The 224,397-nt window shown below is 64.4% G+C and carries 223 protein-coding genes and 4 tRNA genes (2 of these 227 cut by a window edge); 111 read left to right on the top strand and 116 right to left on the bottom strand.

Annotated features, from left to right (window positions below):
- The 9 genes from AC1DVS_RS04680 to ybgC all read right to left on the bottom strand — a co-directional run.
- Positions 1-132 carry the start of a hypothetical protein gene (locus AC1DVS_RS04680; protein WP_478020673.1) on the bottom strand. The gene continues 138 nt to the left of window position 1, outside the view, so the window shows 132 of its 270 coding nt (coding positions 1-132); its start codon is at positions 130-132; the stop codon falls past the left edge of the window.
- Between the two features lie 102 nt (positions 133-234).
- The gene (locus AC1DVS_RS04675; protein ID WP_478020671.1) at positions 235-444 is read right to left on the bottom strand and encodes a type II toxin-antitoxin system antitoxin; all 210 of its coding nucleotides are present in this window, start codon (positions 442-444) and stop codon (positions 235-237) included.
- A 10-nt stretch (positions 445-454) separates the two neighbouring features.
- A complete protein-coding gene (locus AC1DVS_RS04670) occupies positions 455-1,357 on the bottom strand; it encodes an SPFH domain-containing protein (protein ID WP_478020669.1) in 903 nt (300 codons plus the stop codon).
- A gap of 148 nt (positions 1,358-1,505) precedes the next feature.
- A complete protein-coding gene (gene pal, locus AC1DVS_RS04665) occupies positions 1,506-2,003 on the bottom strand; it encodes a peptidoglycan-associated lipoprotein Pal (RefSeq protein WP_478020667.1) in 498 nt (165 codons plus the stop codon).
- Between the two features lie 113 nt (positions 2,004-2,116).
- Positions 2,117-3,508, bottom strand: coding sequence for a Tol-Pal system beta propeller repeat protein TolB (gene tolB / locus AC1DVS_RS04660; RefSeq protein ID WP_478020665.1), 1,392 nt, complete (start codon positions 3,506-3,508; stop codon positions 2,117-2,119).
- Between the two features lie 11 nt (positions 3,509-3,519).
- Positions 3,520-4,398, bottom strand: a complete 879-nt coding sequence (locus AC1DVS_RS04655) for a cell envelope biogenesis protein TolA (RefSeq protein WP_478020664.1) — start codon at positions 4,396-4,398, stop codon at positions 3,520-3,522.
- A gap of 16 nt (positions 4,399-4,414) precedes the next feature.
- Entirely contained in the window at positions 4,415-4,876 is a 462-nt protein-coding gene (gene tolR / locus AC1DVS_RS04650) for a protein TolR (RefSeq protein WP_478020662.1), read from the bottom strand.
- Positions 4,876-5,568, bottom strand: coding sequence for a protein TolQ (gene tolQ, locus AC1DVS_RS04645; RefSeq protein WP_478020660.1), 693 nt, complete (start codon positions 5,566-5,568; stop codon positions 4,876-4,878). Before tolQ ends, tolR begins: the two co-directional genes overlap by 1 nt.
- On the bottom strand, positions 5,565-6,032 hold the full coding sequence (ybgC, locus tag AC1DVS_RS04640) for a tol-pal system-associated acyl-CoA thioesterase (protein ID WP_478020658.1): 468 nt from the start codon (positions 6,030-6,032) through the stop codon (positions 5,565-5,567). Before ybgC ends, tolQ begins: the two co-directional genes overlap by 4 nt.
- Positions 6,033-6,154: 122 nt before the next feature.
- Here ybgC and AC1DVS_RS04635 point away from each other — a divergent pair, with 122 nt between their 5' ends.
- From AC1DVS_RS04635 to AC1DVS_RS04615, 5 genes are all read left to right on the top strand, one after another.
- Positions 6,155-6,595 carry a hypothetical protein gene (locus AC1DVS_RS04635; RefSeq protein ID WP_478020657.1) on the top strand — a complete coding sequence of 147 codons (441 nt, stop codon included), beginning with the start codon at positions 6,155-6,157 and terminating at the stop codon, positions 6,593-6,595.
- Entirely contained in the window at positions 6,588-6,797 is a 210-nt protein-coding gene (locus AC1DVS_RS04630) for a helix-turn-helix transcriptional regulator (RefSeq protein ID WP_478020655.1), read from the top strand. Before AC1DVS_RS04635 ends, AC1DVS_RS04630 begins: the two co-directional genes overlap by 8 nt.
- Positions 6,798-6,819: 22 nt before the next feature.
- The gene (locus AC1DVS_RS04625) at positions 6,820-7,554 is read left to right on the top strand and encodes an ABC transporter ATP-binding protein (RefSeq protein ID WP_478020653.1); all 735 of its coding nucleotides are present in this window, start codon (positions 6,820-6,822) and stop codon (positions 7,552-7,554) included.
- Positions 7,551-8,990 (top strand): hypothetical protein, encoded by a 1,440-nt coding sequence (locus tag AC1DVS_RS04620; RefSeq protein WP_478020651.1) that lies wholly within the window; start codon positions 7,551-7,553, stop codon positions 8,988-8,990. The genes AC1DVS_RS04625 and AC1DVS_RS04620 overlap by 4 nt, the downstream gene beginning before the upstream one ends.
- 192 nt (positions 8,991-9,182) lie before the next feature.
- A complete protein-coding gene (locus AC1DVS_RS04615) occupies positions 9,183-9,464 on the top strand; it encodes a GlsB/YeaQ/YmgE family stress response membrane protein (protein ID WP_478020649.1) in 282 nt (93 codons plus the stop codon).
- A 36-nt stretch (positions 9,465-9,500) separates the two neighbouring features.
- Here AC1DVS_RS04615 and AC1DVS_RS04610 read toward each other — a convergent pair whose 3' ends face one another.
- Complete coding sequence (locus AC1DVS_RS04610; RefSeq protein ID WP_478020647.1) at positions 9,501-10,115, bottom strand: YdeI/OmpD-associated family protein; 615 nt, start codon at positions 10,113-10,115, stop codon at positions 9,501-9,503.
- 141 nt (positions 10,116-10,256) lie between these two features.
- Between AC1DVS_RS04610 and AC1DVS_RS04605 the strand changes: the two genes are divergently transcribed.
- Together AC1DVS_RS04605 and AC1DVS_RS04600 are read left to right on the top strand one after the other, a co-directional pair.
- Positions 10,257-10,592 carry a PadR family transcriptional regulator gene (locus AC1DVS_RS04605; RefSeq protein WP_478020646.1) on the top strand — a complete coding sequence of 112 codons (336 nt, stop codon included), beginning with the start codon at positions 10,257-10,259 and terminating at the stop codon, positions 10,590-10,592.
- The gene (locus AC1DVS_RS04600; protein ID WP_478020644.1) at positions 10,592-11,557 is read left to right on the top strand and encodes a hypothetical protein; all 966 of its coding nucleotides are present in this window, start codon (positions 10,592-10,594) and stop codon (positions 11,555-11,557) included. Before AC1DVS_RS04605 ends, AC1DVS_RS04600 begins: the two co-directional genes overlap by 1 nt.
- A 127-nt stretch (positions 11,558-11,684) precedes the next feature.
- Here AC1DVS_RS04600 and AC1DVS_RS04595 read toward each other — a convergent pair whose 3' ends face one another.
- From AC1DVS_RS04595 to AC1DVS_RS04585, 3 genes are all read right to left on the bottom strand, one after another.
- Entirely contained in the window at positions 11,685-12,671 is a 987-nt protein-coding gene (locus AC1DVS_RS04595; RefSeq protein ID WP_478021261.1) for an NAD(P)H-dependent flavin oxidoreductase, read from the bottom strand.
- Positions 12,672-12,880: 209 nt separating this feature from the next.
- Positions 12,881-13,552, bottom strand: a complete 672-nt coding sequence (locus tag AC1DVS_RS04590; protein WP_478020642.1) for a hypothetical protein — start codon at positions 13,550-13,552, stop codon at positions 12,881-12,883.
- Positions 13,553-13,640: 88 nt separating this feature from the next.
- A complete protein-coding gene (locus tag AC1DVS_RS04585; RefSeq protein WP_478020641.1) occupies positions 13,641-14,900 on the bottom strand; it encodes an aspartate kinase in 1,260 nt (419 codons plus the stop codon).
- 52 nt (positions 14,901-14,952) lie between these two features.
- Between AC1DVS_RS04585 and ubiG the strand changes: the two genes are divergently transcribed.
- Positions 14,953-15,690 carry a bifunctional 2-polyprenyl-6-hydroxyphenol methylase/3-demethylubiquinol 3-O-methyltransferase UbiG gene (gene ubiG, locus AC1DVS_RS04580; protein ID WP_478020639.1) on the top strand — a complete coding sequence of 246 codons (738 nt, stop codon included), beginning with the start codon at positions 14,953-14,955 and terminating at the stop codon, positions 15,688-15,690.
- On the opposite strand, the gene AC1DVS_RS04575 is transcribed toward ubiG, so the two are convergent.
- The gene (locus tag AC1DVS_RS04575) at positions 15,687-17,219 is read right to left on the bottom strand and encodes an ABC transporter permease/substrate-binding protein (RefSeq protein WP_478020637.1); all 1,533 of its coding nucleotides are present in this window, start codon (positions 17,217-17,219) and stop codon (positions 15,687-15,689) included. The two genes, ubiG and AC1DVS_RS04575, sit on opposite strands and share 4 nt — an antisense overlap.
- On the bottom strand, positions 17,216-17,998 hold the full coding sequence (locus AC1DVS_RS04570; RefSeq protein ID WP_478020636.1) for an ATP-binding cassette domain-containing protein: 783 nt from the start codon (positions 17,996-17,998) through the stop codon (positions 17,216-17,218). Before AC1DVS_RS04570 ends, AC1DVS_RS04575 begins: the two co-directional genes overlap by 4 nt.
- Before the next feature lie 156 nt (positions 17,999-18,154).
- Here AC1DVS_RS04570 and AC1DVS_RS04565 point away from each other — a divergent pair, with 156 nt between their 5' ends.
- Positions 18,155-18,961 carry an SDR family oxidoreductase gene (locus AC1DVS_RS04565; RefSeq protein WP_478020634.1) on the top strand — a complete coding sequence of 269 codons (807 nt, stop codon included), beginning with the start codon at positions 18,155-18,157 and terminating at the stop codon, positions 18,959-18,961.
- 36 nt (positions 18,962-18,997) lie between these two features.
- Here the strand turns inward: AC1DVS_RS04565 and AC1DVS_RS04560 are convergent, their stop codons facing one another.
- A complete protein-coding gene (locus AC1DVS_RS04560; RefSeq protein WP_478020632.1) occupies positions 18,998-19,291 on the bottom strand; it encodes a 4a-hydroxytetrahydrobiopterin dehydratase in 294 nt (97 codons plus the stop codon).
- A 49-nt stretch (positions 19,292-19,340) separates the two neighbouring features.
- On the opposite strand from AC1DVS_RS04560, the gene AC1DVS_RS04555 reads away from it, so the two are divergent.
- Genes AC1DVS_RS04555 through AC1DVS_RS04545 form a run of 3 tightly spaced genes read left to right on the top strand, consistent with a single transcriptional unit; the run spans position 19,341 to position 20,976 of the window.
- Positions 19,341-19,748 carry a metallopeptidase family protein gene (locus AC1DVS_RS04555; protein WP_478020630.1) on the top strand — a complete coding sequence of 136 codons (408 nt, stop codon included), beginning with the start codon at positions 19,341-19,343 and terminating at the stop codon, positions 19,746-19,748.
- A complete protein-coding gene (gene ccmA / locus AC1DVS_RS04550; protein ID WP_478020628.1) occupies positions 19,745-20,335 on the top strand; it encodes a heme ABC exporter ATP-binding protein CcmA in 591 nt (196 codons plus the stop codon). The genes AC1DVS_RS04555 and ccmA overlap by 4 nt, the downstream gene beginning before the upstream one ends.
- A 5-nt stretch (positions 20,336-20,340) precedes the next feature.
- Entirely contained in the window at positions 20,341-20,976 is a 636-nt protein-coding gene (locus AC1DVS_RS04545; RefSeq protein WP_478021259.1) for a heme exporter protein CcmB, read from the top strand.
- A 39-nt stretch (positions 20,977-21,015) separates the two neighbouring features.
- Here AC1DVS_RS04545 and AC1DVS_RS04540 read toward each other — a convergent pair whose 3' ends face one another.
- From AC1DVS_RS04540 to coxB, 11 genes are all read right to left on the bottom strand, one after another.
- The gene (locus AC1DVS_RS04540; RefSeq protein ID WP_478020626.1) at positions 21,016-21,885 is read right to left on the bottom strand and encodes a class I SAM-dependent methyltransferase; all 870 of its coding nucleotides are present in this window, start codon (positions 21,883-21,885) and stop codon (positions 21,016-21,018) included.
- A 16-nt stretch (positions 21,886-21,901) separates the two neighbouring features.
- Positions 21,902-23,302, bottom strand: a complete 1,401-nt coding sequence (gene thrC / locus AC1DVS_RS04535; RefSeq protein WP_478020624.1) for a threonine synthase — start codon at positions 23,300-23,302, stop codon at positions 21,902-21,904.
- Positions 23,303-23,344: 42 nt separating this feature from the next.
- Positions 23,345-23,959 (bottom strand): SURF1 family protein, encoded by a 615-nt coding sequence (locus AC1DVS_RS04530; RefSeq protein ID WP_478020622.1) that lies wholly within the window; start codon positions 23,957-23,959, stop codon positions 23,345-23,347.
- Positions 23,956-24,294 (bottom strand): DUF983 domain-containing protein, encoded by a 339-nt coding sequence (locus tag AC1DVS_RS04525; protein WP_478020620.1) that lies wholly within the window; start codon positions 24,292-24,294, stop codon positions 23,956-23,958. The genes AC1DVS_RS04530 and AC1DVS_RS04525 overlap by 4 nt, the downstream gene beginning before the upstream one ends.
- Positions 24,295-24,340: 46 nt before the next feature.
- On the bottom strand, positions 24,341-24,844 hold the full coding sequence (locus tag AC1DVS_RS04520) for a DUF3291 domain-containing protein (RefSeq protein ID WP_478020618.1): 504 nt from the start codon (positions 24,842-24,844) through the stop codon (positions 24,341-24,343).
- A gap of 4 nt (positions 24,845-24,848) precedes the next feature.
- Positions 24,849-25,778, bottom strand: coding sequence for a cytochrome c oxidase subunit 3 (locus AC1DVS_RS04515; protein WP_478020617.1), 930 nt, complete (start codon positions 25,776-25,778; stop codon positions 24,849-24,851).
- 34 nt (positions 25,779-25,812) lie between these two features.
- Positions 25,813-26,346, bottom strand: coding sequence for a cytochrome c oxidase assembly protein (locus tag AC1DVS_RS04510; protein WP_478020615.1), 534 nt, complete (start codon positions 26,344-26,346; stop codon positions 25,813-25,815).
- Positions 26,343-26,531 carry a hypothetical protein gene (locus tag AC1DVS_RS04505; RefSeq protein ID WP_478020614.1) on the bottom strand — a complete coding sequence of 63 codons (189 nt, stop codon included), beginning with the start codon at positions 26,529-26,531 and terminating at the stop codon, positions 26,343-26,345. The genes AC1DVS_RS04510 and AC1DVS_RS04505 overlap by 4 nt, the downstream gene beginning before the upstream one ends.
- Positions 26,528-27,436 carry a heme o synthase gene (locus AC1DVS_RS04500; RefSeq protein WP_478020612.1) on the bottom strand — a complete coding sequence of 303 codons (909 nt, stop codon included), beginning with the start codon at positions 27,434-27,436 and terminating at the stop codon, positions 26,528-26,530. Before AC1DVS_RS04500 ends, AC1DVS_RS04505 begins: the two co-directional genes overlap by 4 nt.
- Positions 27,437-27,503: 67 nt before the next feature.
- The gene (ctaD, locus tag AC1DVS_RS04495) at positions 27,504-29,168 is read right to left on the bottom strand and encodes a cytochrome c oxidase subunit I (protein ID WP_478020610.1); all 1,665 of its coding nucleotides are present in this window, start codon (positions 29,166-29,168) and stop codon (positions 27,504-27,506) included.
- Between the two features lie 3 nt (positions 29,169-29,171).
- The gene (gene coxB, locus AC1DVS_RS04490; RefSeq protein WP_478020608.1) at positions 29,172-30,320 is read right to left on the bottom strand and encodes a cytochrome c oxidase subunit II; all 1,149 of its coding nucleotides are present in this window, start codon (positions 30,318-30,320) and stop codon (positions 29,172-29,174) included.
- Between the two features lie 238 nt (positions 30,321-30,558).
- Here coxB and pyrE point away from each other — a divergent pair, with 238 nt between their 5' ends.
- The 7 genes from pyrE to maiA all read left to right on the top strand — a co-directional run bounded on the left by pyrE (position 30,559) and on the right by maiA (position 35,601).
- Positions 30,559-31,143 (top strand): orotate phosphoribosyltransferase, encoded by a 585-nt coding sequence (gene pyrE / locus AC1DVS_RS04485; protein ID WP_478020606.1) that lies wholly within the window; start codon positions 30,559-30,561, stop codon positions 31,141-31,143.
- Positions 31,140-31,880: a pyridoxine 5'-phosphate synthase gene (locus tag AC1DVS_RS04480; protein ID WP_478020604.1), complete on the top strand. Its 741-nt coding sequence runs from the start codon at positions 31,140-31,142 to the stop codon at positions 31,878-31,880. The genes pyrE and AC1DVS_RS04480 overlap by 4 nt, the downstream gene beginning before the upstream one ends.
- Complete coding sequence (locus tag AC1DVS_RS04475; RefSeq protein WP_478020602.1) at positions 31,877-32,419, top strand: NADAR family protein; 543 nt, start codon at positions 31,877-31,879, stop codon at positions 32,417-32,419. Before AC1DVS_RS04480 ends, AC1DVS_RS04475 begins: the two co-directional genes overlap by 4 nt.
- Positions 32,420-32,555: 136 nt before the next feature.
- Entirely contained in the window at positions 32,556-32,969 is a 414-nt protein-coding gene (gene acpS, locus AC1DVS_RS04470; protein ID WP_478020600.1) for a holo-ACP synthase, read from the top strand.
- Positions 32,966-33,913, top strand: a complete 948-nt coding sequence (gene lepB / locus AC1DVS_RS04465) for a signal peptidase I (RefSeq protein WP_478020599.1) — start codon at positions 32,966-32,968, stop codon at positions 33,911-33,913. Before acpS ends, lepB begins: the two co-directional genes overlap by 4 nt.
- Complete coding sequence (locus AC1DVS_RS04460) at positions 33,914-34,978, top strand: AI-2E family transporter (protein WP_478020597.1); 1,065 nt, start codon at positions 33,914-33,916, stop codon at positions 34,976-34,978. It begins immediately after the preceding gene.
- Positions 34,975-35,601: a maleylacetoacetate isomerase gene (maiA, locus tag AC1DVS_RS04455; protein ID WP_478020595.1), complete on the top strand. Its 627-nt coding sequence runs from the start codon at positions 34,975-34,977 to the stop codon at positions 35,599-35,601. Before AC1DVS_RS04460 ends, maiA begins: the two co-directional genes overlap by 4 nt.
- On the opposite strand, the gene AC1DVS_RS04450 is transcribed toward maiA, so the two are convergent.
- Entirely contained in the window at positions 35,598-36,692 is a 1,095-nt protein-coding gene (locus AC1DVS_RS04450; protein WP_478020593.1) for a glycosyltransferase, read from the bottom strand. The two genes, maiA and AC1DVS_RS04450, sit on opposite strands and share 4 nt — an antisense overlap.
- Before the next feature lie 249 nt (positions 36,693-36,941).
- Between AC1DVS_RS04450 and AC1DVS_RS04445 the strand changes: the two genes are divergently transcribed.
- Genes AC1DVS_RS04445 through AC1DVS_RS04435 form a run of 3 tightly spaced genes read left to right on the top strand, consistent with a single transcriptional unit; the run spans position 36,942 to position 39,613 of the window.
- Positions 36,942-37,811 (top strand): hypothetical protein, encoded by an 870-nt coding sequence (locus AC1DVS_RS04445; protein ID WP_478021257.1) that lies wholly within the window; start codon positions 36,942-36,944, stop codon positions 37,809-37,811.
- Positions 37,798-38,337, top strand: a complete 540-nt coding sequence (locus tag AC1DVS_RS04440; protein ID WP_478020591.1) for a DUF2141 domain-containing protein — start codon at positions 37,798-37,800, stop codon at positions 38,335-38,337. The genes AC1DVS_RS04445 and AC1DVS_RS04440 overlap by 14 nt, the downstream gene beginning before the upstream one ends.
- A 55-nt stretch (positions 38,338-38,392) precedes the next feature.
- The gene (locus AC1DVS_RS04435) at positions 38,393-39,613 is read left to right on the top strand and encodes a glycosyltransferase (protein ID WP_478020589.1); all 1,221 of its coding nucleotides are present in this window, start codon (positions 38,393-38,395) and stop codon (positions 39,611-39,613) included.
- Here the strand turns inward: AC1DVS_RS04435 and AC1DVS_RS04430 are convergent.
- Positions 39,592-41,151 (bottom strand): hypothetical protein, encoded by a 1,560-nt coding sequence (locus AC1DVS_RS04430; RefSeq protein ID WP_478020587.1) that lies wholly within the window; start codon positions 41,149-41,151, stop codon positions 39,592-39,594. The genes AC1DVS_RS04435 and AC1DVS_RS04430 overlap by 22 nt on opposite strands.
- 134 nt (positions 41,152-41,285) lie before the next feature.
- On the opposite strand from AC1DVS_RS04430, the gene AC1DVS_RS04425 reads away from it, so the two are divergent.
- The 7 genes from AC1DVS_RS04425 (at position 41,286) to AC1DVS_RS04395 (ending at position 49,385) form a co-directional block, all read left to right on the top strand.
- Positions 41,286-42,911 carry an alkaline phosphatase D family protein gene (locus AC1DVS_RS04425; RefSeq protein WP_478020585.1) on the top strand — a complete coding sequence of 542 codons (1,626 nt, stop codon included), beginning with the start codon at positions 41,286-41,288 and terminating at the stop codon, positions 42,909-42,911.
- Positions 42,912-42,982: 71 nt separating this feature from the next.
- Entirely contained in the window at positions 42,983-44,635 is a 1,653-nt protein-coding gene (locus tag AC1DVS_RS04420) for a nucleotidyltransferase family protein (protein WP_478020583.1), read from the top strand.
- Positions 44,625-46,619 carry an acyltransferase family protein gene (locus tag AC1DVS_RS04415; protein WP_478020582.1) on the top strand — a complete coding sequence of 665 codons (1,995 nt, stop codon included), beginning with the start codon at positions 44,625-44,627 and terminating at the stop codon, positions 46,617-46,619. The genes AC1DVS_RS04420 and AC1DVS_RS04415 overlap by 11 nt, the downstream gene beginning before the upstream one ends.
- Positions 46,620-46,705: 86 nt before the next feature.
- Complete coding sequence (locus AC1DVS_RS04410; RefSeq protein WP_478020580.1) at positions 46,706-47,953, top strand: 2OG-Fe(II) oxygenase family protein; 1,248 nt, start codon at positions 46,706-46,708, stop codon at positions 47,951-47,953.
- 47 nt (positions 47,954-48,000) lie between these two features.
- Complete coding sequence (locus AC1DVS_RS04405) at positions 48,001-48,273, top strand: PqqD family protein (protein WP_478020578.1); 273 nt, start codon at positions 48,001-48,003, stop codon at positions 48,271-48,273.
- A 120-nt stretch (positions 48,274-48,393) separates the two neighbouring features.
- Positions 48,394-49,179 (top strand): HPr kinase/phosphorylase, encoded by a 786-nt coding sequence (locus AC1DVS_RS04400; protein ID WP_478020577.1) that lies wholly within the window; start codon positions 48,394-48,396, stop codon positions 49,177-49,179.
- A 56-nt stretch (positions 49,180-49,235) separates the two neighbouring features.
- Positions 49,236-49,385, top strand: coding sequence for a hypothetical protein (locus AC1DVS_RS04395; RefSeq protein ID WP_478020575.1), 150 nt, complete (start codon positions 49,236-49,238; stop codon positions 49,383-49,385).
- Between the two features lie 16 nt (positions 49,386-49,401).
- Here the strand turns inward: AC1DVS_RS04395 and AC1DVS_RS04390 are convergent, their stop codons facing one another.
- Genes AC1DVS_RS04390 through AC1DVS_RS04380 form a run of 3 tightly spaced genes read right to left on the bottom strand, consistent with a single transcriptional unit; the run spans position 49,402 to position 53,469 of the window.
- Entirely contained in the window at positions 49,402-51,171 is a 1,770-nt protein-coding gene (locus tag AC1DVS_RS04390; RefSeq protein ID WP_478020574.1) for an asparagine synthase-related protein, read from the bottom strand.
- Positions 51,168-51,782 (bottom strand): 2OG-Fe(II) oxygenase, encoded by a 615-nt coding sequence (locus tag AC1DVS_RS04385; RefSeq protein ID WP_478020572.1) that lies wholly within the window; start codon positions 51,780-51,782, stop codon positions 51,168-51,170. The genes AC1DVS_RS04390 and AC1DVS_RS04385 overlap by 4 nt, the downstream gene beginning before the upstream one ends.
- Entirely contained in the window at positions 51,772-53,469 is a 1,698-nt protein-coding gene (locus tag AC1DVS_RS04380) for a tryptophan halogenase family protein (RefSeq protein WP_478020571.1), read from the bottom strand. Before AC1DVS_RS04380 ends, AC1DVS_RS04385 begins: the two co-directional genes overlap by 11 nt.
- Before the next feature lie 57 nt (positions 53,470-53,526).
- Between AC1DVS_RS04380 and AC1DVS_RS04375 the strand changes: the two genes are divergently transcribed.
- A complete protein-coding gene (locus AC1DVS_RS04375) occupies positions 53,527-54,564 on the top strand; it encodes a hypothetical protein (RefSeq protein WP_478020570.1) in 1,038 nt (345 codons plus the stop codon).
- Positions 54,565-54,566: 2 nt separating this feature from the next.
- Here AC1DVS_RS04375 and AC1DVS_RS04370 read toward each other — a convergent pair whose 3' ends face one another.
- Together AC1DVS_RS04370 and AC1DVS_RS04365 are read right to left on the bottom strand one after the other, a co-directional pair.
- The gene (locus AC1DVS_RS04370) at positions 54,567-55,247 is read right to left on the bottom strand and encodes a hypothetical protein (RefSeq protein ID WP_478020569.1); all 681 of its coding nucleotides are present in this window, start codon (positions 55,245-55,247) and stop codon (positions 54,567-54,569) included.
- 209 nt (positions 55,248-55,456) lie between these two features.
- Positions 55,457-55,549, bottom strand: a tRNA-Ser gene (locus tag AC1DVS_RS04365).
- Between the two features lie 131 nt (positions 55,550-55,680).
- On the opposite strand from AC1DVS_RS04365, the gene AC1DVS_RS04360 reads away from it, so the two are divergent.
- A complete protein-coding gene (locus AC1DVS_RS04360) occupies positions 55,681-56,520 on the top strand; it encodes a DUF1134 domain-containing protein (RefSeq protein ID WP_478020568.1) in 840 nt (279 codons plus the stop codon).
- Here the strand turns inward: AC1DVS_RS04360 and AC1DVS_RS04355 are convergent, their stop codons facing one another.
- The gene (locus AC1DVS_RS04355; protein ID WP_478020567.1) at positions 56,521-57,852 is read right to left on the bottom strand and encodes a dihydroorotase; all 1,332 of its coding nucleotides are present in this window, start codon (positions 57,850-57,852) and stop codon (positions 56,521-56,523) included.
- Between the two features lie 50 nt (positions 57,853-57,902).
- Here AC1DVS_RS04355 and ygfZ point away from each other — a divergent pair, with 50 nt between their 5' ends.
- Positions 57,903-58,646, top strand: coding sequence for a CAF17-like 4Fe-4S cluster assembly/insertion protein YgfZ (gene ygfZ / locus AC1DVS_RS04350; RefSeq protein WP_478020566.1), 744 nt, complete (start codon positions 57,903-57,905; stop codon positions 58,644-58,646).
- A gap of 796 nt (positions 58,647-59,442) precedes the next feature.
- On the opposite strand, the gene AC1DVS_RS04345 is transcribed toward ygfZ, so the two are convergent.
- Both AC1DVS_RS04345 and AC1DVS_RS04340 read right to left on the bottom strand, forming a co-directional pair.
- A complete protein-coding gene (locus tag AC1DVS_RS04345; RefSeq protein WP_478020565.1) occupies positions 59,443-60,576 on the bottom strand; it encodes an OmpA family protein in 1,134 nt (377 codons plus the stop codon).
- 330 nt (positions 60,577-60,906) lie between these two features.
- Positions 60,907-61,116: a cold-shock protein gene (locus AC1DVS_RS04340; RefSeq protein ID WP_478020564.1), complete on the bottom strand. Its 210-nt coding sequence runs from the start codon at positions 61,114-61,116 to the stop codon at positions 60,907-60,909.
- A 161-nt stretch (positions 61,117-61,277) separates the two neighbouring features.
- On the opposite strand from AC1DVS_RS04340, the gene AC1DVS_RS04335 reads away from it, so the two are divergent.
- The gene (locus AC1DVS_RS04335; RefSeq protein WP_478020563.1) at positions 61,278-61,814 is read left to right on the top strand and encodes a J domain-containing protein; all 537 of its coding nucleotides are present in this window, start codon (positions 61,278-61,280) and stop codon (positions 61,812-61,814) included.
- A gap of 19 nt (positions 61,815-61,833) precedes the next feature.
- Here AC1DVS_RS04335 and AC1DVS_RS04330 read toward each other — a convergent pair whose 3' ends face one another.
- Positions 61,834-62,508 (bottom strand): polyamine aminopropyltransferase, encoded by a 675-nt coding sequence (locus tag AC1DVS_RS04330; RefSeq protein WP_478020561.1) that lies wholly within the window; start codon positions 62,506-62,508, stop codon positions 61,834-61,836.
- An 88-nt stretch (positions 62,509-62,596) separates the two neighbouring features.
- On the opposite strand from AC1DVS_RS04330, the gene AC1DVS_RS04325 reads away from it, so the two are divergent.
- Positions 62,597-62,905 carry a UBP-type zinc finger domain-containing protein gene (locus tag AC1DVS_RS04325; RefSeq protein WP_478020559.1) on the top strand — a complete coding sequence of 103 codons (309 nt, stop codon included), beginning with the start codon at positions 62,597-62,599 and terminating at the stop codon, positions 62,903-62,905.
- Between the two features lie 113 nt (positions 62,906-63,018).
- Here AC1DVS_RS04325 and AC1DVS_RS04320 read toward each other — a convergent pair whose 3' ends face one another.
- The gene (locus AC1DVS_RS04320) at positions 63,019-63,570 is read right to left on the bottom strand and encodes a glycine zipper 2TM domain-containing protein (protein WP_478020557.1); all 552 of its coding nucleotides are present in this window, start codon (positions 63,568-63,570) and stop codon (positions 63,019-63,021) included.
- Positions 63,571-63,717: 147 nt separating this feature from the next.
- Positions 63,718-64,008: a hypothetical protein gene (locus AC1DVS_RS04315; RefSeq protein WP_478020555.1), complete on the bottom strand. Its 291-nt coding sequence runs from the start codon at positions 64,006-64,008 to the stop codon at positions 63,718-63,720.
- A 237-nt stretch (positions 64,009-64,245) separates the two neighbouring features.
- On the opposite strand from AC1DVS_RS04315, the gene AC1DVS_RS04310 reads away from it, so the two are divergent.
- Positions 64,246-64,392: a lmo0937 family membrane protein gene (locus AC1DVS_RS04310; protein WP_478020553.1), complete on the top strand. Its 147-nt coding sequence runs from the start codon at positions 64,246-64,248 to the stop codon at positions 64,390-64,392.
- Positions 64,393-64,419: 27 nt separating this feature from the next.
- Here the strand turns inward: AC1DVS_RS04310 and dapF are convergent, their stop codons facing one another.
- The gene (gene dapF / locus AC1DVS_RS04305) at positions 64,420-65,379 is read right to left on the bottom strand and encodes a diaminopimelate epimerase (protein WP_478020551.1); all 960 of its coding nucleotides are present in this window, start codon (positions 65,377-65,379) and stop codon (positions 64,420-64,422) included.
- Positions 65,380-65,519: 140 nt separating this feature from the next.
- Between dapF and AC1DVS_RS04300 the strand changes: the two genes are divergently transcribed.
- Complete coding sequence (locus tag AC1DVS_RS04300; protein WP_478020550.1) at positions 65,520-68,414, top strand: DUF2339 domain-containing protein; 2,895 nt, start codon at positions 65,520-65,522, stop codon at positions 68,412-68,414.
- Here AC1DVS_RS04300 and AC1DVS_RS04295 read toward each other — a convergent pair.
- Complete coding sequence (locus tag AC1DVS_RS04295) at positions 68,396-69,472, bottom strand: DUF2855 family protein (RefSeq protein WP_478020548.1); 1,077 nt, start codon at positions 69,470-69,472, stop codon at positions 68,396-68,398. The genes AC1DVS_RS04300 and AC1DVS_RS04295 overlap by 19 nt on opposite strands.
- A gap of 182 nt (positions 69,473-69,654) precedes the next feature.
- Between AC1DVS_RS04295 and AC1DVS_RS04290 the strand changes: the two genes are divergently transcribed.
- A complete protein-coding gene (locus tag AC1DVS_RS04290; RefSeq protein WP_478020546.1) occupies positions 69,655-70,218 on the top strand; it encodes a helix-turn-helix domain-containing protein in 564 nt (187 codons plus the stop codon).
- Positions 70,219-70,732: 514 nt separating this feature from the next.
- Here the strand turns inward: AC1DVS_RS04290 and AC1DVS_RS04285 are convergent.
- Together AC1DVS_RS04285 and AC1DVS_RS04280 are read right to left on the bottom strand one after the other, a co-directional pair.
- Positions 70,733-73,753 carry a glycosyl hydrolase family 28-related protein gene (locus AC1DVS_RS04285; protein WP_478020544.1) on the bottom strand — a complete coding sequence of 1,007 codons (3,021 nt, stop codon included), beginning with the start codon at positions 73,751-73,753 and terminating at the stop codon, positions 70,733-70,735.
- A gap of 126 nt (positions 73,754-73,879) precedes the next feature.
- Positions 73,880-76,936, bottom strand: coding sequence for a TonB-dependent receptor plug domain-containing protein (locus tag AC1DVS_RS04280; protein WP_478021255.1), 3,057 nt, complete (start codon positions 76,934-76,936; stop codon positions 73,880-73,882).
- Positions 76,937-77,272: 336 nt separating this feature from the next.
- On the opposite strand from AC1DVS_RS04280, the gene AC1DVS_RS04275 reads away from it, so the two are divergent.
- A complete protein-coding gene (locus tag AC1DVS_RS04275) occupies positions 77,273-77,830 on the top strand; it encodes a gluconokinase (RefSeq protein WP_478020542.1) in 558 nt (185 codons plus the stop codon).
- Positions 77,827-78,723 carry an alpha/beta hydrolase gene (locus tag AC1DVS_RS04270; protein ID WP_478020540.1) on the top strand — a complete coding sequence of 299 codons (897 nt, stop codon included), beginning with the start codon at positions 77,827-77,829 and terminating at the stop codon, positions 78,721-78,723. Before AC1DVS_RS04275 ends, AC1DVS_RS04270 begins: the two co-directional genes overlap by 4 nt.
- A 7-nt stretch (positions 78,724-78,730) precedes the next feature.
- Here the strand turns inward: AC1DVS_RS04270 and AC1DVS_RS04265 are convergent, their stop codons facing one another.
- Positions 78,731-79,408, bottom strand: coding sequence for a FadR/GntR family transcriptional regulator (locus tag AC1DVS_RS04265; RefSeq protein WP_478020538.1), 678 nt, complete (start codon positions 79,406-79,408; stop codon positions 78,731-78,733).
- A 49-nt stretch (positions 79,409-79,457) separates the two neighbouring features.
- On the bottom strand, positions 79,458-80,804 hold the full coding sequence (locus AC1DVS_RS04260; RefSeq protein ID WP_478020536.1) for a GntT/GntP/DsdX family permease: 1,347 nt from the start codon (positions 80,802-80,804) through the stop codon (positions 79,458-79,460).
- Between the two features lie 379 nt (positions 80,805-81,183).
- On the opposite strand from AC1DVS_RS04260, the gene AC1DVS_RS04255 reads away from it, so the two are divergent.
- On the top strand, positions 81,184-81,441 hold the full coding sequence (locus AC1DVS_RS04255) for a helix-turn-helix domain-containing protein (RefSeq protein WP_478021253.1): 258 nt from the start codon (positions 81,184-81,186) through the stop codon (positions 81,439-81,441).
- A 542-nt stretch (positions 81,442-81,983) separates the two neighbouring features.
- Here the strand turns inward: AC1DVS_RS04255 and AC1DVS_RS04250 are convergent.
- The 6 genes from AC1DVS_RS04250 to AC1DVS_RS04225 all read right to left on the bottom strand — a co-directional run bounded on the left by AC1DVS_RS04250 (position 81,984) and on the right by AC1DVS_RS04225 (position 86,156).
- Positions 81,984-82,059 (bottom strand) — tRNA-Val (locus AC1DVS_RS04250).
- A 119-nt stretch (positions 82,060-82,178) separates the two neighbouring features.
- Positions 82,179-83,672 (bottom strand): NAD(P)(+) transhydrogenase (Re/Si-specific) subunit beta, encoded by a 1,494-nt coding sequence (locus AC1DVS_RS04245; protein WP_478020534.1) that lies wholly within the window; start codon positions 83,670-83,672, stop codon positions 82,179-82,181.
- 105 nt (positions 83,673-83,777) lie between these two features.
- Positions 83,778-84,077: an NAD(P) transhydrogenase subunit alpha part 2 gene (locus AC1DVS_RS04240; protein WP_478020532.1), complete on the bottom strand. Its 300-nt coding sequence runs from the start codon at positions 84,075-84,077 to the stop codon at positions 83,778-83,780.
- 11 nt (positions 84,078-84,088) lie between these two features.
- Positions 84,089-84,910, bottom strand: coding sequence for a hypothetical protein (locus AC1DVS_RS04235; RefSeq protein ID WP_478020530.1), 822 nt, complete (start codon positions 84,908-84,910; stop codon positions 84,089-84,091).
- Complete coding sequence (locus AC1DVS_RS04230; protein ID WP_478020529.1) at positions 84,907-86,028, bottom strand: NAD(P) transhydrogenase subunit alpha; 1,122 nt, start codon at positions 86,026-86,028, stop codon at positions 84,907-84,909. Before AC1DVS_RS04230 ends, AC1DVS_RS04235 begins: the two co-directional genes overlap by 4 nt.
- Positions 86,025-86,156 carry an aa3-type cytochrome c oxidase subunit IV gene (locus tag AC1DVS_RS04225; protein ID WP_478020527.1) on the bottom strand — a complete coding sequence of 44 codons (132 nt, stop codon included), beginning with the start codon at positions 86,154-86,156 and terminating at the stop codon, positions 86,025-86,027. The genes AC1DVS_RS04230 and AC1DVS_RS04225 overlap by 4 nt, the downstream gene beginning before the upstream one ends.
- A 147-nt stretch (positions 86,157-86,303) precedes the next feature.
- On the opposite strand from AC1DVS_RS04225, the gene AC1DVS_RS04220 reads away from it, so the two are divergent.
- From AC1DVS_RS04220 to AC1DVS_RS04210, 3 genes are all read left to right on the top strand, one after another.
- On the top strand, positions 86,304-87,728 hold the full coding sequence (locus tag AC1DVS_RS04220) for a sigma-54-dependent transcriptional regulator (RefSeq protein ID WP_478020523.1): 1,425 nt from the start codon (positions 86,304-86,306) through the stop codon (positions 87,726-87,728).
- A 112-nt stretch (positions 87,729-87,840) separates the two neighbouring features.
- The gene (locus AC1DVS_RS04215; RefSeq protein ID WP_478020521.1) at positions 87,841-89,052 is read left to right on the top strand and encodes a Gfo/Idh/MocA family protein; all 1,212 of its coding nucleotides are present in this window, start codon (positions 87,841-87,843) and stop codon (positions 89,050-89,052) included.
- A gap of 16 nt (positions 89,053-89,068) precedes the next feature.
- Complete coding sequence (locus AC1DVS_RS04210; RefSeq protein WP_478020519.1) at positions 89,069-89,500, top strand: anthrone oxygenase family protein; 432 nt, start codon at positions 89,069-89,071, stop codon at positions 89,498-89,500.
- A gap of 59 nt (positions 89,501-89,559) precedes the next feature.
- Here AC1DVS_RS04210 and AC1DVS_RS04205 read toward each other — a convergent pair whose 3' ends face one another.
- The 7 genes from AC1DVS_RS04205 to glmM form a co-directional block, all read right to left on the bottom strand.
- Positions 89,560-90,207, bottom strand: a complete 648-nt coding sequence (locus AC1DVS_RS04205; protein ID WP_478020517.1) for a hypothetical protein — start codon at positions 90,205-90,207, stop codon at positions 89,560-89,562.
- Positions 90,208-90,325: 118 nt separating this feature from the next.
- Entirely contained in the window at positions 90,326-91,393 is a 1,068-nt protein-coding gene (gene folP, locus AC1DVS_RS04200) for a dihydropteroate synthase (protein WP_478020515.1), read from the bottom strand.
- A gap of 114 nt (positions 91,394-91,507) precedes the next feature.
- A complete protein-coding gene (locus AC1DVS_RS04195; protein ID WP_478020513.1) occupies positions 91,508-92,644 on the bottom strand; it encodes a DNA methyltransferase in 1,137 nt (378 codons plus the stop codon).
- 200 nt (positions 92,645-92,844) lie between these two features.
- Complete coding sequence (locus tag AC1DVS_RS04190) at positions 92,845-93,459, bottom strand: ribonuclease HII (RefSeq protein WP_478020512.1); 615 nt, start codon at positions 93,457-93,459, stop codon at positions 92,845-92,847.
- Positions 93,444-94,574 (bottom strand): bifunctional hydroxymethylpyrimidine kinase/phosphomethylpyrimidine kinase, encoded by a 1,131-nt coding sequence (gene thiD, locus AC1DVS_RS04185; RefSeq protein ID WP_478020510.1) that lies wholly within the window; start codon positions 94,572-94,574, stop codon positions 93,444-93,446. Before thiD ends, AC1DVS_RS04190 begins: the two co-directional genes overlap by 16 nt.
- 262 nt (positions 94,575-94,836) lie before the next feature.
- Positions 94,837-95,067: a DUF1272 domain-containing protein gene (locus tag AC1DVS_RS04180; protein ID WP_478020508.1), complete on the bottom strand. Its 231-nt coding sequence runs from the start codon at positions 95,065-95,067 to the stop codon at positions 94,837-94,839.
- 49 nt (positions 95,068-95,116) lie between these two features.
- On the bottom strand, positions 95,117-96,457 hold the full coding sequence (gene glmM, locus AC1DVS_RS04175; protein WP_478020506.1) for a phosphoglucosamine mutase: 1,341 nt from the start codon (positions 96,455-96,457) through the stop codon (positions 95,117-95,119).
- A 74-nt stretch (positions 96,458-96,531) separates the two neighbouring features.
- Here glmM and AC1DVS_RS04170 point away from each other — a divergent pair, with 74 nt between their 5' ends.
- Positions 96,532-97,794, top strand: coding sequence for a dicarboxylate/amino acid:cation symporter (locus tag AC1DVS_RS04170; RefSeq protein WP_478020504.1), 1,263 nt, complete (start codon positions 96,532-96,534; stop codon positions 97,792-97,794).
- A 756-nt stretch (positions 97,795-98,550) separates the two neighbouring features.
- Here the strand turns inward: AC1DVS_RS04170 and AC1DVS_RS04165 are convergent.
- The 6 genes from AC1DVS_RS04165 to AC1DVS_RS04140 form a co-directional block, all read right to left on the bottom strand.
- Complete coding sequence (locus tag AC1DVS_RS04165; protein WP_478020502.1) at positions 98,551-99,174, bottom strand: class I SAM-dependent methyltransferase; 624 nt, start codon at positions 99,172-99,174, stop codon at positions 98,551-98,553.
- Positions 99,175-99,197: 23 nt separating this feature from the next.
- On the bottom strand, positions 99,198-100,433 hold the full coding sequence (locus AC1DVS_RS04160) for a BtaA family protein (protein WP_478020500.1): 1,236 nt from the start codon (positions 100,431-100,433) through the stop codon (positions 99,198-99,200).
- 252 nt (positions 100,434-100,685) lie between these two features.
- A complete protein-coding gene (locus tag AC1DVS_RS04155; protein WP_478020498.1) occupies positions 100,686-101,243 on the bottom strand; it encodes a fasciclin domain-containing protein in 558 nt (185 codons plus the stop codon).
- 93 nt (positions 101,244-101,336) lie between these two features.
- Entirely contained in the window at positions 101,337-102,080 is a 744-nt protein-coding gene (locus AC1DVS_RS04150) for an anti-sigma factor (RefSeq protein WP_478020496.1), read from the bottom strand.
- The gene (locus tag AC1DVS_RS04145; protein ID WP_478020494.1) at positions 102,077-102,661 is read right to left on the bottom strand and encodes a sigma-70 family RNA polymerase sigma factor; all 585 of its coding nucleotides are present in this window, start codon (positions 102,659-102,661) and stop codon (positions 102,077-102,079) included. The genes AC1DVS_RS04150 and AC1DVS_RS04145 overlap by 4 nt, the downstream gene beginning before the upstream one ends.
- Before the next feature lie 66 nt (positions 102,662-102,727).
- Positions 102,728-103,303: a DUF1579 domain-containing protein gene (locus AC1DVS_RS04140; RefSeq protein ID WP_478020492.1), complete on the bottom strand. Its 576-nt coding sequence runs from the start codon at positions 103,301-103,303 to the stop codon at positions 102,728-102,730.
- Between the two features lie 55 nt (positions 103,304-103,358).
- Between AC1DVS_RS04140 and AC1DVS_RS04135 the strand changes: the two genes are divergently transcribed.
- From AC1DVS_RS04135 to rpsD, 7 genes are all read left to right on the top strand, one after another.
- On the top strand, positions 103,359-104,213 hold the full coding sequence (locus AC1DVS_RS04135) for a LytTR family DNA-binding domain-containing protein (RefSeq protein ID WP_478020490.1): 855 nt from the start codon (positions 103,359-103,361) through the stop codon (positions 104,211-104,213).
- Positions 104,214-104,325: 112 nt separating this feature from the next.
- Positions 104,326-104,778, top strand: a complete 453-nt coding sequence (rpiB, locus tag AC1DVS_RS04130; protein ID WP_478020488.1) for a ribose 5-phosphate isomerase B — start codon at positions 104,326-104,328, stop codon at positions 104,776-104,778.
- Positions 104,775-106,091 carry a serine hydroxymethyltransferase gene (gene glyA, locus AC1DVS_RS04125; RefSeq protein WP_478020486.1) on the top strand — a complete coding sequence of 439 codons (1,317 nt, stop codon included), beginning with the start codon at positions 104,775-104,777 and terminating at the stop codon, positions 106,089-106,091. The genes rpiB and glyA overlap by 4 nt, the downstream gene beginning before the upstream one ends.
- A 4-nt stretch (positions 106,092-106,095) precedes the next feature.
- The gene (locus AC1DVS_RS04120) at positions 106,096-106,416 is read left to right on the top strand and encodes a PIN domain-containing protein (protein ID WP_478020485.1); all 321 of its coding nucleotides are present in this window, start codon (positions 106,096-106,098) and stop codon (positions 106,414-106,416) included.
- A 4-nt stretch (positions 106,417-106,420) separates the two neighbouring features.
- Positions 106,421-106,882: a transcriptional regulator NrdR gene (gene nrdR / locus AC1DVS_RS04115; protein WP_478020484.1), complete on the top strand. Its 462-nt coding sequence runs from the start codon at positions 106,421-106,423 to the stop codon at positions 106,880-106,882.
- Positions 106,879-107,619, top strand: coding sequence for an RNA methyltransferase (locus AC1DVS_RS04110; protein ID WP_478020482.1), 741 nt, complete (start codon positions 106,879-106,881; stop codon positions 107,617-107,619). The genes nrdR and AC1DVS_RS04110 overlap by 4 nt, the downstream gene beginning before the upstream one ends.
- Before the next feature lie 178 nt (positions 107,620-107,797).
- Positions 107,798-108,412, top strand: a complete 615-nt coding sequence (rpsD, locus tag AC1DVS_RS04105) for a 30S ribosomal protein S4 (protein WP_478020480.1) — start codon at positions 107,798-107,800, stop codon at positions 108,410-108,412.
- Positions 108,413-108,467: 55 nt separating this feature from the next.
- Here the strand turns inward: rpsD and AC1DVS_RS04100 are convergent, their stop codons facing one another.
- A complete protein-coding gene (locus AC1DVS_RS04100) occupies positions 108,468-110,441 on the bottom strand; it encodes a S9 family peptidase (protein WP_478020478.1) in 1,974 nt (657 codons plus the stop codon).
- Between the two features lie 178 nt (positions 110,442-110,619).
- On the opposite strand from AC1DVS_RS04100, the gene AC1DVS_RS04095 reads away from it, so the two are divergent.
- The 5 genes from AC1DVS_RS04095 to AC1DVS_RS04075 all read left to right on the top strand — a co-directional run bounded on the left by AC1DVS_RS04095 (position 110,620) and on the right by AC1DVS_RS04075 (position 114,972).
- Entirely contained in the window at positions 110,620-112,248 is a 1,629-nt protein-coding gene (locus AC1DVS_RS04095) for a M28 family metallopeptidase (protein ID WP_478020476.1), read from the top strand.
- Entirely contained in the window at positions 112,245-113,216 is a 972-nt protein-coding gene (locus AC1DVS_RS04090) for an agmatine deiminase family protein (RefSeq protein WP_478020474.1), read from the top strand. Before AC1DVS_RS04095 ends, AC1DVS_RS04090 begins: the two co-directional genes overlap by 4 nt.
- A 40-nt stretch (positions 113,217-113,256) precedes the next feature.
- Positions 113,257-114,105: an N-carbamoylputrescine amidase gene (gene aguB, locus AC1DVS_RS04085; protein WP_478020472.1), complete on the top strand. Its 849-nt coding sequence runs from the start codon at positions 113,257-113,259 to the stop codon at positions 114,103-114,105.
- Positions 114,105-114,440 (top strand): hypothetical protein, encoded by a 336-nt coding sequence (locus AC1DVS_RS04080; protein ID WP_478020470.1) that lies wholly within the window; start codon positions 114,105-114,107, stop codon positions 114,438-114,440. The genes aguB and AC1DVS_RS04080 overlap by 1 nt, the downstream gene beginning before the upstream one ends.
- Positions 114,441-114,579: 139 nt before the next feature.
- Entirely contained in the window at positions 114,580-114,972 is a 393-nt protein-coding gene (locus AC1DVS_RS04075) for a GFA family protein (RefSeq protein WP_478020469.1), read from the top strand.
- A 323-nt stretch (positions 114,973-115,295) separates the two neighbouring features.
- Here AC1DVS_RS04075 and AC1DVS_RS04070 read toward each other — a convergent pair whose 3' ends face one another.
- Both AC1DVS_RS04070 and AC1DVS_RS04065 read right to left on the bottom strand, forming a co-directional pair.
- Positions 115,296-115,577, bottom strand: coding sequence for a hypothetical protein (locus AC1DVS_RS04070; RefSeq protein ID WP_478020467.1), 282 nt, complete (start codon positions 115,575-115,577; stop codon positions 115,296-115,298).
- Between the two features lie 61 nt (positions 115,578-115,638).
- A complete protein-coding gene (locus AC1DVS_RS04065) occupies positions 115,639-116,289 on the bottom strand; it encodes a uracil-DNA glycosylase (protein ID WP_478020466.1) in 651 nt (216 codons plus the stop codon).
- Between the two features lie 24 nt (positions 116,290-116,313).
- Here AC1DVS_RS04065 and folK point away from each other — a divergent pair, with 24 nt between their 5' ends.
- From folK to AC1DVS_RS04035, 6 genes are all read left to right on the top strand, one after another.
- Positions 116,314-116,799: a 2-amino-4-hydroxy-6-hydroxymethyldihydropteridine diphosphokinase gene (gene folK, locus AC1DVS_RS04060; protein ID WP_478020464.1), complete on the top strand. Its 486-nt coding sequence runs from the start codon at positions 116,314-116,316 to the stop codon at positions 116,797-116,799.
- 16 nt (positions 116,800-116,815) lie between these two features.
- Positions 116,816-116,891: transfer RNA gene (locus AC1DVS_RS04055), tRNA-Lys, on the top strand.
- A 50-nt stretch (positions 116,892-116,941) separates the two neighbouring features.
- Entirely contained in the window at positions 116,942-117,847 is a 906-nt protein-coding gene (locus AC1DVS_RS04050; RefSeq protein ID WP_478020462.1) for a formylglycine-generating enzyme family protein, read from the top strand.
- A gap of 58 nt (positions 117,848-117,905) precedes the next feature.
- Positions 117,906-118,805 carry a haloalkane dehalogenase gene (locus AC1DVS_RS04045; protein ID WP_478020460.1) on the top strand — a complete coding sequence of 300 codons (900 nt, stop codon included), beginning with the start codon at positions 117,906-117,908 and terminating at the stop codon, positions 118,803-118,805.
- A gap of 13 nt (positions 118,806-118,818) precedes the next feature.
- On the top strand, positions 118,819-119,232 hold the full coding sequence (locus AC1DVS_RS04040; protein WP_478020458.1) for a DUF1330 domain-containing protein: 414 nt from the start codon (positions 118,819-118,821) through the stop codon (positions 119,230-119,232).
- On the top strand, positions 119,229-119,879 hold the full coding sequence (locus tag AC1DVS_RS04035) for a DsbA family protein (RefSeq protein WP_478020456.1): 651 nt from the start codon (positions 119,229-119,231) through the stop codon (positions 119,877-119,879). Before AC1DVS_RS04040 ends, AC1DVS_RS04035 begins: the two co-directional genes overlap by 4 nt.
- A 118-nt stretch (positions 119,880-119,997) precedes the next feature.
- On the opposite strand, the gene AC1DVS_RS04030 is transcribed toward AC1DVS_RS04035, so the two are convergent.
- Entirely contained in the window at positions 119,998-121,800 is a 1,803-nt protein-coding gene (locus tag AC1DVS_RS04030; protein WP_478020454.1) for an arylsulfatase, read from the bottom strand.
- Between the two features lie 118 nt (positions 121,801-121,918).
- Between AC1DVS_RS04030 and AC1DVS_RS04025 the strand changes: the two genes are divergently transcribed.
- The 11 genes from AC1DVS_RS04025 to AC1DVS_RS03975 all read left to right on the top strand — a co-directional run bounded on the left by AC1DVS_RS04025 (position 121,919) and on the right by AC1DVS_RS03975 (position 133,409).
- Positions 121,919-122,299: a hypothetical protein gene (locus AC1DVS_RS04025; RefSeq protein WP_478020452.1), complete on the top strand. Its 381-nt coding sequence runs from the start codon at positions 121,919-121,921 to the stop codon at positions 122,297-122,299.
- Positions 122,300-122,307: 8 nt separating this feature from the next.
- Positions 122,308-123,969 carry a sulfatase-like hydrolase/transferase gene (locus AC1DVS_RS04020; protein ID WP_478020451.1) on the top strand — a complete coding sequence of 554 codons (1,662 nt, stop codon included), beginning with the start codon at positions 122,308-122,310 and terminating at the stop codon, positions 123,967-123,969.
- A complete protein-coding gene (locus AC1DVS_RS04015) occupies positions 123,970-124,548 on the top strand; it encodes a TetR/AcrR family transcriptional regulator (protein WP_478020449.1) in 579 nt (192 codons plus the stop codon).
- 20 nt (positions 124,549-124,568) lie between these two features.
- Complete coding sequence (locus AC1DVS_RS04010) at positions 124,569-126,035, top strand: hypothetical protein (RefSeq protein ID WP_478020448.1); 1,467 nt, start codon at positions 124,569-124,571, stop codon at positions 126,033-126,035.
- A gap of 110 nt (positions 126,036-126,145) precedes the next feature.
- Positions 126,146-126,367 carry a hypothetical protein gene (locus tag AC1DVS_RS04005; RefSeq protein WP_478020446.1) on the top strand — a complete coding sequence of 74 codons (222 nt, stop codon included), beginning with the start codon at positions 126,146-126,148 and terminating at the stop codon, positions 126,365-126,367.
- The gene (locus AC1DVS_RS04000; RefSeq protein WP_478020444.1) at positions 126,357-127,283 is read left to right on the top strand and encodes a glycosyltransferase family 2 protein; all 927 of its coding nucleotides are present in this window, start codon (positions 126,357-126,359) and stop codon (positions 127,281-127,283) included. The genes AC1DVS_RS04005 and AC1DVS_RS04000 overlap by 11 nt, the downstream gene beginning before the upstream one ends.
- Positions 127,255-128,058 carry a ChbG/HpnK family deacetylase gene (locus AC1DVS_RS03995; protein ID WP_478020443.1) on the top strand — a complete coding sequence of 268 codons (804 nt, stop codon included), beginning with the start codon at positions 127,255-127,257 and terminating at the stop codon, positions 128,056-128,058. Before AC1DVS_RS04000 ends, AC1DVS_RS03995 begins: the two co-directional genes overlap by 29 nt.
- A 69-nt stretch (positions 128,059-128,127) precedes the next feature.
- Entirely contained in the window at positions 128,128-128,670 is a 543-nt protein-coding gene (locus AC1DVS_RS03990) for an RNA polymerase sigma factor (RefSeq protein WP_478020442.1), read from the top strand.
- Positions 128,671-128,674: 4 nt separating this feature from the next.
- Positions 128,675-129,643 (top strand): FecR family protein, encoded by a 969-nt coding sequence (locus tag AC1DVS_RS03985; RefSeq protein WP_478020441.1) that lies wholly within the window; start codon positions 128,675-128,677, stop codon positions 129,641-129,643.
- Entirely contained in the window at positions 129,552-131,978 is a 2,427-nt protein-coding gene (locus tag AC1DVS_RS03980; RefSeq protein WP_478020439.1) for a TonB-dependent receptor, read from the top strand. The genes AC1DVS_RS03985 and AC1DVS_RS03980 overlap by 92 nt, the downstream gene beginning before the upstream one ends.
- Positions 131,979-132,089: 111 nt before the next feature.
- The gene (locus AC1DVS_RS03975) at positions 132,090-133,409 is read left to right on the top strand and encodes a YceI family protein (protein ID WP_478020437.1); all 1,320 of its coding nucleotides are present in this window, start codon (positions 132,090-132,092) and stop codon (positions 133,407-133,409) included.
- Positions 133,410-133,416: 7 nt separating this feature from the next.
- Here AC1DVS_RS03975 and AC1DVS_RS03970 read toward each other — a convergent pair whose 3' ends face one another.
- Positions 133,417-134,103 (bottom strand): UTRA domain-containing protein, encoded by a 687-nt coding sequence (locus tag AC1DVS_RS03970; protein ID WP_478020435.1) that lies wholly within the window; start codon positions 134,101-134,103, stop codon positions 133,417-133,419.
- Positions 134,100-135,455 carry a formimidoylglutamate deiminase gene (locus tag AC1DVS_RS03965; protein WP_478020433.1) on the bottom strand — a complete coding sequence of 452 codons (1,356 nt, stop codon included), beginning with the start codon at positions 135,453-135,455 and terminating at the stop codon, positions 134,100-134,102. The genes AC1DVS_RS03970 and AC1DVS_RS03965 overlap by 4 nt, the downstream gene beginning before the upstream one ends.
- 85 nt (positions 135,456-135,540) lie before the next feature.
- Here AC1DVS_RS03965 and hutI point away from each other — a divergent pair, with 85 nt between their 5' ends.
- From hutI to hutU, 4 genes are all read left to right on the top strand, one after another.
- On the top strand, positions 135,541-136,740 hold the full coding sequence (gene hutI, locus AC1DVS_RS03960) for an imidazolonepropionase (protein WP_478021251.1): 1,200 nt from the start codon (positions 135,541-135,543) through the stop codon (positions 136,738-136,740).
- Complete coding sequence (gene hutH / locus AC1DVS_RS03955; protein ID WP_478020431.1) at positions 136,737-138,269, top strand: histidine ammonia-lyase; 1,533 nt, start codon at positions 136,737-136,739, stop codon at positions 138,267-138,269. Before hutI ends, hutH begins: the two co-directional genes overlap by 4 nt.
- A 125-nt stretch (positions 138,270-138,394) precedes the next feature.
- Positions 138,395-139,207 carry an N-formylglutamate deformylase gene (gene hutG / locus AC1DVS_RS03950; protein WP_478020429.1) on the top strand — a complete coding sequence of 271 codons (813 nt, stop codon included), beginning with the start codon at positions 138,395-138,397 and terminating at the stop codon, positions 139,205-139,207.
- Positions 139,204-140,865, top strand: coding sequence for a urocanate hydratase (gene hutU / locus AC1DVS_RS03945; RefSeq protein WP_478020427.1), 1,662 nt, complete (start codon positions 139,204-139,206; stop codon positions 140,863-140,865). Before hutG ends, hutU begins: the two co-directional genes overlap by 4 nt.
- Before the next feature lie 259 nt (positions 140,866-141,124).
- On the opposite strand, the gene AC1DVS_RS03940 is transcribed toward hutU, so the two are convergent.
- The 3 genes from AC1DVS_RS03940 to AC1DVS_RS03930 are packed head-to-tail and all read right to left on the bottom strand — an operon-like array spanning position 141,125 to position 144,767.
- Positions 141,125-142,732, bottom strand: coding sequence for a GMC family oxidoreductase (locus tag AC1DVS_RS03940; RefSeq protein WP_478020425.1), 1,608 nt, complete (start codon positions 142,730-142,732; stop codon positions 141,125-141,127).
- An 11-nt stretch (positions 142,733-142,743) separates the two neighbouring features.
- On the bottom strand, positions 142,744-143,634 hold the full coding sequence (locus tag AC1DVS_RS03935) for a hypothetical protein (protein ID WP_478020423.1): 891 nt from the start codon (positions 143,632-143,634) through the stop codon (positions 142,744-142,746).
- A complete protein-coding gene (locus AC1DVS_RS03930; protein WP_478020421.1) occupies positions 143,634-144,767 on the bottom strand; it encodes a hypothetical protein in 1,134 nt (377 codons plus the stop codon). Before AC1DVS_RS03930 ends, AC1DVS_RS03935 begins: the two co-directional genes overlap by 1 nt.
- A 390-nt stretch (positions 144,768-145,157) precedes the next feature.
- Here AC1DVS_RS03930 and AC1DVS_RS03925 point away from each other — a divergent pair, with 390 nt between their 5' ends.
- Complete coding sequence (locus tag AC1DVS_RS03925; protein ID WP_478020419.1) at positions 145,158-146,417, top strand: MFS transporter; 1,260 nt, start codon at positions 145,158-145,160, stop codon at positions 146,415-146,417.
- On the top strand, positions 146,417-148,810 hold the full coding sequence (locus AC1DVS_RS03920) for a glycoside hydrolase family 31 protein (protein WP_478020417.1): 2,394 nt from the start codon (positions 146,417-146,419) through the stop codon (positions 148,808-148,810). The genes AC1DVS_RS03925 and AC1DVS_RS03920 overlap by 1 nt, the downstream gene beginning before the upstream one ends.
- 63 nt (positions 148,811-148,873) lie before the next feature.
- On the opposite strand, the gene AC1DVS_RS03915 is transcribed toward AC1DVS_RS03920, so the two are convergent.
- Both AC1DVS_RS03915 and AC1DVS_RS03910 read right to left on the bottom strand, forming a co-directional pair.
- A complete protein-coding gene (locus tag AC1DVS_RS03915; RefSeq protein ID WP_478020415.1) occupies positions 148,874-149,848 on the bottom strand; it encodes an IS110 family transposase in 975 nt (324 codons plus the stop codon).
- A 344-nt stretch (positions 149,849-150,192) separates the two neighbouring features.
- On the bottom strand, positions 150,193-150,996 hold the full coding sequence (locus tag AC1DVS_RS03910; protein ID WP_478020413.1) for a FadR/GntR family transcriptional regulator: 804 nt from the start codon (positions 150,994-150,996) through the stop codon (positions 150,193-150,195).
- A 176-nt stretch (positions 150,997-151,172) separates the two neighbouring features.
- On the opposite strand from AC1DVS_RS03910, the gene AC1DVS_RS03905 reads away from it, so the two are divergent.
- The 4 genes from AC1DVS_RS03905 to AC1DVS_RS03890 are packed head-to-tail and all read left to right on the top strand — an operon-like array spanning position 151,173 to position 157,958.
- Entirely contained in the window at positions 151,173-153,488 is a 2,316-nt protein-coding gene (locus AC1DVS_RS03905; RefSeq protein ID WP_478020411.1) for a TonB-dependent receptor, read from the top strand.
- 55 nt (positions 153,489-153,543) lie between these two features.
- Positions 153,544-154,854, top strand: coding sequence for an alpha/beta hydrolase family protein (locus AC1DVS_RS03900; protein ID WP_478020409.1), 1,311 nt, complete (start codon positions 153,544-153,546; stop codon positions 154,852-154,854).
- A gap of 40 nt (positions 154,855-154,894) precedes the next feature.
- Complete coding sequence (gene uxuA / locus AC1DVS_RS03895) at positions 154,895-156,076, top strand: mannonate dehydratase (RefSeq protein ID WP_478020407.1); 1,182 nt, start codon at positions 154,895-154,897, stop codon at positions 156,074-156,076.
- Positions 156,069-157,958, top strand: a complete 1,890-nt coding sequence (locus AC1DVS_RS03890) for a glycoside hydrolase family 2 protein (protein WP_478020405.1) — start codon at positions 156,069-156,071, stop codon at positions 157,956-157,958. Before uxuA ends, AC1DVS_RS03890 begins: the two co-directional genes overlap by 8 nt.
- Before the next feature lie 27 nt (positions 157,959-157,985).
- On the opposite strand, the gene AC1DVS_RS03885 is transcribed toward AC1DVS_RS03890, so the two are convergent.
- Positions 157,986-159,857 (bottom strand): sensor domain-containing phosphodiesterase, encoded by a 1,872-nt coding sequence (locus AC1DVS_RS03885; RefSeq protein ID WP_478020403.1) that lies wholly within the window; start codon positions 159,855-159,857, stop codon positions 157,986-157,988.
- 218 nt (positions 159,858-160,075) lie between these two features.
- Positions 160,076-161,290, bottom strand: coding sequence for a GGDEF domain-containing protein (locus AC1DVS_RS03880; protein ID WP_478020401.1), 1,215 nt, complete (start codon positions 161,288-161,290; stop codon positions 160,076-160,078).
- Between the two features lie 598 nt (positions 161,291-161,888).
- Here AC1DVS_RS03880 and AC1DVS_RS03875 point away from each other — a divergent pair.
- Entirely contained in the window at positions 161,889-162,179 is a 291-nt protein-coding gene (locus AC1DVS_RS03875; RefSeq protein ID WP_478020399.1) for a hypothetical protein, read from the top strand.
- Positions 162,180-162,287: 108 nt separating this feature from the next.
- Positions 162,288-162,752, top strand: a complete 465-nt coding sequence (locus AC1DVS_RS03870) for a DUF4304 domain-containing protein (protein WP_478020397.1) — start codon at positions 162,288-162,290, stop codon at positions 162,750-162,752.
- 182 nt (positions 162,753-162,934) lie between these two features.
- Here the strand turns inward: AC1DVS_RS03870 and AC1DVS_RS03865 are convergent, their stop codons facing one another.
- From AC1DVS_RS03865 to AC1DVS_RS03845, 5 genes are all read right to left on the bottom strand, one after another.
- The gene (locus AC1DVS_RS03865) at positions 162,935-163,444 is read right to left on the bottom strand and encodes a DUF2231 domain-containing protein (protein ID WP_478020395.1); all 510 of its coding nucleotides are present in this window, start codon (positions 163,442-163,444) and stop codon (positions 162,935-162,937) included.
- Positions 163,445-163,540: 96 nt separating this feature from the next.
- A complete protein-coding gene (locus tag AC1DVS_RS03860) occupies positions 163,541-163,984 on the bottom strand; it encodes a DUF305 domain-containing protein (protein ID WP_478020393.1) in 444 nt (147 codons plus the stop codon).
- A gap of 42 nt (positions 163,985-164,026) precedes the next feature.
- A complete protein-coding gene (locus tag AC1DVS_RS03855) occupies positions 164,027-164,602 on the bottom strand; it encodes a c-type cytochrome (protein WP_478020392.1) in 576 nt (191 codons plus the stop codon).
- A 32-nt stretch (positions 164,603-164,634) separates the two neighbouring features.
- On the bottom strand, positions 164,635-165,768 hold the full coding sequence (locus AC1DVS_RS03850) for a copper resistance protein B (protein WP_478020390.1): 1,134 nt from the start codon (positions 165,766-165,768) through the stop codon (positions 164,635-164,637).
- Complete coding sequence (locus tag AC1DVS_RS03845) at positions 165,765-167,639, bottom strand: copper resistance system multicopper oxidase (RefSeq protein WP_478020388.1); 1,875 nt, start codon at positions 167,637-167,639, stop codon at positions 165,765-165,767. Before AC1DVS_RS03845 ends, AC1DVS_RS03850 begins: the two co-directional genes overlap by 4 nt.
- Before the next feature lie 489 nt (positions 167,640-168,128).
- Here AC1DVS_RS03845 and AC1DVS_RS03840 point away from each other — a divergent pair, with 489 nt between their 5' ends.
- Positions 168,129-169,046, top strand: a complete 918-nt coding sequence (locus AC1DVS_RS03840) for an NADP-dependent oxidoreductase (RefSeq protein WP_478020387.1) — start codon at positions 168,129-168,131, stop codon at positions 169,044-169,046.
- Between the two features lie 277 nt (positions 169,047-169,323).
- Here AC1DVS_RS03840 and AC1DVS_RS03835 read toward each other — a convergent pair whose 3' ends face one another.
- Together AC1DVS_RS03835 and AC1DVS_RS03830 are read right to left on the bottom strand one after the other, a co-directional pair.
- Complete coding sequence (locus AC1DVS_RS03835) at positions 169,324-171,219, bottom strand: HAD-IIIC family phosphatase (protein ID WP_478020385.1); 1,896 nt, start codon at positions 171,217-171,219, stop codon at positions 169,324-169,326.
- A gap of 20 nt (positions 171,220-171,239) precedes the next feature.
- The gene (locus tag AC1DVS_RS03830; RefSeq protein WP_478020383.1) at positions 171,240-171,479 is read right to left on the bottom strand and encodes an acyl carrier protein; all 240 of its coding nucleotides are present in this window, start codon (positions 171,477-171,479) and stop codon (positions 171,240-171,242) included.
- A gap of 258 nt (positions 171,480-171,737) precedes the next feature.
- Between AC1DVS_RS03830 and AC1DVS_RS03825 the strand changes: the two genes are divergently transcribed.
- Complete coding sequence (locus tag AC1DVS_RS03825; protein WP_478020382.1) at positions 171,738-172,673, top strand: class I SAM-dependent methyltransferase; 936 nt, start codon at positions 171,738-171,740, stop codon at positions 172,671-172,673.
- A 6-nt stretch (positions 172,674-172,679) separates the two neighbouring features.
- Here the strand turns inward: AC1DVS_RS03825 and AC1DVS_RS03820 are convergent, their stop codons facing one another.
- Both AC1DVS_RS03820 and AC1DVS_RS03815 read right to left on the bottom strand, forming a co-directional pair.
- Complete coding sequence (locus tag AC1DVS_RS03820) at positions 172,680-173,738, bottom strand: hypothetical protein (RefSeq protein ID WP_478020381.1); 1,059 nt, start codon at positions 173,736-173,738, stop codon at positions 172,680-172,682.
- Between the two features lie 94 nt (positions 173,739-173,832).
- Positions 173,833-175,311 carry an MBOAT family O-acyltransferase gene (locus AC1DVS_RS03815; RefSeq protein ID WP_478020379.1) on the bottom strand — a complete coding sequence of 493 codons (1,479 nt, stop codon included), beginning with the start codon at positions 175,309-175,311 and terminating at the stop codon, positions 173,833-173,835.
- Between the two features lie 492 nt (positions 175,312-175,803).
- Here AC1DVS_RS03815 and AC1DVS_RS03810 point away from each other — a divergent pair, with 492 nt between their 5' ends.
- The gene (locus AC1DVS_RS03810) at positions 175,804-176,937 is read left to right on the top strand and encodes an SGNH/GDSL hydrolase family protein (protein ID WP_478020377.1); all 1,134 of its coding nucleotides are present in this window, start codon (positions 175,804-175,806) and stop codon (positions 176,935-176,937) included.
- A gap of 578 nt (positions 176,938-177,515) precedes the next feature.
- Here AC1DVS_RS03810 and AC1DVS_RS03805 read toward each other — a convergent pair.
- The 3 genes from AC1DVS_RS03805 to AC1DVS_RS03795 all read right to left on the bottom strand — a co-directional run bounded on the left by AC1DVS_RS03805 (position 177,516) and on the right by AC1DVS_RS03795 (position 178,439).
- Positions 177,516-177,803, bottom strand: coding sequence for a hypothetical protein (locus AC1DVS_RS03805; protein ID WP_478021249.1), 288 nt, complete (start codon positions 177,801-177,803; stop codon positions 177,516-177,518).
- A gap of 19 nt (positions 177,804-177,822) precedes the next feature.
- Entirely contained in the window at positions 177,823-178,233 is a 411-nt protein-coding gene (locus tag AC1DVS_RS03800) for an Arm DNA-binding domain-containing protein (protein ID WP_478020375.1), read from the bottom strand.
- Between the two features lie 115 nt (positions 178,234-178,348).
- Positions 178,349-178,439 (bottom strand) — tRNA-Ser (locus AC1DVS_RS03795).
- A gap of 98 nt (positions 178,440-178,537) precedes the next feature.
- On the opposite strand from AC1DVS_RS03795, the gene AC1DVS_RS03790 reads away from it, so the two are divergent.
- Entirely contained in the window at positions 178,538-179,398 is an 861-nt protein-coding gene (locus AC1DVS_RS03790) for a peptidylprolyl isomerase (RefSeq protein ID WP_478020373.1), read from the top strand.
- 14 nt (positions 179,399-179,412) lie between these two features.
- On the opposite strand, the gene AC1DVS_RS03785 is transcribed toward AC1DVS_RS03790, so the two are convergent.
- Genes AC1DVS_RS03785 through AC1DVS_RS03770 form a run of 4 tightly spaced genes read right to left on the bottom strand, consistent with a single transcriptional unit; the run spans position 179,413 to position 182,925 of the window.
- Positions 179,413-180,006: an ABC-type transport auxiliary lipoprotein family protein gene (locus AC1DVS_RS03785; RefSeq protein WP_478020371.1), complete on the bottom strand. Its 594-nt coding sequence runs from the start codon at positions 180,004-180,006 to the stop codon at positions 179,413-179,415.
- Positions 180,007-180,014: 8 nt separating this feature from the next.
- Entirely contained in the window at positions 180,015-180,983 is a 969-nt protein-coding gene (locus AC1DVS_RS03780) for an MlaD family protein (protein ID WP_478020370.1), read from the bottom strand.
- Complete coding sequence (locus AC1DVS_RS03775) at positions 180,983-181,822, bottom strand: ABC transporter ATP-binding protein (RefSeq protein WP_478020369.1); 840 nt, start codon at positions 181,820-181,822, stop codon at positions 180,983-180,985. The genes AC1DVS_RS03780 and AC1DVS_RS03775 overlap by 1 nt, the downstream gene beginning before the upstream one ends.
- On the bottom strand, positions 181,819-182,925 hold the full coding sequence (locus tag AC1DVS_RS03770; protein WP_478021247.1) for an ABC transporter permease: 1,107 nt from the start codon (positions 182,923-182,925) through the stop codon (positions 181,819-181,821). Before AC1DVS_RS03770 ends, AC1DVS_RS03775 begins: the two co-directional genes overlap by 4 nt.
- A gap of 62 nt (positions 182,926-182,987) precedes the next feature.
- Between AC1DVS_RS03770 and AC1DVS_RS03765 the strand changes: the two genes are divergently transcribed.
- The gene (locus AC1DVS_RS03765) at positions 182,988-183,659 is read left to right on the top strand and encodes an HAD family hydrolase (protein WP_478020368.1); all 672 of its coding nucleotides are present in this window, start codon (positions 182,988-182,990) and stop codon (positions 183,657-183,659) included.
- 32 nt (positions 183,660-183,691) lie between these two features.
- Here the strand turns inward: AC1DVS_RS03765 and AC1DVS_RS03760 are convergent, their stop codons facing one another.
- The 3 genes from AC1DVS_RS03760 to AC1DVS_RS03750 all read right to left on the bottom strand — a co-directional run bounded on the left by AC1DVS_RS03760 (position 183,692) and on the right by AC1DVS_RS03750 (position 189,455).
- Positions 183,692-184,969: a DUF445 domain-containing protein gene (locus tag AC1DVS_RS03760; protein WP_478020367.1), complete on the bottom strand. Its 1,278-nt coding sequence runs from the start codon at positions 184,967-184,969 to the stop codon at positions 183,692-183,694.
- 114 nt (positions 184,970-185,083) lie between these two features.
- On the bottom strand, positions 185,084-188,254 hold the full coding sequence (locus AC1DVS_RS03755) for an efflux RND transporter permease subunit (protein ID WP_478020366.1): 3,171 nt from the start codon (positions 188,252-188,254) through the stop codon (positions 185,084-185,086).
- A 25-nt stretch (positions 188,255-188,279) separates the two neighbouring features.
- Positions 188,280-189,455, bottom strand: a complete 1,176-nt coding sequence (locus tag AC1DVS_RS03750; protein ID WP_478021246.1) for an efflux RND transporter periplasmic adaptor subunit — start codon at positions 189,453-189,455, stop codon at positions 188,280-188,282.
- 256 nt (positions 189,456-189,711) lie between these two features.
- Between AC1DVS_RS03750 and AC1DVS_RS03745 the strand changes: the two genes are divergently transcribed.
- Together AC1DVS_RS03745 and AC1DVS_RS03740 are read left to right on the top strand one after the other, a co-directional pair.
- Positions 189,712-189,978 carry a GlsB/YeaQ/YmgE family stress response membrane protein gene (locus AC1DVS_RS03745; protein WP_478020364.1) on the top strand — a complete coding sequence of 89 codons (267 nt, stop codon included), beginning with the start codon at positions 189,712-189,714 and terminating at the stop codon, positions 189,976-189,978.
- Between the two features lie 88 nt (positions 189,979-190,066).
- Positions 190,067-190,801, top strand: a complete 735-nt coding sequence (locus AC1DVS_RS03740) for an SIMPL domain-containing protein (RefSeq protein ID WP_478020362.1) — start codon at positions 190,067-190,069, stop codon at positions 190,799-190,801.
- Between the two features lie 51 nt (positions 190,802-190,852).
- Here AC1DVS_RS03740 and AC1DVS_RS03735 read toward each other — a convergent pair whose 3' ends face one another.
- The 3 genes from AC1DVS_RS03735 to AC1DVS_RS03725 form a co-directional block, all read right to left on the bottom strand.
- Complete coding sequence (locus AC1DVS_RS03735) at positions 190,853-191,104, bottom strand: GlsB/YeaQ/YmgE family stress response membrane protein (RefSeq protein WP_478020360.1); 252 nt, start codon at positions 191,102-191,104, stop codon at positions 190,853-190,855.
- A 103-nt stretch (positions 191,105-191,207) separates the two neighbouring features.
- Entirely contained in the window at positions 191,208-191,507 is a 300-nt protein-coding gene (gene sciP / locus AC1DVS_RS03730) for a CtrA inhibitor SciP (protein ID WP_343887066.1), read from the bottom strand.
- 97 nt (positions 191,508-191,604) lie between these two features.
- Entirely contained in the window at positions 191,605-191,937 is a 333-nt protein-coding gene (locus AC1DVS_RS03725; protein ID WP_478020358.1) for a hypothetical protein, read from the bottom strand.
- 29 nt (positions 191,938-191,966) lie between these two features.
- Here AC1DVS_RS03725 and mnmA point away from each other — a divergent pair, with 29 nt between their 5' ends.
- On the top strand, positions 191,967-193,085 hold the full coding sequence (gene mnmA / locus AC1DVS_RS03720; protein ID WP_478021244.1) for a tRNA 2-thiouridine(34) synthase MnmA: 1,119 nt from the start codon (positions 191,967-191,969) through the stop codon (positions 193,083-193,085).
- On the opposite strand, the gene AC1DVS_RS03715 is transcribed toward mnmA, so the two are convergent.
- Positions 193,082-193,420, bottom strand: coding sequence for a hypothetical protein (locus tag AC1DVS_RS03715; protein ID WP_478020357.1), 339 nt, complete (start codon positions 193,418-193,420; stop codon positions 193,082-193,084). The two genes, mnmA and AC1DVS_RS03715, sit on opposite strands and share 4 nt — an antisense overlap.
- On the opposite strand from AC1DVS_RS03715, the gene AC1DVS_RS03710 reads away from it, so the two are divergent.
- The 3 genes from AC1DVS_RS03710 (at position 193,401) to msrA (ending at position 196,004) form a co-directional block, all read left to right on the top strand.
- Positions 193,401-194,600 (top strand): serine hydrolase domain-containing protein, encoded by a 1,200-nt coding sequence (locus AC1DVS_RS03710; RefSeq protein WP_478020356.1) that lies wholly within the window; start codon positions 193,401-193,403, stop codon positions 194,598-194,600. The genes AC1DVS_RS03715 and AC1DVS_RS03710 overlap by 20 nt on opposite strands.
- Positions 194,601-194,642: 42 nt before the next feature.
- The gene (locus AC1DVS_RS03705; protein ID WP_478020354.1) at positions 194,643-195,380 is read left to right on the top strand and encodes a phosphatase PAP2 family protein; all 738 of its coding nucleotides are present in this window, start codon (positions 194,643-194,645) and stop codon (positions 195,378-195,380) included.
- Between the two features lie 75 nt (positions 195,381-195,455).
- Positions 195,456-196,004 (top strand): peptide-methionine (S)-S-oxide reductase MsrA, encoded by a 549-nt coding sequence (gene msrA / locus AC1DVS_RS03700; RefSeq protein WP_478020353.1) that lies wholly within the window; start codon positions 195,456-195,458, stop codon positions 196,002-196,004.
- A 24-nt stretch (positions 196,005-196,028) separates the two neighbouring features.
- Here the strand turns inward: msrA and AC1DVS_RS03695 are convergent, their stop codons facing one another.
- On the bottom strand, positions 196,029-197,024 hold the full coding sequence (locus AC1DVS_RS03695; RefSeq protein ID WP_478020351.1) for an L-threonylcarbamoyladenylate synthase: 996 nt from the start codon (positions 197,022-197,024) through the stop codon (positions 196,029-196,031).
- Positions 197,025-197,067: 43 nt separating this feature from the next.
- On the opposite strand from AC1DVS_RS03695, the gene AC1DVS_RS03690 reads away from it, so the two are divergent.
- A complete protein-coding gene (locus AC1DVS_RS03690; protein WP_478020349.1) occupies positions 197,068-198,792 on the top strand; it encodes an acyl-CoA dehydrogenase in 1,725 nt (574 codons plus the stop codon).
- 161 nt (positions 198,793-198,953) lie between these two features.
- Here the strand turns inward: AC1DVS_RS03690 and AC1DVS_RS03685 are convergent, their stop codons facing one another.
- Positions 198,954-199,310, bottom strand: a complete 357-nt coding sequence (locus AC1DVS_RS03685; protein ID WP_478020348.1) for a GntR family transcriptional regulator — start codon at positions 199,308-199,310, stop codon at positions 198,954-198,956.
- Positions 199,311-199,347: 37 nt separating this feature from the next.
- A complete protein-coding gene (locus AC1DVS_RS03680; RefSeq protein WP_478021242.1) occupies positions 199,348-199,923 on the bottom strand; it encodes a nitroreductase family protein in 576 nt (191 codons plus the stop codon).
- Between the two features lie 116 nt (positions 199,924-200,039).
- Between AC1DVS_RS03680 and AC1DVS_RS03675 the strand changes: the two genes are divergently transcribed.
- Both AC1DVS_RS03675 and AC1DVS_RS03670 read left to right on the top strand, forming a co-directional pair.
- A complete protein-coding gene (locus AC1DVS_RS03675; RefSeq protein ID WP_478020346.1) occupies positions 200,040-201,845 on the top strand; it encodes a peptide MFS transporter in 1,806 nt (601 codons plus the stop codon).
- A 13-nt stretch (positions 201,846-201,858) separates the two neighbouring features.
- The gene (locus AC1DVS_RS03670; RefSeq protein WP_478020345.1) at positions 201,859-202,557 is read left to right on the top strand and encodes an NnrU family protein; all 699 of its coding nucleotides are present in this window, start codon (positions 201,859-201,861) and stop codon (positions 202,555-202,557) included.
- A 308-nt stretch (positions 202,558-202,865) separates the two neighbouring features.
- Here the strand turns inward: AC1DVS_RS03670 and hemA are convergent, their stop codons facing one another.
- Positions 202,866-204,110: a 5-aminolevulinate synthase gene (gene hemA, locus AC1DVS_RS03665; RefSeq protein WP_478020343.1), complete on the bottom strand. Its 1,245-nt coding sequence runs from the start codon at positions 204,108-204,110 to the stop codon at positions 202,866-202,868.
- Between the two features lie 238 nt (positions 204,111-204,348).
- Here hemA and AC1DVS_RS03660 point away from each other — a divergent pair, with 238 nt between their 5' ends.
- Positions 204,349-204,510, top strand: coding sequence for a hypothetical protein (locus AC1DVS_RS03660; RefSeq protein ID WP_478020341.1), 162 nt, complete (start codon positions 204,349-204,351; stop codon positions 204,508-204,510).
- Here AC1DVS_RS03660 and murI read toward each other — a convergent pair.
- Positions 204,477-205,298 carry a glutamate racemase gene (gene murI, locus AC1DVS_RS03655; protein WP_478020339.1) on the bottom strand — a complete coding sequence of 274 codons (822 nt, stop codon included), beginning with the start codon at positions 205,296-205,298 and terminating at the stop codon, positions 204,477-204,479. The two genes, AC1DVS_RS03660 and murI, sit on opposite strands and share 34 nt — an antisense overlap.
- A gap of 128 nt (positions 205,299-205,426) precedes the next feature.
- Between murI and plsY the strand changes: the two genes are divergently transcribed.
- The 6 genes from plsY to AC1DVS_RS03625 are packed head-to-tail and all read left to right on the top strand — an operon-like array spanning position 205,427 to position 211,260.
- A complete protein-coding gene (gene plsY, locus AC1DVS_RS03650; RefSeq protein WP_478021240.1) occupies positions 205,427-206,074 on the top strand; it encodes a glycerol-3-phosphate 1-O-acyltransferase PlsY in 648 nt (215 codons plus the stop codon).
- Positions 206,067-207,149 carry a DNA-processing protein DprA gene (gene dprA / locus AC1DVS_RS03645; RefSeq protein WP_478020338.1) on the top strand — a complete coding sequence of 361 codons (1,083 nt, stop codon included), beginning with the start codon at positions 206,067-206,069 and terminating at the stop codon, positions 207,147-207,149. Before plsY ends, dprA begins: the two co-directional genes overlap by 8 nt.
- A gap of 12 nt (positions 207,150-207,161) precedes the next feature.
- Positions 207,162-207,806 carry a hypothetical protein gene (locus AC1DVS_RS03640; protein ID WP_478020337.1) on the top strand — a complete coding sequence of 215 codons (645 nt, stop codon included), beginning with the start codon at positions 207,162-207,164 and terminating at the stop codon, positions 207,804-207,806.
- The gene (locus AC1DVS_RS03635; protein WP_478020335.1) at positions 207,803-208,186 is read left to right on the top strand and encodes a hypothetical protein; all 384 of its coding nucleotides are present in this window, start codon (positions 207,803-207,805) and stop codon (positions 208,184-208,186) included. The genes AC1DVS_RS03640 and AC1DVS_RS03635 overlap by 4 nt, the downstream gene beginning before the upstream one ends.
- 58 nt (positions 208,187-208,244) lie before the next feature.
- Positions 208,245-210,806 (top strand): type I DNA topoisomerase, encoded by a 2,562-nt coding sequence (gene topA, locus AC1DVS_RS03630; protein WP_478020334.1) that lies wholly within the window; start codon positions 208,245-208,247, stop codon positions 210,804-210,806.
- Positions 210,807-210,813: 7 nt separating this feature from the next.
- Positions 210,814-211,260 carry a GNAT family N-acetyltransferase gene (locus AC1DVS_RS03625; protein ID WP_478020333.1) on the top strand — a complete coding sequence of 149 codons (447 nt, stop codon included), beginning with the start codon at positions 210,814-210,816 and terminating at the stop codon, positions 211,258-211,260.
- Between the two features lie 3 nt (positions 211,261-211,263).
- On the opposite strand, the gene AC1DVS_RS03620 is transcribed toward AC1DVS_RS03625, so the two are convergent.
- The 3 genes from AC1DVS_RS03620 to panC all read right to left on the bottom strand — a co-directional run bounded on the left by AC1DVS_RS03620 (position 211,264) and on the right by panC (position 212,941).
- A complete protein-coding gene (locus AC1DVS_RS03620) occupies positions 211,264-211,668 on the bottom strand; it encodes an MAPEG family protein (RefSeq protein WP_478020331.1) in 405 nt (134 codons plus the stop codon).
- A gap of 54 nt (positions 211,669-211,722) precedes the next feature.
- Complete coding sequence (locus tag AC1DVS_RS03615) at positions 211,723-212,019, bottom strand: hypothetical protein (RefSeq protein WP_478020330.1); 297 nt, start codon at positions 212,017-212,019, stop codon at positions 211,723-211,725.
- Between the two features lie 82 nt (positions 212,020-212,101).
- Positions 212,102-212,941, bottom strand: a complete 840-nt coding sequence (gene panC, locus AC1DVS_RS03610) for a pantoate--beta-alanine ligase (RefSeq protein WP_478020329.1) — start codon at positions 212,939-212,941, stop codon at positions 212,102-212,104.
- Between the two features lie 109 nt (positions 212,942-213,050).
- Between panC and AC1DVS_RS03605 the strand changes: the two genes are divergently transcribed.
- From AC1DVS_RS03605 to AC1DVS_RS03590, 4 genes are all read left to right on the top strand, one after another.
- Entirely contained in the window at positions 213,051-213,845 is a 795-nt protein-coding gene (locus tag AC1DVS_RS03605; RefSeq protein WP_478020327.1) for a division plane positioning ATPase MipZ, read from the top strand.
- Positions 213,845-214,099, top strand: coding sequence for a J domain-containing protein (locus AC1DVS_RS03600; RefSeq protein ID WP_478020325.1), 255 nt, complete (start codon positions 213,845-213,847; stop codon positions 214,097-214,099). The genes AC1DVS_RS03605 and AC1DVS_RS03600 overlap by 1 nt, the downstream gene beginning before the upstream one ends.
- Positions 214,100-214,166: 67 nt before the next feature.
- Positions 214,167-215,549 (top strand): phosphoglucomutase/phosphomannomutase PgmG, encoded by a 1,383-nt coding sequence (pgmG, locus tag AC1DVS_RS03595; RefSeq protein ID WP_478020324.1) that lies wholly within the window; start codon positions 214,167-214,169, stop codon positions 215,547-215,549.
- Positions 215,550-215,759: 210 nt separating this feature from the next.
- A complete protein-coding gene (locus tag AC1DVS_RS03590) occupies positions 215,760-216,503 on the top strand; it encodes a 3'-5' exonuclease (RefSeq protein WP_478020322.1) in 744 nt (247 codons plus the stop codon).
- 159 nt (positions 216,504-216,662) lie between these two features.
- Here the strand turns inward: AC1DVS_RS03590 and AC1DVS_RS03585 are convergent, their stop codons facing one another.
- Both AC1DVS_RS03585 and AC1DVS_RS03580 read right to left on the bottom strand, forming a co-directional pair.
- Positions 216,663-217,430 (bottom strand): class I SAM-dependent methyltransferase, encoded by a 768-nt coding sequence (locus tag AC1DVS_RS03585; protein WP_478020320.1) that lies wholly within the window; start codon positions 217,428-217,430, stop codon positions 216,663-216,665.
- A 129-nt stretch (positions 217,431-217,559) separates the two neighbouring features.
- Entirely contained in the window at positions 217,560-218,336 is a 777-nt protein-coding gene (locus AC1DVS_RS03580) for a class I SAM-dependent methyltransferase (RefSeq protein WP_478020318.1), read from the bottom strand.
- A 165-nt stretch (positions 218,337-218,501) separates the two neighbouring features.
- Between AC1DVS_RS03580 and AC1DVS_RS03575 the strand changes: the two genes are divergently transcribed.
- Complete coding sequence (locus AC1DVS_RS03575; protein WP_478020317.1) at positions 218,502-219,710, top strand: alpha/beta hydrolase; 1,209 nt, start codon at positions 218,502-218,504, stop codon at positions 219,708-219,710.
- On the opposite strand, the gene AC1DVS_RS03570 is transcribed toward AC1DVS_RS03575, so the two are convergent.
- The 5 genes in view from AC1DVS_RS03570 to AC1DVS_RS03550 are tightly spaced (at most 24 nt apart) and all read right to left on the bottom strand, a layout consistent with a single transcriptional unit that may run on beyond the window.
- A complete protein-coding gene (locus AC1DVS_RS03570) occupies positions 219,634-221,202 on the bottom strand; it encodes a fatty acid desaturase (protein ID WP_478020316.1) in 1,569 nt (522 codons plus the stop codon). The two genes, AC1DVS_RS03575 and AC1DVS_RS03570, sit on opposite strands and share 77 nt — an antisense overlap.
- Entirely contained in the window at positions 221,195-222,118 is a 924-nt protein-coding gene (locus AC1DVS_RS03565; protein WP_478020314.1) for a Rieske 2Fe-2S domain-containing protein, read from the bottom strand. The genes AC1DVS_RS03570 and AC1DVS_RS03565 overlap by 8 nt, the downstream gene beginning before the upstream one ends.
- Positions 222,115-222,714, bottom strand: a complete 600-nt coding sequence (locus AC1DVS_RS03560) for a DUF4440 domain-containing protein (RefSeq protein WP_478020312.1) — start codon at positions 222,712-222,714, stop codon at positions 222,115-222,117. Before AC1DVS_RS03560 ends, AC1DVS_RS03565 begins: the two co-directional genes overlap by 4 nt.
- Positions 222,715-222,738: 24 nt before the next feature.
- On the bottom strand, positions 222,739-223,827 hold the full coding sequence (locus tag AC1DVS_RS03555) for a hypothetical protein (RefSeq protein ID WP_478020311.1): 1,089 nt from the start codon (positions 223,825-223,827) through the stop codon (positions 222,739-222,741).
- Positions 223,827-224,397: the 3' portion of a B12-binding domain-containing radical SAM protein gene (locus AC1DVS_RS03550; protein WP_478020310.1), read on the bottom strand. 785 nt of this gene lie beyond the right edge of the window; 571 of the gene's 1,356 nt are visible here — the last part of the coding sequence; its start codon lies off the right edge, out of view — the gene reads right to left on this strand; its stop codon occupies positions 223,827-223,829. The genes AC1DVS_RS03555 and AC1DVS_RS03550 overlap by 1 nt, the downstream gene beginning before the upstream one ends.

Raw genomic sequence — 224,397 nt, 5'->3', positions numbered from 1 at the left:
TGCGGCGGCGAAGCCGAGCGTCAGCGCCCAGCCCTGCCAGGTCACCGGTATCGCGCCGACACCGAACGGCTTGGGCGCGAACCAATAGCCTTCGCGAACCTGAAACGAGCGCTTCGCATCGTCGATCGTCATGACTGTCCCTTCAGAGCTGGTACGACAGCAGCCCGATGCCGAGCAGCGCGGCCGACACTGCGATGAGCCAGGGCAGACGGGCCTGCGTCGTGAAGATGCCGATCATTCCGTATCTCCAGTCTTGGCGGGGCGGCCGCGCTTGGCCCGCACCGGCGCTTCGAGTTTCACCCCGCGTTTCGACAGCGCCTCGCGGAGCAGGCATTCGAGCTGGGCGTTGACGCTCCTGAGATCAGCCGCCGCCGCACGCTCGACCGCCGCGTAGAGGGCGGGGTCGAGGCGCAGGGGGAATGACTTTTTGGGAGGAACGCTCAACGCCACATGCCTATTGGTAGAGGGTGCCCGTGTTCACCACCGGCTGGGTATCGCGCTCGCCGCACAACACGACCATCAGGTTCGAGACCATCGCGGCACGGCGCTCATCGTCAAGCTCGACGACATTCTTGGCGGACAGCATCTCGAGCGCCATCTCGACCATGCCGACCGCGCCCTCGACCAGGGTCTTGCGGGCAGCGACGACCGCCTGGGCCTGCTGGCGGCGCAGCATCGCGCCGGCAATCTCCTGCGCATAGGCAAGGTGAGTGAAGCCGCACTCGTCGACTGTGATGCCGGCGACGACCAGTCGGGCGATCAGCTCAGTGCGCAGCTCGGCGCTGACCTGATCGTGATTGCCGCGCAGCGTGACCTCCTGATGCTCGAAATCGTCATAGGGATAGCGCGCGCCGATGGTGCGCACCGCCGCCTCGATCTGGACGATGACGAAGGATTTGTAATCGTCGATATCGAACAGCGCCTGGGCGGTGTCGGTCACGCGCCACACCACCTGCGCCGCGATCTCGATCGGGTTACCGCGCAGATCGTTCACCTTGAGCCGCTCGGAAATCATGTTGTTGGCGCGGAGCGAGACCTTCTTGCGGCCGAGCCATGGCAACAGCCAGCGGAGACCCGTGTTGCGGTCCGTGCCTTTATAGGAGCCGAACAGCGTGATCGCCGTCGCCTGGTTGGGCTGCTGCATGTAGAAACCGCACAGCAGGAAGCTGAAAACGACCACCGCAACGGCGATGATCGTGCCGCCGAGCAGCGGGTCGTCATCCGCCACGAACGCACCGAAAACGCCCGCGACAAGCGCAAGCAGCATGATCAACAGCATGATATAGCCGCTCGACGTGGCGGCCGCACGTTCGCTCGACAGCGTGAGCGCGGTATTCCTGGCAACCGAATCCGACATGGGACCCTCCCGTTAATGTGATATCACTTTTATATCGGGATTTTTGGTGATGCAAGGGGAATCGGGTGTGCGAAGCCAGGCACGAAAAGGGCGGCGGTGCTTTCGCACGCGCCGCCCTGTCTCAAGCTGGGTGTCCCGAGTCGGTTCGTCAGTTGAGGACGATCGTCACCGCGCGGCGGTTCTGGGCCCAGCTCGCCTCATCCGAGCCGAGTGCGATCGGGCGTTCCTTGCCATAGCTGATCGTGGAGATGCGCGCCGGGTTGATGCCGCGCGACGCGAGATAGTTCTTCGCCGCATTGGCGCGGCGATCGCCGAGGGCGAGGTTATATTCGCGGGTGCCGCGCTCGTCGCAATGCCCCTCGAGGCTGACCGGCACGTTCGGCCAGTGCGCGAGCCATGCTGCCTGGCTGTCGAGGATCGCGCGCGCCTCCGAATCAAGGTCATATTTGTCCAGCGCGAAGTGCACCGTGTTGCTCGTGACCGAGCGCTCGAAATCGGCGCGCGAGCCGGGCCGGACATTGTCCTGCGTGACCGGCGTTTCACCCTGATTGCCAGGCCCGGGCGGGATGTGTTTCGGCTTCGGGCTGCATCCGGCGGTCGCTGCGATTGCTGCGGCAACGATCAGCGTCGTGGTCAATCTGGCCATCTGGCGTCTCCTTCGTGTCCGGGTCGTTTCGGGTGCGCTTTGAATCGACCCTCGGGGCATCGGGTATTGGTTAACGAGAGTCAACGTTCAGCCGAAATGGCTGCAATCCTCCCTCATGGGCGTAACGGTCCCCATGTCGGATCGGATCCATCGAGCGGCGTCGCGAGCTTGCGTTCATTGACCCCGGTCAGATCGACCGACCAGAGATCGGCATTTCCGGCGCCGCCGCGATGCGAGCGGAAGAACACCAGCACCCGGCCATTGGGCGACCAGCTTGGCTGCTCGTCCTGCCAGCTGTCGGTCAGGAGGCGTTCGTTGCCGCCGCCCGGGCTCATCACCCCGATGCGGAAACCGCCTCCGATTTTGGTGAAGGCGATCAGGTCGCCGCGCGGGCTCCATGCGGGAGTCGCATAGCGTCCGCCGCCAAAGCTGATGCGGGTCGGGTTCGATCCGTCGGCACCCATGACATAGATTTGCTGTGTACCCGAACGGTCGCTTTCGAACGCGATGCGCGTGCCGTCTGGCGAATAGCTGCCGCCGGTATCGATCCCCGGACTGTTGGTCAGCCGCTGCGGCGAGCCGCCGGTCGCCTCGACCCGGTAGAGGTTGGTGTTGCCCGCAACCGCCATCGAAAACAGGATCCAGCGGCCATCGGGCGAGAAGCGCGGCGCGAAGGTGAGGTTGGGATTGTTGACGACGAGGCGCTGCCGCGCTGTCCCAATATCGTACACATAGATCGCCGGGCGATCATTCAGATAGCTCATATAGACGATCGATTTCTGATCCGGCGAGAAGCGCGGGGTCAGCACGATCGACTGTCCGTTGGTCAGGAACCGGTGATTCGCCCCGTCCTGGTCCATGATCGCGAGCCGTTTGAGGCGGTGGGCCTTGGGGCCGGTCTCCGAGATATAGACCATGCGGCTGTCGAAATAGGGGCCTTCGCCGGTCAGGCGGGTATAGACCATGTCGGCGCATTTGTGCCCGGCCCGGCGCCAGTCGCCCGGCGTTACGATGAAGCCCTGCCGCGACAGTTCAGTGCGCGCGAAGATGTCGTAGAGATAACAGCCGACCGTCAGCGTGCCGTCGTCATTGGCGCGGACGAATCCCTGGACGAGCGTCTGCGCGCCGGCGCTGCCCCAATAATCGAAGGAGGGTGCGGTCACCTCGGGATAGCCGATATTTTTCAGCGCTTCAGCGCCAACGGGGTTGAACAGGCCTGAGCCCTTCAGATCATTGCTGACGATCTGGGCAAGTTGCCGGCCGAGTTCGTCAGTGCGGCCCGCCGGCGTATTCACAGCCGACGCGGTCGGCATCACCGGGATGGCGATCCCGAGCGGCGCCGAGGTTCCGCCCGTCACCGAGACTTCGATTGGCGGCGGCGTCTGACCAGCCGTCGGGGGTTGTTGCTGCTGGTCTGGTGCCGGTGGAGTCTGCGCCGCCAAGGGCGCGGCAAAGGCAGCGACGGCGAGGAGCCAGAATGTTGCGATGGAGAATCGAAGGGTCATGCGTGCCTCGCTCAATGCTTCAATTGCCAGGTGAAGTTGATGTTGCTCCAGCCGCCGGCTGAGGTCTGATAATATTCATCGGGCAACCTGAGTGGTGAACAGCCCTTGAACGCAGCGACACCGAGATCAACCACACGCTGGACATAGCGTCCATTGTCTTCGTCCACGCCGCTCGGGCTGCCGACCATTTTAGGCGTTGCCGAAAGCGTGCCGTCACGATTGAGCTTCAGGTTGAGCTTCACCGCGATCCGGTTGGCGCCCGGCCCGGGAATGACCTGGCGATCGGCGCAGGGCTGGATCTGCCGGGCGATCGCCGAAATGATATCCGCCATGGCCTTGGCGTTCAGCACCACGCCCGGCGTCGCCTTGGATGTCGAAGGGGAGGGCCTGGTCCCGAATCCTTCCTTCAGCACATCGTCGAGGTTGAGGCCGGTCTGGCGGGCCTTGGTTGACCGAGCACTGCTTCCAGTCCCGCGGGTAGTCGCCGCGGTATTGGCCGGCGCGGCCGTGCGCTTGGTCTCGGTCTTGGCCTTGTCAGGCGCCGGCGCCACGGGCGTTTTCGGTTGAGGCTTCGCTACGGGTGCGGGCTTGGGCGGCGGCGCCGCCTTGGGCTGGGGGGCGGGCGGGGTCGGATCGGGCTCGGCCTCCTGCTTCGCCGCAGCGGCGGCCTCTTCGGGTGGGCCCTGTTCGGGCGCCTTCGATTCAGCCGGCTCGCTGGCTTCCGGTGTCGTCGAGACCAGCCCGACATCGTCGACCAAAGACACTTCGATGGGTTTCGTGTGCGGCGGCTCGACCTTGGGCGGCGCGCAGAAGCTCAGGGTCAGCAGCGCGAGCAGCGCGATATGGCCGAGCACGGACACGCCGAGCCCAACCATTTCCGATCGCTGCATCAGGCCACCCGTCCGTTCACTTGGCGTCGTCGCCCACCGTCACCAGCGCCACGCGGTTGAGCCCGGCATGGTTGAGCTCACCCATCACCCGCATCACGCGACCATAATCGAGGCTCTTGTCGGCGCGCAGAAAGACCTGGGGTGTCTTGGATCCGTCCGGGCCGGGTACAGCGCCTGCGCCGGCTTTCGAGACGATCTGCTGCAGGACGTCGGGCAGGATCGCGTCGGTGACCTCATCCTTGTCGACGAAGATCTTGCCGCCGGCCTCGATCGAGATCTGGACCGGCTGCTGGTCCTGATCGAGCGCCTTGGCGCGGCTGTCGGGCAGATTGACGGGGACGCCGGCGGTGAGCAGCGGCGCCGTCACCATGAAGATGATCAGCAGCACCAGCATCACGTCGACGAGCGGCGTGACGTTGATATCCGCCATCGGTGCCCGCCGGCCGCGGCCGCGCTGCGAGGGGAGCTGCATCGCCATCAGATCTTCTTCACATCGGTCTCGAGCTGGCGGCTGAGCGTCGCGTGGAAGCTGTCGGCGAAGCGGTTGAGCCGCGCCTCGATCTTGTTGGTGCCGTGGCTGAAGCGATTATAGGCGATGACAGCGGGGATCGCCGCGAACAGGCCGATCGCCGTCGCGAACAGGGCCTCGGCGATGCCCGGCGCAACGACCGCGAGCGAGGTGTTCTGCGCACTGGCGATGCCGGAGAAGCTGCCCATGATCCCGAGCACGGTACCGAACAGGCCGACGAACGGCGCGACGGCCCCCACCGTCGCGAGGATGTTGAGGCGGTCAGCCAGCTTGTCGACCTCGCTTGCAACAGCCGAGCCCATCGCGGTCGCCAGCCGTTCGCGCGTGCCGTCGCGGTCGACCGAGCCGATCGCAGTCGATCGCCGCCATTCCCGGACGCCTGCCGAGAAGACCCTCGCCACTGGCAGATCGCTTTCGCTCTCGACCCGGTAAAAGGCGTCGATATCCTCGGCCTTCCAGAAATCACGCTCGAACCGGTCGATCCTGCGACGGATGCCTCCAATCCGCACGCCAAAGCTGACGATGATCGCCCAGGTCCAGATGCTGGCGAGCAGCAGGCCGCCCATCACCACCAGCACGACGAAATGGGTGGCGGCCGGCGAGATGGTCGCACTGTTGGTATTGAAGAACAGGTCGTTCACGAATCGTCTTCCCCTTGGTCCACCAGACGCCTGAACGCCTCGATCCATGCGAGCGGCTGGCGTGTCGGCCTGCCTGATACAGCCACCAGCGCCGCCGTCACATCAGCTTCGGTTAGTATCTCAGCCCCGCGCATGACTCTCTGATGAATATCGACGGACGCAGCGCGTATCTGTGTCAATCTGGTCACCACCACCAGCGCATCGTCGAGCCGCGCCGGGCGCTTGTAGCGGATCGCGAGCGCGCTGACCGCATAGGCGCCGCCGCCTGCCTCATGGACCCCACGCTGGTCGATGCCCGCCAGCCGCAGCATGTCCGACCGGGCGCGTTCCATGTAGCGGAGGTAATTGGCGTGATAGACGACGCCCGACAGATCGGTGTCCTCGAAATAGACGCGCACCGGGAATCGGTGCTGCTTCCCGTCGAAGCGGCCTTCGACCGGTTGATCGTCATGCGTCTGCACCATGGCGCGGTTCCTATCGAAGGGACCGCCGCGAAGGAACCCCATTCGCCGCGCGCGAGCCACGGCTTGACATCAAAGTAACCTGTGGGTTACATGTAACCTCTGAGTTACACAGGGAACAGGAAATGACCAGTCAGACCGACCTTGCCGACCGTATTGCATGGGGCCGCGCTCGCGCCGCAACGGTAATGGCCGTGGTGTTTGTCGCCTCCCAAGGCGCCAGCTTTCGCGACGAGCTGCCGCTAAACCGGCCGCAGACCCTCCATCTCGCGGCCTGGATCGTTTGGGCGGCGGCATTGCTGATGTTCCTTGCGGTGGGCGGCGGGCTGTTCCGCGGCGCGCGCATCCGCGCGTTGCTCAACGACGAGACGACGCTCGACCATCGCCGGCGGGCGCTGGCGTTCGGCTTCTGGGGCGCGATGGGCACTGCCGCCCTTGTCTATGTCCTCAGCTTCTACGAGCCGCTCTCGGCGCGCGAGGCAGTGCGGCTGGTCGTGACCTATGGCATCGCGCTCGCGCTGCTGCGCTTCGGCACTCTCGAGCGCAAGGCGTTGAAGGGTGGCTGAGCGGCTGCTCAACAGCCTGAAGGAGGAACGCGCCCGGCTTGGGCTGACCCAGGCCGAGCTCGCTGACCGAATTGGGGTCAGTCGCAAGACCATCAACACCGTCGAGAATGGCGTGTTCGTACCGTCGACGATGCTGGCGCTGAAGCTGGCGGCGGCGCTGGGGCGTAGCGTCGAGGAGCTGTTCCGGGTGGACGACGGCTGAACACCGCTTATTGTCCCGCGCCATGACTGAACCAGCCCTGCGCATTCGCGGCCTTGCCAAGAGCTTCGACAAGCCGGTGATCGCGGGGCTCGACCTCGAGATCGCCGCGGGGCAGCTCTATGCCCTGCTCGGCCCCAATGGTGTGGGCAAGACGACCACGCTGCGGATGGTGACGGGCCTGGCAAGACCCGATGCGGGCACCATCGAGATTTTCGGCATCGATGCGTTGCGCAATCCGCTCGAGGCCAAGGCGATCACCGCCTGGCTGCCCGACGAGCCGATGCTCTACGACAAGTTGACCCCGGCCGAGTATCTCGCCTTCGTCGCCGGGTTGTGGCGGATGGAGCCGCACGCGGCGGCGGCCGAGGCTGAGCGGCTGCTCCAGTGGCTCGATCTGTGGGAGCAGCGCGATACGCGGTGCGAGGGCTTTTCGCGCGGCATGAAGCAGAAGGTCGCGCTCGCCGGCGCGCTGATCCATGATCCGAAGCTGCTGATCCTCGACGAGCCGTTGACCGGGCTCGACGCGAGCATGGCGCGCTCCGTGAAGGATGCGCTACGCGCGCAGGTCGATGACGGGAAGACGGTGATCGTGACCACGCATATCCTCGAAGTCGCCGAGCGCATGGCTGACCGGATCGGCATCATCGCCGGCGGCAAGCTGCTCGCCGAAGGTACGCTCGAGGACCTGCGCGGCCGCGCCGGCACCGAGGGGATGACGCTGGAAGACACCTTCATCCGCCTGACGAGCGGCGTGTGAACATCGGCGCAACGCTTGCGCCGGGCTCGTTCGCCTGGCTCGCATGGCATGAAATGACGTTGACCTGGCGATCGCGATCGAAACGCGGCGCCACGCGCTGGATCGGCTATGCGATGGTGCTGGCCTGGCTCGGCTTTGGCTGCTTTCTGGCAGTGCTTCTCCGGGACCAGCCGATCCCGACCTTTCCCGGGCTCAGGACCGCAATTCTTTCCGGCAGCATCGTCGCCTTCACCTTCATGACCGCTCAGGCAATGATCGGCAGCCAGCGGACGCTGTACGAAAGGGGCGACCTCGCTTTGCTCTTCTCGGCGCCAATCGAGGGGCGGACGGTACTGCTCGCCAAGCTGCTCGGCATCACCGGCTCGATTGCGCTGACCTATGCGATCCTGTTGCTGGCGATCGTGGTGCCGGTTGCCACACTCGGTCATCCGCAATTGTTCGGGATAGTCGCGCTGCTCGGCGCGCTCGCGCTTAGCGCCGCGGCGTTCGGCATCGCCATCACGCTCGCGCTGGCGATGCTGGTCGGCCCGCGCGCCGCGCGCACCATCGGCCAGATTGCGGCGGCTTTGCTCGGCGGCACCGTGTTCCTCGTCTCGCAGATCTTCTCGCATAGCGACCGACGGCAAACGAGCATGGTGGCTGTATTCAATGAGCTTCACGCCCGCGGGATCGGCGATGCCGGGCTGAGCGCGTTGCCGGGCCGCGCCGCTTTGGGCGATCCGCTCGCGATCCTGGTGCTGCTCGGGACTGGCCTGCTGCTGTTCGTGCTGGCCGGAGCAACGCTGCAGCGCCTGTTCCTCAGCGGTTATCAGGATGGCGGCGTGCGGCTCTCCCGCGCGCGCCCGACCGGACGGCAGATATCGCGGCTGTTCCATGCCGGCTTGGTCCGATCGGTCTTCGCCAAGGAATGGCGGCTGCTGGCGCGCGACCCGGCGCTAGCGTTCCAGATCATCCTGCGGCTCGTCTATCTCGCGCCGCTTGCCTTTGTGGCGTTCGGCGGCCGCGGCAGCCATCCGCCGCTCGCACCGGGCCTCGCCTTTGCCAGTGTGCTGATCGCGAGCCAACTGGTCGGCAGTTTCGCCTGGCTGACGGTTTCGGCCGAGGACGCGCCCGATCTGATCGCGGTCTCACCGGTCGCCAAGGAGCAGGTCGATAGGGCCAAGCTGATGGCGGCGCTGGCGATGACGGCGCCGCTCGGCGTGATCCTGCCGATCGCGATCGCGCTCCAGACCATTCCCGGCGCAATCGTGACGCTTGGCTGCACGGCTATGGGCGGCGCACTGGCCGGCCTGGTCGAGCTCAAGCTCGGCAAGCCCGGGAACCGCAACAGCTTCCGCCAGCGGCGCTCCGGATCGATGGTGGCGACGATCCTGTCGATGCTGATAGCCGGCGTGTTCGGCGGCGGCGCTGCGATTGCGGTCTTTTTCCTGAGCTGAGCAGAGGGCCTGCCACGCCGTAGCGTCCGCGATGCGCTCGGCTCGCGTGCATTCCGTTTCGCCCGCGGAACTATCGTGACATCGATGCGTTGCCGATTAGTCGATGTAATCAGATCAGACGTTCGAGCTGATCCAATTCATACAAACAGTCCGATCCCGCCTGCACTGCGGCGTCCGAGCCAGAGGTGAACCATGTATATATCGAGCGAAGGCCTGCTGATCATATTGTTCGTCGGCCTCGTCGCGGGCTGGCTGGCTGGCCAGATTGTGCAGGGGACGGGCCTGGGGCTCCTTGGCGACCTCCTGTTCGGGGTTTTGGGAGCCTTTGTCGGGAGCTGGTTTTTGCCGAAGCTGGGCGTCCATCTTGGCGCCGGCATTATCAACGCGATCATCAACGCTACCGTCGGCGCGATATTGCTGCTCCTCCTTGTGAAACTGCTTCGCGGCGGCGGCAGGCGTCGGTGGCGGCGCTGATAGCGCCTTCCAGTTCGAACCGGGCCGCTGCCCTCTTCATTTAGTGGCCTTCTCCACCTTGGCATGCACCCTCTCGCCCCGCGCGCACATACCGACGAACTTCGCGATCCGAGCGGCCCGCGTCTCCGGCTTCTTCGCTTCGTGGACGCGGTAGAGGATCGCGTAGCGATTGGATGATTCGAGGCTGTCGAAAAAGGCGCGCGCTCCGGGTTCCGCCGCTAGCGCTGCAGCGAGATCGTCAGGCATGGCAACGGTGCTTTGCGGGGCATAGGCCGCATCCCAGCGGCCATCCGTCTTCGCCGCATTGATTTCGGCATGGCCCGCCGCCGCCACCCTCCCGGCGGCGATCAGCTCGCCTGCGCGAGTCCGGTTTTTCTCGGACCAAATGCTGCGCGTCTTGCGCGGTGTGAAGCGGATCAGCCACCAATTCTCGTCATAAGGGTTTAGCTGGCCGTCGATCCAGCCATGGCAGAGCGCGCCGTCGATCGCCTCGGCCTTTGAAACCGAAGCCACGCGGGCGCTTGCCTTGGCGAGCTTGAGCCAGACACCCGGCGCGCTGCGAGGCTGCGCGGCCAGCCAGGCTTCCCACGCGGCGGCATCGGCAAATGCCAGGATCGGCAATCCTGCTCGGGTCTCCGGCTCCGACATCATCGAACCTCATAAACGCATCCGGGATGCTGGTTATCAGACCAGCGGGGCGCCCGACCAGCGCTGCAATCAGGGGGTTGCGAATCATTTACCTGTGTGTCATACAGTATGTGTCATACACCATGTAGGACACAGGAAATGCCCGTGGAAGACGATCTTTTTGAAAAGCTGCGCATCGAGCTCCGCCGAGGGTCCCTGATCCTCGCGGTGCTCGGGGCGCTACGGGTGGAGCGATACGGCTACACGTTGCGTCAAAGCCTGGAGGATGCCGGGCTGCCAATCGACGAGGGCGCGCTCTACCCGCTGCTCCGGCGCCTCGAGGCGCAGGGCCTGCTTACCAGTGAATGGCGCGAGGAGGCGAAGCGCAACAAGCGCTTCTACCGCCTCTCGCCCGACGGCGAGGCGATCCTCGCTGAACTCCTCGGCGAATGGAACGCGATCTCCGAATCGATCCTGCGCCTGACCGAAAGGGAAATGTGATGGACCTGCTAGACCGCTATCTTCACGCCGTGCGCTGGACCCTGCCGTCCGCCAAGGCTGATGACATCACCGCCGAGCTTCGCGACGAGCTCGTCACGCGCATGGAGGACCGGGAGGAAAGCCTGGGCCGGCCGTTGCGCGAGGACGAGACCAGCGCGCTGCTCAAGGAATTTGGCCATCCCCTGGTGGTCGCGTCCCGCTACCAGAAGCAGCAATGGCTGATCGGGCCCGATGTCTTCCCCTTCTATCTCTTCGTGCTGAAGATCGTCGCGGTGATCATCGTCGCGGTGGTGCTGGTGGTCGGCGTCGCCAATGTGCTGTTCGGCGACCATAACCCCCTCCGCGCGGTCGCTGAGACAGTCGCCGGTCTCTGGACGTCGCTGCTGATCAATGTGGGGATCATCACCATCGTCTTCGCCGTTCTCGAGCGGACCGGCTTCCCCAGGGACCACCTTCAGCGCTGGAAGCCGGAACAGCTCCCCGATGTGCGGCTCAAGCGGAAGGGCCGCTGGGAATCGACGTTCGAAATCGCCTGGGGAATCGCCTTCCTGCTATGGTGGATCGGCCTGATCCATATCCCGCTCGCCACCGGCGGGCCCAATTTCCAGCTGGTGCCGGGGCCGATCTTCACGCAGCTCTGGTGGCCGATCCTGGCCTTGCTCTCAGCGCAGCTCGTGCAGAATATCATCGCCTGGCTGCGGCCGCGCCGGACGCTGATGAACGGCCTGCTCAACATCGCGACCATAGTCGCCACGGTGGCCATGCTCGCAGTGATCTATAACGCCGGCCATTGGGCCATAGTGATCTCGACCGGTATGCCCGCAGGCCAGGCCGCCCAGCTCGAGACCAGCCTCAATCTGGCACTGCGAATCGCGATCATCGCGGTGGGCGTGGTCATGCTCTGGCAGGGCGCAGTCGAAGTGTGGCGCCTGAGCCGGGGACGGCGTGAGCCGGTTGCCGGGTAGAGTCTGTTCCAGCTTCGCTGAAACGGCACCAGCCCGCTCCCCCACCCGGCCTCCCATTCAGCGTATTCTGTGGGAGATCGGGTGGGGGAGCGGGCTGGTGCCGACTTCTGTATCAGACTCTAAAAGCTCAGGCGGCGCGCTTCTCCAGGGCGTGCGCCGCCTCGGCCATCAAGGTCGCGATGATCTCGGCGACCGGTTCTTCCTTCGTCACCATGCCGACCGACTGGCCGGCCATGAGGCTGCCATGCTCGACATCGCCATCGATCACTGCACGGCGCAGCGCACCCGCCCAATAATGCTCGATCTGGAGCTGGGCCTCCATCATCTCGACCTTGCCCTCATCGAGCAACTGCGCGACTTCGCGCTGCTTGGCGGTGAACAGCTCGCCGCCCGCATTCTTGAGCGCGCGGACCGGAATGACCGGCAGGCGCGGATCGATCTGGACGCTGGCGACAGCATCACGGGCCGAGGCGCGCATGAAGGCTTTCTTGAATGCCGGATGCGCGATCGACTCAGTCGCGCAGACGAAGCGGGTGCCGAGCTGAACGCCGGCCGCACCCATATCGAGATAGGCGGCGATCGCCTCGCCCCGGCCGATGCCGCCTGCGACGAACACCGGCACAGCTTCCGCGACCTCGGGCAAAATCTCCTGGGCAAGCACGCTGGTCGAGACCGGGCCGATATGGCCGCCGGCCTCCATGCCCTCGACGACCAGCGCATCGACGCCGGAGCGGATCAGTTTCTTGGCGAGCGACAGCGCCGGCGCGAAGCAGATCAGCTTGGCGCCATTCGCCTTGATCGCGTCGATCGATCCCGTTGGCGGCAGCCCGCCCGCGAGGACGACATGGCCGACCCCATGCTTGTTGCAGACCTCGATCAGGTCGAACAGGCCCGGATGCATGGTGATAAGGTTCACGCCGAACGGCTTGTCGGTGAGTGCCTTGGTGCCCGCAATCTCGGCATCGAGCAGTTCGGGGGTCATCGCGCCGCACGCGATCAGGCCGAAGCCGCCCGCATTCGACATCGCCGATACGAGATGGCGTTCCGAGACCCAGGACATGGCGCCGCACAGAATGGCGACATCGCTGCCGAGGAAGGCGGCCCCGCGCGCCATGCGGCGGGCAAGGCGCTCTTCTCCCACGGAGCGGGTAGGAATGGTGGAGGGCATATCGATGTGTGCGATGGTATCAGTCATGCGGCGCACATGCCCTTCCCGCACCTATTCCGCAATCAGGCCGAGGCATATGTCGTCGATTTCGCGATCACCCTTCCCGCCGAGATAGCGGATTATCACCCGTACCCACCCGCAGAAGTCGACGGAAGCTAGTCTATTCCCTTCAGCACGCTGCTCTTTTCCTGTGTCGCACGCGCGAGCAGCGCAGCAAGCGGCTGGCTGGGCTCGAAATCGATGGAATTTCGGCATGGCACCGATTTGACGGTGAATTTATGTGAGACCCATTCAGAATCCAAATCGACCAAAAAGTTTTTGAGCAATTCAACACGGTCTGATGAATTCGCCAGCTCGATGTGATGCTCTCCCTTTCCGTATCTGAGATAAACACCATAGATATACGAGAATCTCGGATCCATCTCCGAGCGGACGAATTGTCGACTTGTGATGACTGGAAATGCGGCTGAGGATAGTCGCATCGAAGTACGCCCTTCCCATGGCGTGTTCGAAACGGGCCCTTCGTAAAATGCCTCCAGACGCGCCTTGAGCTCAGCGGATATGATTCGAATGTGGCCAGTACCGAGGGTCTGGATATACGGCGGTGCCGAGATGCTCGGCTCCAGCAAAGCAACGTGATCGAGGAAGAATCGTACCGCACCCCGCTCTGCCGGATAGAATTGATCGACCAGGTCATCGTTGAGTCCGGCATTGCGACCCAAATAGTCTTCCAACATACCGAGCAGGACATATTCCTCAACGAGGAGGGGAACGTAGCTCGTGTTGTCAATCAGCTTTATTGTGCTGGCTGAGACTGGCTCTTTCATGAATTCCTCACCAACGCTTTCCAGACAATGATCCTGCTGGAGATTGCTGAAGATCGTACCCGGAGTTTTGCGTCCGACCCTCAGCGGTTCACGCCGCGTCCTCCGCGTCGAGCCCATAAGCGGTGTGGAGCACGCGCACCGCGAGCTCGGTATAATCTTCCTCGATCAGCACCGAGACCTTGATCTCCGAGGTGGTGATGGCCTGGATATTGATGCCGCGCTCGCCAAGCGTCTTGAACATCGTCGCGGCGACGCCCGCATGGCTGCGCATGCCGACACCGACTACCGAGATCTTGGCCACGCGGGTATCGTGGACGAGATCGACATAGCCGATATCGCCCTTCGCATTGCCGAGCACTTCAAGCGACCGCGCCAGATCCGACGAGGGGACAGTGAAGGTCACGTCAGTCGATCCGGTCGAATGCGCCACGTTCTGGACGATCATGTCGACATTGATGTTCGCATCGGCCAGCGGCACGAAGATCGAGGCGACCGAGCCCGGCCGGTCAGGGACCGAGGTGAGCGTGATCTTCGCTTCGTTCTTGTCGTGGGCGATGCCGGTGATGAGCTGGCGTTCCATATCGTCGATCTCCTCTTCGCCCACGATCATCGTACCGGGCAATGTGTCCGCCATCGGTGCATCGTCGTCCGTGAACGACGAGAGCACCTGGACGCGGACCTGTTCCTTCATCGCAAGACCCACCGAGCGCGTCTGGAGCACTTTCGCCCCGACACTCGCGAGCTCGAGCATTTCCTCATAAGTGACGCGCTTCAGTTTCCGCGCGCGCGGGACGATGCGTGGGTCGGTCGTGTAGACGCCGTCGACATCGGTATAGATGTCGCAGCGATCCGCCTTCATCGCCGCCGCCATCGCCACCGCCGAAGTATCCGAGCCGCCGCGCCCGAGCGTCGTCACGCGCTCGCCCGCAGCGACGCCCTGGAAGCCCGGGATCACCGCGACCTCGCCTTTGGCCAGCGATACGTTCAGCGCGGTCGTATCGATTTCGGCGATACGGGCCGAGCCGTGTCCGTCCGAGGTGCGGATCGGCAGCTGCCAGCCAAGCCAGCTCCGCGCTGGAACACCAATCGCCTGAAGCGCCACCGCGAGCAGGCCGCTGGTGATCTGCTCACCCGCCGAGACGACCACATCATATTCATGCGGATCGTAAAGCGAGGACGCTTCACGGCAGAAATTGACGAGGCGGTCAGTCTCGCCGGCCATCGCCGAGACGACGACGGCGACCTGATTGCCGGCATCGACCTCACGCTTGATACGCGCGGCGACGCTCCGGATCCGCTCGATCCCGGCCATCGACGTGCCGCCGAACTTCATCACGATACGGGCCATGAGCTTGCGAGAATTCCTTGGGGTGGGCGGGGCGCCCTGATAGGAAGGCGCAATGGTGATAGCAAGCGACCCCGTAACAACGATCGATCCCGCCGAAGCAGCGCATTTTGGCAGGCTGGCGGCTAACTGGTGGGACCCGAAGGGTTCCTCAGCGATGCTCCACCGGCTGAATCCGGCGCGGCTCCGCTATCTACGCGAGGCGGCGGACCGGCATTGGGGACTGGACGAGACAAGCTTCACGCCGCTTTCCGGCAAGACCGCGCTGGATGTCGGTTGCGGGGCAGGCCTGCTGTGCGAGCCGCTCGCCCGACTCGGTGCCGCCGTCACGGGAATTGACGCGGCGGCGGAGAATATCGCGGCGGCGCATGCCCATGCGCTGCAATCGGGCCTGCCCATCGATTATCGCACCGGCGGGATCGAAGGCCTTGGCAGCCAGCGTTTCGATCTGGTGACCAGCCTCGAAGTGATCGAGCATGTCACCGATCCGGCCGCCTTCATCGCTGGCCTTGCAGGTGCGCTGGCGGATGGCGGGTTACTGGTGTTGTCGACGCCGAATCGCACCGCGCTCTCGCACATCGCGCTGATCACAATCGGCGAGGGCACCGGGCAGATTCCGAAGGGTACGCATGACTGGAACAAGTTCCTGACGCCCGACGAGCTTGGAGCGTTGCTCGAGGAGGCGGGGCTGAAGGTGGTCGATACGCGCGGCCTGAGCTTCTCGCCGGCCAGGGGCTTCGTGATCTCGGACGATATGAAGCTCGATTATTTTGTGACAGCGGTTCGCGCCTAGAACCCCAGCTTCTTCTCCAGCCACCGCGCCGCCGCTTCGGGCGAGGCCTTGTTGTCGTCGCGGTCGACCATGTAGTTCGCCTCGCGCATCGCCTCCACTGGCACATGCCCGACCAGCGGCCTGAGCGCGCGCAGGAAGCGTTGGTCACGCGCGCGGCGCGGCGCGACCATCAGGATCGCATCGTAACCGGGAATCGCGCCTTTTGGATCGGCCAACACGGTGAGCTTGTCCGCTGCGATCCGGCCGTCCGAGGAGAAAGCGGGGATCACATCGGCAGTGCCGTCAGTCAGCGCCCGGAACATGAATGTCGGCTGATAGGGGTGCGCCGATTTGAATTCGAGGCCATAAGCTCGCTTCACCGCCGCCCATTCAGGCCGTTCGAGAAACTCGATGTCAGTCGCGAATCGGAGCTGCGGAGCGATCGCGGTCAGGTCGGCAATGCTGGTCACGTGGCGGCGCGCAGCATCGTCACCGCGCATTGCAAAGGCATAGGTGTTCTCGAAGCCGAGCGTGCCGGCCATACCAACGCCATGCTCCCGCGCGGCCCAGGCGGCGACGCCCTGTACGATCGCGGCGCGCGGCGGTACGTCGGTGCGCTTCATTTCGTTGGTCCAGATCGTCCCCGAATAATCGACATAGACATCGACATCGCCGCCCGCCGTTGCGGAAAAGGCGACGACCGAGCCGAGCCCCTCGCGATATTCGACATGATAGCCGGCCGCCTCGAGCCGGTGGCCGATCACCCGGGCAAGGATATATTGCTCGGAAAAGCCCTTGGCGCCGACCACCACGGTCTGCCCGCCCCTCGGCCATAACGGTGCTAGCGCGGCGAGGACGCCGATCGCGAGCAACCCGGCCGCGACAAAGGCGCGCGTCCGCTTGCGCGTGGCGATGCCGCGCTCGATCACGCCGAGCAGCGCATCGACCGTCAGCGCCAGGACCGCCGCGGCCAGGCAGCCGGCGAGGACCAGCGCCCAGTTCTGGGTCTGCAGGCCCGCGAAGATCATATCGCCGAGACTCGGCTGGCCCACCGTGGTGGAGAGCGTTGCCGCGCCGATGGTCCAGACCGCCGCGGTGCGGATGCCCGCCATCAGCACCGGCGCGACCAAGGGCGCCTCGACGAGGCGGAGCTTCTGCCACGCCGTCATGCCCATGCCGTCAGCCGCCTCGATCACCGCCGGATCGATCCCGGCCAGGCCAGTGACGCCGTTGCGGAGGATCGGCAACAGCGCATAGAGCGTCAGCGCAAGCAGCGACGGCAGGAAGCCGAGTGCCGGGATGCCACCGCCGACCAGTACCGAGAGCGACAGCAGCAGCGGGTAGAAAAGCGCGAGCAGGGCAAGCGACGGGATGGTCTGGATCAGGCTCGCAAAGCCAAGCGCAATGCGCGCGACGGTCGGGCGGCGGGCCGACCAGATCGCCAGCGGCAGGCTGATGACCATGCCGAGCGCCAGCGCGGAAAAGGCGAGCAGCAAATGTTGCGCGAGCAGCGGCGGCACGCGGGAGAGAGCTTCGAGGAAAGCGCTCACGCCTCGTCCTCCAGCGCATGTAGGCGGCGCGCCTGTTCGCGGGGCACCGCGACGAGCGCATCGGCTTCCGGACCGCCCTTGCCGGCCAGCAGCGCCTTCGGGCTGGCATCGGCAACGATCCGCCCACCCGCCATCACCAGCACCCGGTCAGCGAGCAGCAGCGCCTCGGCCATGTCATGCGTCACCATGATCGTGGTGAGGCCGAGCCTGTCATGGAGCGCGCGGATCGCCGCGCCGAGCTGGTCGCGCGTGACGGGATCGAGCGCGCCAAACGGCTCGTCCATCAGCATGAGGCCGGGCTGGCGCGCCAGCGCCCGCGCGACGCCGACCCGCTGGCGCTGACCGCCCGACAGTGCATCAGGCATGCGGCCGGCGAAATCGCGCGGCAGATCGACCAGATCGAGCAGCTCGGCGACGCGGGATCCGCGGTCCTTTTCGCCCGCCAGCCGCAGGCCGATGCCGATATTCTCGGCCACGGTCATATGCGGGAACAGCCCGATATTCTGGAAGACATAGCCGATGCCCCGGCGCAGATCGTGCAGCTCGGCCTGCCCGACCAGCTCGCCATCGATGGCGATGGTGCCGGCGCTCGGCTCGACCAGCCGGTTGATCATCTTGAGCAGGGTCGATTTGCCCGAGCCCGATGTGCCGACCAGCGCGACGAAACTGCCCCCGGCGATCTCCAGCGACACGTTGTCGACGGCCACCGCGCCGCTGGCATAGCGTTTCGTCACATCGGCAAAGGCAACCGACGGGCCCGGGGTGCGCGATTCTGGCATCGACGCGGGTTGTGCTGGAGGATAACGGTCAGGTCAAACACACCGTCACCCCGGGCCTGTTCCGGGGTCCACCGTGCCGCAAGAACCGAGATCGAGGTGCATGCGGGCCAGTGGTGCCGGAACGAGTCCGGCATGACGATAACGGAGGGGCAAGAAATGGCCGACGCAAACCAGAAAGCGATCTTCATCACCGGCGGCGGATCGGGGATCGGCCAGGCGACGGCGAAACTGTTCGCAAGCCGCGGCTGGCGGGTCGGGCTCGCCGATGTGAATGCCGCCGGGCTGACCGCGACCGCGGCGATGCTGCCCCCCGGCATGGCGACCACTTACGTGATGGATGTGCGAGACCGCGACGCGTGGGTCGCCAATCTCGACGCCTTCACAGCATCGAGCGGCGGGCGGCTCGACGTGCTGTTCAACAATGCCGGGATCGGCACCGGTGGACCGCTCATCGAGACGAGCTTTGACGATATCGACCGGACGATCGCGATCAACCTGACGGGCGTGCTGAACGGCGCGCGGATCGGTTACACCTATCTCGCCCGAACGCCGGGATCCTGCCTGCTCAACACCGCCTCGGCGTCCGCCATCTACGGCTGCTCGGGCCTGGTTCCCTATTCTATGACCAAGTTCGCCGTGCGCGCGATGACCGAGGGTCTCGACGGCGAATGGGCCGGCGCGGGCATCAAGGTGCGCGCCATCGTGCCGAGCTTTATCGACACGCCGCTGTTGAAGGCGCCGGCCGGCGGCTCGAACCACTCGATCCGCGAGACGGTGACCGCTGCGGGGCTCGAGCTGACCGCAGTCGAGGAGGTTGCCGAAGCGGCCTGGGCGGCGGTGCATGGCGACAAGCTCCACACCTATGTCGGTAAAACCGCCTTCCGCATGGCCTTTGGCGCGCGCTGGATGCCCGGCAAAATGCGCAAGATGATGCGGCGCGGCACCGTCGCGCCGAAGGACTAATTAGCCCTCCCCTGAAGGGGAGGGGTTGAGGAAGACTCAATCGACCAGCAGGTCGATCGCCTCGGCCATGTCGACATCGCGCTGCGACAAGCCGCCGGCGTCATGCGTGGTGAGCAGGATCTCCACCCGGTTCCAGACATTCGACCATTCGGGATGATGGTCCGCCTTCTCCGCAAGCAATGCGACGCGTGTCATGAAGGCGAAGGCTTCGCTGAAATCGGCGAACAGGAATTTGCGCGTGATCGCATCACGCGACTCGTCATAATCCCATTCGTCGAGCGTATCGAGCGCCTCGGCCCGATCTTCGTCGCTGAGCTGCTCGATCGTCACGTCGCCCTCCTGCTGGCACTTCGCGCGCCTTCACCCTAAGGCATAGCTCATGTCAGCGCCCGTTCAACCGCGCACCGCGCCCGATGCCGCAGCGATCGAGACGATCGCGCGTGCAACCCTTGCCGCCCTACCCGCCGAATTTCGCGCCCATCTCGGCGATGTCGTGCTGATCGTCGAGGAGGTGGCCGATGAGGAAACCCTCGACGCGCTCGGCATCGAGCATCCGCTCGACCTGAGCGGGATGTATCATGGCCGGCCGGTGGGGGAGAAATCCTCGATGGAATCGGGTGCATTGCCCGATCGCATCCATCTCTATCGCCGGGCGATCCTCAAGGAGTGGATCGAGACAGGCGTCGGGCTTGAAGAGCTGGTCGCGCATGTCATGATCCATGAGGTCGGACATCATTTCGGCCTTTCCGATGAGGACATGCACGCGCTCGAAGATTCGGTGGCGTGACGGAAAGCCTGACCTTCCGCTCAGTGACCTGCGCGCGCGGCGGCCGGACATTGTTCGAGGCGCTGTCCTTCGCGATCGAGCCGGGTGGGGCGGCGGTGGTGATCGGCCCTAACGGGGTTGGCAAATCGAGCCTGATCAGGGTCGCAGCCGGACTGCTCGCGCCGGCAGCGGGCAGCGTCGAGGGGCCGGCAGCGCGTGCGTTGATGGCCGAGGCTAGCGCCCTGGATTCGGACAGGCGGCTTGGTGACGCACTGCGTTTCTGGGCGGCGCTCGACGAAGGCGACGATCCGCATGGCAGGGTCGCGCGGGCGATCGAGGCAACCCAGCTTTCGCCGCTCGCCGAGGTACCGGTGCGATTGCTTTCGACCGGCCAGCGCCGGCGCGCGGCGCTGGCGCGAGTGGTGGCAAGCGGCGCGCCGGTCTGGCTGCTGGACGAGCCCGCCAATGGCCTTGACGATCTGAGCGTTGGAACCCTCGAGACGCTCATTGCCGGTCACCGCGCGAGGGGCGGCATTGCGCTGATTGCGACACATTTGCCGATCAATGTGCCGGGCGCGCAGGCGATCACGCTTGGGGATGCCGCGTGACGCCGCTGCTCGCCCTTGTCGCGCGCGACCTTCGCCGTGCCTGGGCCGGCGGCAGCGTGACCTATACGCTCGCCTTTTTCCTGCTCGTCACGATCCTGTTTCCCTTCGCGATCGGGCCCGATGCGGCGCTGCTCGCACGCGTCGGCGGCGGTGTGATCTGGGCAGCCGCTCTCCTCGCCGCGCTGATGCCGGTTGAGCGGCTGATCGGGCCGGATGCGGAAAGCGGCGTGCTCGATCAGTTCGCGGTGCGCGGCCTCAGCATGGCGAGCGTCGCGGTGGCGAAGATCGCGGCGCATTGGCTGGCCTTCGGGCCGCCGCTGATGCTGGCGGCGGTGATTGCCGCCGGGCTGCTGGACCTGTCGGGGGCGACGCTGCTGAAGGTCGAGACTGGATTGCTGATCGGTACCCCCGGACTGGCAGCGCTTGCCGTCGCAACCTCGGCGCTGGTGTCAGGGCTGCGCGGCGCTGGCGCGGTGGCGGGGCTCGTGATGCTGCCGCTTGCGGTGCCGTTGCTGATCTTCGGGGCTGGATCGATTGATGGGGGATTCGGCGCGGTGAAGTTGCTGGCTGCTGTGAGTTTACTGCTGCTGGCCGGCGCGCCATTCGTGGCGGGTGCCGCGATGCGAGCCGGGATGGACTGACCTTCCTCTCCCCTCCCGCAAGCGGTAGGGGGATTTAGACTAGCGGCTCCACCTCGCCCATATCGCCGTCGGCAGCAGCAACCCGCGCGCCTCTTCGCGTACCGCCAGCTCGCCAGCCTCGACCGTCCCGCCAAGATCGCCGAGCACCTGGTTGAGCAGCTCCCCAATCGCCAACGCCGACATCCGCACCGCATAGACGGTCAAAAACAAAAATCGCGATTCGCCATCAAGCAGCTTGCGGCAATCGGCGATCAACCCCGGCAAGCCCTCTTCGAGCCGCCACACTTCGCCCTCAGGTCCCCGTCCGAATTTCGGCGGATCGAGCAGGATCCCGTCATAGCGCCGCCCGCGCCGTACTTCGCGGGCAATGAACTTGGTCGCGTCGTCGGTCATCCAGCGGATCGGCTTGTCGGCCATGCCGGAGAGCTGCGCATTGGCGCGGGCGCCCTCCACGGATTTCTTGGACGCATCGACATGCACCATCTTCGCACCCTTGGACGCCATCGCCAGCGTGCCGACGCCGGTATAGCCGAACAGGTTGAGGCATTCGGGCGCCTCCATGCCGGCCACGCGCTCGCGCATCCAGGACCAGACCGGCGCCATGTCGGGGAAGAAGCCGAGATGGCGGAACGGCGTGGTCTGGGCGGTGAAGCTGACATCGTCCCATTTCAGCGGCCAGCCCTCACGCGGCACCGGTTCGGCGAATTCCCACCGACCGCCGCCATCCTCGTCGGAACCCGGCACGAATTCCGCGTGCGCGCGCCAATCGTCCTTGGCGGGCGCCCATAAGGCCTGGCCTTCGGGGCGGATGAAGCGGAAGCGGCCATAGCGCTCGAGCTTCTTGCCGCCCCCCGAATCGATAAGGCCGTAATCGGCCCAGGGCTCGCCGATGAGAGTCTTGAGCTCCATCAGAAACGCCGGGCCTTCACGGGCGCGCCACCGCCCGCTCGGCGATATAGGTGGTGACGGCCTCGAACGTGCCGGGCAGAGTCGCATAGCGCTCCTCGCGGTCGAACAGATCACCGATCCGCGCCGGAAGCGCCGGCCGCACGCCCGTCGCGCGCTCGACCGCGTCGCCGAACTTCGCCGGATGCGCGGTGGCGAGCGTCACGATCGGCACATCGGCGGGCAAATCCACGCGGCGCGCTGCGGCAAGGCCGATCGCCGTGTGCGGATCGATCACCTGCCCGGCGCCATTGCACGCCCAGCGCATCGCCAGCGCCATATCGTCGAGATCGATCCGGTCGCTCGCAAACAAATGCGCGGCGCCCTCACGCTGGGCATTGGTGAGGCGCATCGCCTTCGAGGCCTCGAAGCCGCCCATCTGCGCGGCGGTTGCAGCGCCATCCCGGCCGCCGAGATCGAATAGCAGCCGCTCGAAATTGCTCGAGACCTGGATATCCATCGACGGACTCGGTGTCGGCACGACCGTGCCTTGCGAATAATCACCAGCGCTGAGCGCGCGGTGGAGGATGTCATTGACGTTGGTCGCGACGACCAGCTTCGCCACCGGCAGCCCCATCTTCGCCGCGACATAGCCCGCGAAGACGTCACCGAAATTGCCGGTCGGCACGGAGAAGGCGACTGGCCGCTCGGGAGCGCCGAGGCGGACCGCGGCGTAGAAATAATAGACGACCTGCGCCATCAGCCGCGCCCAGTTGATCGAGTTGACCGCCGAGACCGCGAACTTTCCCGAAAAACCGGGATTGTTGAACATCGCCTTCACCAGCGCCTGGGCGTCATCGAAGCTGCCCTCGATCGCGATATTGTGGATGTTGGGCGCGAGCACTGTCGTCATCTGCCGACGCTGCACATCGGACACGCGGCCCCTGGGGTGGAGCATGAAGACATCGACGCCCGAACGCCCAGCCAGCGCATCGATCGCGGCCGAGCCGGTATCGCCAGAGGTCGCGCCGACCACGGTCAGATGCTTGTCGGTTCCCGACAGGAAACGTTCGAACAGCAGGCCGAGGAGCTGGAGCGCGACATCCTTGAAGGCGAGCGTCGGGCCATGGAACAGTTCGAGCAGCCATTGGCGCTCGTCCAGCTGGACGAGCGGGGTGACGGCGGCGTGCGCGAAGCGGCCATAGGCCTGGGCGCAGAGCCCGCGCAGTTCCTCGCGGGTCAGCGTGCCCTCGACGAAGGGCGCCATCACCGCGACTGCCGTGTCGACATAGGACAGGCCGCGTAAGTCCGCGATCTCGTCCGCGCTCAGGCTTGGCCAGGATTCGGGGATATAAAGGCCGCCGTCGCTGCCGAGGCCGGCAAGCGTGACCTGTTCGAAATCGAGTACGGGAGCTGCCCCGCGGGTGCTGATATAGCGCATGGCATTGCCGCCTAACCGCGACGCGGCAAAGTCACAAGCTTGTCAGGGCTTCAACCGTCGCCTGAGAGCAATCCCGTAAATGATCGCCGCGACAGCCGCGAACAGAAACCATTGCACCGCATAAGCCAGGTGATTGTTCGGCACCGCCGACAGATCGGGCTCCGGGTTTGCCTCGAGGCCAGGCGCAGGCTTGTCAGCGACCAGCATCAGGGTCTTCGGCGCGCGCGAGAAAAGCGAGGCGATCAAGGGACGGTGATCGGGCAGATGGGTGATGTAGCCGCTGACCTCCCCACCCTTCCAGTTCGGCTTCGTATCAACAGCCGAGGCGACACCGATCTGAACCGCGAATCCCGGCCCTTCGGCGCCGGTGCGGCACTGCGCAATCTGGCGCCAACCCGTTCGTCCGGTTGCGCTCCGCCCGCCCTCGGCCTTGAAGCTCACCGGCTGGAGGCAAAAAGCGCTCGCGCGGCGGAAGAGCAGGCTCTCGCCGACGGGAATGCGAGGAAAGGCAATCGGCGGGAGCGTGCGATTCGCGGAGATCTGCGCCAGCAGCGCTTCCTTCTCGCCTCTGCGCTGGAGCTGCCAGACGCCAAGCGCGATCATTGCAGCGATAGCGAGGCCGACCAGAATCGTAGCGAGGATCGGAAAGCGTTTCATTGGTCTGAAATGCGCCCCTCGCGTGCCGAGTTCCGATATTCGAGCGCGAGCAGCACGCCTTTCGCGATCCTGAGCGCGCCGACCACACTGACCACGCCGAGCGGGATGAGAATGAGTGCGAGCAGCCAGAGCGGCGGTTCGATGGTCAGCTCAAGCGTCAGCGACAGGCCGACGAGGAGTCCGCCGAGCAGGAAGGTGAGGAACGCCGCTGGCCCGTCACCGACATTGAAGCCGGCGAAATCGAGCCCGCAGGCACTGCAGCTGCTCGTGAACTTGATCGGCCCGGTGAACAGCGTTTTGGCGCCGCAGCGCGGGCACAATCCCTTGATCGCCACGGCTGCCGGTGTGGGAGCAGGCGCGGAGTTCAGCGAGGAAGGTGATTCAGGCGTGGCCGATGCACCATGGGTCAGGCTGCATGTCGACCGGAATGCCGGGGGCATCGGGCGCCGGATAGCGCAGCTTGAAGGTGAAGGCGCGGTCGCTCGGACCATAGCGATCGAGCAGCCAGAGCCGTGCGAGCGCGTCGTGGATCGTGGGGATGGTGCCGGCGGGGATCCACCACAAGACCTGATAGGCGCCGTCGAAGCGCTCGAACCAGCTGCGGCGCTGCGCCATCACCGGGGTGTGGGCACTGCGATAGACATAGTCGAACAGCGACTCGGCATCGGCCCAGACCGACATGTTGAGGATCACCCTCGGATCGGGCGTCGGCTGGAGATCGGTGGCGCTGTTGCCCTCGCCCTTCAGGCGCCAGATGAAACCGGGGCTCGCATCGGCCAGCGCGTTGATTGCGTCCAACTGCTCGAAAAAGCCCGCGACCTGAGGGTCATCGGCCGGCGCTGCGAGCCGACCGATATTGACCTGTGCGAGATGCCAGCCCGCCACCGGCCTAGCCGCTATAGACCGGCGCGCCCCAGCCGCCCCAGACATAGATGGAGACGAACAGGAACAGCCACACCACGTCAACGAAGTGCCAGTACCAGGCAGCGGCCTCGAAGCCGAAATGCTGGCGCGGGGTGAAGTCGCCCTTGTACGCGCGGATCAGGCAAACGGTCAGGAAGATCGTGCCGATGATGACATGGAAGCCGTGGAAGCCGGTCGCCATGAAGAAGGAGGCGCCATAGTTGATGCCCTGAAAGGGGAAAGGCGCGTCCGAATATTCATAGGCCTGGATCGAGCTGAACAGCAGGCCGAGGATGATCGTCAGCCACAGGCCCTTGAGCACGCCGTCGCGGTTGCCGACGCCGATAAGGCCCCAGAGGCCTGTCTTCTCGCCGCCACGCTGGCCATGGATCAGCGCGTGATGCGCCCAGGTCACCGTCGTGCCCGAGGTCAGCAGGATGATCGTGTTGAGCAGCGGGAACTTGAACGCGTTGAGGACTTCGATGCCCTTGGGCGGCCAGGTCGAGGCAGTCGCCGCCGCATCGGTGATCAGGCTCGTGGTGTGCGTCGCCATGTCGTATGCGACCGGCGCCGGGAACAGCGAGAAATCGAAAAAGGCCCAGAACCAGCCGACGAAGAACATCACTTCGGAGGCGATGAACAGGATCATGCCGTAGCGCAGGTGAAGCTGCACGACCGGGGTGTGATCGCCGGCATGCGCCTCGCGGATCACGTTGCTCCACCAGCTGAACATGGTGGTGAGCACCAAGGCCACGCCAATGAAAAACAGGATACCGCCGCCATTCGGATGGCCGACATGGCCGCCATGCATCCACATAATGCCGCCGATAGCCATTGCCAGTGCCGAGAAGGCACCGAAGAACGGCCAGATATCGGGCGGAAGGATATGATAATCGTGATTCTTGGCGCCGGCCATTTCGGTCCCCGTTCAATAGGCTGTCGAGCCCGCTCTAGCTTGCAGCTTTCGCGGAATCCACAGGGTAAAAAGTGTAACTCAAGGTGATCGTCTTGATGTCCGCCGCATCCGGATCGGCAAGAATCTTGGGATCGACGAAGAAGATGACCGGCATGCGCGCGGTCTCACCGGGCTTCAGCGTCTGCTGGGTGAAGCAGAAGCACTGGATCTTAGTGAAATATTTGCCCGCCTGGGCCGGCGTGACGTTGAACGTCGCGGTGCCGGTGATCGCATGGTCGCTTGTGTTGGTTGCGGTGAAGAACGCCATGTCGCGCGCGCCGATCGCCACCATGTCCGACGGATTTTCCGGCACGAACTTCCAGGGCAGCTTGGGCGAGACATTGGTGTCGAAATCGACCCGCACCTGTTGATCGACCGCGCCTGGCGCGACCTTTCCGCGTTGCGTGGTGCCGTTCAACCCGGTCGCCTGGCAGAAGACGCGGTACAGCGGCACGCTCGCCCAACCGAGGCCGGTCATGAAGCAGATGCCGAGAAGGGCGAAAACCAGGGTGCGGATCTTGGGGGTCAATGCGCCATCCCCGCCTTGATCTTGGCGATCGAGATGCCAAACATCAGCACGGCGAACGCCCCCAGCAGCAGCGCCATCACGACGGAGCGGCTGCGCTGGCGCTTCCGGATCGCGTCGCTCTGCGCCGCGCCGGGCTTTTGCCACGGGGACGCATCCGGGCGCGGGGCGTCGTCAGGCTGGGTCATGCGAATATCCAGCGGTCGATCACGATCGCCCCGAAAAGAATGAAAAGATAGAGGATCGACCAGGCGAACAGCCGTTTCTCGGGCCGCATGGCATCCGTGGCACCGGTGGTGCGCAGGCTTACCTGTAGCGCGAGGGCCGCGAAGACGAGCGTCGCGACGACAGCGACGACGCCGTACAACGCACCAGTCAATCCAAGCGCCCAGGGTGCGATGGCGGCGATCGCCATCGGGATCGTATACAGGCCGATCTGCGTCCGCGTGACCCGCTCGCCCGAAACCACCGGCAGCATCGGCACGCCGGCGGCCGCGTAATCGCTCTTCATGAACAGAGCGAGCGCCCAGAAATGCGGGGGTGTCCACAGGAAAACGATCGCGAAGAGCAGCACCGGCAGCACCGCGACATGGCCGGTGGCCGCTGCCCAGCCGATTAGCGGCGGGAAGGCGCCGGCCGCGCCGCCGATAACGATGTTCTGCGGCGTGCGGCGCTTGAGCCAGACGGTGTAGACAAGAACATAGAACAGGATCGAGACGGCCAGGATGCCCGCCGCGAGCAGGTTCGTCGCCAGACCCATCAAGATCACCGAGAAAGCGCCGAGCCCGACCCCGAAATGCAGCGCCGATTGCCGGTCCATCCGGCCGGCCGGCAGCGGACGGCGCTCGGTGCGCTTCATCTTCGCGTCGAGATCGGCCTCATACCATTGGTTGAGCGCCCCCGCCGCGCCCGCGCCAAGCGCAATGCACAGGATCGCGGTGAAGGCGAGGACCGGCGCGATCTGCACCGGCGCCGCCAGCATTCCGCACAGCCCCGTGAAGACGACAAGCGTCATCACCCGCGGCTTGGTGAGCGCGAGGAAATCGCGCCAGTCAGCGGGAAGGGCAATGGGCTGAGCGGTCGTTGTGGCCATTTTCATATCCTCCCCTCCCGCAAGCGGGAGGGGAATTTTCATCTGCCGCCGCGGGCGGCTCCGGTCGTCAGTCTATACGGGGCAGCGTCTCGAACTGATGGTAAGGCGGCGGGCTCGACAGCGTCCATTCAAGCGTCGTCGCGCCGTCACCCCAGGGGCTGTCGCCGGCTTTCTTGCCTGCGGCCAGCGACCAGAACAGGTTGACGAAGAACACGAGCATCGAAACGCCCATGATCGCATAGCCATAGGAGGCGATCGTGTTCCAATGCTCGAGCGCCGGGGTGTAATCCGGAACGCGGCGCTGCATCGCCTGCAGGCCGAGGAAATGCATCGGGAAGAACAGGATGTTCACGCCGATGAAGAACACCCAGAAATGCACATGGCCGAGCGCCTCGTTCATCATCCGGCCCGACATTTTCGGGAACCAGTAATAGAAGCCCGAGAACAGGCTGAACACTGCGCCGAGGCTCAGCACATAGTGGAAATGCGCCACCACATAATAGGTGTCCTGCATATTGTCGTCGACGCCGCCATTGGCGAGCACCACACCCGTCACGCCACCGACGGTGAACATGAAGATGAAGCCGATCGCCCACATCATCGGCGTCTTGAAGCTCAGCGAGCCGCCCCACATCGTCGCGATCCAGGAGAAGATCTTGATGCCGGTCGGCACCGCGATCACCATCGTCGCCGCGGTGAAGTACATCTTCACATCGACCGATAGGCCAGTGGTGAACATGTGGTGCGCCCAGACGACGAAGCCGACCACGCCGATCGCGACCATGGCATAGGCCATGCCGAGATAGCCGAAGACGGGCTTTTTCGAGAAGGTCGAGATCACCTGGCTGACCATGCCGAAGCCCGGCAGGATCATGATGTACACTTCGGGGTGGCCGAAGAACCAGAAGAGATGCTGGTACAGGATCGGATCGCCGCCGCCAGCCGGATCGAAGAAGGTGGTGTGGAAGTTGCGGTCGGTCAGCAACATGGTGATGGCAGCAGCCAGCACCGGCAGCGCGAGCAGCAGCAGGAAGGCGGTGACCAGCACCGACCACACGAACAGCGGCATCTTGTGCAGCGTCATGCCCGGCGCGCGCATGTTGAAGATGGTGGTGATGAAGTTGATCGCACCCAGAATCGAGCTCGCACCGGCAAGGTGGAGCGCGAGGATCGCCATGTCGGTCGACGGCCCCGGCTCGCCATAGGTCGATAGCGGCGCGTAGAGCGTCCAGCCATTGCCCGCGCCGCCGAAAAAGGGCGAGGAGAAAAGCAGGATCATCGACGGAATCAGCAGCCAGAAGCTGATATTATTCATCCGCGGGAAGGCCATGTCCGGCGCGCCGATCATCAACGGCACGAACCAGTTACCGAACCCGCCGATCATCGCCGGCATGACCATGAAGAACACCATGATCAGGCCGTGCGCCGTGATCAGCACGTTCCAGAAGTGAAGCGATTCGTCGAGGCTCTGCGGGCTCTGATGGACGAAGCTCGCCCAGGTGCCGAGATACTGAATGCCGGGATGCGCAAGCTCGAGGCGCATCAGCCCCGAAATGGCGCCGCCGACGATCCCCGCGAAGATCGCGAAGATCAGGTAGAGCGTGCCGATGTCCTTGTGGTTCGTCGACATGAACCAGCGCTGGAAGAAAGCCGGCTTGTGATCGGCATCGTGATGCGCGTGATCGTCATGATGCGCATCGAACGCTGACGGATGAAGGGCGGTGTCGGTCATGTCTTACTGTCCAGCATTGCCGGCGCCGGCGGGATTAGCCGTGGCAGCCTGATTGGTGGCGGGAGCGGCGCTGGTCGCATTCTCGACCGGTCCGGTGGTGTTGGCGATCTCCGAGGTGTTCGTCTCGAGCGCCGCGCCGGGCTGGGCGGGCGTAGCGGTCGAGGGCTTGCCTGCGGCAGGCATCGTGCCGCCCTTGGCCTTGACCCAGGCTGCGAACACCGCCGGCTTCACCGCCTCAACGGTGATCGGCATATAGCCGTGACGGGCGCCGCACAGTTCCGAACAGACGCCGTAATAAACGCCTTCCTTCTCGATCGTGAAGCTGGTCTCGTTGACCCGGCCGGGCACTGCGTCGAGCTTGATCCAGAAGGCCGGGATCGACCAGCTGTGGATCACGTCGTTCGAGGTGGTGAGCAGGCGGATCGGAACGCCGACCGGCAGAACGACGCGATTGTCCGTCGCCAGCAGCTTCGGGCCATCGGCGTCGGTGCGGGTGCGCTCGCCCGGCTGACCTTCGCCCTGCTCCTTGAGCATGTTGGAGGTGATTTCGAAGCCGCCATTGTCAGGATATTGATAGCTCCAATACCATTGGTTGCCGATCGCCTTGAGCGTAACGGCACCAGCCGGTGCTGGCTTGAACTGGGCGGCAAGCAGGCCGATCGACGGCGCGGCAATCAGCGCCAGGATGATCACCGGAACGGCGGTCCAGATGATCTCGATCAGGGTATTGTGCGAGGTCTTGGACGGCACCGGATTGGCGCTCGCGCGGTAGCGGAACATCACCCACAGCAGCAGCACCAGCACGAACAGCGAGATGACGGTAATGACCGGAACCAGGATGTAGTTGTGGAACCCCAGCGCACGTTCGCCATTCTTCGTAACCTGCGGCTGCATGCCATATTCACCGGCAACCGGCATGCCGATGCCCGGGGTCGGCAGCATCGCCGGCGCGCCGTCCATGGCCAGCATCGGATCAGTCGGTGCCGCAGCGGCGGGCTTTGCGGCGGCCGGAGCCGCGGCTGGCGTGGTACTCGCCGGCGCAGCTACCGGCGCGGCGGCCGGTGAGGCCGGCGCCAGCGGCGTGGCATGGCCGACACCGGCCAGCGCGAGCCCGGCGGCCAGTATGATCGACTTGAGACCCAACATGCGCATCGTGATTCGTTACCCCTGACGGATGCGCCGCAGGCCCGGCGCCCGGACGCGAATACGCCCGTTTGGGAGGGCCTATACGCGTAGGTCCCCAGTGTCTCAAGCATGTCGCGCGCGTTTTTTGACAGTGGCGTTGCACCATGCGCACCGCACTCCTATCAACCCCGCGCACGAAGAGCGGCGTTCGCGACCAGGCCGGTCGATGAAGAGGCCCATCTACTTAGAGGAATGCGCCCGCATCATGACCGACGAAGAGATCCTGGCCGAGTTCCGCGCCGCCGACGCGCTGCTTGAAGGGCATTTCATCCTTTCCTCGGGGCTGCGCAGCCCGCGTTATCTGCAATGTGCGCGCGTGCTGATGGATCCCGCGCGCGGCGCGCGCCTCGCAAACGCGCTCGTCGAACGCCTGCCCGAAGAGGTGCGTACCCGAATCCAGGCAGTGGTCTCGCCGGCCATGGGCGGCGTGATCGCCGGACATGAAATGGCCCGCGCGCTCGGCGTCGAGGCGATGTTCCTCGAACGGCCCGAGGGCGTATTCGAGCTGCGCCGTGGGTTCCGCCTCGCGCCCGGCACCCGCGTGCTGATGATGGAGGACGTCGTGACCACCGGCCTCTCCTCGCGCGAAGCCATCGCCGCGATCGACCGCGCCGGCGGCGAGACCATCGCCGCGGCGGCTTTGGTCGATCGTTCGGGCGGCACCGCCTATCTCGGCGTGCCGTTCTTCCCGCTGATTCGGCTCGATGTGCCGACCTATAGCGCCGACGCACTCCCGCCAGGGCTCGCAGCGATCCCCGCGATCAAGCCGGGCAGCCGGGCCGCGGCATGACGGTTCCCGCGCCCCCCTCTTTACGTTTGGGCGTCAATATCGACCATGTCGCGACCGTCCGTAACGCGCGCGGCGCCGGCTATCCCGATCCGGTCCGCGCCGCCCTCGTCGCCGCCGAGGCCGGTGCCGACGGCATCACGGCGCATCTGCGCGAAGACCGCCGCCACATCACTGACGACGATATCGCCCGGCTTTCCGAGCAGCTGACGATTCCGCTCAACCTCGAAATGGCGGCGACCGACGAAATGCTGGCGATCGCGCTGCGCCATCTGCCGCACGCCGCCTGCATCGTCCCCGAAAAGCGCGAGGAACGGACTACCGAGGGCGGGCTCGACGCCGCCGGCCAGCATAATCATCTCCAGCATCTCGTCGACGAGCTGGGTCGGGCGAAGATCCGCGTGTCCCTGTTCATTGAACCCGACCCCCGCCAGATCGACGCAGCACTCCGCCTCGGCGCGCCGGTCGTCGAGCTGCACACCGGCCGTTATGCCGAACTTTCCGGCGAGGCCCAGGCCGAAGAACTGCGCCGCCTCGCCGATGCAGCGGCGCTGGCCGCGAAGAACGGTATCGAGGTCCATGCCGGCCACGGCTTGACCTATGACAATGTCGCCCCCATCGCCGCGATCCCGCAGATCCGCGAGCTCAATATCGGCCATTTCCTGGTGGGCGAGGCGATGTTCGTCGGCCTCGGCGAAGCGGTGCATCAGATGCGCGCGGCAATGGACGCCGCACGATGACCGAAGAGCGTTTCACCTTTTTCTGGAGTGGCCCTTTCTCGCAGTGGCACCCAAGCCGATTCACGATCGACGGCACCGTCTATGTGACCGCCGAGCAATATATGATGGCGGAAAAGGCCCGGCTGTTCCGCGACGAGGAGATTCGCGAGCGCATCCTCGTTGCGACCGACCCGCGCGATCAGAAGGCGCTCGGCCGGAAAGTCCGTTTCTTCGACGCGGATCGCTGGAACGCGGTCGCGCGCGAGGTGGTCTATCGCGGCAACCGCGCGAAGTTCACCACTCACCGCGACCTGCTGACGATCCTGCTCGAGACTGAAGGTACAACGATCGTCGAGGCGAGCCCGCTCGATACGATCTGGGGAATCGGCCTCGCCGCCGACAGCCCGGACGCGCACGACCGGACAAGGTGGCGCGGCACCAACTGGCTGGGCGAGGTGTTGACCAACCTTCGCGACAGGTTGCTTGAAGAGCAGAGGGCCGGGGGCATTCCGGAGCTGGTCGAGCGAGCGTCGCGCAAGACCAAGGACGGAGCACGGTGATCTCCCCCTCCCAGCGGGAGAGGGAAGGGGCCCATGCCGTAGGCATGGGAAGGGTGAGGGCGACCGTGATGGACCCGTCACCCTCACCCTTCCGCCGCTTCGCGGCTCCCTCCCTCTCCCGCTGGGAGAGGGAAATATGATCATCGGCCTGGGCTCCGATCTCTGCAATATCGAGCGTATCCAAGCGTCGCTCGACCGGTTCGGCGAGCGGTTCGAGAACCGCGTCTTCACGGAGATCGAGCGCGCCAAGGGCAATCGCCGGCCCTTCACCAAGGCCGGCACGCTCGCCAAGCGCTTCGCCGCCAAGGAGGCATTTTCCAAGGCGGTCGGCACCGGTTTCAAGCGCGGCGTGTTCATGAAGGATATTGGCGTGGTCAACGCCCCGTCGGGCGCGCCGACCCTCGCGCTGACGGGCGGAGCCAGGGCAAGGCTTGACGCACTGACACCAGCGGGCCACCTCGCGATGGTACATCTGACGCTAACCGACGATCATCCATGGGCGCAGGCATTCGTGGTGATCGAGGCGATCAGGACCGAGGATAGAGAATGAGTGAGGAGTTCGCGTTGGACGCACTACCCGAGCAGGAGGCCGCGCCCGGTGCGGAGCCGGCTAGCGACGCGCGTTCGAAAACCGATTGGTGGGGCGAGGTCAAGGGCATTGTCTGGCTCGTCCTGGCCGTGCTCGGCTTCCACAGCTTCATCGCCAAGCCTTTCTATATCCCGTCCGAATCGATGCTGCCCGGGCTCGAGGTCGGCGATCAGCTGATCGTCACCAAATATGCCTATGGCTGGTCCTTCGTCTCACCGACGATCCCTAATCCGGTCGCGATCTTCCGCAGCCTCGTGCTCCGCCAGGAGAATGTCGAGAGCTGGGGCGTCCAGCTCCCCTTCATCCATGGCCGGCTGTTCGGCCGCATGCCCGAGCGCGGCGATGTCGTCATCGTCACCCCGCCGGGGCGCAACACCGATTATATCAAGCGGCTGATCGGGCTGCCCGGCGACCGGCTCCAGGTGATCGGCGGCACTGTGTACCTGAACGGGACAGCGTTGAAACGCAGCGCACCGCACGACACCTTCCTCCCGGTCGACGCGAAAACGACCTGCGACGACAGTGAATATCCAGGCGCATTGACGACCGGAAAGGACGGCAAGCAATATTGCCGCCTCCCCCTCATCACCGAGACGCTGCCCAACGGCCGACATTATGAAACGGTCGAGCTCGGCTATAGCGACGGCGACAATTACGGACCGGTCACGATTCCGGCGAACCATGTCTTCCTGATGGGCGACAATCGCGATCGCAGCGCCGACAGCCGCTTCCCGGTCGAGGCGATGGGCCTGGGCGGACCGGTGCCCTGGGAGAATCTGGGCGGCCGCGCCGAGTTCATCACCTTCTCCAAGAGCGGCAATGGCAGCTGGAACCCCCTCACCTGGCGTCAGAGTTTCCGCTCCGGCCGGGCAGGCACCTCGCTTCACCCGGCGAGCGACAAGTAGATGGAGACCGCAGCCGATCAGGTCGTGTCGGAACCCGGCCCGAACGAGCTGCGCGATCCTTTTGTCCGCAAGGAACTGAAGCGCGCCACCATCTGGCTCGGCCTCGCCGCGGGGATGGCGCTGGTGGTGCTGCTGATCCAGCCCCTGCTGATCATCTTCGGCGGGCTGGTCTTCGCCTCGATGCTCGATGGTGGGGTCCGCCTGCTCGGCCGCATCCTGCCGATCCCGCGCGGCTGGCGATTGCTGATCGTCATGCTCTGCGTGGTCGCGTTCATCCTCGGCGTCTTCTACATGACGGGGGTCCAGGTCGCGGCGCAGGCGGAGCAGCTTCGCCTCACGCTGGAGATCCAGGGTAACCGGATCATCGCCTGGGCCTCGGGCCTCGGGCTGATGCCCGGCCGCGCCGACATCAACGGCCTGATGCAACAAGCAATGGGGTCTTTCGGCAAGGTCACCTCCTTTGTCGGCTCGGCGGTCGGCGCAGTCGCGAGCCTGCTCATGGTGGTGGTCATCGGCCTGTTCGTGGCGATGGAGCCGCGCCTCTATGATCGCGGGCTGCAATGGCTGGTCCCATCCGACGCGCGCCCCGAATTCGCCATCACCATAGACCGGATGGCGTTGACGCTGCGCCGCCTGCTCGCGGGGCGACTGCTCGGCATGCTGTTCGAGGGGACATTGATCTGGATCGCGCTGACGATCGGCGGCGTGCCGATGGCGCTGGTGCTCGGCCTGATCGCCGGCGTGCTTGCATTCATCCCCAATATCGGCGCGATCATCACCGGGGTGCTGATGGTCGCAGTCGGCTTCAGCGCCGGCGTCCACACCGGCTGGTGGGCAGTCGCCACCTATTTCATCGTCCAGAATTTCGACGGCTATGTCGTCATCCCGATGGTCGCGCGGCGAACCGTGGACATGCCCCCCGCCCTCACCCTTTCCTCGCAGATCCTCGCCAGCACCCTGTTCGGGGTGATCGGCCTCGCGCTCGCCGATCCCATGGTTGCGATGATCAAGGTTGCGCTCGAGCGCAATTCGGAGCGCGCCATCGGAGACGGGAGCGCGGCATGATCCGGCTTTACGATTATTGGCGATCGTCCGCCGCCTATCGGGTGCGGATTGCGCTTCACCTGAAGCACGTCCCCTATGAACGCCATGACATCGCACTGCTCGAGGGCGTGCACCGCTCGCCTGAGAATCTAGCGCGCAACCCGCAAGGGTTCGTGCCGACGCTCGAGGTGGATGGCGAGACGATCACCCAGAGCCTGGCGATCATCGACTATCTCGACGCGCTCTGGCCCGATCCGAAGCTGGTGCCGCAAGAGCCACTCGCCCGCGCCCGCGTGCTCGCCCAAGCACTGGTGATCGCCGCCGATATCCATCCGGTCGACAATCTCCGGATCCTGAAGCGGCTCGAAAGCCAGTTCGGTGCTGACCAGGCGGCGAAGGACGAGTGGTATCGGCACTGGATCATAGAAGGCTTCACCGCACTCGAGGCACTTGCGGGTCCCGGGCCGTTTCTCGGCGGAGAGTCCCCCAACCTCGCTGACGTCTGCCTCGTGCCGCAGATGTTTAATGCCCGGCGCATGTCGGTCCCGCTCGATGCGTTTCCCAAGCTGGTAGCTGCCGATGCGGCCGCTGCAGACGTCCCGGAGATCGCCGCTGCCCATCCGGATCGCGTGAAAATCGCTTAACCGCGTCGTCGCTCAGCCACCACCGCATCGAACAGATCGAGATAATGCAGCGCGGCGTTGGTGCCGGGCTCGGGCACCGGCATCGGGCGAAGCCGGTTCGGGGCAAGCCAATGGTCGAGCGCGTCGACCAGCGCCCGCGCATTCCCCGCCGGCACCACGCTGCCATGAGCCGGCGACGACACGATCTCGCGAACCGCGACACTCGAATCAGTGGCAATGACCGGCGCGCCCTCGGCAAGCGCCTCGCGCAGCACGCCGGGTACGCCCTCGAAGTCTGAGGTCAGCACCACCGCAGCGGCGCGCGCGAAGGCGGGCCTGGGATTGGGATCATAGCCGGGCAGGTGAACCCTGCCGCCAAGCCCGAGCGCCGCGATCTGCGCCTCGAGCGCAGGGCGCGCCTCGCCCTCGCCGAGGATGAGAAGCTCGGTATCGCGCTGAGCAAGCTGGGGCAGCGCTTCGATCATCCGGTCCCAGCGCTTCTGCTGGGTGAGCCGCCCCACGCCGAGCAGGAAACGCGCGCTGGGTAGCCAGGGTGGCGGCGATGATGCCTGCACTTGCACCGGTGGATTGGGAATCACGCTGACCCGACCGGGTGCGATATGCATCGTCGCGATCGCCTCGTCGCGCATCGCCGGCGACATCGCGACCACATGATCGACAAAGCCGGGATGGAGCCTAAGCCAGGCACGATAGCCCTGCGACACGCCGAAGGGCTGATCGGTACGCGCCAGGCGATTCGAGACCTTGGCGACGATTGGCGGGCAATGCCGGCCAAGCCGCAGCTTCATGAAGGCGGCGACGCCGCTGTAATGATTGCCCGGGCAGAACACGATATCAGGCGAGATTTCGCGCACCAGCCCGACAAGAGCGCGCATAGCCCCGATCGACGGATCGCCAAGCACGCGAAAATCGACGCCCTCGGGCAGCTCAGCCGCGAGAGGCCCGCTCGCATCCCCGATCAAAAGGGTGACGCGCCGGCCCATTTCGCTCCAGCTCCGGGCGAGACGCAGCAGGGCACGCTCGACCCCACCGCCGTTCAGCGTCTGGGCATAGGCCAGGATATGGGCAGCGGCGGGGAGTGGGCTCAACATGTCGATTCGGGGCTGTAACGGCCAATTGTCGCAGAAGTTTCGCGGTGCAGCAAAAAATGGACATGATTGCGGCGCAGGTTGCAAATTGCGGCGGGCACGCGATCTAGCTATGGCGCGCCAACCCCCGGTCCAGACCGGCATAGAGTGGCAGGTCGATACGACGTGGACGGATTGGGTACAAAAATTCCTATTTTAGACAATGTGAAAGCGCCCCTGGTGGCGGTCCCCGATATCGCGGGACTCGAGCCAATGGAGACGCTGAAGCGGCGCTGGCCGATGGTGTTCGGCGCCCTGATCACGGTTGCGATGATCGTCGGACTCAGTCGCGAGCTGCTCGGATCGGGGCTTGCGGGGCTTAGTCGGGCCGTACCGCACAACCCGCTTTTCTACATCGCCTTCGCCCTGCTCTATATGTCGTCACCGGCCGGCGACTATATCATTTTCAGACGGCTCTGGGGCATCCCGCTGTCCGGGCTGGCCGCGCTTCTGAAGAAGCGAATCGCGAACGACGTGGTGCTCGGCTATTCGGGCGAGGCCTATTTCTACGCTTGGGCGCGGCAGAATGCGAAGATGGTGGCAGCGCCCTTCGGCGCGGTGAAGGATGTCAGCATCCTCTCCGCGATCGCCGGCAATACGATCACACTGGCAATGGTCGCGGTCGCGCTTCCGCTCGGCGTCGAAATGCTGTCGGCAGCACAATTGCATACCGTCGAGACATCTGCCGTCGTCACCTTCGCAATGTCGCTGCCCTTCCTGATCTTCTCGAAGCGCGTTTTCTCGCTGCCACGTGCGAAGCTCTGGTGGATTTTCGCGGTGCACTGCGCGCGGCTGATTTCGGGTTCGGTCTTCATCGCTTTCGCCTGGCATTTCGCCCTGCCGGGCGTCTCGATCGGCATGTGGCTGATCCTGGCCGCAGCCCGATTGCTCGTTTCGCGCCTCCCATTGGTGCCGAACAAGGACCTTCTTTTCGCCAATTTCGCCATCATATTGATCGGTGAGAATGCAGCGCTTTCGGAACTGATGGCGATGACCGCTGCTTTAGTGCTGCTGGTCCATATCGTTTTGATTGGTTCCTTCAGCCTGTACGGTTTGTTGAGGACGAAGAATGAAGTTGCTTGAACGTGTAAGCGCCGCCGCAATCGGCGCCGCGATGATGCTGGCTGTAACGCCACAGGCGCAGGCCGGCGTTCTCGGCAGCGACAGCGCTGCCTGTACGGGCGGTGCCGGCCCCGCGATTCGCGCCAATGTCTCGGGGCTGAAGGATCGCAGCGGCGAACTGAAGCTCGAGCTCTATCCCGCCAACGAAGCCGATTTCCTGAAGGACGACCGCGACTTGGTCAAGGAAGGCAAGTTCTTCAGGCGCATTCGCGTGCCGACACCCCAATCGGGTGCGATCGCGCTCTGCATCAAGGCCCCGACGCCGGGACGCTACGCTCTGCTCTTCACCCATAATCGCGACGGCAAGAACAAGTTCGATTTCTGGGTGGATGGCGCCGGCTTCCCGAGCAACGTGAAGCTCGGCCGCACGCGGCCCAAGCTCGGCATGGCGGTGATCAATGTCGGCCCGGGCGTGACTGTCACGGATATCCGCGCGCAATATCTGCGCGGTCTGGGCGGGTTCGGGCCGATGGGCAACGGCAACTGATTCGCGGCGCGTGACGCGGTCCCCGAATCAAGCTCTGCACGGAGCCTCGAAGCCCATGCGAATCGTCGACGTCAATGAATTCTACTCCCCGACCGGCGGCGGGGTGCGGACCTATATCGACCGGAAGATGGGAATCATGTCCGATTTGGGGCATGAGCTGATCGTCATCGCCGCCGGCCGTGAGGACATGGTCGAAGAGCGACCGGGCGGCGGGCGCATCATCTATGTCCGGGCATCGCGCCTCCCCTTCGACAAGAATTACGGCCTGTTCTGGGATGCTGCGCCGGTCACCCGGCTGCTCGACGAACTCAAGCCGGACGTGGTCGAGGCCTCATCGCCATGGCGCCCGGCCTGGATCGTCGGCGAATGGCAAGGCGACGCCGTGAAGGTGTTCTTCATGCACAACGACAATGTCGCCGCTTATGCGATGCGCTGGTTCGAAGGGCTTGCCGCCCCCGACCGTGTCGAGCGCGCCTTTGCCTGGTACAGCCGCTATATGGACCGCTTCCTCGACAAATATGATGCGGTGGTGACCAACGGCCCTGCGCTCGAGAAAAGGCTGAAGGCGCGAGACGTCCGCATCGATGCGGCAATGCCGCTTGGCATCGAGCGCGGCCATTTCTCACCCGACCTCCGCGACGAAAGGCTGCGCACTGCGCTTCTCGCGCAATGTGGACTGCCGCCGGAAGGGCATTTGCTCCTCGGCCTCGGCCGGCATCACCCCGAAAAGCGCTGGCGGCTGGTGATCGACGCAGTCGAGCGCGCAGGGTCCTCGCTGCCGGTCGGCCTGATGCTGCTCGGAACGGGGGTGGAAAGCCGCTCTATCGAGAAGCGAATCGCCGGCAGCCCGCATATCCGGATGTTCCGCCCGGTCTATGATCGCGAGCGTCTCGCCCGCATCGTGGCGAGCTGCGATGCGCTGATCCATGGTTCGGAAGCTGAGCCGTTCGGGCTGGTCGCCTCCGAGGCGATGGCGGCGGGGCTACCGCTGATCGTGCCCGATACCGGCGGCTGCGCCGAAGTCGCCGATCCTCATAGTTCGGAACTCTACACGGCGCGCGACGCCGAATCGGCTGCGATGGCGATCGAACGCCTGTTCGCACGCGATCCCGCCATGCTACGCCGGGCCGCCATTGTCGCCGCGGGCAAGGTGCGCAGCGACCGCGAGCACACTGTCGAGTTGATGGATTATTATGCCGGCCTGGTGGCGGCGAAACGCAATGCCGTCCACCCCGGCCTTTACGCGGCCGGTCTTTACGGGGCCGCCCGCTCGTAGATCTCGATTGCCTGAGCGCCCAGTTGGCGAGTGGCCCGCAGGCGATAGTACCGCTTCATCTCAACCATCGCCATCGCGCGCAGCTCGGCACGTTCGCCGGGATAGGGCGGTCGAAACACGACGATCGCCGGCTTCAGCGCCAGGATGCGGGTGATTTCAGCCTGTTGATCGGTCCCGATGGCACCTCGCTCGCGCACCCGGCCGAGGTGGCTGGGGAAATGATAGCGCGACAGGGCGCAGCGACCGCTGGCGGGGTAGAGCAGGCTTTCCCCCGAAAACACGAAAAGACATCCTGGCTTCTGGTCGGACCCATTGCCAATCGCGTTCACAACGCTGGCGAACTGCGCCGCCGTGCCGCGATTATGGCGTTTGATGACAAGCAGGGTCTGGCCGCCGAGAAAGCCGATCAGCAGCAGGGGCAGGACGATGCGGCGGCCGCTGCGGTGATCGCCGAAGAAGCCGCTCGCGCAGATCGAGGCGGGCACCAGCAAGGGCAGGGCGTAATGCTCGAAATAGGAGCCGAATATGAGCAGTCCGAACAGGGCAGCGCCGAGCCACGCGAACAGCCAGGTCCGGATCACGCGCTCCGCCGGCTCCGCCTCGCCGCGTGATCGCCAGGTGAGAATGCTCGCGGCGATCAGCGGCGAGACGATCAGCGCGATCTTCATCAGATTGGCGAATTGCTCGAGCAGAGGATCGGGCTGGCGTGCGATGATCGAGGTGAGGTTGGCGAAGATCCACGCCTCATCCGCCCCCATCCGGTGCCAGGCGAACCAGGCGACCGCCGTCGGCAGCAAGGCTGTTGCGGCCAGCCCGGCACCCAGCGGCATTATCGACCAGCGCCGCCCCGCATGCCATTCGTGCCACAACAGCCAGAGACCGAAGAACATGCCTTCGAACACCGCTGAATATTTGATCTGAAGCGCAAGCCCGATCAGCGCCATTGCGGTAAAGCCCGGTAGGAGGCTCCCGCCCCCCCCGTCCAGACCTGGGCCCCGGCCCGGCGCGATCAGTGCAGCCGCGCCGACGACCAGCAGATTATAGAAGATCGGTGCCTGCCCGCCCTGCCCGTCGAGGAAATTGACCCACAATATATAAGCGAGCGCACCGGCGAGTGCCCCCTTGCCCCACCCTGCCCGCTCGGCGAGCCGGGCGATCAGCCATGCCGTGGCGACCAGGCTGGCCAGCGCCATGATCTGATAGGCCCAGATGCCCGCCTTCAGCCCGAACATCGCAGGCGGCAAATAGAGGATGAACAGGCCAATCGGCTTGCGATCCCAGATGTCGATATAAGGCGTCGCGCCGTGCAGCCAGCCATAGGCAGTGCCGAAATAGAATTCCTCGTCGACATGAACGATCGGGTCGCCGAAGGTGATCGCGCGCGCGACCAGCGAAGCCAGCAGGAGGATAGCAACCGTAAATCCCGGGCGAGAGCCGGCCACGCCGTTCGCCGTCAGCCTCTCCGCGACCTGACCGTAGAAAGTGCCGATGCGCGTGCCCGGGGCGGCGCGATCGTTAACAGTCAGGGCGTCGCGCATAATTCTCCGATTCGGTGCCGCGCGATTTTTTTGAAGAACCGGGCTCGGTCGGCCATAATGATCCGCGGCACGACTGTCACGAAGCCGCCATATCAGCCGCCCACTAGGGAGCCGTGCACGACGGGGAGAGGCCCATGACCATGAGAATCGATCGCCGCTCCTTCCTGCTCACCGGCTCGGTGGGCCTTGGCGCATTTGCCGTCCCGGGTTTTGCCCAGATGCCCAGTGTCAGCCATGCGACCGGCTTCACTCATTCAGTCGCCTCGGGTGAGCCTTCGGCCGATTCGATCCTGCTCTGGACTCGCTACATTCCMGCCAGTGGCGACACGGTCGAGCTGAAGGCCGAGATTTCGGAAACCGCCGATTTCGCCAGGATCGTCTCGGGCGGCGCGCAGATCACCGGGCCGTGGCGCGACCATACGGCGAAGATCACCGTCAGCGGCCTCGCGCCTGGGCGGCACTATCATTTCCGCTTCATCGCACCCGATGGCACTATCTCGCCGATCGGCCGAACCAGGACATTGCCTGAGGGTCCGGTCGCGAGTTTCCGCACCGCGATCTTCTCCTGCTCGAACATGGCCTATGGCTATTTCAACGCTTATGCCCATGCCGCTGCGCGCGACGATCTCGATCTCGCCATCCATCTCGGCGATTATTTCTACGAATACCGAACCGGCGATTACCCCACCGCAGGCGATGCCGTTCCCGGCCGCAAGCTCGAGCCTATGGGCGAACTGATCCACCTGGCCGATTATCGGGTGCGTTATGCCAGCTACCGCAGCGACCCCGACCTCCAGAAGCTCCATGCGCGCGTGCCCATGATCGTCCAGTGGGACGATCACGAATCCGCGAACGACAGCTGGGAAGGCGGCGCCGAGAATCATCAGGCGGAAGAGGGCGACTGGAATGATCGCCGCGCTGCCTCGATCCAGGCATATCGCGAATGGATGCCGGTCTCGGACGAGCCGTGGAAGGCCTATGATATCGGCACGCTTGCCACCCTGTTCCGCACCGAGACCCGGCTGCTCGCCCGCACACGCCAGCCCGATGTCGCCGCCCTGTTCCAACAGGCCGATCCAGTCGCGGCGCTGAAGGCGTTTCGGGACGGTGCCTGGGCAGATCCTGCCGTCACGATGATGGGGTCGCAGCAGGAGGATTGGCTGGCGCATGCGATGCGCGCCTCGGTCAAGGCAGGGCAGCAATGGCAGGTGGTCGGCTTCGGCACGATTCTGGGCCAGACGGTGATGCCCACCGAGGCCGAGAGCTGGGTCGCGCCCGATTCATCAAAGCGCGCGAAGGACCTCATCCAGTCCGGCATTGCAGCGGCGAAGCTCGGCCTGCCCTTCAACTATGACAATTGGGGCGGCTATCCCGCTGCCCGTGCCCGCTTCCTGCGATCGGCACAGGGGCTCGGCGCCAACCTGGTCGTCATTACCGGCGACAGCCACAATGCCTGGGCCTATGATCTGGGCCAGGACGGCAAGCCCGCCGGCGTCGAGTTTGCCGGGCACAGCGTCACCTCGCCAGGCTATGAAGCTGGAGTCAGGAGCGATCCAAAGGCCGTCGCGGCCGCGCTCATCGGCGCCAATCCCGAGCTGAAGTGGTGTGACACAAGCCGGCGCGGCTATATGGCGATGACGCTGACGCCGACCCTGGCACGCAATGACTGGGTGATGGTCGAAACCGTAAAGACTGCTTCGGCCGCCGCCGGCATCGGCCACAGCGCGAGCGTGAAGCGCGGTGCAAATATAATGATCTAGCCTGTCTTTGCCTTGACTCCCCAGCTGGAATACCGTGCTGACAAGCCGGGCTTCAGGGGGAGGACCAACGGGTGGAACAGGTCTGCGGACTGGCAGGGGCCGCGGCGGCAGCGCTCTCGGGCCAGCCCGCGAGTGCGCTAGAGTCCGTCGATCTGGCGCTCGCCGGAGCGCACCGGATTACGCCGCTACTCCACATCGCCCTCGGGACGACCCGACCCGACCTTGCCGCGCTGTTCGAGGAGAATGCGCGAGCGCAGGCGGCAAGCCGGTCGATACTGCATGAGATCGCCGCGCTTTCAGCCGACAAGGGTTTCGCCTGGCTGGTCCTGAACGGAGAACCTCAGGCCGAACGCCTGTATCCCGATCCGGCCTGGCGCGCCGCAAGCGGGATAGGCATTCTGGTTCCAGCCGGTCAGTCGCGAGCCATCGCCGATATATTGCAGGCTGCCGGCTGGTCCCCACTTCCAGGTCCTGAACCGGCCGCGTCGCTGGGGCGCGCCGGCCTGCGTACCGATCTAGCGACCATGCTGGCGAGCGAGGCCGGAACGATCGCACTCCACGAGCGCCTGTTCTTCGCGCCCGGGCCGATCGGCGATCTGCTCACCAGCGATGGCGCCCGCCCGCGGCAGTCGGCCGGGCCGGGCGATATTCCGGCGCCCGAACTCGGCGCGGCGATGGGGCTCGATATCCTGTTGCGCGGCCATATGCGGCGCTGGGCCAAGTTGAAATGGCTGCTCGACTTTTCCGCGGCAATGCACCGCCTCGACGGCGACGCGCATGCCCGGCTGATAGCGATGATCGCGGAGGCGGAAATCGAGCCGCTGGCCGTGGCGAGCCTGCTCACGCACCGCGCACTGCTTGGTAGCTTGCCCGAAACCATCGAAACCTGGCTCACCAGCCAGGCGATCACTCCGGAGATTGCCACCCGTCATGCGATCCACCTCGAAGCGATCACGGCTACCGCACCGACAACGATTGAAGCGCTTCCCTCCACAGACACTTCTGGTGCGCGCGGGCTGAAGCGCCTGTTCGCCAACCGGGTCACGCGCAGCATCCGGGCGCGGCTCGCGCGGCGGACGCGATGGTCCGGCCAATATCAGCGCGATCCCGCCACCCGATTCGATCGCTACCCGCTCGCCTTCCATTTCGCCCGCGACCAGCTCGGCGACGAGGCGGCGACGCGCATCCTGTCGTTCGGCTGCTCGACCGGAGAGGAGGTGTTCACGCTGCGCCACTATTTCCCCGCTGCGACGATAAAGGGAATCGAAGTCGATCCCGCCCGCATCCGCATCTGCGAGGAGCGGTTGCGCGAAAGCGGCGATTCCCGAATTGCGTTTCAATGCGCCGCCGATGCGAGTGGCGAACTGCCCGAGAGCCATGACGCGGTGTTCTGCATGGCAGTGTTCCGCGACCCTGCGCTCGACGCGCCAGCGACGCGCAGCACGGCCGGCCATATATCGTTCGACGATTTCGAACGCGGCGTCGCCGATCTTGTGCGCAGCCTGAAGCCCGGCGGGCTCCTGTTCGTCGAACACAGCAATTTCAGGATATCCGATACCGGTTCGGCCTCGGTGCTCGAGCCAGTGCTGCATGCCGACCCACCAAGATCAGCCAGCCACCCAGGTCTTTACGGCCGTGACGGCTGCCGGCTCGATGTCCTCGAGGACCGCACCCTCGGCTATCACAAACGCCCCTCCGCCCGGAAAATATCGAATGAGCCCTGACCCTGAAGCGGCCGGGGCCCATAAGGGCTATCGCCCCGAAATCGACGGCCTGCGCGCGATCGCAGTCCTCGCAGTGGTGTTGTTCCACGCACGGCTCCGTGGCTTTGGCGGCGGGTTCATTGGCGTCGATGTCTTCCTCGTCATCTCGGGCTATCTGATTGCGCAGCTGATCCTGCGCGAAAGCGAGGCCGGCAGCTTCACGCTGGTCGGCTTCTACGAGCGGCGGGTGCGGCGGATCCTGCCGGCATTGCTCGTCATGCTGGTTGCCTCGGGCCTTGGCGGGCTGATCCTGCTGCCGGTCGATTTCACGCTGTTCGGGGAGAGCCTGACCGCGATCTCGTTATTCGCGTCCAATCTGCTGTTCTGGCGCTGGGACGGCTATTTCAACCTCACCGACGATGCGACGCCACTGCTCCACACCTGGTCGCTGGCGGTCGAGGAGCAATTCTACATCTTCTTCCCCACCTTGCTCCTGCTTGCGCGCCGGGGCGGACGGCGGATGGTGCAGGCCTTACTGACGGCGACGGCGCTCGGCTCCTTCGCCTATAGCGCCTGGGCGACGCACGGCCATGCGGAGATGGCCTTTTATTCCCCCCTGTCACGCGCATGGGAGTTCCTGGCCGGCGCCCTGCTGGCCTCGGGCATCCTCCCGAAACCGCGCCAAGTGGTCGGCGACATTGCCGCTGCGCTGGGAATCATGCTGATCGCCTATACGGCGCTGCATCTGCACGACACCTCATCCTTTCCCGGCGTGAATGCACTCCCGCCGGTGCTGGGAAGCGGGCTGATCCTGTTCGGCACCGAAGCGCCAGAATCGCGCGTCGCCCGCTTGCTGGGCGTTCGTCCGCTCGTCGCGATCGGGCTGATCTCCTATTCGCTGTATCTCTGGCATTGGCCGTTGATGGTGTTCGGCGGCTATTACGCCTCCGAACCTTACGGCCCGATCCGGATCGCGATGGCACTGATCGCCTTCCCCATTGCCTGGCTGTCCTGGCGCTATGTCGAGCTGCCGTTCCGTAAACCTCGCCAGTTGCTGTCCCGCCGCACCCTCTTCTTAAGCGCCGGGGCAGCCAGCGGCGTGCTGGCGCTCTACGGTGCCGTGATTTACCGTACCAACGGCATTCCGGACAGGTTCGATCCGGCAGTCCAGCGCCTCAGCGAGCGAGGGCCCGAGCCCGATTATGGCTGCGCCAACCGCACGATTGAGGACATACGCCGCAACCAGCGTTGCCTGATCGGCGGCGCCGGGCAGCGCCCCAGCTTTGTTCTGTGGGGCGATTCGCACGCGGCAGTCTATTTCCCAGCCCTGGACATGCTGGCGCGCCGCTACGGCGTCTCCGGCTATGACGCCGCCAAGCTCGGCTGTCCGCCGTTGATCCCGATCCGGGCGCGTGACAACCGCCCGGGGAAATGGATGCTCCGCGCCGACAAGATCAAGGAGTGCGATGCGCACAACGAGCAGGTTATGCGGTTCCTGGTGGAGACGCGGCCTCGCGTCGTGCTCCTCGCGGCTGAATGGGGAGTCTATTCGGACGGGAAGCACGCCTTGGCTGAAGCACCGGATCGCGATCGCCTTCCATTCGACACCAGCGTCGAGAAGCTGCGCTCGCTCGGGATCCAGGTTTATGTCGTGCAGGATGTGCCGAGCGCCTCGCTCGCCGAGCCCCGGGCACTGGCCAAGGCGCATCTCACCGGCGCCACTGTTGAGCTCGAGCCGAACCTCGCCGCCTATCTGCAACGTGATGTCGGGTTTCGCACCATGTCATCCGATCTGCAGCGGCGCGATTTGATCAATATCATCGATCCCGCACTTCGGTTGTGCGATGCACAGACCTGTCGCGTCACGCAGGGGGGCTATCCGATCTACTATGACAGCAATCATCTCAGCGCGCGCGGCGCCCTTTTTGTGGCGCCAGTGTTCGAACCAATGATGCGCTTCCTCGCCGCGCCGGCACCAATCGCCAAGAGCGTGCCGACCCAATGACGGCGAAATTCAATATTATCAGTGCCCAGGGCGCTTTCTGAGGTCCGTGACTGGTCCCGAAAGCCGAAATGTGGAAAAGAGGCGCCATGAACGTAGCTCAGAACTTCGCGACCGACACGCACTTGCCCTTCCGGGTCGATGTCGAACCTCCCAAGATGATGACCATCAAGGAGGAAATGGCGATCACGCGGCGTGCGCTCGAACGTAATCCGGGATCGTTCGAGTTCCGGTTACGCATGGCGCGGTTTCATTACACGCTCGATCAGTTCGACGAGGCAGTCGATCTGCTCGAGGAACTGAACCGCGAAGGCGATGATTTTGGCGCCGTCCATTTGCTCGGCGGCACGTTATTGGCTCGCGAGACCCACAAGGACACGCTGCGCGCAAAGGAAATCCAGGCACGCGCAGCCGATATCGCACCCGACGTGGAGAACCGTGCCCGCGCCCTTGCCGCGCTCGGCAAGGCCCAGATAAGGCTTTCCGAATTCGATACCGGGCGCAAGACTCTGGAAGCCGCGCTCAACGACAATATCCACAACAAGGATGCCTATAAACGCCTCGCGATGCTCGACTTCCAGATGGAGCGTACCGAGGCGGCGCTGGAATTCGCTGACGATCTGGTCGCGCGCGGCGTCGCCCATGCCCGGGTGCTCGGCATCCGCCCGCTGGCACTCGCCAAGCTCGGCCGCACTGAGGAGGCGCGCGAGGCCTTCGGTTTCGATACCTATCTGCACAAGGCGATACTGCCACCGCCTCCCGGCTGGGACACGATCGAGGCATTCAACCGCGATCTCGCGGCCGAACTGATGTCGCATCCCGGGATCCGCTATGAGCGCTACGGCGTCGCCTCGGCGCATAGCTGGCGGATCGACGAACCATGTCTGCGGCGATCCAAAATGGTGCCGCTCCTCCAGCAGCTGATCAAGCGCGAGGCCGAAACCTATGTCGCGAGCCTCGGGGATCGCAGCGATGCCTGGCTGGGCCAGCGCAAGCCGAGCGGCTTCCTGCATCATTGGTCGGTGATCACTGATGGCGATGGGTTCGAGGAATGGCATGTCCACCAGAATGGCTGGCTGAGCGGCGCCTATTATGTCGACATCCCCGACTTCATCCTCAACGGTGACGGCCCTGGCGGCTGCGTCGCCTTCGGCCTGCCGGAGGGCATTGTCGGCGACGAGCCGCATGAGAGGTTCGGCACGCGGCTGTTCAGGCCGTGTTCGGGGCTGGTGATGATGTTTCCCTCGCATTCCTTCCACCGGACCTATGCCCATCATGGCGACAAGCGCCGGATTTGCCTGGCTTTCGACATTGCACCGCACGAAGACGCAGTTTAGCTGAAGCGCGCCATGCTGGCAGTCTTGGAACGAATGGGGACGTATTCTTGAGCGACATCATGTGGACGCGCGGCGCCGAATGCGTCGGTACCGAGGTTGAGGACGCGCTGGTATTGCTCGATCTGGACGGCGGCAGCTATTTCGCACTGAACGGCCCGGCTGCCGATATCTGGGAGGCGCTCGCCGAACCGGTGACCCAGGCCCAGCTCGTTGACCAGCTGGTGGCCAAGTATCGGGTCGCGCCGGAGCAATGCGCCGTCTCCGTAGCGCGCGTGCTTGACGACCTCGCGGTCAAAGGCCTCGCCAGACAGGCCGGCTGACGAGTGTCCGCGCCAGGCTATGGCGCGGTCGCTTTCGGCCTGCGCTGGGCGAGCGATGTCCCGCTCGGCGCTTTCGGCCAAGCTCCTGTCAGCCCCGAAGCGGACGTCACCGTCCGCCGCGTGGCGGCCCTGGCGCCACGCGACTCAGTCGTCACCATCGCCAATGCCACGCTGTGTACCGACGGCATCCGCTTCGCGATGGATGATGGCGCAACCGTCGACATCTATTCCCCAGGCCGCATCGACTGGATCGCCGGGCCGGATTGGTCCGGTAGTTTCCAACCTCAATTCTTCGGAACGCTGACGGCGCTGTTGCTGGCCTGGCGCGGCAGCGTGCCGATCCATGGCACCTCGATCGAGATTGACGGCAAGGCCTGGCTGATCTGTGGGCAATCCGGCGCGGGCAAATCGACGCTTGGCGCCGCATTAGTTGCCAGCGGGGCCGCCAGGCTGATCGCTGACGACCTATCGGTGCTCGAAGCGATGGATGACGCGGTACCTTCGCTATACGCAGGTCGGCCGGGCATGCGGCTCTTTCCGGCCATTGCGCGGCTGATGGAGCAGGCGGGCGCGAGTACGGCACGTAGCGAGCCTGGCAACGATAAGCTGATTATTGAGCCGCCGCGCGTCCCTGCGCTTGAGCCGATTCCGCTCGCCGCCACGATTTTGCTTGGCGAAGCCGACACCAAAAAGCCCTGGCAAAGAGAGAAATTGTTGCGCGAGCACCGTTTCCGGCCGCGCTGGATGGAGGCGATCCCCGAGAGTGATAGACGCGATCGGGTGATTCGGCGTGCGGCGACCACATTGCCGATGTTGTTCGTCCCCTCAGCTGAAATTCGCGACGCCGCTGCCTTTACCGCCCGTGCGAATGCCCTTCTGGAACGGATTAGCAGTCTGGAAAGTTGAGTCTATTCTTGGTAATTCTTTTCTGGTAGGCCGAGATCGCAACAAAGGGGTTTTCCATGGCAAATACTATCGACACCGGGGCTGACTCACGCATTGAATGGATCGAACCTGAGGTTCGTTCGCTCGCAATTGTCGAGACGTCGGTCCTGCCAGGTCGTTCGGGCCATGACGGCGAGACGATCTGGACCGATTGCACGCTTTCCTGATGATTCGGCGGGCCGATCACTGATCGGCCCACCATTTGAAATAAGCGGCCGCCACTGCGGTCGACTGTACTTCCGCCGCTTCTTGCACAGCGATGTTGGCCTGATCCGCGATGATCGTCAGGCGGTTTCTCAACCATTCGAGATCAATCCACTCACCGGCGCCTGCCGCGCTGCACTCGTCGATATATTTTATCGTCGGCAGCGCATGGGTGCGCAGCCGGTCCATGAAGTCCGGCGAGAACGGCTTTCCGTCACGGCGAAGGCGGATCCTGTCGGGCAGCCGATCCTTCAGCAAGAGGCGCGCCGGCGCTCGGGTCAGGCCGGCCTGTTCCATATACGCCGCCGGCATCGTCGCCACCAGATTCAGTAGCCGGCGATCGCGAAACGGCATGACGTGGCGCAAATTCCCGTCAGGCGACGACGTCGGCGTCATGGCATTCTTGCTTGCGCCCGCGCGGACGCCCCACATCGAATCGGGCCTGACGGTCGGCAGCGATTCGAAGGGTGCTGCCCAATCATGGTCGATGGTCGAAGACAAAGCCGAAAGCGCGGCGGGCGACAACCGAGTATGGAACAGTCCGGCGGGCCAGCTTCGCCGCTCCTCCCACTCTCTTTTCCAGTCCCGATAGAGGCGTTTGAACCGGCGAAGCGAGGTCGGCGCCCCGGCCAGCAGGACCGGATTGGTGACGGTGAGTTCGCCATAGACGCCGTCGAGCAACAGTTCGGCCCCTTCCTCGCGCGCAGCATCATAGAGTGCGGCGTAAAGATAATGGCGCGGCGAGGTGACGGGCAGTTCGGAATGAGCGAACATGCGGTCTGCGGGGAGATAGGGATTCGCCCCCGCATCCGGTGCCAGAAAACGGATCGCCAGCCCGAGATGATCAGCCACGATCCGGCTCTCCTCGCGTTCGTCGGGTGCACCGCAACCATCCGGGGCGACTGAGGTGAGGAACGACATGTCTTGGCCCTCGCGCCGCTCCAGCGAGGCGAGCCAGGCCAAGAGCGAAGAATCGAGGCCACCGCTCAACAGCGACACCGTCCTGCCATGACGCCCAAGATGCTGGCCGACGATCCGGCGCAGCACTGCTTCGATCGCCTCGAGCGCCTCGTCGAACGTGCCGCGCCACGGCTCGAACTCAGCAATCGGCGCAAGCCGCAATGTCCGGCGGCCTGCGGAATCGAAGGTCTCGCGAGATCCCGGCATGAGCCGGTGGACGCCGCGAAACGGCGTTTCCTCGGTCATATAACGCCGCAGCCTGGCCTTGCCCCAGATCAGATACAGCCCGTTCGGATCAAACGCCTTGCCGACCCAGTCGAGGCGGGTAAGGCGGCGCATCTCGGCCGACACCGCAACCCGTCCGCCATGCACGGCGAAATAGAGCGGATCGCGGCAAGCCTGCGACATCAGCAGGGTCAGCTCGCGCTGGTCAGCACGCCAACGCAGCAGTGACCATTCGCCGAGCATATGGTGCGGCGCGTCGGCACCGAAGCGATCGAGTGCGGCGAGCGCGAGCTCAGCTGGCGGGCTCGCTGGAGCCATCCCCAACGCCCCGGCCAGATCGGCAGGCTCGTCGAGATGCCCGAGCAAGACCAGCACCACGCCGTCGCGCTCGAGGATATGAACAGCGCGGCCGGCCTCTTCGCGATCGACGATATTCACCGCAAAGCCGCCTGTCTCGATCATGCGCGGCGCCGGCGGATCGGCAAAGTCCAGCACGGCCAGGTCATTCGGGTCAATCGGCGCGCCGTCGAGCGACACGATCCCGTACAGGCCGGTTTTGGTCATTTTGCGCCCTTGTAGAACCAGCCGGTATAGACACAGCGCGGTCCGCCTGACGTAACCGGCAGCACGCGGTGCTCGATGTCGTAGCCGACGTCGAAAATCAACGCGGTGCCCTGCTCGAGATGATGGTGCGCTACCAGCAGCTTCCCGGTGCCTTTTTCGCGCAATTCGAACAGGCCGCCTTCGTAGCCATGCTCGCTCAGATTGACGGTGATCGCGAGGCGCCGCCGCGGATCGTCGAGATCGTCATGCCAGAGCAGCTGGTCATGATTATTGGCGAGGGCCCGGACGACCCGACCTTCGACTGTCTCTAACAGTCCACACCCCGTCGCCCGCTCGATCCAGCCGATCAGCTCGGCACGTTTGAGGACATGAGTGAGGGTGCGGCCAGCCCGCTGCGGGTTCTCGACCTCCCGGTGGCCGAGATCCTTTACCTCGTTGGACTCGAAATGGCCCTCGCGGCACAACCGCATCAGCGAGGCCAGAAGCTCCGGTTCGATCGCATTGGCGCAGGCGATGGCGCGGTGCTTCGAGAATTCGGCGGCGGCGGCCTCGGGTGAGGCAAGCAGCGCGGTTCGAAAGGCACTCACCGCGAAGACGGGGCTAGCCCTCACGCAGCGCCGCCTCCACCATATGATAGCGGCGAGCCATCGCCGTATCGTAGAGGACGCGCGTCGATTCCTGGAGCGCATCCTCGCTGAGCTGGAAGCTCCGCCCCTTCGGCGTCCGCGCCGCGCTCTCACCGATCACGGCACGCGCGCGGATCGCCTCCACCAGCGCGAAATGGTCCGGCAGTGCCTCTATCGTCGCCCGGTTCCGGGCCCGGGTCTCCGCCCAGAAGATGCGCCACACATCGGGCGGGACCACGTCGATCTCCGTGAGGGCCGAATCGTCATAAAAGCCCTTGCCGAACAGGACCGACTGAACGCTCCAATGGCTGAAAATCGTATCGGTGCGCGCGTCGGCGATGCTGGGCAGCACGTGCTTCCATACCGCCAGATTCTCGCGCAGCCCGTCGGAGAGTTTCGCATCGTGCCGCACCGCACGCCAATAGGGCGTATCATCGCGACCGCTCAGCGAGAAATGCAGTCCGAGAAAATCGCGCACTTCATCGTAGAAGCGCTCCATGTTGCGGTTGAACTGGCGGACCAGCGGCGGCTCTAAATCACTGGTGGGGAAATTCTGTAGCAGCCAGCGCGCCGCCAGCTCGATCGACATGATCGCGGTGGATTCGAGCGGCTCGAGAAAGCCGCTCGACGGGCCGATGGCGACGCAATTCTTCACCCAGGACCGTCGGCTGCGGCCGACGCGCATTTTCAGCACGCGCGGGGCCGTCAAATGTTCAGCACCACCTAGTGCGCGGTTGAACTCGTCGAGCGCCTGATCGTCCGAAACAAAGGCGCTCGAATAGACATAGCCAGTGCCTTCGCGCGAATGCAGCGGCACCCGCCAGGACCAGCCGGAATCCATCGCGCTCGATATCGTCGCCGGCACCACAACGCGTTGCTCCTCGCGCTGCACCTGGATCGGGATGGCCCTGTCATTGAACAGATAGTCCGACATCGGCAGGAAAGGCTCGTCCATTGCCTCATTGATCAACAGGCCGCGAAAACCGGTGCAATCGACCACCAGTTCGACCGGCCAATCACCTTGTTCCTTGAGCTGCAGCGACGCGATATTGCCGCGCTCGTCGCGGGTGATCCCCTCTACGTCGTCGCTGAGATGCTCGACGCCGCGGCTGACGCAGAGCTCCCTCAGAAATCCAGTCAGCAGCGCCGCGTCAAGATGATAGGCATATTGCAGCGGCCCGGAGAATTCCGGGTCATCAAGGCCGCGCGGGCCCTTCACCTGATCCATCGCCGCGCGGGTGTAGCTGACGGTATCGAGGAAATCGTCGCCATGCGCGGTTTCCTGGCCCGGCAGACCGTAGCGCTGAAAGGCATAGCCGGGGTTCCGCCCGCGCACCGTCGCACCGCCGGTGAAGGGATGGACATAGCTATAGGGTGTGCCGTCGGCGCGGCGCTGCCAATTGTCGAAACGAATACCGAGTTTCAGCGTGGCGTTGGTCCGCATGACGAACTCGGCCTCTGAAATCTCGAGGATTCGGAGCGTACCCTTGAGCGTCGGCACCGTTGCCTCGCCGACGCCGATGGTCGGGACGGTCGGTGACTCGATCAGCGTGACGCGGACGTCCTTGCGGCCGGTCAGTCCCCATTGCAGGCGGTGATTGAGATAGGCGGCGACGATCCAGCCGGCGGTCCCGCCGCCGACGATCGTGATATTGGTGATCGGCTTCCCCATGGTGTCGGGAAGGATGACCCGATATCGCGTCCGGAAGCAACAGGCGGATGCACACAGGTGGCGGGAAAGCTTTCAGGCGGACGGGACGACAGGCCGGTGGCGCCATCGGGCGGCAAGGGCGCGCGCGCGCCGCTGACCGAGGCCGAACGGATCGCCCGCGCACTTGCCCATGCCGCCTATGACGCACGCACGATACGCCTGGTACCGCATGACCTGGTCGGCATGAGCCACCTTGTGGCGAGCCGACGCGGCCTGTTCGCGGTGAACGCGGCAAGGCATGTCCGCATCGCGCACGGCTCCTTTTTCGGGCTGACGCTGCGCGGCGATTCGATCTTCGCATTCGAGGCGTGCGACCTCGCCGGCCTGCCGACGCGGCGCGGCCGCGTCGTCCGCCTGGACCGAGCGGGCGACCGGATCGCCGAAGCCTGCGTCCTTGTCGACGGGCTGGACAATGGCTGCCACCAGATCGATTTCGTCGACGGGCACCTCATCGTGCTCGACACACAGAACCAGCGCGTCCTCCGTTTCGGTGCGGGCGAGACAGGCTACGAGACGCTGTATCCACTCCCACACATGGACAAGCGCGCCTGGTCGCGCGGCTATGCTCATGTCAACTCGCTGCTCCAGGTGAAGAACCGCATCCTGCTGCTGCTCCACAATGGCTTCGCCTATACCAGCAAGGCGAGCGAGGTGATGCTGGTCGATCTCGATTGGAAAGAGATCGATCGCCGGCCGCTGCCCGGGCATGATTGTCATAATCTCGTCGTGCTCGAAGATGGGAGGCTGGTCAGCTGCGGTTCCGCCGCCGGCGAGATTATCGGCTTCGATGGTGCGATTGCGAAGGTCAGCACGATGATGACGCGCGGCCTCTCTGTCGGACGCGATGTGATCGCGGTTGGCGCCTCCAAATTCTCGGCGCGCGCCGACCGCCACCGAACGCCGGGGACCGTCACCTTCCTCGACCGCTCTTTTCGCCAGCTTTCGACGCTCGAACTGCCAGCCGCACCGACTGAAATCCGTCGGCTCGATGGCAAGGACCTGGGACTATCACTCTTCGCTGGCGGCGGGACGCCGCTTTGGCCGTTCCGCGGCTGAACTCAAGCGCGAGCGGTGAGCCACGCCATCTCAGCGGGATCGAGCGCTGCTGCGCCTTCTCGTCGATGCCACAGATGGACCGGCAGCGTCTCCGACAGGCGTGCCAGGACCGGCAGCATCCCCTTGTTGTTCCCGAGCAAGGTCGGGATGCGCGGCCGGTGGCGGCTGGTCAGCAACGCCTCCAGCGCAGCAACACCGCTCAAAGCCTGGAACGCCGGGCCGCCCGACGATAGTCGCGCGCCCAGCATCACCAAGCCCGCAAGGGGCGCCGCTCTGATCTGATACTCAGGCGGCACGATCTCCAACCTGCGCGCCGAATCGTTGTCGGCTTCAGCAACGAAATAGCCGCCCGCCAGCCCACTGACCGTCATAGCGGCGCCGCTGAAGCGCAGGCACAGGCTGTCGTCCGCAACCACGCTCGCGCCGGCCGCGACCAGTTGGCGCAGGACAGTCGACTTGCCGGTCCCCGATGCGCCACCGATCGCGATGGCGCCGGCCGCACCCGGCAATACGGCCGCGGCCGCATGAAGGACGATCTCGCCGCGCATCCAGAGCAATGCCGGAAGCGCCGTCGCAATGAGATAGCTCGCCGCCACGTCTTCTCGGGTATCCCCGATGCGCTCCACCGTCATTCGGCCGCCCGCCTCGCAGCGATAGCGGGCGATCCCTGGCATTTCGAACAAAAGGCTGTCGCCTGCCAGCCGATACGGACCCAGTTCCCGCGCCGGCCCAGGGAGCGCTGCGTCGCCCTCGACGATCTCGATGTCGATACCCGCCGCAAGCCGGCGATCGCCGCTCTCGAGGGCAATGCCACCGGGAAGGGCAAGCCCGGAGCGGACTACCAGATCATAAGCGAGATAGTGTCGGGCGATGGCGGGGCACCTTCAGGCCCTGGCGGAGACGGAGGGATTCGAACCCTCGGTACGAGTAAACCCCGTACGGCGGTTTAGCAAACCGCTGGTTTCAGCCACTCACCCACGTCTCCGGCTCGGCAGCAGTGCGGGGCTATAGCGAGGGGTTTCCATACGATCAACTGCGCTCGTAACCGTCATCTATCCCGAAACCGACTCGTGTCGTCGCGCCGTTCATTGTGGCGCAAGCCACAGGGGCGCTAGAATGGCCGACGAGTTTGTTGGGGGAGTAAAGCGCGTGCGCAGGATTTTGACGATTGCCTTGCTGGCGGCGACCCTCACCGTCGGTACAGCGCCCTCGCTTGGCCAGGTACGCACGATCGACCCCAACCAGGCAATCGACAGCGATCTTCAGAGGCCACAGGCAGCGCCGGCCACCGCGCCCCAGCCTGCGCCGCAGACGACGCCGGGCTATGAGCCGGTTCCGGCATCGGAACCGCAAGCCTATCCGCCCTATAATCCCGCCGAGCCCGGAGTTCAGGCGAATGACGGCGGCGCGCAGGCAGTGCCGCCAGGACCGAACACCGCGCGCGACGAAGCCAATGCCAACGCGGCCAAGGCGGAGACCTTCAAGCGCGAGGAAATTCTCAGCGCCGCCGAGGGCACGTTCGGCAAGGGCGCGGCCGGGCTTGCCGGCATCCTCGAGCGCACGCTCAAGCAGCAGGGCGAGCCCAACGCCTATATCTCGGGCCGCGAGGCCGCGGGCGCGATCGCGATTGGCCTGCGCTATGGCAAGGGAACGATGTTCCACAAGGTCGAAGGCGAGATGCCGGTCTACTGGAGCGGTCCGTCGCTCGGCTTCGATCTTGGCGGCGACGCGACCAAGGTGTTCGTGCTTGTCTATAATCTCTACGATTCGGAGGAGCTGTTCCACCGCTTCCCGGCGGGCGAGGGCCGGCTCTATTTCGTCGGCGGATTCGCAGCGACCTATTTGCGCCGCGGCAATACCGTTCTGATCCCGATCAGGCTGGGTGTGGGTTGGCGGCAGGGCGTGAATATCGGCTACATGAAATTCACCCACAAATCGCGGTGGTTCCCGCTCTGATCAGCCGAATTCGATCGCTTCGAACCTGATCGGTTCGCCGATCGCAGCTTCTGCGAGCGCGCCGTCCCACATCACCCGCTGGCCGCGGACGATCGTGCCGATCGGCCGACCGGTCAGCGTCATGCCGGTGAAGGGCGACCAGCCGCTGCGCGACGCGAGCCAGCTCTCCTCGATCGTCCACCGCGCCTTCAGGTCCACCACGCTGAAATCGGCATCATAGCCAGTCGCGATGCGGCCCTTGCCGATGATGCCGAACACCCGCTGCGGGCCGGCACTCGTTAGATCGATTACGCGGGCCAGGGTCGTGCGCCCTTCGGCGACATGGTTCAGCATCAACGGCAGCATCGTCTGAACGCCTGGCATGCCGCTCGGACTGTCCGGATAGGGCTTCGCTTTTTCTTCGAGCGTGTGCGGGGCGTGATCCGAGCCGAGAATGTCCGGCACGCCCTGGCCCAGCCAGTGCCACAGCCCGTCGCGATGCGCGCCCGAGCGGATCGGTGGATTCATCTGCGCAAGCGTGCCAAGCCGAGGATAGACTTCCTCGCCTGCCAAAGTGAGGTGCTGCGGCGTAACCTCGCAGGTCGCGATGTCCTTGTTCTGGCCGAGCAGTTCGAGCTCGGCTGGCGTCGTCACGTGGAGGACGTGGATGCGCCGTCCGGCCGCCCGGGCCAGCGCGAGAATCCGTCGTGTTGCGAGGAGCGCGCTCTCATCATCGCGCCACACCGGATGCGACGACGCATCGCCCGGCACGCGCTCACCGGCACGCGCGTTCATCCGCGCTTCGTCTTCGGCATGGATTGCGACGCGGCGATGACCCGAGGCGAGTACCCGGGCGAGGCTGGCGTCCTCAGCGACGAGCAGGTCGCCGGTCGATGCGCCCATGAAGATCTTGACCCCCGCTGTTCCGGGCAGCCGCTCGAGCGCCGCAAGTTCAGCGGAATTGGCGTTGGTTGCGCCGACATAAAAGGCATGGTCACACCACATCCGGTGATGCGCGCGAGCAAGCTTGTCCTGGATCGCCTCGGCGCTGTCGGTATTGGGCTTGGTATTAGGCATCTCGAACACGGCGGTGACGCCGCCAAGGACAGCTGCGCGGCTGCCGCTTTCGAGATCCTCCTTGTGGGTGAGCCCGGGCTCGCGGAAATGGACCTGAGTGTCGATGACGCCGGGCAGGATATCGAGCCCAGTGCAGTCGATCGTCTCGCCCGCGTCGCCGATGGCGCCGATCTCCGCTATGCGGCCGCCGCGCACACCGATATCGGCACGCACCGGCCCGCTCGGCAGATGGAGCGTGCCACCAACAAGCTTCAGATCGAACGCACTACCCGTCATGATCGTCTTCGCCTCTTCCGCGATCCCTCCGGCATCCCTACCTGTTCGCCATGAGCGAAACCACCCCAACCGCCCGAAACCATGGAACGATGCTCGCTGACCGCGCGCTGATCCGCGTGGCGGGTGAGGATGTCCGCGGCTTCCTGCAGGGCCTGGTGACGCAGGACGTGCTCGGTCTCACCGCGTCCGCACCGCGTTGGTCAGGCCTGTTGACGCCCCAGGGCAAGGTATTGTTCGACTTTATGCTCTGGGCAGACGGCGACGCAGTGCTGATCGACTGCGAAACGGAGGCGGCCGATGCGCTTGCCCGCCGGCTCGCAATTTATCGATTGCGGCGCCCGATCACGATCGAGCGAATCGCGGGCGCCGTGCACTGGTCTCTCAGGGGCGATACGGGCGCGCCCGACCCCCGCCTTCCGGAACTCGGTCGCCGCTGGCTAGGCGACGCTGGCGAGCCCGCCACTGGCTGGCTGGCCCATCGGCTGGCGCTCGGCGTTGTCGAGGGCCTTGCCGAACTGGGCTCAGACAAGACGTTGTGGCTCGAGGCCAATGCCCGCGAGTTGAACGGAGTCAGCTTCACCAAGGGCTGCTATGTCGGCCAGGAGAACACCGCGCGGATGCATCACCGCGCCAAAGTCAACCGCCGCCTTGTCGTGGCACCGCTCGCCGAAGCGGGTGAGCGCACCCGCAGCACCTACCCCGAACTCGGCCTGATGGTCGAACTCCGTCGGGTCGAGGCGCTGGGCGATGCGATCATACCGGCTTGGCTGGCGACATCGCTGGGCGAGGGTTAGGCCAGCGCGGGAAATACGCTCCGTTGGTTTCGGATAGCCGTTGCCAGGGTGGGGCCGCCAACCCGCCACCTGCCTCGGCGCCGCCACGCGTAGATTTCCCTGTTCCGCCGCCATTAACAGGGAAAATTATATTTTTTCTCGATGCCGTCGCGCGCGATATTTCCATTATACCTAATATATACAAGTACGTGGCGGAAACCTCCCTGAGCCAAGATGATCCGGAACAGGGAATAACAGGGAATTATCAGGGAAAATGGGGCCCGGACCGCTGCCATTTCGCGGCGGAACACTATTCAGATCGACCATGAGAAAATAGCTGTCGGGCTTCTGGAGGCGTCCCGTGCATAGCGTATGGCCGATCTGGCGATGCGATTGAATCGCGACCGCTTCAGGCCGACTGCTGATGCTTCCATATTGGCGCTCGACGTCCTGGCGTTTGCGATCGCCTCGTAAACTTCGGCGCCTCGAGCAGCGCAAGCCCGCCCTTGGGAATACGGACTGCCATAATCGGGTCGAGGGCGTCGAAGAATTCGAACCGATTCGGTTAGCAAGCGGGCACGATGCGTACCGGATGTCGGCGACCGTCTCGTAGATCGCCGCGACCATTGCTGTGAGCGGCGGGACGTCGGCGACGAGAACACGGGCGGCCATGGCGCCGGGGTTGAAGGCGCGAAACCGCAGGCTAGGATGGCTACCAGCTAATGGCTGGCCGCGTCAGCGGACCTTGCGCACAAACGAAAGGGGAGACCGGCGATGCCGATCTCCCCCTCGATAGCTTGCGAAACTCAGGTCAGGCTTAGTTGCCCGACCCAGGTCCGTACGTGACTTCCACGCGGCGGTTCTGAACCTCGCGGACACCGTCGGCAGTCGCGACGCGCGGGCGGCTTTCGCCGAACGCTTCCGTCGAGATCACGCCAGCGGGGATCGCATGAGCGGACAGATAGCCCTTCACCGAGTCGGCACGACGCTGCGAGAGAGCAACGTTGTATGCATCCGAACCCGAGCGATCGGCGTGACCGGCCAGCATGACCTGCGCATTGCCGCAGTTCTGATACTGGGTGATGGCATTGTCGAGGATCGACGATGCATCCGGCGTAATGTCCGACTTGTCCCACTCGAAGAACACGATGAACGGTCCTGGCGAGCACGGGATCGCTGCCGGAACCGGTGTCGGCTCAGGTGGCGGCGGAGGAGGTGGCGGAGGAGGTGGCGGCGGCGGAGGCGGAGGCGGTGCCGCCGGCTCGCCGAAGTTGTAGGTAAAGCCACCCATGATCGAGTGCGAACGATAGTCCGTCTGGAGTGAGCGTCCCTGGTTATCGACCAGCTTCACATTGTCCGCGACGAAGTAGCGATACTTGATCGAGGCATCGATGTGGCTGGTGATCGGTGCGCGGATACCAGCAAGACCCTGCCAGGCGAACACCGAGTCCGAATCATCGAGGAAGTTGCTGAGGGTGTTCAGCGCATATTTGCCAGCTTTGATGCGAGCGACGCCGACGCCGCCGCCGACAAAGCCCTGAAGGCCATTGTCGTCACCGAAGTCGAGCAAGCCGTTCAGCATGAAGCTGAGCGCCGTGGTGCGACCGCCGGCATAATCATAGCTGCCCGCGGGTGCGTTCGCCGGACGGCCCTGCTGGTTCAGGATGGCCGTCGTGGTCGTCGACGAGTAGCGATCGACGGTCGCGCTCTGGTAGCCAACTTCGGTTTCAACGCGGAACGCGCCGAAATCATAGCCGATATTACCATCGACGGTAAAACCGTAGTTGCTATCGACGGTGGCGGCACGCGGAAGTGCACCAATATCAAAATGCAGGTCTTGGACGATCATCGCCCCGCCTTCGACGCCCACATACCACGAATCATCGCGGGCCAGGGCGGGTGTGGCGAGAGCGGTGGAGGCGAGCGCCATAGCAACGGCAAGCTTCCGCATAAAAATCCCCTTTCTTCGTTGTCACTCGGACAGCGCAAACTCCCTACTCAAAGGTTGGTTTCCGCGCAAGCGAACAAATTCTTGCAGCTGTTGCTCAAGCGCAACAGCTTTGGTCCTTTTCTGTGCTGTCCTGATCGTTGCGGGCAGCGCGCAACCAATATGGTCCGAAGACGCCCTGCCATGGGGTGGTCCAGACACCGCGCCCTGCCGGGCGCAATGGTGCCGATTGATCACGCTTTTGCACCGCCGCGGCTACCAGCGGAACGGCGGACCGAGCGAGCGCGGTTGCAGTCGGCGCGGGAGCGTAATTCACCCGCCCGCGAAGCTTTATCAGTCTTCGGGTGCCTGGATGTTTGAGGCCTGTTTGCCCTTGGGACCCTCGGTGACTTCGAACGCCACGCGCTGCCCCTCTTGCAGCGTTTTGAAGCCGTTCATCTGGATCGCAGAGAAGTGAGCGAACAGATCCTCCCCGCCATCATCAGGCGTGATGAAGCCGAAGCCCTTTGAATCGTTGAACCATTTTACGATTCCTGTCGCCATCGCACCGTCTCCCCTCAGGCAACTATGTCACCCCGCCGCACGCGCGAGTCAATTCCGTTTCGGAGCAGAAACGGTCGCATTTTCGAACCCCATTGGAGAAGCCGACGCGGACGGCCGCGTACGGTTTTGATTTCCGGCCGTTTCGAGTGCAGTAAACGCGCATGTATGGCGGTATCGATCATTATGCCGTTCTCGGCCTGAACCCTTCGGCGGACGATGTCGTTATCCACGCCGCCTGGAAGGCGTTGCTGCGCAAACACCACCCCGACACCAACCCGGGCGACCCGTCCGGCGCGCGCGCCCGCGAAATCAACGAGGCTTTCGCCGTGCTCGGCAAGCCTGACAGCCGGGCAAGGTATGACCGCCTGCGCGTCCTTGGCCCGGAGACCGCGCAGCTCCGCAGCGCTCCGCCACCGCGCTTTCGCCCGCCGCCACGCCGCCGCCTCTCGCCGACGCGGCTCTTCGGCACTGTCCTGCTGACCGCTGCAGCGGTTCCTTTCGCGATGACAGCATTGCTGGCCTTTCCCCCGACCGGGGCTGCGACGCGGGGCGCGTTACTCTCGGTCAGCTCCAGCAGCCCGTTTGCCCTCGACCTGGTCTCCCGGCTCGACGCAGTCGCGAGTGGCTTTGCCGCCGAACCGACTCCGCCGGTTCCCGCCACGAACGAGGATGGCAGCGAGGTCACCGCGAACGAGTGAGGGGCTCTCTGCCGGGCCCCTATGATGGCTTCGTGGCCAGCCAGATCACATGACGCGCGCCGCGGCCGCCGGCGCGGCCTCGGGCGACGACCTCCTCGACTGAGTATCCGGCTTCGCCGAGCCGCCGTGTGAATGCGCGGTCGGGCGCCGCCGACCAGATCGCGAGCACACCGCCGGGCCGTAACGCGCGACGTGCCGCAGCGAGGCCATTCGCGCTGTAGAGCCGCCCATTGCTTTCCCGGCTCAACCCGTCCGGACCATTGTCGACGTCCAGCAGGACCGCATCATAAGCAGCGGCCCCTGCCCATATCAGGCCGGCGACATCGTCCGCAGCGATGCGGACGCGCTGATCGTCGAGGCAGCCGGCGAAAATCTCCGCCATCGGCCCACGCCCCCAGGCGATCACAGCAGGCACCAGTTCGGCCACCGTCACCGCCGCTTCCGGCCCGAGCCGGGCCAATGCGGCGCGCAGCGTAAAGCCCATGCCGAGTCCACCGATGAGGAAATGCGGCCTCACCGTGCCAGCCAGGCGATCACAGGCAAGCCCGGCCAGTGCCTCTTCCGACCCGCTCAGCCGGCTGTTCATCAGTTCGTTGGCGCCGAGCATGATCGAGAACTCGTCACCGCGCCGGAACAGGCGAAGCTCCCCGCCATCGGGCACCGCTGCGGTGTCGATCAGAATTCGGGGAACCACCGGGCAGCTTCTCCATGGGATGTCACGAGCGCATTGCCCCGGGGCCCTGCCCTGCGCAATGATACGGCGTCAGAACGGGAATCAAATGATGACGGATACCTGCCCGCACCAGCGCGACATCAAGGACGTGACGCCGAGCGCCGATGGCTGTGAGGAATGCCTCAAGACCGGCAGCTGGTGGGTCCACCTCAGGCTCTGCCGGACCTGCGGCCATGTCGGTTGTTGCGACGATTCTCCCAATCGCCACGCGACCAAACATTATCATGCGACCAGCCACCCGATCATCGAAGGCTATGATCCGCCCGAGGGCTGGGGCTGGTGCTATGTCGATGAAGTCGATTTCGACCTGTCGGACCGGATGACGCCACATCCGCGCCCGATCCCGCGTTTCGTGTAAGTCATGCCCGGGTCGGACGGCATGAACCATATCGGCACTTATCCAGGAATTTGCAGAGCCAAATCGGCACTGGAATAGCGGGCGCCGCGGCTCACGCGGCGCCCGGAACCGCTTCAGCGGCAGTGGACTTCGCTGTTGTTCTTGTCGATCGATCGGCCGGCGGCACCGCCGAGGATGGCGCCGAGAATGGTGCCGACACTCCGCGAATGGCCGCCATCGATGACATTGCCGAGCACGCCGCCCGCCACCGCACCGACGACCAAGCCGGTCGTGCCGTCATTGCGTTTGCAATAATAGCGTCCGTCATTGCCGCGATAGACGCGCTCGTCGGCGCTCAGCACGCGCTCCTGATAGTTCGGACCGGCGCGATAATAGCGCGAAGGATCATAGCCACTCTCGACCCGATCATCATCATAGCCGCCGCGGGAATCATTATAACCGCCCCGAGGATCGTCATAACCGCCACGATAGCCACCGCGCGGGTTGTTGGCGCGCGCAGCCTGATAGCGATCGAACTCCTGGCGGAAGACCCGAAGCTCGTTGTCGAACCGCTGCTGGGCCTGCTGGAAACGCGCGTCGTCCTGCGCCGTCTGGGCGACGACGGGGGTCGCGACCGCGAGGCAGCTGGTGGCGACAAGGACGGCGATATTGGTGATACGTTTCATGAGGCTCTCCGGAGATATGTTACGTACGCAGAACGACCCGTATCCGGGATCGTTGCAAGATCAATTCGGAAAAAACCCGGGGCCATTTTGCCGTAAAGCGGCTGCCCCGGGGAACGGGGCGGCGATTGTCGCCGCCCCGCCGACAGGTCAGCGGCAGACGCGGACGCGGTGATGATGACGCCACTCGACCCAGCAACGCTGGTGATGGCGGTCCCAGCCATAATGATGGCCACGCTCATAGCCATAATGACGGCCGCGATCGTAGCGATCATAACGACGATCATCCCGGCGCTCGTCGCGACGGTCATCACGGCGGTCATCGCGATGATCGCGATCATAATGGCGGTCGCCATTGTAATTCTGTGCGGTGGCGCTGCTGCTCGCGCCAAGCGCTGCAACCGCGAGACCCGCCGCGGCGAGAATATTGCGAATCTTCATGGCATTCTCTCCTTGCCCGGAGATCGGGCGATGACCGGAGATACGATTACGCTGACGTATCGTTCCTGAACGCGATTGTTGGCTTAGGTACAGGTTTCTCTCCGTGCCGCCGGCAAGACCCCAGCCACAGGCGCCGCTGCTCATCGCCACCGACGGAACCCGCCGAATAAACGGACGTTTCGTTACGCAGCTGAATGAGGGCGCGGGCGGTCCTGAAATCCTGTTTGGAGAGATAAGATGCTTTGGACAATCGCCGTAATCCTGCTGATCCTCTGGGCGCTCGGCTTCGGCTTCCACGTCGCAGGCGGACTGATTCACCTGCTGTTGGTGATCGCCCTGATCGTCGTCGTCGTGAACCTGGTGAGCGGCCGCCGCGCAGTATAGGTTCGCTTCATCGTCGTTTGCCGGGGCTCAGTCGATCGTTTCGACGACTGCGGCCCAGGCTGCGATCTCGGCGTCGAGATGGCGATCGACCGTCAGCTCCCCGGCGAGGCTGCGCGCTGGATCGACTTCGGCTGAACCTTCCCATTCGAAGGTCGCGTTGCCCGAGAGGCTGACCATGCCGTCGCTTTCGGCCTGGCCACGGACAAGGCCGCCTCGGTTGAACACCGTAAGTTCCTCGCCGAATTCAGTGCCGCCGGTGAGGCATGCGGCGAAGACCGAGGCGGCCATTGCGCTGCCGCAACTGTCGGTGAGGCCGACGCCGCGCTCGAAGGTTCGCACGAACAGGGCGGTGGGGCCGCGCAATTCAACGAACGAGATGTTGGCGCGATTTGGAAGCCAGGCGGGTGCGGCTTCGCAAATCTCTCCGATCGCGACCAGCTCGGCCTCGTCGATGGTGTCGACGAAGCTCACCAGATGCGGGTTCGGCATCGCCACGGCAGTGAAGCGCCGCTTGCTAGGGAGCGGGGGCACCAGTGCCTGCACATATTCGTGTGCGCCGACGCGACCGGCATCAGCGAGCAGCGGCCAATGGGTCACATCGAGATCGGCCGGGCCGGCAGTCTCCCGGATCGTGACCACGCCGGGCGCGATCGCGGCATCGCGCGCTACCTCGGCGCTCGACGTCTTGAGGTGGACATTGGCACGATCGAGCCCAAGCGCCTCGAAGCCCAGCCGCGCGACGCAGCGCAGGCCATTGAGGCAGGTCTCCGCCTCGCCGCCGTCGGCATTGAACATCCGCATGCCGAAGGGGTGGATCTTGTCGCCAGCCGTCAGCAGCAGCAGCCCGTCGCCGCCAACCGGCCCGCGCCTGTCCGCCAGCGCCCGCGCGACTCCTGCCCAAGTGGCGTCGTCGAGATCGAGCGCGCGGGCGTCGATCAGCGGGAAGTCATTGCCGGAGCCGTGGCATTTGATGAAGTCGAAGCGCATGGCGGCGCTTGTACCGCAGGGATGGCGGCTTCGTCACCCCTGCGCGGATCTCGCGGCCGCCTGATATTGCCGCTGAGGCGGGTGGAGGCGACATCGCTCCGGGGGTGTGGCACACGGGATGCCAGCGAAGGGGAGCGCGCGTGACATTCATTCTGTTCATTGGCGTGATCGTACTCTGCGTGCTGGTGCACCACCTGTCGGGTCGACTGGCCAGACAAGAACAGGTCCTGCGCGATCTTCATCGCCGGGTGACCGCGCTCGAGCCGGAACCAGCGGCGCCACCAGAACCAAGCGCTGAAGAGGTTGAAGCCGAAGAACGCAGGGAGGAAGCGCAACGGCAGGCCGCGGCGGTCATCCGCGAGCGGGCGCTTGCCGCTATGGCGCCGCCGGCCATCCAGGAGCCGGAACCAGAAACGCCGACGCCCGTGGTGGAGGCAGCTGCCGACCCCGAAATGCCCTCATCCGACACACCGGCGCGTCCGGTCCGCGAGCCGATGCGGATCGGCTTCGAGACCTTGGCGGGGGGCAAGCTGCCGATCTGGATTGGCGGGGCGGCGCTGGTGCTCGCTGCCTTTTTCCTGGTGCGTTATTCAATCGAGAACGGGCTGCTCGGGCCCGCGGCGCGGACCATCATCGGCGGCCTGTTCGGGATCGCGATGGTTGCCGCGAGCGAAGTAGCGCGGCGTTTGCCGGCGACGCGCGACGATCCGCGGATCGGCCAGGCGCTGGCCGGGGCTGGGATCGCGAGCCTGTACGGAACGCTCTATGTCGGGGCGGAGATCTATCACCTGATCAGCGCTGGAACCGCCTTTGCGGCAGTGGTGGCGGTGACGCTGGCGGGGCTGGGCCTGGCGCTGCGCCACGGCCCGCCCACCGCGATCATGGGGCTGGTCGGCGGCTTTGTCGCGCCGCTTATCGCCGGCGTCGATGCCGCCAATATCGGGCCATTGCTGGTCTATCTCGCGCTGCTTGTCGCAGCGCTGTTCGGGCTCGCGATCCGGCGCGGCTGGTGGTGGCTCGCGCTGGCCGCGTGCGGCGGCGGGTTCGTCTGGGTGAATATCCTGCTCTTCATGGTCGATCGCGATGCGCTTGCGGGGGTTGGCGGGTTCGTCCTGCTGCTCGCGATCGGCGCGACTCTGGCGCTGCCGAGCACCGGGGCGGCGCGGCCATGGCTGCGGCTGTTGCCGCTGGTCGCAGGGCTGGTCCAGCTGATGGTGCTGGCGCCAGCACTCGAGTTCGGGCCGCTCGCCTGGGGCCTTTATCTGGTGCTGAGTGCCGCCGCGCTCTTTCTCGGCTGGCGCGACGAGGCGCTCGCCCCGGGTGCCGGGGCGGCACTGGCTCTGGTGCTTGCGTTGCTCGCGGTCGCACTTGACCAGCACGAGCTGGTGAATGCGCCGCTAGCCGCCATCGCGATCACCGTGTTGTTCGGCATAGCGGGCCATCTGCTGGCACGCCGGAGCCTGCTCTGGGCAGGGATCGCCTTGGGCGCGAGCGCTGGGCCGATCATTGTCGCATTAGCGCTCGCGCATGTGCTGCTGCCGGCATCGGCATGGGCGGGACTGCTCGCCCTCGCAGCGTGTGCTGCCGGGTCACTAAGCTGGCGGGACCGCGAAGCCGGGAGCGACATACTCCTACCCGTTATCGGCCTTACCGGCGGCGCGGCGATGGCGGCGCTGCTGGCCGGACTTGCCCAGGCCGAGGTGATCCCGGAGCCATGGCGATGGCCGGCCTGGCTGTTGCTCGCGGTCGGGCTGGCTGCCTGGTCGCGGCGGACGCGTGATGTCGGGTTGGGCTGGCTGAGCTTTGCGGCGATCGTCGTCACCGGACTCGCGATGATGATCGGCTTCGAGCAGCTCGACGCCTATGCCGCGAGCATCGCCACCGACGCGGCGACGCCACCCCTCGCCGATCTCGCCGCAATCGGCCTGCTGCCCACGCTGCTGATCGCTGCGACCGGATGGCTGCTGATGCCAGGGATGCCCCGCATCATACTCGGCTGGGCGGCGTTCGCGCTTGGCCTCGCCTTCATTCCCGCTGTGCTACCGGCGCCCTGGCACAGTACGGGGCTCGGGCTTGCAACCGCCGCGGTGATCCTGATCGCGCCGTCGCGCCGGATTGCGGCGATTGCCGCGGGGCTGACCACCTTGGCGTTCACGCTGCCGCTCCTGTTCCAGTTGCTGGTGCTTGCCGGCAGTTCGCTTGTCGGCAACCGCCTGCCCTATCTCGACCTGCCGCCTTTATGGACGATCCTGCGCGAGCTTACCCTCCCTGCCGCGATGATTGGAACGGCATTGTGGCACCGCCAGGCACTGCCCGGACCATGGCGGACGCGCGTGACGATCATCCTCGGCTGCGTCGGCGCGACCACCCTCTACGCCTTGGCCAAGGCGCTCCTTGCGATAAGCACGACAGATCGGTTCGAGACGCTCGGTTTCTTCGAACGCGCGGCGATCACGCAGATCGTCTTTGCCGGTGCGTGGGCGACGGCGAAACGTTGGCCCAGGCTAGGCCTTGCCCTGCTGATCCTCGCGCTTGGCCGATTCATCTGGTTCGATCTCCTGATCCTCGATCCGGTACTGGTCCGTCAGGCAGTCGGCGGACTGCCCTTGCTCAACCTCGCCACGCTCCACGCAGCTTTTGCCGCCGCATGGCTCTGGCCGAGGCGCGATGATCGCTATTGGCGCGAGGGGATGCTGGCGCTGGTGCTGATCGCGGTTGCCGTCACCGTGCGCCAGTCGATGCACGGGACGTTCCTGAACGGCTATATCGGGCGAACCGAGAACTGGCTCTATTCGGCCGCGTTGCTCGGCCTGGCTCTGGTCTGGCTCGGGCACGGGATCAGGACGGGGCTGGGCGATTTGCGTATCGCCGGGCTGGCGCTGCTCACCGCCGTGACGCTCAAGGTCTTCCTGATCGACGCAGCGGCACTCGAGGGGATTTTGCGCATCCTCTCCTTCCTCGGACTTGGCCTTGCGCTGATCGGGATCGGCTGGGCTTATGGCCGGATCGCGCCGGCTCAGAGCCGGACGATATAGCCCTTGTCGGGGGAAGCGCGGCCAGCGAGCTGATCACGCCAGACGCGCTGCAGCGCCTCGGCGCCATCGGACCGTTCGATCGTGATCCAGTTTGCCGCCTCGGCGACGAAGCCGCCCCAGCGCTCCGCCAGCGCGGCGTTGAAGGCTTCGGGGCCGATGGCGCGGATCAATGCCGTCGCGGCGTCGGGAGCGAAGAACCAGACCGGTTTGGGATCGAGCGATATCGCGCCGTCACGGTCCTCATGATGTGTGACGCCGACGCGGAGAATATGCGCGATGCGGCCCGGCAAGGCGGCGTGGATCGCGTTCAGCACCTGCGCGTCGCCGGCGAAATCGACCACGACCGCGCTGCCTGATGGGTCGAGCCGGTCGAGCGCGTCATAGGAGATGACCTCGTCATACAGGCCAGTCGCGGTGACGAAGGCGGCATTGGCGGCTGACGTCAGTCCGATACGGCGCGTCGTCGGGCTGTCCGCGCGCACGACATAGGCGGCCGCAAGTGCGGTCTTGCTTGAAGCGCTCGTCAGGATCAGCGTGTCGGCACCGTGCCAGTTCTCCCGCTTGAGCTGATCGGCGATCAGGAAGCTCGTCGTGAACAGCGGCGCGAACACGGCACGCTCGGCTTCGCGCGCTGGATGGTGCGCGGGATCAGCGGCGAGGCGGCGATATTGATTGTAGATCCGGCTCATCGGCTGGCGGTGCGGCGCCATGTCGCGAAAACCGTCAGCGGCGATGTCGCCGGGGCGGACGATCAGGTGCGATGCCATCGGCAGATAGCCATAGACGCGCTCGCCGACCGCGATCTCCGGCACGCGCGAGGCGATCGCCCGGGCATGGCCCCAGACTGGCACGATCCCCCAGCTTTCCGGAGCGGGGAAGAAATTCCAGTAGCCGAGCTGATCGCCGACGACAGCATAGGTCACGTTGTTCGCGGTCACCGCGAAGCCCTCGATCTCGAGCAGCAGCTCGCCTTCGCCGGGCTCACCAAGCAAGGTTTCGTTGACGGCAATCTGGTCGAGCGCGTCGCAGCGCACCATCATCTGACGCTTGATCGGCATGCTCGCTCCCTCCCGCTCCCCACGGGTAACCAGTGCATCATGACCCCTGCATCGGTCGAACGCCAGCCCAGTCGTCACCGCTTCGGCTAAGAACACCCACGGCGGCAGATGAACGGGCGCAGACTTGCCAAAATGGCTGTTTTATGTCAGAGGTAAAACACCGATATGGTTAGGAGAGCGTAATGATCACCGCAATCCGCGAGGTTCGCCGCGCCAAGGGCCTGACTCTCGACGATGTCGCGCGCCGCTGCGTACCGCCGACCACCGCTCAGACGATCGGCCGGCTCGAGACGGGGACGCGGACGGTTTCGGTCGGCTGGCTCAACCGCATCGCCGATGCACTCGGCGTTGCCGCGGCCGATCTTGTCAGGCTGCCCGAGCGGGTCGAGATTCCGGTGGCGGCGATCCTTGACTCGAGCGGAGCACAGGCACCGAAGCGACCCGCCACGGTGGCGCCGCCGCTGCCTGAGCCGGGGTTGATCGCCGTGACCATCGCAACGGGAATCGGCGATTATCGGGCGGGAGACGAAATCTGGTGTGAGACGCTGGCGCCCGCACAGTTCGGCCAGGCGCTCAATCGCGATGTGCTGGTGCCGCGTCCCGCGGGTCGCTTCCTGTTCGGCCGGCTGATCGGCCGTGAAGAGGGCAGGCTCCAGATCCTGCCGCTCGGTGCGGGTGCCCGCCAGCAGATCGTTGCCGACCCGGCCTGGATCGCGCGCGCGGTACGGTTGTTGCGATCGCTCTGACGCGGCTGACGACGCTGGGCTATTGCGGTTAGGGAAATGGGTGGGCCGTGCTCCGGAGGGATGGAGCACGGCCCGGTTCGCTAATCGCTCGGGGGATGGACCAGCGACTGCAAACGTCTGAAAATTGCGACCTCTAGAGCTCCGCCTTCTGAAACCCCGCACCGGACGAAACGGCACGGCGGCATGAGGCTCTCACATCACACCGCCATGCCGCGCCCGTCGCGCCGAGCGGTTTCCTTCGAAGGGGACTCCGGAAAACCTCGACGCACTGAACGCTCTTGAACCGGCCAATGACAATCCCGCTCTCGCCCCCCGTTGGACGTGATCGATCGCCAAACAGCTGAGGCGAGGTATCGCGCCGTCCGGACGCCAGCGCTATCCGGGGTTATTACGGATGCTCAAAGTAAAGATGCCGGGTGTGACAAAACCGCATCATGCAGCTGGGGCTCAGACGCCATCAGAACAGAAAAGCGGTCCAGATGACCTGCTATGTCAGCCGGGAGGAGCGAGCCATTTACATCGCCACACCATATAATGCGTGGTGGGTGAGGATGAACAGCATTCGGTTACCTTTGCCACCAAACACGACTTGCAGCGGCCGCTCGGGCACATTGATGGCGCCGATTTGCGTGCCGTTCGGCGCGTAGACGTAGATCTGGCCGTTTGCGATATAGATGTTGCCGTCGCCGCCGACCGTGACGCTTTCGCCGCCGCGATCCGCAAAGGGGCGCAGATCGGTGAGCTCACCATGCTGGCCGACTGCCGCGCTGTAGGTCCGATCCTCGGATTCATTGCTGACGAACACCCGCTCACCCGGGCTGGCCGTCACGAAGCCATAGGTGTCGAGGGAATCGGAGAAGCGCCACCCCCGGAAATCGGGCGGCCCCTGCCGCACGGCGCGATAGGCGGGCAGAACCAAGCTACCATCCGGAGAAACATAGTGCATCGTCTTGGGCAGCGCGACATCGCGCGCGAACATCTCGGCCAGGGTGGTGAAGCGCAGGCTCTTCGGATCGAGCTGATCCTTGAATTCGCCATTGTTCCAGTAATTTACCGGCAGTGCGATCCGGGCATCCGGTGCAACGGCCGCCTCGCCTGGCGCGATGACGGTCAGCGCATCGTCGGGCCCGCCAGGCTTGAAGCTGTATACGGTGCCGGCGGGGCCATCCGACGACAGCACCAGCACATCGCCCGAACGCGCCACCGCTAGGTTGACCGGATCGAGCGGGCTGTCGCGTACGACGGTCAATTTGCGCGCTTCCGACCAGGCGTAGATCCGCTGCTGATGGTGATCGACGAAGTAGAGCGTCCCGTCGGGCGCAGCCGCCGCGCCCGAGATCGAATAGAAGCCGTCAGCCAGCTTCTCGACCTTGGCGCCAGCGGGGTATACCGACGGCGCGACGGGTGCCGGATTTGCGGGAATGTCGAGCGTCGCGAATTCGCGCTCGCGCACCGCGATGCCATGCGTCACGTCCTCAATCGCATTTTCATAGGGGAATTTGCTGGCGCGCAGATAGGTGAAGCAGGTGTCGTCCTGGCACAGGCCAATGCCGCTCTCGGCATTCACGTGCACGTTGCGGAAGCGGATGTCAGCGACGTTGGAGAGCCGGACAGCACTGGCGGCGGGCTTGATCGAGCGGGTGACTCGATAGGCGTGATAGTTGGCGACAAGGATGTCGTGCGAATCGCGGATGTCGAGTGAAACGGTGTCCTGGCCCTCTCCCACTTCCTCTTCGGTCTGAAATGAGAGCAATTCCCAATGCGCGACCCGATTGAGCGCCATCTCAGTGCGGACATGGTGCTCGCTCGACATCTCATAGACATGGCCGGGCGTATCGGTGTCCGAAATATACATGCCGGCCTGGGCGTAAGTGTTGGGGGTCCAGAGGCCGGAGAAAGTGCCGCCGCCGCCGCGCGTCACCCAGAGGCTGGGATATTGCGCATCCCACCGCTTGTTCGGATCGGGATCACCGCTGTGATTGGCGTTATAGGGATCGAAGCGGGTACCGTCCGCCAGATCAGTGCCATGGCCGCCCTGGAACTTCACGTCATCGACCAGCGAACCGGCGCCAGCAGTCCATAACAGGCCGGTCGCGCGGGGATTGATGCCGCCGGTGGCGATCCCCAACCCCGAGACGATCGCGTCGCCGCCATCAGCTGACTGGATCAGTGCCTTGGGTGCGCCCACGCCCTGATAGCCAGCGCTATGATCAGGGAGGACGATCTGGGTGAGGCTCGGGTGGAGGCCGATCAATATGGTGTCCGGCCTGAGGCGCAGGGTATCGCTCACGACATAGCGGCCGGCCGGGAAATACAGGATGCGGTGCTGGTCGATCGCGGCCTGGATCGCGGCGGTATCGTCGCTCGCATTGTCGCCCTTGACGCCAAGCGTTCTGACATTGGTCCACAGATCGGCCGTTGGGAGCGGCGGAAGCGCAGGTGGCGCGAGCGGTGCCGGCGCTCCTAGAGGTGCTGCGTTCATCACGGTCGCAGTCTTTCCCGTCGAACCCGGCGAGGCGATGGCAAGGCCATGGTTGAACGCGGTGACACGATAGGCGCGACCCGCCCCCGCCACCGTCTTCCCGCTGTCACGAAAGCGCGCGAACACCGGAGTGTCGCCGGCGACCGCATTCTCGAAGCCGATCTGGGTATAGGCGCTGGCTTCGTTCGAGATCAGGATACCGGCGCGGGCGACATGCTCGAAGCGGACATTCTTGCCCCATAGCCAGTCGCCATAGCCTGGATCGATATCGATCCCGACCGGCACGTTGCGCATGGCGACGTTGACCAGCGTCAGCCCCGCCTGATGCTCGCGGATCGCGGCGTCGCGCTGCCCGTCAAAGCTCGAATCGAGCAGGGTGAACTGCCACATCGGCGAGGTGTTCTCGGCCAGGATACCATAGCGGCCACCCCGGAAGTGCAGGTCGCTGGCGATGTTCGCGACCTGGTAAATCCCTGCCAGCGCCGACCCCAGATCGAAGTCGATATGGCTGAGATAAGCGTGCTGCGCCGCGTGGAAACGGATTGCGGTCGCGGCCGGATTGCCCTTGCCGATCGCGAAGTCGATATTGCTCATCGCCGAGTAGAAGGTGCCGGGATTGGCATCGGCGATTGCCGGATCATAAGGCACGCTGCCGGGTGGCGGAAACGGCACGCGCTTCAGCTCGCCGCGCCTCGCGCCGGCAAAGATCACCATATTGGCGATGCCGCGCTGGAAGCCGGGTGTGGCATCGCCGAGCGTGATGACCGGTCGTGTGGCGCCGACGCCGAATACGCGGACGCCGGGCCAGACATAGATGGTGTGGCTGATCCGGTAACGGCCCGACGGCACGAACACGATGCCACCGCCGCCCTTCGCTGCGGCGGCATCGATCGCGCTTTGCAGTGCCGCGCTGTCGTCGGCACGGCCATCGCCATGCCCGGCGACGGTGACAGCGCGCGGATCGATCGGCGCGGTCCGCAAGGTCGATGGTCCGGCAATGGCAACGCCGGGAGCAGCCAGCAGCACAAGGGCAAAGGCGATTCTGCTCATCATTCGGGCGCTCCTCTGGCAGCCGGTCCGCACCGGCATCCCACGCGAAAAAAGGCGTCCCGACCTTGCGATCGGGACGAAGTAGGGAGAACAATTGAGCTGAGCCGGCACGATATGCCAGCCCCGCGCCTAGAAATTATAGCGGACGCCGACCCGGTAGAAGCGGCCGAGCAGATCATAGAGCGCCGCGTTGACGTCGACGCCGGTATTGCCCTGCGGCGATGGCTCAGGCGCCTTGTCGAACACATTGTCGATCTTGAAATAGGCCGAGAACTTGGGCGTCAGTTTGTAGGATCCGCCAATGTCGAGATAGAAGGCGCCCTTCATCCGGTTGGTGTCGATCGTCGGATGATTGGTGTTGTCGGCCGCGCTGCGCCCCGTCGGGCAAGTGCCGGCGCTACACACGACATAAGTATTCGCGTAGGTGCCGTTGCTGAACCAGCGTTCCTGCAGGTTGAAGCTGAACTTGTCGGTTTCAAAGCTCTCGACACCCAGCAGCTTCCAATGCGGCGTATTGCCCGCGTTCACGCCCGCCGTATCCACCAGAATCGTGCCGGGGATGCCCTGATCGGTGATGAAATGGCTGACATGAGTCGCCAGCGCGCGGAGCGAGAGGGTGCCGCCGAGCACGCGCTTGCGGTAACCCACCTCGATGTCGAAGCCATCGGTCTTGATCGAGGCGAGATTGAATGCCTGGACGTTGACATAGGGCGTCGAGCCATCGGTCGGATAGAAATTGATTGCGCCGCAGAGCTGGGTGAGACCGCCCAGATAGCACAGATTGACCTCCTGCTGCGCACCGAGCGTGGAGATCACCCCGTCGATCTTGATATGATAATAATCGACCGAAGCGGAGAAACCCGCCGGCAACCAGGACGCCCCTGACAGGACGACACCTACCTCGGTATTGTGCGCGACCTCAGGCTTCAGCGCAGGGTTGCCGATCGTGTTCTGGAAAACGGTCAGCGTCTGGGGCTGGTTGGAAGGCCGGTTAGGATCAGGATTGGTGAAGTTGGGCTGCGTCGTCGTCGTCGGGGCCGCGAACAGCTCCGAAAGGTTGGGAGCACGCACGTCCCGCGACGTAACGGCGCGGAAGCGGATGCCGTCGAACGGTGTGTCCCAAGTACCGCCGATCTTCCAGGTGTAGACGGTGCCGGAAGTCGAGTAGTGCGTTGCCCGGCCCGCGACGTTCAGGTTCGCGTGCCCAGCCGTATCGGACTTGAACAGCGGCACGTTGAGCTCGAGGAAACCTTCATACACCGAGTAGCGGCCGCGCCCGGAATGATAGTTGCCAGCATACCAGTTCGCCCCGTTGGTCGAGAGCAACGGATCGGCGGGATATGCAGCGTTGTACGGCGTCTCGGGAAGCGCGCCATTCCCATAGGGATCAGCAGTGACGTGGTAGAATTCCTTGCGATACTCTCCGCCAAACGCCACCGCGAGCGGACCGGCCGGAAGCGTGAGGGGCGAGCCGCTGAAGTTGGCGCTCACCACATCCTGGGTCTGGCGGGTATGCTGGAAAGGGCCGTTGGCCGGCGAGATATAGGCGAGCGTTGCCGCACTCGGCGTCGCGCCACCGAAGATATTGAGCGGAACGCAGCCATTGGCGCGCGCAACTGGATCCGCGCAGACGATCTGGCCGCCAAGCGAGATTGCCTGGACTGCCGCGGCGTAGCGCGAATTGAGCGTGATATTCTCGACATGGATGTCAGTGATATTCTCTCCATGCTGACCATAGATGTCGTAGGTCCAGGTTCCGCCTCCAAGGTCTAGCTTGCCAGCGGCGCCAAGGACGAAGCGGTATTGCTTGCGGCTCGGATAGACAGTGATGTCCTTCGGCAGCTCGCCGTTTGAGGTGCCGAACTGGAAATTGGTGATGTTGGCATTGGTGCAGGCTTGCTGGATCGAGGCTGGCAGAAAGGGGTTCGCAAGCGCATTCGTTGTGCCGCACTGAATGACAAGGTTCGTCTTGTTCGCGCCCGGATTCGGCGTGTTGCTCGTGTCTACGCGGGCGATGTTGACGGTCGCGTAGATCTCGTTGTTGTCGTCGAGATCGTAGCCGACCCGGGTATAGACGTCCCATCGCTTCAGCGCCGATTGGGGCGTGGTGCCGTTGCCGACATTGCCCGACAGATCGCCGCCGAGGCAGAAGGCGCCGGCCGAATAGCAGCCGTTCACGGTGCCGGCCGCGTTCTTGGCCGGCGTGCCGCCGCCATAGTTGAAGGTGAACGGATTGCCGTTCACGTCGAAGGCTGTGCCCTGGAGCGGGCCGGCGTTGATCAGGCCATATTTGGTATATTGATAGGCCTGAGCGTGATCGCGCACGAGAAATTGCGGCGAACCATCGTTAAGAACGCTGGCGCTAGTGCCACGGTTGATGAAGGTGGTGGTGCGATACCAGTGGCGACCATTGGCGCCGGCCTCACCGAAGCGTGGCGAGGGAATGCCATCCTCATGATCATATTCGCCGCTCACCTCGACGTGCAGCGCGCCGAAATTGTGGCCGGCCGCAGCCTGGATGAGATATTGCTTGTCGTCGCCATAGTTGGTGATGCCGCCGGCGATATTGGCCTTGAAGCCCTCGAACCTCTTGTCGGTGATGAAGTTGACCACGCCGCCCACTGCGTCCGAGCCGTAGGAGGCCGAGGCGCCGCCGGTCACCACATCGACGCGCTTGATCAGGAGCTGCGGAAACAGGCTGATGTCCGGCACGCCGGTTACGTTGGCGCCGACGACGCGCTGACTGTCGAGCAGCGTCAGCGTGCGGATCGGCCCAAGCCCGCGAAGCGAGAAGGACGAAAGGCCCTGCAGACCGCTCGACGTGCTGTTGACGTTGACCGAGGTACCGGTCGAGCCCTGGAGCGAGGGAAGCTGGGCGATGGTGGTGAAGACGTTGGGCTCGGCGTTCCTCGCGAGATCGGCGGCGCCGATCACCTGGGTCGGCGTGGGCGCGGTGAAGCCGCTCACCGTGATGCGCGAACCGGTGATGATAATGTCTTCGCCGGTCTTGGGCGCATCGGCTTGATCGGCCGGTGCGGCAGGATCGGCGACCTGCTGGGCGGGAGCCGGGCTGGCGGCATTTGCCGCGATCTGCTCGGCCTCAGCCGGCAGTGCGATGCCGATCGCCAACGCCGCTCCGACCGAAGCCAGCAGCCGCGCCCGGTGCAAAGAAACCTGAACTCCCATCATCTCAACCTCTCCTGTTTTTTCATGTTCTCATTGAAACCTCGCCCGGACGCCTCGGCAAATGAGGCAGCGGGAATCGCTGTAGTTAACGTTAACGTCCCCGTTCCAGCGGACAAAGCATTTTCATCCCCTTATCCCGTCACGGGTGCTTTCTTTCCGCCGGGCATCGCAAGCTCATGGTTTAAGGCGCAATGGTGAGACGATCACCCGCGACCAAGGTCGTAGTTTTCGCCGCGACCCGCTCAGCCGATACGCTGGTACCTGATCGTCCCGCGACCGGAGGCGATTGCCCAGAGAATCTGGCGAAAGAGGCGGGGAAGACGCGTGCAATCGGCAGTGAGTCGCAACAGGATCGACCCGGCAGCAATTGTCGTCATGGGTGTCAGCGGTAGCGGCAAGTCCACGCTGGGCGCGCTGCTCGCGGCACGATTGGGGTGCGATTTCATTGAAGGCGATAGCTTCCACGCTCCGGCTTCGATCGAGATGATGCGCTCCGGCCAGCCACTGACGGACGTGGAACGCTGGCCGTGGCTCGACCGAATCGGTACGGCCATGGCGGGAGAGGTCAAGGCTCACGGCTTTGCCGTCGCTGCGTGCTCAGCGCTGAAGCGCAGCTATCGCAGCCGCATCGCCGATGCTGTCCCCGCCGCGACCCGTTTCGTGTTCCTGGACAATGATTCCGATGAACTGCGCCGTCGCCTGGCGCAGCGATCAGGCCATTATATGCCGCCCAGTTTGCTGGAGAGCCAGCTCGCCACGCTCGAGCGCCCGAGCTCCGACGAGGCTGCCTTGCGACTCTATACCCAGGCGCCGCCCGAGCTGCTGGTCGACGAAGTGCTGGGCTGGCTGGCCAACCCGGTCGCTGCGCCTGAGCTTCAGCTGAGGCATTCGTGACGCGTACATGGCTCCGTGTCAGCGCGGCCATGGCCGCGCTTGCCGTCACCGCCAGTGCGCCGGCGCAGGTTGCCGCGCCGACGATCCTGCTGTGGCCGCAGGGCGCTCCCGGCAGCGAGGCGCATCGCGGCGAGGCGGAAATCGTCGAGAACACCTACATCCATAATGTCCACGCGCCGTCACTGTCCGTGTTCCGCGCCGACCCCGCCCATGCCAATGGCGTCGGCATCATCGTGATCCCGGGAGGCGGCCACCGCATGCTCGTCTGGGTGAACGAAGGGGCGATGCCGGCACGCGACCTCAATCGTTTCGGCGTCACCGCGTTCGTGCTCAAATACCGCCTCGCTCGCGACCCCGGCTCGCCATACGATATCGAGCGGGATGCCGCTGCGGACGCGCGCCGTGCCGTGCGCTGGGTGCGCCTGCATGCGGCCGACTACGGCGTGGATCCGAAGCGAATTGGGTTGATGGGATTTTCGGCGGGCGGCGAGCTCGTGTCGATGGTCGCGGACAATCCGGCACCGCCGACGCCGGCAAAGGCCGACGCAGTCGACCGCGTCAGCGGACGTCCTGATTTCCAGGTGCTGATCTACCCCGGGCCGCTCGGCATTCCGGCCCGTGCGGCGGCGGCCGCTCCACCAGCATTCCTCGCCGCCGGCACGCTCGACCAATGCTGCGCAACGCCGACGATCACCTTGTACCAGCAGCTCCGCGCCGCCGGCGTATCCGCTGAGCTGCACCTGTTCGCGGACACCGATCATGGCTTCAATGTCGGCATGCATTCAGAGCGGCTCGGCGTCGCGCACTGGCCCGACCGGCTCGCCGACTGGCTGGCCGATGGCGGATGGCTTCATCCGGGCGGCGGCTCGAAACCCACACCCAGCAGCAACTAGACTCGCCTCACGGCATCAGCCGCTTGCGACCTTCGGACAGATGCCAGCGCATCGCCAGTGCGGCGGCGTCGCAATCCTGTGCGCGTATCGCCTCGACGATCATCTCATGCTCGCGCATCATGGCGCCGATCACCTCGGGCGGGCGCGAGCGCGAAATATCGACCCCGGCCCGCATGATCCGCTCCATTTCCCCAAACAGCGCATCGAACGCCAGGCTGAAGGCGGGGTTCGCGGTCGCCGCCATGATGCAGCGGTGCAGCTCCATATCCTCGGCATCGGCAGGCGCGCTGGACAGCAGGGCAGCGCGAAGCTGATCGAGCGCCGTCTGGATGCTCGCCATGTCCTCGACCGAACGCCGCGCCGCAGCGAGGCGCGCTGCCTCCGCCTCGAGCACGAAGCGAACCTCATAGCTGCCGAGCGTCGCTGACAGTTCGGCCATCGGCATGAAGGTCATCAGCCGATCCGAAGGGCGGCTTTTCACGAAAGATCCGGCGCCGCGCCGTGCCTCGATGAAACCGTCCGACGCAAGCCGGGCGAGGGCTTCTCGGACGATGGTGCGCGAAATGCCGAACATCTCGGAGAGGCGCGCTTCCGCAGGCAGTCGATCGCCGATCTCGAGGCCATCAGTCTTGATGATCTCGACGATGCCGGAATAGGCCCTGTCGGCTAGCCGCGGCTCAGCCATATCCCGCCCCCCTCTTTTGATCCCGATTCCGTCATCATCGCGCAGCGCCTCAGAGGAACTGGCTGGCGATGAGGATGAACGCCAGGCCCACGACCGACACCGCAGTTTCCATCAGCGACCAAGTCCGGAATGTGCCCGGCATATCAGTACCGAGATAGCTTTTCACCAGCCAGAAGCCGGGATCGTTGACGTGCGAGAAGAACACCGAGCCGGCGCCGATCGCCAGCACGGTCCATTCCGGCGACACGCCCGAGCTGATCACCAGGGCGGGCATGATCCCGGCGGTCGTGATCGTGGCAACTGTCGCGGAGCCGATCGATAGGCGGATGCCGGCAGCGACAAGCCACGCCACCAGCAGCGGCGAGAGCGCCCCGCCGGCGGCCAGGCGCGCGAGCAGATCTGAAATGCCGGCCTGCACCAATACCTGTTTGAGCGCGCCGCCCGCGCCGATCGCCAGCAAGATCGTGCCCGCCGGCGTCACGGCCTCGGCCCAGATCCCGTCCTGGACGGCCTCGTCGAACAGACGCCGCCCGAACAGAAGCGGGAGCGCGGCAAGCACCGCGATGAGCAATGCCAGGACTGGATTGCTGGCGATGCCGAGCCAGGCGAAGTTCGGCGCGACCGATGCTGGAAGCAGTGCCCCGACCTGACCGGCAGCAATCAACACCACCGGCATGAGAATGACAATCAGAGCGCGTCCGACGCCCGGTGCCGGAACGTCGAGCCGGACAGCGGCCAGCACCGGCGGCGCGATGCGTACGCCACGCGCTGTGAACCGGGCCAGGAGCGGGCCGGCGATGATCGCGGTCGGGATGCCGACAAGCAGCCCATAGCCGATCGTCCGCGCCAGATTGGCATGCAGGGCATCGACCGCAAGCAGCGGCCCGGGATGCGGCGGCACCAGCGCGTGAACCACGGCTAGGCCAGCGATCGCACACAGCATCAGCGACAATTTGGCCTCGTCGCCCTTGCCCCGTTGCGGCATGGCGGCTGCGGCGGTCGCGACCACCGGCAACAGCAGCACCAGGCCGGTTTCGAAGAACAGCGGCAGCCCGATGACCAGGCCGGCGACCAGCGCCGCCGTCGATGCCCCTGCGGTGCCAGACATTTTGAGCGCGGCGCGCGCGAGCCCACCGGCACCATCCGACAATTGCAGCATCGCACCCAGCGCGAGACCGAGCGCGACGACCAGCCCGGTGCCGCCGAGGATGTCGCCAACGCCCTTCTGTACCGCCTTTGCGGTGTCAGCGATCGGCATGCCCGACAGCAGCCCTACGGCGAAGGCACCACACAGCAACGCGACGAATGGGTGGAGACGGCCGCGCACCACGAGCAGGATCGACAGCCCGATCCCGGCAATGGCGGCGGCGACGAGGCTGGCGTCGGCGCCGATCATCGACCGGCCCCCGGAGCAACGCGCTTTACGGCTGCGCCATATCCATAATGTTTGCCGTCACGGCACGGCCCTTGCCCCTCGACGCCCATCCTCGCCTCCCTGTGCCGCCATCCCCATTCACCGGAGCGGCGATCGTTCCTCAAATTAGTATGACAGCATTTCACCGATTGCTACAAAAACCGTCGATAAGGGGTCGGATTCGGCGCTATCTGGGCTGAGTCGCGCCTGATTTGGCTTGAGTCTGTCCAACAAATTGCGTTAAGCTGGCCATACGGGCGATTCGATCGAGCATCGCAAGACCGGCACAGCCGGCAATTTGCCCGTGGGTCTGATCGTGTCCTTGAGGGAGGGTTGTGTGCTGATTGACCTGAGTGGCGACATGGCACCCCGCAGCACCGGCCGCGACAACAGCGCGCCAGGTGACGGCGTCCACCTCACCCCCACGCAGCGCAAGGTTCTGGACGGCGTCCATTCGGGCCGCCTCAACAAGCAGATCGCGTTCGATCTCGGCATCGCCGAAGCGACCGTGAAGGCGCATATGACGATCCTGATGCGCAAGCTGAACGTGCGCAACCGCACCCAGGTCGCGATCGTTGCCGAAATGATGAATGGCCAGCGGCAAGCGGCCAGAGGCTGACCGGTTTGCTGTCTTCCCTTCATTCGGGATCGTCGGCAGCTTCGCGCTGAAACCAGCCTTGGCGCAGTGAGCCTTGAATCCAGTTCATTCGTTCAACGAGCATTGGCGATGCGAGCCGGCGCTGACCGCCGTCCGACGCGCTTTGTCGTAGCTATGAAATTCCCTGTTATTTCCACGGAACAGGGAATTTTTTATTTTTTCTCGGCGCCGTTTGCGGCTAAATTTTTAGATTATTCTTATACTACAATAGCTTCCTGAATCCGACCATTCACCTACTTACGCCGGAACAGGGAATAACAGGGAAATTAACAGGGAATTTGCCGCGCAGGCGCCATCCACGGCGCGACGCGCAGCATTCGAAGAGCCAGACGATAAGAAAGAGCAGCTCGGGCTTCTGAGACGTCCCGTGCGCATCTTATGGCCGATTCAGGGATGGGGTTGAATCGCGCGCGCGCCCTGAACGGACGTGGATAGTTTCGATTCAGAGCTCGCGCTTCAGGCACGCGTTCCCGTGCGAGGCGACTCAACTATGCACGGAAAAATGGTGGGCGATGACGGGCTCGAACCGCCGACATTCTCGGTGTAAACGAGACGCTCTACCAACTGAGCTAATCGCCCTCCCGAAAAGCGCGCACCGCCCGGACTTGGCCGGCGATTCGATATCGCGCTTCGTGAGGCGGCCCCGTTGCCAGTATCGCGCGCGGACGGCAAGCCTCGCCGGCGATATTGCCGGCGGACTATCCCAGCGACTTCACGATTTCCTCGACCATCTTCTTCGCGTCGGCGAGCAGCATCATCGTATTGTCCATGTAGAACACATCGTTATCGACACCGGCGTAACCGACGCCCCCCATCGAGCGCTTCACAAACAGCACCGTCTTGGCCTTTTCCACATCAAGCACCGGCATGCCGTAAATCGGTGACGATTTGTCGGTCTTCGCCGCCGGATTGGTGACGTCGTTGGCACCGATCACGAAGGCGACATCGGTCTGGGCGAATTCGCTGTTGATGTCCTCAAGCTCGAATACTTCGTCATAGGGCACGTTCGCCTCGGCGAGCAGAACGTTCATATGGCCGGGCATGCGCCCCGCGACCGGATGAATCGCATATTTCACGCGGACGCCGTGCTCTTTCAGCTTGTCGCCCATCTCACGCAGCACATGCTGCGCCTGGGCGACCGCCATGCCGTAGCCGGGGACGATGATGACCTGCTCGGCCTGCTGCATCAGGAAGGCAGCGTCTTCCGCCGAGCCGCGCTTCCACGGGCGATCGGTCGCCGCAGCGGTCGCCCCGCCGCCGGTGTCACCGCCAAAGCCGCCGGCGATCACGCTGATGAAGCTGCGGTTCATCGCCCGGCACATGATGTAGCTGAGGATCGCGCCCGACGAGCCGACCAGTGCGCCGGTGATGATCATCGCGGCGTTGTGGAGCGTGAAGCCCATCGCCGCCGCCGCCMAGCCCGAATAGCTGTTGAGCATCGACACGACGACCGGCATGTCCGCGCCGCCGATCGGGATGATCAGCAGGAAACCGATCGCGAAGCTGAGGCCGGTAACGGTCCAGAAGATCCAGGGGCTCTGATCCTGGGTGAAGTAGGCGATCAGGCCGAGAATGCCGGCGAGCACGCCGAGATTGATGACGTGGCGACCGGGCAGCATGATCGGCTTGCCGCCCATATTGCCGTTCAGTTTCAGGAACGCGATCACCGAGCCCGAGAAGGTGATGGCGCCGATCGCGACGCCGAGGCCCATCTCGATGCGGCTGACGGTGAGGATTTCGCCGTCCGCGCCGGCGATGCCGAAGGCCTCGGGATTGAGGAACGCAGCGCAGCCGACCAGCACGGCGGCCAGACCAACCAGGGAATGGAAGGCCGCGACGAGCTGCGGCATCGCAGTCATCGCGATTCGGCGCGCGGTGACGATGCCGATTGCAGCACCAATTGCGATCGCAACGAGGATCGCGCCCATACCAGCGAGATCAGGGATGTGATCGGTGACAGGACAGCTTGCTGTCAAATCGGTCGGACAGTTCGCCACGGTTTCGTGAACCAGGGTCGGCACATGCGTCACCAGCGTTGTCACCACGGCGATCGCCATGCCGATCATGCCGAAGCGGTTGCCGCGCTGGCTCGAAGCTGGGCTGGAAAGGCCGCGCAAGGCGAGGATGAAGCAGGCGCCGGCCACCAGATACGCCAGTGCCGCCCATGGATTGACCGTTACCGTGTGTTCCATTCCCCAAAACCCCTTTTACGTCATCCCGGACTTGTTCCGGGATCCACCGCGCCACCGGCGCAAATGGATGAGTGGACCCCGGAACACGTCCGGGGTGACGAGTTGTTATTTGGCCGCCGGCCGCTCTTTCTTCTTGTACATCGCCAGCATCCGCGCGGTGACCGCAAAGCCGCCGAAGATATTGACGCTTGCCAGCACCACCGCGAGCAGACCCAGCCATTTCGACGAAGCGGAACCGCCCGCCGCCGCCGAACTTGCGATCAACGCCCCGACTATGATCACGCTCGAGATCGCGTTGGTCACCGCCATCAGTGGCGTGTGCAGCGCTGGCGTGACCGACCAGACGACATAATAGCCCACGAAACAGGCCATGACGAAGATTGAGAGGATTGCTACGAAATCCATGGCTTAGTCCTTTACGGTACGGCTATTTCTTTGAATGATTCTGTTTCCGTAACACTGGCGCCGCCGCCCACATGTGAGCGATTCATTTCATCGGGGCTGCTCAATTTATTACTATTTATCTTATCGATGATTATCTTTCCGCCAAAGAATGCGATCTCGCTGGGATGGCCGTCGCTTGGTTTCTTAATGGAGATTGGGTGAATTCCGCAAAGCGCGTAAGATGGGACAAAGTTACCTGACGCGGATGCGAAACATAAATCAAAATCGAATGTCGTTCTCAGAATGTCATTAAATCCATTGATCTTCAAAAAGGCACTCGGATAATCACCAGGCCTATCTTCCTTGAATACATGATATGGTATTGGATCAATATCGTGATATTTTTCCTTACTACGAGGAAAAAATCCGTAAAATGGAATAAACCCCTGTTGCATAACATTGATTGTGAAGAATTTTTCGAATTTTCCATCCCGATCATCATCAACAAAGCACGGGATATCTGTGTAGCCCTCCCGCATTTTTTTGACCATAAGGGCGCAAGCCGAAAATCTATCCGAACTAAGTAGCGCCAACTCTGAAGAAGCGCCCAATGAAAGACCTCGCTTCTTTCCGTCGGTAAAATCCCTATCGAGTGTAACGAGGGTTTCCGGTCGTATATTGACGGAAACGGTCATTTCTTGGTTCGATCGCCATTTCTGATGCTGATCCGCATCCCGAGGAATTGTGCGCCATTTTACCAGATAAGCTTCTCTCGTTTCGGCTCCCGCGGGAGCAAGCCCCCCTGAAAAGTAGAGACAGAGGCCGACAAGCAACATTCTGATCGGCAAACTCATCCGAGCAGCCGCGCATTCACCACAGCACCGCCTTTGGTCAGTCGGATCGCGTCGCCGATCTCCTCGTCGAGCACCGGCTTGCCGGCTTCCTTGTCCCAGAAGGCGCTGAGGAAGTTGAACAGGTTGCGCGAGAACAAGGCCGACGTATCCGCTGCGAGGCGGCTCGGCACGTTGCGGTGGCCGACGATCTTCACGCCCGAGACCGTGACGACCTCGCCAGCAACCGCGCCTTCGACATTGCCGCCCTGCTCGACCGCGAGATCGACGATCACGCTGCCGGGCCGCATGCTCGCGACCTGCGCAGCCGAGATCAGCCGGGGCGCAGGGCGCCCCGGGATCAAAGCGGTGGTGATGACGATGTCCTGCTTGGCGATATGGCCGGAGACCAGTTCAGCCTGCGCCGCCTGATATTCAGGCGACATCTCGCCGGCATAGCCGCCCGATCCCTCGCCCTCAATGCCGGCGACATTCTCGACGAAGATCGGCTTGGCGCCAAGCGACTGGATCTGCTCCTTGGTCGCCGAGCGCACATCGGTAGCGGAGACCTGCGCGCCGAGGCGGCGGGCAGTCGCGATCGCCTGCAGCCCGGCGACGCCGACGCCCATCACGAACACGCGCGCGGCGGAGACGGTGCCCGCCGCGGTCATCATCATCGGGAAGGCGCGGCCATATTCAGCCGCCGCATCGAGCACTGCCTTGTAGCCGGCGAGGTTCGACTGCGAGGAGAGAATATCCATCGACTGAGCGCGGGTGATGCGCGGCATGAATTCCATTGCCAGGGCCTCGATGCCGGCCGCGGCATAGCCATCGACCCGGGCACGCTCTCCGAACGGATTGAGGCTGGCGACGAGCCAGGCGCCCTTGGCCGCACCGGCAAGGCTCTTCGCATCGGGACCCTGAACACCGAGAATGATGTCGGCACCCTTCAGCGTCGCGGCACGAGTCCCGACCTTGGCGCCGGCAGCGGTATAATCCGCATCGGCACAGGATGCCGAGTCGCCCGCTCCGGCCTCGACTGCCATTTCGGCGCCGAGGGCGATGAATTTCTTGACCGTTTCGGGTGTCGCGGCAACGCGGCGCTCGCCTTCGGCCTGCTCCCGGAGGACGGCGATCTTCACTTGGCGGGGTGAATCAGCCAGATCACCAGCATGGCGATCAGAAAGCACGCCACGGCGCCCCATTTCAGCATGCCGATCACCTTGTGATAGGTCGCCTCGTGCACCTTGATCTCGCCGTCACCGGCCATGATGTGAACCCCTGCCTAGTCATCCGTTGGGCGCTGCTTAGCTCGCCCGGGCCTGTCCCTCAAGTCCGCGCTTAAGGGCGCCTTTACCCCCTAGCTTTATGGTTAGCATCGAACCGGCCTCGTTGGGCGGGAATTGGGAACTATTGAATGACGCGCAACGGACAAAGGCTGCTGATGCTGATCGACGACGAACCGGCACAACGCCGCCTCGTCGCGGCGCTCGCAGCCCGGCGCGGCTGGCGTGCGGTGTTCGCCAATGACGGCGAGATGGCGATCGCGATGCTCGGCACCCAGGACGGCATGCAGCTTGACGCGATCCTGCTCGATCATTGGGCGCCCGAAGCCGACGCAACCGCGCTGATCACTGAAATCCGCGAGCGCCGTCCGGCGCTGCCCCTGCTGATGCTCACCGCAAACGGATCCGTGGCGCATGCCGTCGCGGCCATGCGCGCCGGCGCGACGGACTTCCTCGTGAAGCCGCTCGCGCCGGAACGCCTGCTCAGCGCGCTCGAGGCTGCCGTCGCCGGCAAGGCGGCTGGCGAGCTCCGGCCGCTCACCGAGAAGATTCCCGCCCTGCTCGCATTCGATGAAATTGTCGGTTCAGCGCCGGATTTCCGCGCTGCGCTGGCGATCGCGGCCAAGGCGGCTCGGGCGCGGGTCCCGGTATTGCTCGAAGGCGAAAGCGGCGTCGGCAAGGAAGTGGTCGCCGAGGCGATCCATGCGGCTTCGCCTCGCGGCAAGAAGCCGATGGTCGCGGTCAATTGCGGTGCGATCCCGGCCAATCTGGTCGAATCCGAGCTGTTCGGGCATGAGAAAGGCGCCTTTACCGGGGCGTTCGAGCGCAAGATCGGGCGTTTCCAGGAAGCCGATGGCGGCACCTTGTTCCTCGACGAAATCGGCGAGATGCCGCTCGACGCGCAGGTCAAATTGCTCCGCGTGCTGCAATCGGGCGAGATCCAGCCGATCGGCGCGCGGCATACCCGTGAAGTCGATGTCCGGGTGATCGCGGCGACCAACAAAAGGCTGATCGAGGAGGTCGAAGCCGACCGGTTCCGCGAGGATCTCTATTACCGCCTCAATGTGGTGCAGGTGACGATCCCTCCCTTGCGGGAGCGCACCGGCGATATTCCCGCGCTCGCCCGACATCTGCTCGCGCGGATCGCCGAGCAACCGGGATTGCGCGAGCTCGGCATTACCGACGATGCCTTGGCTCTGCTTGGCCAATATGACTGGCCGGGCAATGTCCGCCAGCTCCAGAACGCGCTGTTCCGCGCCGCCGTGCTGTGTGACGGCGATGCGCTCACCCGATCCGATTTCCCGCAGATCGCGGCGCTCGGCGCGCAGCGGCACAGCGTTTCTGGGCCCGCGCCGATGGCGACCAGCGGCGGAGTGACCCTGTTCCACGCCGACGGCAATCTGCGTGCGCTGGAAGAAATCGAAGCCGATGTGATCCGCCTCGCCATCGGTCATTATCGCGGCCGCATGACCGAAGTCGCGCGGCGGCTCGGGATCGGGCGGTCGACGCTGTATCGCAAGCTGGGCGAGCTCGGAATCGACAACGCCGCAGCCTGACGGCTCCAATCGCTGCGCTCGTTAACGCTACCATCTCGTCAGCGACACTTCCGATATGCTATAGGATTCCGACGGCCAGCGACTGGGATCGCTGAAGCCGGAGGAGATCCGCATGCCGAACAGCATTTCACGCCGCACCCTGATCGAACTCGGCCTTGCCGGCGCTTCCGCCGCGATTGCCGGAAGCGCGCTTGCCGAGCCCGCGCTCGTTCCCGAGCCGCAGGACTCGCCACCGCTCCCCGATAGCGAGAAGATCGGCTTTGCGGTCGTCGGCCTCGGCAAGCTTTCGCTGGGGCAGATCATCCCCGGGCTCAAGACGGCAAAGGGCGCAAAGCTTGTCGCTGTGGTCAGCGGCCACCCCGACAAGGCCCGGCGGATCGCCGCCGAGCAGGGTCTGCCGGCCGACGCGATCTACAGCTACGATGACTACGACCGGATCGCGAAGGACCCGCGGATCCAGGTGGTCTATATCGTCCTGCCCAATTCAATGCATGCCGAATACACGATCCGGGCGCTCAAGGCCGGCAAGCATGTGCTGTGCGAAAAGCCGATGGCGACCAGCATCGCCGATTGCGAGGCGATGATCGCCGCCGCGAAAGCCGCCGACCGCAAGCTGATGATCGCCTATCGCTGCCATTACGAACCGCTCAACCTCGAGGTGATGCGCCGGATGCGATCGGGTGCGCTGGGTAAGCCGCGGATGGTCGTCACCAATATGGGCCGGCAGTCCGACCTCAACGAGCCTTCGGATGCGTGGCGGCTCGACATGAAGATGTCGGGCGGCGGCGCGCTTGCCGATATGGGCGTCTACGGCGTCAACGCCGCGCGCTATATCCTCGCCGAAGAGCCGGTCGAGGTGCGCGCCTGGGCGCAGACCGACCGGACCGATCCGCGTTTCAAGACGACGGAGGACGTGATCGCCTGGCAGTTCCGTTTCCCCTCGGGCGCGATCTCCAACGGCTCGACCTCTTTCTCCTATCAGGGGACAATGGCCTTTCAGGTGCTTTGCGAGCACGGCAAGATGACTGCCGAGCCCGGCGCTTTCTATGGTGGCAATCATCTGACCATCGACGGCGTCAAAGGCGAACGCGAACCGAAAATCCGCGAGGTCGACCAGTTTGGGCGCGAGATGGACTGGATGGCCGATGTGGTGCGCGGCAAGGCGCCGCTGGTGTCGCCGGGCGAGGAAGGGTTGCAGGACATGCGGCTGATGCACGCGATCCTCGAATCCGTCGCCAAGGGCGGCGCGACGGTGCGGACCGCCTGGGGATATAAACGTGCCTATGACCCGGCAGCTGTGGTAGACGTGCCGAAGCCGATCTGACCGGAGGGGGGCGCTTTTGACCGGATTGCTGGCTCTTATCACAGCAGCACTGTTCGCAGGCGCCGCCATCTACATCAATTTTGCCGAGCAGCCCGCGCGCCTGAAGCTCGACGATCGCGCGGTGCTCGCCCAGTGGCTCCCCGCCTATCTGCGCGGCACGCTGATGCAGGCGCCGCTCGCGGTGGTGAGCGCGGCACTGGGCGGCTGGACATGGTGGGAGAAAGGCGGGTGGTTCTTCCTGCTCGGCGCGGCGCTCATGCTCACCAACCTGCCCTGGACCTTTGTCGTGATCATGCCGGTCAATCGCAAGCTTGGCGCGATCGGACCGGATGGCGATGCGGCGCAGATCCGGCCGCTGATCAAGCGCTGGGGCTATCTCCATGCGGTGCGCAGCCTGCTCGGGATATGCGCGGTGCTGGCCTATTATTGGGCGCTCGCTCCAATCTGACGACCGTTGTCCGGCCAGCGTCATGCGCTGCCAGTTCGCCTACTGGCGCTGCGAATTTTCTACGGATGCCAAATCTCGAAATCGCCTCCGGGTGCAACGCCGAGCAAGAGTAGGTGCTGGCGCCAATCGACCATGATGAGGTGATGACTGGCGCTCAGCTTCGCGAATACCCGCGTAAGAGCGAGGTCGTCGGAGCCCGCCTCCACGTTCGCTCCCAGGACTGGGATGCCTGTCGAGTCCTGGAATCCATACAGGGCGACGCTCCGCCCTATGGGCACGGAAAAGCCATGCGCGACGCGGCCGACCACCACATTGTCGCCGTAAAACAATATGGGTGCCGGTCGCGCTGCTACTCCAAGTTCCGCCAGCAGTGCATCCCGCGCGCCGGAGCCCGAAAGAACCGGCATGACGTCGAGCTTGCGAAGATAGATTTTGTCCCAACCGTCCCCTTTTCGATGGGCTTTCTCGAACAATATGAGCTCGGTCAGTGTCCTTCGGATTTCGGCCTCCCGGCTCGCCGGAAAGAACTCGATCTGCCGCCAGTCATCCTCGTGAAAAACAAGATCTCCAGGCGCGATCTCCCCGGTCGATTCCTCCACCGGCGCGGCATCGTCGGAGAGGGTAGAGATCGACGCCAGAATGGTGGCTGGATCGACCATCACCACTTGCTGTTCGGGTGGCGCATTCCCAAGACCGAACAAGGCCATGAGTCCGGTAAGTGCCTTTTTCATCGAGCCCCCCAACAGCCGAATGAACAGACCCTATCGCCCGCCGGATCGACGGTCCAGCGAACCTGAAAGGCATGTCCCACAATGACCGAACGTCTTATCGTCCGACCAGCGCGGCGTCGCGCAATCCGCGCCAGACGCGGATCGCCTGTACCGTCTCGGCGACGTCATGGACGCGGAGCATCTGCACGCCCGCCTCGATGCCCTTCATCGCGAGCGCGATCGACCCGCCGAGGCGGGCGTCGACCGGTGCCTCGTTCGAGAGCGCGCCGATCATCCGCTTGCGGCTCGCGCCGAGCATGATCGGACAGCCAAGGCCGTGGAAGAGCGTGAGCCCGTTCAGCAGCGCGAGATTGTCCTGGAGCGACTTGCCGAAGCCGATCCCTGGATCGACGATGATCTTGTTGCGATCGACCCCGGCCGCGACGACTGCTGCGATCCGCGCCTCGAGCCAGTCGAATACCTCGATCAGGACATTGCCATAGCCGTCTCCGCCATGCGGGCCCTTTTTCGGATCGGGCGAATGCATCAGCACGACCGGGCAGCCGGCGGCGACGACGATCTCGGTCGAGCGATCGTCCCAATAGAGCGCCGACACATCATTGACGATCGCGGCGCCGGCGGCGAGCGCCGCCTCCATCACCGCGGCCTTCCGCGTATCGGCTGAGACGAGCGTGCCGCTTTTCACCAGCCGCTCGATGACCGGCACGACACGCTTGATCTCGTCGCCTTCCCAGACGAGCGGCGCCTTGGGCCGGGTGGATTCCCCGCCGACATCGATCAGGGCGGCGCCCTTGACCGACATATCGACGCCGGCGGCGGCTGCGGCGGCGGGATCTTCCTGGAGCTTGCCGCCATCCGAGAAGCTGTCGGGGGTCACGTTGAGGATGCCGGCGACAAGAGGCTGGTCGAAACGGAGCGTGCGGTCGCCTAGCGTGAGCTGCGGGCGGGCCGATGTGATTGCAGCGTGGAGGCGGGCGGCGCGTTCGTTCTGAGCGAGGGTAGCGTCGAAATCGGCGACAGGGATGGTGCGGCGCGTGCCGTCCTCGATCACCTCATAGGCGGAGAACCACGCCATCCCCCCGGCAAGCCGCGCGACTTCGCCGTCGCGACCGACTGGCGTGTCGACGAACTGGATCGGGCGGAGATGGAGTTTGCCAGTCATCAAGCCTCTTTCGTCATGCCGAACTTGTTCCGGCATCCACGGTCCCGCGAATAGTGCGCTGCCTGCTCCTGCGGCACCGTGGACCCCGGAACAAGTCCGGGGTGACGGTTTCGCTCAGGGCTGGGTCGCGAGCAGATAATTCTGGCGGAGCACATCGATTGGCTTGAGGCCATCGGGCGTCTCGTAGTGCCAGAAGGTCCAGCCATTGCAGGCTGGCGCCCCCTGAAGCGTTGCGCCGAGCTTGTGGATCGAGCCGGTCACGTCGCCGCTCATCACTGAGCCGTCGGCGCGCACCGTTACTCGGTAGCGGCGTTTCGCGTCGGTCAGCACCGCGCCTGCGGTCAGCATGCCATTCTCGACGATCGTGCCGAAGGCGACGCGCGGCGCTGCCTTGGGCGACTGCATCGTGACCAGGGCAGATTCGTCGAGTGGGAGCGCCGCCTCGATCCGCTCGAGCGCCGCCGAGCAATAGCCGGCCTCGCGCTCGATGCCGATCCAGCGCCGGCCGAGCCGCTTGGCGACCGCGCCGGTGGTGCCGGTGCCGAAGAACGGATCGAGCACCACATCGCCCGGCTTGGTGCAGGCCAGCAGGATGCGGTAGATCAGTGCCTCAGGCTTCTGGGTCGGATGGACCTTCACCCCGTCCCGCTTCAGCCGCTCCTGGCCGCCGCAGATCGGGAATTCCCAGTCGCTGCGCATCTGCAGCTCGTCGTTCAGCGTCTTCATGCTGCGATAGTTGAAGGTGTAGCGCGCCTTTTCGCCCATCGACGCCCAGATCAGTGTCTCATGCGCGTTGGTGAAGCGGGTGCCCTTGAAATTGGGCATCGGGTTGGCCTTGCGCCAGACGATGTCGTTGAGGATCCAATAGCCGAGATCCTGGATCGCCGAGCCGACCTTGAAAATGTTGTGATAGCTGCCGATCACCCAGATCGCGCCATTGTCCTTGAGGATGCGTTTCGCCTCGGTGAGCCAGGCGCGGGTGAACTTGTCATAGATGGCGAGCGAATCGAACTTGTCCCAATCATCGGTCACGGCATCGACATGGCTGCCGTCAGGGCGGCTGAGATCGCCGCCGAGCTGGAGATTGTACGGCGGATCGGCAAAGATCAGATCGACCGATTTGGCCGGCAGCGCGCGCATCGCCGTGATGCAGTCCTGCATGATGATGCTGTCGAGCGGCAATGCAGCGTTCGGCGCCGTCTCCACAGTCGGCACCGCGACCCGCGCCTTAACCTTATCCATCACGCCCATTATCATTGCCCCTGCTCAAGAGCGGCGCATCCCTGCGGATGTGCGGACTCGGGTCAAGCAGAACTTAGTTAACGATTGGGGTTGCCAAATCGTTAACAAGGCGGAACATTTCGGGAAGCTGTCCAGATATTGAGTCGAGTTATCCACAGGGACTCAATCCATGGGGTGTGGCCCAAAAGACTCATTGATCCAGATAAGCGCTATAAATCGAGCCAGGCCTGGGCGACCGGTGCAAAACTGCGCCGGTGCAGCGGCGAGGGCCCGTGTTCGCGCAGTGCATCGAGATGCGCGCGGCAGGCATAGCCCTTGTTCGAATGCCAGCCATAGAGCGGATGCGTCTGGGCATGGGCGATCATGATCGTGTCGCGGGTGTGCTTGGCAATGATCGAGGCCGCGGCGATCGACAGCGAGATCGCATCGCCCGAAACGATCGCGGTCGCCTGATGAGTCCAGCGCGGGAGGCGGTTGCCGTCGACCAGCACATGCGCCGGCAGCAGGCCGAGCGCGTCGACCGCAAGCGTCATCGCCTTCATCGTCGCCCAATAGATGTTGAGCCGGTCGATCTCGTCGGCCTCGACAATGCCGACGCCGACAATCGCGCAATCGCGGAGCCGGTCATGGAGGCGGGCGCGCTCGGCAGCGGAAAGCTTCTTCGAATCGTCGATCCCGCGCGGTACGCCTTTGGCGGGAAGGATCACCGCCGCTGCGACGACGGGCCCTGCGAGCGGCCCGCGCCCGGCTTCGTCGACCCCGGCGACGGGGGCGAGGCAGAGCTTTTCATGTTTCAGGGAAGGCCGGGTCACGCCAGCCGCCATGGCGGAAAGCGGCGATTCTCGCCAGCCTGATAGAGGCAGACCGCATTGCCGGCGGGATCAGCGAGACGGGCTTCGCGCCAGCCCCAGTTTTCCAGCGTGGGATTGGAGATGGCGACGTCTGCCGCGCGCAGCCGTGCGACGATGGCATCGAGGTCGCCGCATTCGAGGAAGACTACTGGCTTGCCGGCAATCTCATCCGCTGTTTCGATTGAGAGAGTGCCTCCGCCGGCGCTTTCGAAGCGGGCGTAGCGCGGCGATGATTCGACGATCTGATTCAGGCCGAGCAGGCGATAGAAGGCGGCGCTTGCCTCGTAATCGGTCATCGGCAGGGTGATCTGGTTGAGCATTGGCTGGCCCAGGTCATTATCGAGCCTGACCGTCTGATGCCCCATCGGGCCGTGGCCTGCGCCAAATCCGGGTGCGTCGTGGAGCGCGAGCCGGACGAAGATGCGCGCGCGCCCCACCGCGTTGGACAGGCTCATGCCGCGCCCAAGCCCTGTGGCGACAGCGCTCGCCAGCGTGCAACCCGTGCCGTGGTTGTGGTACGTCGGGATTCGGGGATCGGCCCAGCGAACTTCACTTCCGTCAGCGAGGATCAGTCGGTCGACAATCTCGTCGCTCTCGCCGTGCCCCCCTTTGACGAGGAGCGCGGCACAACCGGCCCGCACTGCGGCCTCGCCGCCGAGCGCCACCAGTTCGGGCAGATTCGGCGTGGTCACCGTTGCGATCCGCATCAGCCGTGCAAACGCGGCGATGGTCGCGTCATCGGAAAGCAGGGCCCCGCTCGTCGCCACCATCACCGGGTCGAACACGATCGGGATGCCAGGCATCGCCTCGAGCCGATCCGCCACCGCATGGGCGGTTTCGGCCGATCCGATCATTCCGATCTTTACGGCATCGACGCCGATATCGCTCACCACTGAATCGATCTGTGCGATCACCATGTCGGTCAGCACCGGCATCACTGCCTGCACGCCGAGCGTGTTCTGCGCGGTGATCGCGGTGATCGCCGTCATTGCGTGGCCGCCGAGCATCGTAACCGTCTTGATATCGGCCTGGATGCCGGCGCCGCCGCCCGAATCCGAGCCCGCGATGATCAGGATGCGGGGAGTCATCACTCCCCTCTCCCTTCGGGGCTCGGCCATTCACACGCATCTGCGGAACGCTGTTTCTCCCTCTCCCGGCGGGAGAGGGAAGGGGCCCATCGCGAAGCGATGGGAAGGGTGAGGGTGACTGATCGGAGCGTCTCGCCCTCAACCTCACCCCGCGCTGCTGCGCAGCTTGCCCCTCTCCTAAAAGGAGAGGGGAAGAAGGGCGCCCGCACAATGTGCGAATCTGGTGGCCCCGAAGGGAGAGGAGAGTAAGCTCGCACCGCCGTCACGCTCCGCCCTTGAACATCCGCACTGTCGAGGCCGGGTTCCGTTCCAGCGCCTTCCCGACCCGGGCCGGCCGGTCCATCAGCTCGCCGCCGCAATTGGGGCAGCGATCGTCGAGCGCTTCGGCGCAGGTCGCGCAAAAGGTGCATTCGAACGAGCAAATGAACGCGCCGGGTTCGTCGGCGAGAAGGTCCGTGCCGCAGCGTTCACAATCGGGGCGCATCTCGAGCATTGTCTTCCTTCCTTCTCTATCTTCCTTCCCTCTCGCCTACGGGAGGGAATTAACCTGCCGCCACCCGGACCGCCTCACAGATGCGGTCGACCACCTGCTCCACCTGGCCCGGATCGTCGCCCTCGGCCATCACCCGGATCACCGGCTCGGTGCCCGAGGGGCGGATCACCAGGCGGCCCTTGCCGTCGAGCTCAGCCTCAGCCTCGGCGATGACCGCCTTCACCGCCTCGGCTTCGAGCGGTTTGCCACCCGCGAAGCGGACATTCTTGAGGAGCTGCGGAAGCGGCTCGAAACGGTGGAGGATCTGGCTCGCGGGTGCGCCGACCTCGACCAGTTCGGCGAGGACCTGCAACGCCGCAACCAGGCCATCGCCGGTCGTCGCATAATCCGACAGGATGATGTGCCCGGATTGCTCGCCGCCGACATTATAGCCCTGGGCGCGCATTGCCTCGAGCACATAGCGATCCCCGACATTGGTCCGGATCAATTTGATGCCTTGAGTCGCGAGATGCCGTTCGAGCCCTAGATTCGACATCACAGTCGCGACAAGTCCGCCATTGGCCAGCCGCCCGGCGCGCGCCCAGCCGCTGGCGATCGTCGCCATCAGCTGATCGCCATCGACGACATGGCCAAGCTCGTCGACCAGGATCAATCGGTCGGCATCGCCGTCGAGCGCGATGCCAAGCGCCGCGCCGGAGGCAACGACCGTTTCGCAAAGGACATCGGGGGCAGTCGAACCGACACCGTCATTGATGTTCTTGCCGTTGGGCGTGGTGCCGATCGCGATCACATCCGCGCCGAGCTCCCACAGGGCCGAAGGCGCGACCTGATAGGCGGCACCGTTCGCGCAATCGACGACGATCTTGAGGCCATCGAGCCGGAGATGTTCCGGAAAGGTTGATTTCGCGAAATGGATATAGCGGCCCTTGGCATCGTCCACCCGTCGCGCGCGGCCAATGTCGGCGGAGGCCGCCAGCGCGACGTCGCCATCGATCAGCGCCTCGATGGCGAGCTCATCGGCGTCCGACAATTTATAGCCATCAGGCCCGAACAGCTTGATGCCGTTATCGGCATAAGGATTGTGGCTCGCCGAGATCATCACGCCGAGATCGGCGCGCATCGACTGGGTGAGCATCGCGACCGCCGGGGTCGGCATCGGCCCGAGCAGCACCACATCCATGCCGACGCTGGTGAACCCGGCGACCATCGCATTTTCGAGCATATAGCCCGAAAGCCTGGTGTCCTTGCCGATCACGACGCGGTGCTTGTGGTTGCCGCGGACGAAATGCGCGCCGGCCGCCATGCCGACCTTCATCGCCATCGCCGCCGTCATCGGGGAGAGATTGGTGGCGCCGCGAATGCCATCGGTACCGAAATATTTCCTTGCCATATCCGCGCATCCAATCCGTTATGCGATCCGTCTTATTGGCGGCCTGATAGCGCCGGAAACTTCGAAGGGCGAGCATGTCGCAAGCAACGCGTGTCCTGTCTGCCCTGGTCCTCGGCCTTGCCCTGGGCATCGGCCTCGCGACCTGGAGCGCCGGCACTGCCACCAGCGGCATCTCCATCGCCCATCCGATCGGCACCGCCTGGCTCAACGCGCTTCAGATGACTGTCGTGCCGCTGGTCGTAGCGTTGCTGATAACCGGCGTCGCCGCGACCGCCGAGGCAGCGCGGGCGGGGCGAACCACGGGACGGGCGCTTGGGCTGTTCATCGCCTTGCTGTGGTTCTTCTCCGCCTTTGCCGCCATTGTTACCCCGCTCCTGCTCCGCTGGTTTCCCCTGCCGGCCACCTCCTCGGCCGCGTTGAAGACGGCGCTGAGCGCGACAAAACCGATCGGCGATGTACCTCCCTTCTCCGAATTCATTGCCTCAATCGTGCCGAGCAACCCGATCGCCGCCGCCGCCAATGACGCCTTTCTGCCGCTGATCGTCTTCACCATGGTGTTCGCCTTCGCGCTCACGCGCCTGCCGGCGGAGCCGCGGGTGATGCTGACGAAATTCTTCCAGGCGATTGCCGATGTGATGCTGGTGATGATCGGCTGGATCCTGTGGCTGGCCCCGCTCGGGGTGTTCGCGCTTGCCTATGTGGTCGGCGCGCGCGCGGGCACGGCGGCCTTCGGCGCGCTGGTTCATTATATCCTGATCGTCTCCGGCATCGGCGTCCTGGTCTGGCTTGCGTCCTTCCCGGTCGGTGCGATCGGCGGCCGGGTCGGCCTGGCGCGGTTCGTCCGTGCGACGGTGCCCGCCCAGGCGGTCGCGATCAGCACCCAATCCTCGCTCGCCTCGTTGCCCGCGATGCTGCGCGGCGCTGAGGCGCTCGGCGTCCCAGTTGCGACCTCCGGGGTGATCCTGCCGCTCGCCGTCGCCATCTTCCGCGTGACCGGGCCGCCGATGAACCTCGCGGTGGCGATCTATGTCGCTTACTGGTTCGGCATACCGCTCGGACCGAGCCAGCTTGCGGCCGGCGTCGCGGTCGCCGCGATCACGACGATGGGCGCGGTGAGCCTGCCGGGGCAGATCAGCTATGTCAGCTCGATCGCGCCGATCTGCATCGCCATGGGCGTGCCGATCGCCCCGCTCGGCCTGCTCGTCGCGGTCGAGACCATCCCCGACATCTTCCGCACGCTGGGCAATGTGACCATGGACCTGGCGGCTACCCGAATCATTTCAGTGCGGAACGGCCCCGTTGCCGAAACCGAGGGGGACGCACTCCTCAAGTCCTGAGGCGCGGCGGAACCAAGTGAAGCCGAGCAAGGTTCATTCTCGATTCGAAGGGAGATCGAGATGGGAAAAGGGTGCCTGCTCTGGCTGCTCGGCGTGCCGATCCCGGTGATCATCGTCCTGTATCTGTTGTTCCATCACTAGGGCCGATCGACACTCAGCACTTCAGTTTGAGAGCGGGACAAGGACGTTCACGCAAAGGCGCAAAGGCGCGAAGGGCGTGCGCTGATAAGGAAGATCGCCCTTGCTTCCGATTCGACCACCCGGAAGTTGGAGGAACGAACGCCCGCCTCAGGTGAGCCCTTCGCGCCTTCGCGCCTTCGCGTGAACCCTTTACTGTGACATTGAATGTCGATCGGCCCTGGAGCGAGCTTGATTCAATCGCGCTGCGGAGTGTTGCACTATGCGAATCGGGCGCGTGCAAAGCCCGGTTTGCTCTTTGACATGACGGTCGAATCCCTCGGCGTTTCGCCCGTCCCTGTTCCTTCGAAAACGCTCCCTGTTCCGGATGCGGCTCTCCCTGTTATTTCCAACACGCTTCCCTGTTATTTCCAACACTCTCCCTGTTCCGCGAATAACAGGGAGACGTCATGCCAAGCCGCTGGAAACACTGCACGAATTTCAGCAAAAAAGCCCCGAAAAGGGCCAATAACAGGGAGAAAAATAAATTCTTCCCTGTTCCTTCCCTGTTATTGGCCAAGAACAGGGAGAAACCGCCATTCGCGGCCCTCGGCCATCGCAACGCCCCAAAGGCGAGAATCAGCTCCGGCTCAGCCGCGCTACCCAGACATAGTCGAGCCGTAGCGGCAGGAAATCAGCTTCCAACCCTTGTGCCGCCGCAATCCCTTCCACCACGTCACGCAGGGTCGCGCGGGGCGATACGTCGAATTTGGCGAGCCATGCGAACAGAAATTTGCGCCACAGACGGGGCAGTCCGTTCTGCTGGCCGAAATCGACGATGTCGAGGCGGCCGCCGGGAGCGAGCTTCGCCGCAGCCTCGCGGATCGCGCCCTTCCAGTCGGGAATCATCGACAGGGTATAGCTCTGAAAGACGCGGTCGAACGCGGGCCTGCCGAACAGGGCCTGGGCATCGAACGCTGTCGCATCGCCCTGGGCAAGCGTGATGCGGTCGCTCAGGCCCGCCTTTGCGACCTTGGCGCGCGCGGTCTCGAGCATTGCCTCGGAAATATCGATCCCGAAGAAATGCGCATCGGGCCAGGCGTGCGCCGCGACGATGAGATTGCGCCCGGTGCCGCAGCCGATTTCAAGCACGCTGCCACCCGGCGGAGGCGACAAATGGCGGATCAGCCGATCTCGTCCGAGCAGATAATATTTGCGGGTCAGATCATAGAAATGGCGCTGCGTCCGGTAGATCGCATCCATCTGCCCGGCATGATTGTCGCTGCTCAGGCGCCTTCCCCCAGCACATAGAGATGAACGCCGCCATAGATCGAGGAGCGATCCCGCCTGGTGTAATCAAGCGACTCCTCGGCGCGGTAGCCCCAGCGCGACAGGATCGCATCGGGCACGCGCCCGGGCAGGATCGTCGGCGTGCCGGCGGTGCGGAACAGCACCCGGGCGCCGGCCTTTGCGGTCCTGGTGATCTCGCTCCACAGATCGGTCAGCTGCTCGTCGGTCATCCAGTCCTGCGCGTCGAGCAGGATATAGCGATCGAGCGAGGCGTCCGGACAGGTGCGCAGATAGTCGGCGAAATTGATGTGACGCACTTCGATCCGGTCGACCCGATCGACGATCTCGTCGTAATGCTCGCGCTGCAAATAAGGCGGCAACGGCGCCGACGGCCCTTCGCCATAGCCGCGGTTGAAGGCCTGCCAGGCGAAATAATTATCCTTGAGATCGAAATCGCAGGCGAGTTTCTCGAGCCGCTCGCGCAGCACCGATGCCATCTTCTCGTCGCCGGCCAGCGCTTCATATTGGGCGGGCGGGATGCCGAGGCCAAACAGCGACGCGGGCTGGTCCGTGAGCCATTTGATGAAGCGCTTGTCGAACATCGGCGCGAATTCGCGGTCGAAGATCTCGCGCTGTTCCTCGAGCGAATTGGCCTTTAGCAGCACCTTGGGATTCAGACCGTTGAGCCGGGCGAGCAGATGCGCCACGCTGATGAAATTGCCGAGCAGACCGCGCCGATAGACGCCGTGGGCGAAGCCGCCGATGCGGCGGCGCCCGATCATGTCGCGGCCTTCCCAGTAGCGCCGCGTGACGTCGTCGAGATGCGGACGCACATAGGTGCGATAGGCGAGGATATTGGCGCGGCTGTTGGCGTTGCCGAAGAAGCGGTGGAACGCGTCATATCCGGGCAGGTGCCGCGCGGCGACCAGCTTCAATTTGTTGAGCGCGATATGCGCGGTGTTGAGATCAACCGCGGTGATCGCGCGCGGATCAGCGGTCAGATAGGAGAGCACGTTGCAACCGCCCGACGCGATCGTGACGACATGGCTGTCAGGCGTGATCGCGAGCGCCTCCATGTCGACGGCGGGATCTTCCCAGATCTGGGCATAGACCAGGCCGCGAAAGGCGAAGGTGAAGGCGCGTTCGAGCAGCCCCTGCTTCGACAGATGGTCGTGCCGATGGACAGCGGCCTTCACCGCGCGGTTCTTCTGCGATCGGCTGGCCGTGGCCATGGGGACAGTCTCCTCCCGGTTGTCGCAAGAATGGCGGCAGCGCCCCGCTAGGACAAACTCGTGACGCTTCCATGACGGTGTTGCGTCGAAATGAAAAGGACCTGCCGACCCAGTAAGGGTCGGCAGGTCCCATACGCACGGCGCCGCGAAGGGGGTCGGCAGCCTGTCACTCGTCTTTCGCTCGGGAAGAAAGACGCTGCATATACGCGTGGAGACTCCAGCCGGATGCAGCGGCCGCGCAACTTTTTCGGGTCAGGGCAGCATCACAGTGTCGATCACATGGATGACGCCGTTCGACTGCATCACATTTGCAACGGTTATCTTGCCGGCATTGCCCTTGCCGTCCGCGATCGTCCAGCCGCTGGTGCCGGATTTCATGAAGGTCAGGGTCTCACCCTGAACGGTGGTGTAGCTTGCCGTGCCGCCATGCGCCCTGGCATTGGCGGCGATGTCGGCTGCGGTGATGCGACCGGGCACCACATGATAGGTCAGCACGCTGGCCAGGGTCGCCTTGTTCTCGGGCTTGAGCAGGGTATCGACGGTCCCTGCGGGCAGTTTCTCGAAGGCGGTGTTGGTCGGCGCGAAAACAGTGAATGGTCCCGCGCCCATCAGCGTTTCGACAAGCCCGGCCGCCTTGACGGCAGCGACGAGCGTCGTGTGGTCCTTCGAATTGACTGCGTTTTCGACGATGGTCTTTGTCGGGTACATCGCAGCGCCGCCGACCATTGGGTTGGACTTCGCCAGAGCAATCGACGAGCCGCCAAGAATGATGGCGGCGGCGGCAATGGTGGCGCGGAAGGAAGGGGTCATGGATTACTCTCCTGTACTGGCCCCGAACGGGGCACGGCACAGTTACGACGGCGCCCTCGGTAAAGACGCAGCACGAAGCAGAGTCACGACGGGTCAGACCCGGGAGAGCACGCCCTTTGCGACAACCGGCCCGGTTGGCAGACCTGTCGGAGACCCGCCGACCGGCTCGATCGAAACGGCAAGGGTGGCACCCGCGGCAAGGCGGGCGCGATTGGCGCCGCCCACGGTGAAGTACGAGGCGCCCGATGTCTTCAGCAGCCCAAGCGAATGCGGCACACCGTCGCCGGCGATCACCCAGAGCTCCGCGCTGCGGTCGGCATCGGCGAGCGTGGCCGCCGTCAGCCGCAGGGCAGCCGAGTTGGGGTCGTAAAGCGCTGTCACCGGCGCGCCGGCCTTGCCTCTGTCGATCGACGCGACCAGCACCGGTGCGCGCGCTACGGCGACTGGCACCGGTTGCTGCGCGGGGCCGGGCACCGGCACCGGGCGCATGACGATCACCACCAGCATCGCAGCGGCGGCGACGCTCGACAGCCCCGCCGCCACTGGCCAGAAAAGGCTGCGTTTCGCCGCTACCGGCGGTGCCGCCGGCACTGCATCCGCGCCGTCGATCGTCCGCTCGACCCGCCCGAGTACGCCGGACGGCGCATCCATAGCAGGCCAAAGATCGAACAGCTGCGCGAGATGTGCGCGCCAGCGTTCAACGTCCTGCGCGAAGCCATGCTCGGCCAGCATGCGGCGAAGTGCGTGCGCCCGCTCCTCCCCCTCAAGCAAGCCGAGCGCGAGTTCGGCCGCGGCCATGTCGGGGATGTCATCATCGAGGGCAATTTCGTCACTCATCCCTCAAGGCAGGCCTTGAGCTTGGCAAGGCCACGACGGACCCAGCTTTTCATCGTGCCGAGCGGCACATTCTGCCGTTCGGCGAGCTCCGCATAGGTGACGCCATCGAAAAAGGCGGTGCGGATCGCTGCGCGCTGGTTTTCTTCCAGCCCGTCGAGGCAGCCGTGCAGCAGGTGCGATGCCTCGTCCGCCAGCATCGTTTCGCTGGCCAGCGGAGCCTCATCGAGAATCGGCGGGGCGTCCTCGATCGGGCTCGAACGGCGCACGGCCTGGGCGCGGCGCCAGTCGATCGACCGGTTGCGGGCAATCGTCGCGAGCCAGGTGATCGGGCTCGCCCGGTGCGGCTCATAGGCGCCGGCCCGTTTCCAGATCGTCAGATACACGTCGTGCAACACATCTTCAGCAGCCTGCCTTTCACCGCAGATACGGTAGCAGATGCCAAAAAGCTTCGCCGAGGTGAGCGCATAGAGATCACGGAATGCCGAGCGGTCCTCATCCCCGGTACCGACCAGCGCCGCGACGAGGCGCGCACGCGGATCGGACGCAAGAGCGCCGGAAGTGGCCGAGGATGAATCCGTCATGGTGCCGAAGCTAGCGCGCTCCGGGGGTGCACGGCAATCCCGCGCACCCAAACCGAATGGTCACCTTTATTTAGGTGCCATCCCGCCGGCGCCCGGCCATGCACTGTCGCCGACGCGCGTCAGCATCATGTCGAAGAAGCGCTGCGGTGGCTGGCCGGGGACGATCCGATCGCCGACCTCGTGCCAGGCCGTTCCATTGAACGTCGCGGTGTAGCGGATCGTCATCGGCCCGGCCGGTATCTCCCAGACATAGCCGTCCGCCGTCGGCGCCAGCTTGAAATCGCCGGCACGGCCTTGCGCATAGGAATGCAGCGCATAGGCGTTGGTCGCGGGATCATAGGACAGGATACCAAAGGCATTGAAGCCGGTCGTACCGTCCGGATTGAAGCCCTTGCCTTCCATCACCCGGATGGTGCCGCCGAGCATGGTACCGATCCGCTCGGTCTGGGTTACCTTGTGCTCGCCGGTGGGCGTCATCGTCGCGGCGGGGCCGCGCCAGGTGCCGTCCATCCAGCTGAGCTTCGCGATAGCCGCGCGCTGGGCCTCGAGCGTGGCGGGATCAGCCACCTGCGCCACCGCGCCGGATAGCGGCGTCATCGTGATGATCAGCGCGGCGGTCCGGGTCCAAAAGTGTCTCGTCACGTGTCAGCTCCTTTGTGTCATTGCGTGGGGGCCGTCGTGGTGGCAGCTTCGCGCCATGCCCGTCCTGCGCCCCGCTTCCCCGCATCCGGCTTCCGTCATGCCGCGCGCTTCCGGCAACACGGGTTTCGCGAAGCGCGCTCGAAAGTTCGCGAATCGCGTCGCCGCCCTGCCGGGCTTCCCGATCCTGCCCGTTGCCGGCTTTGCCGCCGCGATGCTGATGATCATCGTCGGCGCTTTCGGCACCGGGCAAATGCCGCTGGCGATGCGCGCGGGATTCTGGGGCGTGCTGCTCGGCTGGAATATTCTGAAGTGGCAGATCTGGTTCGCGCTGCTTGTGCGCCGCCCCACTGACTGGCCGCGCGCGAGCGCGATCGGGGCGGTGGTTCTCAACCTGCCGCTGCCGTTCGAGATCGCGCTCAGCCTTCGCCTCTTCGGCATCGACGATTCGCCTGGCCTGGCGCAGACCTGGGTCGAGGCGCTCGCGATCAGCATGGTCGTGTTCCTCGTGCTGGTCATTGCGGGCGTCCGCAGGCGAGCGGCGCCCGTCCCCGCGGTTACCACCCCGCCCGTCATCGTGCCGGATGGCCTGCTTGCGCGTGCCGGGATCACCGATCCGGCTGCGCTGCAGGCGATCGAGGCGGAGGATCATTATTGCCGGCTGCATCTGGCGGGCGGGCGGAGCGTGCTGGTCCTCCACCGGTTCGGCGACGCGCTCAAGGAAGTCGCCAGTTTCGACGGTGCGCAAGTCCATCGCGGCGCCTGGGTCGCGGCGCGGGACGTCGCCGGTGCCGAGCGCGACGGGCGCCGCTGGCTGCTCCTATTGGCGGACGGCGCCCGTATTCCGGTCAGCGCGCGCTTTACGAAAATCGCCCGCTCACGGGGGTGGCTTCGGCTCCGTCGAGCTCCCTGATTCATGTTTCTGTGACTCTTTTTCGACAAGAGCACACCAGCCCGGTGGCGTTCGGTGCGCGCTTTGCGTAAAGGCCGCCGCATCCGCTTTCGCCGAGAAGGAGCGCAGCCCAATGCGCATCGCCATCGCTTCCGACCATGCCGCCTTCGCGCTGAAGGACTTGCTGTCCGCATGGCTGAGCGATGAGGGCCATGAGGTGCGCGATCTCGGCCCGCATTCGGACGCAAGGGTCGATTATCCCGATTACGGCTTTGCGCTTGCCGAGGCGGTCGCGGCGGGCGAGGCCGAGCGCGGCATTGCTCTGTGCGGTTCGGGCATCGGCATTTCGATCGCGGTCAACCGCCACCCCGCCGCACGCTGTGCGCTGGTCGGCGAGCCGCTATCCGCCGCACTCGCCCGCGAGCATAACGACGCCAATATCCTCGCCATGGGCGCCCGCCTGACCGGCGAGGACATGGCCAAGGCCTGTATCACCGCTTTCCTGGCCACCGATTTCGCCGGTGGCCGCCACGCCCCCCGCGTCGACAAGCTCGGCGCCCCCAGCTTCGCGAAGGAACCCGCATGAGCACCAACCCCCGCACCCTGAACGACGTCCAGCCTGACGGCTTCTTCACCCGCGGCCTTGCCGAGGCCGATCCGGCCGTGTTCGGCGGCGTCACCCATGAGCTGAAGCGCGAGCAGACCCAGATCGAGCTGATCGCCAGCGAGAATATCGTCTCTAAGGCAGTATTGCAGGCGCAAGGATCCGTCTTCACCAACAAATATGCGGAAGGCTATCCGGGCAAGCGCTATTATCAGGGCTGCGAGCCTTCGGACGAGGTCGAGCAACTCGCCATCGACCGGGCGAAGCAATTGTTCGATTGCGGCTTTGCCAATGTCCAGCCGCACTCGGGCGCGCAGGCGAACGGCGCGGTGATGCTCGCGCTGACCAGGCCGGGCGATACGATCATGGGGCTGAGCCTCGATGCCGGCGGGCATCTGACTCACGGCGCCAAGGCCGCGATGTCGGGCAAATGGTTCAACGCAGTCCAGTACGGCGTCGATCCGGTCACGCATCTGATCGATTTCGACGAGGTCGCCAGGCTTGCGCGCGAGCACAAGCCCAAGCTGATCATCACCGGCGGCTCGGCCTATCCGCGCCAGATCGATTTCGCGAAGTTCCGCGCGATCGCAGACGAGGTCGGGGCTTTGTTCATGGTCGACATGGCGCATTTCGCCGGGATTGTGGCGGGCGGCCTGCACCCTTCGCCGCTGCCGTTCGCCGATGTCGTGACGACCACGACCCACAAGACTTTGCGCGGTCCGCGCGGTGGCATGGTGCTGACCAACAACGAGGCGATCGCCAAGAAGATCAACTCGGCGGTCTTCCCGGGCCTTCAGGGCGGGCCATTGATGCACGTGATCGCCGCCAAGGCAGTCGCCTTCGGCGAGGCGCTGCAGCCGGAATATAAGAGCTATATCGCCGCAGTCGTGGAGAATGCGAAGATCCTCGCCGCGACATTGAAGGAGCGCGGCGCTGAAGTGGTCTCGGGCGGCACCGACACGCATCTCGCGCTGATCGACCTGTCGCCGCTCGGCGTGACCGGCAAGGACGCGGATGAGGCGCTGGAGCGCGCCGGCATTACCTGCAACAAGAACGGCATCCCCAATGATCCGCTGCCGCCGACCAAGACCAGCGGCATACGGGTCGGCTCGCCCGCCGGGACGACGCGGGGCTTCGGCCCGGCCGAGTTCCGGGAAATTGGCAATATGGTCGCCGATGTGCTCGATGGCTTGCGCAAGAATGGCGAGGCCGGTGACGGCCAGGTCGAAGCGGCGGTGCGCGAACGCGTGCTCGCCTTGTGCGCGCGTTTCCCCATCTACCCTGAAGGAGTCTGATGCAATGAAGTGTCCAGCCTGTGATGCCAGCGCTCCCAAGGGTGCTCTTTTCTGCCCTCGCTGCGGTACGTCGATGACCGCCGCAACGGCACCGGAGCGGCCGATTCCCGACGCGCTCGCCGACGAGCTCCGCGCCGCCCGCGTATTCGTCGAGGATGCGGCACAGAGCGCCGTCACCGCCGTGAAAAGCGACCTCGGCACCAGCATGGCCAAGGGCGCGGCGATCGGCGCCCTGATCTCGATCCCGGTGCCGTTCGTCGGCCTAGTCGGCGGCGCCGTGGTGGGCGCGGGCGTGGCCGCCTACAAGAAGCTGACGGAGGACTGATCGCTTGCGCTGCCCTTTTTGCGGACATGAAGACAGTCAGGTAAAAGACAGCCGCCCGACCGATGACGGGGCAGCGATTCGGCGGCGGCGGCAATGCGAAGGGTGCGCGGCACGCTTCACCACCTTCGAACGCATCCAGTTGCGTGAGCTTTACGTGCTGAAAAGCGAGGAGAAGCGCGAGCCCTTCGATCGCGAGAAGCTGCTCCGCTCGGTCTCGATCGCGGCGCGCAAACGGCCGATCGATCCGGTGCGGCTGGAAAAGCTGGTTTCGGGGATCCAGCGCCAGCTCGAGACCCAGGGCGAGAATGAAGTGCCCGCAAAGCGGATCGGCGAGATGGTGATGGAGGGGCTCAAGGGCCTCGATTCAGTCGCGTACATTCGGTTTGCGAGCGTCTATAAGGACTTCCGCGAGGCACGCGATTTCGAAGAATTCGCCGGCAATGTGAACGAGGTGGGCAAGGGGTGAGCGAACGGCCGGTTCCCCTCGCGTCACCCCCCGTCATTGTCCTGGTCCGCCCCCAGCTCGGCGAGAATATCGGCAAGGCGGCGCGGGCGATGCTCAATTTCGGGCTCACCGAAATGCGGCTCGTCACGCCGCGCGACGGCTGGCCCAACCCTTCCGCGGGCCCGGCCGCGAGCGGCGCGGATATCGTGCTCGAACAGGCACGGGTGTTCGGCAGTGTCGCCGAGGCAGTCGGTGACTGTGCCCATGTCTATGCGACCACGGTGCGCAAGCGCGGAGTCACCAAGCCAGTTATCACGCCCGAGGCGGCGGGGCGCGCAATCCACGCCGCACCCGGGCGATCGGCGATCCTGTTCGGGCCCGAGCGCTCGGGATTGGAAACCGACGATGTAGCCGTGGCGCGCACGATCATCACCGTGCCTATCAACCCGGAATTCGGTTCGCTGAACCTTGCCCAGGCGGTCATTCTCGTCGCCTATGAATGGTCCAAGGGGATGAGCCTGGCCTCACCACCCGAGACCGAGCTCGATCCCCCTGCCCCGCAGGAGCATCTGGAAGGCATGCTCGCCCAGCTGAGCGGGATGCTCGAGCAGACCGGCTATTTCCATCTGCCGGACCGCGAGCCGACCGTCCGGCGGACCTTGCGGACATTGCTGACCAAGCCGGGATGGTCCGAACAGGAAGTGCGCACGTTTCGCGGAATTCTGAGCGCGCTTGCCGGGAAACGGCCCCGCACCTGAGACGTTTGCTTGACTCGCGCAGGACACCCGGCTAACCGCGCGCCTTCGCAAAAGGCCCCGCACCCCGGTGAAGCGGTGGCCCTGCCCAGATCCTCGACAGATCTACAGAGCGATGACCGGGAAGCGATCGACGCCGTCCGGCGCCGGTCTCGTTGTTGGCACTTGCAAGGAATATCACATGTCGAAGCGCTCCAGCGCCAAGTACAAGCTCGATCGCCGTATGGGCGAGAACATCTGGGGTCGTCCCAAGTCCCCGGTGAACAAGCGCGAATATGGCCCCGGCCAGCACGGCCAGCGCCGCAAGGGCAAGGTCTCCGACTTCGGTATCCAGCTGCGCGCCAAGCAGAAGCTCAAGGGCTATTATGGCGACGTGACCGAGAAGCAGTTCCGGGCATGCTATACCGAAGCCGCCCGCATGAAGGGTGACACCGGCCAGAACCTGATCGGCCTGCTCGAGCAGCGTCTGGACATGATCGTCTATCGCGCCAAGTTCGCGCCGACCGTCTGGGCGGCACGCCAGCTCGTCAGCCATGGCCACATCTACGTCAATGGCGTGAAGTGCAACATCGCGTCGCGTCGCGTGTTCCCGGGCATGGAAATCACGCTGGGCACCAAGGCCAAGGAAATGGCGCTGGTGATGGAGGCGCAGAGCCTCGCCGAGCGCGACATCCCCGATTATGTCGCACCCGACGGCAACGCCAAGGTGACCTTCACGCGCGTTCCGACGCTCGACGAAGTGCCCTATCCGGTGAAGATGGAGCCGAACCTGGTCGTCGAGTTCTACTCGCGCTGATCCGGCAGCAGTCTCGCAATCAAGAAAGGGGCGGCCTCGCAAGAGGCCGCCCTTTTCATTTGGCGGTCATGCCCATGGATGCCCGCAGGAACGCATCCATCTTGTCGAGCATCTCGGCGCGGACAATACTGTCCTGAATTTGATGATCCAGATTGTGGAACTCGACGAGCTCGACCCGCTTTCCCGCGCTCTTCAAACGCGATGCCATCATGCGCGATTCCCCGATGCCCACGGTACGATCACGATCGCCGTGGAACATCAGTACGGGCGCAGTGATCCGGTCGACATTCTGTGCCGGAGAGCCTTCCCGAACCTGCGGGCCATGGCCAATATAGGCATCTACGAGAATGTGGTTCGAAAAGTTCAGCGACTCATTGCGCAATGTTTCGAGATCCGTGACCGGCGCAACCGCCACGATTGCCTTGAACAAATTGGGATCAAGCACGGCTGACTGTAGCGCGGCATATCCCCCATAGGACCAGCCGAGGATGGCGAGCTTGTTCGGGTCGGCGATTCCCTGTTTCGCCAGCCAGCGCCCGCCGTCGTTGACGTCGCCGATCGCTACTCTCCATGATTTGAAGCCATTCTGCCGGAACCAGCTCGAGCCATAGCCGGTCGAACCGCGGTAATTCGGCTGCAGCACCGCATAACCACGGTTAGCGAAGAATTGTGCAAGCCAGTCGAAACCCCATTCATCGCGGTCTCCGGGGCCGCCATGTGGCATCACAATGGTTGGCAGGTTCTTGCCATCGCTTCCCGGCGGGAGGGTCAGATATCCGGGAATCTGCGTCCCGTCAGCGGCGCTGTAGGTGATGGCCTTGACGGTCGCGAGCTGCGTTTGGAGAAGTTGCGGCCGCACCGGAAGCACTTCCGCCATCTGTTTGGTCGCCTTGTCGAGGAGATAATAGCGCCCGGGGTCAACGTCGCTGCCAGCGAACAATAACAGCTTGGTTTCGTCAGCGCTCGCATCGACAAATGCGACCAGAGGCAAGTTGGGAAGAGCCCGTGAGAGCGACGCGGCGAGTTTCTTGAGCTCGGGATCGAAGAACTCGATCTGGCGCCGCTCCGTAGCGAAGCTTGCGCCGATGACGCGCGCGCTACGGCCGATCCGGATGAGCGAATCTATGTCGACATCAGGCCGGGCAAGCACAAGATCGCGCTTGGCGCTGCCGTCCAGCGCGATCGCGTAAAGCGCGGTGTGCCCGCCTGCCGCATCGAAGCCGTAGACGACATTACGGTCGCGATCGACGGCGACTGGGTTAAAGCCCTCCGTCTGTCCCCCTGTCAGCTTGAGCGACCCCAGCGGAAGCCAGCTGCGGCTGCCCAATTTACGGTAAAAGTAGTTGATCTTGTCCTTGTCATACCCCGTAGTGTCGCTCGGTTGAAGGCCCATGATCCGCACGACACCATGGCCGTCGGAGATATATTCCTCGGCATCGCGTTTCGGACCTTCGACCGTCGAACGCTTCAGGCTGGCGGTATCGACCCGATCGACCCCATATCCCTCCTCTTCGCTGGCGAGATGCGTGCCTGTGGTGCGTTCGGGAACATAGGTGCGGGCCATCAGCACCGATCCCCCCGCCTCGTCGCCGAGCCAGTCGATTACATCGCCTCCACCAAGGGCCAGGCCCAGCGCTCGCGATGAATCGGCGGCGCTGAGCATCTTCAGGTTCTTGCCGTCTGAATCCATCGAGAAGAGCCGGGTGATCCCGAGCAACCCCTCGCCGCTTTGCGCTACCGCGTAGACGCCGCACACCAGCCTCGTGTTGGTGGACCACCGGCAATATCGCAATTGATCCGGCTCGCCGTCCGAGCGTGTGATCGCCTTGGGCGTACCCCCATCGACGCTGACGACGAAAAGAGCCGTTCCCCGTGCGCCCGATGGTTGGAGGAAGGCGATGGTGCGACCGTCGGGTGACAGGCTGATCTGTTGCACCTCCTCCCGGGCGCCAAAACGGGCCGCCGCTTCGCTCGTCGCGCCGGCCACTGGCTGGGCAGCGAGGCCCGCCGTCGTGGCGAGGAGCGCCACCCATATTCGAATATTCAATTGCCCACCCCGATTTCAAACAGTTACGTCCTTCAATGTAGCGCTATCGCGATTGAGGGCAACGATGTTGTCGAACCGAAATGGCTTGATCGCGAGCGACTTGCACCCGCCCGGACGGGCTGCCAGAACCCGAAGCGTTCAATCCATTCCAGGAGTCCCGATGCGCGCCCTTTTCCTGCTGCCCGCCGCGATCGCCCTTGTCGCTGCGGCGCCTGATTCGCCCGACATCCGCGTCCAGACGCTCAAGGATGTGACGAAGACCCTTTCGTCCGACAGCTTCGAGGGCCGCAAGCCGACGACGCCCGCCGAAGACAAGGCGACTGCCTATATCGTCGAGCGCTTCAAGGCTGCCGGGCTGAAGCCGGGCAACCATGGCAAATGGTTCCAGGACGTGCCCCTGGTCGAGATCGCGGCGCAGGACGTGACGCCGCTGACCTTCACCGGCGGCACCGCGCCCGTCAGCCTCGACTATCGCAAGGATATGGTGATCGCGACCTACCGCGTGACGCCGGGCATCGCGATCAAGGACAGCGACGTCGTGTTCGTCGGCTATGGCATCAACGCACCCGAGCGGGGCTGGAACGACTATGCCGGGCTCGACGTGAAGGGGAAGACGGTGGTTATCCTCGTCAACGATCCGGACTGGCAGATGACGGGCCGTGACGGACTCTTCGAGGGCCGGGCGATGACCTATTATGGCCGCTGGACCTACAAGTTCGAGGAGGCAGCGCGGCAGGGCGCAGCCGCCGCGATCATCGTCCATGATACCGAGCCTGCCGCTTATGGCTGGGGCGTGGTGCAATCGTCGTGGAGCGGGCCGCAGCTCGAGCTCGACGCGGCTGGCGACCATATGGACCAGTCCCAGGCGGTCGGCTGGATGCAGCTAGACAAGGCGAAAGAGCTGTTCGCCAGTGCCGGCAAGGATTTCGGCGCGCTGGCTGAGGCGGCGAAGCAGAAGGGCTTCAAGGCGGTTCCGCTCGGCCTGAAGGCCTCGGTTTCCTTCAGCAACACGATTCGGCGCCAGGCGTCGAAGAACGTGATCGGGATATTGCCGGGAACGTCGGCGCCCGACGACACCGTCCTCTACACAGCCCATTGGGACCATCTCGGCCACTGCACGCCGGTGAATGGCGACGATATCTGCAACGGCGCGCTCGACAATGCGAGCGGTGTCGCCGGGCTGGTGGCGCTGGCCGAGGCGCAGGCCAAGGCCGGGCCGGCCAAAAGGACGATGGCGTTCATGGCCGTGACGGCGGAGGAATCGGGGCTGCTCGGCTCGCGTTACTATGCCGAACACCCGATCTATCCGCTCGGCCGGACCGTCGGCGGGGTGAACATGGACGGGCTGAATATCGTCGGCCCGGCCCGGGACTTCGTGATCACCGGCGCGGGCAAATCCGAGCTGGAGGATCTGATCGTGCCGCTGGTCAAGGCCCAGGGCCGGGTGATCAAGCCCGAGCCCAACCCGGAACGCGGCGGCTATTTCCGCTCCGACCATTTCAGCTTCGCCAAGCTCGGCGTGCCGATGCTTGATGCCGGATCTGGAGAGGATCTGGTCAAGGGCGGCGAAGCGGCCGGCCATGCCGCGACGGTCGACTATATCGAGCACCGCTACCACAAGCCGCAGGACGAATATGTCGCGACCTGGGACTGGTCCGGCGCGGTCCAGGACCTGACCCTATATTACCGGCTCGGGCGCGAGCTTGCCGATGGCAAGGCCTGGCCGAACTGGTATCCGACCGCCGAATTCCGGGCGATCCGCGACAAGAGCAGAGCTGAAACCAAGTGACCAACATTACACCGGCACCCGAATGGGCGCCGCACGAGGCGGTGTGGATCGGCTTTCCGAGTCATCCCGAACTGTGGGAGGATGATCTCGAACCGGCGCGTGCCGAGGTGGTGGCGTTCGCGCGCGCGGTTCACGCCGGCGGCCGGGGCGAGCGCGTGCTGCTCGTTGCCGCGGATGAGGAGGCGGCAAACGCCGCACGGGCCATGGCTGGCGATAGTGCCGAGATCGTGACCGAGCCGTTCGGCGATATTTGGCTGCGGGACACAGCCGCGATCATCGCCGGTGATGGCCGCGCGCGCGATTTCCGGTTCAACGGCTGGGGCGGCAAATATGATCTGCCCGGCGACGACAGTATCGGCCATCGGCTGGCGGCGCGGCGCGGAATCGCGGACGAGGCGCGCGACTGGATCCTCGAGGGCGGGGCGATCGATGGCGACGGCACAGGGCTGGTCGTCACCACCGAGCAGTGCCTGCTCAACCCCAATCGCAACTCCAGCCTGTCGCGCGCCGATATCGAGGCGCGGTTGGCGGCGGATCTTGGCTATACCAGGGTGATCTGGCTCGGCGAGGGTCTGATGCACGATCATACCGACGGCCATGTCGACAATCTCGCGCGGTTCGTGGCGCCGGGGCGGCTGGCGATCCCTGTGCCCGCCGAGGATGATCCGAACGGCCAGGTCTATCTCCAGGCAGCGCGCGACGCCGCCGGGCATGATGTAGAGATCGTAAGCCTTCCTTCGCCCGGGCGGGTGCTGCGCGACGGGGAGATCATCCCGGCCAGCTATATGAACTTCTACATCGGCAACGCAGCTGTGGTCGTGCCGCAATATGGCGCCGCCAATGATGCGGCGGCAGTCGCTGCAATCCAGGCTCTGTTTCCGGACCGGGTGGCGGTCGGCCTTCATGCCGATGCGATCCTGACCGGTGGCGGCAGCTTCCATTGCATCAGCCAGCAGATTCCCGCCTGAGGGGTGCCGTTCCGCTGCGAAAACCGCTAAGGGGCCGCGCATGACCGAACTCACTGTCGCCGCGCTCCAGCTCGCCTTCTCCAACGACATGGCCGCGAACATCGCGCATGTCTCAGACCTCGTACGCGAGGCCGCGGCCAAGGGCGCTCAGGTGATCCTGCCGCCCGAATTGTTCGAGGGCGAATATTTCTGCCGGGTCGAGGACGAGGGCCTGTTCGCCAACGCCAAGCCGGTCGGCGAGCATCAGGCGGTGCTGGCGATGCGGAAGCTCGCGGCCGAGCTCGGCGTCTATATCCCGACCAGCTTCTTCGAATCCGATGGGCCGCATCACTATAACAGCCTGGCGATGATCGGCCCCGATGGCGGCGTGATGGGCGTCTATCGCAAGAGCCATATCCCGGACGGCCCGGGCTATGAGGAGAAATTCTACTTCCGCCCCGGCAATACCGGCTTCAAGGTATGGCCCGGGCCATCAGCGACGCTCGGCGTGGGCGTGTGCTGGGACCAATGGTATCCCGAAACGGCGCGCGCGATGATGCTGATGGGCGCGGAGATCCTGTTCTACCCGACCGCGATCGGCAGCGAGCCGCATGATGCCGATCTCGATACCTCCCGCCTGTGGCGCCGCGCGATGATCGGTCATGCCGTGTCGAACGTCGTGCCGGTGGTCGCGGCCAACCGGATCGGTACTGAGCATGGCCAGCATTTTTACGGGCACAGCTTCATCACTGACGAGCGCGGCGACCTGATCGCTGAGTTCGGCGCTGACGAAACCGGCGTGCTGGTGGCGACGCTCGATCTCGACCGGGTGAAGCGCCACCGCGCCGCCTTCGGTTTCTTTCGCGATCGTCGGCCGGAGCTTTATGGGCGGCTTGTGGAGGATATCTGATGCTCATCAGAGCCTCTATCGTTCGATGGTATAGCGACGATAATCCGGGCTTTGTCGAATGCCGTTTGACCGATCGCTTCGGCAAGGAGTGGGTCTTTGTCGAAAAGCTGCCGGTCGTTTCTTCGGATAATTTGGACAGCAAATCCTCTTATCCCCAGCCGGCCTGGATCGCTTGCGAGATTGTTTCACATGGCCGCGACGACGTGAATCGCGAGATTGTCGAAGTGGACACCGAACTCCCATGGGGAGTCTGGTCGGTTGATGATGTGAGCCGCTTTCACCTGTTCCGGGACCAGCTTGCAGAGAGACCCGCCTGGATGGGTGGACAGAGCTGAAGGACAGTTTGACGACACATACCGGGCGCGTTGATCGACGATCTTTACCGGGCAAGCGTCACCGCGCCACCTTCGGCTTTTTCTGGATCGCCGGCCCATCTGTACGGCTGGTCGGGGATATCTGAACGGAGGTCAGGGCATGAAGGTCGAAGGCGCCTGCCATTGCGGCAATATCCGGTACGAGGCCGAGGTCGATCCCGAAACTGTCGGCATCTGCCATTGCACTGACTGCCAGACGCTGACCGGATCGGCCTATCGGGTGTCGGCGCGGGTACCTGCCGCCAGCTTTGTCCTGAGCGGCGGGCCGCCGACCGTCTATATCAAGACCGCCGACAGTGGCACGAAACGGGCCCATGCCTTCTGCCCTCTGTGCGGATCTCCGGTCTATGCGGCGGCACCGGAAAACCCGCCGACCTATTCGCTCCGCGTCGGCGCGTTGAAGCAGCGCGCCGCACTGCCACCGGTCCGGCAGATCTGGTGCGGTTCGGCGCTGCCCTGGGCGATGGACATCACGGAGATTCTCCGCATCTGACCGCAAAAAGCTGGCTGTTATTCGCCGAAATTTTTTTCTGGCTGTTATGTTGGAATTTTCGCCAGATTTTCCCGTTCTGTTTCAAAGACTTGCTGAGGGTCTGGCTGTTATTGAATAACAGCCAGGTAACAGCCAGGTAACAGCCAGCAAAACAGCCATAACAGCCAACGGAACAGCCAGGTAACAGCCAGCGTCCGGGCCGAAACAGCCAGCCGGTCAATTTATCTCATCGACACTGCGAAAGAGCGGAAAAAGCACGAGCGACGGGCGCGATTATCGAGCCCGTCGAATGGCTGCCTGCACCATATTTCCGCTGGATTGAATCAACGACGCGGCGCGCCGACATCCTCGCGGACCACGACTGGCCGGCTGCAGCCATCGACGGTCCGGAGCACGCCGAGGATGAGCTTCGCCGGCGGCTCGGCCGTGAGCGGATGTGCGGTCGGGCCCGGCACCTGATCATCGGCAACGGACACCTCGGCGCTCTGACAGACCGGCTTTGCCTCGGCCGCAGGCTCCCCTTTGGGTGTCTCGGGCGCAGGGCCCGCTTTGGGTACCGGTGCTGCGGCAATCACCGCCAAGGCAAGAATTGCAACGATACGCATGGTGATGTGCTCCTCGGTGAGCGAACTTTATAGCATCATCAACCGGTAAAAACGAGCCAGTTCAACGCAGTTCGAGCGCCCGCGCAAAGACCGCATCGAACATTTCGTCGGTCAGCCGGCCGGTATTCTGGTTGTAGCGCGAGCAGTGATAGCTATCGATCAGGATGCGGCCATCGGGCATGCGGTGCTCGGCGAGATGCGCAAACCGGCATTTCGGCAGCCTGCCGCCGAGCATCTTCACCGCCGATTGATGCGCGATCTGGCCAAGCGCGACGAACACCCGGGCGTTGGGCAGCGCTTCTATCTGGCGCTCGACGATGGTTCGGCAGGTGCGGATTTCCTCGGGCGCCGGCTTGTTCAGCGGCGGCAGGCATTTGACCGCGTTGACGATCATCACGCCTTCAAGCCGCAGCGAATCATCGACGCGGCCCTCGAAAGCGCCGGTCGCCAGCCCACATTTGCCGAGCGCCCGGAACAGCAAACTGCCCGAGCCATCTCCGGTAAAGGGCCGGCCGGTGCGGTTGGCGCCGTGCTTGCCCGGCGCGAGGCCGATCACGCCGAGCCAGGCTTCAGGATCGCCAAAAGCGGGGACCGGTGCGTTCCACCATTCGGGGTGCTCGATCCGCACCTCGCTTCGAAGTGCTGCAAGGCGCGGGCAGAGCGGGCAATCGCGAGATGGCTCGGTATCGGGGATCGGGCTTGGGGCAAACATCGGACCACGCTAACGCACGTCCTGATGCCAGCAGCAAGATACGCCATCGCGATTGGATCGAACCGGCCGGGCCGCCATGGGCCGCCCGAAGCGGAGGTGCGCGCAGCGATCGCAGCGCTGGGGGAGGTCATCGCGGCATCGCGGATCTTCGCCACAGCGCCGCTCGGCCCGTCTTCTCGACGCTATGCCAATGCAGTGGCGATCCTCGAATCGGCCGAATCGCCGATCGCCTTGCTTGCCCGATTGAAAGCCCTGGAGCGCGCTTTCGGCCGCCGCGCCGGCCGCCGCTGGGGCGCTCGCGTGATCGATCTCGATATCATCCTGTGGTCGGGCGGCGTGCATGTCGGCGCTGTGCTGACAATACCGCACCCGGCCTTCAGATCACGCCGGTTCGTGCTCGACCCACTCGAGACACTGGTGCCGCGCTGGCGTGATCCGGTGAGCGGACTGAGCGTCCGCCAGCTCGCGGCACGCATTCACGCGGTTGACCGCCGCCCATGCCGCTCGTAACGCGCGTGCCTTGGTCGGGCTCGTAGCTCAGTCGGTAGAGCAACGGACTTTTAATCTGTAGGTCCCGGGTTCGAATCCCGGCGAGCCCACCAAGCTATTCAAGCGACCTGTCGCGGGTCGTCGGCGAGAAGCAGGAGCCCCGGTGAAGCGCTGCACCCTGACTCTCGCGCTCGCCCTGATTGCCACCTCGGGTTGCAAGGACAAGAGCGCCGCTCCTTCCGCCGCCTGTGCCAATCTCGCCAGTGCGCCGATGGTCCATATCGCTGGCGGCAGCTTCGTTATGGGCGACGACCCGCATTATCCCGAGGAAGGGCCGCCACATGTCGTGAAGGTCGATCCTTTCTGGATCGATTCGCATGAGCTGACCAACGCCGAATTCGCCAGTTTCGTGAAGGCGACCGGTTATCGGACGATGGCGGAACGGTCGCCGCCCAAGCTGGCGGGTGCTCCGCCCGAGATGCTGGTGCCGGGATCAGCCGTGTTCACCGTGCCGACGCATGACGATCCGCGCTGGTGGCGCTGGGTGGTCGGGGCCGAGTGGCAACATCCTTCGGGCCCGAAGGAATCGATCGCCGGGCGCGACCGCGAGCCGGTGGTCCAGATCGCCTATGAGGATGCCGAGGCCTATGCGCGCTGGGCCGGCAAGACGCTGCCGACCGAGGCGCAATGGGAATATGCCGCGCGTGCCGGGCAAAAGGCGCTGCCCGAGCCGCTCGATGGCGAGGGGCGCCCGCAGGCGAATTATTATCAGGGCGTGTTCCCGGTCCGCGACCTCGGCCTTGACGGGTATAAGGGCCGCGCACCCGTGGGCTGCTTCAAGCCCAACGCGTTTGGCCTTTACGACATGATCGGCAATGTCTGGGAATGGACGAGCGACCCCGGCGGGCCCGAGGGCGACCATATCATCAAGGGCGGATCCTATCTGTGCGCGGGCAATTATTGCGCGCGCTATCGCCCCGCTGCCCGCCAGTTCCAGGAGCGTGGGCTCGGCACCGACCATATCGGCGTTCGCTTCGTGAGCATGGAAGCCGTGCAGCCCCGACATTGACCCACCCGGCATGATATGGCACTTCAACTGCCAATATATAAGACCGGGGGAGAGTGACATGCTGGTGCTCAGGACGCCCGAGGATCGGTTCGCGGGGCTCGCCGATTATCCCTTCGCGCCGCATTATCTGACCGTCATCGACGAGGACGGGACCGACCTCAGACTGCATTATATCGACGAAGGGCCGCGAGGCGCGCCGCCGATCCTGCTGATGCATGGCGAGCCGAGCTGGTCCTATCTCTACCGCAAATTCGTGCCCGCGCTGGTTGCCAAGGGGCACCGGGTGATCGCGCCCGACCTGATCGGGTTCGGCAAATCCGACAAGCCCGCGGCCCGGAGCGACTATAGCTATGAACGCCATGTGCGCTGGATGAAGGACTGGCTGACGGCGCTCAATCTCACCAAGATCACCCTGTTCTGCCAGGACTGGGGCGGGCTGATCGGGCTGAGGCTGGCCGCAGCGTTCCCCGACCGTTTCGCGCGGCTGGTGGTCGCCAATACCGGCCTGCCGGTTGGCACGGGTTTTTCGGAAGGCTTCAATGCCTGGCTCGCCTTCAGCCAGAACGTCCCGCAATTCCCGGCGGGCGCGATCGTCAATGGCGGCGTCATCCGCGATCTGACGCCGGCCGAGATCGCCGCCTATGACGCGCCCTTCCCCGATGAGAGCTACAAGGAAGGGGCGCGGCAATTCCCGACCCTGGTGCCGGTGACGCCAGACCACGCCTCAGTCGCTGAGAACAAGGCCGCCTGGGCAGTGCTCGGACGGTTCGAGAGACCAGTCCTGACCGCCTTTTCCGATGGCGACCCGATCACCCGCGGCGGCGAGAAGGCGTTCATCGAACGCATCCCCGGCGCGCGTGGGCAGCCGCATGTCATCCTCGCCGATGCAGGCCATTTCCTTCAGGAGGACAGGCCTGAGGAGCTGTGCGCGTTGATCCATGATTTCGTCCGCGCCTGACGGGAGAGCGACGATGAATGTCACCAACGCCGTCTTTCCCGGGCCCGCCCAGATCACCGCGTTCTTCGGCGGCGCCGAGGACGGGCCGTTCGTCATGATCAATCTGCTGAAGTTCAAGGAGCGTGCCGAATATGCCGACGGCTCCGAGCCGGAGCTGAGCGGGCGCGAGGCCTATCGGCGCTATGGTGTGGCAGTGCAGGGGTGCCTCGCCTCGGTCGGTGGACGATCGCTTTATGCCGGCGACGTGACCGAGCTGATGCTCGGCGAGATCGACGAGCTGTGGGACATGGTCGCGCTTGCCGAATATCCCTCTCGTGCGGCGATGATGACGATGGTGTCCTCGCCCGCCTATCAGGCGATCGAGAAGCACCGCGTCGCCGGGCTCGCCGGACAGCTCAATATCCGGACCAAGGCGCTCGGCGGATGACGCTCGGCTATGATCTCTACTGGTCGTTCCGCTCGCCTTATTCCTATCTGGTGACGCCGCGGCTGGTGGCGCTCGAACGGGACTATGACGTCGCCGCCAATGTGCGGCCTGTCTATCCGATCGCGATCCGTCAGCCCGATTTCTTCGCGAACAATGATCCGCTCTGGCTGCGCTATTTCATGCGCGACATCGGGCGCAGTGCCGAGTTTGTCGGGCTGCCGTTCCGCTGGGCCTCGCCTGACCCGGTGGAGATGGATCCGGCCAAGCGCAGCTATCCGAGGGAGCAGCCCCTCGCCCGCCGCCTCACCCATCTCGGCATCGCCGCGGCCGAGCGCGGACGGGGCCTTGCCTTTCTCGACGAAGTGAGCCGGGTGATCTGGGGCGGGGCGGTGACTGACTGGCATCTCGGCGACCATCTTGCCCGCGCCGCTAAGCGTGCCGAGCTCGACCTGGCCGAGATGGACGCGGCGATTGCGGCGGACCCGGCGCATTTTATCGCGATCGTGAAGGCCAATCAGGAAGCGCAGCGCCTTGGCGGGCATTATGGTGTGCCGCTGATGGTCTTCGAGGGTGAGCCGTTCTTCGGGCAGGACCGTTTCGACCAGCTCAAATGGCGGATGGAGCAGCGGGGGTTGGTGCGGCGGTAGGACTTCTTTTCGTCATGCCGGACCTGTTCCGGCATCCACTCCGCGGCTTGGTACAGCGCACCGTTGAAAGCGCAGCGCTTGAACAACAGTGGACCCCGGAACCAGTCCGGGGTGACGGTTATGTTGGAACCCGACCGCGCCGCCGCCGCCAGCGCACACCGGTCAGGATAGCCACTAACGCAAGCAAACCGGCCAGCGCCCGGGACAGCTTCGGCTTCACCGTGCTGTTGAACGCCGTGTCGTTGATCTGCTGCGCCGCCGTGTAGCCGGCCGGCATCGGCAGCACGCCGTCCCTTGCGGCGAAGGCAGCGTAGTCGGCCTGCATCGTACGGAACAGGCCCGGCATCGCGCCCGCGAGATCGCGGGTCTCGCCGGGATCTCGGACGATGTCGTAGAGGTGCCATTCGCCATGCCCGGTGGGCGGCAGATTCTTGACCAGCTTGTAATCGCCCCGGAACAGGGCGGCGTTGCCCGAGAGTTCGTAGCCGATCGGCTGCGTGATGGGATGGACGCTATCGCTTGCGCCGGTGAGCATCGGCACGAGGCTCGACCCCGTCATCAGCTCGACCGCTTTGCCCCGATAAAGCCCGCCCTGCCCGGGCACATTGGCGAGCGCGAGCAAGGTCGGTGCGATGTCGGTGACATAGGCCAACCGCCCGGCGATTGCGCCGGCCCGGAATGTCGGGTTGGCCGGCCAGGCGACGATCAACGGAACCCGCAGCCCGCCCTCGCCGGCCGAGAATTTATAGCCGCGCAAGGGGGAGGAGGCGGCACTTGCCCAGCCCGGTCCGATCGAGGTCAGCGAGCCGCGCCGGCCCTGCGAGGCGGGGCTCATGTCGTAATGCACCCAGCTGTTCAGCCGGCTGAACCACCTCGCCATCGGGTCCATCGGCTCGGCGCCATTGTCAGACAGGAAGACGAAGATCGTGTTGTCATAATCACCGGTCGCCTTGAGGTGCGCGATGAGACGGCCGATCTGCGCATCGGCTGCCTCAGCCATTCCGCCATAAGCGGCCATGGCGCGGGCCTGGGCGGCACGCTTTTCAACGCTCAGCCCGTTCCAGTCAGGCGTGGTGCCCATCGTGACCATAGCCGTGCCCGGCGGTATAATGCCGAGCGCAATCGCCCGGTCGCGCCGCGCCTGGCGTATGCGCCCCCAGCCGCCGGTATAGGCGGCGCGATAGCGTGCGATATAATCGTCCGGCGCCTGGACCGGGATGTGGTTGGCGAGGAAATTGATCGAGGCGAAAAAGGGTTTCCCGCTCGACCGGCCGCGCTCGATATAATCGATCATCTTGTCGATGACGAAGCGCGAGGAGTAATAATCCTTCGGCAGAGTCGCCGGCTTGCCGTCCTCCGTCCAGTCAGCGCTGTCGTAGAGCCCCTCGATCGGGCGCTGCTCGAAATTGTCGGCGCCGGCGTCGGCGAGCGAGAAGGCGTGATCGTAACCGCGCGCGGTCGGCATCGTGCCCGGCCTTTTGCCGAGATGCCATTTTCCGGTGAGATAGGTACGGTAACCGGCATCGCGGAACAGGCTCGCCATCGTCACGACGCGGCCGTTGAGGAAAGTCTCGTAACCGGGCTTGCCGACATGCTCGGACGGAATCGTCTCGGGCATGTTGCCGAGACCGGCGCGGTGGTTGCTGATCCCAGTCTGCAGCATTGCGCGGGTGGGGGAGCAGGTGCCGGCGACATGGAAATCCGAGAAGCGCACCCCCGCTCTGGCCAGCGCGTCGATATTGGGGGTGTGGATCTCGCTGCCGAAACTGCCGACATCGCTATAGCCCCAATCGTCAGCGAGCAGGATGACGATATTGGGCCGTTTCTTTTCGGCCGAGCCTGGATTCGAGGCGAGCGCGGGGACGCACAGCAGGGCGCTCAGCGCCACGACGACGCGGCCGGATTTCCAATATCTGGGCAACTTTCCCCTCCCGCGACCCGATGATGCCCGGAGATAATGGCATTATCAATGCCGAAATGTTGCAATGCCCGGCGGCGCTGTTAGGGTGCGGCAAAAGGATCCCCATGGAGCGGCGGTCATGCGGAATGCGATGCGCGCCCTCACCCTGCTGGTGGGGCTGTTCAACCTTGCGATCGGACTCAGTTTCCTGATCGACCCGGTGCGACTGGGCGCTGCCTTCTTCCTCTCACCCGTCGGTATTCAGGGTCTGGCGACGATGCGCGCCGATTTCACCGCCTTCTTCGTGACCGGCGGCGTGTTCGCACTGCTCGGCGCAGTGCGCGGCCGGCCGGAACCGCTTGCGGTGCCGCTGATCCTGCTCGCCATCGCCCTGTCGGCGCGGTTCGTGAGCCTTGCAGTGGACGGCGTCTCGCCGACCGCATTCCAGCCGATGGCGGCTGAAGCGGTGATGATCGCGATCCTGTTCGCCGGCCGCCGCACGCTTCGCGCGTATCGCTAGAGGATCGCATGAAGACCTGGCTCAAGATCCTGCTGGGCGCGCTTGCGCTCGTCCTTGTCGGGGGATTCCTCGCCAAGGATTATGTGCTGCTGCACCTCGCCGGCTGGCTTGGGCCGCATGTCTACCCGAACCACGCGGTTGCCTGGCAAAAGGGCCCCGATCAGGCAGTGGTTCCGGCCGACAAGCGCCCGCCCAATATCATCCTGATCGTCGCTGACGATCTCGGCTACAACGATATCAGCTTCAATGGCGGCGGGGTCGCGGGCGGCTTGCTCAAGACGCCGAATATCGATGCGATCGGTCATGGTGGGGTGAGCTTTCCCGATGGCTATGCCGGCAACGCCACCTGTGCGCCGTCTCGCGCCGCGCTGATGACCGGACGGTATCCGACCCGGTTCGGCTTCGAATTCACGCCGACCGACACCCGCTTCGCGCGCACGATCGCCGGCTTTCCGGGCGACTGGGAACACAAGACGATCCTGGACGAGGACGCCGCAGCGAACGATCCGCCGTCCGACAGCAAGGGCGTGCCGGCAAGCGAGCTGACCATCGCCGAATTGCTGCGCGGCAAGGGCTATCACACCCTGCATCTCGGCAAATGGCATCTCGGCGGCGCCAAGGGCATGCGTCCGGAGCAGCAGGGTTTCGACGAGAGTCTTGGCTTCATCATCGGCGGGCAGATGTTCCTGCCCGAGAACGACCCGAACGTCGAAAATTCGAAGCAGGATTTCGACCCGATCGACAAATATATCTGGGCGAACCTGCCGTTCAGCGTCCAGTATAACGGCAGCGCGAATTTCCGCCCGGCGCGCTACATGACCGACTATCTGACCGATCAGGCGGTCGAGACGATCAGGACCAATCGCAACCGGCCCTTCTTTCTCTACCTCGCCTATAATGCGCCGCACACGCCGCTCCAGGCGCTGAAGGCGGACTATGACGCGCTGCCGCAGATCGCCGACCACCGCACCCGCGTCTACGCAGCGATGATCCGCGCGCTCGACCGCGGTGTCGGGCGGGTGACGGCGGAGCTCAAGGCGCAGGGGCTCGACAATAATACGCTGGTGATCTTCACCAGCGACAATGGCGGCGCGCATTATATCGGCCTGCCCGACATTAACCGTCCCTATCGCGGCTGGAAAGCGACCTTTTTCGAGGGCGGGATGAAGGTGCCGTTCTTCATGCGCTGGCCGGCGCAGATCAAGCCGGCGACAGTGGTGGGCGGGCCAGTCAGCCATTTCGACATCTTCGCCACCGCCGGAAAGGCTGCCGGCGTCCCGATGCCCCATGACCGCGCGATCGACGGGGTCGATCTGCTGCCCTTCGTCGCCGGCAAACAGGGCGGTACGCCGCACCAGATCCTGTTCTGGCGGAGCGGCGGTTATAAGGTGGTGCGGGACGGCGACTGGAAGCTGCAGGTGCTTGGCAAGATACCCGGACTCCAGCAGAAGCCCCTGCTCTATAATCTGACGAGCGACCCGACCGAGCAGCATGACGTGGCGGCGAGCCAGCCGGCCATCGTCGCCCAGCTGACCGCTTTGCTCAGGCAGCATGATGCCGAAAGCATCAAACCCTCATGGCCGAGCTTGATCCAGTCGCCGATCGCGATAGACCGGCCGCTGGGCACGAAGCCGCGCCCGAAAGAAACCTATATTTATTGGTGGAACTAGGTGACCGAGCAGAACCGGCGTTCCACCGACGGACGCAGAAGGCGATCCGAGACCAGCCGCGACAAAATCGTCGAGGCGATGCTGGCGATCGTCGCCGAGGGCCAGATCACGCCGAGCGCCGAGCAGGTCGCACTGCGTGCCGAAGTCGGGCTGCGCAGCGTCTTCAGGCACTTCAAGGATATGGAGAGCCTTTATGCCGAGATGACGGCGCGGCTCTCTCGCCAATATCAGATGTGGCTGGTGCCGTTCACCGCGCCTGAGTGGCGCGGGCAACTGGCCGAGACGCTTGAGCGGCGCGTATCGACGTACGAGAAACTGATGCCGTTCAAGCGTGCGGCGGATGCGCATCGCCACGAATCGGCATCGATTCAGACCGAGCATGCCCGCACGCTCGCGATGATGCGGGCACGGCTGAAATCGCTGCTGCCCGAGGAGATCAGTGGGGATGAACTCAGGTTCGAGACGCTCGACCTGCTGCTGAGCTTCGAAACCTGGCAGAGGCTGCGCGTCGAGCAAAACCTCTCCGCACGAAAGGCGCGCGCGCTGCTCGAGGCGCAGGTCGATCGACTTACCGCCTGATCGGCGGCTACAGCCGCGACATGGACAGGCTTGCCCCGAGATCACCCGCAACCGTCGGGGCCGCGTTGCTGCTCGTCGCGCTGGCGCTGCGGGCCTGGGATTTCGGCAACCCGGTCATCCATGTCGACGAGCAATATTATCTGCTGGCCGGCGATCGGATGCTGCACGGCGCCCTGCCCTATGTCGATATCTGGGACCGCAAGCCGATCGGCCTGTTCGCGATCTTCGCCGCGATCCGGCTGCTGCCTGGTGACGGCATTGTCGCGTATCAGGTCGTCGCACTCCCGTTCGCGGCGGCGACCGCGTGGCTGGTGCAGCACGCCGCGCGCAAGATCGGCGCGACACCGCTCGCTGCGTTCGCGGCAGGGGCGGCCTATCTGATCTGGCTGCCGCTGCTGAGCGGGCGCGCAGGCCAGTCGCCGGTGTTCTTCAACCTGTTCATGACCGGGGCCGCCGTGCTGACGCTGCGCCTGCCCGAACTGGCGGCGCGACGGGCAATAGCCGCGATCATCGCGAATGGCGCGGCGGTGTGCCTGCTTGCGGGGCTGGCGATCCAGACCAAATATACGCCGGCAATTGAGGGCGCGTTCTTCGGTCTCGCGCATCTCTGGTATCTGCGCCGTGCGGACGCGCGCTGGCCGGTGATCGCGGGTGCGGCGCCGTTGTGGATCGGGCTTGGCCTTGCACCGACGATCATCCCGCTCGCGCTTTACGCAATGCACGGTCCAGCGGCGTTCCAGGCCTTCTGGTTCGCCAATTTCGCGTCCTTCTTCGTGCGATCCAGCTATGCCTACCCACCTGATCTGATCGTGCGCCGGCTGCTTGGCATCAGCGCGCAGCTTCTGCCGCTCGCGATCTGCGCGGTGCTGACATGGCGCATGCGACCGCGAAGCGAAGAGACCAGGCTCGCCTTTGCCTGGCTGATCTCAGCGGCAGCGGGGTTCGCCATACTCGGTACCTATTTCGACCATTATGCCCTGCCGCTCGTCGCCCCGCTCGCGATCGCCGCGGCGCCGACTTTCGGACGTGTACCGCGAGCGATGGGCGCGACGCTCGGCGCGGGCGCGCTGGTGTTCGTGATCGAAGCGGTGATCCGGCCGAGCGATACGGATGGCGCCTATGCAGTCGCCCATGTCGTCGAGGCGAACAGCGGCGGCGAATGTCCCTATGTCTTCATCGGCGATTCCATCACCTATCATCTCGCTCATGCCTGCCTGCCGACCGCCTATGCCTTCCCGTCGACGCTCGCTTATGCCCCCGAACAGGGCGCGGCGGGCATTGATGCGGCGGGCGAAGTGCGCCGCATCATCGCGAAACGCCCGCCGGTGATCGTGAGTGGAAGCCGCCCGCTCGCGGCGTGGAATGTCCAGAGCTTCGCGATTGTCAGCGCTGCACTCGCCCGGGACTATCGCCCGGTGTTCAGTGCGCCGCGAAATGACTATCGCACGATCGTCTATCTGCGCCGCGATCTGCCCTTCCGGCACTGACGCCGGCGTGCGCGCCGCCACCTCCTAACAAAATCTTTCGATTCTGCGCTTTTTCGGTGTGGCTACCGCTGAGCGGTATCGTCTTGGAAGCGGAGGGGGAGTGATCGCCAATGGCGTTTACCGATGTGCCGCTGCGTTTTTCAGCGGCAAGTCAGGATATCAGGCCGGTTTTCGAGCGCGGATCGCGGAGCGACGCGCACGGCAGGCTTGATGTGCTCGTACGGCTGGGGGGCCGAGCATCGTTCCTGAACACCGGTTTCACTCCCTCTCCACGTTCCGGCCGCTTTTCCTTTTCGACCACGACCAATTTCGGACCGTCTAATGCTGCTTGATACGGGGGCGTTCCATGCCTGGCATTCGCCCTGGCAACCGGAGGAGGTGGAGTCCGACCGCCGCCCGGAATGCACCTGGACGATCCTGCTGCCCTTCTTCAACGAGCGGCATTTTCTGGCGGGTACGCTTGAGAGCCTCGCCGTGCAGGATCAGCCGCTGCGCGTTATCCTGATCGACAATGCTTCGACTGATGGCAGCGGCGAGTTCGCGATGGCTGAGTGCCGGCGCCTCGGCCTGCACTTCACATTTATCCGCGAGCCACGCCCCGGCAAGGTCCACGCCCTGGCCGCCGGCCTCGATCTCGTCCGCACCCCTTTTGTCGCCACCTGCGATGCCGATACCTGGTATCCCTCCGATTATTTCTCCCAGGCGGGCAAGCTGCTCGAAGCCGACAATAGCGCCGCCGCCGGCGCCTATTTCCTCCGCAAAGGGGCGCCGCGCCGGCAACAGATCGCCAAGGCATGGCACATCATGATCGTCGCCAGCCTGTTGCCGCGCCAATGCCATACTGGCGGCGCGGGCCAGGTGTTCCATACCGCCAGCCTGCGCAGCACCGGCGGGTTCGATGCAGCCCGCTGGAACTATGTCCTTGAAGACCATGAGATCATGCACCGCGTGGTGAAGACCGGGTCGCTCGAATATGGTCCCGGCTTCTGGTGCATGCCCTCGCACCGCGACCGCGACCGCGATTCGATCCGCTGGACGCTTGTCGAGCGGCTTCTCTACCACGCCGCGCCGGCGCAGTGGCGCGACCGGTTCTTCTACGAATTCCTCGGCCCACGGCTCAGGGCGCGTCGCCTAACCAGCGAGCGCATGCGCGAAAGGCAATACCAGAATGCAGGTCCAGGCGGCCATATTGAGGGCCAGAACAGCGGAATTTCCGACGATGCCACGCCTTATCCTCTGTGCGGATGATTTCGGGCTTTCGCCGGAAATCAGCAGGGTCATCGCAGAACTCGCGGCTGAAGGCAGGATCAACGCGATCAGCTGCATGGCGGTCTGTGCCGGCTGGGCGCGGGACAGCGCCATGCTGCGCTCGCTTCCCGATACGATCCAGATTGGCCTCCATCTCGTGCTTACCGGCGAACCGCCGCTGACGGCGATGCCCCGACTCGCCCCCAGCGGACATCTCCCGGCAATCAATCAGCTCGCCCGCAGCGCGATCGCGAAGCGGCTTCCGCTCGAGGAGATCAGGTCCGAGATCAGTGCCCAGTTCGACCGTTTCATCGACGAACATGGTCGCGCGCCGGCCTTTGTCGATGGTCATCAGCATGCGCATGTGCTGCCGGGCATCCGCGAAATCATGCTGGCCGAAACCGCCCGCCGCGCGCCGGATGCCTGGGTGCGCAACTGCAGGGACAGGTTTGGCGCAATGATGTCGCGCCCATTTCTCGGCAAGGCACTGGCAAACGCCCTGCATTCGCGGGGCCTGAAACGGGCCGCAAAGCCACACGGCCTCACCTGCAATGACAGCTTTGGCGGCCATTATGATTTCGCGAGCGACTATGCATCGCTGTTTCCGCGCTTCCTGGCCAAACCGGGCGCCGTCCACCTCGTGATGTGCCATCCCGGTGCGGGCGATCTGGCGGGGGATAGGATCGCGACGGGACGCAAGAGCGAAGCTGCGGCATTGCGCGCCATGGAGATGCGCGACATTGCTGCAGAACATGGCCTGGAATTCCAATCCTGAGTCGCCGCGACGCGATGGAAGTGCCGATAATTCCGGGCTCTGCCCGTCTTTGAAGAGCCGCGCGGTGCAATGACGGAGGGCGGGCTGAAAGCCGTGTTCCTCGAGGAACGGCCGATGCTGATGCGGCTCCTGGTCGCGCGGCTCGGCAGCCGGGAAGAAGCGGAAGACGCACTCCAGGACATGTGGATCAAGCTTGACCAGCTGGTCGCCAAGCCGGTCGCACAACCAGCCGCCTATCTCTACCGCATGGCCGCCAATCTTGCTGCCGACCGGCGAATCTCCGCGGCCCGCGGCGGTGCGCGCGACACCGCATGGCTCGACATCCAGCCGGTAGCGGACGATCTTCCCGATATCGAGCGAACGTTGATCGCCCGCGAAAGACTTGCGCAAATCGAAGCCACGCTGGCGGCAATGCCTGACCGGATGGCATCGGCATTCCGCATGTTCCGGATCGACGAGCTCCCCCAAAAGCATATCTCGGAACATCTCGGTATCAGCGTAAGTGGGGTCGAAAAGCTCCTTCAGCGGGCTTATCGGCAAATTTATGAAACGGGATCAGTAACGGGTGAGGGTTTGGCGGGGCGGCATCGTCTAGCTGGTGAAGAGGATTAGCATCGTGACCGGTATCGGGGGCGACATCGTCGATCAGGCCATCGGCTGGCATATCCGCCAGAACGAGATGACTGCGCCTGACTGGCATGATTTCGTCGCGTGGATCGAGGCCGACGCAGCACATGCGCAGGCGTTCGACCGGATCAGCCTCGATCAGACACTGGTGTCGGCACAGCCGGCGGTCGCCCTGAACGCGTCGCCCGTTGCTGCCAATGATGTATTCGAAATGCCAGTGCCAGTGCGGCGTCGCTGGATGTGGACGGTTGGCGGTACCGCGGTCGCGGCGGGGCTTGTCGCCCTGCTGATGCCGATCGCCCTTGCGCCCGCGAGCGACCCCTATTGGCTGGACACCAAGCCCGGCCAGCGACAGGATGTGGTGTTGGCAGACGGCACGCGGATCGAGGTGAGCGGCGGCAGCCGGCTTCAGCTCGACCGCCGCAATCCACGCCTTGCCAGCCTCGAGACGGGTGAAGCGACCTTCCATGTCCGCCATGACGCGCGCGATCCCTTCACGCTGAGGTCCGGCGACCTGACGGTGCGCGACGTCGGGACTGTGTTCAACGTGGCCCGTGAGGGCAGGCGACTCGACGTCCAGGTAGCAGAAGGCGCCGTGCTGTTTCAGCCTGATCGTGAAGCGGTGAAGCTGACGCCTGGGCTGGCCCTGTCCGCACGCGAAGACCTTGGGCGCGTCACCCTTGCGCATGTCGCGGTCGACACAATCGGCGGCTGGCGCAGCGGGCGGCTCGCCTTTGCTGGTGAGCCGCTGGCGCATGTCGCCGACACGATCCGTCGTCTCTACGGCACCGATCTGGTACTCGACCCGGACTTGTCGATAAGGCCCTTTACCGGCATGGTTCGCCTGACCGGCGTGGCGGAGCGGGATGTCCCGCACCTTGCTGCGCTGGTCGGGGCAGGGTGGCGACGCGATGGCGAGCGATGGACTCTCTCGCCGACCAAGGGCGACGCGCGCTAGCATCTTTGCAGCGCTGCTATTGTCGTGCCTGCCCGTCACCGTCCGGGCAGCCGACCCCGCGATCTCCATTGCCCCGACAACGCTCGACGCAGCGCTGACTGCGCTCGCGCGGCAAAGCGGTGCCGATATCATCAGCACCGAGCCGGGCCTGAAGCAGATCCACGTCAAGGGAATCGCCGGGCGCATGCCGGTGCGCAAAGCGCTCGACCGGCTGCTCGCCGGCACCGGCTACCGCGCCATCGTGATCGACGGCAACAGCTACCGCGTCGTCCGCGCACCTTTGCAGGCACAGGCCGTCGCCCGGCCTCGGTTTGCCCCGGCGCCTGAAGAAACGGTCACGCCTGACATCATTGTCACCGCCAGCAAGCAGGCGGTCGCCTTGTTGCGCTTTCCGGGCAGCCTCGTCGTCGCCAGCAAAGCAACCCCGCGCGCGTCCGGGAACAGGCCGCCCGATATGGACGAAATCGCGCGCGAGACCCCTATACTCCAGAATACGGAGTTCGGGCCGGGCCGGAACAAGATCTTTATTCGCGGCATCGCCGACAGCAGTTTCAACGGTTCGACCCAATCGACCGCGAGTATCTATTTCGGCGATGTCCAGCTCGGCTATTCCGGGCCTGAGCCAAGCCTCAATCTTTACGACATCGACAGGGTCGAGGTGCTGGAAGGCCCGCAGGGTACGCTGTACGGCGCCGGCGCGATCGGCGGCATCATCCGGCTGACGCCCAATCCGGTCAATCTGGCGAAATCGGAGGGCTCGGTTGCCGCCGGCATCACCGCAACCAATGGCGGCGGCGTCGGAGGTGATCTGAGCGGCATGCTCAACGTGCCGCTCCTGAAAGACAAGATCGGCGTCCGGATGGTCGGCTATCGCGTCCGCGATGGCGGCTATATCGACGACTCCTTGCGCCGGCTGTCGAACATCAACAGCACCGACACGGTGGGCGGGCGACTCTCGATCGGGATCGATGCCGGCGACGGCTGGAGCGTTGATACGGGTGGGCTGTTCCAGCGCATCGACGCGGCGGATGCGCAATATGCCGAGGTCCGCGTCGGGCCTCTCAGCCGGCGCTCGATCCTCGCCGAGCCTTTCCATAACCAGGTCGCGCTCGGCCGTGCTGTGGTCCGCAAGAAATGGGACAACGAGCTTGAACTGGTCTCCGCGACAGGCCTTGTCAGCACCCGTGCCACCGACCTCTATGACGCATCGCGCGCACTGGGCAGCTTCGGCCCGACCGTCTATGAGAATAACGATGCCAGCCTGCTACTGACCCACGAAACCAGGTTGGCCCGAACCATATCGGGCGGCATCTCCTGGGTGGCGGGCATTGCCTTGCTCTATGATCGCGACGCGCAGACACGGTCCTTCGGTTCGCCGGGAGACCCGGCCGACATCATCGGTGTCACCAATATGACCAAGAGCATTTCGGCCTTCGCTGAAGGCACTTTCCCACTTTCCCCGAGCTTTTCAATCACGATCGGTGGGCGCGCGACAACGGCGCGCACGGATGGCGAACCCTCCTCCCAGCCACGCGCCGAGGATTTCGTGCGCGGGCGATCGACCAAGCGCTTCGATCCGACCGCAGCCATCTCCTGGCTGATCGCGCCGCGACTCGCGGCATTCGCGCGCTTCCAGTCAGGTTATCGGACCGGCGGCATCGCGGTCGCGCGCGGCGTCGGGCGGATTGCCGATTTCCAATCGGACTCGATCAGGGTCGGCGAGGTCGGGTTGCGCATGGAGCGGGGCGGGGCGACCGGGCTTGCCATGTCCACCAGCCTCTCCTTCGCCCATTGGAGCGACATCCAGGCCGATCTCTTCAATCGGCGCGGTCAACCCCTTACCGCCAATATCGGCGATGCGAACATCGTCGCCGTCGAAGGAACCGGCGACTGGGTACCGATCCGCGGGCTCCATGCCAATTTCGCCTTCCTCTTTACGCACAACCGGCTCGATGGCCCGCTCGCCCAATTGTCGGTCCTGGCGAACCGTCGCTTGCCGGAAACCCCGCCCTTTGCGGGCAATGTTGGGCTGTCCTATCAATGGGCGGGGCGCGGCGAGAGCAGCTTCAGCGTCGGCGGTTTAGTCCGCTATGTCGGGCGCTCGGTGCTCGGGCCCGGCGATTTCCTCGATATCAGCCAAGGTCGCTACGCGGTGGTTGGCATCAATGGCAGCTGGAAATGGCGCAATATCGATGTCTCGCTGGCGATCGACAATCTGACCAATCAGTCGGACAATCGCTTCGCGCTCGGCAACCCAACCATCCTCGGAACGCGCGATCAGACCACGCCGCTTCGTCCGATGAACGTCCGCGCCGGCGTCGCGATTTCCTGGTAATATAGACGATCAACCACCGCCGATCGATGGCGAACATTTCAAGCCGCCCCTATCCGATCCACGCAGCCTGCGATATCAGCGCGGCGGATCGATTGACGGAGTGCGCGAAGCATGGACGAGCTGCGAGACGAAACCGCACCGCCGCTTGGGACGAACCCGCGCTATTCGCGCGTGGCGATGCTGCTCCACTGGTTGATCGCAGCCTGCTTCGCCTTCCAGATCGGCCTTGGCTTGCGGATGGACGCGTCGCGTGGCCCGCAGACATTCGCGGTCTATCAGCTCCACAAGTCGGTCGGCATCACCATCCTGCTGCTGACCCTGATCCGCCTCGCCTGGCGGCTGACCAAGCCGGCTCCAGCCTTTCCGGCGACGATGACTGCGCTCGAAAAGCGGCTTGCGACCGTCGTCCATGCCGGCTTCTACGTCTTGCTGATCGGCCTGCCGCTGACCGGCTGGCTGATCGTCTCCTCTAGCAAGACGGGGGTGCCAACCTTCCTCTACGGCATGCTGCCCTGGCCGCATGTGCCAGGCATTCCGGCGCTGGCGCCGGCGACGAAGGCGTTCGTCAACGACCTGTCGGGCTTTGGCCATGAGTCGCTGGTGTATATCGCCTATCTGCTGCTCGCCCTGCACATCGCCGGTGCGCTCAAACACCAGTTTGTCGAGCGCGGCGACGACCTTGCCCGGATGCTGCCGGCACCGCGACGGATGCTCGGCGTCGCTGCTGTGGCGATGATTGCGGCGTTCGCCTTGATCCTGGCGATCGGCAACCGGATCCACCTCGCGCCAATCGCGCTCGCGGGGCCATCATCATCACCGGCGCCGACGCCCGTAGTTGAGACATCTTCACCGGCTACGCCAGTCGCGACACCCACTGCCACGCCTACGCCGGAAGCCACGCCGACCCCCGAAACGACGCAGACGGCCATGGCGGACACCTGGATTGTCCGTCAGTCAGCCTCGTCGCTCGGCTTCCATACCGCCTGGTCGCAGGGCCCGGTCAATGGTCGCTTCGGGAAATGGAAGGCGGCGATCGTGTTCGGCCCCGAGGCGCTCGACATGTCGTCGGTCAACGTCACTATCGACATGGCGTCTGCGACGACCGGGGTTTCCGATACCGAGAGCGCCCTGCCGGGCACTGAATGGTTTTCGGTCGCCACCCACCCGACCGCGACCTTCAAGGCGACTCGATTCCGCCACCTCGCCGGCAATCGTTATGAGGCAGTGGGCGTGCTCAGGCTGCGCGGGATATCGCGGCCGCTCAAACTGCCCTTCACGCTCAGCATTGCAGATGATGTCGCCACCATGACGGGAACGGCGACGATCGACCGTACCGTCTTCGGCGTGGGCCAGGGCGAGTGGGCTGCGACGACGGACGTGCCCGCGGCGGTCACCGTGACGGTTGCGATCAAGGCAGATCGGAAGTCCTGAACGGCAATCAGCGCGGGGTGAAATCCTCGACCAGATCATAGCGATCGCCCGGGAAGACCTGGCGGACGAAGGTGACGGGCACGCCGCTCCGCCAGGTCCAGCGCTCAATCTGGAGGCAGGCGTCACCCTCCCTGATGCGGAGCACGCGCGCGACCATGGCCGACGCGGCGGCGGCGCTGATCCGGTGCCGCGCATCAGTCCAGGGAACATGGCCGAGCAACCAGGTGCCGGGCGCCTCGACCGCGAAATCAGCGTGCTCCGCCTTGGGCACAGCTGCGATGTTGATCCACCGCGCCTCCACGCCGAACGGAAGCAAGCCCGAATGATGAACGCCTTCCAGCGCCATCCATCGGCCGCGGGCTCTCGTTTCGACCTCTTGCGGTGCGAAAGAGGAATTTCGGGAGGCGAGTTGCCAGCGATAGGCCTCCCCCCGCGCCGTGATCAGCGCGCCGATATCGGGAACGCCGATGATTGCCGAGTGGATGCGGGGATGCGCCACGAACGAGCCGGCCCGCCGGCGCCGTTCGATCAGGCCTTCGCGCGCGAGACGGCTCAGCGCCTTGTTCACGGTCGCGCGGGCGCAACCATATTCGACCACAAGCTGATGCTCGAACGGGATGCGCGTGCCCGGCGGCCATTCGCCCGAGCGGATGCGGGCTTCGATATCGCCCCTGATCCGCTCTTCGATCGTCACGCGTCGAGCAGCCGGGCGAGAGTGGCGGCGTAGCGCTGCCGGATTGCGTCCGCGCGCACATGCCGTCCGGCTTCCACCACCTTGAGCCCGCGGCGCCAGACGCAGTCGATCGCACCGCGCGACGCGAAGATCCAGCTGTCGAGCAATGGGTCGCCCTTGCGGCCGACCAGAGCCGGATCGCGGGCATTAAGCGAGACGATGTCGGCTGAACGGCCCTGCGCGATACCTGCTTCGACGCCGAGCGCTCGCGCGCCGCCCTGTACCGCGCCAACGAACAGGCTTGCCCCGACCGAGAGCCGCTCCGGCCGGCCGAGTACGCAGCGCGCCTGATCTTGAAGCCGCTGGCCATATTCGAGCAGCCGCAGTTCCTCGGCGGCATCGATCCGGACGTTCGAATCGCTGCCGATTCCGAACGCGCCACCCTCGGCGAGATAGGCCGCGGCCGGGAAGATGCCGTCGCCGAGATTGGCTTCGGTGATTGGGCAAAGCCCCGCTGTCGCGCCGCTCCGCGCCAAGGCAATGCGCTCACCATCCGTCATATGGGTCGCATGGACGAGGCACCAGCGCGCGTCGACCGGCATTGTTTCGAGCAGCCATTCGACCGGCCGTTTGCCGCTCCATGCGAGGCAGTCGGCCACTTCGCGGCGCTGCTCGGCGATATGGATATGGATCGGGCCGGCTCCAGCGAGCGGCGGGATTGTCCCGAGTTCCTCAGGCGTCACCGCTCGCAGGCTGTGCGGCGCCACGCCGACCACAGCATCGGGCAGCGCCGACACAGTAGCGCGCGAGCCCTCGAGGAGTTTCGCATAGCTATCCACGTCGTTCAGGAAACGGCGTTGCGCAGCGCCAGGTGCCGCGCCGCCGAAGCCGCCATGAGCGTAGAAGACCGGAAGCAAGGTCAGTGCAATGCCGCTTGTCTCGGCTGCGGCGGCAATGCGCGAGGCCATTTCGGCGGGCGCTGCATAGGGACGGCCTGACGCGTCATGATGGAGATAGTGGAACTCGCCGACGCGGGTGAAGCCGCTCTCCAGCATCTCGGCATAGGCCTGGGCCGCGATCGCCTCGACGTCATCGGGGCCGAGCCGATCGAGAAAGCGGTACATGAGATCGCGCCACGACCAGAAATCATCCCCTGACGGCCCGCGTGCCTCGGCAAGCCCCGCCATGCCCCGCTGGAAGGCGTGGCTGTGGAGATTGGGCAGGCCGGGCAGCCCGATCGCGTGGCGTTCGTCGCCCGGCTCCGCCGCGACATCGGTCCGGATCGCAGAGATGAGGCCGTCGGAAATCTCAAGCCGGACGCGGTCGGCCCATTGGCCGTCGACCAGCGCGGTTTCGAACCACAATGTCCGCATCGACATTTCTCCAGCGCGCTTTCGAATATGTCTAGACATATTGATGCGGTTGGCCAAGTCTAGCAAAATGACGACTCCGGATGATCTGCGCTGCGACCGGCTCTGGCGGAACGCCAGGCTGGCGACGCTTGTCGGTGACGGGCTTGGACTGGTCGAGGACGGCGTGATCGCTGCCCAGGCGGGGCGGATCGTCTATGCCGGACCGGCGGACCAAGCCCCTGCTTTCGCCGCGACAGAGACGATCGACTGCGAGCGCCGCTGGATCACCCCCGGGCTGATCGATTGCCACACCCACCTGATCCATGCCGGCAACCGCGCCCGTGAATTCGAGATGCGGCTCGAAGGCGCGACCTATGAGGAGATCGCCCGCGCCGGCGGCGGCATCCGATCGACCATGGCCGCGACGCGGGTGGCCAGCGAGGCGGTGCTGGTAGAAACCGCCCTGCCGCGCCTCAATGCGCTGATCGCCGAAGGCGTGACTACCGTTGAGGTGAAATCGGGCTATGGGCTGACGCTTGCCGACGAGATGAAGATGCTGCGCGCTGCCCGGAGCCTCGGTGGGGCGCGGCAGGTGAATATCCGCACGACCTTCCTCGGCGCGCATGCCTTGCCTCCCGAATGGGCGGGCGACCCCGACGGTTATATCGGCCTGGTCTGCGACACGATGATCCCGGCTGTGGCCGATGCCGGACTCGCGGACGCAGTCGATGCGTTTTGCGAGGGGATCGGCTTTTCGGCGGCGCAGACCGAGCGGGTCTTCACCGCCGCCGCGGCGCATGGGCTGCCGATCAAGCTCCACGCCGAGCAATTGTCGAACCTCCACGGCGCTGAGCTCGCGGCACGGTTCGGCGCCTTGTCGGCCGACCATCTCGAATATCTCGATGCCGCAGGCGTCATGGCGATGGCGGCGAGCGGGACCGTTGCGACGCTGCTGCCCGGTGCCTTTTACTTCATGCGCGAAACCCAGGCGCCGCCGATCACCGCGCTCCGGGCCGCCGGCGTCCCGATCGCTCTGGCGACTGACTGCAACCCTGGCACGTCGCCGCTCACCTCGTTGCTGCTCGTGCTGAATATGGGCGCGACCCTGTTCCGGCTCACTGTCACGGAATGCATCCGGGGCGTGACCGTCAATGCCGCGCGCGCGCTCGGGATGCAGAACGAGATCGGCACGCTCGAGCCGGGCAAGGCCTGCGATCTCGCCATCTGGGACGTCGAGCAGCTCGCCGAGCTTGTCTGTCATATCGGCCATAACCCGCTCCACGCCCGCATCTGGAAAGGCCTGTGACCATCATCGCCCTCAAACCCGGCGCGGTGCCGCTCGCGGACTGGCGCGCGGTCTATCGCGCCGCCGAGCTTCGCCTCGATCCGGCATCCGCGCCGGTGATCTCGGCAAGCGCCGCCGCAGTGGAGCGCATTCTCGCAAGGGGCGAGCCGGTTTACGGCATCAACACCGGCTTCGGGAAACTCGCCGGGGTGCGGATTGCCGAAACGGATCTCGCCTTGCTCCAGCGCAACATTGTGCTGAGCCATAGTGCGGGCACCGGCACGCCTTCGCCGATCCCGGTGGTGCGGCTGATGCTCGCGTTGAAGCTCGCCAGCCTCGCCCAGGGCGCCTCGGGCGTCCGGCCCGAGACGGTCGCGCTGCTCGAGGCGATGCTGGCGCGCGGGCTGACGCCGGTGATCCCGGCCCAGGGTTCGGTCGGCGCGTCGGGCGACCTCGCGCCGCTCGCGCATATGGCTGCGACCATGATCGGCGTCGGCGAGATTTTCGTGGGCGGACAGCGATTGCCCGCGGCGGAGGCGCTCGCGAAGGCCGGCCTCGCGCCACTCGTGCTTGGCCCGAAAGAAGGGCTGGCGCTGCTCAACGGCACGCAATTCTCGACCGCCAATGCGCTGGCTGCGCTGTTCGAGGTGGAGGCGCTGCACCGGTCCGCGCTGATCACCGGTGCGCTGTCGACCGAGGCGGCGAAGGGATCGGACACGCCGTTCGATCCCCGCATCCATAAGCTGCGCCGCCATGCCGGGCAGATCGAGACGGCGGCGGCCCTGCGCACGCTGATGGTGGGCTCGGCGATCCGCGCCTCGCACGCGACTGGCGATGCGCGCGTGCAGGACCCCTATTGCCTGCGCTGCCAGCCCCAGGTGATGGGCGCCGCGCTCGACATCATGCGCCAGGTCGCGACGACGCTGGAGGATGAGGCCAATGGCGTTTCGGACAATCCGCTGATCTTCCCCGACACCGATGAAGCTTTGTCGGGCGGTAATTTCCACGCGGAGCCGGTGGCGTTTGCCGCCGATATCCTGGCGCTGGCGATCTGCGAGATCGGCTCGATCGCTGAACGCCGGATCGCGATGCTGGTCGATCCGGCGCTGTCCGGCCTGCCGGCTTTCCTGACGCCGCAGCCGGGGCTCAATTCGGGCTTCATGATTCCGCAGGTGACGGCGGCGGCTTTGGTCTCCGAAAACAAGCAGCGCGCTTATCCGGCGAGCGTGGATTCGATCCCGACCTCGGCCAATCAGGAGGACCATGTCTCGATGGCGGCGCATGGCGCGCGGCGATTGCTTGAGATGGCGGAGAATCTCGGGGCGGTGCTCGGCATCGAGCTGCTCGCTGCGGCGCAGGGATGCGATTTTCACGCGCCGCTCACCTCCTCGGATGCGCTGGAAGGCGCGCGGGCGCGGCTGCGACGCGAAGTGCCGCCGCTCGATCATGACCGGCATATGCACCCCGAAATGGAGGCGGCGAATGCGATCATCCGCTCGGGCGCGTTGATCGAGGCGGTGGGGATCGCCCTGCCGGGCGTGGCGGTGTGAGCGCCTCGCCAACTCCCTGCCGTCACCCCGGACTTGTTCCGGGGTCCATCCCTCCATGTCCACCGTCATTGCCTGTTGCACGGTGGATGCCGGAACGAGTCCGGCATGACGAGCTGAGGTAGGGCATGAGCATCGAGGTTCGCCGCGGCACAGCTCCGCTCGTCGTCAGCTTCCCACACACGGGCACTGACCTTCCACGTGAGATCGCACCGAGGTTCGCTTCGGTTTGGCTGGCGCAGCGCGATGCTGATTGGTGGATCGACCGGCTCTACGACTTCGCCGCCGATCTCGGCGCGACCACCATTCGCACGACCATCTCGCGCAGTGCTATCGATGTGAACCGCGACCCTTCCGGCGCTTCGCTCTACCCGGGGCAGGCGACGACAGAACTGTGCCCGACAACGACCTTCGATGGCGCGCCGCTCTATCGCAATGGATGCGCACCCGACGACGACGAGATCGCGCGCCGGCGCGCTGTGTGGTTCACCCCCTATCATCAGGCGATCGAGGCCGAGCTGGTGCGGTTGCGCGCGCTTCATCCAAGGGTCGTGCTCTATGACGCACACTCGATCCGCAGCCGCATCCCGCGGCTCTTCGAGGGTGAGCTTCCCCAGTTCAATATCGGCACCTTTTCCGGCGCGAGCTGCGACCCAGCGCTGGCGGCGATGGTCGAGGCCGAATGCGCGGCATCGGGGCTGAGCCATGTGCTCGACGGCCGTTTCAAGGGTGGCTGGACGACGCGTCACTATGGCCGCCCAGCGGAGGGTGTGCATGCCATCCAGATGGAGCTCGCGATGCGCGGGTATATGGCCGAGCCTGCAAGGCCGTCGCCCGGAAACTGGCCCGCCCCTTTCGGCCCGGACGCCGCCCCGATCCGCCCGGTGCTGATCCGCATCCTCCAGGCCTGCCTCGCCTTTGCCGCAAAGGACCCTGCATGACCCGCCTCGATAATAGCCGCATCATCCGCCCCGCCACCGGCACACAGCTGACCGCGAAGAGCTGGCTGACCGAAGCGCCGTTGCGGATGTTGATGAACAACCTCCACCCCGATGTCGCCGAGCGGCCTGAGGAGCTGGTCGTCTATGGCGGCATCGGCCGCGCGGCGCGCGACTGGGAGAGCTATGACCGGATCGTCGCTGCGCTGACCCGGCTCGAGGACGATGAGACCTTGCTGATCCAGTCCGGCAAGCCGGTCGGCATCTTCCGCACGCATGCGGATGCGCCGCGGGTGCTGCTCGCCAATTCCAACCTCGTGCCGCACTGGGCGACCTGGGCGCATTTCAACGAGCTCGATCGCAAGGGGCTGGCGATGTACGGCCAGATGACCGCGGGTTCCTGGATCTATATCGGCACCCAGGGGATCGTTCAGGGCACCTATGAGACGTTCGTCGAGATGGGCCGCCAGCATTATGGCGGCGACCTTTCGGGCCGCTGGCTGCTGACTGCGGGGCTTGGCGGCATGGGCGGTGCTCAGCCGCTTGCGGCAGTGATGGCCGGCGCCTCGTGCCTCGCGATCGAATGCCAGCCGAGCCGGATCGAGATGCGGCTGCGCACCGGCTATCTCGATCGTTCGGCCGATACGATCGAGGAGGCGCTTGCTATCATCGAGGCTGCGAAGGCCGAGGGGAAGCCGGTCTCGGTCGGGCTGCTCGGCAATGCCGCGGAGATCCTGCCCAGGCTGTATGAACGCGGCGTTCGCCCCGATCTGCTGACGGACCAGACCTCCGCGCATGATCCGTTGAACGGCTATCTGCCCAAGGGCTGGTCGCTCGAGGAATGGGCGCTTGGCCGCGAGCGCAATCCGCAACTGGTGATCGATGCGGCCAAGGCTTCGATGGCGATCCATGTCCAGGCGATGCTGGATTTCCAGGCGGCGGGCGTGCCGACGGTCGATTATGGCAATAACATCCGCCAGGTGGCGAAGGACGAGGGGGTGGCCAAGGCGTTCGATTTCCCCGGCTTCGTCCCCGCCTATATTCGCCCGCTGTTCTGCCGGGGGATCGGGCCGTTCCGCTGGGTCGCGCTTTCGGGCGATCCCGAGGATATCTACAAGACCGACGCCAAGGTGAAGGAGCTGCTGCCGGACAATGCGCCGCTGCACCGCTGGCTCGATATGGCGCGAGAGAAGATCCAGTTCCAGGGACTGCCGGCACGGATCTGCTGGGTTGGACTTGGCGATCGTCACCGGCTTGGCATGGCGTTCAATGCGATGGTCGCGAGTGGCGAGTTGAAGGCGCCGATCGTGATTGGCCGCGACCATCTTGATTCAGGCTCAGTCGCGAGCCCCAATCGCGAGACCGAGGCGATGCGGGATGGATCGGACGCGGTATCGGACTGGCCCCTGCTCAACGCGCTCCTCAACACAGCCTCGGGCGCGACCTGGGTGTCGCTCCACCACGGCGGTGGGGTCGGCATGGGCTATTCGCAGCATGCCGGCATGGTGATCGTCGCCGATGGGACCGAGGCGGCGGCGCGGCGGCTCGAACGCGTGCTGTGGAATGATCCTGCGACGGGGGTGATGCGGCATGCCGATGCGGGCTATCCGGTTGCGATCGACTGTGCCCGCGAGCAGGGGCTGGATTTGCCGAGCTTGTAGCCATGGGTGGCGTGTAGCGCGGTAGGCGGAGCAGTTGAATCGCGGTCGGTGTGTTGGGAATGTCATGCGGGGCGCTGACATTTTCGAGTTGTACAGAACATTGTACAGTTGTGGCTGACAGGGCGATGATCGGAACCAACCCACCGTTCGGGCTGAGCCTGTCGAAGCCCGGGTTCTTGGCGCTGCGTTCCGCCCACAAGTGCCCTTCGACAAGCTCAGGGCGAACGGTGGAGGGCGAATCGCCTACCGAGATCGGGTACTATGCCCGCGGACCGAGGATCATCGCTGCGCCTTTCTCGGCGATCATCATCGTGGGCGCGTTGGTGTTGCCTGAGGTGATGCGGGGCATGATCGAGGCGTCGATCACGCGCAGGCCGGCGATGCCGTGGACGCGGAGCTGGGGATCGACCACGGCGCGGTCATCGACGCCCATCGCGGCGGTTCCGACGGGGTGGAAGATGCTGGTCGAGATGTTGCCGATCGCCTCGGCAAGCTGTTCGTCGCTCTCGCACTCGGCCCCGGGCCGGAACTCGACGGGGCAATAGCGGGCGAGCGCCGGCTGGGCGATAATGGCGCGGGTGATCTTCACGGCTTGGATCGCGGTCTGGAGATCCTCCGGCGCGGAGAGATAATTGGGCTGGATGCGGGGTGGCTCGGCGTGATCGGGCGAGCCGATCCACACGCTGCCCCGGCTCTGCGGCCGGAGGTTGCAGACGCTGGCGGTGAAGGCCGGAAACGGATCGAGCCCGCCGCCGAACGCGGCGAGGCTCAGGGGCTGGACGTGATATTCCAGATTGGGGGTCGCGAAACGCGGGTTCGATCGCAGGAACAGCCCGAGCTGGCTCGGTGCCATCGACATAGGCCCGGCGCGCTTCAGCAGATATTCGAGGCCGATCCGAGCCTTGCCCGGCCAGGAGCCGGCGAGGATGTTTAGGGTCGGTACATCCTCGACGCGGTACGCGCATCTGATCTGCAGATGATCCTGCAGATTCTCGCCCACGCCGGGGAGGTGGTGGACGGGTTCGATCCCGACCGCACGTAGCTTCTCGGCGTCGGCGATTCCGGATCGCTGGAGCAATACCGGCGAGCCGATCGCGCCGCTCGCCAGCAGGACTTCGCCTTGTGCCTTCGCGACGAAGCGCCTTCCGTTGGACAGGAAGGCGACGCCCATCGCCCGGCGCTGTTCGATCACCACATGATCGACGATCGCCCCGGTCTCGATCCGCAGATTGGGGCGCTTCGCCACCGGCCGCAGGAAGGCATCGGCCGCGCTCCAGCGTCGCCCGCGCCTTTGCGTAACGTCGAAAAAGCCCGACCCTTCATTGTCGCCGGTGTTGAAATCCTGCGTCTCAGGCACGCCATATTGGCTTGCCGCCGCGCGGAACGCTTCGAGCAGATCCCAGCGGAGCCTTTGCCGTTCGACGCGCAACTCGCCGCCGGAGCCGTGCGCCGCGCTCGGCCCGGCGACATGATCTTCGGCCTTCATGAAAAAGGGCAGCACATCGTCCCAGCCCCAGCCTATGTTCCCGGCCTGGCGCCAGCCATCATAATCCTGCGCCTGACCGCGGATATAGATCATGCCGTTGATCGACGAGCTGCCGCCGATCACCCGGCCGCGCGGATAATTAAGTTCGCGGCCGTTGAGAAAAGTTTCCGGGCMGGTCCTGAAGCACCAGTCAGTGCGGGGATTGCCCATGCAATAGAGATAGCCGACCGGAATCCTGATCCAGAGATAATCGTCCTTGCCGCCTGCCTCCAGCAACAGGACGCGGTTGCGCGGATCTTCGCTCAGCCGGTTCGCCAGCACGCACCCGGCGCTGCCGCCGCCGACGACGATATAATCATAGGCGCCGAAATCATCCCACACGCGCGGATTCCTCAGAGGTGGCGAATGGCCGCCTGATCCACGCGCACCATTGCCTCGTCATAGCTTTGCAGCAAGGCATCGAAGGTCGTGCGGAAGCGCTTCGCCTCGCGCTGGAACGGAATATCGCTGCCGTCGGTCACCTCAGGCGATAGCAACCATTCGAGATAGCGTGCAGCGCCCTCCTGGCGACCGGCGGTGCGGCAATCCTCGCGGAGCCTGATCATCGCCGCATCCACCTGTTGATGACGCTCGCTCCACACCTCGCACCAGGCGGCGCCCTGTTCGGCATAGCGGCGCAGCCAGACCAGTTGGGGATCCCGGGGGTCGATCTCCTCGGGGCTCGCCAGCACGACATTCAGCCGGCGGTACATCAGATCCTGGAAGACCTGGTCGCGATCGGTGCGCCAGCGCTCGACCAATATGGGGTCCGGCCGGGTCAGGTCGCCGTCTGGAAAGATCAATCGGTCGGCGAAGATCGTGTGCGGGAAGCTCGAGGCGCGCAGTTCCGGCAGCTCGAGATAGATGGCGATCTCGGTGAAGGTGCTCGCCTCGCGCTCATTCTGAAAGGACCGCGCCGCCATCGCCGCCTGGTTCAGCCCGGCGACGTGCGGGATCGTGGCGGCATGATAGATTTCATGGAGATAGCGAAGATCGCGGATCGTCGGATTGTCATAGTCGCAGAGCAGGATCGCACCCCACCAGGGCGAGAAATGCGTCCATTCATGATATTGATCCGATGCCTCGAAGAACAGGCGCGGGAGATGCGCGAAGCGATCGACCAGGCGGTGGACGAGCCCGCCATCGCGGTGCGAGCGGCGGATCGGACCGTCGCTCCACAGCGCATCGACATAGGCGTGCACGTCATCGCGCTCGACCAGCAGCTTCAGGCTGTCACGGCGCATCAGGCGATATCCCGGGCGAGCGTGGCGGCCATGGTCGGCGCCATGGCTGGATCGATCATCACCGTCATCGTCGGCGTCAGGCACAGCCGCACGACCTGGTCGCTCCCTTCGCCGCGCAGCACGCTCGCGATCAGCGGGGATGGCGCGGCGGGCGGCGGGGCGATCCCGAGCAGAATGACATCCGCTGGGCGCAGGCCGGAGATGCCGAGTTGCTCGCCGACTTGGACGCATGCCGCCTCCTGCACCGGCCGATAGCGGCGCGGCAGCGCGAACACGTCGTGGCGCGCCATCATCTCGACGCCCCAGGCAAGCGACAGGAGATTCTTGAACCAGCGATTGCCGAACAGCGACGCGCTTTCCCGGCGCGAGAAGACGCCGCCGACGCGGAGATAATAGCCGCCGAACGGCTTGGAATGGCTGATCACGAAGGCGGGGATGTTGGGGAAATCGAGTGCGATGCGATAGGCGCGCGCGACGCTGCCGACATAAGTGAGGTCGGGGATCACCGTCGCGTGCGGCGCCGCTTCAGCCATATGCGCCAGGAAATCGGCGAAGTGCGGCCAGACCTGGCCGTCGATCGCTGAGGGCTGACTGATCCAGAATTGCGCGCCGAAGGGCATGCTGGCGCCGATATCCGCCCAATCGTCACGGTGGTGGCGGACCACGGGAATGGCGAGCGCGGCGGCAAAGGCGGGAAAGCCTTCATACTCGCCGTCGAACAGATGGACGCTTGGCTCAGTGCCCGCAGCGAGCGTCGCTGCGGCATGTTCAGCCATCAGCTTGTAGATGCCCTCGCTCGCCCCGGCCGTCGGATAACGGAACGGGAAGGCAGCGCCATCCACGGCCACCACTGGCGCCGCCCAATCGAGCCAGCGGTCGAAATATTCCTCGTGGAGCGCATCCTGTTTCTGCGTCCAGGGCTCGTGATAGCAATCGAACCAACCCGTGCGCCGCGCCGCATCGAGCGCGACGGGATCGGCCAGCAGCGCATTCCGGTCGCATCCGTCGACAACCTGCGCGAGCGCAGCCTCGGATTCCGGCATCACCAGCGCATAGATGGTGCCCGACACGCCGGCGGCGAGGAGGTCGGCCTTGAGTGCGGCCTGGGCATAAGCGGGAAGGGCTTCGTTCATGACGCTGATCCTGCACCATGAGGGTTAGGATCGGGTCAAGGGCTAGATGCGGGCGGCCGATCCCAGCAGCGACTAAGCCCAGCCTTGCTTTGGTCAGGCCAGTAGGGCGCGATTGGGTGTAGACGACCACACGCGGCGTTAGGGTGAAATTTGATCAACTTTCCCGTCATGCCGGACTTGTTCCGGCATCCACGTTCCGCAAGAGCTTCAGGCGTTGCGTACGCGGAACCATGGACCCCGGAACAAGTCCGGGGTGACGGCTGATGTACCTGGCCGAACTCTGCTCTGGTTTATTGGCCTGACCAATATCGACAAGCCACTCCGACTGCGCTAGTCGAGCTACCCGAACGCGTCAAAGGCGTCGCGGCAAAAAAGCGTGGAGAGGTCGATTTGAGGCGGATACCGCATCTGCGCTGGTGGATCGTCGGGCTGATCTGCGCCGGCACGATCGCCAATTATCTCGCGCGCAATTCGCTGGGGGTGCTCGCGCCCGAGCTCAAGAAGTCGATGGCGATCTCGACCGCGCAGTACAGCTATGTCGTCATGGCGTTTCAGCTCGCCTACACAGTGATGCAACCGGTTGCCGGCTATATCGTCGACCGCTTCGGGCTGCGGGCCGGTTTCGCGCTGTTCGGGGTGGCATGGTCGGCGGCCAATATGCTGCACGCTCTGGCGGGCGGATGGGTGAGCCTCGCTTTCTTTCGCGGATTGCTCGGGCTGAGCGAGGCGGCGGCGATCCCCTCCGGCATGAAGGCGATCGCTGAATGGTTCCCGGCGCGGGAGCGGTCGGTTGCGACCGGGTGGTTCAATGCCGGCACGTCGCTCGGGGCCTTGATCGCGCCGCCGCTCGTGGTCGCGGTTGCCCTGTGGGGCGACTGGCGGCTTGCCTTTATCGTAACGGGCGCGATCGGGCTTGTCTGGGCAGGCGCGTGGTACGCTTTCTATCGGTCGCCAAAGGACCATCCGGCGATCACGCCGGGCGAGCAGGCGATGATCGCGGCTGATCGCGACATCATCCGCCCCCGCAAGGCCAGCGCGCGCGAAATCCTGTCGTCGGCGCGCTTCTGGGTGATCGCCGTGCCGCGCTTCCTGGCTGAACCGGCTTGGCAAACGTTCAGCTTCTGGATCCCGCTCTATCTCGCCACCGAGCGCCATATGGACTTGGCGCATATCGCCGCCTTCGCCTGGTTGCCGTTCCTCGCGGCAGACTTTGGCGGGGTGCTGGGCGGCTATCTCTCGCCCTTCTTCATGAAGCGATTCAGCATGACCCTGGTGCCGTCCCGCGTGCTCGGGATCAGCCTGGCGGCGGTGCTGATGATCGCACCCGGATGCATCGGGCTGGCGGTCAGCCCCTATACGGCGATCGCCTTGTTCTGCATCGGCGGCTTTGCCCATCAGATGATCTCGGTGTTGATCAACACGCTGTCGGCCGACGTCTTCACGCCCGAGGAGGTCGGCACGGCCAACGGCTTTGTCGGGCAGGCGGGGTGGATCGGCGGGCTGCTCTTCACCTGGCTGATCGGCCAGTATGCCGACCGGATCGGCTATGCGCCTTTGTTCGGCGCGCTTGGCGTGTTCGACCTGATCGGGGCGGCGGTGCTGATCGTCTTCCTCCGCCGCCTCACCCTCCCCAAGCCGGAATCCCGCTGATGCGACACGCGACCTTGTCGAACCCGCCCTTGTTCGCGCTGACTGCGCGCGAGCGGGGGCGCCTGACCCTGACCGCGGATACCGGGGCGGTGGCGCATCTCTTCCTGCTCGAAGAGGATATCGCGCGGCTGCTGCTGCTCGCCGACGGCACGATCAAGAGCCCGCCAAGCTGGGCGATCGCGCCGGGCGCGGACGATATTGCGGAGCCTGGCCGAGACCGGATGGACGTGGCCGGCTTCACCTGCCCCGATTTTCGCGTCGATGTTGCTGATGGGGCACTGGTTGCGGAAACGACGCGGCTGCGTGTCACCATCCGGCTGCATGGGCTGCACTGCACCTGGGAGCAGCGCGACGGCGATGGCTGGCGCCTGATGGCGCAGGATCGTCCGACCCAGGCTTATGATTTCGGCTGGTGGGACGGCCGCGTCCATCATTATGCCGCGCGTACCAGGGGCGAGCGCTTCTACGGGCTTGGCGACCGGTCGGGCGACAATGACCGTGCCGGGCGCAGCTTCCGGCTGACCAATCTCGACGCGATGGGCTATGATGCGGAGCATAGCGACCCGCTCTACAAGTCGATCCCCTATGTGCTGGTGGCCGATGCCGGAGGCCAATGCCATGGCAGTTTCTACGACACCGGCGCTGCGGTTGCGTTCGATTTCGGGCGCGAGCTCGACAATTACCATGGCTGGTACCGCCACATGGTCGCCGACACCGGCGATCTCGACCTGTGGATGATCGCCGGACCCGATCCATTGGCGGTGACGCAGCGCTTCACCTGGCTGACCGGACGCCCGGCGCTGATGCCGCGCTGGTCGCTCGGCTATTCCGGCTCGACGATGAGCTATACCGACGCGCCCGACGCCGCGGCGCAGATGGGGCGCTTCATCGACAAGCTCGCCGAGCATGATATCGGCTGCACCTCGTTCCATTTGTCGTCGGGCTACACGTCTATCGGCGACAAGCGCTATGTCTTCCACTGGAACCGCGAGAAGTTTCCGGAGCCGTCGGCGTTCGTTACCAGCTATGCGGATGCGGGCATCCAGCTGGTGCCGAACATCAAGCCGGCGTTGCTGCGCAGCCATCCCCGCTATGACGAAGTCGCCGCCAAAGGGCTGTTCGTGGGCGATGCCGAGCGGCACCCCGTGGAGGCGCAATTCTGGGATGAGGTCGGCAGCTATATCGACTTCACCAATCCGGCCGCGGCCGCCTGGTGGCGAGCTGAGGTGAAGTCGGCGCTGCTCGATCATGGCATGATCGCGACGTGGAACGACAATAACGAATATGAGATCTGGGATGCGCGGGCGCGCTTTGCCGGGTTCGGGCAACCGCGCCCCGCCGCAGATATGCGCCCGGTCCAGCCGCAGCTGATGATGCGCGCATCGCGGAAGATCCAGGCCGAGACGCTGCCCGGGCGGCGCCCCTATGTCGTGACCCGATCGGGGATGGCTGGGCTTCACCGTTATGCCCAGACCTGGACCGGCGACAATTTCACTGCGTGGAAGACGCTGCGCTACAATGCGCGGATGGCGATCGGGCTGGCGCTATCGGGCGTGTCGAACAGCGGACATGATGTCGGCGGGTTTTCCGGGCCCGCGCCCGACCCGGAGCTGCTGGTCCGCTGGGTGCAGGCAGGCGTGCTGATGCCGCGCTTCAGCATCCATAGCTGGAACGAAGACCAGAGTGTCAACGAGCCATGGATGTATCCCGAGGCGCTCCCCGCGATCCGCCGCCTGATGGCGCTGCGCCAGACGCTCATCCCGTTCTTTTATGATCTGCTGCACCGCTATCATGCCGACTGCGCGCCGATGGTGCGGCCGACCTGGCTTGATTTCCCGGAGGATGCGGCAGCGTGGGAGGAGAATGACGAGCATCTGCTCGGCCCCGATCTGCTCGTCGCGACGGTGATGGAACAGGGCGCCGAAACCCGCGCGGCGCGGCCGCCGGCGGGTGCGGAATGGATTGAGGTCTGGACCGGACAGCGGATCGAGGGCGGCACTGAGGCCCTGCTATCCGCGCCGCTGGAAGGGCCGCCGCCGCTGCTGGCGCGCGCCGGATCGGGCATGCTGGTCGATCTTGCGAAAGGCGGGTGGAAGCCGGAACCCTATCGCCGCGGGCTGTGGCTCTTCCCGCCACGGGAAGGCGCGTTCGCCTGGTCAGCGGTGGAAGATGCCGGCGATGGTGACGGGCCGATCGATCGCTGGAGCCTGACCGGCGTGGCCGATGCGGATCGGATCGTGGTGGAGATCGGGCGCGATGGGCCGGGGACTTTCGGCGACAATGCCATCACCATCCTGTTGCCGCAGGGTGAAACGCGCACGCTGGTGGTAAATGGCGGTACCGGCGCAACCGTTACGCATGACGGGCGTAGCGGCCTCGAGATTGAGGTCTAGGCCCGATCGGCGTTCGGGAGGTTCATATGGTCCTCTCCTTTGGGAGAGCATCTGTGTTGAGTGTCAAGGTCGGACGAGGGACCATGTTCGATCGCTTGAGACGAGAGCATTTGCGAGGATGAGGAGTTTTCTGGCGACGGCGATGAGTGCGATCTTTTTGGCTTTTCCGTTGGCGATGAGCCGTTGGTAGAAGGACTTGAGGTCCGGGTTGCAGCGGGCGGCAGAGAGGGCTGTCATGTAGAGCGGGCTGCGCAGGTTGGGTCTTCCGCCGCGGATGCGTCTCATGCCCTGTACGGGTCCGCTGTCGCGTGCGAAGGGCGCGAGGCCAGCAAGGGCGGTCGCCTGTTTGTCAGTGAGTTGACCGATCTCATCGAGATTGGCGACGATGGCGGTGGCGGCGACAGGACCGATGCCCGGGATCGATAGCAGGATGGCGTAGCGCCTCGCCAGGCCGGGATCTTCGGCGATCAGGCTTGCGATCTCGGCCTCGAGGCGATCGACATGGGTATCGATCGTGCGGATCCGGCGAGCAAGCTCGGCGCGCAGGAAGCTTGTGATGGCGGTCGTGCGGCGATGCCCGATCGCGACGCGCTCGGCGATGGCGGCGGTTCTGGCGCGGGTGAGTTCCTGCACTGCCTCGACGATCTCGCGTATCGGCGGGGTTGCGGCAGGATCGAGCCGCTCGGCCATCAGCGCCAGGATGCGTGCATCGATCGCATCGGTCTTGGCGAGGGCACCGATTGCCTCGGCGAACAGCCTTGCGCGAAGAGGGTTGACCACCGCCACCGCGAAGCCGGCGGCATCGAGGCTGCGATGGGCGCGGCGATGGTATTTCGAGGTCGCCTCCATCACCACTCTGACCACCCGATGGCGGCCAAGTTCGCGCTTGAGGCGTCGCCAGCCACCGGCATCGTTGGCCACCGTGAAGTGCTCGCCGATCGGGTGGAGGTGGATATCGAGACGCTCTTTACACACGTCGATACCGGCATAGACTGCCGCCATCGCTCCACCCTGTTCGGGCATGACCTTGCCTTGCATGCGGGACTAACTCCCCTTCATCTGTTCAGGACCGGCGCGAAGGACGGCTGGACCAGGCTCTCCCACGGCGCTCAATCGCCAAGGATACAACGGTCCCAACCGCCCGATCGCCGGGGACGGCCATCCCCGGCGATCACCCAATCATGCAATCAGATCGGGCTGACGCCCATATGCAAGGATACGAAGACTTGAGAGCGAAGCGATCTAGTCGGAGTTGGTGAGGGGTTCCGGGAGCTATCGAGAGCTCCCGGAGCCCCTCACCAAGTTTCGCTAGTCAGCAAGCTGACAAGCTACACTATCCTCTCCCACTGGAGAGGATTTTGAAGCCTGAATGTCGATCGGGTTTAGATCGCCACCCGGCGCGCCAGATCGGTGCGCTTCGCCTCGACCTCGGCGCGAGCGCGTTCGAGCGTATCGGTTTCAGTGGCGCGCAACAGGCCCTCGATCACCCGCCCGAGATGGTCACGCATCGCCTTGCGCGCGGCCTTGGGATTGCGGTCGCGGAGCGCCGCGAGAATATCCTGATGTTCGTCGATGCGCGGCACGACACCCACCGCGCGGGCGCGCTCGAGCATGTGCTGGCACAGCGGCGACCGATAGCGGGTGTCCCATAGCGATTCGACCACATCGGCCACCGCCGAATTGCGCGTCGCGCGGGCGATGGTGAGGTGGAACTCGCGGTCGGCATGCTCGCCGCTGACATGTTCCTGATTTTCGCGCTCCATCTCGCCGATCAGCCGCTCGAGGGTCGCGATCTCATCGTCAGTGATCGATACCGCGGCGAGGGCGGCCGCTTCGGCCTCGAACAGGCGGCGCGCCTCGGTCAGTTCGAACGCGCCGATATCGAGCCCGATCATCGGCGCATCGAGCGGCGGATTGTCGACGACGAAGATGCCCGAACCGTGGCGCGACCGGACAATCCCGATCACTTCGAGCGCGATCATCGCCTCGCGGACGGTCGGGCGGCTGACCTTATATTCGTCAGCCAGTTCGCGTTCGGATGGAATGCGCTGCCCCGGCTTGAACTCGCCGCGCTGGATCGCGTCGGACACGGCAACGGCGACCTGTTGATAGAGCTTGCGGCCATCCGGCTCCAGCGTTCTGGTGGCTGATTGTCCCGCTGGTCTGATCAATTTTCGCAACGTCATGGTGAGTGCCAGTCTATCAGCGCAGTTGCGCGGGAGCAACACATCACCGAGTGGGCAGCCATCAAAGCCCGTATCTGGTCAGGCATGGCTTGCATGTGGTCTGACCATTTGATACTGCGATCGTCATAGATGCGGGCATATCGGTATGACCCTGCACATTCCAAGGGGACGATGACATGGGTATTTTCCACCAGAATGTTGGGTTGGGCGCACTCGCCGTTTCGCTCGCGCTGAGTGCTACACCGGCGCTGGCCAAGGGAGCCGACGCGGCTAAAGCGCCAGAGGCACCCCAAACGGCCGAGCAGCCAGCTGACGCTGCACTGCCCGGCGACATCATCGTCACCGCCCAGAAGCGTTCGGAGAATGTCCAGAAGGTGCCGCTCGCGGTGTCGGTGCTCGGCGAAGCGCAGTTGCGCGCGACCGGCGTTACCCAGTTTCAGGACCTGGGCAAGATTGCGCCCTCGCTGACGGTTCGGCCCGCCGAACACCCGGTCAACGCCAATGTCTCGCTGCGCGGCGTGGGCACCTTCGCCTTCGGCATCGGCGTCGAGCCGAGCGTCGCGGTGCTGGTCGACGAAGTGCCGCTCGCCTTCCAGGCCCGCGCCTTTACCGACCTGCCCGATGTGGAGCGGATCGAAGTGCTGCGTGGCCCGCAGAGCACGCTGTACGGCAAGTCGGCGTCGGCCGGCCTGATCAATATCATCACCCGCAACCCCACCGACAGCTTCCACTTTCGCGCCAACGCGCTGGCGACCACCGACAGCGAATATGGCGGCAATTTCAGCGTATCGGGCCCCATCACGCCGGAACTCGGCTATGTCGTGTCAGCCAGCTATTCCGCTTGGGACGGCAATGTTCGCAACCTGTTCAATGGCAAGAAGGTGAACGGACGCGAAGCCTTCAACACCCGCGGCAAGATCCGCTGGGAACCCAATGAAGACGTCAAAATCACGCTGTCGGGCAATTATCTGAATGGCAACACCACCGTCGGCCGGCCGTTCATCCGCCTCGACCCCACCGCGTTGCTCCGCAACGTTGCCGGGCAGACGGCGGCGGTCGTGTTCCCAGGCGTCACGGTCGGCCCGGAGAATCGGAACGTCAGCAACAACTATGATGCGCGCACCAAATATGAGGGCGGCGGCGGTTCGCTGCGCGCTGATGTCGGGCTGGGCGGCATGAGCCTGGTGTGGCTCAGCTCCTACGACAAGTTCCACCTCAGCGACTATCTCGACGTTGACGACTCGTCCTCCACGCACGCCAATGGCAGCAACGTCCAGATCGGCGAGTTCCACTCGAAGCTGTTTACGCAGGAAATCCGCCTGCTCTCGCCGAGCGACAAGCCGTTCCGCTATACGCTGGGGGCCTATTACGCGAACGTGGCGTTCGAGCGGCCTTTCCAGCGCGGCCCGGCTTTCTCGCTGGCCAATTGGTACGCGACATCCAAGTCCGAGCAGATCGCCGCCTTTGCGCAGTTCGACTGGGAAGTCGTTCAGCACCTGACCCTGAGCGCTGGCGGGCGAGTCCAGAACGAAAAGGTTGCCTATACCTTCCGCGACAATCTCGCAGCCGCCGGCGCCCAGTTCTTCAGCGGCAATGCCGAAGATACCGCAGGCACCTATCGCATCAGCGGGCGCTATGAGTTCACGCCCGATCTCATGGTCTTCGCCAACTATTCGACCGGTTATAAAGGCCAGACCTATGATCTGACGACCGGTTTCAACGCGAACCGGGCGGCAGCGGGCCCGATCAAGCCCGAACGGTCGCGCGACTGGGAACTCGGCGCCCGCATGCAGTTCCTCGACCGGCGAGTGACGGCCAATCTGACCCTGTTCAATACCGATTACGAGAATCTGCAGGCGCAGACGATCGAGACGCTTGCCGATGGGACGGCCAATTTCCGGCTGACCAATGTCGGCGGACTGAACACGAAAGGCATCGAGCTGGACACCTCGGCGCGGATCGGGAGCGACTTCAATCTCAATGCGTCGGCCGCCTATCTCAATGCGAAGTACACCTCTTTCGCCCATGCGCAGTGCTTCCCGATGCAGACAGTGGCGCAGGGGTGCGTGGCTGCAGTGCCTGCGGCGCCCCCGATACCGGCACAGCCCGCCTATCAGAACCTGACCGGCCAGCGCGCCGTGCAGGCGCCGGAGTGGAAATTCTCGATCGGCATGGATTATTCGCCGTCACTGGGCGGGGATCTTCGCGGCATCGTCCAGGCCAACTGGCAATATCAGAGCGGCGTCTATTATGTGGCCGAGGATCCGCAGACCTTCCAGCGGGCCTATAGCATCGTCAATGCCGGCCTCGGCGTGCGCGACAAGGACCGTAAATGGGAAGTGGTCGCGTTCGTCAACAACCTGTTCGACAAGCAATATTATCCATCGCTGGTCAACTCGGCGGGCAATTTCGGAACCAAGCTCGCGACCCAGGCGCTGCTGCCCCGCGATTTCCGGCGTTACGCGGGCGTTCGGGTGGGTGTGAACTTCTGATGAGAATGGCGGGGATGCGTACCGCCCCCGCCGCCCAGCTATCGGGGGCGATGTGATGTTTCGGTTCATAGTGCCGGTGGCGATCGCGGGTGCTGCGGCAATGCTCCCGGCCATGGGCGCCCCGGCGCAGGATGCGCCGGCCCGGCCGGGGGTGGACGCACCCGAGCTCGCAGCTCTTGGTTCACATCCAGTGGGCGTGGCGGATGTCGAGTTCGTTCAGCCCGGCCAGGAAGATCCGCTTCAGGGCAAGGACCGGCCGGCCCTCACCGACCGTCATCTGCCGCTCAAGATCTGGTATCCGGCCGCGGCACCGGGGCCCGGCACGACCTATCGATCCGCGTTGCCGGGCGAAAGTGGCGCTGACGTAGCGTTCGCCGTTTCCGGTATCGCCTCGCGAGGCGCGCACGCGGCGGCGGGGCGTTTTCCGCTCGTGATCCTCGCGCATGGCTATAGCAACACGCCCGAGGTCCTTTCCTGGCTCGGCGAAAATCTCGCCAGTAAGGGCTATGTCGTGGTCGCACCGGCATTCCGCGATCCGCCGATCAACATCCGCACAGCGGCAGCGGCTGCCGGCCCGCTTGCTCGCCGACCGCTCGACATCGCGTTCGCCGCAGCTGAGGCGCAACGCCGCGCCCGGGCCGGCCAGGGGATTTTCGCCATTGCCGATGCCGACCGAACGGCGGTGATCGGCTATTCGATGGGCGGCTATGGCGCACTCGCGGCTGCGGGCGCACCGCTCGATCCAGGTCTTGCCGGCGCGACCCGCGGCGTGCTCGCGCCCTATGTGGCGGGCGGAGCAAGGGCCGCTGAGCTCAAGGTCGCCAATCTGAAAGCGGTGGTCGCGATCGCGCCGCCCCGGGCTTTGCGCGGGGCCAATATGTGGGGCGGCCCCGGTGTCGCCGCGATCACCGCGCCGACGCTGTTCATCGTCGGGAGCCAGGATCATGTCGTGGGTTACGATCCGGGCGTGCGCACCTTGTTCGCGGAGGAGGTGCACGCGCCGCGCTATCTGCTGACCTTCCGCGAAGCCGCGCACAGCATCGCGCTGATCGGCGCGCCGCCCGAAATGCAGGGCTCCTTCTGGGACAAGGACTGGTTCGAGGACGCGGTGTGGCGCAAGGACCGGCTGATGGCCGTGGAGGCGCATTTCATCACCGCGTTCCTCGACCGCTATGTGAAGGGCGACCAGGCGAAGGCGGCCTATATCGACGGGCTGGTGCCCAATTCCAACGATGGAGTCTGGGCGGGCGCTCCGCCAGGACGCTATTCGGGATATAGCCGCGGGCCGCCCGCGGCCACGTTGTGGAAGGGATTCCAGCCGAACAAGGCATCGGGAATGTCCCTTGAATTCAAGCCGGCCGAATAGACGCATTCGAACAAAGAGAGAGTAGTTGCCGAACATGTTCATGACACAGACGATGCGCTGGTTCGGACCAGGCGATCCCGTAGCGTTGCGGGATATCCGTCAGGCCGGCGCAACCGAAGTCGTGACGGCGCTGCACGAGGTCGCGAACGGCGCGGTCTGGCCGCGCGAAGCGATCGCGGCGCGCAAGGCGATGATCGAAGCGGCCGGGCTGGGCTGGACCGTGGTCGAAAGCCTGCCGGTGCATGAAGGCATCAAGACGGGCGGGGAGGACCGGGATCAGCTGATCGACCATTACCGTGAGAGCCTGTGCAATCTGGCGGCGTGCGGGATCACCACCGTCACCTATAATTTCATGCCGCTGCTCGACTGGACGCGGACTGATCTGGCCTGGCCGATGCCGGACGGCGCCCTCGCGCTTCGCTTCGAGCTCGAAGCGGTGGCGGCGTATGACATGCATATCCTGAAGCGCCCGGGCGCCGAGGCTGACTATAATCCCGAGATGGTCGATGCGGCGACGCGGCGCTTCGATGCGATGGACCAGGACGCGCGCGACAGGCTGGCCGAGACCATCGCCGCCGGCCTGCCGGGCAGCGAGGAGGGATTCACCGCCGCTGAGTTGCTGGTGGCGATCGGCTCCTATGCGTCGGTGGACGCTGATGCTTTGCGCGAAAACCATGTCGCTTTCCTGGAGGCGGTCTGCCCGACAGCCGACGAGGTCGGCATTCAGCTTGTCGTCCATCCCGACGACCCGCCCTTCCCGCTCTTCGGTCTGCCGCGCGTCGTCTCGACCGAGGCTGATGTCGCCGCCTTGTTCGCCCGCGTCCCCAATCCTTCGAACGGCCTGTGCTTCTGCGCAGGATCGTTCGGCGTGCGTGCAGACAACGACCTGCCCGGCATGATCGAGCGGCTGGGCGACCGGATCGGCTTTTTGCATCTTCGCTCAGTACAGCGCGAAGCGAACCAGGCCTTTCACGAGGCGGAGCATCTCAAGGGCGACGCGGGGATGACCGGGATCATGGCAGCGGTCCATCAGCTGCAGCGCCGGACCGGCCGCTCAATCCCGATGCGCCCCGACCATGGCCACCAGATGCTCGACGATTTGAACAAGCAGACCAACCCCGGCTATTCCTTGCTCGGCCGGATGCGGGGGCTGGCGGAACTCAGAGGGCTCGAACGCGGAATCGCGCATGCCTATGCGACTTTGGGAGACGGACATGCATAACCGGATGAGGGCCGCATGGCTCATCGCGATCGCCGCTTTATGGGCGGTCCCCGTTGCCGCGCAACAGGATCTGCCCAAGGCGACCGCGCAGACCGGGCCGCTGCTTGTCTCCGCCGATATGCGGCAGGGGACCGATCTGTCGGGCGCATGGCATTATTCGATCGACCCGTACCGCGCCGGCATTGGCGGCTTCCATGGCGGAACGCCCGATGTCGGGCAGCAGCGCTACCGCGATGTCGATGTGCGCACGGAAATGGCGCGGGACAGCCGGGTTCTGTACGAGTTCGATCTCGCGCATTCGCCGGTCACCAGCCTGCCCTCGTCCTGGCTGACCCAGGCGCCCGAGCTGCGCTATTATCAGGGGTTGATGTGGTATCAGCGCAGCTTCCCGGTGCCGGCGCAGCGCAAGGGCCGCGCATTCCTGCGATTCGGTGCCGCCAATTATTCGACTGTCGTCTATCTGAACGGCAAGCCGGTGGGGCGGCACGAGGGCGGCTTCACGCCCTTCGCGTTCGAGGTCACCGGGCTGCTGCGCGCGGGCGACAACCAGATCACGGTTGGCGTCGATTCACAGGCGACCGAGGCTACCGTGCCGCCGCCGGTGACCGACTGGGAGAATTATGGCGGCATCACCCGCCCGGTGCGGCTGATCGTCACGCCGGACACCTATGTCGACGATGCCTGGGTGCGCCTGACGCGTGACGGGCGCATGGCGGTCGATGTCCATCTCGACGGCCCGCAGGCGGCCAATCGCGCCGTACGGCTGCGCATCGCCGAGCTCGGGTTCGACCAGGCCGGCACCACTGACGCCACGGGCAACTGGCGCGCGACCATGACGGCGCCGCGCGCGCTGCTGCGCTGGTCGCCCGAGCGGCCCAAGCTGTACGACGTGACGATCGCGACCGGCGAAGACGAGTGGCGCGACCGGATCGGCTTCCGCACCATCGAGGTGCGCGGTGCAGATATCCTGCTCAACGGCAAGCCGATCTTCCTGCGTGGCATCTCGGTGCACGAGGAGGAACTGGGCAGCGATCCGACACGCGCGATCAGCCCGGCCGCGGCGCGCGCGCTGCTCGGCGAGGTGAAGGACGGGTTGCACGGCAACTTCGTCCGCCTGGCGCATTACCCGCATTCCGAAATGATGACGCGCACCGCCGACGAGCTCGGCCTGCTCGTGTGGAGCGAGGTGCCGGTCTATTGGATGGTCGCCTGGTCCAATCCGGAGACGCTGGCGACGGCGCGCAACATGCTTGCCGAGAACATCCTGCGCGATCGCAACCGCGCCTCGATCGGGATCTGGAGCGTCGCCAACGAGACGCCGGTCTCCGACGCGCGCAACCTCTTCCTGCGCACCCTCATCGCCGATGTCCGCCATCTTGACGATAGCAGGCTGGTGAGCGCCGCATTGCTGGTCGAGCGGGCGAAAGGCGATGGGCCGCCGGTGATGACGATGGCCGATCCGCTCGCCGAGTCGCTCGATGTGCTTGCGATCAATACCTATAATGGCTGGTACACCGCCGACCGGCTGACCGATCTGGCAGCGACGACCTGGCACATACCGGGCGACAAGCCGCTGATCTTCTCCGAATTCGGGGCCGATGCCCGGGCGGGTTTCCATGACCTTGGCGGGCCGCAGAAATTCTCGGAGGAATTCCAGGCGGCCTTTTATCGCGCGACGCTTGGCATGGCGGACAAGCTGCCGACGCTGCGCGGCATGTCGCCCTGGATCCTCAAGGACTTCCGCTCGCCGCGCCGGCAGAATCCCGATTTCCAACAGGGCTGGAACCGCAAGGGCCTGATCTCCGAGACGGGGCAGCGCAAACAGGCGTTCGACGTGCTCGCGGGCTATTATCTCGGGCGGGAGGGCGCGGCGAAGCGATAGACGCGCCGGAAACGACCAGTCGTCTCCCTACGCAGCCCTGGGCGATTCTCGCGGTTGATACGCTTCGTCCACTGTCGGCAACCGCGCCTCGGATATTGTTTTCCTTGGGATATGCTCCGGCTTTTGCGCCAGGCGGCGCAGCAGGTCAGTCGCGGCGACACGATCGACCGGCCGGGAAAACAGATAGCCCTGGCCGAACAGGCAGCCGAATGCGCACAGCTGCGATATCTGGCTCTCGGTCTCGATGCCTTCGGCGATGACATGAATGCCGAGCTTGCCGGCGATCAGGAACAATCCCTCGACAATCGCGCTGCTGGCATCCTCCGGCGCGAGCCGGCTGACAAAGGACTTGTCGATCTTCATCACATCGACGGGGACGGTCAGCAGATGCGTGAGGGACGCGAAGCCGGTGCCGAAATCGTCCAGCGCCACGCGCAAGCCCTTCCGGCGCAGCGCCTTGATCTCCCGCGCCGCCACCTGACCGCCCCGCCCCAGATAGACGTCTTCGGTGATCTCGACGATCAGATGCTTGAGAGGCACATTTTCGCGCTCGAACGCCCTGATGAGCTGTTCGTCGAGCCCACCGCGCTGGAAGTCGGCCGCGGACAGGTTGATGCTGACATGCTGGATGGGAATCCCCATGTCGAGCCACGCGCGGATATCGCTGGCGACGCGCGACAGCATCAGCTCGGTCATGCCCGCCGCGACGAACGTGTCTGCGGTCGCCTCGGAAAATTCGGCCGCTGAAATGACCTCGCCGCTTTCGGTGGTAAGGCGGCACAAGGCCTCGAGGCCGATGATCTCGCGGGTGTCGAGACGAACCACTGGTTGATAATGAGCGTCGAGCCGGTCCTCGCGGAGCGCGGAGGCGACCTCGCGAATGGCCGAGAGGCGCTGGGTGATCGCAGTGCCGATGCCGGGCCAATAGCGGACAAAGCCGCCCCGTCCGGTTTCCTTGGCGTGGTACAGGGCGAAATCCGCATTCTGCCGTACGCTCTCCGGCGATTGATCGCCGTGGCACACCACGGCGCCGCCGATCGTCGCCTGGGGCTGGACGAGGTGACCGTCGCACTGGACGGGCGCGACCAGTCGCTCGAGGATTCGGGCGGCGACAGCTTCGATATCGCGAAGGGCTTCGGGCTCCTGGACGATCACGGCGAACTCGTCGCCGCCGAGCCGATAGGCCTTGTCGGGCGCGCATGCCGCGCCGATGCGCGAGGCGACCTCGTGGAGCAGGATATCTCCGGCGTGATGGCCGAACGTGTCGTTGACCACTTTCAGATTGTCGAGATCGGCAACGAGCAGTGCCCATGCGCCGGGCTCAGCGCAGTCGAGGGCGCCAAGTGCCGCGCTGAACGAGGCGCGATTGGAAAGGCCGGTCAGGCCATCGATATTGGCCAGGCGATCGCGTTCCACCACGCGCTCGTGAAGCTCCAGGGCGATCGCGCACAGATGCAGGCAGGTCTCGACGATCTTCCGTTCGGTTTCGCTCGGGCCGCGATTTTCGCGATAATAAAAGGCGAAGGTCCCGAGCACGCGCCCCTGCGATCCGCAGATCGGGCTCGACCAGCATGCCTTGAGTCCAAGCGGCAAGGGGAGGTGCTTGTAATCCGCCCATAACGGATCATGCTCGATATCGACGACCGCGACCGGCGCCTGCAGATAAGCCGCAGTCCCGCACGAGCCGACACTTGGACCGATGGCCAGGGAGTCGAGAGCGGCCGAATAAAAGTCCGGAAGGCTGGGGCCGGACAGCGGATGAAGGAGGCCGGCGCGGTCCACGGTGAGGACGGAACAGACAAGGCCAGGCACCATCCTCTCCACCTCGACGCAGAGACGATCGGCGGTGCATTTCAGGCTTTCGCCCTTTGCCACCATTTCGAGGATGATATTCTGCAACCGCAACAAAGCGAGCAATCCAATAGAAGTGACGTGACCTTCATATGCGCTGCCGAATGAAGCGCCGCACAGTAAACGTACCCAATAAGGCGTTAACAATAATACCGGACGAGCAGGTGTCATGCTGAACACAAAGTGCATGTCACCATCTTCATTGGCGAGGAGAGGGACTCGGCGGTTTTTTCGCAAGACGGACGGGGCGTACTATATGGCTTGCCTCAGGTTGAACGCGCCTGCTGAACCTCGAGACTCCGATCGAGAACGAAACGATTGCGCCCTCTCCGTTTGGCTTCATACAGCGCGCGATCGGCAGCGGTGAAAACCTCCGCCAGGGAAACCACCCTGCCATGGGGCTTGAAAGCCACCCCGACGCTGACGGTGACGACACCCACGCCGTCCGACCGCCCGGGATGAACGATAGCGAGGCTCTCGATTGCGTGCACGACACCGCGCGCCAGGCGCGCCGCTGCCAGCTCTCCGGCGTCGCGCACCACGAGCGTGAACTCCTCTCCGCCGAACCGGGCGCAGACCATATCGGCGTCCGCGGCCACGGCCGCGAACACGGCACCGACGCTGCGAAGGCAATCATCGCCCGCGGGGTGCCCGAGCATGTCGTTGAACAGCTTGAAATGATCGATGTCGATCATCATCAGCGCCGCCTGGCGATCGTCGCTGAACCATTCGTCCATGCGCTCGCTGAGGAATCGCCGGTTTGGGAGGCCAGTCAGCGCGTCGGTCCGCGACAGGTCCTGAAACTGCTTCCTCGCGGCCTCAGCCGCTTCGGCCTCGAGGCGAGCGCCCAGCTGCGACAGATAGTCCTCGCATCGGCGGCGCTCCACCCGGTAATTGGCGTAAAGGCTGAAGAGGCACGCCGTCGCGAGCTGCACCGCAAAGGCGAAACGCAGCGACGCGCCGAGATCCGGTTTCAGGAGAATGGCAGCGCTCGTCATCAGGAACGCCGCGCAGGTGAAGATGACAGCATGCCGGAAGCGGAGCGGAAGCAGCATGTTGCCGAAGATCAGCGTCAGCGAGAACTCCCCGAAGGTGAAGGCACCCAGGGGTTCCTCGGTCAGCCAGAACAGGAAGACCGGGATCAGATAGGCCCAGACCAGCGCGCCGAGGACCAGCAGCTCACGCAGATGGACGGGAACGCGGCCGATAAACCAGGCCAGCGCGAGCGAGCCCGGCGTCACCAGGAGGATACGAAGCCCGACCGACAGCCAGACGATATCGTGCAGCAGCACGATGCTGGTGAGGTTGTAGGCGTTGTAGAGGGCCACCCCGACATAGATGGCATTGCGAAGGGCGATGGCGCGTTCGGCGCCCTGTTCGCTATCATATCGAATTTGCACCTGGGGGACGAAGCGGAGCCAGCGATCGAGAGAGCGGATCGCCTCTTTTTCCGACATAGTGCGTCCCTCAGTGTCGCTCACGCGCAGCCACCCCTGACGGCCTTCTTCATGGCACAGGGCGCGTTAACGTTTCGATAACGTTTCGATTTGCCGGGCTTTGAAGGTGGCGTTTCAAGCGGCAAACGGGGTTGCCTTTCGGTTTCGCGGCGTAGCTCAGCGCTCCGCCGTCGATTGCAGCGAAGGAGCCTTTATGACGTTTGCCGTCGCGGTTGAATCAAGGTCGGCGCATGATCTCATGCGAAGGCGCGGATGTTGGACGTGTGACATAATTCAAGGCGGATTCAGGCGCCCGCGTTGGAGTCTCACAAGGGCGAACGCGCGAAATGGCGTCCGGCATGTTGGATAATTTTGTCATGCCTATCGGGGGGCTGTGGCGGTCAGGCATGAGCGAGGCATGTGGAGACAGCGATCAGCTCTCCGTGGCTGTTGGGAATGTCATGAGGGTCCACTGACATTTCCGATCTGTACAGAACATTGTACAGATCGGTGACACTGCGCCGCCGAAGCAGCGGAACGCTGAACTCTCCCCCCTTCATGCTCAGTCCATTGCCACGACTTGGGCGCGGCAACCGTCACGCCAGCAAAGGCGTTTCCGGTGGGAGTCTGCTGTTGAGGGAATATGGAAACGGACTTCGACCGCGATCTGGACAGCTGGGACAAGGCGGCGTTGGCGGCTGAAGTCAGGCGCTTGCGCGCAGGCATCCGAGCACACCGCGACGCAACCGAGCATGAGCTTTGCTGGTACCATCCCAAGTTATGGGCGCTGTTGCCCGAGCCGGTGGATCCAAAGATCGAAGTGCCCGAATGGCCCCAGTTCTTCAGGGGCTGCATCGCCTATCGCCAGTCACTCGATCGACAGGCGCCTGACGCCCCCCGCTCGCAACGCGAGTTTCGGAACGGGGGTGACTGAAGATAAGGCGGCGGGTCGCGGGGTTGGAAGGGCTAGAGGCGGGCTGGACCACCAGTGCGTTTAAATGCACTGTTACCTAAATCCAGCGTCGAAAATTATGAGAACTCCATGACTAAGGAAGATCTTAAACGCACAGTGATCCTCGCTCTGAGCGGGCCCGGCTTTAAGAGAAAGGGGTGGTCTTGGTACTTTTCAAGTGCAGATAATATCGTTGCCATAGATTTACAGAAGTCGAACTATAGCCAAAAATACTATGTTAATATGTGTTGCGCGCCCTTGGGTATGAATATCGAAGGGATGCCTACCCCAAAAGAACATAAATTCCCGATTAGAATTCGCGCGGACGGAGCCTTCCCGTCCCTTGAAGGGGAGATAGGTAAAATATTTGACCTGGAAGATGATACGTGGCGGGACGAGCAGAGATCTGAACGTATTACAGAGCTAATTACAGATTATATCGCCCCATTCGCGCTGAGAATCGGGGATATTTCAGGGCTGAAGGGCGCGATAGCTGAGGGTATTTTTGAGCGTGGGCTCGTCACTATAGCTGCTAAGGAACACCTTGGCCTGTAAATGCTGAAGAGACACCATGGGCGGCGGAAACTGCGGTGGCAGCGTCCCGCCCAGTCCACGGCAACCCACGTTAAAGACCGCGGTGCGCCCTGCGTGTTACCAGGAGGTGCACGGCAGCCGCCACCCATTCCCCGAGACAGCTGGGCCCCCGGCGCTGCCGTGCACCGTGCCGCCGGTGCTGCTCAATCGGCGATGCCGACGCGGTTGCGATAGACCATTTCCCAGCTCATCCAGCCCGTGACCAGCAGGATGGCCACGACCAGGCCCGAGAGAATGAGGCCGGTCGGCACGATCGCTTCATATCTGGCCGCTTCATATCTGCCCGCTTCATATCCGGCGCGGCAATGGACAAAGGCGTTGATCAGCGACAGCACCACTGCGGTGACATTGCCGATGAGGTGGATCCAGGCCGGCCTGAGCGCGCGGATCTGGGCGCTGCCGAGGAAATCGATCAGCCCGGCGATAGCCGCCAGCGCCGCCATGGCCAGGCCGGCGACGAGCAGCCAGCCGGAGAAGCTGGCCCATAGCGGGTCGGACGTTCGCCAATAGACGATATCAGTGACGAAGGCGCCGACGAAGCCGGCGATCGGGAAGGGGACGAGCATCGGATGAATCGGATGCCCGCCGATCTTCGCGGTAGATTTGGGGTTAGTGAGTGGATTTTGTGGACATGGTTGCCTCCTCTCGGGCACGGCACGTCGCGCTTATTTTCGCTACACGCTCGCGTCCGGCTGCGGTTCCAGGCAACGCACCGCCGCTCAAGCGTGAGCGATGCGGCGCCAATGTCTTCACATCCGCGCGAGAATCGCCTTCATCTCGGCGATCTCTTCACGCTGCGACTTGGTGATCCGCCCGCAGAGCGCAACGACCTCGGGATCCCTGACTGGTGCCTGGGTGCACATCAGCACCGCGCCCGAATGGTGCGGGATCATCGAGCGCAGGAGCTGCCGGTCACCGATGGTGGTCTGAGTGCGGATCAGCGCGAAGCTTCCAAGAAAGACAATGACTGATCCGGCCAGCAGTGCGGCGTTGGCGGCCCTGGACGGGAACATGTGCTTCATAGCGAGGACCATCAGCAGCACCATCGGCGCGACCATCATCAGCGTCATATAGAACATGTTGAGATTGTTGTAGAAACTTCCGAGATTGTCGATCATCACGAACATCACCAGATACATGATGATGCCGCTGACGATGGTTTGCAGGGCGAGGCTGGCATAGGCGTTCTTCATCGCTCTTTCTCCGTTCAGGTTCGCCCGCCCCTGTCCCGGTGCTCATTTCATGCCGGGCATATCCTTCATCATCTCGTCATGATCCTCCGGCGCGCTGGCCACGAGGCGCTTGTATTCGGCGGGCGACATGCCCGGCAGGCGGCGCACGAACGCCACCATGTCCCAGATCAGCGGATCGGGATGGGTTTTGCCCCATGCCGGCATCGCGCTCAGCTTGACGCCGTGCTTGATGATCCAGAATTGCTCGGCCGCACTCAAGTTCCCCGCCCTGGCGAGTTCGGGTGCCGGGGGATAGAGGCCCTGGCTCAGCTCCGAGCGCTCTACGCCGGGGCCGAGATGGCAGCTCGAGCACATCTCGGCATAGAGGCCGGCGCCCGCCGCGACGCGCCCTGGCGAATTCAGGTCGGCGGGAAGCGCGATGCCGCGCGCTCGAACGGCGATCGAGCGGTCGCGCAGACTATCGAGCAACGAATAGATCGCAGGGGAATGCGGTGCGTCGGCCGCGATATTGTAGATCCCGAAATAGACGAAGGCGGCGGCGAAAAGCAGCAGCAGCGCCGCGATTGCCCCGACGAACGGGAAGCTCGGCAAGTGGCGCCGCACCGTCTCTCTATCCATCGTCTTCCTCCTTTTGCCGTCCGGGCGGCGGCTCAGAACCAGAATCGTAGGCCGACGACGAAGCTGGTGCTGGTCGGATCCTTGCCGTCGGCGCGGGCGAAGTCGGCGGTGCGGCCGGTCTTTGCCTCGTAGGAGACGCCGATATAGGGCGCGAACTGCCGGCTGATCTCGTAGCGCAGGCGCAAGCCGAGTTCGGCATCGGTCAGGCCGGAGCCAAGCCGGTTCGCGGGCATGTCCTGCGCCGACAGATTGAGCTCGATGCGCGGCTGCAGGACCAGCCGCTGGGTGATGCGCTGATCATAATAGCCTTCGAGCCGGCCGAGCAGATCGCCCTTGTCGCTCAGGAACAGGGCGCCCTCGACGTCTACCCGATAAGGCGCGAGCCCCTCGAAGCCGATCGTCGCATAGGTGCGCGACGGGCCTGGCTTGAAGTCGTGCCGTACCCCGGCCTGGAGGTTGAAATAGGGATCGATCGCGCGGCTGTAGAGCGCCTGGATTTCGGCACTTTCGACGCCATCGCGAAAACTGCCCTCGCCCTCCGACTTGAGCCAGAGCCGGTTAATGTCGCCGCCGACGAACGCCTCCCCATCCCAGCGATAGCCGTCGCGGCCGCTGTGCGCCTGATACTCGGCGAGGTTGAACATCACCCGGTAGAGGGTCTGGTCAGACTCGCGCATCATCGCGGCGCGCGCACGCTCCATCTCGGAGGCGGGGAAGAAGCGATCGGCATAATGATCCATCGGCGGCGAGGGCGCAGGTGCGTTGCCGGCCGGGAGTGCGGTTCCGGTCGGCGCCATCCCCGGCATTGCCGACATATCGTGCCCGTCATGGGCGCCTGGCATGTCCATTCCAGGCATCGACTGCGGGCCCGCGGGTGTCGATGCATCCGGTGTCGCCGGCATGGTCATGCCCGGCATCGAGCCATGCGTCTCCGGCATCGCAGCCGGAGCGGACGTGGTGGGAGCCGTGTGCCGGGCGGGGGTGTGATGTGCGGCGGGTTTGCGGGCAGTCTTCCTTACCGCCGGCTTCTTCGCCGCGGCTTTCGCGGCGGGCGGCTTGCTGGCCGGCGCGGGCATCTTCATCCCGGGCATCCCCGGCATGTGCTGGGCGGAGGCGGGCATTGCGAGCGCGCTGGTGGCCGCGAGCGCGGCGAGAAGCTGGCTCATGCTGCGTCTCCGCGCGGGCGGACGCTGACGATCCGCATCATGCCGGCATTCATGTGGTAGAGAAGGTGGCAGTGGAAAGCCCAGTCGCCGACTGCATCGGCGGTGAAATCCCAGCTCACCTTGCCGCCCGGCTGGACGATCACCGTGTGCTTGCGCGGCGCATGATCGCCGTGGCCCGTCACCAGCTCGAAGAAATGGCCATGGATGTGGATCGGATGGGCCATCATGCTGTCATTGATGAGATTGATCCGTACGCGTTCGCCTTCGACGAACGGGATCGGCGTCATATGGTCTGACATTGTCATGCCGTCGAATGACCACATGAAGCGCTCCATGTTGCCGGTCAGGTGGATATCGAGGCTGCGCGACGGTGCGCGGACGTCCGGGTTGGGCACCAGCGCCATCAGGTCCTTGTAGACGAGTATCTTGTGGCCGACATCCTCGAGGCCCTGTCCGGGTTCGCCGGTCCGATCCATTGGCATCGGCGCGATGGTCTGGACGCCCGGCCCTTTATGGACCTGTGGCGCCTTGGAGAAGTCGCGCATTGTCATGGCGCTCATGTCCATGCCGCTCATTGGCGCCGCGTCCGTGCTGGACATTGCGGAATGATCCATGCCCGGCATGTCGCCCGTCTTGGTCGCGGACATCGCGCCATGGGCCATGCCCGGCATCGCCGCCGGTCCCGTCGCGATCTTCGCGGAATCATTTTGCTCGGCGCTCGGGTCGACGTCTCGCGGCGGCTTCATGCCCCCGGACATGTCCATCCCCATGTCCTTCATCGTCGCCAGCGGGCGCTTTCGCAGCGCGGGGACCTCGGCCGCCATGCCGGTGCGCGGCGCAAGCGTGGCGCGCGCCATTCCCGAGCGGTCGACTGCCTCGCCGACCAGCGTATAGGCGCGGTCCCCGGCGGGGGTGACGATCGCGTCATAGGTCTCGGCGACGCCGATCTGGAACTCGTCGACCTCGACCGGCATCACATTCTGACCATCGGCCTGGACGATGCTGAGCGTGAGCCCGGGAATGCGGACATTGAACGTCGTCATCGACGAGGCGTTGATGAACCGCAGCCGCACCCGTTGGCCCGGCGTGAACAAGGCAGTCCAATTGTCGCGCGGACCATGGCCGTTGACGAGATAGGTATAAGCGGCGCCGGTCGCGTCCGAGATATCGGTCGGGTCCATCCGCATGCGGCCCCAGTCGAGCCGCTCCTTGAGCGGCTGGTCACTGCCGGAGAGCAGGCCGACAAGCGTCTGCTTCTGGAAATTGAGGCTGCCGGGATCGAGCTTCATCCGCCGGAAGATCGCCTCGGGCGCAATCGGGCTGTGATCGGAGAGGACAATGACATGCTCGCGATCGGACTGGATTGGGTCGGCGCCGGCGGGATCGATCACGATCGGCCCGTAGTGGCCGAGCTGTTCCTGCAAGCCCGAATGGCTGTGGTACCAATAGGTGCCTGACTGGCGGATCGGGAATTCATAAGTGAAGGTCGAGCGCGGCTTGATGCCGGGAAAGGAGACGCCCGGCACACCATCGAATTGCGCCGGCACGAGGAGGCCGTGCCAGTGGATCGAGCTTTCCTCATCGAGATCGTTGACGACATGGAGCCGGACAGTCTGGCCTTCGCGCAGCCGGATCAGCGGCGCGGGTACCGTGCCGTTGATGCCGATCGCTTTTGACGGCCGGCCGTCGATCATCATCGTCTGGCGCGCGATCCTGAGCGTGATGTCTTCGCCCGAGACGATCGGCAGCGGCGCGGTGAGGCCGGGCGACACGCTTTGCGCCCAGGCGGGCATCCAGGCGGCGAGCGCGAGCCCGCCACCTGTCAGGGTCGCACCGCGCAGCAGCTGACGGCGGTCGATCGCTTCTTTCATGGTCTTTCCAGCTTTTCGGGTCTTCAACGCGTTCGAGAGGCATATGCCGGGCGATCTCGAATCGCTCGCCACCTCCTCAGAAAAGAAGATGGGGTGTGACATCGTGTCAGGGTCAAGAGGCGGCTGTTTTGTGGCGATTGGACGGGCGTACGCCGGCGAAGGGCGATGGCGGAGCGGGAGGAATCCCAGATTCCCCATAGTCTATTGATTTTAAAATATATTTTAAAGCCCGCGCGCCAGGACCCCACATCTTTCCCCACATTGTTGGTGAGATTTTATGGAGCGGTGCGGGATCGCTAGTGTCCGTAATGCGTCCGATTTCAGCCATTTTGCATCGACTCGCGTTGATCCCGAAGGCGGACATTCTACTTTTGCTGCTGTCGTTGTCCGCTCCGGATAGCCTCTTTCGGGCTGGTTCCGACGAGCGGGCAGTCTCGGCCGCCGTCGGCTTGTGGCACCCGCCAAAGCCCTTTGACGATGGAGAATCATATGAAGGCGATCGTGGTAACGGATCAGGCTGCGGGAACGGCCGGGATGACGCTGATGGAACGGCCCGAGCCGCAAGCCGCGATAAACGATGTCGTCGTTCAGGTTTACGCGTCGGGCTTCGTACCGACTGAGCTGACCTGGCCCTCGACCTGGACAGACCGAGCCAATCGTGAGCGGACGCCATCGATCCCCGGTCACGAGGTGTCGGGAGTGGTCACCGCCCTTGGCTATGGCACGACAGGGCTGTCGATAGGTCAACGGGTGTTCGGCCTCACCGACTGGTATCGCGACGGAACTCTGGCGGAGTATGTGGCCGTCGAGGCACGCAACCTTGCACCGCTGCCGGGTGACGTTGACTTCACGGCGGGCGCAAGCCTGCCGATCTCGGGGCTGACCGCGTGGCAGGGACTGTTTGATCACGGCCGCCTTCGGGCGGGGCAGAGCGTTCTCGTCCACGCGGCAGCCGGCGCGGTCGGTTCGATGATGACGCAACTCGCACGCGAGGCCGGAGCCTACGTCATCGGCACAGGACGGGCCGCCGACCGCGAGAAGGCACTCGCCTTCGACGCGCAGGAATTTGTCGACCTTGAGAATGATGTCCTAGACGGTGTTGGCAAAGTCGATCTGGTGCTGGACCTCATCGGCGGCGACATCGGGAAGCGCTCTGCGGGCCTGGTTCGACCCGGCGGAACATTGGTATCGATTGTCGGGCCGGTAGAGGCGCAGCCCGTCAACGGCCGAGCGGTTGACTTCGTTGTCGAGTCCGATCGTACCCAACTGAACGAGATCGTCCAGCGGGTGCGGGACGGGCGGCTACGGACAAACATCGGCAACGTCTCATCCCTTGATGACGCCGTCGCCGCGTTCAACCCGACCACGCGTCGCACGGGCAAGACGATCATCCACGTTCGGCTATGACAGTTTGGGACGGGCGAGTTCACTTCGTCTACCAGGTCGTGAACTCATAAACGGGGTTTCGTTATCGGGTTCAAGGGCTCCCGGTCCGGCTCGGCCTGAGCGGCGGGCAGGCCCATGATGGACCAATGGCCGATCAACTGCTCGATCATCTCAGCCCCGGCGCGTTGTCCTGGGCGACAAGGCCTATCGCGCCGTGTGCGCACGGTGGCCGGCTGGATCGCTCAGGCTTGATGGAGAAGAATAGCCGCTGGACGAGCAACTAGGCTATTTGCTCCCGTCAGAGTTGGTCGGGCTGCTTGAAGGGCACGTCAAAACTGACAAAATCATTGACATCGAGGAGATAAGTGCGAGCGCCGTCAGAAGCCTCCGCTGTCCGACGAAAGCCCAGCGAGTCAAAGAAATCAGCGACCATGCCATTCTTGGCTGTCGGAAGGTAAAAAGATCTAATTGTCGCCACGTTTCTCGCGCGAGCATTTTCGATCAGTGCATTGAGCATCGCGTGCTCAACCTTGCGCCCCAGGACGCGACAGCTCATCAGCCAGCTATCGATTTCCATGACATCCGATTGCGGGTCAAGACGCCCGATCACGACCCCGATCATTCCGAAGTCGGTAAATTTGTCTTTTAAGCACGTCTGCATCGTTATCATCGCCGAATTATTGGCGAAGGCCCTGACCTCTGCTTCGTTATAACGCCTTGTCGTTAAATTGAATTGGTTCGACTTGTTGATCAGCTGGCTGATTCTTGTGATCCCCGGCGGATCAAACGCGCGTATAGCGATCGACATGCCCAGCGCGTCCAAATAGCTGCCCAGGTCACGCGCCGTTTCCATCACCTTCGCACGCTGGGCATTGGCCGCGTAGCTGGCCGCTCGATTGCTATCCTCATCGGAAAACGAAAGCGCCTCGAAATAGCCGGCGCTCGACAGATAGAGCGGATAATATGCCGGGTCGGCCGGCAATTCCGGTACCGCTACGAGCGGAAGGGCCGCCCGAACCTGGGCTCGCTCAGCAGCGTTGTCATCAAGGAACACCAGAGCATCGACACCGATATTAAGTGTCCGGGCAATAGCCTCGAGATTGGTCGCTTTGTCGGTCCAGTTCGCTTGAAAGACAGCAATGTGTCCCTCCCGCAGCAACATGCCTTCGTGATCGCGGAAGGGCTCGATCGCGACCTGGTCATCGTTCTTGGAACAAACCGCGAGAATTACGCCGCGATCTCGATAATCGAGGGCCAGGCGCTGGATGGCCAGGAAGCTTTCGCTTTCGCCATCGCCCGTGCCGACCCTGATTGAATCAATGCCATCGTCACCAATGACACCGCCCCAAAGCGTATTGTCGCAATCGAGAACGAGGCATTTGCGCCCCTTTCCGCGTCCCGCAGCTATCGCCCTTGCCAGAGTGTCTGCGAGCACCGGTGCGCAGTTGGCCGCGAACGGGATCTTATATTGATGCCACAACACTGGATCGCACCAGTGCCCGGTTCCGATCTGCTCAGCTAATCCCGCAACGTCCAAAATTGTTGCGCCGTACCGGCCTGCGATCGGTTCCAACGCCTGGTTGAAATCGTTCACCAAGCGTCGGATCGTCCCACTGATCGCCCGATCCAGGTTGCCAAAAAGAGCACCGGGCGGAACAGCGACGTTCGTGACAATGATATGGGCCTCACTGTTGCGTCGAATGCCGGCGAGCACCGTGTCGACCCGATCCTCTGCCTCGCTCGCCTCTGCGGCGCCTCCGTCCGCCGCGAAGCGGTCGAAGCCCAGCCAGTGATGGTCGAACTGCACGAATATAACTTCTGGCTTGCTCGCCCAGACGGCGCATCCCGGCGTTAATGCTGTTTGGACAAGCTGGTCATACTCTCCCAAGGTCAACGTCGCCGCGATCCCGTGGCGCGCGCATGCGATCGGAAGCGCATCCGCCAGGATGTCCAGCGTTCCCGACCCCAACACCGCGATCCGCATCGGTGCCATCGGATCCAGCGAAGTACCCGTTGCGTGGACGCGGGCAAGCAGCTTGGCGAAAGCTCGCGACTGTGCGGAGTCCGCGCGCTGAGCCGCCAGAGCGATCAGACGCTCTCCGAGTTTTGGCTCGGATTCCGTAAATGCCTTGCAGCGCTGCCGAAAATCAGCGGGCGCTACCGGCAGCCATGGCATTTCCCAAAGGTTGAACATCTGGGGAGAAAGATGAGGCGTCAGCGCTTGGATTCAATCAGGGCGATCAGCTCACCGACGTTCTTCATGCTCGTTATCTCGCTGTTCGAAAAATGGACGCCGAACCGTTCCTCGATCGCCACCATGATGCGGACGTGAGCCAGGCTGTCCCAACCTTCAACGTCACTGGCCGAAGTTTCAGGCGTCAACATAACCGTATCATCGTCGAGCTCGTCGCGGATCGTCGACGTTATCACTTCCAGCATTTCTTGCTTGTCCACGGATGACTCCAGATGATCGCTTCGGCGGATCGGGTACCGCCTGCAAGCGGCGGCATGACGGTCGCCCCGCACTCGCTATGACGCTGGCCGCCATATGCAATTGCTTTTGGTGGTGCAAATCTTTTGCGGGCGCCGCTCGCCGTCAGCGGACCAGTGGGCCTCGCCATACTGCCGACTGTTGCGCACGCTGGACAGGGTTGAAGCCCCTAGCTAGAGCGGCGCGGGGCCGGGCCAGACGCCCAAACTACGGCGAGAGACATGTCGATGGATATTTTGAACTCCCTGTCAGGGTCGCCGGCAATTAGGAAAATTGTCAACGCTGTTCTGGAGGTTTGGCCGGAACATCTCGATTACTGCAACGCGCGATTTCTGAAGGATACGCCAGAATTTCGGGCACGCATGGACGAGGTCGCTGAATTGGTAGTGTCCATTGTCGGTGAGGAACTTCATGGCTATTGCCGTGACTATCGATGGATGTGCGAAGAGTTTCTTAAAGAGGAAATCTACTTCGCTCGGCACAAAACCTATCGCCTGTCGACATTCGACGACGCTTTTCGGGAGGTCTATGGCGATTCGACCTACATGTCGCGCTATGTTCGCGGCATTCTGATTTCGCAAATTCTGTGGGGCCCGCACGCACAAGCTTTTGATCTCTACCGAACCTCATTCCTGGCCTCGCTCCCTCAAGGGTCGGATTATCTTGAGGTCGGACCCGGCCATGGGCTGTTCCTGTTCTTTGCTTCGCGCCAACCCAACATCGGCTCGCTCGAGGCCTGGGACGTCAGCAAATCGAGCATCGCCGAGACCAAGGCAACGCTTTCCAAGCTTGGCGTCACGCGCGACATTTCAATCGTTGAGCAAGACGTACTCGCCGCGCCGAGCCACGTCGAAAAATATGATGCTGCGGTAATCAGCGAAGTTCTCGAGCATTTGGAAGCTCCCGACAAGGCCCTCCGCTCGCTACACGCGGGGCTTCGCAAAGGGGGGCGCATCTTCATCAACGCGCCCATCAACAGTCCGGCACCCGACCATATCTATCTGTGGCGCACGACGGAGGAGTTCGTGACGTTCGTCGAGGACCAGGGCTTCGAGATCGAGCAGGCGACTTTCTTCCCGGTAACGGGCGCATCCCTGGAGCATGCGATCAAACGCAACAAGAGCGTTTCATGTATCGTAGTGGGCATTAAGCGCTAGAGACGCTTAGTGCCTATTGAGGTCGCTCCGGTAAAGCTCTGGGAAATTTGAATTATACCCTTGATAGGCAAGAGTCTCGCGCCTGAATTTCGCTATGTAGCTCTCCACTGTAGCCGGCGTAATCGAATGCCCGCCTCTACTAATTTCACCAAATATATATCCGGCCTGCGCAGTCGAACTGAAATGGGCTGCGTCCTTGTAATTCGCGAGATCGCCGATCATGCGATCATCGTCAAAGGCGTGGAATGTCACATGGGGTAAGGCACCGGCCGTGAGCACCAGGCAGCGCCGAAGCATGGATTCGCCCCCGAACATGTCGGGTGGAAAGAGGCGAGCGCCGACAGGATCTTCGAGGATTTGGCCGTACACCGCTCTTGAAGTCAGCGTGAATACCACGTCGATGCGCACGCCCCTGGCGGACATCTCGCGCAAGAACGGAACAAGGACCTGGTTGACGCCGACCTGGCCGCCGCAATCGCGCGTATAGGGCTGCGCAGCCAGTTGACCTCGCGCCTCGACCAACCGCTTCTTCAACGCCTGCATCGATTCCCGCGTCTGGAAGGCGGCGATTTTAGCATCGTCGGGCGATCCGCCCCGCCCCATGCCCGGGGGCATTGCGTAGAGTGTCTTGCCTCGTGCGACATCGAGGGCAAGCTTCATGCTTACCGGATTGATGTAGCGCAAATCGTCGAGAGGCGTGCTGTTCAGCAGATAGGTCGGTATGCCAGACCGCATCATCGTGATCGGCGTCAAGTCGGCAGGCCCGACGAACAGAATGATCCAGCCGGCCCTTGACCTCTTCGCGACGCGCCGCAGCAATAGATCGGTATCGCCCAGTTGCGGAAAGCCATAGCTGAGATTGAGAGGCCGCTTGACGCTCGGGATCGCTTTTCGAACGACATCCGGCGTAAAGATCGCCGAGGTCGAATCCCCGATTATCAAAAGATCGCTCTTCGGATCGGCAGACCGTGGCAGCATCAGCTCCGGATGGTCCACAACCGAGGCTGCTTCATCGACCTTAGGCGTCGACCCCCATGAGTAGACGTCGAGCGGATCGACCAGCACGATAAAGGCGAACGCGACCCAAAACCCGACGAGGATCAGAAGCGCGATGATGATGTGCGGATAGAGGAACCTGGATCGAGCTTGCTGGGCCACATCAAAAGCCCTGATAGAGGAATGGTGGCTGCCGGGACAGGAACATCAACGCCGCGATCGCGAAAGCTCCAGACAATATTGCCCACGGCCAGGTCGGGCGCCAGACGGGCAGCATCGCCGCGGTCCGAGAGAGAGGATTGATGTAAGGGAGCAAGCCAGGTCGATACCGTCGCATCAACTCGATCGAGTTCGGCAGCAAGCCGATGACGACGAAGCAGACGCCAAGCACGGCATAATAGCGAACACCAAAGCTCTCAGCCCCTTCCGACAGCGGCACGCCGTTCAACCCCGTCGCGGCATAAAGCAGGTGGCCGAATCCGGCGAGTGTCTCCGACCGGAAGAGTGCAAAGGTCGCCATCATCGGCAATGTAAAGATCAGCCGACCCAGAATCTGCCGCAGCAGAGCACTTGACCGCGCGCGCCACGCCTTGAACCAGCGCGTCGCCCTCACCTCGGTCTCGGCGATATACCAGGTCCCATGCAACAATCCGAACAAGGCGAATGTCATGGTCGCGCCATGCCACAAGGCGATCAACTCGAAATTGAGCAGAAGCGGGAGCCACAGGCTTGCCAGGCGGCGGTACTTTTTGGGCCATCGCGTCGATCGACGCGTGCCCTTGATCGACATAGGCTGAAAGACGAAGCGCGAGATCACCCGTGTCAGCGTCATGTGCCAGCGGCGGTAGAAATCAATGATCCCGACCGACTTCAGCGGTGAGAAGAAGTTGATCGGATAGCGGATACCGCAAAATCGTGCGAGGCCGAGGGCGATATCGGAATAGCCCGAGAAGTCGAGATACAACTGCGCATAATAAGCCAGCATTCCCGTCATCGCTCCGCCGGCACCAAGGCGCGCGCCAGCTTCCGATGCAGTGAAAACGACCGTGGTCACGTAGCTGAGGTTGTCGGCAAGAACGAGCTTCTTGAACAGGCCCGCCGCGATCAGGGCAAGGCCAATGCTGACGTCGATCCCGCTAAAGCGCCCAAATCTGCGGACCGTCACCTGCGGGTAAAATTCCTTAAGATAGGTGATGGGACCTATCACCAGCTGTGGAAAGAACGAGACGAACGCACCGTATCGGGCAAACGATGTCAGCAATGTTTTCGGCGAGCGTCCCCCGGCGAGCAGCCGGGTAACGTTTTCCTCTCTGGCATATGCGTCAGCGAGAAACGCAGCCTGATGAAACGTATAAAAGGAAATACCAGCCGGGATCAGCATCATCAGGAACGTACGATCGCCGGTGTTCAAAGCCCACAAATACTGGACAATCTGGTATTTGAACCAGATCAATACGGCGAAGTTAACGACTTGCCCGACGAGGTGGATAGATTTCCTGGTCGACTGTTTTTCCTCAAGGCCCGGTGCGTACAGCCACGCGGCAAAGCTGAAATTGAGGACGATGGACGATGCAAGCAGGGTAAACGGCAAAATGCCCCAAGGAAGGTAACATAAAAGCGATGCGACGAAGATGGTCGTCAAGGCAGCATCATTGCCGAAGCGTCGTCCCATTCCGAAGAATGTGATCGCAAATATGGGGAAGAACAAAAAAAGGAATGTGGGGTCGCTAAAGATCATATAGCGGCCGTCATCGCGTCAAATAGGATGCTCGTATTGCTATCACGCCTTGGGACCGTCCCACCCTGCAACCAACGGTGAGGTTCGGCACGATCGCCCCCCGCCAAGTCGCTGAGCAAGAGCGGCATCGGCGAGAAGAACATGTTTTACAGGGGCTCCGGACGACATGAGGGAAACTATGATTTGTGCGCGGCAACCCCAACAAATTGCCGCGCGTGCCTTACAAACGAGGCGAGTGCTTGCCTAGCGAAATCTGAAGTCTTCATATGCTGCACACTCTTGCCGTCGGGGGAGCGCGGCACCGAGCCAGCATAACCAATCTCACTCTTTCAACGACGCCCGTGTCAAACGCGGCTATGAGCGCACGCGCAAGTATCTGCTCGAATCGGAGGCATGATGACTGGTCCGGTTTTGCGCTACGTTTTGGCCGGGTTGTTGCTGGTCGGGGTCGGCGTGCCGGCGGTCGTGATGCCTTGGTCCTTCGCCACCGTTTTCCACACTGTCACGAACGACCTGCGTCGCGTCGCCGCGTCGAGCGGGCTGCGTCCCGAGGCTAATGTCAATTCACCGCCCAATATCCCTGACGCCTTCGTTCTCGGATCTCCCCCCTATTCCACGTACGGCGCGCTCGATGGCATGGGACCATACAGCACGACGATTTATGGGGCATCGCCTCCGATCATGGCTTGGCCGACTGGCGCGGGCTTCGGGCTCCGCTTCAAGGCAACTACAAAATCCATTCGGCTCTGGCAGTACAACCACCTCAATCCCAGCCGCCTGATCTTGTTACAGGATGGCAAGCCAATTGCTGACGTGACGCCTTCGAATGCCTCTGCCGGCATGGATGTCGTGTCGTTGGCGACAGGGCTCTCCGGCTCGCACGAATATGAGATTGACCCTGTCCAGGTCGGGCGACCAACGTACATTTATGCGTTGATGGTCGACCGTATCGACGCGGTGAAGCACATCGCTTTGCCCCTTGATGTCACGTATGGCGATTCACTCGCGCAGGAGACAGGTACATCGGCAGGCTTGTTCTTCGACGCCCGGCGCGGCGATGCCTATCAAATTGCAAAGGCGGCAGGACATGCCTCCCTGTTAGTCGGCTTTGGCGGCGTGGGCGTCTCCACCTTCCTCCGCGATAACACCTCAGCAGCCACTACTATTCTGCCCGTTCTCCCAGCGCGCGTCTTCATCTGGGCCGGCGCAGCGGACATGCGGGCGGCGGTCGAGCTAACCACTTTTCAAGCCGCCTATCAGCAGATGCTTGCCAATTTCCGTACGGCCCTCAAACGCGGGCAGAAGATTTACTGCCGTGGCATCCCACCTGAGGTCAACTGGGTGCGGGAACGTCTAACCTACAATGCGGCCATAGCGGCGGCTGTTGAGGCTATGGGCGATCCAAACATTAAATACGTCAACACCGATGGCTGGATCGACCCCAGGAAAGGAGTCGATACCGATGACGGCATTCACCCAAATGCTTCAGGCGGTGCCAAAATCGCTGCGCGCCAGTTACATGCTCTTTGAACGAAGCCAAAATCCGCTCCAGGGCACCGCTCTTGGGCTCGGTCAGCCAGCATCTAACTCGCCGCCGGCCGGATGGTGGTCTCATCCCGGGATGACCAGGTCAGGTACCTTGAATGGCGAATGGGCACCATGTCCTATGATCAGGCTCGTCGGCCTGCGAGAGCAAGATGCCGATGTGGCAAATGTGGCAGGGAACAGGTCCTCGGATCTTCTGATCCATGGCACGCAAAAGGATGAGTGGCCCAAACGATAAACCGCCCGATCGCCGCTCGCTTCACCTCCGGACTGAAGGCGTTTTTCGAGCGTGTTTGCGGCTCGTTCGTTATTCCCCCATCGCGGCCAACCCACTGCTCCCGATATGAAAACGTCGGAGATTGGGTCACTCCCCATGTCCGAGCAGCCGCCAGAACGAGGCTTGCTGCCATGGGTAGATAGGCTAAAAGGTATCATGGACCGCACGATCGTTGGATATCTATTGCTCGGGCTGCTTGTTGCCGCTTTCGTCGGCGGAGCACTGCGTATGACCTTGATCGCGCGCTTACGTCATCGGGACCGTCGACGCCGCCAATTCTTGGATATCACTGGCGACCTTTAGCTCGTAGACTTGTAAGCTTGCCGCCAAAAGATCCTATATCAACTTGAGAAATCCGTGTCTGAGATCGGCAAACGCCTTCATCCTCGATAGGCATAGATTCACGAGGTGGACACGAAGAGGACCCTTGGCGAGGCAGTCCTTTGGAGAGAGAGCGCATCAGCGCTTCGGTCGATCGAAGCCTTTTCGCGTGGGACCAGTCCAGCACAGGTCCGATCCACTGCCGGACCCGGCGTGCAGTTTCTGGCTTGCTCAGCCAGATCAGCGCCAGCACCGTGGTGATGAGCGGACCCTCAATCTCGCGCACGAGGCGATCCCAAGAATGGGGAAGGCATAGGCTCAAGTGTGGCAATCCACTGCTTCTGATGCTTTACGTTCTTCCAACCCTCCTCATGCTCTTTGTGGACGCTCTTCGCCGCCTCGCGAAAAGTCGGGATCATCAGACGCTCCTCCTTCCGCTCCGCAAGCGGGTCGATCCCCTGCGCAATCTTCTTCCTTGCCACGAAGGCTGCATCGCGCGCATCGGCGAGCGACACCGACTTGGCGGAGCCGAGGCCGATATCCTCTCGCTTTCCGCGTGACTGGACGCGAAGGATCCAGCTCGCTGAGCCCTTGCCGTTAATTTCGAGGCAAAGGCCGGCTCCATCCGAATAGCGGCCGGGCTGCGTCAACGATCTTATCGTGACGGCTGTGAGTTTACCCATCGTTTCGCCGCATCCTCCCCACACTCCGTGTGGGATGGTGCGGGATCGAGTGGAATCTAGCGGAACAAAAAACCGCTGATTTTCAGGGTTTTTGCAGCCCTAGAAAGGGCAGGAATGGCGGAGCGGGAGGGATTCGAACCCTCGATACGCTTTTGACGTATACTCACTTTCCAGGCGAGCGCCTTCGACCACTCGGCCACCGCTCCGCATTCCCTGGCAGGAGGGCAGGCCCTAGAGGCTCGCGCGCGGACGCGCAAGCCGCTGGCGATTGCGCGGGCGCGGCGCTTCATGCCACACAGCTTTCATGCTGATCCCCTTCCTCGCCGTGCTCGCCGCCATGCAGGCCGCGCCCACGCCGCCCGCGCCACCACTCCCCTCGGACGCCGCGCCTGCGGACTGGCGGCCGATCCCCGATGACGAGCTGATGGTCGTGACGCTCAGCGGCAATCGGACCGTCGTGATCCGCCTCGCGGCACGGCTCGCGCCCGAGCATGTCGCCAATATCCGCAAGCTCGCCCGCGCGGGCTGGTGGGACGGGACGAGCGTCTACCGCGTGCAGGAGAACTGGGTCACCCAATGGGGGGATGCGACCGAGAAGAAGCCGCTGCCGGACAGCATCGTGAAGGTCCCGGCGGCCGAGTTCGATTTCGCCCCCATTCCGTTCGCACAACATTTGAGCAGGGATGACGCTTATTCCCATATATCGGGCGTGACCGCGGACGGGTGGCCGATCACGGGGAATGGCGCGCAGAGCTGGATCCCGCATTGCTATGCCACGGTCGGCGTAGCGCGCGACGCCTCGCCCGATACCGGGAGCGGCGCCGAGCTGTTCACGCCGATTGGCGGCGCGCGCCGGCTCGATCGCAATTATACGATCGTCGGCCGGATCATCGAGGGGATGAAATATCTCTCGGCCTTGCCGCGGAGCGACGCGCCGCTTGGCGTATATGCCACTGAGGGCGAGCGCACGCCGATCGTCTCTGTCCGCATCGCAAGCGACCTGCCCAAGGCGGAGCGGCCGCAGTTCGAATATCGATCGACCGACAATGAACGCTTCGCCGCCTATATCAGGCTGCGTGAAAACCCTGCCCCGCCGACTATCGGGCTCGGTGGAATCGATATCTGCGACCTGCCGCTCGCTGCACGCCGGGTTGGCGCGAAGTGACGCTCAGATGAAACTCAGTGGCCGACCCAGTCAGCCACTTCACCCGCAACCTGGTTTGCTGCCTGGTTGATGCCGATGCCGACGCTGTCCGCTGCGATCTCGGAAACCGGGACCCGCGCCTCGAAGCGCCGTTTCTCGACGACATTGCCTTCGCGCACCAGCGCCGCATCATAGATTACGACGGCCTGGTTGGTCCCCGCCTCGACGCCGAAGCTGCGTAGCTCGCCAGTAAGGCGCGCGCCTGGATCGCTCAGCGACTGGGCGGTGCTCAGCACTACACGGCCGGTCCTGGCGGCGATCGTATCGGAGAGGAGCCGGGCGAACAGGCGGGCCGGCGGCTCGACCCATTGCGCATTTACGACATAAGCGAGCGAGGTGTCGCTGGTCTGGACCGGCACGCGCTGCGTGGCGAGCGCCTGCGACACCGCCGGCACGAGGATGGTGATGGTCTTGGCATTCGCCGAGGACTGGGTCTGCCCCGCGGGCACCGCTGACGCGGAGGTGATCGTCAGCAACGAGGGCGGCGGCTTGGCGCCGAAGCTGACACAGGCCGAGAGCGGCGCCATCGCCAGCAGGGCAAGCGAGAATTTCAGGCCGCGGGGGTGCATCGGGAACCTCATTTCTTCTTGCCCTTATAGTCGGGGAGCTTCGGCGCGCCGAGCAGCGAGCCGGCACCACCCTGATCGATCTTCTCGGCGACCGAGGTGAGCGCGGTCGACATCTGGCGCAGATCATGGACGAGCTGGCCGACCTCCGGAATCGTCTGCTTCGACAGAGTCTGAACCCCCGGCCGGGCATCGCCGATCATCGCATCGAGCGATTCCATGCTGTGCTGCGCGGCGGCGACTGCCTTGTTGAGGTTCTGCGCCGCCGGCCGGACATCGTCGCTGAGCAGCGTATTGGTCGTGCCGGCGAGCACGCCGATCTGCTGCGCCGCGTCGCCCGCCTTCTGGATCGCAATCCGTGTCTCGGCGATGGTCTGCGCCAGCTCGGGCCCGCGATCGGCAAGTGCCTTGGTGAGCCGGTTGGTGTTGGCGAGGATGCCGGTGATCGAGGCCTGGTTCTTGTCCGAAAGCGTCTCGGTCAGTCGTTCCGTCAGCGTCGACAGGCGCTCGAGCAATTGCGGTGCCGAGCTCAGCAGCGCGCCAAGCCCGCCCTGCTTTGTCGGGATGACAGGCACGCCCATCGGGCAGGCATTTTTCGCGTCGTCGGCCGGGCAGGTGATCGGCGGGGCGTCCTTCACGGCGCCATCGAGCTGCACCGTGCAGGTGCCGGTGAAGCTGCACTGGATGGTTGCCGTCGTACCCTCGAGCACCGGCGTCTCGTCCTTGACCGTGATGCGGACGCGGACGAACTGGGGATCGGGTTTCCACAGCGCGATCGTCGTCACCTGGCCCGAGGGAACACCCGAGAAGGAGACAGTCGAGCCCTTGTTCAGGCCGTCGACTGATTGTTTGAAGAAGATGTCATATTCTTTTTCCGCGCCGCCATTCACCTTGGCGAGCCAGACGAAGAAAAGCGCCAGCACTATGAGCAGAATCAGCACGACAGCGCCGACCAGGACATGGTTCGATCGGGTTTCCATCAGTTCCTAGCCCCTAATCCTGTCGACTTCGCTCCGGCCGCGGCCGCGACTTGCTGGTTGTGCTCCAGCGTTGCGGTGGCGGCCCGCCCGCGCGGTCCCTTGAAATATTCCTCGATCCACGGATGGTCCAACGCGAGAAGTTCGTCGATCGTGCCGACCGCGATGACTTTCTGGTCAGCCAGAACCGCGACCCGGTCACAGATCGCATAGAGCGTATCGAGATCATGCGTGATCAGGAACACCGTCAGCCCCATCGTCTTCTGGAGCGAGGCGATGAGTTCGTCGAACGCAGCCGCGCCGATCGGATCGAGGCCGGCGGTCGGCTCGTCGAGGAACAGCAGTTCCGGATCGAGCGCGAGGGCGCGGGCGAGACCGGCGCGCTTGCGCATGCCGCCCGAAAGCTCGGCCGGATATTTCGGCCCGGCGTCAGCGGGCAGGCCGCTCATCACCACCTTGAAGGCGGCGATCTCGTCGAGCAGCGCCTGATCGAGCTTGGGATAGAATTCGCGCAACGGAACCTGGGTGTTCTCGGCGACGGTCAGGGTCGAGAAGAGGGCGCCGCCCTGAAACAGCACGCCCCAGCGCTTCCGGATATTGACCGCTTCATTCTCGTCGAGATCGGTGGTCGGCTCACCGAACACCGTGATCTCGCCGTCGTCGGGAACCTGAAGGCCGATGATCGAACGCATCAGCACGGATTTTCCGGTGCCGGACCCGCCGACAACGCCGAAAATCTCGCCGCGCTTCACCTCGAGATCGAGCCCTTCATGGACGACCTGATCGCCGAAGCTGTTCTTCAGGCCGCGAACCGTGATGACGGCCTCATTCTCGCCCCTCATGTCCAGCCGATCCCGGTGAAGAACACAGCGAACATGGCGTCGAGGACGATCACGAGGAAGATCGCCTGAACGACCGCGGACGTGGTACGAATGCCGACCTGCTCAGCATCGGCCTCGACCAGCATGCCCTGGAAGCAGCCGGCCATGGCAATGATCGCGCCGAACACGGGTGCCTTCAGCAGCCCGATATACAGATCGGTCAACGGCACGACTTCGCGAATGCGCTGGATGAAGGTGACCGGCGGAATGTCGAGCGATATCCAGCAGAACAGCCCGCCCCCGATAATCGACCACAGCGAGGCATAGAAGCCGAGCAACGGCATCATCACCACCGACGCGATCACCCGCGGCAGCACCAGCGCCTCCATCGGCGACACGCCGATGGTGCGCATCGCGTCGATTTCCTCGGTGAGCTTCATCGTGCCGATCTGCGCCGCGAAGGCGGAGCCCGAGCGCCCGGCGACCATGATCGCCGTCATCAGCACACCGAGTTCGCGCAGCGTAATGCGGCCGATCAGGTTGATCGTAAGGATTTCGGCGCCGAACTGGCGGAGCTGGACCGCGCCCTGCTGACCGATGACGACGCCGATCAGGAAGCTCATCAGGCCAATGATGCCGAGCGCGGTGACGCCGACCACCTCGAAGCGCTGCACGGTCGCGTTGAAGCGGAGCCGGCGATACCAGATGACATTGGCGAACGCGATGACTGTGCCGCCGAGAAAGCCGAGCAGGCCGTAAAGCGTCTTGATCGAGATGACGACGGCATCGCCGATCTCGCCGACGATGCGGTTGAAACCGCTACTCTGCACCCGGCGCATCGCGACGGGCTGATCGGCCGCCTCGACCTGATGCAGGAGATGCTCGCTATCGGCATTGAGCCCTTCGATGCGGGCGCCATGCTCGGCGGCAAAACGGTGGACGACCCAGGCGCCGATCGTGTCGATCCGGTCGATGCCGCTCAGATCGACCACCGCGACCTGACCGTTATAGCGCCGCAGTCGCTCCGGCAGGTCGCCGATCCGGGCGAGCGAGAGGCTGCCGGTAAAGCGAACGACATCGCCGCCGGAGACGCTTTCATGCGAGAAGGCGGCCATCTCGTTCATATCAACCATCATTGGTGCAATCGCGCTGGATCGGCAAGCTGCATGCAGCGTAAGGCGAAACGATGACGAAGCTCGCAATTTACGACATGGACCGGACCATCACCCATGCGCCGACCTGGACCGCTTTCCTGATCGAGACGGCGCGGCGCCAGGCGCCGTGGCGGCTGGCGTTGCTGCCGCTCGCGGGCGTGGCCGCCGCCGCGTACGGCGTGAAGGCGATCGATCGCGGGCAATTGAAGCAGATGACTCAGCGGCTCCTGCTCGGGCACCGGATGCGCGACGCGGATGCCAAGCGGGCCGCCGGACATTTTGCCGGCCGCATTGCCGCCTCGGGCGTGTTTGCGGGGGCACGGGCGCAGATCGCCGCCGACCGGGCCGCCGGTTACCGGCTGGTGATGGCGACTGCCTCTTATCGTTTCTACGCGGGCGCGATCGCCGACCGGCTCGGCTTCGACGATGTTATCGCGACTGAGGTCGAGCGGATCGAGGATCGGCTGCGCGCCCGCATCTCGGGCGAGAATTGCTACGGCCCCGGCAAGCTCAGGATGATCGAAGCCTGGATGGAGGCGAACGGCATAAAGCGCACCGACGCGCAGATCCGTTTTTATTCCGATCATGTTTCGGACGCGCCCGTGCTCGAATGGGCGGACCAGGGCTTTGCGGTCAACGCGCATGGTCCGCTCCGCCAGCTGGCGCGCGAGCGCGGCTGGCCGATCGTCGACTGGGAGCGATAGGTCGCGCGGGCGGGTCAGCAAAGGGTTGCGCCTCACAGGTATATATCGACCGTGTGGAGGAGGAGGCCGACCAGCCCGCCGACCAGCGTGCCGTTGACGCGGATATATTGAAGATCGCGGCCGACCGCATTTTCCAGCCGCCGGGTGATCGTGCGCGCGTCCCAGCCCCGCACCGTTTCCGACACGAGCCGGACGATGCCGTCGCCATAATCCGCCGCCATGCCCACTGCTGCGCGGCGGACGAAGCGGTTGATCGTCGCGCGCAGCATCGCATCCTCTTGCAGCGTTTCGCCCAGCTGGCGGAGCGCGACCCCGAGCTGGCCGGTGAGCGCCTGATCCGGATCGCGTGCGACGCGGAGCATCCTGGTGCGCGCCTGCTCCCATAGCCCGTCCAGCCAGCGCTGCATCGCCGGGTTCTCGATGATCTCGGCCTTCACCGCCTCGACCCGCTCGCGCATCCGCTCGTCATGCTGGAGATCATGGGCGAGCGCGACCAGCCCTTCCTCGGCCTTGGCGCGCAGCGGATGGTCGGGATCCGTGGCCATGTCGCTGACCATCTTGTCGAGACCGTCGATGATCTTGTTGGCGAGCGTTTCGTCCAGGCCGGTCCAGCGCATCACCGTCCCGGCGCGGTCGTGCACCATGGCGCGGATCATCGGCTCGTTCGCCGCGAGCACCTTGGCCGCCCAGCGGATGATGCCGTCGAGCAAGGGCGCGTGCCGTTGTTCGGCGATTGCGGCGGTCAGCGCCTGGCCGAGCAGGGGCGCGATATCGAGGGCGCGCAGGCGCTGGCCGATCGTCGCCTTGACCATGCCGCCGAGCCGCTGCTGATCAAACGCCTCGAGCATATCGGCGGCGAGGCGCGAAGCGCCCTTGCGCAATCGCCCCTGCGTGCCGCCGGGGCTGGCCAGCCAGCGCCCGGCCGCTGCCGCGACATCGACCCCGCGCATCCGCCGCGCGACCACGCCGGGAATGAGGAAATTATCACGCAGGAAAGCAGCGAGGGTTTCGCCGATGCGATCCTTGTTGCGCGGGATGATGGCGGTGTGCGGGATCGGCAGGCCGAGCGGATGGCGGAACAGCGCCGTGACCGCGAACCAGTCAGCGAGCCCGCCGACCATGGCGGCCTCGGCAAAGGACCGGATGAAGCCGATAATGGGGTGAGCGCGCGCGAAATCGGGGCCGAACTGGCGCGTCGCGAGGAAGATCGCGGCCATCAGGACGAGCAGCCCGGTCGCGATCCAGCGCATGCGGCGCAGCCCGGCTGGGATCGGCTCTCCGGAGCGGGGCGCGCGGGCGAGCAGTTTCATATGCAGAACAATCCCCGAAAGCGGGGATAGTTCAAGGCCTGAGTCGATTTGGGGTCCGGCCCCGCCAGATCACGCGGCCGGACTCCCTTTCATTCCGCTGCTCAGGCAGCGAGCTCATTCAGCCGGCTGTGGCTCTTCATCACCGCCCCGGTGGATGATCGCCCCGGGCTGGCCGCCGAGCTTCGGTGGCACCGGATCATTGTCGATCACCGGCCGCCCGTCATCGCCTGGACGATAGGTGAGCAGGCGACGCCCGATCTTCGGCCCGGCCCACGCCTCGATCGCGACCGCGAGACTGAAGCTTGCCGGAACGATCACCAGCGTCAGCACGGTCGACAGGATAAGGCCGCCGATCACGACGATGCCCATAGGCGCGCGCCAGGAACCGTCGCCAGTCAGCGACAGCGCTGTCGGCACCATGCCCGCGACCATCGCCACCGTCGTCATGACGATCGGCTGGGCGCGCTTGTGGCCGGCATCGATGACCGCGATCGTCATGTCGACTCCCTTGTTCATCTCCTCGAGCGCGAAATCGATCAGCAGGATCGAATTCTTCGCGACGATCCCGAGCAGCATCAGGATACCGATATAGACCGGCATCGAGACGGGATCGCCGGCGATCAGCAGCGCGATCAGGCCACCGAGCGGCGCGACCAGAAGCGACAGCATGTTGACGAACGGTGGCAGAAGGCGACGGTACAGCAGCACCAGCACCGCGAACACCAGGAAGACGCCCGCGACGACCGCGATGAGGAAGTTCTTGACCATCTCCGCCTGCCACTTGGCCTGGCCGAGGGTGAGCTCGCTGACGCCAACCGGCAGGTTCTTCATCACGGGAAGCGCGTGAATCTGTTCCAGAGCGACGCTGCTGACGATCGGCTTGCCCTTGGCGTCAAGCCCGCGATCGGCGCCAATCGTGATCTGGCGCTGCTGCGCGACGCGGGAGATCTTGCTTGGCCCGGCACCGAGACCGACCTCGGCAACGAGACTTAGCGGTACCGATCCGCCGGTAGCGGTCTGAACCGGCAGGTTCTGGATCGTCGACAGTCTTTGCCGCGCATTCTGATCGAGCGCGACACGGATCGGAATCTGGCGATCGGACAGCGAGAATTTCGCGCTGTTCTGGTCGATATCGCCAAGCGTCGCGATCCTGATGGCGGACGACAACGCCTGGGTCGTTACGCCGAGGCTGGCCGCGAGATCCATCCGGGGCCTGATGACGATCTCGGGCCGCTGCAGGTCTCCGGTGATGCGCGGCGCGACCAGCGCCGGCAGCTTCGACATCTGCTCGACGAGGCGGATCGCGGTTGCGCTCAGCGTCTTGGGATCGTCACCGCCGAGCGTGATCGTCAGGTCGCGCCCGCTGCCGCCCCAGCCGCCGTTCGACCGGAAAGAGACGCGGGCATCAGAGATCTGCGCCAGTTGCGGCGCGAGCGACCGCTCGAAATCGTTGCTCTTCATCGACTTTTTGGGCTTGAAGATCGCAGTCACCCGGCCATTGCCCACAAAGGCGCGCGAATAGGTGTGATCGACGTCGGGCTGCTTCTGCAGGAGGCTGGCAACGTTGCGCACTACCGCCTGGGTCTCCGCCAGGGTCGTTCCCGGCACCATCTCGACCATCGCAGTGCTGGCGTCCTGGTCCTGATCGGGCTGGAAGGTCATCGGCAGCACGGTGAACAGATAGATGGTCAGAGCGAAGGACACGACGCCGCCGACGACCGCCGACCAGCGGTGGCGAAGCGTCCATTTGAGCGTCGCCATATAGGCGTCCATCAACGGCCCCTCGCCGTGCGAGGCCTGACCCTTCGCCTTCAGGAAATAGGCGGCGATCATCGGCGTCACGAGGCGGGCGACGCCAAGGCTCATCAGCACCGAGGCGACGACGGTCAGGCCGAAATTTTTGAAGAACTGGCCCGAAATGCCCGGCATCAGGCCGACCGGCAGGAACACAGCGACGATGGACATGGTGGTCGCGAGCACCGCCAGCCCGATCTCGTCAGCGGCGTCGATCGATGCCTGATAGGCGGATTTGCCCATCCGCATATGGCGCACGATATTCTCGATCTCGACGATCGCATCATCGACCAGCACGCCCGCGACGAGGCTCAGCGCCAACAAAGTCATCTGATTGAGGTTGAAGCCGAGCAACTGCATGAACCAGAAGGTCGGGATCGCCGACAGGGGGATGGCGAGCGCCGAAATAACGGTCGAGCGCCAGTCGCGCAGGAACAGGAAGACGACGAACACCGCGAGGATGGCACCCTCGACCATTGCTTCCATCGCCGAATTATATTGCTGTTCGGCGTATTTCACTTCGTTGAAGATGAGCTGGAAATGAACCTTCGGATTGCGCTTCTCGAGCTCGGCGAGCTTCGCCACGGCGCCGTGAAAGACCGAGACGTCGGATCCGCCTTTCGACCGCTGAAAGTCGAAGCTCAGCACCTGGCGGCCGTCCATCTCGGATGCGGAGCGCTGCTCGGCATAGAGATCCCGCACCTGGGCGATGTCGGACAGCTTGATCGACCGGCCGTTGCCGACAGCGATCTGGGTCTGCCCGAGGTCATAGGCGCTCTTGGCGTTGCCGAGCACGCGAACTGACTGCTCGGAGCCGGCGATCTCGGCGCGGCCGCCCGCAGCGTTCAAATTCACCTGACGAAGCTGCTGGTTGACCTGGCTCGCCGTCAGTCCCTGCGCCTGGAGCTTGGCAGGATCGAGGATGACGCGAACCTCGCGGTTGACACCGCCGTTGCGGCCGACCGTGGCCATGCCCGGAACCGACAGCAGCGCCTTTGAAACATTATTGTCGATATACCAGCTCAGCTGCTCGACTGTCATGTCGGTGCTGACTGCGGCGTAGCTCGCAAGGTCGTTTCCGGTGGTGTTGGCGCGCGCGATCTGCGGTTCGAGAATACCATCGGGCAAATTGGAGCGGACTTGCTGGATCGCGCTGCGCACGTCCTCGACCGCCCGGTCGATCGGCGTACCGATATTGAGCTGGACGACGGTGACTGAATTGCCCTCGGTCACGGTCGAATCGATCTCGTCGATGCCCTGAAGGCTGCGCACCGCTGCCTCGACCTGCTGAGTCACCTGGGTTTCGAGCTCGGTCGGCGCCGCACCCGGCTGGCTGATCGAGACGATCACCACCGGGAAGTCGATATCGGGATCGTTGTTCACTTCCATCGTGCTGAAGCTGACAATGCCAGCCACCGTCAGCATGAAGAACAGCACGATCGACGGGATCGGATTCCGGATCGACCAGGCGGAGATGTTGCGGAAACTCATGGCATTAGTCCTGTGTTAGACTGTATCAGCCCTGTGTCTTCTGAAGTATTGGCTTGATCTTCTGACCCGCGCTGAGGAAGGCACCGGCCGACAGCACGACCCGCTCGGTACCGTTCAGGCCTTCCGCGATCGACACAGCCCTATCGGAGACGTCGCCGATCTTGATCGCACGCCGCACCACCTTGTCGCCAGGGCCGACGACATAGACGAAATTGCCCTTCTCGTCACTCTGGATCGCCGAGTTGGGGAGCTGGGGCAGGTCAGTCGAGCCGCTCTTGATCGAGGCCGAGGCGAAACCGCCGGGTCGGAGCGCCGGGTCATAGCTCAGCTGGATGCGGGCGATGCCCTGGCGGGTCTGGGGGTCGATGACCGGCGAGACCTGCCATACCATGCCTGTAAAGGCGGTGGTGCCGCCAACCGGCGTGACCTGCGCCGACACGCCGACATGCAGGCCGGTAAGATCTGCTTCGCTCAGCTGAGCGCGCATCTCCATCTCGCCGCCTTTTGCCATGCGGAACAATGTGCCGGAACCGGAGCTGACGATCTGCCCGGGCTCAACGCTGCGGGTAAGGACAAGGCCGGCAGCGGGCGCGCGAATGTCGAGACGGCCATTGCTCGCACGCTGCTGCGCGAGCTGGGCCTGCGCCACCCGCACCCGCGCCATGGCGGCATCGCGGGTCGCAGTCTTCGCCTCGACATCGGCCTTGGAAATGAAGCCGCGCGAGACGAGCGATTGCGCGCGCGTGAGTTCGGACTGCGCCAGCGTCGCATCGGCCTGCGCAACCCGGATCTGTGCCGCGAGCGATTCGGCGGTCTGGGTCTGCACCGAACGGTCGACCGTCGCGAGCACCTGCCCGGCGGCGACCCACTGGCCGGGCTCGACCAGGACCGCGGTCACGCGGCCGCCCTCGCCTGCGACGCCCACCGGCATTTCGCGCTTCGCGGCGAGCGTGCCGGTCGCGGAAATGACCCGGGAGACCGACTGGCGGCCGGGCTGCGCAACCGACACGGTCGGCATCTGCTCGATCGGGGCGGTGGCGTCAGCCTTCTTGCCGCCACGCGTCATCCCGAAGGCGAGGCCCGCCAGCACCAGCAGAACAATCGCGCCGATGATCCAGGGCAGGCGGCTCCGACGGTCGCCAGAGCTTCCGGGAAGCGCCAGATGCTCGTCGTTCCCGAATCTTGGCTTCCCGTAATTCATCTGTGTCACATCCCCGTCCCGGCTCTCGCCGCCGTCGTTATCGCGCTACTGTATTATAGAAATAAGTCACCGACCTCAAGGGGTCGATTTAACAATGGGGCGCCATGGCCGTTTCGGCCTGTTTTCGCAAGGCTTTCGGCGTATTTCGGCGAAGAATTGGGGTCATTCTGGTAAAGAAACGGTTGCATATCTCCTGCGCGGGGGCGAGGCTTTGCGCCGGTCCGCGCTGCGGCCGCAACATATGGGGAGAGAAGCGATGGAGCTTTTGCACCACGGATTCTTCGGCTGGATATTGATCGGCCTGGTGGCCGGCGTCCTCGGCAAGATGATCATGCCCGGCAAGGATCCGGGCGGTTTCATCGTCACGATCCTGATCGGCATCGCCGGCGCGCTGCTCGCCGGCTATCTCTCGCCAATGATGGGCCTGCACATCGCGGCCGGCTGGCAGAGCTACGCCGCGGCGACCGTCGGCGCCATCGTCCTGCTCGCACTCTATCGCCTGATCATGACGCGCCGCACCTGAATCGCGGCTCGTTCAGCTGAGGTTGGCCCGCGTCGCGGCAAGAGGCGCGTGCGGGCCAGTCCGGCCCGGTTCGATACGGGAGTCTTTCATGCGTATTCTCGCAACCGCGATGGTGCTCGCCACCGCGCCGCTTGCTGCCCTTTCGCTTGTCAGCGCTCCGGCAGCTGCCCAGGTGGCGACGCCGATCATCGCCGACGGCACCATCCTCGATGTCTCGGCCGAGGGCCGCAGCACGCGCGTCCCCGATGTCGCGACGATTCGCGCAGGCGTCGTGACTCAGGCCGCGACCGCGGCGGAAGCGCTCGCGGACAATGCCGCGCGAATGGCGGCGGCGCTCGATGCCCTGAAACGCGCAGGCGTCGCACCGCGCGACATCCGCACCGCCAATGTCTCACTCAACCCGCAATACCGTTATGCCGACAATCAGCCGCCGGCCGTCACTGGCTATCAGGCGAACAACAGCGTCGCGATCCGTTTCCGCGACATCGCCAAGGCAGGCGCGATTCTCGATGCGCTGGTCAAACAGGGCGCGAATCAGATCGACGGGCCGAACCTGTCGATCGACGAGCCTGACGCAGCGCTCGACGAAGCGCGTGCCGACGCCGTGAAGAAGGCGCAGGCCCGAGCCCAACTCTACGCGAAGGCGGCTGGCCTGACTGTCTCGCGCATCGTGTCGATTTCGGAGAGCGGCCAGAATGACGGGAGCAATCCGCAACCGCCAAGGATGCTGGGCGGCCTCATGAAGGCGGATGCATCGACCTCGATCTCAGCCGGCGAAACCGATGTGGCCGTAACGCTGAGCGTCCGGTTCCTGCTCAAATAGGAAAAGGGCCGCCCGGTTGCCCGGGCGGCCCTTTTTGACGTCGGGGATGCGTTATCGAACGCTGCCGCGCCGCACCAGATTCACGATGGCGAGCAATATGATCGCACCGATCAGCGAATAGACGAATGTCGGGAGCGTAATGGCGTTGTTGATTCCGCCGCCAAACAGGAACGACGCGATAACTGAACCAATAATGCCAACCACGATATTGAGGATGATGCCCTGCTGACCATCAGTGCGCATCACCATGCTAGCAAGCCAGCCGACTACGCCGCCGACTATCAGCCAAATAATAATACCCATCTTTCCCTCCGTTATTCCCGGATCACCCGGGTTCGGATTGGAAAGACGCGTCACATTGGCGATTGTTCCGTCAGCGTTTCAGGGACTGGCCCCGCTATCGCCCTCAATATTTCTGCTGGCGCTCGTACAGCGAACGATAATGCTGAATCCGCGTCACGCGCAGACCGGGCATGCCGGAGCGATCGATCGCACGCTGCCAGCCTGCGAATTCCTCGACGGTGAGGTTGTAGCGGTCACACACTTCATCGACCGACAACAGCCCGCCATTGACGGCGGCGACGACCTCAGCCTTGCGGCGAACGACCCAACGCGTCGTCTCGGGCGGCGGCAATGTGTCAAGCGTCAGCGGCTCGCCCAACGGGCCGATCACTTTCGCAGGACGGATCTTCTGGTTCTCGATCATTCTTCAACCTCGATCGGGGCGGGGGGCCCCCTCTCTGACAACATCGCTTAGGCCCATCATTTGAACGGGGGCTAAAGCGGCTCGGTAAACAGCGAGTTCATTCCTGTTGCACTTGCGTTAGCATCTCGGCGACGGAACGGTTGAACGCACCATGCGCCGGGGCGAACCAATCGCTCTCCGCGATCGAGGGCAGCAGCCGCGCATGGTAGAGCGCGGTCGGGCTCGCTGCCTGGCGTGCGGCAATGCCAACCATCAGCACCGCCAGGTCAGGCGGCAGGATGGTGAAGGCAGTGTCCGCCTCAAAACGAGGAAAGCTTAAATCCACATACGCCCTTTCCGGCGATTCGACTCGATCCGGACTTTTTAGCCAAAGGGTCTGAAGGTCCGGTAAAGGCGGCAGAAAATCCCAAAATGGGACACTTTGCATCACGCGCCTGGGGCGCCTATCTGGCAGGCATGATGTCAGAGGGTGATTTTCAGCTGGGCGCAGCGCAGGGCGCGGAACTCGGGGGCAAGCGCATTGTCGTCGCAATGTCGGGTGGCGTCGACAGTTCGGTGGTGGCGGCCCTTGCCGCCGCGACCGGCGCCGAGACGATCGGCGTCACGCTCCAGCTTTATGATCATGGCGAAGCGGTCGGGCGCGCCGGCAGCTGCTGCGCCGGCCGCGACATCCGCGACGCCCGCGCGGTCTGCGACCGGCTGGGCATCGCCCATTATGTCTTCGATCACGAATCGAGCTTCCGCGCCGACGTGATTGACGGATTCGCCGACGAATATCTGCGCGGGCGGACCCCGATCCCCTGCGTCCGCTGCAACATGGGTCCAAAATTCACTGACCTGTTCCGGCTCGCGCGCGAGCTTGGCGCCGATTGCCTCGCGACTGGCCATTATGTCCGCCGCGTTGAGGGCGCCGCCGGCCCCGAGCTGCACCGCGCGGTCGATCCGGCGCGGGACCAGAGCTATTTCCTGTTCGCAACGACGCAGGACCAGCTCGATTTCCTGCGCTTCCCGCTCGGCGGCCTGCCCAAGACGCGGGTGCGCGAGCTCGCCGCATCGCTCGGGCTCGGCGTTGCGGCCAAGCCCGACAGCCAGGACATCTGTTTCGTCCCCGATGGCGATTATGCCAGCCTGGTGAAGAAGCTTCGGCCGGAAGCGGACACCAGCGGCGATATCGTCGACGAGCAGGGCAGCGTGCTTGGCCGGCACCGCGGGCTGATCCACTTCACCGTCGGGCAGCGCCGCGGCCTCGAGATCGGCGGCACGCCCGAGCCACTCTATGTGATTCGTCTCGAACCCGAGAGCCGGCATGTGGTGGTCGGACCGAAGGCGGCGCTGGCGGTCGAATCGGCCCTCCTCTCGGATATCAACTGGCTCGGCGGCGATTATAATGGGCCGCTGACCGTGAAGGTCCGCTCCATGGCGAAGCCGGTCCCGGCACGGCTGGCGGGCGACCGGGTGGTGTTCGACTCGCCGGAATATGGTGTCGCGCCGGGCCAGGCCGCGGTGCTCTATGCGGACGACCGAGTACTCGGCGGCGGGTGGATAGAGGAAACCGAGCGGGCGCTGCTCGCGGCCTAGCGGACCGTGAGCGGCGTGCCGCGGTACGGCTCGGGCTGGCACCCAAGCAGGGGATCATAGCGCGCCGAACGGCTGGCGATCAGCGGCACCCAGGCCGTCACCGTCTTCGTGGACGGATCGTCGGAAAGCCAGATCGACTCCATGCCCGGCTCGAAATCAGCGGTGCAGTTTTCGATTTTGCGGTCACCGATATAGCGGCAGGCGCAAGCGACGCGGGCCGCATAGCCGGTGCCGAGCTCGAGCTGCGGCGTAATCGATCGGACATAGAGATATGCCGCCAGGAACAGGAGCAACAACACCCCGCCCGCCCCGATCATGATGCGCCTTGCCTTCATTGCCGTGCACCCTATCGTGACGGTGATGCTGCGCAAGCTCGCCTTTTTCGCGCTGGTGCCACTGCTCCTCGCGGGCTCGGACGATCCGCACGCCGGCACCGGCGGGCCGAGCGGGGACTCCTATGGCCCGTACCCGCCCACCTATGATTTCAACATCTGCCCTGGTGCCGCCTCCGCCAAATGGCTGGCGCTGGTACAGCGTCTCTATACGAATCATCCCGAAACACGCGCGGTCCTGATCACAGCGGACGGCTGCACCGTGCTCAGTTCCGAAGCCTCGGGCTATGACTCCTACAAGCGCTTCATCAGCTGGTCGATGGCCAAGACCGTCACCGGCATGCTCGTCGGCGCGCTGGTCACCGATGGTCGACTGAAGCTCGACGCGCCGGCGCCGATCGCCGAGTGGCACAAGCCCGGTGATCCTCGCGCCGCGATCACGCTCCGGCACCTGCTCCAGATGTCCTCGGGCCTTCGCCATGTCGAGGTCGGCGACCCGGTCGAGAATTCGGATACCAACCAGACCCTGTTCGTCAGCCACACCGACGCGATGGCGGCGGCGGCGATCGACCACCCGCTGGCGACGAAGCCAGGCTCGACCTTCCACTACAGCTCTCTGACCTCGATCATCCTTGCCGAGATCATCACCCGCACCCTGACCAACAGCCATGATCCGCGAATCCGGGCCAAGGCTTATACGGATTTTGCCCGCACCCGGCTGTTCGCACCAGCGGGCATCGAAAGCGCAGTGCTCGAGTTCGACGGCGCCGGCACGCAGATCGGCGGCTCGATCATCCACATGACACCCGACGACTGGGGTCGGATCGGCGGCCTGCTGCTCGACGGCAAGGCAGGCGACGGACGACAGGTGGTCGATCCGACCTGGCTCGCCTTCATGAAGACGCCGTCCCCGACCAACGCCGAATATGGGGCCCAGCTCTGGCTCAACCATCCTGGCGGCGCCGGCGGCAAGCCGACCCTTTTCCCCAACAAGGGCCCCGCCACCGCTGTCGCCGCCGACGGGCATCTCGGGCAGCTGGTGATCGCAAGCCCAGACAGCGGACCCGGCCGTGGACTCGTCGTGGTCCGCCTCGGCAACACTCCCGATTCGCGCAACCCGGCGCTGATGCAGGCGCTGGGTGACGTCGTCGCCGCGTTCGACCGGCCGGCAACCGCGAAATGACCGGTGTCTCGACCCCCGCGTCGCAACCATCGTGAAAGCTGCATGATACAAAATGACCCGCTTCACGCTGAAGGGGCCGACGCGCCCGGCGAAATCCCCGAGGCGATCCGCCACCCGCCCTGGTTGTTGATCGGCGCCGGCGCGGTCGCGGCGGGGATCCTGCTGCTCGGCCTGGTCGGCTTTCTCATCGACCGCGGCCTTCAATTCGACTTCGACCGGGCGATCCTGCTGGGGATGCGGCACGGGACGATGCACGGCGCGCCGATCGGCCCGGCCTGGCTCAAGCTCGCGATGATCGACATCACCGCCCTCGGCGGCGCCACGGTTCTGCCGATCGTCGTGCTGATCGCGGCAGGCTTTCTCGCGGTCAGGCGGTTGTGGCTGACATTATGGCTGGTGCTCGTCGCCACGATCACCGGCTCGATCGCGATCGGCCTCGTGAAGACTCTCGTGGCCCGCCCCCGGCCCGAACTGACCGATCATCTCGTGCAGGTGGTTTCGGAGAGCTTTCCAAGCGGCCATGCGGCGAACAGCGCGATCGTCTATCTCACCATTGCCGCGCTGATCGTCCAGATCGTCGAGGGGCGCGGCGCGCGCGTCTATATCCTCGCCATCACCGCCTTGCTGGTGACCCTGATCGGGATCAGCCGCGTCTATCTCGGTGTGCACTGGCCAAGCGATGTGCTCGCCGGCTGGAGCTTTGGCACCTTATGGGCGCTTGCCTGGTGGGCGCTCGGCGCGTGGCTCCGCCTGAAGCGCGCGGGCAGTAAGGATCTTTGAGGGGGAGGCGCCCGAGTCGACACATTGCCGTCCTGCCCCGCCGCCTTATTTTGGACGGCATAACAGGAGGACAGGATGGCAAGGGAAGCTGCGACGCTGGCAGGCGGATGTTTCTGGTGCACCGAGGCGGTGTTCAAGGACGTGATCGGCGTCGAGAAGGTCGAAAGCGGCTATATCGGCGGCAATGTCCCGAACCCGACCTACAAGCAGGTCTGTGGCGGAGACACCGGCCATGCCGAGGCGATCCGCGTGACCTTCGACAAGGATCAGGTCCGCTATGGCGACCTGCTCGACATGTTCTTCGCGACGCATGACCCGACCCAGCTCAACCGGCAGGGCAACGATGTCGGCACCCAATATCGCTCGGCGATCTTCCCGCATTCAGCCGAGCAGCGCGAAGAGGCGCAGGCGGCGATCGCGCGCAATGCGGCCAATTGGCCGGCGCCGATCGTCACGACGATCGAGCCGCTCGGGAAATGGTATCCGGCTGAGGACTATCACCAGCAATATTGGGACGGCGAAGGCCAGCGTAATCCCTATTGCATCGCGGTCATCCCGCCCAAGCTGGCCAAGCTCCGCAAGAGCTTCGCCAACCGGTCCAAGACGGCTGAGGCGGCGGCTTGATCGCTTCCTGTCCCGGCGAGGGGATCAATCCGAATGCGCGGCCCGGCGCAACCGGTCGTTGATGGCGATGCCGAGCCCGGTCTCCGGGATCGGGGCAACGGCGATGCGAGACTTGGGCGAGGCATCCGCGCGATAGAGGGCCGAAAACAGATTGGCGGCTGCCTCGATGAGGTTACCCGAGGCGGAGAGGGTGTCGTCTCCGGACTCCGGGCCGAAGCCGATCGACCACTCGTCCGGGTGGGCGGATCTGGCGTTGATTCGCAGAAGCTTGGTCGGCGCGTAATGGCTATCGAGCTGGCCGGGGGCCGTGACAATCGCCTTCCCCGGCGAAGGCTGGACCCTAGTTGCGATGACCTCCGATACTGGGCTCCGGTCTTCGCCGGGCAAGAGTTTAGCTACGTCTTCCGCCGTGATCGGCCCCGGCCGCAGGATGCGAACGCCGTCGCCGGTCATCACGATCGTCGATTCCAGCCCCGCCTCAGTCGCGCCGTCATCGACAATCAGCGGAATCCGACCGCCGAGGCTTGCCAGTACGTGCTCCGCTCGGGTCGGGCTGATCGCGCCGCTCGCATTGGCGGAAGGGGCGGCCAGCGGCTTGCCCGTCGCCTCGAGTAGCGCCCGCATCGCCCGGTGAGCGGGCACCCGGATGGCGATCGTGTTGAGCCCGGCAGTCACCAGCGACGCGATCGCCGCGTTTGGCCGGAGCGGCAGCACCAGGGTCAGTGGCCCTGGCCAGAACGCCTCCGCAAGCGCCTCCGCCGCGTCGTCGAACAGCGCGATCTCCCCTGCCGCCGCACGGTCCAGCACATGAACGATCAGCGGGTTGAAGCTCGGCCGGCCCTTGGCCGCATAGACGCCCGCCACGGCGCGCGACTCGGTCGCATCGGCGGCGAGCCCGTAGACCGTTTCGGTCGGGATCGCGACCACGCCGCCCGTAGCGATCAGCGCGGCAGCCTCGGCAATCGCGGCCTGGCCGTAGGGTAAGGTGCGGGTGGTGAAGGGCGGGTTTGGCGGGCTCATCGCGCGGGGCTATAGCCCGCACGACCGCAGAAAGAGAAATATCATGCCCTTCACGCCCGCCACCGCCGATCAGCGCTTCGTGCTCGACCATGTCGTCGGCATCGGCGCGCTGGCCGAAAGCGAGCGCTTCGCCGCCGCGACCAGCGATGTCGTCGACGCCGTGCTCGAGGGCGCGGGCGATTTCGCGGCGGGCGAATGGGCGCCGCTGCTGCGTGCGGGCGACACGGTCGGTGCGAAATGGACGCCCGACGGGGTCGTCATGCCCGAAGGCTATGGCAAGGCGTACCGCGACTATGTCGAGGGCGGCTGGGGTACGATCGGCGTGCCCGAAAGCGCCGGCGGCCAGGGCCTGCCCTTCGCGCTCCAGACCGCGGTGCTCGAAACATTGGGCGCCGCCAATATGGGCCTCGCGCTCGCCCCGACGCTGACAGTCGGCGCGATCGAGGCGCTCACCCATCACGGCTCGCCCGAGCAGCAGGCGCTGTATCTGCCGCATCTCGCGACCGGCGAATGGACCGGCACGATGAACCTCACCGAGCCACAGGCCGGCTCCGATGTCGGCGCGCTCCGCACCCGCGCGACGCCGCGCGGCGACGGGACGTGGAGCATCAAGGGCACCAAGATCTTCATCTCGTTCGGCGACCACGACATGGCGCCCAACATCGTCCACCTCGTCCTGGCCCGTACCCCCGATGCGCCACCGGGGACCAAGGGCATCTCGCTGTTCCTCGTCCCCAAATACCGGCTCGATTCGGCGGGCAATCCGGGCGAGCTTAACGACGTCCGCGTCGTCTCGATCGAGCACAAGATGGGTATCCATGCTTCGCCGACCTGCGTGCTGAGCTTTGGCGACCATGACGATTGCATCGGCGAGCTGATCGGCGAGGAGCTGGGGGGCATCCGCGCCATGTTCACGATGATGAACAATGCGCGCCTCAATGTCGGACTGCAGGGCGCTCAGGTCGCCGAGGCCGCGACTCAGGCTGCGGTCGCTTATGCCCGCGACCGGATCCAGTCACCGCGCGCCGGCTTGCCGAGCCGCGACTCGGTCGCGATCATCGAGCATCCCGATGTCCGCCGGATGCTGATGCGGATGAAGGCGCAGACCCAGGCGGCCCGCACCCTGGTCTATTTCGCCGCCAGTCACGTCGATCGCGCGACGCTTGGCGAGGCAGGCGCGCAGGCACGGCTCGACCTGCTGACCCCGCTCGCTAAGGCGCATGGCACCGATCTCGGCTGCGAGGTGAGCTCGATCGGCGTGCAGGTCCATGGCGGCATGGGCTATATCGAGGAGACCGGCGCCGCCCAGTTCTTCCGCGATGCGCGGATCACGCCGATCTATGAGGGCACCAACGGCATCCAGGCAGCCGATCTGGTCGGGCGCAAACTCACGGGTGATGGTGGTGCCGAGCTGGCCCGCCTGATTGGCGACATGCGTGCCGAGGTTCAGGACAAGGGCCTGAGCGACCTTGTCGATGCCTGTGAACAGGTCGGGCAACATCTCTTGCAAGCCGATACGGATGACCGCCTCGCCGCCAGCTATCCTTTCCTTACGATGATGGCGGTCGCCGTCTGTGGCTGGCTGATGGAACGGCAGGGCCGCGTGGCCGCGACGGGCGACGGCGACCCGGCCTTCCTCGCGATGAAGACGGCCACCACGCGCTTCTATGTCGAGCAGATCGTCCCCGAAGCGATGGGGCTGAAGGCGGCGGCGATGGCGAAGGCTGATGTGCTGTATTCGGTGCCGGCCGAAGCTTTCGCGAGTTAATCAAGCCAGGGGGACGAACCAGGGCCGCTCGGCATTCAGTTCAGGCCGAGGCGAAAATCGTGAGGGCCGAGCATCGGAGCGCAGCGTACTTCAGGTACGTGAGCACCGAAGCGCAGGGCGTCGCGATTTGCAGTCCGGCATGGGCTGAATGCCGAGTGGCCCTAGGCCCCCTCGCGCTCCAGCAGATCTTCGGCATCGAGACCGAGCAGCTTGATATGCGCGCTGATCCGCGGCCAGCTGTCCTTCAGGAAATGGGTGCGCTCGGCCAGCCGGAGCTTCTCCGCCGCCCCCGCCAGCACGAACATGCCGACGCCGCGGCGGACCTCGACATAGCCATCATCCTGGAAGCTCTGATAGGCCTTGGCGACCGTCAGCGGATTGGCGCCATGTTCGGCGGCAAGCGCGCGAACCGAAGGAAGCTGGTCCCCCGCGCGATACTCGCCACGCAGAATCGCGGCTGAAATGGTGCCGCGCAGTTTGATATAAACCGGGCTGTCTTCGCTGTTGAGCGCTGTCATGCTGCCTTAATACACTGCTTGGGCCGGGAGTCCAGTCCTATGTCCAATATCGGACAATTTTGTCCGATTCCGGACGCGGGCGCTCCTCCAAAGGCTTAGAAACTGTCCCAATGAACAGGAATCCCGCAATTTTCTCCGGTGCGGTGCCGAAGGCATCGCGCACGGCATCGGCATAAGCCGCCCATCCGGTGAGCCATCCGCCGGCGAATCCGAGGGCATGGGCGGCGTGGAGCAGGTTCATGCACGCAGCCCCTGCCGACAGCTCCTGCTCCCAGAGCGGGATGTGGCTCTCGACCTTTGGCGAAGACAGCACCACCACCAACGTCGGCGCCTGATGCGCGAACTGTTCGAGCGCCTCGATCTCGAGCCGCGCCGCCTGCGGCCGCTCGGCCAGATAGGCGGTGGTGATGATCTCGCCGAGCGCGGCGCGTCGGTCGGCCGGCACCACGACGAACCGCCAGGGGGCGAGCTTACCGTGATCGGGTGTGCGGGCCGCGATCTCCAGCATCTGCGCGAGCTGCGCTTCGTCCGGCCCAGGCGCAACGAGATCGCGCGGCTTGCCTGAACGGCGGGTGGAAAGAAGGGCGAGCGGAGAGCTGGTGTCGTTGAACATGGCCGTCATCTAGGGACGGGCGCGGATATTTACACGGGGGTTAATACCGCTAGTCTCCATTGTTACGAGCAGCGCCGCTTTCGACGGCGTGAAGACATTCAGGGAGCAACAATATCATGGTCGAAACGCCGACCGCCGACAGCCCGGCCGAGCCCGATATCAGCCACGTAAATCCTTACGCGGGCAAAACCTGGATGGGCCATCCCCGCCAGCTCTCGCGACTCTTCTCGATCGAGATGTGGGAGCGTTTCGGCTTTTACGGCATGCGCGCATTGCTCGTGCTATATCTCACCAAGCATTTCCTGCTCGCGGATCATGAAGCGAATGGGATCGTCGGCGGCTTTCTGAGTCTGGTCTATCTGACCCCGCTGGTCGGCGGCTGGCTTGCCGACCGGTATCTCGGATCGAAGCGCTCAGTGAAGTTCGGCGCGCTGGTGATGTCGCTGGGATATCTCCTGCTGTGCTTCGGCGGGCCACAGGGCCAGCCCTATGCGACCGTCAATGGCGTACGGTACGACGTGACCCAGGTCGCGCCGGCGACGCCGCTCGCCGTCAACGATGCGCCGCAGACGATCGTGATGAACAACCAGACACTGGCAATCCACGGGCTTCCCGACGGATCGGTCCAGCTACTCGGCCCCGGTGGCCAAGTGACGCAAACCGTGTCGGCAAGCGCGTTCAGCGCGGGTGCCGACCGCTCGCCTTTCTACTCAGCCATGATGCTCGTTGCGCTCAGTCTGGTCGTGATCGGCAACGGCTTCTTCAAGCCCAACATCTCGACCATCGTCGGCACGCTCTATGAAACGGGCGACCGACGACGCGATGCCGGATTCACCATCTTCTACGCCGGCATCAATCTCGGCTCGATCCTCGGCCAGGCGGCGTGCCCATGGCTGGTCAACCATTTCGGCTGGTGGGCCGGCTTCATGATCGTCTCGTTCGTGCTGCTGATCGCCTATGCGCTGCTGCAGTTCGATGGCGGGCGTCTTGCCGGCTATGGCGAACCGCCGGTGCGCGAAGGGCCGGACCGCGCACCGCTGATCTATATCCTCTCCTTCGCCTCGGTGATCGTCGTCTGGCTGATCTTCCAGAATGTGATGAATACCCCCGAGGCAGCGCCCGGCGGCGGCATCATCGGCTACATCTTGGCAACGTCATTCCTCGGCAAGGCGCTGCTGCTGATCTTCATTGTGGCTGTCATCGGCATCCCGATCTGGTCATGGCGCGTCGGCGAGAAAGTCGAACGCGAGATGATGCTCGCGGCCATCATCCTGGTCGTGTTCAACGTCACTTTCTGGGCCCTGTTCGAGCAGGCGGCCTCTTCGCTGACATTGTTCGCTGACCGTAACACTACGCTCGAGATCTTCGGCTTCCACATGTCGGCGGCAGCGACGCAGCAATTCAACCCGCTCGTCGTGGTGACGTTCGCACCAGTGATGAGCTGGCTGTGGCTGTCGCTGGCGAAGCGCGGCCTAGAGCCCTCGATCCAGGTCAAGTTCGCTCTCGCCCTGATACTGGTCGGGCTCGGCTTCATCACCCTGTCCTTGAGTGGCTCGACGGCGAACGAGGCGTTCCGCGTGTCCTTATGGTGGCTGGTGCTGACCTATTTCCTTCACTCGATCGCTGAGCTGTGCATCTCGCCGGTTGGGCTGTCGATGATCACCAAGCTGTCGATCGCGCGGATCGTCGGCATGATGATGGGCGTGTGGTTCCTGTCGATCTCGGTCGGCGAGTATCTCGCCGGTGCCGCCGCCCAGTCCGCCGCGGTGCAGACGGTCGGTGGGCAGGTGACCAATCCCGAGCTCAGCCTGCACACTTATCTCCACACTTTTCAGACCGGCGGCTTCCTGACGATCGGCGCGGGCGTTGTGTTGCTGGTGATCTCGCCCTGGCTGAAGAAGATCATGCACGGCGTTACCTGATGGGAGACGGACGATGACGATGGTGCTGGCAGCTGCGATCGCGTTCGTGGGCACGCATTTCCTGCTGTCACACCCTCTTCGCGCGCCGATCGCCGGGCGGATCGGTGAAGGGCCCTTTCTGGGCCTGTATGCGCTGGTCGCGGCGATCACTCTTGGTTGGTTGGCATTTGCCTATCGAGCGGTCGGCCCCGAGCAACCCTTGTGGCCGGTCGAAGACGACCACTGGATCATCGCAACTGTGCTGATGCTGGCCGCGAGCGTCTTTCTGATAGGCTCGCTGCTCGGCAATCCGGCCCTGCCCAATCCGGGGCCAAATCCCGGCACCCCGGGCGCCCTGCCCGATGAAGCGCGCGGGGTCTTCGCCGTCACCCGGCACCCGATGATGTGGAGCTTCGCTTTATGGGGTGTTTCGCACATCCTCGTCTTCCCGACCCCGTCGAACCTCATCCTGTGCGGCGCGATCATCCTGCTCGCGCTGGTCGGCGCGGCGCTGCAGGACCGCAAGAAGGAGGCGCTCCAGCCCGAGCGCTGGCGCGCCTGGGAAGCGAAGACCTCCTATTGGCCCTATGCCGCGGTCGTCGCTGGCCGGGCGCGCCTGGGCGGATACCGACCGCATGATATCATAGGCGGCCTCGTCCTCTGGCTGGGCGCGACCTGGGCTCATACGCCGCTTGCCGGCAGGCCCGCCGGCATCTGGCGCTGGATCGGCTGACGCCTCGATTCAACTCCGACGCAAATCGGTGCAGCGAGTGCGGACGGCACAGCCTTGCGCCGCGCTCTTTCTCATGACCGAATCACAGCAAAACCACGTTCGCCGTGCCGGGGCAGACGCTGGCTGTTAGCTGGCTGTTCCGGCGAAAAAGCTGGCTGTTAGCTGGCTGTTATTGCGGAACAGCCAGCCCGGCCACAAGCATCTGAAAATGCACCATAAATTAGACCAGAAAATCCAACATAACAGCCAGCAAAAAAATCGCCCCGAAAACAGCCAGGAACAGCCAGCTTTTTGCCGGGAATCGGCCCTCAGGCCGCTTTGCGCAGCTCCAGCCGGCTCCAGATTTCGATCAGCGCGTCGGTCAACTCGCGCATCATCGCTTCATCATGGGCGGGGCCCGGCGTGAAGCGCAGCCGTTCAGTGCCGCGCGGCACGGTCGGGTAATTGATCGGCTGGACGTACACGCCATACTCGGCAAGCAATATGTCGCTGATCTTCTTGGCCTTGACCGGATCACCGACCATCAGCGGCACGATGTGCGTGGTCGAGTTCATCACGGGAAGGCCGGCCTCTGCCATCATGGCCTTAAGCATCGTCGCCGCCGCCTGCTGGCCCTCGCGCTCGATGCTCGATGCCTTGAGGTGGCGCACACTGGCCAATGCGCCGGCGACCAGCACCGGCGACAGTGAGGTCGTGAAGATGAAGCCTGGCGCATAAGAGCGGATCACGTCGATGATCGTCTGATCGGCGGTGATATAGCCGCCCATCACCCCGAAGGCCTTGCCGAGCGTGCCCTCGATGATCGTCAGCCGATCGGCAACGCCGTCGCGCTCCGAGATGCCGCCGCCCCGAGCGCCATACATGCCGACCGCATGGACTTCGTCGAGATAGGTGAGCGCGCTATATTTGTCGGCCAAGTCGCAGATCGCAGCGATCGGGGCGATATCGCCGTCCATCGAATAGACGCTCTCGAACGCGATCAGCTTGGGCGCATTCGGATCGACCGCCGCCAGCAGTTCCTCGAGATGCGCCACGTCATTGTGGCGAAAGACATGCCGCTCGCACCCGGAATTGCGGATGCCAGCGATCATCGAGGCATGGTTCAGTTCATCGGAGAAGATGATGCAGCCCGGCAGGATCTTGGCGAGCGTCGCGAGCGTCGCCTCGTTCGAGACATAGCCCGAGGTGAACAACAGCGCGCCTTCCTTGCCGTGGAGATCGGCGAGTTCGCCCTCCAGATCGACATGGTAGTGGGTGTTGCCGCCGATATTGCGGGTGCCGCCCGAGCCTGCGCCGACATCGTGCAGCGCCTCTTCCATCGCCGCGATCACGCTCGGATGCTGGCCCATGGCGAGATAGTCGTTCGAGCACCACACGGTGATCGGCTTGGGGCCGTTATGCCCGGCAAAGCAGCGTGCGTTGGGGAAGGCGCCCTTGTTGCGGAGGATGTCGATGAACACGCGGTAGCGCCCCTCGACATGCAGGCGATCGATCGCCTGAGTGAAGATGCGCGAGTAATCGACTCCGCGCTGTGTCGTGCCATCCGCTTCCATGGAGGTCCACGTAACGCCGCCGGGCGCGGATTTCCAGCGATTTGCTGGCAATAGGTGTTGATCCGGATGCAGTTGTCACCGGTGATGTACCGCCGCGCATAAAAATTTTGCGCGATTGTTCCAGATCAACCGCGACTCGGGCGGCTTGTGCTATGAGCAGCCATCGTCGGCAGTCAGCTTACAAGCCCGCCGCGACCGAGAGACACTGCGCTCCCGCTTGGTGCAAGGAGCTTCCGGAATGAACCAGACAGATCGAACCGATTCGAGACGAGATTATTATGCGCGCCGCGCGGCACAGGAACGCGCGCTGGCTGAACGTACCGTCGATCCAAGTGCCCGCCATGTGCATGACGAACTTGCGAAGCGTTACGCCAAGATCGTGCTGATGGTGCCTGCCTGAAGCGATTCGATCCGCTCGAGGCCGTAGCCATTCAGCGCGGTCTCGAGTCGATCGTCCCGGGTCCCGGTGAAGATCGCCAGCCCCTCACCTGCCGCCTCGGGCCAATCCTGGCCCTGGGTGAGAAAGGTGATCCGACGCGCGATGCCGGCCGAGCCGTCAACGAACCGCACTTCGTGCCGCGCGGCCGCCGCCAGTTCGTCCACCACGAGCGGGAAATGGGTGCAGGCGTTGACGATCACGTCGATCCGGTCGCCGCCCGGCTGATCGAACAGTCCGTCCAGGATGCGGGCGTAGCGTTCCGGCGGCGCTGCCTCGCCGCGCAGCTTCGCCTCGGCGAGCGCCACCAGTTCCGCCGAGCCGTGGCGCAGCACCAGGCAGTCGCTTGCGAACCTGCCGGCCAGATCGTCGACATAGGGCTGGCGCACCGTTGCATCGGTGCCGAGCACGCCGATCACCCGCGTGCGGCTCGCTTCGGCGGCAGGCTTGATCGCCGGCACTGTGCCGACGATCGGCAGATCGAGCGCTGAGCGCACCGCCGCCAGGGCAATGGTCGAAGCGGTGTTGCAGGCGATCACGATCAGGCGCGGATGATATCGCTCGGCGAGCCGGCCGAGCAATGCCGGCACGCGCCCGGCAATCTCGGCTTCGGTCTTTGTCCCATAGGGAAACCCGGCCGAATCGGCGACATAGACAAAGGGCGCACGGGGCAGCAGCGCGCGCGTCGGCGCGAGCACCGAGAGGCCGCCGACCCCGGAATCGAAGAACAGGATCGGCCGCGTATCGCTCATCGTCAGCGATGTAGCGCCGTTACGGGGTTTGACAATGTCGCGACATGGGCCAGATTACAGCCACGCTGCGGCACGCGCCCGTGCCGACGCGACCTTTGGGGGCAATCTTGCACACCGACTATCACTGGATGGCCCCGGCGGGGGCGGCGCTGCTTGGCTATCTGCTGGGCTCGATCCCGTTCGGGCTGATCCTCACCCGCCTGTCCGGCGCTGGCGATCTGCGCCAGATCGGCTCGGGCAATATCGGCGCGACCAATGTCCTGCGGACCGGGCGCAAGGGGCTCGCGGCCGCGACCCTGCTGCTCGATGCCGCCAAGGGCTTTGTCGCGGTGTGGTTTGCGCAGCATCTGTTTGCAGGTCAGGACCCGAATATCGGGATTATCGCCGCAGCGACGGCGTTCCTCGGGCATGTATATCCGATCTGGCTGCGGTTTCGCGGCGGCAAGGGGGTCGCGACCCTGATGGGGATCGTGCTGGCGCTGCACTGGCCCTGCGCTCTGGTCTATGCGCTGGTGTGGCTGAGCCTGCTCGGCGTGCTGCGCATCTCGTCTGTCGCGGGCATGGCCGCGGCGGTGAGCGCTCCTGTGAGCGCCGCCTTCTTCTCAGCCTTCGACATCGTCCTGCTGCTGCTCGCGCTGGCACTGCTCGTGCTCTGGAAACACCGTGAGAATATCGATCGCCTGCTGAGCGGCACCGAGCCAAGGATTGGCGGCAAAAAGACCCCGGCCCCCTCGGAATCCCCTGACGCCCCCGAACCCCCTGAACCAAATGTCTGATGAGGCGGCGATTGCCCGCCTCCAGCTGATCCGAACCCCGCAGATCGGCCCCGTCACCTACCGCCAACTGATCGCACGCTTCGGCGACGCGGCGACAGCGATCGCGGCACTGCCGGCGCTGGCAGCGCGCGGTGGCGGCCGACCCCCGGTGGTCGCACTGCGCACCGTCGCCGAGCGGGAGCTGACGGCGGGGGCGAAACTCGGGGCGCGGCACCTGTTCCTAGACGATGCGGATTATCCGCCGCTGCTTGCCGAGATCGACGATGCGCCTGCCGTGGTGATGATCCGGGGCAATCTCGCACTGACGCGGCGGCCGGTGATCGCGATGGTCGGCGCGCGCAACGCCTCGGCCGCAGCCTGCCGCTTCGCCCGCCAGCTGGCGGTAGAACTTGGGCGTGAGGGTGTGACGATCGTCTCCGGGCTGGCGCGCGGCGTCGATACCGCGGCGCATATCGGCTCGATCGACGAGGGCACGATCGGGGTGATCGCCGGCGGCATCGATGTGGCTTATCCGCCCGAGAACGCCGCCTTGCAGGAGCGGATTGCGACCGACGGATTGCTGATCGCGGAACAGCCGCCCGGCACAGAGCCCCGCGCACGCCATTTCCCCTATCGCAACCGAATCATCGCCGGGCTCGCGCAGGGGACGGTGGTGGTCGAAGCCGCGCCAAAATCGGGGTCACTGATCACTGCGCGGCTCGCGGGCGAGATGGGCCGTGAGGTAATGGCGGTGCCGGGATCACCGCTCGACCCACGCGCCCAGGGCTGCAACGGCCTGATCCGCGACGGCGCGACACTCATTCAATCCGCCGCCGATGTGCTCGAAACAATCCGCCCGATCGACCCGCGCATGGTCCGCGCGCCGGGCTTCTCTTTCGAGGGACAGCCGCCCGAGGATGCGGGCGATGCCGAACGGCGTGAGATTGGCGGATTGCTCGGCCCGGTGCCGGTCGCGATCGACGAGCTGATTCGCCAGTCGGGATTGCCGCCGGCCATCGTCCAGACGGTGCTGCTCGAACTCGAGCTGGCGGGAAGGCTCGAACGACATGCCGGCGGGCGGGTGAGTTTGATATGAGGGGGGACGTAGATGGAAAAGACATTGACCGTGGGGGAGATCTTCACCCGGCTCCGTGAAATCCTTCGGGAGAATCTGGGGCCGCTTGCGGGATGCGTCGCCGGGCTGACGGCGGCGAACGTGGCCCTCGACTACATTTCGACCGGCGCGGGTACGACTCTTCCGGCGGGAATCGCGAGTCTGGCCGCCCAATATTATCTAACCGCCTCGTCTCTTGAGCGGCTGGGTCTCCGCGAGGCGGGCGGGCGCAATCGATTCGGCGCCTTTTGGGGTCTGAACATCGTGTCAGGCCTCGGAATTGCGCTTGGTTATCTCGTGCTGATCGTGCCCGGTCTCTATCTGAGCGCGCGTTGGGTGGCAGCTTCGGCTGCCCTACTGGCGGAAGACGGCAGCGTGAATGGTGCGATGGGTGAAAGCTGGGAAATAACGCAACCCTCGGCCTGGCCGATCATCGGGGCATTATTGGTGATTTTCGCGCCCGCTTGCCTGGTCGGATTCGGGTTCGCCTTTCTGCTCCAGACATTGCTGCCGGTCGTCGCGTCATTGCTCATGTATGTCTTCCTTTTCAGCGCGCTGACCGTGTCATGGCTTACAGGGGTCGCGGTCTATTCGCTACTGAAGCCAGGCATGAGCCAGTTGCATGAGGTATTTGCGTGAGTCCCGAACGGGCCGTCCGCACGGCCCGGCGAATCTTCATCATCTCCGCGATCTACGGGCTCATCATCCTGCTGCCGCTCTACTTCGCCGAGCCGATGATGGCGAAGACCGGCAGGCCGGTGAACCACGCCGAGCTGCTCTACGGCTTTGTCGGTGCCGCGGCCTGTTTCCAGCTGGTCTATTGGACGATCGGCCGCGATCCGTTGCGGTTTCGGCCATTGATGCCGGTCGCGGTGATCGCCAAATGGAGCTTCGGCATTCCGGTCTTGATCCTGTTCGCACAAGGCCGTGTCGACGCAATGACCTTCGCCCTCTCGTCAATCGATCTCGCAATCTCCATCTTGTTTTTGGTCGCGTGGCGCGTCACCCGGACCGCTTGACGCAACACCGCTCACCTCTCCATCCTCGCGCGTACACGTAAGGACGCATCAGACCCCCATGCAGCTTGTCATCGTCGAATCGCCCGCAAAGGCGAAAACCATCGAGAAATATCTGGGTTCGGACTACCGCGTCCTCGCCAGCTATGGCCATGTCCGCGACCTCCCGCCGAAGGATGGCTCGGTCGATCCCGACCATGGTTTCGCGATGGAATGGGAAAACTACGCCGACAAGGCGAAGCAGCTGAAAGCGATCACTGACGAAGCCAAGAAAGCCGACCGTCTGATCCTCGCGACCGATCCCGATCGCGAAGGCGAGGCGATCAGCTGGCACGTGCTCGAGGTGCTCAAGAACCGCAAGGCGCTGCCCAAAGAGGTCGAGCGCGTGACCTTCAACGCGATCACCAAGGCGACGGTGACCGAGGCGATGAAGCATCCGCGCCAGCTCGATACCGATCTGATCGATGCCTATCGGGCGCGCCGCGCGCTCGACTATCTGGTCGGCTTCACCCTGTCACCGGTGCTGTGGCGCAAGCTGCCGGGCGCGAAATCGGCCGGCCGCGTCCAGTCGGTCGCTTTGCGTATCATCGTTGACCGCGAGCGCGAGATCGAGGCGTTCCGGGCGCAGGAATATTGGTCGGTCACTGCCGATATGGAGCAGGACGGCACGCCCTTTACGGCGCGGCTCGTCACCTTCGAGGGCAAGAAGCTTGACCGGCTGTCGATCGGCGAGGAAGGCACTGCGCTCCGGGCGAAGAAGGCAGTCGAGGACGGCCGCTTCAGCGTCCAGACCGTCGAGGTCAAGCCGGCCACCCGCAACCCGCCGCCGCCTTTCACCACCTCGACCCTGCAGCAGGAAGCATCGCGCAAGCTTGGCTTCTCGGCCGACCACACGATGCGGATCGCGCAGGGCCTCTACGAGGACGGCGCGATCACGTACATGCGGACTGACGGCGTCCAGATGGATGCGTCCGCGATTTCGGCGGCGCGCAAGGCGATCGCTGATCGTTATGACGCGGGATATGTCCCCGACAAACCGCGCCTGTACCAGACCAAGGCCAAGAACGCGCAGGAAGCCCATGAGGCGATCCGGCCGACCGATTTCTCCAAGGACAAGGCAGGCGGCGGCGATCATGCCCGGCTCTACGACCTGATCTTCAAGCGCGCCCTCGCCAGCCAGATGGCATCGGCGCGGATGGAGCGCACCACGGTCGAGCTGACCGACGGCTCGGGTCAGACCGGCCTGCGCGCCACCGGACAGGTCGTGCTCTTCCCCGGCTATCTCGCACTGTACGAGGAAGGCACCGACGACAGCGCGGATGAGGATTCGCGCCGTCTGCCGCGGATGCGCGAGGGCGATGCGCCGGCCAAGAAGGCGGTGAATGCCGAGCAGCATTTCACCCAGCCGCCGCCGCGTTTCTCGGAAGCGTCTCTGGTCAAAAGGCTCGAGGAGCTCGGCATCGGCCGGCCTTCAACCTATGCCTCGATCATCAAGACGCTGAAGGACCGCGCTTATGTGCGCGTCGAGAAGAACCGCTTCTTCGCCGAGGAGAGCGGGCGGCTGGTGACGGCGTTCCTCGAGCGCTTCTTCGAGAAATATGTCGGCTATGATTTCACAGCCGGGCTCGAGGACGAGCTCGACGAAGTCTCGGGCGGGCGCGCCGAATGGCAGGCAGTGCTCGAATCCTTTTGGAAGGATTTCAAGCCGCGCACCACCGAGGTGATGGAGCAAAAGCCATCCGAAGTGACGGCCGAGCTCGACAAGTTCCTGGAACCCTATCTGTTTCCTGCCAAGGCCGATGGCAGCGACCCGCGGCTATGCCCGAATTGCGGGCTTGGCCATCTGGCGCTCAGGGGCGGCAAGTTCGGCGCGTTCGTCGCCTGCTCCAATTATCCGGACTGCAAATATACCCGCCGCTTTGGCCAGCCGGGCGGCGAAGGCGATACGGGCGGCGATGCCGGGCCCGAGGTGATGGGTCAGGACCCGGACACCGGGCTCGAGGTGACGAAGCGCAGCGGGCGGTTCGGGCCTTATGTCCAGCTCGGCGAGGGCAAGGAAGCGAAGCGCGCCTCGATCCCGAAGGACGTGCCGGCCGAGGATTTCGGGCTCGACTGGGCACTCAAGCTGCTCAGCCTGCCGCGTACGGTGGGCACGCATCCCGAAAGCGGCAACCCGATCACCGCGTCGATTGGCCGCTATGGGCCCTATCTGGCGCATGACGGCAAATATGCGCGGCTGACCTCGACCGCCGAAGTGTTCGAGACCGGCATGAACACCGCCGTGGTGAAGCTGGCCGAAGCCGCGGCCGGCGGCGGTCGCCCGCAGCGTGGCAGCCGCGAGCCGCTGAAGATCCTCGGCAAGCATCCGCGCACCGAGGCCGAGATCAAGCTGATGGAAGGCCGTTTCGGCCCCTATGTCACTGACGGCGAGACCAACGCGACCCTGCCCAAATCAATCGCGCAGGACGCACTGACGCTCGAAGAAGCGGCCCAACTGATCGACGCCCGCGCGGCTGCGGCCCCCGCCAAGAAGGGCAAGAAGAAGCCGGCCGCGAAGAAGAAGGCACCGGCCAAAAAAGCGGCTGCGAAAAAGGCTCCCGCGAAGAAAGCAGCGGCGGGATAGCGGCCCGATGGCCTTTTCCTTCAGGCGCTATGACATAGCGGACCGCGACCGGATGCTAGCTATCTTCGACGCCAACACGCCGGCTTTTTTCGCGACCGGTGAGCGCGTGGACTTCGCCCACTATCTCGACGAAAACGCCGTCCGTTACGAGGTTTGCGAGCAGGACGGCGGGATCGTGGCGGGTTTCGCGATAGCGCCCGGCTCCGTGGGTCGGACGCATCTGAACTGGATCCTGGTCGACCCCGCGGCGCAAGGCGGGGGCATCGGCAATGCGATGATGGACAGGGCACGCCAGCGCGCATTGGATCAGGGTGCGGCGATGCTCAACATCGCGGCCAGCCAGCATAGTGCGCCGTTCTTCCTGCGCCACGGCGCCCGTGCATTGGGCCGTACCGACAATGGCTGGGGGCCTGACATGCACCGCATCGACATGGAACTACCGCTCGGCGCCTGAGGATCAGCCCGCCATCGGCAGGTGCACCAGGACGAGGAGCCAGATCGCCAGCCCGAGCAGGATGAGAAGCGTCGCGACGATGCCGAGCGAGCGGGCGAGCGTTGGCGGGCCGGGCGGGTTGAACAGGCCGATTGCGTTGAGCCCGCGCGCCACCACGAAGGCGGCGGCAACGATGGCGAGCGGCCAGTGTCCGGCGCCGTTCGCTTCGAGCAGGCCAATCAGGATCAGCCCGATCGGCGCATATTCAGTGAGGTTGCCATGCGCGCGGATGGCGGAGGTCAGCGCGTGTTCGCCGGCATCGCCGAACGCGGCCTTATGCTTCATCCGCATGCGGATCGTCGTGACTGACAGAAACACCTGTAACAGCGCGAGCGCCGAAGCCGCCAGCGCGGTGGTCGTGAGATGCATAACCCCTCCCTTGTTTCGGAGGCGGTTCTATTCCGTCAGGAGCGGGAGGTCCAATCAGGCCGCGCGGCGTCCGGTTTCATTGAGCCATGCCCGGGCAGCGCGTTGCGCCTCGGCGATCTCGCGCGCGCTCATGTCCTCGGCGATTTCGCTGCGGCAGGCCTGAGCCTCTTCGCTGCCGGCAACCGCCGCCAGATTGAACCATTTATGCGCCTGGATCAGGTCGACATCGATGCCGGCAGTGCCGCTCGAATAGACCATGCCGAGTTCGTAACATGCGTCTGAGTCGCCCCGGGCCGCATCACGCAAACGGCTTTCGATCAGGAACTGCGCATTTTTGAAGCTCGTGCCCATGCCATTAACCCCCGTTAACCACTGTCCATGGCCAACTGTGGGCGAAGCATCTCTACAAATAGTTAACGCGATTAACCGCGTTTCAGGCATCCACCGCAATATTGTCGATGAGCCTTGTCGAGCCCATTCGCGCCGCGGCCAGGAGACGGCGCGGCCGCCCCGGTTCGGCCTGGTCGGTCAGCGTTTCGGCATCGACCAGCGTGACGTAGTCGATCTCGAATCCGGCGGTGATCAGCGATGCACGTGCTGCCGCCAGCGCAGCCTCGACGTCGCCGCCCTTGCCGATGTCGCGCGCGGCGATACCTAGGGCGCGCGGCAAGGCGACCGCACGGGCGCGCTCGTCCTCGGCGAGATAGATGTTGCGTGACGAGAGGGCGAGGCCGTCATCCTCGCGCTGGGTGGGCACGCCGGCGATCTCGATCCCGAAATCGAGATCGGCGACCATGCGGCGAATGACCGCGAGCTGCTGGAAATCCTTCTCGCCGAAATAGGCGATGTCAGGGCGGACCTGGTTGAACAGCTTGGCGACGACCGTTGCGACGCCGTCGAAATGCCCCGGCCGCGCGGCGCCGTCGAGCCCTTCGCTCACGCCCGCGACTGAGATGTTGGTCGCGAACCCTTCGGCGTACATGATTTCGACCGGCGGCATCCACAACAGGTCGCAGCCGGCATTGGCGAGCATCCGCGCATCGGCCTGCTCCTTGCGAGGGTAGCGCGCGAGATCCTCGCCCGGGCCGAACTGCTTCGGGTTGACGAAGATCGACGCGACCACGCGCGTGCCCGGCCGCTTCGCCGCCTCGATCAGCGCCATATGCCCGGCATGGAGCGCGCCCATCGTCGGCACCAGAGCGATACGGGCGCCCTCGGCACGGAATTTGGCGGTCCCGGCACGGAGCAGATCGAGCTGACGGATGGTTTGCACGCGGTACAGGCCTTCGATAAGGACGGGGCGATAAGGACACCGGGGCGGGCCTTCTATGGGGGCCTGCCCGACCGATCAATACGGCCATTTCATCAGGGACGCGCGACACTTGTCGACGGTTGCAAAGAAGCCACATATCATCGTGTTCGCCAACGAGAAGGGCGGGACCGGGAAATCGACGACTGCCGTGCATGTGGCGATCGCGCTCGAGACGCGCGGCGCGCGGGTCGCGGCGTTCGATCTCGACCACCGCCAGCGGACGATGGGGCGCTACCTCGACAATCGCAGCGCGACTGCCAAGCGGAGCGGCCGCGAGTTGGTGACGCCGCGCCACGCCACCCATGACGGCGAGAGCCTGGCGCGCTTCACCGAAACCTATGATGCGCTTTCGGAAGGCAGCGACTTTCTGGTGATCGACACGCCGGGCCGTGATGACCGCTTTGCGCGGATAGCGGCGCAGCGGGCCGACACACTCGTCACGCCGATGAACGACAGCTTCGTGGATTTCGACCTGATCGGCCAGGTCGACCCCGTGACCTACAAGGTGACGCGCCCGAGTTTCTATGCCGAGTTGATCTGGGATGCGCGCAAGGCCCGGGCGAAGGAGGACGGCTCGACGATCGACTGGGTCGTGCTGCGCAACCGGGTCCAGCATATCGAGGCGCGCAATATGCGACGCGTGTCCGAGGCGCTCGATCAGCTCGCCAAGCGCGTGGGTTTTCGCATCATTCCGGGGCTCGGCGAGCGCGTGATCTACCGCGAGCTCTTCCCGAAGGGGCTGACGATGCTCGATGCGCGGGAATTCGGCGAGATGGGCCTCGCCCATGTCGCCGCGCGGCAGGAGCTGCGTGAGATGATGGCGGCGCTTGGCCTGCCCGAACCCGCTTTGCCGCTGTTCGCCTGATGACCAAGCTGATCTTGCTCGGGCTGCTGCTCTACGGCGGTTGGATGTGGCTGCGCAGGAGCCCCGCGAAGCCGGTGATGCCTGAGGCCGAGGCGCGGGACGTTCTCGGCGTCGACAGCAGCGCAGATGCCGACGCGATCCGCGCCGCGCACCGCCGCCTTGTCTCGGCCGTCCACCCCGATCGCGGTGGGTCGGCCGACCTTACCCGGCGGATCAATGTCGCCCGTGACGTGTTACTCAAACGCGGCAATTGATCTTTCCCCAAATGAACTTTCGGGCTACCCGCCGATCAGGAGAGGGGCCCAATCAACAGGAGCTCCGATGACTCACCGGTTCGACCCCACTTCTCTGCGCGAATATGACATCCGTGGTATCGTCGGCGAGGCGCTTGGCCCTGACGACGCCGTCGCGATCGGGCGCGGCTTCGCGACCCGGGTGCGGCGTGCCGGCGGGACAAGGGTCGCCGTCGGCTATGACGGGCGGCTCTCGTCGACCGATCTCGAACGCGCGCTGATCGAGGGCCTGACCGCAGGCGGCGTTGACGTCGTGCGGATCGGCATGGGCCCGACGCCGATGCTCTATTATGCCGAGGCGACCCTCGAGGTGGATGGCGGCATCCAGATCACCGGCAGCCACAATCCCGGCAATTACAACGGCTTCAAGATGGTGCTCCAGCACCTGCCCTTTTTCGGCGACGACATCCAGGATCTCGCCCGGCTCGCCGAGGCAGGCGACTGGGAGGAAGGCGCGGGCACCGTCACGAGCGCTGACATCATTGACGAATATGTCGGACGCCTGCTCGCGGGCTATGCCGGCGGGGCGTATCGGATCGGCTGGGACACGGGCAATGGTGCGGCCGGACCGGTGATCGAGAAGCTCGTCAAGCTGTTGCCGGGCGAGCATCACCTGCTCTTCACTGAGGTCGACGGCAATTTCCCCAACCACCATCCCGACCCGACCGAGGAGAAGAACCTCGCCGACCTGAAGAAGCTGGTGGCCGACAAGCAGCTCGATTTCGGGCTCGCCTTTGACGGCGATGGCGACCGGATCGGCGCGATCGACGGCACCGGGCGGGTGATCTGGGGCGACCAGCTCCTGTCGATCCTGGCCGAGCCGGTGCTGAAGGAATTGCCGGGCGCGACCATTATCGCCGATGTGAAGGCGAGCCAGGCGCTGTACGACCGGATCGCCGAGCTCGGCGGCAAGCCGCTGATGTGGAAGACCGGGCACAGCCTGATCAAGACCAAGATGAAGGAGACGCACGCGCCGCTCGCCGGCGAGATGAGCGGCCACATCTTCTTCGCGCATGAATATTATGGCTTCGACGATGCGCAATATGCCGCCGTTCGCCTGATCCGGGCGGTGCACATGATCGGCAAGTCGATGACCGAGATCCGCGGCGCGATGCCGGCGATGGTCAACACCCCTGAGATGCGATTCCAGGTCGACGAGAGCCGCAAGTTCGCGGTGATCGATGAGATCCTCGACCGGCTCGAGACCGAGGGCGCCGACGTCAATCGTACTGACGGTGCCCGGGTGAACACGCCGGACGGCTGGTGGCTGCTGCGCGCGTCCAACACCCAGGACGTGCTGGTCGCGCGCGCCGAGGCGAAGGATCAGGCGGGGCTCGACCGGTTGATGGCGATGATCGATGCGCAACTGGCCGCCAGCGGCCTGGTGCGCGGCGAGCAGGCGGGGCACTAAACTTACTAAGCCCCTCCCCTTCAGGAGTGTCAGGTGAACAGCGCCCCGCGCTGTTCGGGACATGCTGGGAGCATGTCCGACCTGACACTGGGTTGGGGTGGGGGACAAACTCGAACGTCCGCGTGACTCCCCCACCCCCTGCCCCTCCCCTGAAGGGGAGGGGGGAGCAAAGCACTGGCATTCCGTCCGCCAAACCGCCACTTAGGGGCGATGGCCCCGCCACCCCAATTGATCCGCGTCATCGACCTCGAAACCACCGGCCCCGCACCGCCCGCGCACGGCGTGTGCGAGATCGGGTGGCAGGATGTGGCGCTTGGCAAGGACGGGCGGTGGGAGATTGAGGGCGAGGGCGGCAGCAGGCTGGTCAATCCCGGCCGATCCATCCCGCCGCTCACCCAGGCGATCCATCATATCCTGGATGAGCAGGTTGCCGACGCGCCTTTATGGCATGATGTCGCGCGGCAGGCGCTCGATCCCTGGCCGCGGCGTGTCGCGCTGGCGGCGCACCGTGCCACGGCCGAGCTCGAATTCTGCACGCCGGCGCTGACCCGCAACGCCGACTGGATCTGCACCTGGAAGTGCGCGATGCGGCTATGGCCCGATTGCCCGAGCTTTTCGAACCAGATGCTGCGCTATTGGCGAAAGCCCGAGGGGATGGAACATGAACGCGGCCTGCCCGCGCACCGTGCTTTCCCCGACGCCTATGTTACTGCCTTTCACCTGCGCGACATGCTCAACCAGGTCGGTGTCGCCCAGCTGATCGAATGGTCGAACGTGCCGGGCTTGTTGCCGCGGGTCCGCCAGGGGCCGGATCGGGGCAAGGACTGGCGCGAGATCGAGGATGAGTCGCTCGAACGCTTCCTCGGGGACCGCGACATCGACGTTCGCTTTACCGCCGAGACCGAGCTGGCGCGCAGGCGGGGCGGGAGCGCACCGCAGAGCGTTCCGCTCTGACACCAGTGTTGGCGAATATTGTCACACCTATGCGGGGGTCGCGCCAAAGTACCTATTTAAATTATTGATGTAATTCATATGCTTACAAGAAAGCTGCTAAGGCCATTTTGTTGGAAAGTGTGACATAATTCTCCAACAAAGGCGCTGATCGGCCCTCCCTTAGCCCGGCTTTTTGAACTTGTAGATGAACTGGTCGGTCTTGCCGCGGATCGCCTTGTCGAAGACGATGATGCTGTGATCGTCCGCCGGATTGGCGAGCAGTTTGCTCTCGCCGACAAAGGTGAAGCCAGCCGCCGTCACCTGCTGCTTGACGATCGCCGGATCGATGCGGTGAAGCGTATCGGTATCGCGCAGGCCCGATCCGGCCGCTGCGACATGATCGATGATCAGGTAGATGCCGCCGGGCTTCAGCGCATCGAACGCCGCCTTGTTAAGGACGGCCGGATCGACCGGGCCCATGAACTTGTCGGGATAGTCATGATAATTCTGCGCGGTGAAGACGAGATCGGCCTTGGCCGGCGCGGTGAGCTCAGTCGCCGGTTCAATCGACGCCGACACATTGGGGAAATCGGCCGAGCCGGCGAGCTTCTTGTAATTCTCGACGTCGGTTTTCGCCTCCATCGCATAGGGCTTTGGCCAGATGCCGTAGACATGGCCCTGAGGCCCGACGGCCTTGGCGAACAGCCGGGTCCAATAACCGCCGCCGGGGATGAGATCGATCACCACCCCGCCCTGCGTCAGCCCGGAAAAGGCGAGGATTTCCGGACCGTGCCGGCGCGCGTCGACCACCGCGTCAGCCGCGCGTGCCGGATCGGCGGCGACGGCTTTGACGTCAACTGGCTTGCCCGGGGGAGACGAGGCCGAGCAGGCAGCGGTTATGGCAGCACCGACCAGCAGGACGGCGAGCAATTGAGGCTTTGGACGCATTGACCCCTCCATAGGTGGGAAAGCCGAAATCTGGCACGGCCTCACCGCTGACGCCAGTCCGTCGCTGCCGTCACGACACCAACGGCGTCGTCCACGGCACCAATGACATTACCGACGCGCGGCCCGGCCTCAGCCCGGTTTGCGGAACTTGTAGATGAACTGATCGGTATGGCCGCGGATCTCCGGAGCGAAGACCTTCAGGCTGTGATCGTCGGCCGGATTGCTCAGCGCCTTACTCTCGCCGACGAACTTGAATCCGGCGGCAATCACCTGAGCCTTCACCGCCGCAGGCTCGATCCGGTGCAGGGTGTTGGTGGTGGTGATCCCGGTGCCGGGGGCGCTCGCGTGATCGATCACGATATAGGTCCCGCCGGGCTTCAGCAGATTGAAGATGCCCTTGTTGACTGCCGCCAGCGCCTGCTCGCCGCCATTATTGGCGACGTCATGATAATTCTCGACGGTCCAGAACAGATCGACCGGCGTGTCGCTGGCGGGAATATTCGTCGTCTGCAGCACCGGGGTGACGTTCGCGAGGTTGCGGCTCTTGAGATCCTCTACCACAGAGGTCGCGCGGGGAGCCGAGACGGCGGGCCACATCGGGTAGACATGGCCCTTGGGCCCGACCACGCCAGTGAAGATGCGCGTCCAATAGCCCTTGCCGGGCAGGTAATCGACCACTGAATCGCCAGGATGGACACCCGAGAAGACGATCGATTCGAGCGCCTTGCGCCGCGCATCATCGACTGCCTGATCAGCGCGGGCGGGGTCGGCGAGGGCGGCCTTCACCGCTGCGCTGGTCACGGCGGGCTTAACTGCTGCCCTGGTCACAGCGGGCTTATGATTTTTCGCCAGTGCGCCGGTTGCGATCAGTGCCACGATCGCCACGCCCGTCCATGCTGCCCTCATTGACCCGCTCCTCTGCCAGATTCTCCTGATGGGCCAATTTATAGTGCCCCAATCGGGTTTGGCTATGCCTCGGGGCCCGATATACATCATCCGGGAACGATCAGGGATTTTCCCGCGCGACCAGCACGTGATGACGGCGACAAAGCCCGCGCCTATACCGGTCCGATGCGGAACATCGCCGATACCGAAGCCTACACCATTTTCGACCATGTGTTCAGCAAGACGGTGCGCTCCTTGTCGTCAGTGCTCGGGCTGAAGCGCATCACCCAGCCCTTCTGGAATCGCTGGCTTGCGTCGGGCGTCGAACCCGATGCCATTTTCGACTTTCTCGATGGCGTAGGTACGATCGACAATTGGGCGACAACCGCACAGGATGTCGTACGTCGCAAGGAAAGCGAGTTCGCGGCGCGACGCCCGACCCTGTCACGCGACGACGAAATCTCGGGACTGCGTCGCCTGTCCTATCTTGGTCACATGGGGCAATGGGGCTGCCTGCCGATCACCGACGAACGTCGGGTCCTCTATCGCCTCGCCCGCGATTATTACCGGGAAGCCGAAACACTCGCTTTCGGCAAGAACTATGCACGGATCGAGATCGCCTGGCAGGGCGCGGCGTTATTCGGCAATCTGCACGTGCAGGAGGATGCGGCGCCGCTGATCCTGGTCGTGCACGGCATAGACGGTTGCAAGGAAGAGCATCTCGCGACCGAGCTCGCCCTATATAATGCCGGGTTTTCGACCCTGTGCTTCGACGGCCCCGGACAGGGCGAGAGCCTGCTTCTGGGGGACGTGGTCTGGACCGAGGATTTTTACCGCTCGATATCGAGCGCGATCGATGCGGCGGGCCGTTTCGCGGGTGTCGATACGAGCCGGGTCGGCATCCTCGGCATCAGCATTGGGGCGATGTGGTCGCTTCAGGCAGCGGCGGCCGACCAGCGAATCAAGGCGGTGTTCGATCTCGGCGCGCCGCTCCACACGCGCAAATTCGCGTCTTTGCCCTATCTCATCAAGACCCGGCTGTGCCAGGTCACCGGCGCACGCTCGGGACCGGAGGTTGCCCGGATCCTGGCGCAAAACAACATCGAGTCGCCCGAATTGCTCGATCGGATCAGCGCGAATGTCCGCATCGTTCACGGCGCCCGCGATCGCGTGGTGGCGACGGAGGACAAAAGCTGGCTGCTGGAGCGGCTGCAATCGGCACCGCATGCTCGTGAAGCGAGCCTGCGCCTGATCGAGGATGGCGACCATTGCTGCACAGGCCATTTCCACACGGTGCGCGACGACGCTCTCGCGTTTTTTACGCGTATCTTTCCGTCGGCAGGACAAACCCCGCCTCGCCCGCGGATCGAGCCCGAACCAGCCGCGGGTAAATGACCGTCATCGTGAATCCGGCGAGCAGCGCCCCGGTGACAACATCGATCAGATAATGCTGCTTCACCAGCAATGTCGACGCGCAGATCGCAATCGCCCATAGCCACAATGCTGGCCGAAGCCAGGTCGATACAAGCGGGCTCAGCACCCAGGCACAGGACAGCGCAAAAGCGACATGGAGCGATGGCAGACCATTGCCGTTCAGGTTGCTGATGTCGGCGGCGCGGTACATCATACCGCCGAAGCCGGTCGCATCCACCGCCTGGACGGGCGGCAATGCGACCGGATAAAGCTGGTAGCAAAACCAGGCGAAGACGAGCTCGAAAACCAGCGCAACCAGAAATGGAAGCGTCTTTGCGGGTTTCGCGAGCACGACCGGTACCAACACCAGCAGGATTTCCATCGACACATAGACAAGGCCGAATCCCGGCATGAACGGGATCGCCGCGTCGGCCGGCAACCCGACCTGGAACGGCCGCGCGATATCGGCATAGTCATTGCTCGCGCCGCCATACACCAACAGGAACAGCGCGCCGAAAACGAGCGTATGCGCGACGACCACGGCGCGATCGCGCCGCGTGCGCCGCGCGGGGGGCGCCTGCGCCTCATCGAGCAGATATGGCCCTTGCCACATCCGATAGAGCACGCGGAGGAACGGCACCGACGCTTCGCCGGGAGACACGTGTCCCGGGAGGCTCTGCCAGCGCCGGCTCGTGTCGCCGTGATGTGCCAGATGATCGTGATAGTTGAGGAAGAACAAGCGGGTCACGGGATCGACGCGCAGATTCCAGGCACCGCCCAGCCGGTCGAACGGCGTGAACGCGTGATCGGCATATTGGAGCGAACTCCAGTTGAGCGCGAACGCGCCATAGCAGAGCAGCCAGCTCGCCGGCGTCAGATCAAGGGCAAGGAACAGGCCGCCCTGTACGGCGAGCGCCAGAACCATATCGAGCCGGACGCGCGCTAGGGGCGCATCCTGAATGCTGCCGAGGAAAGCGGATGCACTGGTCTGCCGCGAGAATTCGGTATCGACGGCGGCGATCCGCTTCCACGGGATCACACCGCCGAACAGCGCAAAGACCATGCTGAACAGCGGCGCCGATACCCAGTAGATCCCGGTCAGGATGGTGAACCACTGCGCCGTTTTCAGCTCGACATTCTCAGTGGGGCCAATGCAATCGAACCGTTCGATCGGGCTGCGATTGTTGCGGTGGTGGGTGAGATGGAAGGCGCGCTGCAGGGTGAACGAGGTCGGGAAAAAGGCGGCGGCGATGCGGCCACCGACCGCATTGAGGCGTGCGTTCCGGTTGAAATTGCCATGGACGGATTCGTGCAGCAGCGCGAACAGCGTGTTGGCGACAAAGGAAAACAGGATCGCCGCGGCCACCCGGACGAGCGGGATCGGTCCATGCGCCGCGGTCCAGAGCAAAGCTGCCGCCGCCAGCGCCGCGCCGAGCAGGATCACCGCATTGGCGGCATCGGCGCGATCACGCATCGGCGAGAGTCCGGAAATAATCGCACAATTGGCGTGTGAACCGGTCGCCGAGGGCGGGCGATGGTGCTGGCTCATGCCATTCGAGCTTGTCGAGTACGCCCAGATCCTTGGTGAGGAAGCCCTTGAAGAGCAAAGATGCGATCCGGACCGCAAGCCAACCGATATATTTCGACCGCGCCTTGACGCCGACGATTCCACGGATGGTGGTCGAACCATCGCTGCTGGGCACGAACGACAGAAGAATGAAGGCGCGGTGCCGCCCGACGGCGCTTTCGACCAGCATCGTCGTTCCCGAAAAGCAGGAAATCGTGCCGCGAACGCCGTCCGACGCGAGCCATCCCATCACGCGATCGCCCAGCGACCGACCGATGGGTCTCGTACGATAGCGCAGGCGGATCCGGTTTTCGCCGAGCTCAGTCAGGTCCGGCTGCTCGACAAGGCGCCGCTGATGCACTGACGCGAGATGTTCGACATCGAACCCGTTGGCGACGAGCACCTGCCAGGCGAGCGGAAAATGGTGCTCGCCCGCATAGCAGGTCGAAAACGCGGTGCGATCGATATCGACCGGCACCTCCGAACCGACATTCCCCACCGCGACGAACAGGCAATCGAGATGCTCGCGAACCTGAAACGCCGGTTGAACCAGGTCGCCCGCCTGACGAAAACTGCCGTCAGGCCCGATCAGGCGGTGATGCAGGGGACAGCGCAGCGTATCGCCGACGACCAGAGCACCACCCAGATGGCAACCCATATGCGCGCAGTGGCTGGCAAAGGCCTGCACGCCGCCCGACACGCCGCGCCAGACCACGAGCGGTATGCCGCCGACCTCGAACGACCGTGCGGCGCCCGGCTTGAGCCGCGACGATGGACCCAGGAGATACCAGTTGCCCGGCAGCGCGGGGCCGAGCGCACTCATGCAGGCTTGCGGCGCCTCCGTCCCAGCAGCCAGCCGATCAGGAGGCCCAACAGGCCGGCGGCGCCCGCGATCCACCATGCGAAATGTTCGACGGCAGCCATGATCGGGTTTTCGAACATGTTCGCGGAGAAATGAATCGACGCCAGTTTCCACTGACCGCCGACATTGACCAGAGACGCCGTCCAGCGCAGCGGCACATCGAATTCGCGCCCGCCTTTGAGCTTGAAATGCGCATTCGAGGTGCCGGTCGTTACCGCCGCGCGATCATCGAGATAGAGAGTCGAATAATCATCGGGCTTCACGGACAGCGACATGTCCTCGACGATGCGGCTCGAGCCGACCATCATCTTCGCATAATAGGCTTTGGCGCCGGCGATGCCGTGAAAGGTCTCGTTGTTCATTGCCGTGAACGAGACATTCGGATCGAGCTCGGCGAGCAGTGCCGCCTCGTCTTTCCGGTTCATGGCGGCGACCATGCGATCCTTGACCGCGCTCAACTGCTTGTGAGTCTCGACATTGGTCGCGGTCAGCTGCGCCGCGGCGGGCAGGGCGAAGAAAACCGATGCGATAATGGCAATTGCGGCGAATTTTTTCATCACAAGCCCCCTCTTCTTTCAGGGCTATAACAGGCCGATGTCGGGGTGGGGAAGCGATCCCTCTATCGCGGCGGCACTTTTCTCGCTGCCCGGCCAGAATACGAGATACAGCATCGTGCGATATTCGATCGCGCCCCGCCGTTTGCGCACGCTGGCGGCAAGCCCGCGCTCCGCCGCCATGCCAAGGATGGCGGCACCATGGCCCTGGCGCGCGGCTTCGCTCAGCGCAGCGTCGAGCAGGGCGTCGAAAACCTCCGGTGCATCGTCCGCGACGGCCAGGTGCGACAGCATGACCTGCCGGATCGGCGATCCGACCGGTGGCAGGTCGGGCCAGCCGAACAGGGCGCCGACGCGATTGGCCAGGGGACGAACCGCCCCGACAAAGCCGGGATAGCCGCGGATGACCGACTGGCGGTGGCCGCTCGTGTCCCACAGGGCAATACAGCCGGCTATGCGGCCACCGGCCCGGACGAGCAGGAAGTTCCCGATCGTAAGGCCGAAGGCGTCGAGATCGTGCAGCATCGCCGCGGTCCAGGCCGGCGCAAACTGATATCGGGCGTTTTGTCGCGCGAGAAACTCGGCGATCTCGGGAAGATCGCCGTCCGCCGCGCGGACGACGATCCTGTCGCGCGGGCGTCGCACCGGTCGCATCACGAAGGTCGAAAAAGGCGCGAGCGGCCGATAGACCGGCAGGCCGCGCAATCCGGCGGTCAGGATCCGCGTCGCCGGCGCGTTGTCGGTCGTGATCGAGGTCAGGGCGACCGGATAATCGGCCGTGTCGGCAAACTCCGCGCGAAGGGACGCATAGCCGGCACGCAGGATCGCGATCCGGTGGCGATGGCTTTCGGCAACACGCAGAGCCCCGAGATAAGGCACGCGTTCGACCTGGCCGTTGACGAAGGCGGGCCAGACAGTCCGCTCGTAGAGGCCGATCGCTTCCCCGCTGCCCATGTCGCGGGCAAGGACGAAATCATGGTCGAACGGTGCGGCAAAGGCGCTGGGCTCGCGCTCGAGCGACAGGCTGTAGCGACCGCCGAGCGGGTTCTCCCTGAGCAACCGGCGAATGTCCGGATCGTCGGCGCGCGTGGCGCGCGCAAAGACAATGTCGGCCATCAGCCGACCGCCAGCAATTCCCCCGACCAATCCGGATCGCCGAGCGGGAACCCGTCGCGCAGGGCGAGCTCAGCGCGATGCATATAGTTGATCGGCAGGAAATTGCGCGCGAGCACCTTGTCTCCGCGGTTGAGCGGATCAGCGAAGCGTCGGGCAATGCTGGGCCAGCCATAGAATTTGCGGCGCGCGGAAAGGCACCCCTGACGGATATCGTCGGGCTCGCCACCCTCAGGGCGAAAGGGCAGATCATTGTAGCGGTAGCGCGGATCGAGCCACCAGCGGTCATAGATGAGCCGCCCCTCGCTTTCGAGCCGGTGATAGAGCGGCGTGCCCGGAAAGGGGGTCAGATGGTTGAATGCGGCGATATAGAATTTCTGGTCGATCGCGAACTGCGCGGTTTCTTCGAACGCCTCTTGGCGGGTCTCGCCATAGCCGAACACGAAGGTGCCATAGACCCGGATATTATGCCGCCGGAGGTTGGCCAGCGCATCCCCATAGCCGCCCTTCATCCGGTTGAAATTCTTGCGCATCGAGCGCAGCACCGTTTCATCCAGGCTTTCGAACCCGATC

This window comes from Sphingomonas sp. P3_C5, assembly GCF_056402635.1.
Note: the sequence above shows the minus strand (reverse complement) of the source record. Positions and strands in the feature narration are given on the sequence as shown.

Bases quoted from the DNA above. Each gene is read 5' to 3' on its own strand.
- AC1DVS_RS04670 (WP_478020669.1), bottom strand. From the start codon at position 1,357: ATGTCGGATTCGGTTGCCAGGAATACCGCGCTCACGCTGTCGAGCGAA.
- pal (WP_478020667.1), bottom strand. From the start codon at position 2,003: ATGGCCAGATTGACCACGACGCTGATCGTTGCCGCAGCAATCGCAGCG.
- tolB (WP_478020665.1), bottom strand. From the start codon at position 3,508: ATGACCCTTCGATTCTCCATCGCAACATTCTGGCTCCTCGCCGTCGCT.
- AC1DVS_RS04655 (WP_478020664.1), bottom strand. From the start codon at position 4,398: ATGCAGCGATCGGAAATGGTTGGGCTCGGCGTGTCCGTGCTCGGCCAT.
- tolR (WP_478020662.1), bottom strand. From the start codon at position 4,876: ATGGCGATGCAGCTCCCCTCGCAGCGCGGCCGCGGCCGGCGGGCACCG.
- ybgC (WP_478020658.1), bottom strand. From the start codon at position 6,032: ATGGTGCAGACGCATGACGATCAACCGGTCGAAGGCCGCTTCGACGGG.
- AC1DVS_RS04635 (WP_478020657.1), top strand. From the start codon at position 6,155: ATGACCAGTCAGACCGACCTTGCCGACCGTATTGCATGGGGCCGCGCT.
- AC1DVS_RS04625 (WP_478020653.1), top strand. From the start codon at position 6,820: ATGACTGAACCAGCCCTGCGCATTCGCGGCCTTGCCAAGAGCTTCGAC.
- AC1DVS_RS04615 (WP_478020649.1), top strand. From the start codon at position 9,183: ATGTATATATCGAGCGAAGGCCTGCTGATCATATTGTTCGTCGGCCTC.
- AC1DVS_RS04610 (WP_478020647.1), bottom strand. From the start codon at position 10,115: ATGATGTCGGAGCCGGAGACCCGAGCAGGATTGCCGATCCTGGCATTT.
- AC1DVS_RS04600 (WP_478020644.1), top strand. From the start codon at position 10,592: ATGGACCTGCTAGACCGCTATCTTCACGCCGTGCGCTGGACCCTGCCG.
- AC1DVS_RS04595 (WP_478021261.1), bottom strand. From the start codon at position 12,671: ATGGCGCGCGGGGCCGCCTTCCTCGGCAGCGATGTCGCCATTCTGTGC.
- AC1DVS_RS04590 (WP_478020642.1), bottom strand. From the start codon at position 13,552: ATGAAAGAGCCAGTCTCAGCCAGCACAATAAAGCTGATTGACAACACG.
- AC1DVS_RS04585 (WP_478020641.1), bottom strand. From the start codon at position 14,900: ATGGCCCGTATCGTGATGAAGTTCGGCGGCACGTCGATGGCCGGGATC.
- ubiG (WP_478020639.1), top strand. From the start codon at position 14,953: ATGGTGATAGCAAGCGACCCCGTAACAACGATCGATCCCGCCGAAGCA.
- AC1DVS_RS04570 (WP_478020636.1), bottom strand. From the start codon at position 17,998: ATGCCAGAATCGCGCACCCCGGGCCCGTCGGTTGCCTTTGCCGATGTG.
- AC1DVS_RS04565 (WP_478020634.1), top strand. From the start codon at position 18,155: ATGGCCGACGCAAACCAGAAAGCGATCTTCATCACCGGCGGCGGATCG.
- AC1DVS_RS04555 (WP_478020630.1), top strand. From the start codon at position 19,341: ATGTCAGCGCCCGTTCAACCGCGCACCGCGCCCGATGCCGCAGCGATC.
- AC1DVS_RS04540 (WP_478020626.1), bottom strand. From the start codon at position 21,885: ATGGAGCTCAAGACTCTCATCGGCGAGCCCTGGGCCGATTACGGCCTT.
- thrC (WP_478020624.1), bottom strand. From the start codon at position 23,302: ATGCGCTATATCAGCACCCGCGGGGCAGCTCCCGTACTCGATTTCGAA.
- AC1DVS_RS04530 (WP_478020622.1), bottom strand. From the start codon at position 23,959: ATGAAACGCTTTCCGATCCTCGCTACGATTCTGGTCGGCCTCGCTATC.
- AC1DVS_RS04515 (WP_478020617.1), bottom strand. From the start codon at position 25,778: ATGGCCGGCGCCAAGAATCACGATTATCATATCCTTCCGCCCGATATC.
- AC1DVS_RS04505 (WP_478020614.1), bottom strand. From the start codon at position 26,531: ATGACCCAGCCTGACGACGCCCCGCGCCCGGATGCGTCCCCGTGGCAA.
- AC1DVS_RS04500 (WP_478020612.1), bottom strand. From the start codon at position 27,436: ATGGCCACAACGACCGCTCAGCCCATTGCCCTTCCCGCTGACTGGCGC.
- ctaD (WP_478020610.1), bottom strand. From the start codon at position 29,168: ATGACCGACACCGCCCTTCATCCGTCAGCGTTCGATGCGCATCATGAC.
- coxB (WP_478020608.1), bottom strand. From the start codon at position 30,320: ATGCGCATGTTGGGTCTCAAGTCGATCATACTGGCCGCCGGGCTCGCG.
- pyrE (WP_478020606.1), top strand. From the start codon at position 30,559: ATGACCGACGAAGAGATCCTGGCCGAGTTCCGCGCCGCCGACGCGCTG.
- AC1DVS_RS04480 (WP_478020604.1), top strand. From the start codon at position 31,140: ATGACGGTTCCCGCGCCCCCCTCTTTACGTTTGGGCGTCAATATCGAC.
- AC1DVS_RS04475 (WP_478020602.1), top strand. From the start codon at position 31,877: ATGACCGAAGAGCGTTTCACCTTTTTCTGGAGTGGCCCTTTCTCGCAG.
- acpS (WP_478020600.1), top strand. From the start codon at position 32,556: ATGATCATCGGCCTGGGCTCCGATCTCTGCAATATCGAGCGTATCCAA.
- lepB (WP_478020599.1), top strand. From the start codon at position 32,966: ATGAGTGAGGAGTTCGCGTTGGACGCACTACCCGAGCAGGAGGCCGCG.
- AC1DVS_RS04460 (WP_478020597.1), top strand. From the start codon at position 33,914: ATGGAGACCGCAGCCGATCAGGTCGTGTCGGAACCCGGCCCGAACGAG.
- maiA (WP_478020595.1), top strand. From the start codon at position 34,975: ATGATCCGGCTTTACGATTATTGGCGATCGTCCGCCGCCTATCGGGTG.
- AC1DVS_RS04450 (WP_478020593.1), bottom strand. From the start codon at position 36,692: ATGTTGAGCCCACTCCCCGCCGCTGCCCATATCCTGGCCTATGCCCAG.
- AC1DVS_RS04445 (WP_478021257.1), top strand. From the start codon at position 36,942: ATGGAGACGCTGAAGCGGCGCTGGCCGATGGTGTTCGGCGCCCTGATC.
- AC1DVS_RS04440 (WP_478020591.1), top strand. From the start codon at position 37,798: ATGAAGTTGCTTGAACGTGTAAGCGCCGCCGCAATCGGCGCCGCGATG.
- AC1DVS_RS04435 (WP_478020589.1), top strand. From the start codon at position 38,393: ATGCGAATCGTCGACGTCAATGAATTCTACTCCCCGACCGGCGGCGGG.
- AC1DVS_RS04430 (WP_478020587.1), bottom strand. From the start codon at position 41,151: ATGCGCGACGCCCTGACTGTTAACGATCGCGCCGCCCCGGGCACGCGC.
- AC1DVS_RS04415 (WP_478020582.1), top strand. From the start codon at position 44,625: ATGAGCCCTGACCCTGAAGCGGCCGGGGCCCATAAGGGCTATCGCCCC.
- AC1DVS_RS04410 (WP_478020580.1), top strand. From the start codon at position 46,706: ATGAACGTAGCTCAGAACTTCGCGACCGACACGCACTTGCCCTTCCGG.
- AC1DVS_RS04395 (WP_478020575.1), top strand. From the start codon at position 49,236: ATGGCAAATACTATCGACACCGGGGCTGACTCACGCATTGAATGGATC.
- AC1DVS_RS04390 (WP_478020574.1), bottom strand. From the start codon at position 51,171: ATGACCAAAACCGGCCTGTACGGGATCGTGTCGCTCGACGGCGCGCCG.
- AC1DVS_RS04380 (WP_478020571.1), bottom strand. From the start codon at position 53,469: ATGGGGAAGCCGATCACCAATATCACGATCGTCGGCGGCGGGACCGCC.
- AC1DVS_RS04360 (WP_478020568.1), top strand. From the start codon at position 55,681: ATGGCCGACGAGTTTGTTGGGGGAGTAAAGCGCGTGCGCAGGATTTTG.
- AC1DVS_RS04355 (WP_478020567.1), bottom strand. From the start codon at position 57,852: ATGACGGGTAGTGCGTTCGATCTGAAGCTTGTTGGTGGCACGCTCCAT.
- ygfZ (WP_478020566.1), top strand. From the start codon at position 57,903: ATGAGCGAAACCACCCCAACCGCCCGAAACCATGGAACGATGCTCGCT.
- AC1DVS_RS04345 (WP_478020565.1), bottom strand. From the start codon at position 60,576: ATGCGGAAGCTTGCCGTTGCTATGGCGCTCGCCTCCACCGCTCTCGCC.
- AC1DVS_RS04340 (WP_478020564.1), bottom strand. From the start codon at position 61,116: ATGGCGACAGGAATCGTAAAATGGTTCAACGATTCAAAGGGCTTCGGC.
- AC1DVS_RS04335 (WP_478020563.1), top strand. From the start codon at position 61,278: ATGTATGGCGGTATCGATCATTATGCCGTTCTCGGCCTGAACCCTTCG.
- AC1DVS_RS04325 (WP_478020559.1), top strand. From the start codon at position 62,597: ATGACGGATACCTGCCCGCACCAGCGCGACATCAAGGACGTGACGCCG.
- AC1DVS_RS04320 (WP_478020557.1), bottom strand. From the start codon at position 63,570: ATGAAACGTATCACCAATATCGCCGTCCTTGTCGCCACCAGCTGCCTC.
- AC1DVS_RS04315 (WP_478020555.1), bottom strand. From the start codon at position 64,008: ATGAAGATTCGCAATATTCTCGCCGCGGCGGGTCTCGCGGTTGCAGCG.
- AC1DVS_RS04310 (WP_478020553.1), top strand. From the start codon at position 64,246: ATGCTTTGGACAATCGCCGTAATCCTGCTGATCCTCTGGGCGCTCGGC.
- dapF (WP_478020551.1), bottom strand. From the start codon at position 65,379: ATGCGCTTCGACTTCATCAAATGCCACGGCTCCGGCAATGACTTCCCG.
- AC1DVS_RS04295 (WP_478020548.1), bottom strand. From the start codon at position 69,472: ATGCCGATCAAGCGTCAGATGATGGTGCGCTGCGACGCGCTCGACCAG.
- AC1DVS_RS04290 (WP_478020546.1), top strand. From the start codon at position 69,655: ATGATCACCGCAATCCGCGAGGTTCGCCGCGCCAAGGGCCTGACTCTC.
- AC1DVS_RS04285 (WP_478020544.1), bottom strand. From the start codon at position 73,753: ATGATGAGCAGAATCGCCTTTGCCCTTGTGCTGCTGGCTGCTCCCGGC.
- AC1DVS_RS04280 (WP_478021255.1), bottom strand. From the start codon at position 76,936: ATGGGAGTTCAGGTTTCTTTGCACCGGGCGCGGCTGCTGGCTTCGGTC.
- AC1DVS_RS04265 (WP_478020538.1), bottom strand. From the start codon at position 79,408: ATGGCTGAGCCGCGGCTAGCCGACAGGGCCTATTCCGGCATCGTCGAG.
- AC1DVS_RS04260 (WP_478020536.1), bottom strand. From the start codon at position 80,804: ATGATCGGCGCCGACGCCAGCCTCGTCGCCGCCGCCATTGCCGGGATC.
- AC1DVS_RS04255 (WP_478021253.1), top strand. From the start codon at position 81,184: ATGGCACCCCGCAGCACCGGCCGCGACAACAGCGCGCCAGGTGACGGC.
- AC1DVS_RS04240 (WP_478020532.1), bottom strand. From the start codon at position 84,077: ATGGATTTCGTAGCAATCCTCTCAATCTTCGTCATGGCCTGTTTCGTG.
- AC1DVS_RS04235 (WP_478020530.1), bottom strand. From the start codon at position 84,910: ATGAGTTTGCCGATCAGAATGTTGCTTGTCGGCCTCTGTCTCTACTTT.
- AC1DVS_RS04225 (WP_478020527.1), bottom strand. From the start codon at position 86,156: ATGGCCGGTGACGGCGAGATCAAGGTGCACGAGGCGACCTATCACAAG.
- AC1DVS_RS04220 (WP_478020523.1), top strand. From the start codon at position 86,304: ATGACGCGCAACGGACAAAGGCTGCTGATGCTGATCGACGACGAACCG.
- AC1DVS_RS04215 (WP_478020521.1), top strand. From the start codon at position 87,841: ATGCCGAACAGCATTTCACGCCGCACCCTGATCGAACTCGGCCTTGCC.
- AC1DVS_RS04205 (WP_478020517.1), bottom strand. From the start codon at position 90,207: ATGGCCTTGTTCGGTCTTGGGAATGCGCCACCCGAACAGCAAGTGGTG.
- folP (WP_478020515.1), bottom strand. From the start codon at position 91,393: ATGACTGGCAAACTCCATCTCCGCCCGATCCAGTTCGTCGACACGCCA.
- AC1DVS_RS04195 (WP_478020513.1), bottom strand. From the start codon at position 92,644: ATGGGCGTGATGGATAAGGTTAAGGCGCGGGTCGCGGTGCCGACTGTG.
- AC1DVS_RS04190 (WP_478020512.1), bottom strand. From the start codon at position 93,459: ATGGCGGCTGGCGTGACCCGGCCTTCCCTGAAACATGAAAAGCTCTGC.
- thiD (WP_478020510.1), bottom strand. From the start codon at position 94,574: ATGACTCCCCGCATCCTGATCATCGCGGGCTCGGATTCGGGCGGCGGC.
- AC1DVS_RS04180 (WP_478020508.1), bottom strand. From the start codon at position 95,067: ATGCTCGAGATGCGCCCCGATTGTGAACGCTGCGGCACGGACCTTCTC.
- glmM (WP_478020506.1), bottom strand. From the start codon at position 96,457: ATGGCAAGGAAATATTTCGGTACCGATGGCATTCGCGGCGCCACCAAT.
- AC1DVS_RS04170 (WP_478020504.1), top strand. From the start codon at position 96,532: ATGTCGCAAGCAACGCGTGTCCTGTCTGCCCTGGTCCTCGGCCTTGCC.
- AC1DVS_RS04165 (WP_478020502.1), bottom strand. From the start codon at position 99,174: ATGGATGCGATCTACCGGACGCAGCGCCATTTCTATGATCTGACCCGC.
- AC1DVS_RS04160 (WP_478020500.1), bottom strand. From the start codon at position 100,433: ATGGCCACGGCCAGCCGATCGCAGAAGAACCGCGCGGTGAAGGCCGCT.
- AC1DVS_RS04155 (WP_478020498.1), bottom strand. From the start codon at position 101,243: ATGACCCCTTCCTTCCGCGCCACCATTGCCGCCGCCGCCATCATTCTT.
- AC1DVS_RS04150 (WP_478020496.1), bottom strand. From the start codon at position 102,080: ATGAGTGACGAAATTGCCCTCGATGATGACATCCCCGACATGGCCGCG.
- AC1DVS_RS04145 (WP_478020494.1), bottom strand. From the start codon at position 102,661: ATGACGGATTCATCCTCGGCCACTTCCGGCGCTCTTGCGTCCGATCCG.
- AC1DVS_RS04135 (WP_478020490.1), top strand. From the start codon at position 103,359: ATGCCCGTCCTGCGCCCCGCTTCCCCGCATCCGGCTTCCGTCATGCCG.
- rpiB (WP_478020488.1), top strand. From the start codon at position 104,326: ATGCGCATCGCCATCGCTTCCGACCATGCCGCCTTCGCGCTGAAGGAC.
- glyA (WP_478020486.1), top strand. From the start codon at position 104,775: ATGAGCACCAACCCCCGCACCCTGAACGACGTCCAGCCTGACGGCTTC.
- AC1DVS_RS04120 (WP_478020485.1), top strand. From the start codon at position 106,096: ATGAAGTGTCCAGCCTGTGATGCCAGCGCTCCCAAGGGTGCTCTTTTC.
- rpsD (WP_478020480.1), top strand. From the start codon at position 107,798: ATGTCGAAGCGCTCCAGCGCCAAGTACAAGCTCGATCGCCGTATGGGC.
- AC1DVS_RS04095 (WP_478020476.1), top strand. From the start codon at position 110,620: ATGCGCGCCCTTTTCCTGCTGCCCGCCGCGATCGCCCTTGTCGCTGCG.
- aguB (WP_478020472.1), top strand. From the start codon at position 113,257: ATGACCGAACTCACTGTCGCCGCGCTCCAGCTCGCCTTCTCCAACGAC.
- AC1DVS_RS04080 (WP_478020470.1), top strand. From the start codon at position 114,105: ATGCTCATCAGAGCCTCTATCGTTCGATGGTATAGCGACGATAATCCG.
- AC1DVS_RS04075 (WP_478020469.1), top strand. From the start codon at position 114,580: ATGAAGGTCGAAGGCGCCTGCCATTGCGGCAATATCCGGTACGAGGCC.
- AC1DVS_RS04070 (WP_478020467.1), bottom strand. From the start codon at position 115,577: ATGCGTATCGTTGCAATTCTTGCCTTGGCGGTGATTGCCGCAGCACCG.
- AC1DVS_RS04065 (WP_478020466.1), bottom strand. From the start codon at position 116,289: ATGTTTGCCCCAAGCCCGATCCCCGATACCGAGCCATCTCGCGATTGC.
- folK (WP_478020464.1), top strand. From the start codon at position 116,314: ATGCCAGCAGCAAGATACGCCATCGCGATTGGATCGAACCGGCCGGGC.
- AC1DVS_RS04045 (WP_478020460.1), top strand. From the start codon at position 117,906: ATGCTGGTGCTCAGGACGCCCGAGGATCGGTTCGCGGGGCTCGCCGAT.
- AC1DVS_RS04040 (WP_478020458.1), top strand. From the start codon at position 118,819: ATGAATGTCACCAACGCCGTCTTTCCCGGGCCCGCCCAGATCACCGCG.
- AC1DVS_RS04035 (WP_478020456.1), top strand. From the start codon at position 119,229: ATGACGCTCGGCTATGATCTCTACTGGTCGTTCCGCTCGCCTTATTCC.
- AC1DVS_RS04025 (WP_478020452.1), top strand. From the start codon at position 121,919: ATGCGGAATGCGATGCGCGCCCTCACCCTGCTGGTGGGGCTGTTCAAC.
- AC1DVS_RS04020 (WP_478020451.1), top strand. From the start codon at position 122,308: ATGAAGACCTGGCTCAAGATCCTGCTGGGCGCGCTTGCGCTCGTCCTT.
- AC1DVS_RS04010 (WP_478020448.1), top strand. From the start codon at position 124,569: ATGGACAGGCTTGCCCCGAGATCACCCGCAACCGTCGGGGCCGCGTTG.
- AC1DVS_RS04005 (WP_478020446.1), top strand. From the start codon at position 126,146: ATGGCGTTTACCGATGTGCCGCTGCGTTTTTCAGCGGCAAGTCAGGAT.
- AC1DVS_RS04000 (WP_478020444.1), top strand. From the start codon at position 126,357: ATGCTGCTTGATACGGGGGCGTTCCATGCCTGGCATTCGCCCTGGCAA.
- AC1DVS_RS03995 (WP_478020443.1), top strand. From the start codon at position 127,255: ATGCCACGCCTTATCCTCTGTGCGGATGATTTCGGGCTTTCGCCGGAA.
- AC1DVS_RS03990 (WP_478020442.1), top strand. From the start codon at position 128,128: ATGACGGAGGGCGGGCTGAAAGCCGTGTTCCTCGAGGAACGGCCGATG.
- AC1DVS_RS03980 (WP_478020439.1), top strand. From the start codon at position 129,552: ATGTCCCGCACCTTGCTGCGCTGGTCGGGGCAGGGTGGCGACGCGATG.
- AC1DVS_RS03975 (WP_478020437.1), top strand. From the start codon at position 132,090: ATGGACGAGCTGCGAGACGAAACCGCACCGCCGCTTGGGACGAACCCG.
- AC1DVS_RS03965 (WP_478020433.1), bottom strand. From the start codon at position 135,455: ATGCGGACATTGTGGTTCGAAACCGCGCTGGTCGACGGCCAATGGGCC.
- hutG (WP_478020429.1), top strand. From the start codon at position 138,395: ATGAGCATCGAGGTTCGCCGCGGCACAGCTCCGCTCGTCGTCAGCTTC.
- hutU (WP_478020427.1), top strand. From the start codon at position 139,204: ATGACCCGCCTCGATAATAGCCGCATCATCCGCCCCGCCACCGGCACA.
- AC1DVS_RS03935 (WP_478020423.1), bottom strand. From the start codon at position 143,634: ATGCGCCGTGACAGCCTGAAGCTGCTGGTCGAGCGCGATGACGTGCAC.
- AC1DVS_RS03930 (WP_478020421.1), bottom strand. From the start codon at position 144,767: ATGAACGAAGCCCTTCCCGCTTATGCCCAGGCCGCACTCAAGGCCGAC.
- AC1DVS_RS03920 (WP_478020417.1), top strand. From the start codon at position 146,417: ATGCGACACGCGACCTTGTCGAACCCGCCCTTGTTCGCGCTGACTGCG.
- AC1DVS_RS03915 (WP_478020415.1), bottom strand. From the start codon at position 149,848: ATGCAAGGCAAGGTCATGCCCGAACAGGGTGGAGCGATGGCGGCAGTC.
- AC1DVS_RS03910 (WP_478020413.1), bottom strand. From the start codon at position 150,996: ATGACGTTGCGAAAATTGATCAGACCAGCGGGACAATCAGCCACCAGA.
- AC1DVS_RS03905 (WP_478020411.1), top strand. From the start codon at position 151,173: ATGGGTATTTTCCACCAGAATGTTGGGTTGGGCGCACTCGCCGTTTCG.
- AC1DVS_RS03900 (WP_478020409.1), top strand. From the start codon at position 153,544: ATGTTTCGGTTCATAGTGCCGGTGGCGATCGCGGGTGCTGCGGCAATG.
- uxuA (WP_478020407.1), top strand. From the start codon at position 154,895: ATGACACAGACGATGCGCTGGTTCGGACCAGGCGATCCCGTAGCGTTG.
- AC1DVS_RS03890 (WP_478020405.1), top strand. From the start codon at position 156,069: ATGCATAACCGGATGAGGGCCGCATGGCTCATCGCGATCGCCGCTTTA.
- AC1DVS_RS03875 (WP_478020399.1), top strand. From the start codon at position 161,889: ATGGAAACGGACTTCGACCGCGATCTGGACAGCTGGGACAAGGCGGCG.
- AC1DVS_RS03870 (WP_478020397.1), top strand. From the start codon at position 162,288: ATGACTAAGGAAGATCTTAAACGCACAGTGATCCTCGCTCTGAGCGGG.
- AC1DVS_RS03860 (WP_478020393.1), bottom strand. From the start codon at position 163,984: ATGAAGAACGCCTATGCCAGCCTCGCCCTGCAAACCATCGTCAGCGGC.
- AC1DVS_RS03855 (WP_478020392.1), bottom strand. From the start codon at position 164,602: ATGGATAGAGAGACGGTGCGGCGCCACTTGCCGAGCTTCCCGTTCGTC.
- AC1DVS_RS03850 (WP_478020390.1), bottom strand. From the start codon at position 165,768: ATGAGCCAGCTTCTCGCCGCGCTCGCGGCCACCAGCGCGCTCGCAATG.
- AC1DVS_RS03845 (WP_478020388.1), bottom strand. From the start codon at position 167,639: ATGAAAGAAGCGATCGACCGCCGTCAGCTGCTGCGCGGTGCGACCCTG.
- AC1DVS_RS03840 (WP_478020387.1), top strand. From the start codon at position 168,129: ATGAAGGCGATCGTGGTAACGGATCAGGCTGCGGGAACGGCCGGGATG.
- AC1DVS_RS03835 (WP_478020385.1), bottom strand. From the start codon at position 171,219: ATGTTCAACCTTTGGGAAATGCCATGGCTGCCGGTAGCGCCCGCTGAT.
- AC1DVS_RS03825 (WP_478020382.1), top strand. From the start codon at position 171,738: ATGTCGATGGATATTTTGAACTCCCTGTCAGGGTCGCCGGCAATTAGG.
- AC1DVS_RS03810 (WP_478020377.1), top strand. From the start codon at position 175,804: ATGACTGGTCCGGTTTTGCGCTACGTTTTGGCCGGGTTGTTGCTGGTC.
- AC1DVS_RS03800 (WP_478020375.1), bottom strand. From the start codon at position 178,233: ATGGGTAAACTCACAGCCGTCACGATAAGATCGTTGACGCAGCCCGGC.
- AC1DVS_RS03790 (WP_478020373.1), top strand. From the start codon at position 178,538: ATGCTGATCCCCTTCCTCGCCGTGCTCGCCGCCATGCAGGCCGCGCCC.
- AC1DVS_RS03785 (WP_478020371.1), bottom strand. From the start codon at position 180,006: ATGCACCCCCGCGGCCTGAAATTCTCGCTTGCCCTGCTGGCGATGGCG.
- AC1DVS_RS03780 (WP_478020370.1), bottom strand. From the start codon at position 180,983: ATGGAAACCCGATCGAACCATGTCCTGGTCGGCGCTGTCGTGCTGATT.
- AC1DVS_RS03775 (WP_478020369.1), bottom strand. From the start codon at position 181,822: ATGAGGGGCGAGAATGAGGCCGTCATCACGGTTCGCGGCCTGAAGAAC.
- AC1DVS_RS03770 (WP_478021247.1), bottom strand. From the start codon at position 182,925: ATGAACGAGATGGCCGCCTTCTCGCATGAAAGCGTCTCCGGCGGCGAT.
- AC1DVS_RS03765 (WP_478020368.1), top strand. From the start codon at position 182,988: ATGACGAAGCTCGCAATTTACGACATGGACCGGACCATCACCCATGCG.
- AC1DVS_RS03760 (WP_478020367.1), bottom strand. From the start codon at position 184,969: ATGAAACTGCTCGCCCGCGCGCCCCGCTCCGGAGAGCCGATCCCAGCC.
- AC1DVS_RS03755 (WP_478020366.1), bottom strand. From the start codon at position 188,254: ATGAGTTTCCGCAACATCTCCGCCTGGTCGATCCGGAATCCGATCCCG.
- AC1DVS_RS03750 (WP_478021246.1), bottom strand. From the start codon at position 189,455: ATGAATTACGGGAAGCCAAGATTCGGGAACGACGAGCATCTGGCGCTT.
- AC1DVS_RS03745 (WP_478020364.1), top strand. From the start codon at position 189,712: ATGGAGCTTTTGCACCACGGATTCTTCGGCTGGATATTGATCGGCCTG.
- AC1DVS_RS03740 (WP_478020362.1), top strand. From the start codon at position 190,067: ATGCGTATTCTCGCAACCGCGATGGTGCTCGCCACCGCGCCGCTTGCT.
- AC1DVS_RS03735 (WP_478020360.1), bottom strand. From the start codon at position 191,104: ATGGGTATTATTATTTGGCTGATAGTCGGCGGCGTAGTCGGCTGGCTT.
- sciP (WP_343887066.1), bottom strand. From the start codon at position 191,507: ATGATCGAGAACCAGAAGATCCGTCCTGCGAAAGTGATCGGCCCGTTG.
- mnmA (WP_478021244.1), top strand. From the start codon at position 191,967: ATGTCAGAGGGTGATTTTCAGCTGGGCGCAGCGCAGGGCGCGGAACTC.
- AC1DVS_RS03710 (WP_478020356.1), top strand. From the start codon at position 193,401: ATGATGCGCCTTGCCTTCATTGCCGTGCACCCTATCGTGACGGTGATG.
- AC1DVS_RS03715 (WP_478020357.1), bottom strand. From the start codon at position 193,420: ATGAAGGCAAGGCGCATCATGATCGGGGCGGGCGGGGTGTTGTTGCTC.
- AC1DVS_RS03705 (WP_478020354.1), top strand. From the start codon at position 194,643: ATGATACAAAATGACCCGCTTCACGCTGAAGGGGCCGACGCGCCCGGC.
- msrA (WP_478020353.1), top strand. From the start codon at position 195,456: ATGGCAAGGGAAGCTGCGACGCTGGCAGGCGGATGTTTCTGGTGCACC.
- AC1DVS_RS03695 (WP_478020351.1), bottom strand. From the start codon at position 197,024: ATGAGCCCGCCAAACCCGCCCTTCACCACCCGCACCTTACCCTACGGC.
- AC1DVS_RS03690 (WP_478020349.1), top strand. From the start codon at position 197,068: ATGCCCTTCACGCCCGCCACCGCCGATCAGCGCTTCGTGCTCGACCAT.
- AC1DVS_RS03685 (WP_478020348.1), bottom strand. From the start codon at position 199,310: ATGACAGCGCTCAACAGCGAAGACAGCCCGGTTTATATCAAACTGCGC.
- AC1DVS_RS03680 (WP_478021242.1), bottom strand. From the start codon at position 199,923: ATGTTCAACGACACCAGCTCTCCGCTCGCCCTTCTTTCCACCCGCCGT.
- AC1DVS_RS03675 (WP_478020346.1), top strand. From the start codon at position 200,040: ATGGTCGAAACGCCGACCGCCGACAGCCCGGCCGAGCCCGATATCAGC.
- AC1DVS_RS03670 (WP_478020345.1), top strand. From the start codon at position 201,859: ATGACGATGGTGCTGGCAGCTGCGATCGCGTTCGTGGGCACGCATTTC.
- hemA (WP_478020343.1), bottom strand. From the start codon at position 204,110: ATGGAAGCGGATGGCACGACACAGCGCGGAGTCGATTACTCGCGCATC.
- AC1DVS_RS03660 (WP_478020341.1), top strand. From the start codon at position 204,349: ATGAACCAGACAGATCGAACCGATTCGAGACGAGATTATTATGCGCGC.
- murI (WP_478020339.1), bottom strand. From the start codon at position 205,298: ATGAGCGATACGCGGCCGATCCTGTTCTTCGATTCCGGGGTCGGCGGC.
- plsY (WP_478021240.1), top strand. From the start codon at position 205,427: ATGGCCCCGGCGGGGGCGGCGCTGCTTGGCTATCTGCTGGGCTCGATC.
- dprA (WP_478020338.1), top strand. From the start codon at position 206,067: ATGTCTGATGAGGCGGCGATTGCCCGCCTCCAGCTGATCCGAACCCCG.
- AC1DVS_RS03640 (WP_478020337.1), top strand. From the start codon at position 207,162: ATGGAAAAGACATTGACCGTGGGGGAGATCTTCACCCGGCTCCGTGAA.
- topA (WP_478020334.1), top strand. From the start codon at position 208,245: ATGCAGCTTGTCATCGTCGAATCGCCCGCAAAGGCGAAAACCATCGAG.
- AC1DVS_RS03625 (WP_478020333.1), top strand. From the start codon at position 210,814: ATGGCCTTTTCCTTCAGGCGCTATGACATAGCGGACCGCGACCGGATG.
- AC1DVS_RS03620 (WP_478020331.1), bottom strand. From the start codon at position 211,668: ATGCATCTCACGACCACCGCGCTGGCGGCTTCGGCGCTCGCGCTGTTA.
- AC1DVS_RS03615 (WP_478020330.1), bottom strand. From the start codon at position 212,019: ATGGGCACGAGCTTCAAAAATGCGCAGTTCCTGATCGAAAGCCGTTTG.
- AC1DVS_RS03600 (WP_478020325.1), top strand. From the start codon at position 213,845: ATGACCAAGCTGATCTTGCTCGGGCTGCTGCTCTACGGCGGTTGGATG.
- pgmG (WP_478020324.1), top strand. From the start codon at position 214,167: ATGACTCACCGGTTCGACCCCACTTCTCTGCGCGAATATGACATCCGT.
- AC1DVS_RS03590 (WP_478020322.1), top strand. From the start codon at position 215,760: ATGGCCCCGCCACCCCAATTGATCCGCGTCATCGACCTCGAAACCACC.
- AC1DVS_RS03585 (WP_478020320.1), bottom strand. From the start codon at position 217,430: ATGCGTCCAAAGCCTCAATTGCTCGCCGTCCTGCTGGTCGGTGCTGCC.
- AC1DVS_RS03580 (WP_478020318.1), bottom strand. From the start codon at position 218,336: ATGAGGGCAGCATGGACGGGCGTGGCGATCGTGGCACTGATCGCAACC.
- AC1DVS_RS03575 (WP_478020317.1), top strand. From the start codon at position 218,502: ATGCGGAACATCGCCGATACCGAAGCCTACACCATTTTCGACCATGTG.
- AC1DVS_RS03570 (WP_478020316.1), bottom strand. From the start codon at position 221,202: ATGCGTGATCGCGCCGATGCCGCCAATGCGGTGATCCTGCTCGGCGCG.
- AC1DVS_RS03565 (WP_478020314.1), bottom strand. From the start codon at position 222,118: ATGAGTGCGCTCGGCCCCGCGCTGCCGGGCAACTGGTATCTCCTGGGT.
- AC1DVS_RS03560 (WP_478020312.1), bottom strand. From the start codon at position 222,714: ATGAAAAAATTCGCCGCAATTGCCATTATCGCATCGGTTTTCTTCGCC.
- AC1DVS_RS03555 (WP_478020311.1), bottom strand. From the start codon at position 223,827: ATGGCCGACATTGTCTTTGCGCGCGCCACGCGCGCCGACGATCCGGAC.